Below are 230,686 nucleotides of genomic sequence, written 5' to 3'. Positions count from 1 at the left end.
CCTAGGCCGAAGTCTAGTAGTGAGCTTTTTCTTGGATTAGGAATGGTTGTGAGATGATTAAAATAAAAAAGGCTTCCGTTTCCAGAAGCCTTTGTAGTCCCGAAAGGATTCGGGAGGAGTTGAACCCGTGTCCGCCACGGCGGATATTAATCCTACTCTTTCTTGAGGTAAAATGGTAGGACTTCATTTTTAATCCATTGTCTTCCGACTCCGGTTTTCAATTCTTTTTCACGCTGTAGCGCTAAAGATTTATCCTCAAAAAACTCCACCCAAATTACTGTCCAAGGCCGAAACCTAATAGTGAACCCTTTGGTGGATTTAGAATTGTGGAAATTAAATCTGGAAATTAAGTCTGAAGTCATTCCAGTGTAAGATCGTCCAGAGGAAAAAGAGAAAAGCACATACACAACAAATTCATTCATCGTATAAAAATGTTAATACAAAAATAAAAAAGACTTCCGTTTCCAGAAGCCTTTGTAGTCCCGAAAGGATTCGGGAGGAGTTGAACCCGTGTCCGCCACGGCGGATATTAATCCTACGCTTTCTTGAGGTAAAATGGTAGGACTTCATTTTTAATCCATTGTCTTCCGACTCCGGTTTTCAATTCCTTTTCACGCTGTAGCGTTAAAGATTTATCTTCAAAAAACTCCACCCAAATTACTGTCAAAGGCCAAAGTCTAGTAGTGAGCTTTTTCTTGGATTAGGAATGGTTGTGAGATGATTAAAATAAAAAAGGCTTCCGTTTCCAGAAGCCTTTGTAGCGAGGACGGGAGTTGAACCCGTGACCTCAGGGTTATGAATCCTGCGCTCTAACCAACTGAGCTACCTCGCCAGAATTTTTCTTTTAAAATATTTTAGTCCTTGACTTTTGAAATTATTGGCTATATTAAACCACCATCGATCTCGAAGAAAAGGATAGGATTCCGTTTGAATCTTTCCTGTTGACCCCTTTTCGAAAGGGAATGCAAATATGAGGTCTTGTACTTTGAAATGCAAGTTGAGTTTTAAGAAAAAGTGTGAAAAAATCACCTTCAATTTATCCTGTCATGGTTAGAAACAAGTTTGTAGCTGATTATCAAATAAATGCTTCCAAGAAAATAGTTTTTCATTATTTAAGCACTGCAAGTGGTTTGGAGGAATGGTTTGCCGACAATGTCCGAATAGATGAGGACAAGAATTATATTTTCAACTTCGATAATGAAGATCACTATGCCCGATTGGCCTCCCTAAGGTCTAATGCCCATGTAAAATTCGATTTTTTCGACCCTGCCAATCCTGATGATTCCAATCATTCTTATATAGAATTTAAACTGGAGGAGAATGAATTGACCCAATCCTTATTTCTAAAAGTGATTGATTATTCCAATGACTACGAAGAAGAGGAGCTTGAGGCAATCTGGGATGGACTGGTACATCGTCTCAAGGAAATTATCGGTGGATAAATTGGTTGTAAATCGCCAACTTTGAACCTGAAAATAGTATTCCCGTAGATTTCCGGGAGAAACTCCCTTAATGAAGAAATTAGACAAGCTTATATTGGGGTCCTTCATTGGCCCCTTTATTCTTACATTTCTGGTAGTTGACTTTATTCTTTTAATAGTCAACATGCTGAAATACTTCGATGAGATTTTTGGCAAAGGATTGAGCTTTGCAATTTACGCCGAGTTGATCGGGTATTTTGTGGTAAGTATTTCTCCGATGGCTTTGCCTTTGGCAGTCCTTCTTTCCAGCTTGATGACATTTGGGAATTTGGGGGAACATTTTGAATTGACGGCAATCAGGAGCAGCGGAATATCACTTACCAGGGCTCTTCTTCCTATTGGAATATTCGCGGCTGTCTTAACCGTCTTTGCTTACCTATCCAATAATTACCTTGTACCCAAGGTCAATCTCAAAACATTCAGTCTTTTGTATGATATCCGAACCAAATCCCCGGCTTTGGATATCAAAGAGGGGGTTTTTTACAGGGGCATTCCAAATTACAGCATCAAAATAAACCAAAAAATAGACGATGTACGACTGAGAGACATCATCATTTACAATCATTCGGAAGGGCAGGGGAATTTAAATGTGACTTTGGCTGATTCCGGGAGAATGGAGACTTTTCTCAATGATTCCTATATGAAACTGACCTTGTATAATGGTCAGAATTATAAGGAGGCCCGGACTACAAGAGGGATTGCAGAACCTCCTGTTGAATTCTCAAGAACTAAATTTTCCGAAAACATTATCATTTTTGATCTTGCTGCATTTCAGTTGAGCCGAACGCCGGAGGATTTATGGTCCACAAACCGGGCGATAAAAAACATCGCAGAAATTAAAGACGGCTTAGATTCCATTTACTCATTGGTAAATGACTTGAAATTTCAGAATTACCAAACAGCTGAAAGCATCTATCCTTTTTTTACAAAAAACAGAAAATTGACTCCTCCGGATAAAATCAGTGAGCGAAAGGCAAAGGATGATACACTGAGAAAGCAAAAAATCCTTTTGGAGCGAGAGCTGAACGATTCCCTTGCCAGAAGCATAGATAATCGAGACTCCTTGAGAGTTGATTCCAGTAAGATAAAAGCTAATCTCCGTCCCGAGACGAAAATAACTGTCAGCACCAACTCTCAGTTTGCAGATTCGATAATTCAAAAAAAATTGCTTCGCAAAGGAGTATCAGTAATAAAGCCAAAGGAATCGGAATCTTATTCAGTAGATACTGCAGGCGTAGGGGAAGTAAAAAAGAAGACGATTGATCCTGACCGTCGATTAACGGAAAGTGAACAAAATGCCATTGATTCCCTTATGTATCAGCGTGGGTATATGACCAATGCCATATCTATGGCGTTGAATAATTCCAGAAATCTAAAAAACACCTTTAATATCAAAGCCAGTCAAGTCGATGGGCACGAGCGGGAATATAGAAGGTACGAAATCGCCTGGTACCAAAAATACACTCAAGCAGTAGCTTGTTTTGTGATGTTTTTGATTGGAGCTCCGTTGGGATCCATTATCAAAAAAGGGGGGTTGGGATTGCCAGTGCTGATTTCGATCACATTCTTCATCTTGTATTACATGCTGACCATTACCGGAGAAAAATGGGCCAAAGAAGGGTTGGCCGACTCTCTGTTTGGCACATTCTTTTCCATTTTGTGTCTGATACCATTTGGATTGTTCTTTTTGAGACAGGCCAGGAAGGATGCGAGACTCTTTGAAGCTGATTTCTATTTGGAATATTTGAGGAAGTTTAAGAAGGGAATTCAGAGATGAAATTCAATACTTCCTTTTTATAATTGAAATTTAGCTCTACCTTTGTGACTGTTTTATTTAATTTAGCTAAACATGTATTTGACATCAGAGAAAAAACAAGAGTTGTTTAAGAATCATGGACGGTTAAAATCTGCTACTGATACAGGATCTCCTGAATCTCAGATTGCCCTCTTTACTCACAGAATCCAGCATTTGACTGAGCACCTAAAGTCTAACAAGAAAGATCACTCTTCAAGACTAGGTTTGATGAAGCTGGTAGGTAAAAGAAGAAGCTTGCTGGATTACCTCCATAAGAAAGACATCGAGCGCTACAGAGCAATCATTGCTGAGCTCGGAATTAGAAAATAATCCTTTCAGTAAGGTTCTCTTAAATTGAGAACCTTACTTTTTTCTTTTTTAAGGTTCTTGTAAATTTTTAAACCTTAGACGCTTTAATCTAACACTCATTTATGTTACCAAACTTAATCACCAAAACCATCACACTTGAGGATGGTAGAGAAATTATCATTGAAACCGGCGCTTTGGCCAAACAGGCGGATGGTTCAGTTGTTGTTCGCATGGGAAAAACCATGCTTTTGGCCACTGTTGTTGCGAAAAAAGATGCCCTTGAAGGAGTTGACTTTTTACCTCTTTCAGTTGATTACCAAGAAAAATTTGCCGCCTCAGGAAAGATCCCAGGTGGATTTTTGAAAAGAGAAGGAAAGCTTTCCGATTATGAAGTATTGATCAGCCGTTTGGTTGATCGTGCGATCCGTCCGATTTTTCCTGATGATTACCATGCAGATACTCAGGTAGCCATCACGCTAATGTCTTCCGATGAGGAAGTATTGCCAGATGCGCTTGCCGGACTGGCAGCTTCATCTGCTTTGGCTGTTTCAGATATCCCTTTCAACGGACCAATTTCTGAGGTTCGAGTAGCTAAGATCGATGGTAAACTTATCATCAATCCGAGTCCAAAGGCTTTGGAATCTGCTTCCATGGAATTTATAGTTGCAGGTTCTATCGATTACATCCTGATGGTAGAAGGTGAGGCCAACGAAATCTCTGAAGACGAGATGGTGGAAGCATTGCAATTTGCTCATGATGAAATCAAGAGACATTGTCAGGCTCAAATCGAGTTGACTAAACTGGTTGGAAAAGAGCAAAAAAGAGAATATTCTCACGAAAAGTCTGATTCTGCCCTTTATGACAAAATGAGAGCAGAGCTTTATGACAAATTATATGAAGTCGTAAGCCGCCAGATCCCAAATAAAAACGAAAGATCTACACTTGTAAAAGAAATCAAGGAAGCTTTTGTAGAAAGTTTGGGAGAGGAGCATGGATTTGAGGCTAGCTTAATTGGCCCATATTTCCATAAAATTCACAAAGAAGCTGCCCGAAATCTTACTTTGAATGAAAAGAAAAGATTGGATGGTCGTAAGCTCGACGAGGTTCGTCCTATTTGGTCAGTAGTAGATTATTTGCCTTCAGCACACGGCTCTGCGGTATTTACCAGAGGTGAAACTCAGTCCATTACCACTTGTACTCTTGGTACAAAAATGGATGAGCAGATGGTGGATGGAGCAGTAATCGAAGGTTACAACAAGTTTTTCCTTCATTACAACTTCCCGGGTTTCTCTACAGGTGAAGTAAAACCAAACAGAGGCCCAGGTAGAAGAGAAGTGGGGCATGGTAACTTGGCCATGAGAGCTTTGAAAAAGGTTCTTCCTTCCGAAAATGAAAACCCATATACCATCCGAGTGGTGTCTGATATTTTGGAATCCAATGGATCTTCTTCCATGGCAACCGTTTGTGCAGGAGCTTTGGCGCTTATGGATGCAGGTATTCCTATCAAAGCCCCAGTTTCTGGTATCGCGATGGGCATGATTTCTGATGCTAAGACCGGCAAATATGCGATCCTCTCCGACATCTTGGGCGATGAAGATCACTTGGGCGACATGGATTTCAAAGTTACCGGAACTGCGAAGGGAATTACCGCTTGCCAGATGGACTTGAAAGTAGAAGGTTTAGATTATGCAGTTTTGAAAGAAGCTTTGTATCAAGCCAAAGAAGGAAGACTTCATATCCTCAACGAGATCACTAAGACGCTTGCTGCTCCAAGACCAGATTTGAAGCCGCATACTCCACGATCATTCATGATGTGGATTCCTAAGGAACTTATCGGCGCAGTGATAGGCCCAGGTGGTAAGGTGATTCAGGAAATCCAGAAAGACACTTCTACTACCATTGTTATTGAAGAAGTAGATAATCAAGGGAAAATCAATGTATTCTCTGCCAATCAGGCTAACATGGATGCAGCAATTCAAAGAATTAAAGGAATTGTCGCTCAGCCAGAAATCGGAGAGACTTACACGGGTAAAGTGAAAAATATCCAACCTTTTGGAGCATTTGTGGAATTTATGCCAGGAAAGGATGGTTTACTACATATATCCGAGATCAAGTGGGAGAGACTTGAAAGCATGGATGGAGTATTGGAACCAGGTGAAGAAATTATGGTAAAACTTATTGATGTCGATAAAAAGACAGGAAAATTTAAGCTTTCCAGAAAAGTTCTTCTTCCAAAGCCTGAAAAACCTGCTCCAAAAGAACAAGCTTAAGAAAACAATTGTTTATCTTAAAAAACTAAACTTCAATTTCTCAAAATATTAAGACTGAATGAGGCAGCTAAAAATTAGCAAACAGATTACCAACAGAGAATCTCAATCCCTGGATAAATACCTTCAGGAAATTGGTAAAGTGGATCTGTTGACAGCTGATGAAGAGGTAGTTTTGGCAAAAAGAATCCGGGAAGGCGATCAGCTGGCCTTGGAAAAATTGACCAAAGCAAACCTTCGATTTGTAGTCTCTGTAGCCAAACAATATCAAAACCAAGGTCTTTCTCTTGGAGACCTGATCAATGAAGGAAACCTAGGTCTGATCAAAGCCGCACAGCGATTTGATGAGACAAGAGGTTTCAAATTCATTTCCTACGCCGTATGGTGGATCAGACAGTCAATTCTCCAAGCTTTGGCCGAGCAATCCAGAATCGTAAGACTTCCACTCAACAGAGTTGGTTCTTTGAACAAAATCTCCAAAACCTTCAGTGAATTGGAGCAGAAATTCGAAAGAGAACCATCCCCTGAAGAACTGGCGGAAGTTCTGGAAGTAACTGCCTCAGAGGTTGTTGATACTATGAAGATCTCCGGTCGTCACGTCTCAATGGACGCTCCATTTGTACAAGGTGAAGAAAATAGCCTTTTGGACGTTTTGGAAAATGACGGAGATGAGAAGCCAGATGATGGATTGATGACTGATTCTCTTCGTAAAGAAGTTCAGCGTGCATTATCCACCCTTACCCAAAGAGAAGCTGATGTAATCACGCTTTACTTTGGCCTCAATGGAGAGCATGCGATGACTTTGGAGGAAATTGGTGAAAAGTTTAACCTTACCCGTGAAAGAGTAAGGCAAATCAAAGAGAAAGCCATCAGAAGACTTCGACATACTTCAAGAAGCAAAACTTTGAAACCCTACCTGGGATAACAAAATAAAAGGGGTGTTAAGCCCCTTTTTTTATTCCCCCAAAACCAGAAATTATCTTCCTGAAAATTAGTAACAATTCACACCTTTAGGAATTTTAACTTTTCCGAGTTTTGTTACCAATTCATAAATGACAAATTTTAACCGATTTAATACTCGCTATTAATGAATCAAGCTATTGAAAAGGCCAAAGTACTGATTATAGGTTCTGGCCCGGCAGGTTATACCGCAGCCATTTACGCAGCTCGTGCTGGAATGAAGCCTATTCTATACACCGGTGGACAGCCTGGAGGCCAATTGACCATCACGACAGATGTGGAAAATTACCCAGGATACCCAAATGGGGTCATGGGACCTGAAATGATGGAGGATTTTAGAAAACAAGCAGAACGCTTTGGGACTGATATCAGATATGGATTGGTAACGGGCGTTGATTTTTCTAAAAGACCTCATGTGGTGACTGTAGATGATCAAATTACACTGCATGCCGATACCGTGATTATCTCCACTGGAGCATCAGCCAAGTGGCTGGGACTGGAAAGTGAAACCCGATTAAATGGAAAGGGCGTTTCTGCCTGTGCTGTTTGTGATGGATTCTTTTTCAGAGGACAGGAAGTGGCCATTGTAGGTGCAGGAGATACAGCCTGCGAGGAAGCTTCTTACCTGGCAAATATTTGCTCCAAAGTTTACATGATTGTGAGAAGAGACGAAATGCGCGCATCTCAAATCATGCAAAACCGTGTAAAGAATAATCCTAAAATCGAAATCCTTTGGAACACAGAGACTGAAGAAATTTTAGGTGAGCAAGAAGTGACAGGGGCTAGGTTGATAAACAATATTACAGGGGAAAAAAGGGAGATTTCAATTTCTGGCTTCTTTGTTGCTATTGGTCACCAACCCAATACTGAGATATTTAAAAACTTCATCCACATGGATTCATCCGGTTATATCAAAACTATACCTGGAACTACCAAAACCAATGTGGAAGGAGTATTTGCTTGTGGAGATGCACAGGATAATGTATACCGACAGGCAGTAACCGCTGCAGGAACGGGGTGTATGGCTGCTTTGGATGCGGAACGCTTCATGGCAGAGCAAGAAAATCACTAACCGATTAATGAAAAGTAATTACCTGAAAATTTTATTTGGATTGATCTTGAGCATTGGTTTCTTGGAAGCCAATGCTCAAGTTTTTCCAAAGATTATAAAGAAAAATACCAATCAAGTAGAAGTACCTGCTGAAAGGAGAAACATTGAACTCCGGCAGTTTGACCAAGATTCATATTTACGGACCCTTACTTCACAAACTGATTCTATTCTATTTCAAGGTGATGTAAACCTGTCCCGAATCCGATCCATCATCAGCGAAGATCCTTTGGGCTATTTATGGTCACCAACCAATCAGTTGATAAAAATCTCAGAGCAGGTTCAAATTGATTCCATCTGGGTAACTGCTTTTGAACATTATTCCAATTGGGATAGCAAGAAGGTTGATATTTATAATTTTGACATCAGAAACTTTCAGGACAGTCTTTTATTGAGATTGTACGATCCCAGATTTGGCATGAATTGGAAATTCCCGCTAGATCAATCCAAAAAAACATCGGAATTCGGACCAAGATGGGGGAGGATGCATTATGGGACCGATCTGGATTTGGAAACTGGAGATCCTGTTTATGCAGGTTTTGACGGAATTGTGAGAGTAAAAGCCTACGATCGGTATGGTTGGGGCTATTTTGTGGTGGTGAGGCATAAAAACGGTCTGGAAACGTTATACGGACACCTTTCCAAACAAATTGCCCAAGTGGGCGATGAAGTGAGGGCAGGTGATATAATCGGTAAAGGAGGAAGTTCTGGACGAAGTACTGGTTCCCATTTACATTATGAAATGCGGTACAAAGGATTAGCTTTTGATCCTGAAAAAGTCTACGATTTTGAAACTGGTGAATTGACCCAGCAGGATATTCTGATTTCTAAAGACCTTTTTTCTCATGTGGCAAAAGCCAGAGCTGCGGCCTATCATCGAGTAAAAAGAGGAGATACTTTAGGATCCATTGCCAGAAGGTATGGTGTACCTATCAGTCAAATCACCAGATTGAACGGAATTTCAACCAGAACAATTCTCCGAGTAGGTCAAAATCTACGCGTAAAATAAAAACAAATGAAACTGGATATTTTGGTCATTGCTGCACATCCGGATGATGCTGAATTGGCTTGTTCTGGAACAATTGCAGCCCAGGTCGCTAAAGGTTATAAAGTCGGTATTGTAGATCTGACTCAGGGGGAAATGGGAACTCGGGGAACTCCTGAGATTCGCCTGCAGGAGTCTGCAGAAGCTGCAAAGATTCTTGGACTTTGTGCGCGAGAAAACCTTGCTTTCAAAGACATTTACTTTAAAGATGATGAAACTCATCAGCATGAGTTAATCAAGATTATCCGTAAGTATCAGCCTGAAATTGTGTTGGCTAATGCAGTCACAGATCGACATCCAGATCACGGCAAAGGTGGTTCATTGGCCACAAATGCCTGCTTTATGAGCGGATTGAGAAAAATAGAGACTCACTTGGATGGAGTGAATCAAGAGGCTTGGAGGCCAAAGTTTGTCTATCATTACATCCAAAACAACTACATTGAGCCGGATTTCATTGTCGATATATCGGATTACTGGGATACCAAAATTGCCAGCATAATGGCCTTTAAATCTCAGTTTTTTGACCCAAGTAGTCAGGAGCCTGCAAGCTTTATTTCCTCACCTGAATTTCTTCCCTTTATCGAATCCAGAGCCCGTGAACTCGGACATAGAATCATGTCAAAGTATGGAGAAGGATTTACGGTAGAAAGATTTATTGGGGTTCATGATCTTTTTGACTTGAAATAAATCAGGGGGCAAGTCGGAATATTTCCCAAGATCCATCAGGCTTCTTTTCATATGCGATCCGGTCGTGAAGCCGACTTGGCCTTCCTTGCCAAAACTCAAAACGAATGGGGTCTAATCTATATCCTCCCCAATTAGTGGGTCTGGTGATAGGTTCTTTAGAAAATTTTACTTCTAGCTCCTGAATTGTTTTTTCGAGGAATTCCCGGTTGGGGATTTTTTGACTTTGGGGAGAAGACCAGGCTCCGATCTGAGAACCAAGAGGCCTTGAAAAATAATATTCATCTGATTCTTCGGAGCTTATTTTTTCCAAGGTTCCGGTCACTCGTACCTGCCTTTCCAATTCAGCCCAGAAAAAAGTCAAAGACACTTTTGGATTTTCCTCAATCTCTTGGCCTTTATCACTGGAGTAATTGGTGAAAAACACGAATCCATGATCTACCCCTTTGAGTAGTACGATACGGCCAGCAGGGAATCCATCTTTGCCAATGGTAGATAGGCACATTGCATTGACCTCCAATACTTCAGAGTCAACAGCTTCTTCAAACCATACCTTAAATTGCTGTATTGGATTTGATTTTACATCCTTGATATCCAAAGTTTTAAGGGTGTAATCTTTACGGATTTCAGAAAGCTTCATTGGAAATTGATTTTTATTTTAAATTTCATCTAAAAGTAAAACCCCCATTGCATTTTTAAAATTATGGGCTATATTTTTCCTTCAAATAAATGACAAACCCAGATGAATTCTGAGCCAGATAAGCATCCAAAAGCAGGAGATTTACTAATCTCCGAGCCCTTTTTGCAAGATGAAAACTTCATAAGGTCTGTCGTTTTGTTATGTGAACACAACGAGGAGGGAAGTTTTGGTTTTATTCTCAACAAACCTTCAATTCTTCATTTAGGAGAATTAGTCGAAAATCTATCCTTTTTGGAAAATGAGGTTTTTGTAGGAGGGCCCGTTGAGCAAAATACCCTGCATTTTATCTACTTCGAAGAAAACCCGCTTCCCGGAAGTGTGGCCATAGGAAAGAATTTATGGTGGGGAGGGGATTTTGATTTGCTGATTGAAAAACTAAAACTTCATCAAATTTTGCCTGATAAAGTGATCTTTTTTATCGGCTATAGTGGATGGGGACCTCAACAACTCGATGAGGAACTTGAAGCCAAAACTTGGATCGTTTGCAGGCAAGAAGTCGATGAATCTACCCTTCAAAATACCCCTGAAGAATTGTGGAAAGTTCTTTTAAAAAACATGGGAGGGGAATTTAAGGTGATCGCAAATTATCCCCTTGACCCAAGATTAAATTAGGCAAAATCCCTACTTTTGCCCATATTGCCTTGAAATTGTAGCGTTTTTATGACCGAGAAAAGTAACGAATTGTCTGAAAATGACAAGGTGACCCAAGTCTCTTCTCAAGAGACAGAAGGTATCGAGAATGTAAATGAAAAACCTGAAGAAGCTAAGGCTCCGGAATCTTCGTCAGAAGAAACTCCACAGGCTATGAGCCAGCCTGAAGATGATGCCAAACCTGCCAAAGCCGAGGAAGAAGCGGAATCTATTCAAGAGCCTAGTGAAAAATCAGTTGAACAACCATCTGTAACCAGTGAATCAGAAGGAAATTCTGAATCTGAAGAAGAATCCCACGATGAGGAGGAGACTGAGGAGGAGATTCCTGATTTGGCTAACCTTTCCAAGGTTCAGCTTTTAAAGCTTTTAAAGGACAAAATCCAACACGGAAATATTCTTAAACTCGACAAGCTTGCCCACGAAATCAAGGATGCTTTTGAAGAGTTGGAAAATAAAGATAAAGAAGCCGCACTCGCTAAATTCAAAGAGTCAGGTGGTACCGAAGATGATTTTGAATACCGTCTGCACGATGAGGAACGAGAGTTTCACAAAGTTTTTGGCGACTTCCGACACCAAATTTATACCCTCCGCAAGGAAGCCGATAAACAAAAGGAAAAGAACCTTGAAACTAAAACCGAGCTTTTGAATAAGCTTCGTGAATTGGTGGATGGTGAAGAGACCACCCTTTCTATGAATGCCATCAAGGCAATTCAGGAGGAATGGAAGTCTATCGGGCCAGTTCCATCTTCCCAAAACCGTAATCTTTGGGCTAGCTATAATGCTTTAATGGACCGGTTTTACGATAACCGAAGCATCTACTTTGAGCTCAAAGAGCTTGATCGCAAAAAGAATTTGGAAAGTAAGCTTGAGCTTTGTGAAAAGGCAGAAGCGCTTAAAGAAATAAAAGATCTTAAGGAAGCTATCAAGCAATTGAATGACCTTCATGAGGAATTCAAGCATATTGGACCTGTTCCAAGAAGTGAGCAAGAAGAGCTTTGGCAAAGATTTAAGGCTGCATCTGATGCAATCTATGATCGTAGAAAGGTCTTTTTCGAAGGTCAAAAAGAGGTTTACAAGGAAAATCAAGATCAAAAAGAAGCTTTGATAGCTCAGTTAGCAGAATATGCGAATTTCACTGCTGACAGAATCAAAGACTGGAATACCAAGACCAAGGAAATTCTTGAAATTCAGAAGGCTTGGGAAAAAATCGGACCTGTTCCAAGAGAAGCCGGAAAAGAGATTAATAGATCTTTCTGGTCTGCTTTCAAGCAGTTTTTCCACAACAAAAACATGTTCTTTAAGCAGCTGGATGAGGTAAGAGCTACCAACCATAAAAAAGCTGAGGAGCTGATTGCGCAAGCTGAAGCTTTGATGGAGAATACCGATTGGCAAAGCACCGCAAATCAATTGATCGGTTTGCAGCAAGAATGGAAAAAACTGGGACCAACTCCAGAAAAGTACCGTGATGCGCTTTACAAGAAATTCAAAAACGCATGCGATACATTCTTCGAAAATAGAAGAAATTCCAACAAACAAGCTAATTCTGAATTCGATGCCAACCTGAAGAAAAAACAGGAGATCATTGCCAATATTGCCAAGGCTGCTTCAGGTGAAAGCCTTACCGAAGAGGAGTTGACAAATTTTGTGAATGAATTCAATGAGGTTGGTTTTGTACCGAGAAAAAATATCAAAGAAATCCAGGCTCAATTAAAAGACGCTATTGAAAAGTACCTCACTAAGTTGGATCCAAGTGGTGAAGACAAGGAGGATTTCTTGTTCCGATTGAATCTGAACAAGATTCAAAGCGATCCAAATTCTGTGAAAACCTTGAATAAGAAGGAGCACGGCATTCGGAAGCAAATTGCAGACTTGGAAAACAACATCACCCTTTGGAAGAACAACTTGGAGTTTTTTGCAGCTTCCAAAACTGCAGATAAGCTCAAGGATCAGTTTGATGTGAAAATTCAAAAGGCAGAAGAGGAGATAGAAAAGCTTAAAAAGAAGCTTTCGATTCTTCGGGAGTTTTAATTTTTCCTTCTCAAAATCTGGTAGATAGCTCTTTTATAGAAAAATCTCTGGGTTTGAGTTTGGAGTCAAAAGCTCATCCGCCTATATTTGCACCACGTTAAAGGCAAGCCTCTTTAGCTCAGCTGGTAGAGCAACTGACTTGTAATCAGTAGGTCGCTGGTTCGATCCCGGCAAGGGGCTCTTGATCGATAGACACTTAGATGAAAATCTAAGTGTCTTTTTTTTGCAGAATCACTTCGTGTGGATAGATTATAAGCCTTTCTAATTACAAACAAATAAAGCCCTCTGATTTCACAGAGGGCTTTATCATTGAAAAGGGTAGAATCAATCTTTCTTTTTCCCAGAAGCCTTATGAATGGCATCCAAGAGACTTCCTTCTTCTTTGGTGTCATTTCCTAATTCCCAAAACATAATCCCGCCTAGGCCTTTATCAAGGGCATATAGAGTCTTTTCAGCAACAGAAACTGTGTCATCGTAAGAAACAAACAAACTATCTTGGGAATTATACAGGTAAGGTGCCCTGGCTTTTTCATCCCAGTATCTCACAAAATTAGAGTCTGGCTCGTATTTATCACGAATTTGATGATAGGCCATCCAACCGATATGCAATCCTTGGCTCAATTGATACAAGCCATTATTCACAGGAGGTACCCCTTTCCATACTCTACCGTAGAACGCTCCTCCGATAACAATCTGCCTAGGATTAACACCCTCATGAATCAAATAGTCTACAATTTTTTGAGCAGAGCGAGGATCTGGATCCAAAGTTTCTCCTGCCTGGAAAAGACTATCCAAATGGGATTGAAAGGGAGTACCATCAATATCAGCTCGCTTGACATCTCCCAGAGGGGTGTGATGACCAGTGTAAATGGAAACTCCCGAAACCTGGTCGTAGGTCATCACATTGGTAAAGTCAGCATATTTCATCACCTCATTGATTTCAATATGATGGTAGTAGAGTTTCCATCCCGCTGAAGCGAATGTCAATACTTTTGGCGAGTCAAAAGTGTCCAGCATCTCTCTCAATCCCTTCATCAGTGCTGTGAAATTTTGTTTGTCTTCTTCTCTCGCCATTGTGCCCGCACCGGAAATACCAGGATATTCCCAATCCATATCTAATCCGTCCAACCGATAAGCCTGAATAAAATCTTTAGCACTTTGGATAAATTTGGTTCGGCTTTCAGCAGTCAAGGCCATATCAGAAAAACCGTCAGCTCCCCAACCACCGCATGCAATCATTACTTTTAAATCAGGATTTCTCTCTTTTTGATTGACCAAGGCCTGCAGTTTTGGTCCTGCTTCCTCAGGATTTCTAAACTTCATTTCCCCATCGATTACATGAGTGAAGGAATAGATAATGTGAGTTAGTTTTTCTACAGGGATTTCTTCTGGCTTATAATCTTTTTCTGGCACGTAATAGGCCATGATTACAGGAGTGTGCTCAACAACATTCCTTTTGGTTTCTTGTGGAGTACAGGCCGTACAGAAAATCACAGTAAGGAAGGTAATTGATAATAAAATACGGGTGTTCAAAACGAGCTTTAATTAAGTTGAATGATTTTTTTTTGTAAGGTATGGCTCATTCAAGTAAAAAATACAATAAATAGATTGAAAAAATATTTTTTTTCGAAGTTATGATTTGAGTCAAAAGGACAATAAAAAAGCTGGTTTCAATTAAAAAACTGGCTCCTTGTGGATAAATAAGGCTTTTTTCGAGTGAGCAGGTTTTGAGAAACCTTTAAATCCCATTTGGAAAGACTTTTGAAATTTGATTTAAGGCCTGATGCTTTTTTGGTCGGGGGAGTTAAAATGAAATTTTGGATTACTTTGCTTTGTAAATGATTCGAAAAGAATCAAAACCCACCCTTAACCTTCTGCTCAAAATAACCTATGCGTTTTTTAAATTCCAGATTCCTCATTTCAGCTTCCCTTTTGGGAGGAATAGTAGCATGTTCTGCACCTGAAAGATCACCTTTCGACGTTTCTCCCGCAGAATCAATGGACCCCAAAAGACTTGAACAACCCTATCCCCAAATTTCTATTCCGGAGGGGATTGATTTAGAATCACCAACTTGGAAAGGAATTGATTTAAGTCCAAAACCTCCCGTAATTCCTGTCTCTGCCAATGAACAAAAGAAATCCTTTGTTTTGCAGCCAGGGTATCGAATGGATCCTGTGCTTTCCGAGCCACAAATCCGTGAACCTGCAGCTATTCAGTTTGATGGAAATGGCCGCATGTATGTTCTTGAATTGAGGAGCTACATGCAGGATTTGGATGCTAATGGAGAACTTTTGCCAACTTCCAGAATTTCCAGATGGGAGGATTTGGATAATGATGGGGTGTACGAGACAGGGACTGTTTTCTTAGACAGTCTGGTTTTTCCTCGATTTGTGGTTCCTTTTGGTCCCAATTCTATCCTTTCCATGGAATCCAATGAAGATCATGTCTATCGATACACAGATACCAATAAGGATGGGAAAGCTGACAAAAAAGAGCTTTTTGTCTCGGGATTAGGTCGTTCCGGAAATGTGGAACATCAAACCAGCTTTCTAACTTGGACATTGGACAACTGGATGTATAGCACCTATAACAGCAAGCGGATTCGTTGGACACCAACTGGGATTATTCAGGAACCGAGCGGAAATCCATGGGGTCAGTGGGGTGTAACACAGGATAGCTATGGACAAATTTGGTTTCAGGATGGGGCAGGAGGGGTGCCTCAAGGATTCCAATTTCCTATTGTCTATGGAAATTTCAGGGTAGAAGGTGGCTTGAAAGAAGGCTTTAGAGTTCCCTATAGCTTGGTTCAACTGGAGGATTTTCAACCTGGTATGAAAGAAGTAAAACCAGATGGTTCACTTTCTAATGTCACAGGAGCAGCTGGAAATGACGTTTTCCGTGGGGATCGACTTCCCAAGGATTTGGTAGGAGATTACATTTACGGGGAGCCTGTTGGGCGTATTGTCAGACGGGTGGTCACCGAAAAAACAGAAGGGCTTTCTTACCTCCAAAATAAATACATTGATTCACAGGCCGAATTTATCCAATCCACAGACCCTTTGTTTAGGCCAGTAGATATGGCCACCGCACCAGATGGTACGCTTTACATCGTGGATATGTATCGAGGAATTATCCAGGAAGGTGAATGGACTCAAGAGGGGAGTTATCTCCGCACAAAAATTCAGCAATATCAAATGGACGACATCATTGGAAATGGGCGGATTTGGAGGTTGAGTTATGAAGGAATGCCAAGAAATACCGAAAAGCCCAGAATGTATGAGGAAACGTCCGCTCAATTGATCAGGCACTTGGAGCATCCCAATGGTTGGTGGAGAGATATGGCTCAGCAACTTTTGATATTAAACCAAGATAAATCCGTGGTCAGTGAACTGACTAAAATGGCCAAAACCTCCAAGAATGAATTGGCAAGGATACATGCCTTATGGACCTTGGAAGGCCTAAGTGAATTGAAGCCAGATTTAGTCAAAAGCTTTGTGTCTGACTCTAATCCAAAAATCAGAATTCAGGGCTTAAGAGCCAGTGAAACTTTGTATAAATATGGTGAGAAAAGCCTAGCCGAACTTTATCGTACTACATCAAAAGATAAAAACCCGGATGTGGCGATCCAAGCACTCCTAAGTGCTTATGTCTTAAAAATTGATCAAGTAGAAACTTTGATTCAAGAAGCCTTAAAAAGCAATGCTGCCAAGGGAATTCAGGTTATTGGAGCTCAACTTTTGGAAAAAATTGAAGAAGCCAAAAAAGCGGCTGAAACCAAATTTTCTCCCAAAGAGACAGCCTTGTTTGTCAAAGGAAAATCTATTTATGATAGCTATTGTTCTACTTGTCATGGACCAAAAGGTCTCGGTTCGCCTACCGGTAATGGTCATTTGATTGCCCCGGCCTTCTCCGGTTCTCCCCGGGTAATGGGGCATCCCGAATATTCTGCCAAAGTGCTATTGCATGGACTGACGGGAGGGATAGATAATAAAGAATACGAAGGGGTGATGATCGCAATGAATTCCAATGACGATGAATACATTGCCTCAGTGATTTCTTATATCCGAAATGATTTCGGGAATTCAGGAAGTTTTGTTTATCCGGAATACATTGCCCAAATCCGAAAAGAAACTGAAGCCAAAAAGACGACCTATTCTTTCGATGAATTGGTAGGTGAAATACCTAAGCCTTTAACTTTTCAGGATAATTGGGAAGTTTCTGCGAGTAGCACAGCCGCTATAGGCGTAGGATATCCAAAAGACCCAAGCTATGGCTTTACTTTCAAAGGATGGAAATCAGAAGGAGGTCAGTCGGTTGGGACTTGGTTTAGCGTAAAACTTCCACAAGCCCAGAATCTGACTGAAGTCCAGTTTGATTCTGGGAAAGAAAATTTTCCGAAAAAGTATTCCGTTTCGATTTCTTCAGATGGAAAATCCTGGACCAAATTAGGAGAGGGGCAAGGAAAACCCGGTATCAATTCGTTCAGTTGGAAGCCTACCCAAAAAGCCAGCTATCTTAAATTGGAATCTCTGGAAAATGGAGATCAGCCTTGGGCAATGAAAAATGTAACGCTTTTTGCAAGGTAGTAGGGTTATATAGCCTTAAGAGGGAAGTCAGCAGCTTGTTGATTTCTCTCTGGGTTTATTTAATTGATTTTAAGCAAAATTTAATTTTTAAACACTCTTGGAATAATTAGTAATTATTTTTTGATTCATAAAATTTTACAAACCTTTAACTAAAATTCAATGAAAGTCCAAAAATTCCTTCTCTCTACGTTACTTGTAGCGTTATTTATTTCGGTTTCATTTGCTTCCCAACCTACTTTGGATGAGAAATATTTTGAAGGCAAATGGGCCGTCACTGTCAAAGATACCCCGCAAGGGACAGCTACCATTCCCATGAGGTTTGAGACTGTGGATGGGGTAACCAAAGGTTATTTTATGGAAGATGCTTCTGGGAATGAAAAGATCATGAGCTCGGTATCCATAAGCGGAGATGTGCTCACAGCTTATTTTAACATCACCGGATATGATGTTTACATGAGTCTTAAAAAAGTTGACGATGAAAGTGCTAATGGTTCGTTGATGGATATGTTTACTGCCGAAGCCAAAAGAATGAAATAATCCCCCTTACCTAGAATCAAAAAGCCTCGCTCAGGTAGTTACAGAGCGAGGCTTTTTTTACTTTTTACTTAGGGTAAAATCCGGAAGATACTTGATTTTACCACCCTCCATGGCTGATTCATGAGCCAAAATTCCTACGCAGGTGATATTGGCTGACTGTCGTGCATCCGGGTATGGTGCCCTTTCCTCTTTCAAAGCCAGCAAGAACTCATGTACCAAATGGGGATGGGATCCCCCATGACCTGAACCTTGGATAAAAGATAAATGCTGATTGTCATCGGAATCATAAACGCCTTGGGTAGTGAAAGGTGCAATCTCATCCGGAAGAAGATGTGCATAATCAGGGATTTTTACTTTTGAAGGTATTTCACCGGTATGAATTACAGAATCCTCATGCTCAATTAGTGTCCATTCGAAAGATTTCTTGGAGCCATAAACGTCAAAGCTTTCCCGGTATTGACGGGCGGTATTGAAAAGAGAGCGAGTCACCTCTGCCGCCAAATCTGAATCTTTCAGTTTGATATGACAGGTTTCTATGGCAAAAGGAGAACCATATTTCGGGATCAGATTTTCATCAATTCTTCCAGAACCCAAACAAGACACATATTCGGCCTGTCCTTTGGGTAAAGCCAACACAGGACCAACACAATGAGTCGCATAATGCATGGGAGGGAGGCCTTCCCAATATCCAGGCCATCCCGCCATTTCTTGCTGGTGGGATGCCCTTAGGAATTGGATTTTCCCCAACTCACCTTTATCATACATTTCTTTCACAAATAAAAATTCACGGCTATAGATTACCGTTTCCATCATCATGTAGGTCAGGCCAGTTTTTTCGGTAAGCTCGACAATTTGCCGACATTCATCGACAGTAGTCGCCATCGGCACGGTACAAGCTACGTGCTTTCCAGCCTTTAATGCTTTAATGGACTGTTCCGCATGATTTTGAATGGGAGTGTTGATGTGAACGGCGTCAATATTGGGATCTTTCAGCAATTCATCGTAGTCTGTATATACTTTCTCGATGCCAAAAGCCTTTCCGATCTCCTCTGCTTTTTCTTTGTTTCGTTGGCAAATGGCATACATGTTGGCCAAGGGATGTTTTTGATAAATCGGTATAAACTCCGCTCCAAATCCAAGTCCAATGATGGCTATGTTAATGGGTTTTTGGGTCATGGTAGGTGTTGTTTTTTGGGGTTATTAAAATTTGAAATTAAAAATCGCCTAGCAAAACTTTGATAAATTCTTCATTACAAGCAGAGTATAGAGTTTTCGGTTGTCAGTTCGAGCACCTGACAGACGGAAGTCTGGAGGTAAGAGGACCCTTCGACTCCGCTCAGGGTGACAAAAGGAAGCTTAGTCCAACGCCCATTTCTTCAAGAATTCTAAACCTTCCTTCGCGAATCCATCCTGAGAAGGAACCAAAGGCTTCCAAATGCAAACAGCACCTGCTAGCTCTTTGACTTCCGGAGTAAAGCTCTCTATGGAAATCGTTCCTTGGTAATTAATGGCCTCCAATCCTCGCTTCCAAGCAGCCCAGTTGGTTTGGCCAGTACCGGGTGTGCCACGGTAATTTTCAGATACTTGCACATGAATCAATTTATCACCGACTTGTTTGATGGCAGTTTCAATGCAAGGCTCTTCAATATTCATATGAAACCCATCCAAAATTGCCTTGGCTTGAGGTTCATTGATATCTTGAATCAATTGCATTAACTCAGAAGCGGTGTTGATCAAGTCCGTCTCAAACCGGTTGAGGGTCTCGATCGCTATCTCCAGCCCAAATTCCCCGGCTCTTTTGCAAACTTTTCGAAGGTTTGTCACTGCGCGATTCCATTCGATTTTCTTTTGCTCGGGAGAAACCAATCTCGCTTTCCCAACTGCAGAGTACATAGGGCCGGCCACAAATCCAGCCTCCAGTTCAGAGGAGATTTTGAAGCACGCATCCAAATAGTCAAAGCAGGTTTTGTGAAAGCTAGGATCCTCGTGGGTCAAATCTCTAGTTGGTCCAAATGCCCCACAGATAATGGGCCTTAACCCATTATCTGCCAAAGCTTTTTTCACTAATTCTATGTCTATTAATTCGGGATCCTCTACCGGAATTTCCACTGCATCGTAGCCAAAGCTTTTGATTTTTGGGAAAAGGTTAACCGTTTCTTTATTGAAAGGAGAGGTCCAAAGCCAAGTACTGACTCCAAATTCTATTTTTAGTGCCATCTTACTCTACTTTCATGATTCCGTTCATGATTCTCCAATGCCCAGGTACAGTACACACAAAAGGATACTCTCCAGGTTCGGTAGGAGCAATAAATACCAAGGATTCTCTTCCTTCCGGATCCACCAAAAGTGTAGCAGCGATCACTTGAGGAATTTTCGGAACGTAATTTTGCTCTGCGCCCTTAGGATCTCTAGCCAATTCGTCAGCTGCTTTCCCGATGATTTCCATAGACCCTTTTTGACCAATTACCAGATTGTGTTGCATAAAGTCCGGATTTTCGAAGTCAATGGTAACTTGAGATCCTGCTTTAACAGTGAAGGTCGCTTGGTCAAATTTCATTTCATGGGGCACCACAGACAGCTTCACCAAGGTTGTTCCATTTGCAGAGACGCTGGTGGCTGAAGCGCCCAGAAGATCCAGATCAGTACCTGGCTTTTTCAAGGCTAAGGTAGATTTGTTGCTTATTCTTCCAGAAAACATCCAGCCTCCTACATATTTTCCAACTTGATTTCTAGAATCGTTTTGTCCCACGCGAACTCTTCTTGGAGATAGTTCTTCCTTGAATAAGCCTTTAGTTTTAGCCATGCCGATTTCTTCACCGTTGATTTTCAAACTCATGCTTCCATCTTCCACCAAGGTGGCATTAATGATGAATTGCTCCTCAGGAAGGGGTTTTTTGGTACTGATGAGTGTCAATTTTTCATCCTGTGCAACAGCAAAGTGAAGAGCATCCTCAAAAATGTACAAACTGTAACCATTAGTATTGTTGCCAGAAGCCACCAAAATACCATCCATTGGATTATTGCCTTTGGAAACAATCATTCGAATCTCAATCTCTTTTCCAGCTATGTCGGGAGGAAAGAGGATGGAGTTTCTTGAATCCAATGGATATTGCTCTGCCACCAAGCTTCTGCTGATTCGGTCGGCTAGTGAAAATTCTGTATCGGCATTGGCTTGTAGAGCCTTGGAATTGTCCAGTTTGGCAAATTCTGTAGGGTGGGATAAAACCGCTGCAAATACCGCCTGAGGTATATAGGCATCTTTTCCATTTTCTTCATTTCGAGCCAGTTCGACTAACTTTTTGGCAGCTTCTTCGGAAAATGGCATATCTGAAACAGCCAAAAATGCATACTTTCGGGTATGAAGGTCGGCATCTTTGAGCACATTGGAGTTTAAAATAGCCTGAAGTGATGAGGTGTTTTTAGGCAATACTCTCAAAGCATTTTTCCGAACCGCAGCGGAAGGATGGGTTAAGGCTTTTTCTACTGCCTTTATGGCCTCCTGATTTCCATCTTCCAGTTCACCCAGTCCGTGAAGTGTCCATAATGCGTTGATTGCAGGGCCATTGATTCCAGCTTTGTCCACTTTTTGATCCCCAATCAAGGCATACAAATCCGACAGAATTGACTTGTCCTGCTTCTCTACAATCAATCTCTGGGCAGTCAATCTCCAGAACATGTTTTCGCTTTTCAAGGCTTTTATCAAGTCCTTTCCTTTGGCATCTTTGAGATCAAAGACCTCGGAATCTTCTCCTGCTTTATACTTTATGCGATAAATTCTACCATGCTGAGCATCCCGAAGTGGATTGATGTAAGCATTACCTGCCCCATTTTCAAATCCTCTTGGAGTTGGATTATGCTGTATGATAAAGTTATACCAGTCTGCCACCCATAATGCTCCATCAGGCCCTACTTCTGCATGAACGGGAGAGAACCATTCATCGGAGCTTGCGAGAATATTGAATCCATTTTTCTCTTTATAACCTGATCCATCAGCATTGATGATGGCATTGTGAAGTACTCGGCCGGTTGGCTCTGCCACAAAAGCAATTTTATTCCAGTATTTCTCAGGAAAGCTTCTTGCGGTGTAAAAATTATGACCTGCTGCTGCAGTGTAGCCTCCATGCCAGTCCACCTGTCTCAAGAAAGGCTCCAAATTAGGCATGTCGTAATGGGAGTCAATTCCATGAACCGTGTTGGCAGAGCCTTGAAATATAGGTCTTTTTACATAGTTGTTAGCCATGGAGAAATAGACGCTGTGCTGCCCATTGGCCGTAGAAATGAAGGTTTCGAAATCCTCTGTAAATCCAAGACCCCAGGTATTGTTGGAAGTATTTCCCAGATATTCCAAATTCTCTCCTGAAGGATCAAATCGGTAGACTCCCTGTCCAAATGAATGTCTCTTTCCGCTGACTTCTCCATTGAATCCTGAATAGCCCAATACACCCCAAATTTTATTATCAAAACCATATTTCAGGTTGGACGGGCCGGCATGAGTATCACTTTTCCCCCAACCGGTCATCAAAACCTCTCTGACATCTGCTATATCATCTCCGTCCGTGTCTTTCAAAAACAAAAAATCTGGAGCCATGGAGATCAGCATCCCTCCATTTACAGCCATGATGGAAGTAGGTATATTCAAATTATCCGCGAAAACAGTAACCTTATCGGCTTTTCCATCTCCATCGGTATCTTCAAGAATTTTAATCTTGTCATTGCCACCTTCAGTCCGAACTTCGTTTGGATAGTCCGTAGTCTCTATGACAAACAAGCGTCCTCTTTCGTCCCAAGTCATGGATATGGGATTAATGATCATGGGCTCGCTTGCAAAAAGCTCCATTTCAAACTCAATCGGCAACTGAACGAGTTTCATACTTTCCTCTGGGGACAAAGGCAACTGGAACTTGGGAGCCGGATCCCGTTTTTCGTAATTGGGTATTTCGGCATCTCTAAACACTGGAGTAGGGATTTCATAGGCTTGAAGTAATTCATTGACTTTATCTCCGACTGCCCAAAGAATTCCGTTGGCCAACAATTCATGAAACTGTGCTTGCTTCCAAGTTTCTTCATTATGGCCATAAGCGGTATAGAAAACCCGTCCTTTGCCTTCATTTCTGATCCAAGTGTAAGGCTCTTTGTGATCACCTTCCACACGCTCCATCAATACTTGCATATCAGGATTAAGGTGTGAATGCACATAGGTTTCGTCCCATGTTTCAAATTCTTCAATTCCGCTCATGATAGGGTGTGTGGCATCTACTATGTCGACAGTAAATCTCCCGGTTCCATGAGTGCTAAACTGACCGCCAACAGCACCAACGTACCAATCCGAATTTCTGAAACACCAAGAAGCGCTGTGAATGGGAATCAAGGCTTTGCCACTTTGGACATAGTCCTTTAGCGCTTTTTCCTGAGCAGATCCAATGGAATCATGATTGGCATAAATCATCAAGCCATCATAATTATTCAAGGTCTCCTCATTGAGATCATTCAAATCTGTGGTATAGGTGAGATTGATTCCTTTTTGGAATAAAGGAGCTGAGATATGCATCATCAATTTCTCTGAATTATGATGTTCGCTCTCATGTCCCAAGACTAGAATCTCTACTCTTCTGGGCTCAGTCATGGACAGAAAGGACTTTTTCCGGCCACAAGAACTCCACAACAAGGCCGTTGCAAAGAGTAGAAGACAAAAGCTTCTGAAGGTTAAGGATTTGGTCATTCTTTGGGTATATTTTTTCTAAGGATAATATTGAGAATAAATACTTTGAAAAACCTACTGTTTTTGATTGAATTATGACTGTTTTTTGTCAATTTTAAAGCCATTAGAGTAAAAATAAAGCACAAATACAGTGAAAAAACCTTTTCAAAAGTCTAGAATTCCAGAAGGAAAAGCCTTTGTGATTCAGGAATTAAAGGCCCCTTTTTTTGATGTAAACTGGCATTTCCATTCCGAATACCAGCTTTTTGTGGTTTTAGAAGGTCGGGGTACGCGCTTTATTGGTGACCATATGCAGGCTTTTAGGGAAGGTGACCTGGTACTTACGGGTCCTAATTTGCCGCATTTGTGGAAAAATGACTTAGCCTATCATGACCCCGCCAATGGTCTGATGACCCATGGAATAGTAATTTATTTTCCAGATAATTTTTTGAATGAGTCGGTTTTCACTTTGGAGGAGTTTGATTCTATCGCTCAATTGCTCCTGAAGTCTTCCCGAGGTATTCAGGTTATTGGGCATACAAACCCAATAATCAAGACCATGATGGTAGAACTGCTGGATCTTCAAGGAACCAAAAGCCTAATCCAGCTCATGAGTATGCTCGAGCTTATGGCTCAGAATCCAGAAGACTGCAAACTGATCGCTGATGCAGCCTATATCAATACCAACAAAGAATCCGAAAAAGACAGGATGGGTCAGGTGTATGAATATGTAATGCGAAACTTCCAGGGAAAAGTAAATCTGGAAGAAGCCGCTCAAATCGCTAATTTATCGGTTTCTGCCTTTAGCCGATTTTTCAAATCAAGGGTAAACAAGACATTTTCCGATTTTTTGACCGACGTTCGAATCTCACATGCTTGTAAGCTCTTGCATGAAACTGATAAAAATATCGGAGAAATTTCCTTCGAATGTGGATTTCCGACACTTTCGAATTTCAATAAACTCTTTCGGGAAAGAACACAAAAAACTCCTTTCGAGTATAGAAAGGAGTTTATTCAAAGCTTTTAGAATTCAGGAGAGGAGCTTTTCCTGTACCTCCTCAGCATAGGAAGAACTTAGAGGAACCAAAAACTTTCCCAATTGAAGCTGATGTCTTTCTACTTTTTTGACCAGGTTTTTATTTGCCAAAAAAGAGCGATGGGTACGGACAAAGTAGGAGGGTAGGAGTTTTTCAGTTTCTGAAAGCGTCATTCTACTGATGATTTTTTGGTTTTCAAGTTGGAAAGTGACGTAATTCCCTTGGGCTTCACAGTAGAAAAGGTCAGCAAAGTCAACTCGTGATTGCCCTTCAGAAGTTTTGACAAAAAGAAATGCAGCCTCATTTTTGGGTTGTAGGTCAAGCCACTCTTGTGCTTTTTGGCAGGCCTTAAGAAACCGACCTAGGCTAAATGGCTTGAGGAGATAATCCATGGCATTGAGTTCGAAACCTTTGACAGCATAATCAGAATAGGCTGTGGTGAAAATCACCATTGTTTCCTTGGGGACCATGGCCGCGAGATCAATTCCTGAAATATCAGGCATATTGATGTCCAGAAAGATCAAATCCACAGGATTGGATTTGAGGTATTCTAAACCCTGAATTGCATCTGTAAAGGTTTTTTCGAGTGCCAAAAAAGGAACCTTGGAAGCATGAGACTTCACGACTTCCAAGGCAAAAGTTTCATCATCGATGGCAATAGCCTTAATCATGCGTTTGAGAGTTGAACCGAAAGATGGACAAAGAAATCAGAATCATTGGCGATAATATTCAATTGATGCTGATTAGGATATAACAGGTCCAATCGCTTTTTCACGTTTTCCAATCCAATTCCCGATTCTTCCCGGCTTTTTTCACTGTTGGGTTTTTCTGGGTGAACGCTGTTGACCAAGTCCAAATGAACTGATCCGGACAAACATCTCAAATTGAGGCGAATCCATGATTTTTCTTTTGCAGAAATGCCATGCTTGAAGGCATTTTCCACAAATGGAATCAAGAGCATCGGAGCGATTTCTCCCTGACACTGACTCTCATTGATCTGGAGATCAATTTCCAAATTGGCTTGAGAACCAAATCGAAGCATTTGAAGGTCTAAGTAATTCCTCAGGTAATCAATTTCCCTGGAAAGCGGTATTCTTGGCAATTGATTTTCATGAAGCATAAAGCGCATCATATCTCCGAGCTTTTGGATTCCGTCAGAGGTTTTTTCAGCTTTCTCCATCAAGGCATTGGCATAAAGGGTGTTTAAGGCATTGAATAGGAAATGAGGATTGATTTGAGAGCGGAGAAAGTCAAAGCTCGCATTGCCCTGATCTACCTGGTTGGAAAGACTGTGAATTTGTCTGACAAAAGAATCATACTTTTTAAATAAAAAAGTAGTCAGAGGGAAAAAGATAAGCTGGATAAAAGCAACTGCTCCCAAGCCACCGATCAAGAATATCTCCTCCTGATTTTCTTCAACAGAGATAATCAGGAAAACAAAAAGCAGTGCAGCCACCAAACCCCAATTGAACCATCTGGACTGCTTGATAAGACCTTTTTTACGTTTTCCATAAACCAGGTAAAAGTTATAAAAGCTGGCGATAAGGATGACAGGAATGAAAATTCCGAAAATAATCGAAGGCCCTTGGCTAGCGATGGGTTCTAATTGAAGGAGAAAAAAGAAGGTAAACAAATAACCCAGAATAGAGCGGGTGATATTATAAAGTTGAAAATCACTGATTTTGGGGGGACTAAGTGCCTGAGAGAGTAGATTAGCCCCGATCATATAACAGGCATACAATACGACTATTCCCAAGAAAAACGTAGGAAATGGAGCATTGGTCAAGTTAGCCTGATACCCAAAAAGGGCACAGATAAAAAATGTAACCAAACCTACAATCAACATCAAGACTATAGGAAGGGCTTTTCTATTTTCACTCTGAAATTTGGGAATTAATACCTGATGGATCAGATGGAATGCCGTGTACAGCGCCGCCAATATGACTAGACGGCTCGCATATTTGAATATGCCAAAATCGGGGTCATCAGTAAATTGAGGGCGATAAATAAAGAGGATAAACAAAAAAGCGATTAGTGTGGCGCTGGTAACAATCCACCATTCGATTTGTCGGAAATCAAGACTTTTGGATTTCATAGTTGAGTTTAGAGATAATTTCGATCAGGACAAACTTTTCTAATGGCTACTTGGAACATTCTTTTGATTCAGAAAAAGAGCAAAATCAGGTTGTAAACCAATGCTGCTATGATTAAGAGCAAAAAGGATTTCCTTTTTTCCATGAGAATTGTAGGGTTTTAATTTTTCTTCAAGGATAAAGTCAAGGAAAAGCTCAATCAAAAAAATGTGACGAAATGGGGATTTCGAGGGGTGGATTTGGTTTTTCAGTGTCAGTGATCAGTTCCAGTGGTCAGTCGCAGTGATCAGTCTCAGTTTTCTGGGTCGGAGGGGAATGTTGGTATTAGGGTTGAAATTTGGAAGGTTGTAAAGCGGAAAAATCTTATCTGTGGGAATCTTTGATTTAAATCTGGCTTAACCTACCAGAAACAGGCTAGTCTGTGGGAAAATTGGAAAGTTTAAATCTGCGGATATCCCTGACTTTTTCTGTGTTAATCTGTGGGAAAATAAAGCGGTCGAAGCTATCAAGCCACTCGTAACTCGTAATTCGTAACTCGAATCTCTCAAAAAGGATATTTCATCAACTCAATTCCCCAAAGCCAAGGAAGGATGAAATAAACCATAAGGGAAATAATTAGAATGGAGAGAATATTCAACCAAAGGCCTGCTCGGACCATATCCTTCATTTGCAAATATCCTGATCCAAATACCACTGCATTGGGAGGAGTCGCCACCGGAAGCATAAAGGCGCAACTCGCAGCTAAAGTAGCCCCAACCATCAATCCAAACGGATGCAAATCCAACTTAATCGCTACAGAGGCTAAAATCGGTAAAAGCATGGAGGCAGTGGCCACATTGGAGGTCACCTCGGTGAGGAAATTAACTGATGCAATAATGATAACAAGTAAAATAAAGAAACTTATACCTTCCAATAAGGTGAATTTTTGGCCAATCCATTCTGCCAGACCGGTACTTTGAAATCCTTCCGCCAAGGCCAATCCACCACCAAAAAGAATCAATACACCCCAAGGAATTTTCTCCGCAGTTTTCCAGTCCAAAATCCTTTTTCCTTCAGAAGAGGAGGGGAGGATCAACAATAAAACCACACCGGTCAAGACTATAATCGTATCGTCTAATCCGGGGATAAATTTTGCCAAAAGAAAGCTTCGGGTAATCCAAGAAAAACAAACTAATCCAAAGACAATCAGGACAATCTTTTCCTCAAAACTGATTTTTCCCAGTGCTTTTAACTGGTTGGAAATAACAGATTTACCTCCGTCTAGTTCAAATGTTTTCGGAAGCTTATTTCCAAAACTTACTAGGTAGTACCAACAGATAAACAAAAGAACCATAGCAAATGGGAATCCGAAAAGCATCCATTCATTAAATGGAATTTCATAATCGTAAAGCTCCTTGATGACCGCCTGCATAATGGCATTGGTGGGAGTGCCGATTAGCGTCGCCATACCGCCGATTGAAGCAGAATAGGCGATTCCAAGCATGATATTTTTCCCCAGTTTATCCGCCAAAAGCCCATTGTTTTCACCTAACTGAGTCTTAAACTGAGAAACTACAGCCAAACCTATGGGTAACATCATCAGGGAGGTAGCAGAGTTGGAAATCCACATTGATAGAAATCCTGTAGCCAAAATAAATCCCAAAACTGTTGTCCTAAGATTAGTGCCCAATAAATATATTATGTTAAGTGCGATTCTCCGGTGGAGATTCCATTTTTCAATTCCTGTGGCCAATAGGAACCCACCCATATACAGAAGAACAGTAGGATGCATGTAATTAGCAGAGACATCACTGATTTTCAATAAACCAAGGGTTGGCATGAAAATAAGCGGCAATAAGGCAGTGCCAGCAATAGGTAGCGCTTCAGTAATCCACCAGATCGCCATCCAAGCTGTTAATGCAAGCATGGCTTTAGCCTCAGGATTTAATCCGGGAGTTTCAACCAGAAAAACAATAAATAGAAATGAAACAGGTCCAAGGAATAATCCCGATCGTGAAAGCCAATTCGTCATGTGGGTGAGGAGTAAACAAATCGTATTACATGCAGCGACCAAGATAAGAAATGATTCTTTTTGGATAGAGTAAAATTGTATTTAACATAATATAAATTATATAACATATAATAATAATTTCTTCCTCTCCACGAGGGATAAATTATCAAAGCGCGTCTAAGAATAAAAATATAAACCGACAAAGCTATGAGCAATCATCCTCTTTCGAAATTAACTTTAATCCTCTTCGCTATTTTGCTCATGAGCAGTTCATGCAATGACCAAGAATCCATAGAAGAAGAAATCGCTTCAGATCTCCACCCTGCCTTTGCAGAGTTCGATCAAGGCAATACTGAGATTTATTTGGATGGCTACAATGTGGTGATTGAAACCAATGGGCTTCCAAACCACAAAACTGTTTACTGGGGTTTGGGTCATGAGCTATATCAGCCTGAACCCGGTGTTCAACTAACGCCTTCTATCATTCCTAATTTTAATGGTGCCGCAACCTTGAGAGTTACTGCCAGTCCAAAGAAGGCCAGTTCGACCACTTCCACAAGTTTAGGAGCTATCGGTATCGCGATTAGTGGAGCCTATATCTATAATGACCAAGAAGGCAATGGTCCATTAGGACAAGCAGCTGCTTCATTGGATTATACGGGAGGCCACATCGGACCGGGTCAATATCATTACCACGTAGAAACAAAAGCTTGGACTAATGACGATGAAAACTTGGTAGGAATCATGGCGGATGGATTTTTCCTATACGGAAGAAAATGCCATTCCACCGGTAACCATCCAACCGACCTAGATGATTCCGGAGGACACACGACTATCACTCAGCATTCCTCAGTTGCAGAATATCATTACCATATCGAAAATGAACTATACCTCAACCAATACTATCTCCTATTTGCGGGTAGATATCAGGGCACTCCTAGTAGAATTAACTAGGATTTGGGTTTTCGTACCTTTAATTGTGTTAATCAGCAGTTGCGGTACAAATACAACAGAGCCCTCAATTCCTGAGATTTATGTGGACAAAACTGACCTTATACTTCACCCTAATGAAGGCAAATGGTACTTTGAAGGCCAGCCCTTTAGCGGATTTGCCCTTACCTATCATGAGAATGGAGCTATGGAGGAAAAGGTCGGTTTTTACCTAGGAAAAAAAGAAGGTCTTGCCCAAAAATGGTTTGAAAATGCCGTTTTGGGTAGTGAAATGAGCTATTCGGCCAATAAAATCCAAGGTTACAAAAGGACTTGGTGGCCCAATGGAGCCATGAGCAGTGAAGCTTATTTTGAAGATGGCGTAGTGACGGGAGTCCAAAAAACCTGGTATAACAATGGGCAAATTGCCAGATTGACCACAGTTAAAGATGGGAAGCCTGAGGGAATACAGCAGGCTTGGCTGAGCAACGGGAAAATTTACGCCAATTTTGAAGTCAGAAATGACCGAATATTTGGCATGAAGAGATCCAATTTGTGTTATTCTTTAAGCGAAGAAAAGATTATCAATGAGACAGTTAGTGATATGGATGACAGCCTTGGTGCTGACTTCCTGCAATAGTCCTGAAAAAGCGGATTCCAGTAAAGTAAGCGTTTTGCCCTACTATGAGGAGGCTACTTTTACACCGAAATGGTACGATGAAAAATCACTGCCCCCAGATTTTCATCAAATCCCCGAGTTTTCATTAGTCAATCAATTGGGAGAGGTAATCACCGAAGAAACCATCCATGGAAAAATTGCTATCGTGGATTTTTTCTTTACTTCCTGTCCTGGAATTTGTCCCAAAATGACCGAAAACATGACTTTGGTTCAAAATGAATTCCTGAAGGATGACTTCGTGATTTTGCTCTCTCATTCGGTAACTCCAGACTTTGACAATACTGCTATTTTGAATGAATATGCTGAGAAAAAAGGGGTTATTGCAGGAAAATGGCATTTACTTACTGGAGATCGATCCGAAATCTATTCGCTTGGAAGAAATGCCTATTTCGCTGAGGAGGATTTGGGATTGTTGAAAGGTCCGGATGATTTTTTGCACACTGAAAATTTTATTTTGCTCGATGGAAACAGACAAATCCGTGGAATCTATAACGGATTGAATAAAACATCTGTCAATCAATTGATTGAAGATGTTAAAACCCTCCGTCAATCACTTTAAATCTCTACTAATATCCATCATCTTTCGCAGGATAGGAATAATGGCTAAAGCCCTCCTATCCTGCTTTTTTTTAATCGGCAGATCAAAGAATTTTTTGTGATTCTTTTCACCAAGGTATTTAAACCTATCAAAACCAATGCTTTGTGATTTGATTTTTTAACCCAAAAAAAATAATAACCCGCGAGGGATTCCAAATCACATCACGTCTTTATCGGTATCCAAACTATTAAAAGACATGAGAAAATTCCTTTTGCCCCTACTCCTTCTCAATTTTCTGCTGGCCTGTGCCCCAGACGATATTGAACCTGTAGAAGAAACCACAACAGAAACTGTCTCCGACAAAGATTTCCAAATTCCGGATTGGACGACGGCTACCCACAGCAATGATGCTGATCCTAATTTTGACGAGATATTTCAAGACAATACCGTAAAACGTATTGACATTGTGATAACCTCAGCTCGATGGAAAAGCATGCTAAGCAATATGACCAGCTTATATGGTGCTTTTGGCTCAAGGACAGGAGGCAATTCATTTTCATCTGAGGATCCCATTTTTGTTCCTGCTGAGGTATTTTATAAAGGGAAACAATGGTACCGAGTTGGGGTTCGATTTAAAGGGAATTCCAGTTTGGCTTCCACCTGGAGAAACGGCAACATGAAGCTTTCCTTCAAATTGGATTTCGATGAATTTGAAGATGATTACCCTCAGATCAAAAATCAGCGGTTTTACGGATTCAAGAAGTTGAGTCTTAAAAACAATTATAATGATAAATCCATGGTGCGGGAAAAAGTATCCGGGGATATTTTCAGAAAAGCAGGACTTGCCAGTTCCCATACTGCCTTTTTCACTGTCTATGTAGACTATGGAGAGGGTCCCAAATACTTCGGACTGTACACATTGGTAGAAGAAGTTGACGATACAGTCATTGAAACCCAGTTTGCTGACAAAGATGGAAATCTCTACCAGCCAGATGGTACCGGAGCCAGTTTTGCTCTAGGTACATTTAGTGAGGCAGTTTTCACCAAAGAAACCAATGAGGATGCGGCTGATTGGACAGATATCAAGAACCTGTTTTCCGCGCTGCATGCCAGCAACAGAACTACAGATCCTGGCACATGGAGAAGCAACTTGGAGGCAGTATTTGATACGGATGTGTTTCTTAAATATTTGGCAATCAATACGGTTATCCAAAACTGGGATACTTATGGCAGAATGACCCATAACTATTACTTGTACAACAATCCCCAAACCAAAACCCTGAATTGGATTCCTTGGGACAATAATGAAGCACTTCAAACAGGTAATCAGCAAGGTTCTTTACCCTTGAATTTCTCAGGACTTTCTGCTTCTCAATGGCCCTTGATTGGGTACTTGTATGCGGACCCAGTGTATAAGGCAAAATATGATGCCAACGTCAGGGAAGTAATCAATGGTGTGTTCAACACCACCGATATGCATGCGCTTTATTCTTCCTACGGTGCATTATTGGAGCCTTATGCGACTACTGAAGTTGCGGGTTATAGCTTCCTGAGCAATAGTTCTGAATTCCAGTCAGCAATCAATACGCTAAAAACGCATGCTACCAGCCGGGCTGCAGCAGTGAAATCTTATTTGGGGGATTAATTCCCCCTAGACTCCCCTATCCTAGGTAGTATCAAGAAGCTGTACACACTCATCACCTAAGTATCTCTACTTCCTGCGAAAACTTGGGCATTCCGCTTAAACGGAATGTGGGTAGGCTACCCTTGATTTATCAATTTCAATAACTAAAGAAACTTATGTTTGAATTATTTCCGGATCAGCCTGTATATGAGTATCCACAGCTAGTCAATATCACCTATTCCTTTATTTGGGCTTTTGTGCTGTCTTCCATGATAGCCATTACCCACAAGCTCACCTTTACAGGAGAATATTATCCCAAAAACTTCTTTCAATCCTTGGTTTTGGGCGCGGTGGTGACCACCATGGTTATGATGGCAATTGGAGATAGCCTTGCCAGAGGTCTGGGTGTCTTTGGTGCTATGGCCATCATTCGATTTCGAACCCGGGTTGATGATCCGCGGGATGTTCTCTTTCTGTTTGCTGCATTGAGTACAGGTCTAGCGATTGGGGTATATGGATTCACAATTTCTTTTGTGGGTTCAATCCTCTTCTGTTTCGTAGCCGGATTGCTTCATCTCTCACCTTTTCGAAGCTATTCTCATCACAATCACTTGTTTCTTACCATTCAAGAATCCGGTGTATTAAAAAAGGTAGACTCACTTCTAAAGCAGTATTGCAAGGACTTCCGGACCGTTTCCATCCAACATACCCGGGAGAAAGGTACTCGCTATCACTATGCCGTGACTTTGAATCGAGAACAAGCGAAAGATGACCTAGTGAATGCCCTTTTTGAGGTGGAAGGGGTCTCTCAAATCAAATTATCCTCCAACGAAATCCTTGTAAACTAATGAGACTCTTTTCAAACTGGTTTTATAACCTGATAGCCTTGATGTTAGTCGCCATGCTGTATATCAGTGGTCGGTATTTCAAAGGAAGTGGAGAAGCTTCAATTGGGATTGCACAAACCTCTGAATACAAGGTGAAAACTGAGAAATCCGCCTTGGTGAAAGCTATTCATGTAGTCCCGGGTATGGAAGTGAAAGAAGGTGAGTTATTGGTGGAGCTGACCAGTGAAGCCTTAGAAATGCATATCGCCAAGCTTACCAATAGAATCGCTGTGCTACGGTCGGAACTTTCGGAAAAAGCAAAGCTGGCGAATGCTGAAATCTCCTACATCAAAGCTCAAAGTGAGATTAAACTAGAAGAGCTCGAGTCTGAAATTTTGGAGTCAGAAAGTGAAATCCAAATGAATGAAGCACTCACCAAAAGCTTCGGCAACGAAAAAAAGGCAAGTGACAACTCTCCATCAGCTATTAAGATCAGATCGCTGAAGCTTCAAAAGCAAAAGCATTTGGAGGCTATGAATATCAAGATTGAGGATGTGGGCCAGGAAAGTTCCACCGAGCAACATTTGCTGAAAAATCAAATAGAACTGCTGGAAAGCGAGTTGAAACTGCTTGAAACCGAAAAAAGCAAGTTGAACAAATATGCCATTGCCTCCGGAGTGGTGAAGAATGTATATGTAAAACCCGGGGAGCAAGTTGACTCATTCTCCCCTCTTTTGGAGATCAATCCTTTACATCCTACCACCGTGGTCGCATATCTGGTGGGTAAAAAAACTGCTGAATTCTCGGTGGGAAAATTAGTCTCTGTGGCTTCCTATGACCAGAGAAGGAATTCTGTCCAAGGCAAAGTCATAGGCTACGGCTCCGTCAGTGAATTGCCGGAAATACTTCAAAAATCCACAGCGACTCAAGCTTTTGGTCAGCAAGTATTCATTGAGATCCCAGAGGACAACACCTATTTCAATGGAGAAAAAGTTTTGATCCGATAAGCAAGATGCAAGCGAAAAACTCTTCAAGTGAACGACTCTGCTGAGACTACATCTGGCCGAAAAAACCATTATATAATGATCAAAAGACTAATTATTGGATTGATATGCTTGCCTTTCCCCGTTTTTGCGCAGGTATCCATGGAAGATTTCCTCTGGTCAGCACTGGATGCTCCAGAACTAAGGGCTCTCCAGCAGCAAAATGCGTATCTGGAGACCAAATCTTATAAACTTGCTCCTATTCGAGGTGTGGAATTCCGCACGGAAACCAACCAGTTAGATCCTCAGCGCCAGGATTTTGCTTTAAGATTAAATCCTGCCAACCCCGGGGAGATCAAGCGCAACAATGAGTACTTCAAGACTTATCAGGAGGCAGTTCAACTCAACCAGGATAGAAGCTTGAAGGAGTTGCTCCACCTGCACTATTCAGCCATTATAGATTGGACCTACTTACAGGAACAAATTAAGCTGAAAAAAGAAGATCAGCAGATCACACACTCCTTACTTCAAATTTTGGAGGCTCAACGATACTCTAGCTTTTTTGATGCAGAGGATTATGCAGAACTGAAGGTGGATCTCCTTGAGAAGCAGTCGGAGTTGGAGGAATTGTCCTTCGAGGAGGAGATTTTGAGGAAGAGAATAGAATCACTTTCTCCTTTGGCGAAGGCCCAAGAAATTGACTGGTCTATGACTTGCTTGATTTCTACTGATAGGATTGAACAATGGATCGAGCGGTATCAGGTTTCCTCTGAAAACGGAGAAATTGCCTATCGACAAAAACTGGTAGAATTGGCCAGCGCAGAATGGGCATTGGAAAAATCCAGTTTGAATATTGGATATGTCCAAGCTCAGTACCAACAATACCGCCTTGAACAGGAAAGGAGTCCCTGGAGCATTGGTCTCGGAGTGAGACTCCCCCTATTTAACCCCAACAAGGGGAAAATGGCGGAAAAAAAACTTGATATCATTGAGGCCCTAGGAGAATTAACCCAGGCTCAAAATGAGCAAGAGGCGGGGCTATTGATGATGAAGACAAAAGTAAAAAACCTGACCCAGCGGTATAGAACAATTCAATATCAATTGGAAGAACTGGACATGGACGGATTGGGCAATACCCTGAGTGAGATCAAAGATAGTAATCCAGTAACAGAACTAAAGCTCAGAAGAAGTCTGGTAAAATCTAAAAACGTCTCAGCGCGGCTAAAAAGAGATATTTACCAAGCTTATATAGACTATTTGAGTCATTCTGAACTATTGCAAAAGCTTCCGATGATAAATTATCTACAATCGGAATTTTTAGATAGATGATTAAGTTAAAAGCCCGAAACTGATTGGTTTCGGGCCTTTTTATAACTTTTAAATTATTGAGCTTTCAACTTAAAATTCAATAGTGAAATCTTACCTGAATTATTCGAACCATTTGCTCTTCTCCTATTCCATGCACTCGATAGACCAATCGGTGTTCGCTGGTTATCCTTCTTGACCAATAGCCCGCTAGATTTCCTTTCAAGGGCTCAGGTTTACCTTTTCCTTTGAAAGGGTTTCGTTTAATTTCTTGGATCAGTTCATTGATTTTGGACAAAATATCCGGATCATGTTCTTGCCAATACAAGTAATCTTCCCACCCATGATTTGTAAATGCAACTTGCATTTATTTGTCCAGATTGATCTCTTTCATCAGAGTCTCCCCTGCTTTGTCCTGCGCCATACTTTCCAGAAGCCTTTGAGCATTAGCTTGCGTGGAGAGTAAATAGGCAGTCTCTTCCATGGCATTATATTGATCTAAAGTCAAAACGACAAAGTCTCTTTTTTTTGGCCCTGAAAGGATCAAAATATCCTGATCGTCCTCAATTTCTTTGAGGCGCTCTTTCATATTTGCTCGAAAGTCTGAGATTGTAGCTGTCTTCATATATCCATAGAAACTTAAAACATCAAGATAAGTTACAGAAAAACGTGCATAATTCTGTACTTTTTTTTGAAAATTCCATTCTTTAAACTTTTCAAGGATCAAAAACTCAATCCTGATTTTCTGAGTACATCTTCTTTGCAATTTTTCGAATGGACCATTTTTCAACCCATTTCTACCAAATTTTAATTCTTTCCTTAGGCTCTTTATAATTTTTATCCCCTGGCTGAATTCCATAGGCAGCATAGAAAGGCTCAAAATTCATAAGAGGCCCATTCACTCTCCACATGGCTGGAGAATGGGAATTGGTATTCACATAGTTTCGCATAAATTCATCCCTTGTTTTCACTCTCCAGATTCTGGCAATAGAATAGCAAAAACGCTGATCCGGAGTCAATCCGTCGATTTTTGTAGTATCCTGGCCTTGTTGGGTCAGCTTGAAAGCATTGTAGGCGATGTAGATTCCCCCATTGTCAGCCGTATTTTCTCCAATTGTCATTGCACCTTTGACAGGAACAGAGTCCAAAACAGTGAAGGTGTCATATCGATCGATCAACAATTGTGTTTTGGCTTTAAACTTCTCATAATCCTCCTTAGTCCACCAGTTTTTTAGATTTCCATTTTTATCAAACTGAGCCCCCTGATCGTCAAAAGCATGGGTCAGTTCATGGCCAATTACCATTCCTATGCCTCCATAATTGATGGCATCATCTGCATTGGGATCAAAATAAGGGTACTGGAGAATCCCTGCCGGAAAGACAATTTCATTCAAGGAAGGATTGTAATATGCCGTCACCGTGCTTGGAGTAGTCCCCCACTCCGTCTTGTCAGGTGCTTTTCCAAACTTTTCCAATTGATATCGGGCATTGTCTTTTCGCAAGGCCAATGCATTTTCGAAATATTTTTCACGGTCAATGGACACCGGATATTCTCTCCATTTATCTGGATAGCCTATCTTTTTGGTGATGGCATAAAGCTTTTCCTTGGCCTGGGTTTTGGTACTGTCGCTCATCCAGTCCAAGTTGTTGATCCGCTGTTCGAAGGCCTTCTGTAAGTTGTTGACAAGATCTAATACTTTTTGTTTCGCATTCTCATCAAAGTATCGCTTCACATACAATTGTCCCAGATCAAAACCTAATTGCTGATCCACTTGCTGAACCATTTTTTGAGCGCGGGTCAACTGTTTAGATTGCCCAGAAACGGCTTTGGTGTATTCAAAAGCGGCTTTTTCAAAAGGAGAACTCAGATAGTTCGCGTATTCGGTCAAGGTGTGAGCTCTGAGATAAGTTTTCCAATCCTCCAATGAGACTGATCTCAAAAGCCCATTGAGCTTGTCATAATAAGCCGGTTGCCTGATGTCAAGAGAATCTGCCTTTAGTCCCAAACCTTCAAAAATCTCTTTCCAGCTAATATTTCCATGTTTTTTATCCAAATCAGAGACGGCGACCTTGTGATAGTTTTCTTTCACTACTCTACGCTCGATTCGGGTTTTATGGGATTCCGCCAACTGCTTTTCTATCTCAAAAACTTTGGTCGCAGCGGTTTCGGCATCCTTTGCCATTTTACCTGTTAACTGAAAAAGGGTAGAAAGGTAAGTATGGTAGGCTTTCTGAATTCCAAGCGTGGAAGAGTCTGTTTTGAAGTAATAATCCCGATCTGGCAAGCCAAGGCCGGTTTGGCTCAAATGAATGATGTTGATGGTACTATTTTCATCATCCGGGGAAATTCTCAGGCCAATGAGGGATTCACTGCTGTATTGGAGCTCAGCTACCAAATACTTCTCTAAATCTGATAAAGAGCCAATGGCGTCAATTTGCGAAAGCTTAGACTGAACCGGTTCAAAGCCGCGTGAGTTGATCGCAAGGGTATCCATGCCTGAAGCATAGAAATCTCCAACTTTTTGCTCAATGCTGCCTTCAGGATTTTGGGTGGCTGAAACTTCCTCAAGGATACTTTCAAGTAGTTTTTTCTGCGGAATGTTAAGGAAAGAATATGACCCAACTCCCACTTGGTCAGCGTCTATTTCAGCAGAGTTATACCATTTGCCATTGACATGCATAAAGAAATTATCTCCGGGGCGAATGGTGGAATCTATGCCCTGTAAATCAACAAATACTCTTTGTTCCGAATCATCTTGAAGTTTGGGATTACATGCCCAAATCACCGCAAATGAAATCCAAAAAAGCTTTTTCATAGGAAGGATGTTTTTTGGAGGAAGTTAGGAGAATTTCCTAAGGACAAAAATCCGCTCCTGTAATCTCTCCGCATTGATAAAGCCGAAAAAAATGCCTTCTAGAATGGAATTATAACCGGGAACTTGGAAAACACCCGATAATCTCATTTCTTTCTTTATCAATTCAAAAACTGGATGATTGACGAAAAAAGCTGTTTACAAGCCATTGCTGGAGGAAGCGAAGAAGCCTTGGAACAGCTGTATAACCGGTATTCTAGTCGGGTTTACAATACACTTCTGAGTTATACCAAAAATGCCGAAGACGCTGAAGAATTGCTCCAAGATGTGTTTGTCACCATTTTCAATACGGCATCTAATTTTCAGTTTAACTCGTCAATAAGCACCTGGATTTATCGAATCACGGTCAACAAGTCCTTGGATTTTCTGCGGAAAAAGAAAAGTCAAAAGCGTTTTGGGATTTTTACATCCTTGTATATCAAAGACTCAGCAGAAATAAAATACGAATCCCCTGACTTTGTGCACCCAGGAGTGAAAATGGAAAACCAGGAAGATGCCAAACACTTATTTAGAGCAATCGATCAATTATCCGAAAATCAGAAAACAGTATTTATCCTAACGCAAATAGAAGGACTACCCCAGCAGGAGGTGGCGGAAATCATGAACCAAACCCGGAAGGCAGTGGAATCATTGCTTGCAAGAGCCAAGGCAAATTTGAGACAGGAATTAGAAAAATTTTTCCCGGAGCGAGGGATTAACAAAAAGAATACGTCAAGATGAATATGAAAAGAGAAGATGCAGTCAATCGAGTCTTAACTAGTCTGGAGGGAATCCAAAGGGCTGAGGCTCCCAAGCACGGTTTTTCGAAAATCCAGCAAAAACTGGCACAGCAGAAGACAATTTCTATAAAGGAGGAATCTACCGGCAAGGCTTGGATGTGGATTGCTGCTTCTTTGGCATTGGTACTAACTTCTAATATCTGGGTAATTTCTAACAGAATGAATACTGAATCCACTTCCTCAAATGTGGAAATCGTGAGCGAATACCCTCAGTTGATTTCTGATTTTAACCTCTATGACAATGAATAAGTCAATTTATAAAATCGGATTTTTTATCCTCTTGGCAATAAATATTGCCTTGATGGTAATATTCTCCATGGGTCCCAAACGGCCGCCCCAAAGGCCTATGCCTAACCAAATAGGAATCAAGGATGAGATTGCCAGGGAATTAGGCTTTTCTGAAGAACAAAAATCTCAATTTGAGATCATGGCCAAGGCTCACCGGGAGAATATCACCAGTTTGGAAAAAATTGAAAGGACCTTGATTAGCAACTATTTCGATCAATTGAGCCAAGAAAATCCGGAAGAAAAAAAGATTAAGCTGATGGAGGAAATACAAGCTATAAACAGGGAGAAAATAGAAGTGACTTTTTCTCATTTTGAAGAGCTAAAGGGGCTATGTGCCCCAGAGCAATTGGAGAAATTTGAGGAAGTGATTGCAAAAATTCTTCCAGCCATTACAAACTCCGGGCCTGCTGGTCCCCCTCCCGGAAATCCTCCTCGATAGAAATGGAAGTCAATTAATCCCCATCTCTTTTTTACAGAATCCTGCTTTTGACAAAAGCAGGATTTTTTATTTCTCAAACCATTCAATCTTTTTCCAGAATTAATCAAAAAAAGGGTCTTTGAATAAAAGAATTTTCATTGAAGCGAGGGATATCAATGGACTTGGCGTCTATACTTTCAAATACTCGAAGAAATGAAAAAACTAGGCGACATAACAAATTTATTAGTGATAGTAGCCTTAATAGCTTCATCCTATAGCTGCAAAGAAGACTTGAATTTGGATACTGAAGTTGGAACCGTCCTTGAAGTTGATCCTGATCTTTTTTTAAAAGGAACCATCGTATCGATTGTTCCTTGTACTCTTTCCAATGGGACCAGCACCACTTGCTACCAAATTGTAGCCGGGATACCTACAGATCATCAGCTAGGACCTTGGTGTCCTGACAATATCTACGATGGTGCCGAAGCAGGAGGCATTTGGCTGGACAATGGAAAAGTCATTGAGGTGGATGGGGAGTTTGTGAAAAATCTTGCCAGCTTCTACAATGACAACACCTGGAAAATGTACGATTCAGATGGAAACATCTACAAGACTACCACTCTGGATGATTGCATCAATGCAGCTAATCCGAATGTAGGAGCCGCCTACAAAAATTTCTGTGTGGAATGTGTGCCTGAGCATATCACAGGCCTGACCAGAACTTGGTTGATTCCGACCAAACCAGTCAAATTGAATGCATCGGCAAGTTTTTCCGGTCCCGGTTCTTCTTTTGGGCCTTCGGTTCGGGGAATCGCATTCAACGGAACTGAGTTTTCAGCTTCTGCTCCTGTCAACAATATCCTAGGAGCCTACACCCTGGCTCCATTTGACGATGCCGGTGGTCATATCAATGTGCATCAAGGCTACCACTATCATGCAGCAACGGGAGTTTCCACCACAATTGCACAAGAGGATGGGCATGCGGGAATGATTGGCTATGCGATGGATGGACACAGGATCTATGCCCAACTTAATGAAGATGGAACGGAACCTACAGATTTGGACGGTTGCAGAGGGCATTACGATGAGATCCGAGGCTATCACTACCACGTGGATGCTCCTGGGGCTAATAATTTCATCAATTGCCTGTATGGAGCTTACATCTATTAATGATCGAGTCCTAACAAAATTATTCTGAGATGAGAAAACTAAGCCTACTATTCTCTTTTCTGCTTGCCTTTGTGGTTCCTGCAAAAGCCCATGATCCGGATTTATCCTCCCTTTTGATAATTGAGCAGGAATCTGGCCAATGGATCCTCCAGGTAAATGCTCCGCTGACAGCGCTGGAGTTTGTCGTAAATGATACTTACGGAGAAAATTCCTTTGAATCAGTAAAAGAATTCAATCAATTGCTCTTAAGCGCATTTAGGGAGAAAATTACCTTGAATGTCAATGGAAAGGAGTTGCATCTAGGGCATGGTTTGGTGAGTTTAGGGCATGCGACCACGATAGCATTTGAACTTCCCACAATGCCTGAACAAATAGAAACACTAATTGTGGAAAATAATGGTTTTGAAAACATCCGTCATAGTCAAGCCATCTTTGGCCTTATCCGGGAAGGAATGGAAAAAAGCCAGTTTATCCTCAATGCATCCAATGATTACCAACTTTCTCTCAAAGTGGAGGGAAATCAGGTGATATTAGTAGAAGAGGCTGAAAATAAAAGTTTCTGGATTTTGTCCGGTCTTATGGCCCTGTTGCTTTTTCAAGTAAGTTTTATCCTTTATAAAAAGAAATGGAGAAGATCAATTTCACAAAATGAATCTCTCCAAAGAGCTTAATGAAAAATGCAAATAATGTATATCCGCTTTCTAACCAATAGGCCATTCACAATAAATAAAATCCCGATTGAGGTTCAGTTTTAGCCAACTTCGGTCTTCGGTCTTCCCACCGCCCAACAAAAGGAATTTTTGATTGCGGTGCAATTGCGGATAATCCTAATGTTAATACAAAGAGGAATTCAAACTTAATCTCCGTCAAAGGATCAATTAATCCCACTCATTAAACCAATACTCATGAACACCACACTAAAAATCATCGCCGCTGGATTCCTAGCTTTTTCAATAAATGGATGCGCCTCTCACAGCAAGGAAACTGCTAATGAACATCCTATCAGGCAAAGTCTCCAGGGAAGGACTCAAGGAGGTCCACCACCTAGCGGGCAAGCTCAAGGAAGGCCTCAAGGAGGACCTCCAAGTTTCACACAGCTTTTGGAAGAGATGGACGCCAACAAAGATGGGAAATTATCAAAAAGTGAAGTCAGAGGGCCTTTACAGACAGATTTTGAAAAAATAGATGTCGATAAAGATGGGTTCTTATCGGAGAAGGAAATTGCAAATGCTCCACGCCCCCAAAGACCAGCTCCAAAAATTTAATAGGTTAAAATTTCAAAGGCTTTCCGGAAGATTCTGGAAAGCCTTTTTTTTGAACAATCATCTTTATTTGCTTCCAACTATTTTTCAAATGGATAGCCTGATGATTCTACTACCAATGAAAAATACCTGATAAGTGATATAGTAGAATGGTGTGAAAAGCTCGATTACTGCCTAGAAAAAAAGATTTGTAGTAGTAATGTGAAAGAATTGATGTATTCCATTTTTTTCTATTGCTAGGTTGAGTTCCTAATTTCATATATCAAAAATTATCTTGGAATTCCAAAAAATTTTGTTTTTACCTGACTAAACTTTAAAAATCAATCGTGTCAAAAATTAAAGAACCCAAGCTTCTTGAAGTATTTATTGGAGAAGAAAAATTCTTAAAAATTTCCGACGTAGACGAGATGTCTGCATTTTTTATGAGTATCATCAGTCCTTCCAACCATTGGCTGTTTGTCGGTAGCAATGGTGGTATTAGTGCCGGAAGAAAAGACCCTGAAAACGCACTTTTTCCTTACTACACAGATGATAAAATTATTGAATCTTCAGAAATCACGGGTTCCAAAACCATTTTAAGAATTCAAAAGGATTCTGAGACTTTCATCTGGGAACCTTTTTCAATTCATTTTGCGAATCAGTATAAACTGAGAAGAAACCTTTACAAAAACATTTACGGCAACAAGATCCTTTTTGAGGAGGAAAACCTTGACTTGCAGCTCAGTTTTCAATATCAATGGTCAACTAGCGAGCAATTCGGTTTTGTCAAAACTAGCCGGATAAGTAACCTTTCAGGAAATTCAATCCATCTTTCCTTTTTGGATGGGATCCAAAATATCATGCCTCAAGGGGTGGGAAGTGCTCTTCAGAATATGAGAAGCAACTTGGTCGATGCCTATAAAAGAAATGAGCTGGACCGGGATAGCGGCATCGGGATTTTTGCACTGAGTGCCATCATTGTGGACAAAGCGGAGCCTAGTGAGGCGCTTAAAGCGAACATCGCTTGGTCACTTGGCTTGGAAAATCCAACCCGTCTCCTCTCCTCCTCCCAGTTGGACGCTTTCCGAAAAGGGGAAAATCCAAAAGAGGAAACCGATATAAAAGCCAAAAAAGGAGCCTATTTCGTATCCTCAGAGTTGGATCTACCAGTAGGAGAAAGCAAGGAGTGGATGATCATGGCGGATATCAATCAAAATGTTTCCCAAATCCGAGCATTGGCACATGTCATTAAAGGTGATCCACAGCTTATGCTCCATGTCCAACAGGACATCGAGAAAGGGACACAGGAATTGATCAAATTGAATGCGGCAGCTGATGCATTGCAACTTACTGCGGATTCCCTCAAGGACACTCGTCATTTCGCCAATTCGATGTTTAACATCATGCGTGGAGGGATATTTGACAGCAACTATCAAATTGAAAAGGCGGATTTGAGGGCCAATATCCTGAATGCCAACCGGGAAATTTTCTCTAAACACTCAAAAAACTTGGAGACTTTGCCCGAGCAATTCACCTTATCTACTTTAAAAGAGCTCGCCCAAACGTCCAACGACTCTAATTTTAAGAGGCTTTGTTTGGAGTATTTGCCTTTGAAATTCAGCCGAAGACATGGGGATCCAAGTCGACCATGGAATCAATTTTCAATAAATACCAAAAACGAGGCAGACGGATCAAAAGTCTTGGATTATGCAGGTAACTGGAGAGACATCTTCCAAAATTGGGAAGCCTTGGCGCTCTCCTATCCTGAGTACATTGAAGGGATGATATTAAAGTTCCTAAATGCCTCAACATTTGATGGTTATAATCCTTATCGAATCACCAAAAACGGGATTGATTGGGAAAGAATTGAGGCAGATGATCCTTGGTCCTATATCGGATATTGGGGAGACCATCAGATCATTTATTTACTGAAATTCCTTGAGTTCACGGAGAGATATGCTCCCGGAAGACTCGCATCCTATTTCAATGAGGATCTTTTTGTTTATGCTAATGTCCCCTACAAAATCAAACCTTATGAGGATATACTGAAAAACCCAAAGGATACGATTGATTTTGATCATTCTCTAGATCAAGTTATCCAGAAAAGATGGACAAAGCTGGGTTCGGATGCGGCATTACTTCAGAACCAAAGCGGGGCTATTCACCAGGTTAATTTTTTGGAGAAGGTTTTGGCTTCGGTTCTTGCCAAGATTTCCAATTTCATTCCTGAAGGAGGAATCTGGATGAATACTCAAAGACCGGAATGGAATGATGCCAACAATGCCTTGGTAGGAAATGGAGTGTCCATGGTTACACTCTATTATTTGAGACGATTCTTGGTCTTTTTCACTGAAAACCTCCTAAAAAATCCAGGTCAAGAGGCAAATCTCTCTGCGGAATTGGTGGAATTTTTCCAAGAAACACATGTGGCCCTTCAAACCCACCAACATTTACTTTCCGGGAAATTTACCGACAAAGACAGAAAATCAGTACTGGATTCATTAGGTCAAGCAGCAAGTCAATATCGGTCAAAAATCTACCAGAATTCTTTCAGCAGTCAGCGAAAAAGTCTTTCCGTTCAGAATTTGATTGAATTCTTCAAACTAGCCCAAAGCTATTTGGAACACACCATCGATGCCAATAAGCGGGAAGATAACCTCTACCATGCCTATAACTTGATGACGGTAGAAAATGAAGCGGAAGTGTCCATCTCCTATCTCAGTGAAATGCTCGAAGGTCAGGTGGCCGTGTTGAGTTCTGGCTATTTAAGTTCGGAAGAAGCATTGCAGACCTTGGATGCATTGCGTGGCAGTAAGTTATATCGGGAAGATCAAAACAGCTATCTCCTTTATCCCAACAAAGAATTACCTGGGTTTTTGGAAAAAAACAACATTCCTGAGCTCCAAGTCACCAATTCTCCCCTATTGTCCAAATTGGTAGTAAAAGGAGATAAAAGAATAATAGAGCAGGATGTGGATGGAAAGTATCATTTCAATGGGAATTTTAAAAATGCCACGGACTTAGCTAAAGCCTTAGAGGAATTAGATCCAAATACCTACCCATTGTCGGAGAAAGATAAAAAAGAGGCTCTTCAGGTTTTTGAAAAAGTATTTAATCATAAGGCATTTACGGGTCGTTCAGGCACTTTCTACGGATATGAAGGTTTGGGATCGATTTATTGGCACATGGTCTCCAAACTACAGCTAGCTGTATGGGAATGCTGCGAAAAAGCTGCTAGAGAGAAAGCTCCTGACAAGATCTTAAGCAAACTCATTGCGCACTACTACGAAATATGTGAAGGAATCGGGGTTCATAAAAGCCCTAAAGTCTATGGAGCTTTTCCAACTGATCCATACTCCCACACTCCATCCGGAAAAGGTGCCCAGCAACCTGGAATGACTGGTCAAGTCAAGGAAGATATTATTTCAAGATTCGGAGAATTAGGGCTAGTTATCCAAGATAATAAGCTTTTCTTTCATCCTTTTATGTTGAAAAGGTCTGAGTTTTTGACCAAGAACCAAGAGTTTAGCTATGTAGATGTAGATGGGCAAAATAATGACTTTCAGGTCTTTGAAAATTCGCTATGCTTCACCTACTGTCAAGTTCCGGTTATTTATGAATTATCTGATAAGAATGGAATAGAAGTATTTTATGAAGGGGGAATCAAAACTATTCAGGAAGGATCATTGGTCCTAGATTCTGAAACAAGTAAAAAAATCTTTAACCGTACGGGAGAAGTCAAAAAGCTGTTGGTTCATCTCAGCAAGGATACGGTAAAATAAGAAGCCCATTCGATCGGAATATGTCAATGAAATTCAAGTTAGATCCTGTGGCTGATGAGAAAATCGAAAGGCTTCTCTCACAAATGACTTTGGAGGAAAAAATAGGCCAGATGTCTCAGGTGCGCCATTTTGACGACATCAGCCCAGAAGATATCCAGACCAAATTCATAGGCTCAGTCATCCATACTCAGGGACCCGTTCCCGGAAAAAATGCAGAGGAATGGCAGGAGAAATTTACTGAACTGCAAAAGCAAGCTTTATCAACCCGGCTTCAAATTCCTCTATTATTTGGAGTAGACGCAGTTCATGGACAAAATACCTATGAAGGAGCCACGATTTTTCCGCATAATATTGGTCTTGGAGCAGCTGGAAATCTTGATTTAGTCGAACAAGCCGCGGCGATTACTGCCATTGAATCAAAAGCCACGGGATTTAATTGGGTTTTTTCTCCCTGTGTGGCCATTCCTATGAATGAAAAATGGGGACGGGTTTACGAGGCTTTTTCTGAAAGTACCGAACTCACTACGAAGCTTACAGAAGCATCGATTAAAGGTCATCAGGAGAAAAATGGCAATATGGGGGTGATGGCCACTGCCAAACACTTTATCGGTGATGGAGCAACTGATTTCGGCAAAGAGGGAGGAATTACTTCTCTTAGTCGGGAAGAAATCATCGAGCGCTTACTTCCCCCGTATCAGGCTGCCGTTGATTCTGGAGTTGCCTCGATAATGGTTTCTTTCAATTCGCTGGATGGTCAACCCATGCATGCTCACAAGGAGCTGATTACAGATTTGTTGAAAGTACAGCTAGGGTTTGATGGAATAGTGGTCTCGGATTGGAAGGCTTATTCCAGATTTGGGCAAAATGACATCATCAAGGCTGGAATCGACATGGTTATGGCCGTGGATGGGGATTTGGATGGATTTCAGGAGGGTGTTAAAAATGGGGTTTTGGATGGATCTATCCCGGAAGAACGAATCAATGATGCCGTCAGAAGGATCTTAAGGCAGAAATTTCGATTTGGTCTTTTTGAAAATCCATTCCCCGATAAAAGTTTGGTTAACCAGATCGGAATTCCCGAGCATCGGGCTGTTGCTCGACAAGCGGTTCGGGAGTCCTTGGTTCTTTTGAAAAATAAAAATCAAGCTTTACCTCTAAAGCCAAATTCAAAAATAGTGGTTGTAGGTCCTTTTGCGAACAATTCTGGACTACAATCAGGAGGCTGGACGGTCAATTGGCAAGGAACCACAGAAAACTATCAAGGAGCCACCACGCTATTGGAGGGAATCCAAAAGTTTTCTCAAAGTGAAGTAAAATATGATGCTGAGGGTAAGGCGGATATCGAAGATGTGGATGTGGCAGTGATTGTAGTCGGGGAAAATCCATATGCAGAGTTTTTTGGAGATATCGATGGTGAAATGAACCTTTTTCAACTGACCCTTACCGAAGAGCATCAAAACTTGATTAATGCTTACACAGAGAAGGGGATCAAAACAGTAGTAGTCTTGATTTCTGGTAGACCGCTGGTCGTTACTCCACAAATCGAGCAAAGTGATGCTTTTGTAGCTGCTTGGTTACCAGGTTCTGAAGGAGATGGAGTAGCGGAAGTACTTTTTGGACTTTTTGATTTCAAAGGAAAATTACCCCACTCCTGGCCTAAATCTGTAGAAGATTTTCAAGGGAAATTCGGTCCAAACTTTTGGGAAGAATCGATTCAGCCGCTTTTCCCTTTAGGATTTGGATTGACTTATCAAGCAGAAAATTTAAATGAATAGTTTATATCAATAAGCCTATACGCTATGAAGACACCTTATTTTAAATCCTTTTTTCTAGGAATGGCCGTATTTGCGGCATTTTCATGCAATGAAAAATCAACTGAAGTGGAATCAACTAAACGTAAAGAAGTGACTGCAAAAGAAATTTTAGGAAATCCAGATTACCAGGCCATCTGCTATGAAGGCTACCGAGAAAGATCCAGAGACATTCAGCCTACCGTCGAACAGCTCAAAGAGGATTTGAGAATTTTATCAGCTATGGGTATCAAAATCGTGCGGACGTATAATGTTCAACTCGCCCATGCAGGTACCCTTCTCAAGGCCATTCGCGAGATGATGGATGAAGATCCGGAGTTTGAAATGTATGTAATGCTGGGTGCATGGATCGATTGTAAAAATGCATGGACTGAAATGGAGCCTGATCACAATGTAGAAAGTGAACAGAATGAAGCGGAAATCCAGCGGGCTGTGGCATTAGTCAATCAGTATCCCGACATCGTCAAAATTCTTGCTGTTGGCAATGAAGCGATGGTCAGATGGGCTACCAGTTATTTTGTACAGCCTTCAGTAATTCTTAAATGGGTAAACTATTTACAGGATATGAAGGCAGAAAGAAAGCTGCCAAAAGACCTTTGGATTACCAGCTCGGATGATTTTTCATCCTGGGGAGGAGCAGATTCCAGCTATCACACGGAGGACTTAGCCAATTTGGCTCGAGCGGTGGATTATATCTCTATCCATACCTATCCTTACCACAATACTCATTACAATCCGAATTTTTGGAGAGTACCTGTGGAAGAGTCCAAACTGACCGAACTGGAAAAAGTAAATGCGGCGATGCTCCGAGCCCGTGATTTCGCCAAATCACAATATGACTCTGTGGCCAACTACATGAAAAGTATCGGAGTGGACAAACCTATCCATATTGGCGAAACTGGCTGGGCGAGCGTTTCCGATGGATTCTATGGAGTGGAAGGTTCCCGTGCAGCAGATGAATATAAAGAAGGTCTCTACTACAAACACATGAGAGAATGGACGGATCAGGCAGGAATTTCCATGTTTTATTTTGAAGCATTCAATGAGCAGTGGAAAGATTCAGAAAATCCGATAGGTTCAGAAAACCATTTTGGTCTTTTTGGACTAAAAGGTGAGGCGAAATATGCCTTATGGGATTTAGTGGATCAAGGCATTTTCAAAAACCTTACCCGAGACGGGAATCCTATTGTAAAAACCTATAACGGTGACAAGGAGAGTCTTCTGAAAGAAGTCATGGCCCCTCCTGCCAAATAGTTTTAAAAACAAATTAACCACCTAACCCTAATAACCATGTCATCAACCACCAAAACTATACCGATGGGCCAAAAAATAGCCTTCGGTGTGGGGATGTTAGCCAACCAGATGTTTCCTGCTTCACTTGGGATTTTTATGGTTGTACTCGTTCAAAACCTGGGCTTTCCAGGCTGGATGTGGGGAATCGTGTACTTTCTCCCGCGTGTCCTGGATGCTGTCACCGACCCAATCATGGGTTTCATTTCGGATAATACCAAATCAGTATGGGGAAGACGAAGGCAATACGTTTTCCTCGGTGCAATCGTGATGGGAGTCACTTTCTCAGTCATGTGGCAGCTCTATGGGGAGAATAGTGTGAGTTATAACTTCATATATTTCCTTTTGGGCTCCTTTGCCTTCTACATTGGTCTGACCATTTTCAGTGTTCCTTATGTGGCCATGGGCTACGAGATGAGCGAGGACTTCCATGAGCGAACACAAATCATGGCCATTGCTCAGTGGATTGGGCAATGGGCTTGGGTAATTGCGCCTTGGTTTTGGGTGATTATGTATGAACCAACCTGGTTTCCCAGCCCGGAAGCCGCAACCCGTGAGCTAGCGGTTTGGGTGGGAGTTATCTTCGCTCTGTGCGCCATGGTTCCGGCTATTTTTATTCCCAGCAAATCAACCAAGAATGAAAATTTCTCACCCCTGACTTTCAATGCAATTGGAGATAGTATTGCTCAAATCGTCAGAGGATTTAAAGAGGCCTTTTCTTCAACACCCTTTAGAAAGCTTTGTATTTCTACTTTTTTCATTTTCAATGCATTCAATACGGTAGCTGGTTTTGTCTTTTTTATCGTGGTATGGCATCTGTTTAATGGCGATGCAGGAGCAGCAGGCTTTTGGACACCTATTTTCGGAAGCGTGGGTGCCTTGGTGACCACGTTTATTGTGATTCCTATCGTGGCAGCGATGTCCAAAAAGATTGGAAAGAAAAATGCCTTCATGGTATCCCAAGGCATTGCTTTAATAGGATATACTTCCTTGTGGTTTCTTTTTGTACCCGGCAAGCCATGGTTGTTTATCTTTTCTCTTCCATTCCATTCTTTCGGTATAGGTAGTCTTTTTGTTTTGATGATGTCCATGACTGCCGATGTGATTGATCTGGATGAATTGAATTATGGAGTTCGAAGAGAAGGGGTATTTGGTGCCATTTATTGGTATATGGTAAAGTTTGGTTTTGCCATCGCCGGAGGTTTGAGTGGGTTGATTTTGACAGTAGTAGGTTTTGATGGCAATGCTGCGGTTCAACCAGAAGGAGCCGTAACTGGCCTCCGCCTGTTCTTCTCCGGGCTGCCCATGTTAGGAACGATCGCAGCCATGTATCTCATGCATGATTACGATGTGGATGAAGAAAAAGCCAATCAAATCCGTGCCGAGCTTCAAAAGCGTAAACAGGCCAAACTAAAGCCGAAACCTTATTACTCTGGATATTTAGCAGACAATTCCATCCTGCTTTCTGAGGTGGATAAGCTTGCGATAGCAAATCACCAAAACAGGTTTGAAGGGAAGTCAAATAGTGAAATAAAGGCCATGTTTTCAAACACCTTTAATGCTGGTTTTCATGGTTTATGTTTCAGCCCCTATTTGGAAGGGCAAAATATTGGAGACACCCTTACTGAAGAACAGATCAAACGAAGGTTGGAAATCATTGCTCCGCATACAAAGTGGGTACGTTCGTTTTCCTGTACTGATGGGAACGAGATGATCCCAAAATTAGCTCGAGAAAAGGGTTTAAAAACAATGGTCGGCGCCTGGTTGAGTACCGATAAATCAAAAAATGAAGCAGAAATATCGCAGCTCGTCCGACTCGCAAAAGACGGGTTTGTAGACATTGCCGTTGTCGGTAATGAGGTGATCCTTCGAAATGAACTTACCAAAGAAGAAGTCCTTCACTATTTGAAAAGAGTGAAAGAGTTATTGCCCAATGTGCCGGTAAGCTATGTGGATACGTACTCCCTTCTTTCTCAGAACCCTGAGATTATGGCTAATTGTGACTTGATTTTGGCTAATTGCTATCCTTTCTGGGAGGGATGCAGCATTGACCAAGCCCCGATTTACCTGCAAAAAATGTATGAAATAGTCAAAAAAGCCGCAGGAACCAAGGAGGTGATCATCACGGAAACAGGCTGGCCTGACTCAGGGGAAATATTGCAAGAAGCTGTGCCATCCCCTGAAAACACAATGAAATACCTGACTGCTTCAAATGAATGGGCCAAGCAGGAAAATATAGCCTTATTCAACTTTTCTTCCTTCGATGAACCATGGAAAGTGCACCATGAAGGAGAAGTAGGCCAACGATGGGGAATTTGGGACAAAAACGAGAACTTAAAATATTGATTAAAAATGTCTTTCAACGCGGATAAAATTTTGGCTCTTGCCGGAAAAAACCTGAACGGACTCAGTAAACAAGAATTAGCGGAATCTTTTCGTGAATTGCTTCAGGATGGCCTTCACGGAATATGCATCAGCCCCTATGAGGAAGGGCAAAAACCCGGAGATACGCTGACTGAAAAACAAATTCGGAGAAGGCTGGAAATCCTCCGGCCCTATACCCAGTGGATTCGTTCTTTCTCTTGCACCGAAGGAAATGAACTCATTCCAATGATCGCTAAAGAAATGGGGATGAAAACCTTGGTGGGTGCATGGCTGGGAAAAGATGACCAAATCAACCGAGCCGAAATTGCGGGATTGATTAAGTTGGCAAAAGAAGGTTACGTGGATATTGCAGCCGTAGGGAATGAGGTTATGTACCGAAAAGATCTTTCTGAGGACCAGCTTGTGGAGTTTATCGAAAAAGTAAAAGAAGAAATTCCCAAAACGCCTGTGGGCTATGTGGATGCCTATTACGAATTTGAACACCGCCCCAGAATCACCGAGGCTTGCGATGTGATCTTGGCCAATTGCTATCCTTATTGGGAAGGCTGTGCCTTGGATTATTCCCTTTTGTACATCAAGGATATGTATAACCGAGCCTTAAAAGCTGGCAAGGGCAAAAAAGTTATTATTACCGAAACAGGCTGGCCAAGTCAGGGAACTCCATTGTATGGAGCTATTCCTTCAGATGAAAACTTTATGAAATACTTTATCAATATTCAAACCTGGTCAAAACTGGAGGATATTGACATTTTCTATTTTTCTTCCTTTGATGAATCTTGGAAAGTCGGCGCCGAGGGCGATGTTGGGGCTTACTGGGGAATTTGGGATAAGGATGAAAATTTGAAGTATTAATTTATATAGACACAAAAAAGGGCCGTTGTTGGCCCTTTTTTTATATTCTTTTACCTCATCTTTTCTACTCCCACATAATAGTCCAAATCCAACTCTACGTCTGCAATTTCTTTGACTTGGAGCTGAGACCATCGAGTATTTACTGAAAGCCGAAGTTTTTCCCCTCCCAAACTTACATCCACCGGCATTTCAAAATGGGGCAAACAATTGATCCATCGATAATTAAGCGTTTGATCGTCTGAATAGTAGTATTCCAAAATCGGAATTCGGACATCTCTTAAATATTGGTCAAAAATAGGTTTCAGATCCATTCCGAATGCTTGGGCAATGTAGCTTTCCACCTGTTGGGTTGACACGGTTTGATGATAAAACTCCTGATTTAATCCTCTCAAAATGCCTCTCCACTTTTCATCATCATTCAAGATCTCGCGAAGCATGTTGAGCAAGTTTCCGCCTTTGTAATACATATCTCCCGAACCCCGCTTGTTGACTCCATATTTTCCGATGATTGGAATATCATTTGAAATATTCATTCGGGTGCCTCTCACGTATTCCTGTCCGGCCTCTTTCCCAAAATGATAATCCAAAAACAGGCTTTCAGAATAGTTGGTGAAACTCTCATGGATCCACATATCAGCCACATCACTGTAGGTGATGTTATTCGCAAACCACTCGTGTCCCGATTCATGGATTATGATGAAGTCGAATTTCATTCCCCAGCCTGTTCCGCTTAGATCCCGGCCACGATAGCCTTTTTGATAGCCATTTCCATAGGTCACGGAACTTTGATGTTCCATTCCCAGATAGGGTGCATCTACGAGCTTGAAGCCATCCTCATAAAATGGATATGGCCCAAACCAATGCTCAAAGGCCTCCATCATTTTTCTGGCATCCTCAAAATGTACCTTGGCCTTTTCCAGATTCTCTCTCAACACAAAGTAATCCATGTCCAGAGTCCCCTTCTCCCCTTCAAACTTCTCTCCGAAATGAACATAATCGCCGATGTTGATATTCACCCCATAATCGTTGATCGGATTTGCCACCGACCAATGAAAAGTGTCTGATGTAGGCCCCATTTCTATATTGACTAATCGTCCATTTGAGACGTCCATGAGGCCTTTTGGCACGGTCACGCTGATCATCAAACTGTCCACCTCGTCCGCTGGATGATCCTTTGTCGGCCACCAAACGCTGGAACCTATTCCTTGGTTGGAGGAGGCAATGAAATGCTTCCCATTAGAATCTTTCACCCAAGTGATCCCACCATCCCAAGGGGGACGAACGGCTTCCACAGGTTTCCCTTCGTAGGAAATCAAGAGTTCTTCTACTTGTCCCGGAACCTGCTCCTTTTTTAGGGTAATGAAGTGAGCAGCACCTTCCCTTTTGAAATTCAATTTCTCTCCATCCTGAACTACAGAGGTAATAATCAATGGCTCCTGAAGATCAATCTGTAAAATTTGATTGGAGCTTTTTACCCGATATCGAACCAGATTACTTCCTTTTATCGATTTGCTTTCAGGAAATACTTCCACCTTCAGATGGTAATACCCCAAATCCCACCAGACCCGCTCTGGAGTAATACTTCCCCTCAAGGTATCAGCTCTGGTGAAGGTATTTTGGGAATGCACATGCGTGCTTAGACCGAGGGTTAGTCCTAATCCAATAATAAAGGACTTCATACTTTTTCTATTAGAAAATCTCATCAATTATTTAATTCTTAATTCTTAATTCCCCATCACTTTCCCCCTGGAGGACAATACCGTTTCAAAAAGTCCGTATATAGTTTTCTCAAATGAGCGGTAGTCCCTTCGCCTTCCGAAATTCCATGAGATCGGTTGGGATAAGGCATAAACTGAAACAGCTTTCCATGCTTGATCAATTCATTGATCAACATCTCAGCGTTATCGTAGTGGACATTATCATCGCCAGTTCCATGGATATACAGTAGATTTCCCTGAAGATTTTTGGCATAGGTGATCGGTGATCCAGCTACAAAATCCTCCAGATTCTCCTGTGGTAAACCCATGTACCGTTCTTGATAAATGTTATCGTAGGTCAATTGATTGGCTACAGCTGCCAGGGAAATCCCGGTTTTGTAGATCTCCGGGTATTGAAACATGAGGTTCAGGGTTGCAGAACCTCCCCCGCTATGCCCCCAAACTGCTACCCGCTCTGGATCCACAAAATCCCATTTTACTATCTGAGCAGCTGCCTCGGCTTGATCTGAGATATTGAGACGGCCGATTTTCCGGTAAATACTTTTTCTCCAAGCTCGCCCTTTTGGTGCTGGTGTTCCTCGGTTATCAATGGAAATGTAGATGTATCCATCTGCGCTCATATCGCCTTCATAATTGCGATTTCTTCCCACACCATAACTATCCTTGACATTGGCTCCCCAGGGTTCGGTATAGACAAAAAAGACCACAGGATACTTTTTAGAGGAATCAAAATTGGTGGGTTTGACCATCCAACCGTCCATTTCAGTACCGTCAGCTGTATTGATTTTGAAGAATTCGACCGTTTTTGGGCCTTGATATTTGGCCAAATTACTTTCTATGCTTTTCTCAGGATCCAATGGCTGATGCTTCCCCAAGGAAATCCACTCACTAGATGGACGAGTGTAGCTGTTGCTAAACTGGTGAAAAGCAAACTGACCTGAAGGCGAAATAGTGTAGGTGTTGGTGCCTTCAAAAATGGCCGGAGTCACTCTTTCTGCCTTACTTTTTCCGTCTAGTTTGATTTTATACAAATACTTCTGGGTAGCATTGTCTGGGGAAGCATGGAAATAAGCAACCTTATTATTCTCATCCAGGTGAAGTAGATTGATCACATCATAATTGCCGGGAGTCAGCAAAGTTTCCTTTCCATCCAAGCCGATTTTATACACATGTCTCCAACCGTCTTTTTCACTAAACCAAAGAAACTCCTTCTTGTCGTTAAGCCATTTGAATTCATGGCGATAGGTTAATCCATAGACATTTTCCCAGTTGGAAAGCACATCAATCCAAGTTTCCTCTTTTTCCTCAGCGATCACCTTGGCCTCATTCTTAGGTACATTGACCGCGTAGATTTTACTGTGATTTTGCTTTCGATTTAGCTGCTGGACAAGTAGCAAGTCTGGATTATTCCACTCCATTCTTGGCAAATAATGCTGCTGCGGATCTCCGGGAATGTTTAGCCAGGTAGTCTTTTGGCTTGACAGTTCAATAACCCCAATTCGTGCTGGAGAGGGTGATTCCCCTACTTTTGGGTACTCCACCGGAACAACTTGAGAATAAACAGAATCCGTAAAATTCATCATATAATAATCACGGATTTGATTGGCGTCAATCTGCCAGTAGGAAATCTTTTTCCCATCAGGGCTCCACTGAAATCCATCTCTACAGGCAAATTCCTCTTCATAAGCCCAATCGAAGGTTCCATTGATCAGTTTTCGATTTCCATCCTTGGTTAATTGAGTGATTTGACCGTTGGCCAAATTCTCCACAAATAAGTTGAATTCGCTTACATAAGCGATTTGAGAGGCATCAGGAGAGAGTTTTGCAAATCGCAAAGAAGACTCTGGAAGCCCTTTTCCAGCTTGCTTGAGTTCCTTGGTTTGTAGGTCCAAGACCCAATAATCTCCTTGGGTATCCAATCTCCAAACTCTTTTGGTATTCGTATAGATAAGGGCTTTTTTTCCATCCTGAGAAAAGCTGAAATCTCTAACCACCAGAGGACTTTTTCCAGCTGGAGTCAGATCTGAACTAGAAATAAAGACAGCTGGCTGGTTTGAAGGAAGAGAATAGCGAACGATCTGATTCTTTTCAATTTGGAAGTAAGAATTGCCATCTTTTTCCCAGAGAACTGATTGTCCCGATACATGGACGGAAATCAAAAACAGGACTGCAAAGAGCCACTTCAGGGGGTAATTTTTTCGTAAAATCATGGTAGTAAAATAGGTCTAAAACCTAATAAATCGAAATGAATGAAATTTAGCTCAATTTAAAGCAAGGATGGAAGGGAAACGCTCGCTCCTCCCCTTCGCTTGCTTTCCTCGGCAGCTTCCATGAAGGCATAGATTTCTATAGTCTCGGATGCATCCACTGGTGATTTTCCAGTCTTGAAAAACTCGGCAATTTTTACGGCCAATGGTTCATAGCCTTCATAATTACCCAAAACCAGGTTTCCTTCTGAACCAAAAGCAGTTCCTCCATATTCATGCTTTCCAGCTCGCATACCACGGAAAGTTCCGATTCTTCCATCTTTCCACTTTCCAACTACTAATTCTTCATTTTGGGAAGTAGTTCTGCTGACAGATTCACAGCCAGGTCCCATAACGGTGATTAAGATTTCCACCCCATGGATCCCATACCAAAATAAATCGGGATGCCCAGGCTCCAGAGTTGCCGGGCTAAATGCATCGCATCCCAAAACCTTCCCGATTTTCCCTTCATGTCTTACCGCCTGTGCATTGCTCATGTAGCGAAGGGAGGAAGCTGAAAAGACAGGAACCTGATTTTGAATTGCTTCTTTATAAATGGTGAGGGCATCTTCAAAACTAGCCGCAATGGGCTTATCGATAAAGAATGGCTTTTTTGCCTGAATCACCTTTCTCGCCTGTTCTAAGCGAGGTTTTCCATCATTGGTTTCCAACAGAACCACGTCAACTTTGGACAAAAGCTCCTCAATCGATTCAGTGATTTCTACTCCGAATTCCTTGACTTGATTGATGTAATCTGGAATTCGTTTGAAACTGGATTCAATATCTCTGCTCCCATAAGGATATGCAACGACTACCCGAAAACCAGCCAACTCAGGTCTAGGATTTTCCGAATTAAAAAGTTTGGTAAAAGCAGGAGAATGGGAAGTATCCAATCCAATAATTCCGATTTTAATAGGATCAGCTTTGGACTTTGCGGACAAAGAAAAAGGCAATGTGCCCATTCCTGTGACCACTCCAGCAGCCAAACTTTTCTTTATAAATGACCTTCGTTTATAATTCATAACAAATTGAAATAGAGTTACTAGAGATTATTCAAGTAAATAATAGATTAAGATTTATACTTTGAAAAAGATCTTCTTTTGATACAAGAAGTAGAGTAGCAACCAGACCAAAGCTAAAGCTCCGAGACTTTCCATGACGGGAACCCAGCCATCTCCCAAAGGCCTGTATAGTCCTTCAAATAATAGCCTTGCAGTATATTTAAAATTAACAAAGCGATAGATCATGTAAATGGTCAAACTGTTCATCCCAATTACTACAAAGAAGAAGGACCATTTCTTAATTTGGAGGATATCGATAATCCAGAAAAATAGGGCCAAGAATAAAAATGCCATTCCTCCTGTTAAAAGGATAAAAGAGCTCGTCCACATTCTTTTGAAAATGGGAAAATGCATGCTCCATAGAAGCGCAATTCCCATACAAACAACTCCGACCAAAAGCAGGCTTTTCAACTTTTCGGATTTGGGCTGGTTCGCATTTCTCATAATTCCTCCTGCATGAGCCCCCAAAATGGTCAAACAAATGGCCGGAAATGTGGTCAAAATCCCCAATTCATCAAAAGTCCCCTGAAGTAATCTTCCGGGTAAAAAAGTGCGGTCAAACCAGCCCACCAAATTCCCTTCAAAACTCAGATTTCCTGCTCCAAATCCTGGAACGGGAATAAGAAAAATTGCTGCATAATAAGCCAATAAAATCCCTCCAACCCACAAAAGTCTCTTTTGAGCATTAAAATTCAAGTATAAAAAGACAGTCACAAATCCCGCAATTCCAATTCTTCCCAGGACGCTTCCCAAACGGATTTGCTCCCAATCGAAAAAGGGGAAAGGTGCATTTTTATCCAGCATCCCCAAGCCAATCAAAATCAACATGCGGACTAGTGCTTTTTTATAGATCTCCTTTTTGGATACTTTTTGGGAAATAGCTTTTTCCAATGAAAAAGGAATGGAAACTCCGGCTACAAAAAGAAAAAGCGGGAAAATGAAATCATAAAAGGTAAATCCAATCCATTCTGGATGTTCAAATTGAAGGGCTAAAGCATCCAGCCAAGCTAAGTTTGTCTTCCCTTCAAAACTTCTAAAAAACGCATCTGCACCACAAATCATCAACATATCAAATCCCCTCAAGGCATCTATCGATACCAATCTATTTGAGGGTTCCTGCATCCTGATTTCCATGGCTTATAATTTTGGTTCCCAGCCAGCTTGATAAGTTCTTCCCCAAAGTTTCATAGCCTCCGCATCATTTTCAATCCTTCCAGTTTGTGAATTGATCTCAAGAGATCTTCCTGTTTGGTAAGAAATATTGCCTAAATGGCACAGAAGCACACTTTTCTTGATTTCCGGATAAGGAGAAATCAAGCTTTCCCCATGGTCAATTGCATTGATGAAATTGGTGAAGTGATCTATGTCCATATCAAATCCAGCCCCTCTCTGATCCACTACCGTGTTGGAAGTTGGCTCTGCTGATTTGACTAGCTTATTTGAATTGTCAAAAATCTTGTAGGAATTATTCAGAAGTTCTAAGGTTCCATTTTCTCCATGAAAAGAAACTCCAGAACCCATTTCATTGATATCTCTTGCATTGCAACTTCTTCCTTCCCACAAAATAGATTTCCCATCCCCAAAATCATAGCTGGCAATCTGTGTATCTGGAGTCTGCCAATCATCCTGAAAATGATATCTACCCCCGCTGGAATAGCATTTGGTAGGATAATCCACCTTCAAACCCCAACGGGCTAAATCCAAAAAGTGAACCCCGTTATTGACAATTTCACCTGTTCCCCAATGCCAGAACCAGTGCCAATTGTAATGAATTAAGTTGTCCTTAAACTCTGATCTAGGCGCTGGACCTTGCCAAAGTTCAAAATCCAGCCAATCTGGAACAGGGGCTGTTTTTCCGTAACCAATTGATTTTCGGGTATTGGTATACCAAGCTCTGGCGTAATAAACCCTTCCTATTGCCCCAGAATGAAGTTCCTTCATCGCCTCCTGAACCCGCGGCCAGGATCTTCTCTGGTTTCCCATTTGGACCACTTTTCCATACTTCTGAGTGGCTTCAGTTAATAATTCCGCCTCGGCAGGATTATGCGAACCTGGTTTTTCAATGTAAACATGTTTTCCGGCTTGCATTGCTAAAAGCGCCGCGGGAGTATGCCAATGATCTGGCATGGCTATAGTCACCGCATCCAAAGATTTATCTTCCAGAGCTTTTTGGAAATCTTTTAATCCGACTGGTGGTTTTGCACTTCCTGACTTCACCGCCAAAGAAATCCCGTTTTCCAAAGCCCTCGAATCCACATCGCAGATGTATGCAATTTCTACATTTGGAATTTTTGCCAAAGCCTGAATATGCTGACTTCCCCTACTATTGACTCCAATCACAGCCAATCTGTATTTTTCTTTCAAGGGATAAGAAGAAAGAATATTGAAAGAAAAAGCTGGACTTAAGGCCCCTAATCCTAAGGTGCTTGTTCCTGCTGCTTTAAGGAAATTTCTGCGGTTAAAATTACTGGACATGGAGTTTTGGGTTTATGACATTTGACTATAGACTTCCCTGTGATTTTGAATGGTTTTCAAAATCTCCAATTCTGAATTTTCATTCATTTGTGCGATTACCAAATCCGGAGAGGTTTGAGGATTCCACAAATAGGAATTCTTCTGAATTACCTGATGAGGAATCACGGAGGCCATTTTCCAAGCTTGAGAGACACTAGCAAGTCGATTCCGAAGTAGAAAATTCACTCCCTGCAACAAGTTCATTGCTGATCCTGCTAGGGTCTGAGAGTTTTCACGAAGATGGAGCTTGCCTTCAGAAGTGAGCCTGACTTTTCCTCCAACTGGGGTTTCATAATCTCCGGATTCCATTCCTGCTAAGGCAACTGAATCGCTTACTAAAAGCAGTTTATCTCTTTTTACTTTTTTGAAAACCTGGATTACTTCCTTGGGGAGATGAAATCCATCGGCAATAATTGATGAGGCTAAGTCGTCCTCAGCCAATTGGGACCAGAGGTAGTTTGGATGCCTGGGAAGCATTCCGTGAGCCCCATTTCCTAAATGAGTGGAAAGAGTCGCTCCGGCTTTTACTGCTTCTTGAATTTGAATTTGGTTGGCATTAGTATGCCCAATTGATACCGCAACCCCAGAATCCACACATTTTTCAATAAAAGAAGGGCTCCCCTCCCATTCTGGGGAAAGGGTTATCAACTTGATATTTCCTTCTGCAGCATCTTGGAATTTTTGAAAAAGTGACCAATCCGGAGCTTGAACAAATTCTTTAAAATGCGCTCCTCTTGGGCCATCCTCTGGTGAAATAAACGGTCCTTCTAAATGAATTCCTTGGATACTTTCTTTGGCTTCTTGGTCGGAATGAATCAATTGAGTTATCTGCTTTAGAAGCTTGATAAGCATCTCCGAACTATTGGTAATCACGGTTGGAAAGTGATAGCAAACCCCTTTTTCTCTAATAATTCTCGAAATTTGACCCAAGTCCAAAAAATTGTTTTGCAGACTATTGTAATCATAACCCCCATACCCATTTACCTGAATATCAAAGAATCCGGGACCAAACCAAAGATCAGTCTCCAATGATTCTTTCAGAAGAGTCACATCCTGAATCTTATTATCTGAGAAGACAATCTCATAAGACAAGTCATCTAATATGGATTTTGCAATTACCTTTTCCATGACCTGATCTGATGTCCATAAACTGCATAAAAGACCAAGTACAAATAGCAAGGAAATAAAACCCAGTAGGCCAATCTAACTGAATACAAATCTGCGAAATAGCCGTAGAGCATGGGCATAATGGCATTTCCACAAAGGCCCATAATCATCAAAGAAGCTCCCAATTTGGTAAAACGACCCAATCCATCCAGGGCTAATGGCCAAATTCCCGCCCAGACCAAGGAATTGGCTAAGCCGAGCAATACCACAAAAAGTATGGATATGTCCACAGTCATCCCCCAGAACTGAATTGGTCCTTCCGCAAAGACAATAAACAAAGTCAAAATGGTGCCCAGAAGCGTACAAATTCTCAATACATTGACTTGGGAGATCACCTTAGGAATCAGTGAAATCCCAATCAAATATCCCAAAATGGTAAAGGCCAAGGTAAATGATGGAAATACTTTAGCGTCCAACAAGCTGATCCCGAATGAATTCGCATAAGGTATTACGGTGTCTATTGCTATCACCTGTGTTCCGACGTGAAGGAAGATGGCTATTGCTCCCAAAATCAAATGGGGAAACTGGAATATTGAAGTTTTGCCTGAATTTGCGACAGCAACTTCCTCTGACTCATGCTCCGTGTCGATTTCAGGAAGAGGTGAAAACCTCACAAAAATTCCCAAACCGACCAGCACGGTTCCAACAATTGTATATGGGGTAATTACCCGTTGAATCAATTCTGTCAAAGCCTCATCTTTAGCCTCAGGACTCATTAAATCCAACTGCTGAAAAAGTTCATTGTCTCCTACCCTTAGCACCACTGCAGCAAAGAGGATTGGTGCCAAAATTCCGGCTCCTTTATTGAAAATCCCCATGATGCTAATCCGCTGTGCAGCCCTTTCTTTGGGACCTAAAACAGTCACGTAAGGATTGGCTGCTGTCTGCAAAACTGCCAGTCCAGTTCCTAATGTGAATAAGCCCAAGAGAAAAAGCTCATAGGTTCTGGACATCGCAGCCGGAACAAATAGAAATGCCCCAATCGACATGGCAAAAAATCCGTACATCATTCCTTTTTTGAAGCCAACTGCCTTCAACAAATAAGATGAGGGCACAGACATCACCAAATAGGAAATGTAAAAAGCAAATGCTACTAAGTATGAATCGAAGTTGCTAAGGGTAAATGCGATTTTGAAGTAAGGAATTAAGATGGCATTTACCCAAGAAACAAAACCAAAAATGAAAAAAAGCATACCGATGATTCCTATCGAAATCCAGGTATCTCTTGCGCTAAGCGATTCCGCTTTAACGGCTGCTGGGCTTTGAGCCATAGGCTAGGTTGGGTTGGTGATAATGGGTTTATCCAAATTCTACATTTGGAATTTCTATAAATACCAAATTTTACCTTATCAAAACAAGAGCTTTCCTATGAATTAGCAGAAAGTAGGGATGAAGAGTCTTGGTCTAGAAAAATTTGACAAGCTGAATGAGATTGTAAAATTGAAGCAGGATGCCAAATACTAATTTCTCCTTCCAGACAATCTTTAACAGCCTTTGCTTTTCTTAAATCCGGGACTGAACAAATGATCGCCTTAGACTTGATAATTTGATTGATTGACATGGAAATGGCTTTTTTGGGGACTGAATCCATATCCTGGAACCATCCCTCTCCTAATTGTTGAGCTCGACATGCTTCGTCCAATTCCACTACCAGATAAGGGATTTCAGTTTCAAAGTTTGCCGGAGGGTCATTAAAGGCCAAATGCCCATTTTCACCAATCCCAACAAAAGCCACATCAATAGGATGTTTTTGAATTAATTGGGATAAGCGCTCGCATTCTTTCTCGGGATCATTTTCTCCATCAATCAAATGATAGGCTTTCAATTTAACCTTGTCAAAAAACCTCTCTTTTAGGTATTTCCTAAAGCTTGCCGGATGGGTAATAGGGAGCCCAATGTATTCATCCAAATGAAAAACAGTGACGGCATTCCAGTCCAAATCCTCTTGTAAAAGTTGATTCAAGGTTTCAAACTGACTGGTTCCGGTGGCCAGAATAATGTTTGCAAACCCTTTTTGTTGGATTCCATTTCGGATCAAATCAGCACCGATCCTACCTGCTGCTTTTCCTAATTCAATAGGGTTTGATTGAGTTGTAATTTTCATAGATTTTGATGTGGTTATATGGGTTTATGCAGCAAGTTTTAAAGGGAGAATTCCTTCAGAAAATATTCCAGTTGAGGTTTAGATCGAAGTTTCTTGTCCCTTCTAATTTCTCAGATTTTCCAGAATTAAACCTAGATCATATTGGAGGTCTTCGTTGAGTTTTTCTATCAGTTTTTCGGATTTTTGAAGTTGCATTTGAAAAATATTCATATTCACGGAATGATTGAATTTTAAGTAGCCATAGTCTTTCAACTTTTCGGCATAAAATAATATCAGCTCAGCCTGATCGGCCTTGTTTTTACTCAGTTTGAGCAGCTTGTTCAATTTTCTGCGAATTGATTGTGCAGCCTTTTTGGCAGCAAAGGAACTTCGGATCGTAGTCTGTTGAAAGGCCAGTTCTAAATCTTCCTTGGCTAAGTCGAGAAAAAGGTTGGGTTGGCACTTTTCATTGAGTTTGAAAAACAAAAAAGCCTTATTGTCCCTTGAAAACTTCGCCAAATCAGCAATCAAGTCGATAAGTTCTGCTTCAGGTAAAAAGGCTAGCTCTTTTTTGATTTGAGCCAAACTGGGTATTTCCATAATTGTGTGTTTTCCGTGGGCTAGTTTAATAAAATCCTATTCAATATTTGTTCACATTTTGAATTCAAGGGAATCAAAGCCAAATGTTTTATCTGATTTGAGAGTTGCTGGAAGAGACGAAAAATGTTTCTCATTCCTCGCAAAGGTTAAGAACTGTAAATAGTCCAGACAGCATTAAAAAATTAGCACATTTTTAAGATTTGAAAAGTCCAAAATTCAATTTGCCTCGTTCTTTGGTAGTTACATTTGGATCGGTAAATTGGAACTACTTATGGAAAAGCGAATTTTGCTCAAAAGTAAAGCGCAATGGATTCAGGATGACCAATGGGTGATCAGAAACCGGCTCGTGCCCTTTTCAGAGTCTCTTGAGATTCAAATACAGGAGATCACTTTGGGTCCAGAGACTGAAATTCTTCTTTCCTCTGGTGACGACCGGATAGAAATGATTTTGCCTCTTTTGGGAGAAGTTGTTTTAGAGCAAACTGACGCGGTAAGGTATGGAAACCTTTGGACTCGGCTATTTTCCAAAAAAGACTCTTTAAGCGTAAAAAATGCCACACCTACAGATTCCATACATATTCTCCGAGTATGCCTTCCCCATGAACTAAATAATGATTTTCTAGCCCCCTTAGAATTGGAAGATTTCGAAGGAGATATTCGAAAAGTATGGGAAAGTCCATCCCATTCAACTGGTATAAAAGTCTATTCCTTGTTTCTTTCTAAGTTCAAAGAAAAGCAAAGTGCAGAATTTAAAGCTGAGTCCTCCATTTTAGCCATGCCGCATGCTGGAGTTTTTGAATTTCAGGATATCCTTTTAGATCAAGGAGATTGCCTTCAGGTTTTCAAACCCGGCAGTATGAAAATAAAATGCTTGGCACCTGAAGGACAGATTTTGATCTTGGAAGTTCATGAGGCTGCTTAACCCATTTACTTTTGATCCAATTTTGATGTTAAAAAAGTAAACACTCTATAGAATTTTTTTAAGGAGTTGTCGAAGTGATGGTTTTGACTTTTTGGGCTAGTCTAAACTAAAAACCCAATGAGGTAAATGGTTAGCATTCCCCAAGCTGTTCCAGTTACCATGCTCAAGATTGCCAATAAAACCGCGTGAGGCATCAGGTCTTTGCGATAAGCAGAAGTCACCGCCGGAGCAGTTGAAATTCCTCCAAGGTTGGCCATAGATGCGATAGGAACCCAGATCAGGTTTAGTTTCAGAATTTTTGCGACTGCCAGCATTCCCAGGAAGTGAAGAACCAACCAGATTAAAACTAAGCCTACAAAAGGAAATGGCAGACTGAGATTGCTAAAGTCTAGTCTTAGACCTAAAATTGCCATCACAAGGACTATACAAATACCTCCTAATTTCAGCGAAAAGGCAGTATTCCAGTTTGGAATCAAATTTCCAAGCAACATTCCCAGAATGGAAAGGCTAATTACAAGATTCAGGAAAGAAAGTTCCAAGAAGAAGGTGATACCAGCCAACAAAAGAAAAACAAGACCTGTAATCCAAGGATAAATCTTTTTTCCAGTGGACACCTGTTTTGAGGCGAGATTAGCAGGCAACTTATCCTTGATTCCTAAAATTTCACTCAGGCTCTCCCCTTTTTTGATAAACTGAAACATCAGGATTGTCCAGATATTGACCAGGATGTTATCCAAAACCAGCACCGATAGAAAAATATTTTCGGGCGTTTGGGCGAGTTCTTTGAGAATCAATTGAGAAGTGCTTCCTCCTATCCATCCTCCTACTATCGGAACCAAACCCTTCCAGTATTCTTGATTCAAGAATATTTCTTTGGAATTTGGGGAAAGTATAGAATAGATACCCCCCAAAATTGCCGGTAGTGTAGCAATGATCATACTGCCAGCAAAAAACAAAATCAGAGGCCTAGCTCCTACAATCGCCAACTGCTTCAAAGGCAAAGCAGACATTACCGCCAAAAGGGTGATGGGGATGATCCAGTTGCGACTCCAAGAATGGAGAATGACAGTCGAAAGATCCCATTGAAAGGCATGGGTAAAAGCCGCCGGAATCACATAGGCAAAGAGAATTGAAGGAAACCAATTCAAAATTCCTTGAACAATTTTATTTTTTATTCCGCTGATTTTCAGAACAAAAAATACTGTAAGTGTAACAATTACAACAGCTATTATATCTGCCTGATTTTCCATCAAAAGGCTTGGGTTAAAATTCCTAGACAAGTCTGAATTCCTTCTAGGAAATTTCCGATCCGGATATTTTCATTCGGGCCATGGATATTGTTGTCAGGATTGGGAATTCTTACTGACACAGCCGGAGCACCAAGAATATTAATAAAGGGAGCCATGGGCTGAGATCCACCGGTTTGCCGGGTTTTGATGTATTGGTCTCCAAAAACATGAGTCATTCCCCGATCAAGCCAGAATGCAAACTCGGAATCCATGGCTGCACGAAAAGGTTCTGAGCCATTTCTTGTTTTAAGTGAGGCAATTTTTGAATAGCTTTTTCTTTCTTCCTCAGTAGGTTCAGAGCCTTCTATTAAATAATATCCCTGCTCAAGAATGAATTTTTGCAAGAGTGCCAACTGCCTTTCATTGGGCGTTTCTTTGACTGTTCGAATGTCGATTTCAACCACTGCCTCTGCTGGAATCAGAGTTCTTACCTCGCTTCCAACCCAGCCGGATTTTAGCCCTCGGATATTGAGAGAAGGAAATTGGAGCGCCTCCTGATAATTTCTTCCCACTTTTTCTGCTTCGGCAAAACCCATTTCGTGAGCCATTTCCACATTGTCCTCAGGAATTTCGCTCATTGCTTTAAAATCGGCTTCTGAAATAGAAACACCTTCATAAAAGCCCGGAATCAGAACTTTCCCCGACTCATCTTTCATGGCTGCCAAAAGCCGGGAAAGCTGAAAGGCCGGATTGGGAGCAAAATTTCCATATTGACCGCTGTGGAGATTATTGGATGGGCCAAAGACCTTGATCGTGGCCGTGACTATTCCTCTGGCTCCAAAGGCTAGATTGGGAAGGTTGGAAAAATGACGAGTTCCATCAAGGATCAGAATCCCGTCAGCGTGGAAAAGGTCTTTGTTAGCAGACACTAGTGGTGCCAATTCCGGTGAACTGATTTCTTCCTGAAAGTCCAAAATAAGTTTGAGATTCACTGAAGGCTCGATTCCCTTTTGCTGCAGAATATCTAAGGCAGAGAAGAATGCCATTGTAGGACCTTTGGAGTCAGAAGCCGAGCGTGCAAAGATTTTCCACTCCAGATTTATTTTTCCATCCAAAAAATTCCAATTGATTGGTTCCCATTTTCCTTCGATTTCTTCCATTAATTCTGGGATATAGGGGCTTTCTTGATTCCATGCAGAAGAGTCCACCGCTTGACCATCCACTTGCATATAGACTAAGATGGTCTTCTTTTTAGGATCCATTTTCCCTTGAGCAAAGAGATGAGGAACCCCGTTTCCAGTTAAAATCTGAGTTTGAAATCCACGTTCTCGCAGAGCCTTTTGGGTCCAATCCAAGTTTAGCACAATATCTGCCGGACTATTGCCATTATTGGGTAAGCTCAAATATTCCCGGAACTCTATCAGTGAAGATCTTAATTGGGTTTCTGAGGCTTTAATAATTTCCTCCCGGGATATTTGAGCGAAGGCTAGTTCTGTGGTGAAAAGAAGGAAAAACAGTAGAATTATTCTCATGGAAGCTATTTTGAAGCTAGGAATATAGAAATCTTTCAAGAATACAAAATCCTTGATCCAGGTCAAAAAAGTCTTTTTCAGAACCATCCTATTGAATCAGAGGTTTTCATTACATAAGTTTAAGCTTAGAATAATAGACCCAAATGGAAACCTACGGTAAGATTTTATTGATTGCAATGCCGGCATTTTTTGTGCTGGTAATGTTTGAAAAGGTGTGGGGAATCATGAAAAACAAAGACACGGTTCCCTTAACGGACATGATCTCCAGCCTTAGTTCCGGCATCACCAATGCCACCAAAGATGTGTTGGGGCTAAGTGTCGTGGTTATTTCCTATGCTTGGCTCCATGGGAAATTAGGATTCTTTGAGATCAAGGCTACTTGGATAGTCTATGTGATTGCCTTTTTTGCCTTGGATTTTGCCGGATATTGGACTCACAGGATTGCCCATGAGTACAATCTATTCTGGAACAATCATATCATTCACCACAGCAGTGAGGAGTTTAATTTGGCATGTGCCCTTCGTCAGAGTATATCCGGAATTGTCAAGATTTTTGCCGTTTTCCTGATTCCAGCAGCCGTATTGGGGGTGCCTCCTCAAGTAATTGCCATTGTAGCACCTTTGCATCTTTTTGCCCAGTTTTGGTATCATACCCAACATATTGGAAAGATGGGTTTTTTGGAAAAAATCATCGTCACCCCCTCCCATCACCGAGTTCACCATGCGATCAATCCGGAATATCTGGACAAGAATTATGGCCAGATCTTCATCTTTTGGGACAAATGGTTTGGAACTTATCAAGAAGAAAAGGAAGGTATCCCGGCGGTCTATGGAGTAACCCGACCTGTCCAAACCTGGAATCCTATTAAGATTAATTTTATGCATTTGTGGCTTCTGATCAAAGATGCTTGGAGAGCCAAGAAGTGGTCTGATAAGCTCAAAATCTGGTTTATGCCTCTTGGCTGGAGGCCTGCTGATGTAGCAAAAAAATATCCAGTGCAAAAAATTGAGGACGTCTATCATTTCGAAAAATACAGTCCGCAATTAAGTAAAGGGATGATCACCTGGTCGTTCGTTCAGTTGATCATTTTACTCTTACTTTTAAGCTATCTTTTTGGAAGTCTTGCTCAAATCGGCGCTCCGGGGATTTTCTATTATGGAGGATTTGTATTTCTGACGGTCTATGCTTTCACAGAATTAATGGATAAAAATCCCAATGCCTGGATCCCTGAATTACTGAAATTCTGCTACGCTGCTTACTTTTTGATTACTACCGGGGATTGGTTTGAAATCAGTAAGGTTTTGCCAGGGGCTAATTTTATTTTTGGTGCTTACCTTTTGGTGTCCTTTTTCTTCACAGTTTGGTTTTCCCAGAGAAAAAAAGAAAACTTCCAATTAGCCAGTTAAGTCAAACCCCTCATGAAAGAACTTCATTCAATAGTCCATGCCTATGAAGTAGCAAAGTCCGAAGGAAGGAATATGGCCTTAGCGACGGTAGTACAAGTTGACGGATCGGCTTATCGAAGACCTGGAGCAAGAATGCTGGTAACTGAGGACGGTTCTTTGACAGGGGCAATCAGCGGTGGATGTCTGGAAGGTGATGCATTAAGAAAAGCCCAAACTGTGATATTTCAGGGAAAATCCATGGTAGTCACCTACGACACTACTGATGAGGATGACCAGAAATTTGGTGTTGGCTTAGGATGCAATGGAATAATCCATGTGCTGATCGAACCTATTCAATTGGATGATCCTCAAAACCCTGTAGAACTGATCAAAGAGTCCTTAAAAGATCGGGAAACCTGCTTATTGCTTTCGATATTCTCAATTCCAAGATCCAAATCTGAACAAATCGGAACAGTTTTTTTGAAAAAAGGAATCCATGAATTTGGAAAGTCTGAACGGATTTCTCCTCAGCTTTGGCTTAGGCTCAAACATGAAATTCAAAGTTTTGACCAAAGCCAAAGCGAAATCAAGAACTTCTCGGAGCTGGAGGATATTTCAGTATTTTTTGAGATAATCAAGCCTGCTACAAGAATTTTACTTTTTGGAGCTGGGAATGACACTCAGCCTTTGGCAAAAATGGCTGAAATTCTGGGGTTCGAATTGGTTTTGATAGATGGTAGAAAAAACCTGGCAACCCCAGCTCGATTCCCAACAGCAAAACAGATTATTCAAGGGCCTGCTGAAGAAATTATCTCCCAACTGGAGACCGATTTGAATACAGTAGCGCTGTTAATGACTCATAATTTCGAATACGAAGCAGTGGTTTTGGAAAAACTATTAACCTGCATGATTCCTTATATCGGGATTTTAGGCCCCAAACGAAAGACTGAGAAATTAGTCCAGCGCTTGAACACTAAAGGGATCGAGGTGGGTATGGAAAATATCTATGCACCTATTGGGCTAGAAATCGGAGCAGAAACTTCCGAGGAAATTGCCTTATCGATTCTTGCTGAGATAAAGGCGGTGCTTAATTTCAAGAAACCTATTTTTTTACGGGAAAAGGAAGGCCCGATCCACAATTAGTCCATGAAAACCGGAATCATCCTATTAGCTGCAGGCTCTTCATCCAGGTTGGGGAGACCCAAACAATTGCTGAAAATAGAGAGGAAAACGTTAATCCAAAGAGCCATTGATGAGGCGAAAAAGAGCAAGGCCGGGGAATTGGTGGTGGTGCTTGGTTGGAATCCGGAATTGATCAAAACCGGTTTTGAAGCCGGGAAAATCCCTCAAGTAAATAACCCCGATTGGGAACAAGGAATGGCTAGCAGCATGCAGGCTGGGCTTAGGTATCTGATGGAAAAGGAGAATACCGATCAGGTGATTTTGATGCTTGTGGACCAGCCTTTTGTATACTCAGAAATTTTGGATCGCTTGATTCAGGAGAAGAAAAATAGTGGAAAAGGAATTGTGGCATGTTCCTATGCTGGCACCTTGGGGGTACCCGCCCTTTTTGATCAAAAGTATTTTCAGGAAATGCTGAAGCTCAAAGGATCTGATGGAGCGAAAAAAGTGATCCTAAGACATCCTGAAGATGTCTTTTCTATTGAATTCCCCGGTGGATCGGTTGATTTGGATACGGAAGAGGATTTGAGAAAATTAGATTCTCTCACAGATTTCTAAGATGAGCTCAGATGATTTATCTGTGAAAACTTTGAGCTAGCCCTACTCGATATCCTTAAAAAAATCCTCTAAGTCTAATGCAAAGCCTTCAAGCACACTTGACAGGACCACGTCTCCAGATGTGAGCAAACGGGAAGGGACATAACCTCCATTTACCAGAGTATAAATCATCAGGTTCTGGTTTTCAGGATGAATGATCCAATATTCTCTGACACCATGAGATTCGTAGAGCTTGTATTTATGCTTGAGCTCAGTTTTATTGTTTCCTGGAGAAAGGATTTCCACAATCAAATCAGGGGCGCCTAGGCATCCTCTTTCATCCAGTTTTTCAGGATCACAAATCACGCAGATATCCGGCTGGACGACGTCATGGATTTTGTGGTCTTCTTTGGATCCTTTTAGGAATCGCACATCAAAGGGAGCATCATATACCTGACATTTTTTGCCTTCTAGAAATGTGAATAGCTTGGTGGCAAGTTTTAAAGAAACCCGCTGATGAATTCTCTTGGGTGCAGCCGCAGCCTTCTTAAATCGAATTCCCTTGATCAATTCTACTACTTCATCGATCGGCCAAGTCAGATAGTCTGCATAAGAATACATTCCGTATTCTGCTTCAGGTTCGTCGACAGTCTCTGGCTTTTTGGTTTCCATAACCTAAATATACTGATGCTAAACTATTTAAGTTCTAATTTTATAACCTCAGATTTGTTTTTTCAAAGCATCCTTAACTCTGAAGCCACTTTTTTCACCCAATTTAGAGCAATCTCAATCTCCGATTCAGTAGTATTTTTTCCCAGAGAAAAGCGGATGGAAGCCCGACCCAAATCCGAGGACAATCCCATTGCTGCCAAGACATGACTGGGTTTTGGGGATATCGAGGTACAAGCAGAACCCGAACTGACAGCAACTTTCTGATTGACCTTTTTCAAAAGTTCCTCCCCTTCTACTCCTTCAAAAGATATATTGGAAACGTGGGGAAGCCTGTGAGTTTGACCAGAATTCAGAATCGTGCCAGTTATTTCCAAAATCTCGCTTTCCAACTTATTTCGAAGCAGTTCCAATCGTTGTCCTTCGGATTTCATTTCCTCCAACCTAAGTTCGGCAGCTTTTCCAAAACCCACTATTCCAGGCACATTCAAGGTCCCGCTTCTCATTCCTTTTTCATGGCCTCCTCCGTGGATTTGTGCCAGAGGCTTGGGTAAGGAATGGTTGTGCCGAACATAAAGTGCTCCTACGCCTTTGGGCCCATACAATTTATGAGCTGAAATGGCCATCAGGTGAATTCCTTTAGTGAAAACAGGTATTTTTCCAGCTGCCTGAACTGCATCCGTAAAAAAGATCAGGTTTTTCCTTTCACAGATTTCAACAACCTTTTCAATGGGGTGAATCACGCCTGTCTCATTATTTGCCCACATCAGGCAAATCATTTTGGTATGAGGTAAAATGGATTTTTCCAATTCCTCCAAAGAGATTTCTCCCGAAGAATTAACAGGTAGAAGGGTAATCTCTGCACCCTCTTTCTCCATCTCAGCCAAAGTGTCCAAAACTGCCTTATGCTCAGTCACGCAAGAAATGTAATGCTGTTTTTCCCCAAAATAGGATTCAAAAATTCCTTTGATTCCCAAATTGATAGCTTCTGTGGCACCTGAAGTAAAAATGATCTCTTTGGACTTTGCTCCGATCAAATTCGCAATATGCTCCCTTGCTTCTGCCACTGCGTTTTCAGCCACCCATCCATAGGGATGGCTCTTGCTGGCTGCATTTCCGAAGTGCGACCCAAAATACGGCAACATAGCTTCAATCACCTCAGGAGCACAAGGTGTGGTTGCATTGTAGTCCAAGTATATGGGGTAATTCATGAGGTAGAAAGTTTTGAAGGATATTCTGAAAGCAAAAAGAGTGTGTCAGCCATCCAAATCTTGATGCTAAAGATGTTTCCGGATTTCAAGGGATTAAATTAAAAGAAAAGGCGGGATCCATGGCTCATAAATTTACCTTTGGTAAAGAAAACAAACTCAACGGCTATGCAGGAAACCTGGACTTTTGAATTTCCGAAATCCCAACAAACTGAGGAAGGCTTGCTCCAATTGCTTCAGATACACCAAAAAGAACTTGGGATTTTTCTTTCCTATTACTACAAAAAGGAAGGTGCGGTAGCAGAGAATGTTGCACTTAGAGGAAATCCTGAATTTGAGTCAAATATCTCAGGAAGAATGGTTTTGGAGTTTGATTTGGTTCATTTCAATGCCTGTCTGGCCATTCATGACCAAGCTTAAGAAAGCATGAAGGTGACTTTTCAAATAGATCCAGAGCAGGAAAAACTTATCCTTACCGGAGCCTATTGGCCGAGTCGGGAGATGGACGAGATTTAGATTTTAGATTTTAGAGGCAAGAAGCAGTCTTCCCTCTCCGGACTTCCGTCTTCCATCTTTAGTCTTCCCTGTTTTTTGGTTGCATTTCCTCTCAATTGAAGTATTTTTGGGCCTTTAATCTGATTATGAAAGAATCTACAGAATCCCTGAATTTTATAGAACATATCATTGAAGAAGACTTGGCGGCAGGTTTTCCGAAAGAAAAATTACGCTTTCGGTTTCCACCAGAACCCAACGGGTATCTTCATATTGGCCATGCAGCCTCAATTTGCTTGAATTTTGGTCTGGGTGAAAAATACCAAGCACCTGTCAATCTTCGGTTTGACGACACCAACCCTTCTAAAGAAGAACAGGAATACGTGGATGCCATCAAGCGGGATATCGCATGGTTGGGATTCCGTTGGGCAAATGAATGCTATGCCTCGGATTATTTTGATCAGCTGCATGCTTGGGCAGTACAACTGATTAAAGATGACAAAGCCTATATAGACCAGCAGACTTCTGAGCAAATAGCGGCTCAAAAAGGTACTCCAACCACACCGGGAACGGCCAGTCCATATCGGGATAGGCCGGTTCAGGAAAGCCTAGAGCTATTTGAGCGCATGAAAAACGGGGAATTTCCTGCAGGAAGCTATGTCCTTCGGGCGAAAATTGATATGGCCTCGCCTAACATGCACATGAGAGATCCGATCCTATATCGAATCATCAATGCACATCACCATAGAACTGGTTCCAAGTGGTGTATTTACCCGATGTATGACTGGGCCCATGGAGAGTCTGATTACATCGAACAAGTGTCTCACTCCCTTTGTACCCTGGAATTCAAAGCACACCGCGAACTGTATGATTGGTACCTGGATCAAATTCTTGATCCAAACAAACTTCGCCCAAAGCAAAGGGAATTTGCCCGAAGAAACTTAAGTTATACCGTAATGAGTAAGCGAAAGCTGCTCGAACTCGTGCAAAAGAAAGTCGTTGCCGGCTGGGATGACCCTCGAATGCCTACCATTTCCGGTTTGAGAAGACGAGGCTATACTCCTACTTCCATCCGTAAATTCAGCGATTTGGCAGGGATTGCCAAGCGGGACAATGTTACCGACGTTTCCTTGTTGGAGTTTTGTATCCGGGAGGATTTGAACCAAACAGCCACTCGGGTGATGGGTGTTTTGAATCCGGTGAAATTGGTCATTACCAATTACCCTGAAGGCAAATCTGAAATTCTTCATCTGGAAAACAATCCGGAGGAAGCTAATTCGGGAACTCATGAGGTTCCTTTCTCCAGAGAACTCTACATCGAGCGGGAGGATTTTAAAGAAGATGGAGGAAAGAACTACTTCAGACTTTCTTTGGGAAATGAAGTCCGCTTGAAAAGCGCCTACATCATCAAAGCTGAATCTGTTGTAAAAGATTCCTTTGGTGAAATCCAGGAAATTCATTGTACCTATGATCCTGAGTCAAGATCAGGAAGCGGAACTGAAGCCAGTGAGCGAAAAGTAAAAGGTACCCTTCACTGGGTATCGATAGCACATGCCATCAAAGCAGAAGTGAGGGAATATGATCGCCTGTTCTTGGACGAAGCTCCTGATTCTCATGAGGAGAAAGGCTTTCTGGAATTTGTAAATCCAAACTCACTGAACGTGATTCAAGAAGCATACTTAGAGCCATTTTTGGCTAATGCTACTTTGGAAGACAAGTATCAATTCCAGCGTTTGGGTTATTTCACTTTAGACCCTGATTCCAAGGATGGAAAATTGATATTCAACAAAACAGTAGGACTGAAAGACACTTGGGCGAAGCAAAACAACCAAAATCAGGCTCAAAACCAGCCAAAAGCTGCAACTCCTACCCCAGCTCAACCTCAAAAGAAAGCAATCAATGAAATCCAGCAGATTGGAAAGAAATTGACCAATTTATCTGGAGAAAAGCTTGAGACGGCCATGAATTCCATCCGGGAATTTGCAGAGGAAATATCTTATGAAGAGTTGGAGCCTCTTTTTGGAACTGCTGTGAAAAAAACGGGAACCAGAATTGCGGCGATGTTGGCCTTGGGAGTATTGTTGAAAAAGGGTCAAGAGAAAAATGCTGGCATTGATACCTTTATCCAATCCGGTAGGGAAGATGAAAATGAGATTTTGAAAGCAGAAGCAGAGAAGTTGAATTGAAAAATTTTAAGATTTCAAGATTTGAAATTTGATTAAGTATTCATCCTATAAAAATCAAAAACGCCTCTAATTAATTTTAGAGGCGTTTTTGATTTTTAGGCTTTTGGAAGGTTAAATCTCCAATTTCAAATTCTAAGCCCTTCTGATTTCCAGTTTAATATCTGAAAATTCCTTTTGCTCAATGAACGGCTGACTTCTTAAACGTCTACCGGTTGCAGCGAATATGGCATTGGCAATTGCCCCTCCTGTAGGAGGAAGTGCAGGCTCACCTAATCCCGTTGGATCGAATCCGGAGTCTAGGAAATGGGTTTCGATTTCAGGAACTTCTTTTAGTCTAATCAAACGATAAGAATCAAAGTTTCTCTGCTTCGGCATACCATTCTCAAAAGTCAAATTGGTATACATCGCATGACCCATACCATCGACTATTCCTCCTCTCACTTGATGATTTGCTCCTGTTGGGTTGACAACCACTCCACAGTCGGTAACAGCTGTAATTTTTTTCAAAACAGGAGTTCCACTTTGCATTTCGATATTGGCCACTTGGGCGACATAAGATCTATGAGAGAAATACACGGAGAATCCTTGCTTTACATTAGGATCTTTTCCCCAATTAGACTTGTCTCTGGCAGTTTCTACGACTGAAATCATTCGATCGACATCATACCCCAACTCCCCTACTGGATTTGACTTGGCTCGATTTAGTAATTCCAAACGGAAGGCCACAGGGTCTTTTCCAGCCTCCAAAGCTACTTCATCCAAGAAGCTTTGCTCGGCATAGGCCAAGAAATTGGTAATGGGAGCTCTCCAGGCATTGGTAGTAATGCTTGACTCGTAGTTAACACTTTCGATCAGGACATTATCTACAGCGCCTGATGGGAAATTATTTTCTCGGGTACTATTTCCAGCATTCATTCCTACACCTCGAAGCTTATAGCCCACCATCTCTCCTGATTCATTCAATGCAGCTTCAAATCTATATCGGACCGCAGGCCGATATGCACCGCCAGTTAACTCATCCTCACGGCTCCAAGTAACTTTTACTGGAGCTCCAATGGCTTTAGAAATATGAACCGCCTCTTCTGCATAATCTGCTCTCAATCTTCTTCCAAATCCACCTCCTAAACGAGTAATTTCAACTGTAATATTTTCTTTAGGAATTCCTAAAATATCCGCTGCTGCCTGTCTAGCCCGATCAGGGGTTTGAGTAGGGCCGATTAATTCACATTTGTCTCCCTGCACATGGGCAAAGAAGTTTTCAGGCTCCATGGGTGAATGTGCTAGGAAAGGACACTGGTATTCAGCACTCACCACCTTTGCAGCAGTTTTAAAAGCTGATTCCACATTTCCATCTTTTCTTCTCGTCTCAGCTTTTCCCGAGGCTAAAAGATCCTTGAATATTTGATCATGATCAACGGTACCTTCTACTTGACCATCTGCTTCGTAATCTATCTTCAACAGCTTTTTGGCCTTCATCAAAGGCCAGGTGGAATTACCTACCACAGCTACACTGGTTCCGAAGGTCACTACATCCGTAACTCCGGATACAGCTCTAGCTGCAGCATCGTCCAAGGATTTGATTTTCATCCCGAAAGGAGCTCGTTGAACCATGGCATACTTCATTCCTTCACGATAAAAATCCAGACCATACAAAGGCTTACCTGTGTACATTTCTTTGGCATCCACGTTCTTCACTGGTGTACCAATGATTTTGAAGTCTTTTTTATCCTTTAACGCCACCTCTTCTGGGGCTTGGATAGTGGATGCCTCAGTGACAAACTCTCCAAAATGCCCACTTTTACCGGAAGACTTGTGGGAAATAATTCCTTTTTCCACGGTGATTTCCTCGGCTGGAACATTCCAGGTTTTGGCAGCTGCCGCTACCAATACATATTTTGCAGTAGCCCCTGCTTTTCTCAGTCTTTCCCAGCTGTGAGGCATCGCTCCGGATCCTCCGGTTAATTGACGATCATATTTTTCGGTGTCCAAATTTGCCTGGACGACCCGCACTTTTTCCCAATCCGCCTCCAATTCTTCAGCCACTACCATCGGGAAGGAAGTCTTGATATTCTGGCCCAGTTCCGGATTCGGAGAATAGATCACCACGTCTCCGGTCGGCGAAATTGCCAAGTAGGAATTGAAAGATTTGGCTTGAGCTAAAATCTCCTCTGTGCTCAATACTTCTACTTTCGGAGAATCACAACCAAACCAGTTGAATCCGATAAATAAGCTTCCAGCCGTTGTTCCGGCTATTTTGAGAAAATCTCTTCTGCTTGCTCTGCTTATGGTCTTCATGATTATTTGGTTTTGGCGGCTTGGGCAACGGCTTCACGTATCTTATGGTAAGTTCCACAGCGACAAATATTTCTGTTCATCGCATTGTCTATCTCCTCCATACTTGGATTTGAATTCTGCTTGAGAAAAGCAGCTGCAGTCATGATTTGACCTGCTTGGCAATAGCCACATTGAGCGACATCTATTTCTTCCCAAGCTTTTTGAACAGGATGGTCTCCATTTTCTGAAAGTCCTTCAATAGTGACTACTTCTGAATTGCCAACACTGGAAACAGGGGTGACACAGGAAAAAGTAGGGTTTCCGTTAAGATGAACTGTGCAAGCTCCACACTGGGCAATGCCACAGGAAAACTTGGTACCTACAAGACCGAGGTGATCTCTCAGTACCCACAGAAGCGGAGTATCATCCTCAACGTCAACAGCATGTGTTTTTCCGTTGATTTTTAGGTTATAGTTTGCCATGGGTGTTTATATGTTTGAATGTAAAATAAAGAAAATCAGGCCTTTTTGAAAGGTGATTTTTGAATTTGACGGGAATTGATTTTAAGTGGTAAAAATTCCTTTTGGACTGCTGTTTACCTGTTCCTTAGAGTCAACTTTCCTCCGATTAAAAAGTTTTTTGGATCGCTTTGGACCTTTTTTTCCAGAATTCTGTTTGAATCCCAAGCTGTATTATTTCCAGTTACCTTGATTTATTTATGCCCAAGTTGCTTAAAAAGCTATTCCTGATAGTCTTTTGGACTCTATTATCGGTTATTTCTCTAGTAATACTTACTGCTATTATGTTTACCAATTTTAGTCCTCAGTTTGGGAAAGAACCCAGCGCTGAACAAAAAGCAAGATTTGAACAATTGCCCCATTACCAAGAAGGAAAGTTTCAAAACCTGATGCCTACCACAATGGACATGGACTTTTGGAAAGCGATCAGAATGCTACCCAAATTTTTCAGGAGTAACCCGGATTCTAGACCCGATTTCGAAATTCCTGTGCTCAAGGTAGATTCTTTGGATTTGGTGAAAAAGCATGAGCCAGCCAGACTAGTGTGGTTTGGGCATTCTGCATTTCTACTCCAAATAGATGGAAAAAACATCTTATTGGATCCCATGTTTGGGGAGGTTCCTGCACCGCATCCCTTATTGGGCAAAAAAAGATATTCGAATGAACTGCCGATCGAGGTAGAAAAACTACCTACTATAGACATGGTGATTTTTTCCCATGACCATTATGACCACTTGGATTATGGCTCAGTTCAAAAACTAAAAAACAAGACCAAGAAATTTCTCACTCCCCTTGGAGTAGGTTCGCATTTGCAACATTGGGGGGTGGATGAAGGGAAAATTCAGGAAATGGATTGGTGGGAAGAAACCGTTTATGAGGATCTTTTATTGGCTTTTACACCTTCCAGACATTTTTCCGGTAGAGGATTGAACAATCGTTTTTCGACCCTATGGGGGTCTTGGGTGATCAAAGGAAGACAAGAAAATATCTTTTTCAGCGGAGACAGTGGATACGGAAGCCATTTCAAATCCATCGGTGAGAAATACGGTCCATTCGATTTTGCAATGCTAGAATGTGGTCAATACAATGAAAACTGGAAAGAAATCCACATGATGCCTGAGGAGACTGCCCTCGCAGGAGTGGATTTGGCTGCAAATGTGATCATGCCTATTCATTGGGGTGCATTCACTTTGGCCATGCACTCCTGGACAGATCCAGTCGAACGAGTATTGGCCAAAGGAAAAGAACTGGGAATTCCAGTTTTTATTCCCAAGATCGGAGAACAGGTATTTATTCAGGAAGAAATGACCATTCGGGAGCAATGGTGGATCAAACCCTAGATTTTTTCCCCTGATACCCAAGATTTCAAAAAATTGAGGAAACGGACTTGAGTGATTTCTTATCATTTTTCCTAATTTCAATTCCTTAAAAATTGAATTAAACCAAAATAAACCTATGTCTCAAACCATCAAAGCGGCTATCGTAGGTACTGGATTTATTGGTCCGGCACACTTAGAAGCCCTCAGAAGAATTCCTAATGTAGAAGTTGTGGCTTTGGTCGAAGTCAATCAAGATTTGGCCAACGAGAAGGCAAAATTGCTGGGCATCCCAAGAGCTTATATTTTTGATGAAATGCTCAAGCAGGATGACATTGATGTAGTTCACATCTGTACGCCAAACTTCTTACACTATTCTCAAGCCAAAGCGGTATTGGAATCTGAAAAGCATGTCATTTGTGAAAAGCCTTTGGCGGTCAAAATCCATGAAGCCGAAGAGCTCGTGAAAATAGCTGCCAGTACAGGACTTGTCAATGCAGTCCACTTCAATCTTCGCTATTATCCTATGGTTCGCCAGATGAAAGTGATGCGGGAAAAGGGCGAATTGGGTGAAGTATTCAATATCATGGGTTCCTATCTCCAAGATTGGTTGTATTTGGCAACAGATTATAACTGGAGACTTGAGCCTGACAAATCAGGAGATTCCCGAGCAATAGCAGACATCGGTTCCCACCTTCTTGATATTACAGAGTATGTGACTGGATTAAAAATCACCGAAGTAATGGCAGATTTTTCTACTGTCCATAAGACCCGATTGAAGCCTTTGAAGCCGATTGAAACCTATTCTGGGAAAATGCTCACCATGGATGATTACCAGGAGGTACCGATCAATACAGAAGACCACGCGACTGTAATGCTACGTTTTGACAATGGCTCCAAAGGATCTATCACCGTTTCTCAGGTGAATGCAGGCCGAAAAAACAGACTCAATATCGAAATCGCCGGCTCTAAATCTAATTTTGAATTCAATTCAGAAAGACCAAATGAACTTTGGATCGGTAAAAGAGAAAAGGCGAATGAACAGCTGATGAAAGATCCTTCTCTGGTTCACCGGGAAGTTTCCTCCTTGGTTAGTTTCCCTGGAGGACATAATGAAGGGTTTCCTGATACATCTAAGCAGATGTTTAAAGAGGTCTATGCAGCCGTAGCCGAAGGCAAACAGCCCGCTTCTCCTACCTTCCCAACCTTTGCAGATGGATTAAGAGAGTTGATCATCGGCGAAAGGATTGTAGAGAGTAACAAGAAACAAGCTTGGGTGAAAATTTAAGATTATTTAAAAAAGCCTTTTCCAAAATTCAGGAAAAGGCTTTTTACATTTATGGAAATGATTGCCCCTTAGAATACTGGAAATCAATTTTGAGTGAATAAACAACTAAACCTAAGTCACATGAATTTCAAGAAAACACTAACCACGCTTTTTCTATTTGCCTTGGCAACTGCCATTTCTTTTGCTCAGGAAAAAGCAAGTCCTGCAAAAACCGCTGAAGGTACCGCAGGAGGATCAAAAATCACGATTAACTACTCCTCTCCTGCTGTAAAAGGCCGAATGATCTGGGGAGATTTGGTTCCATTGGGTCAAGTTTGGAGAGCTGGGGCAAACGAAGCCACTACTTTCACTACTTCCAAGGACATTCTGATTGAGGGCCAAAAATTACCGGCTGGTACTTACAGCTTTTTCATCATCCCAAATGAAGGAACCTCTACGATGATCTTTAACAAAGTCGCTCAGCAATGGGGTGCTTTCAACTATGACTCCAAAGAAGATCAATTGCGGGTAAATGTGCCTTCTCAACAAACTTCTAATATGGAAGAGAGATTGGTGTATGAGGTGAAGCCAGACAGATTTGAAATCCGTTGGGAATACGGAAAGGCTGAAGCGAAAATTGCTCCTGCCAATTAATCTTTCCAGAAAATGCCAAGAAGCCATCAGGAAATCCTGATGGCTTTTTTATTTTTGCAGTCCATGTCCTCATTCGATCCGTATTCTTTTGACCTTCCAGTTTCGGAGATCATCCCCCAGGTTAAAGACCATTTTTCAAGAAAAAACTCCCTTATCATTCAAGCCCCACCCGGTGCCGGGAAAAGTACCCTTTTACCCTTGGCTTTATTGGGTGAAGATTGGCTTCAAGGGAAAAAAATCATCATGCTGGAGCCCAGAAGGCTGGCCACCAAAAGTATTGCCCAAAGAATGGCCAATATGTTGGGCGAAAAGCTCGGGGATGCGATCGGCTATCGAATCAGATTTGAATCAGCAATTTCTGAAAAGACCAGACTTGAAGTAATCACCGAAGGTATTTTGACCCGGATGATGCATACAGACAATGAACTCAAGGATGTAGGCTTGGTGATTTTTGATGAGTTTCATGAAAGAAACCTCCATGCCGAGGTAGCTTTGGCCCTTTGCAGGGAGGTTCAGCAAATCCTAAGGCCTGATTTAAGGATACTTTTGATGTCTGCTACCATAGATACAGATCAATTGGGTCAGTTGCTTGAGACGGAGGTCATTCATAGCCAAGGAAGGCAATATCCTGTGGAAGTACACTACCTAAATGAGGTAGATGAATATGCAATCGGGGAAGATACAGCAAGGCAGATTCTACCTTTGACCAAAAAGCACGACGGTGATTTTTTGGTATTCTTGCCAGGCCAAGGAGAAATCAAGAAAGCAGAATCTATCCTCAAAAGAGCCTTGCCTGAGGATGCGATAGTTCCACTTTTTGGGCAATTAAACCCTTCAGAGCAGCAAAAGGCCATACTCCCGCATCCTTCTGGGAAACGAAAAATAGTATTGTCCACAGACATTGCTGAAACTTCCCTCACCATAGAGGGAGTGAAAGTTGTAGTGGATTCGGGCTTTGCCAAATCCAACCGATTTGATCCACGTTCCGGTCTTTCCCGATTGGTACTCCACCGAATCAGCAAGGACTCTGCAGATCAAAGATCGGGAAGAGCTGGCCGATTGACTTCCGGTCATTCCTATAGATTATGGTCCAAAGCCACACAAAGTCAGCTTTCAGAATATAGAACTCCGGAACTTTTGGAAGCCGATCTTACAGGACTGGTATTGGATATGAAAGTTTGGGGAAGAGAGGATATTCGGTCAATGGTTTGGCTTACTCCACCACCGGTGGGAACACTCGTTTTAGCTGAAAAAACCTTGGAATCCATTGATGCCTTGGAAGATGGCAAAGTAACAGAGCACGGCAAAGAAATTCACCAACTCCCCTGCCATCCAAGAATCGCCCATATGCTAAACTATGCTAGGCGATTAAATCAATTGGAACTGGCTGCGGATATTGCTGCAGTTTTGGAAGAAAGGGATCCCCTTCCTCCTGATTCCGGGGTAGATTTGAATTTAAGGATCGAGGCGCTGAGGAGATTCCGAAGCCGAGGAGTTAGTATTGCTAGAATCAAAAAAATCGAAAAGATAGCGTCCCAATACCGAAAAATGTTTGGGATACAGCCTAAAAATGACCCAATTGACCCTTGGGCAACTGGTTTGCTTCTCGCGTATGCCTATCCCGAAAGGATCGCTGCGGCTAGACCTGGAAACAATGCCCAATTCCAGCTTTCCAATGGCAAAATTGCTCAAATAGGTCATCGCGACGATCTTGCCCATGAGTCTTGGTTGGCCGTGGCGCATCTAGATGCCCGAGAAGGTTTGGGAAAGATTTGGCTGGCAGCTCCCTTAAATCCAAAAGATTTAGCCCCTATGCTCAAGACTAAAGAGGTTTTGGAATGGGACCGCAAAAAAGGAGGCTTGATAGCTCAGGCAGAAATCAGAATTGGAGCCATTTTACTGGGTTCCCGTCCGCTAAAAGACTTTGATAAATCGTTGGCCAAAAAAGCTATCCTTGAAGCTATTCAGGAAGAAGGTGAATTCCTATTGGATTGGAATGAGGATGTTTTACAGCTTTTGTATCGAGTTCAATCTTTAGGCAAATGGAATCCTGACCAAATTTGGCCGGATTGGACTGTGGAAAGTCTTTGTGAATCAGCTGAAAAATGGCTTGAACCTTATTTGAACAACATTTCAAAAAATGAAGACTTAAAGAAGCTGAATCTAGGTCAGTTTTTACTTCATAGCCTTTCCTTTGAACAGCAGCAACAATTACAGCAATTGGCCCCGGAGAAAATTCAAGTGCCTTCCGGAAGTTTTATTACGATAGAATACAAGCCAGAAGGTGAGACACCTTTGCTTTCAGTCAGACTACAGGAATTGTTCGGTTTGTTAGATACACCAAGAGTAAATCAAGGAAAGGTGTCTCTCTTGATCGAAATGCTTTCCCCGGGATATAAGCCAGTACAGCTTACCCAGGACTTGAAAAGCTTCTGGGCAAATGGATATTTTGAAGTCAAAAAGGAGCTAAAACGTAGGTATCCTAAGCACGAATGGCCGGAAAATCCAACTGAGGCAGAGGCAGTACGCGGGGTTAAGAGGAAAGCTTAACTTCCAAATGATCCAAGTAATCCAGAAGCTGAAGGAAGAACGCAATGGTAAACGGAGTCATTTCATTTCGCTTTACCTGCTCAAGGTAGGCTTGCTTGATGGTTGGATAATCGGTTGGTTTGTAGAGTTTAGCCAATGTCGCACCTCGGAATAAGTTGTAAACTGATTGATTGGCATTAAATACCTCTTCTCTCCGATTGGCATAATATCCTTCCAGAATCACTGGGTTACTCATTTGATCCATCCAATCGAATCCATTTTCCAGAAAAAACTCTTTACCTAACGCGATAGCCTTACTCAAATCCTCCTCTGATTTAATGGAAATTTTTCGGGGAAATTTATCCGAAAGCTGGTCAATTCCTTTGATCAAGGTGATCGATCTTTCAAAATAATCTGAAATTGAAGGAAGAAATTTTTGAATGAGGTCTTCTACCGCATTGATTTTGATTCCAATCCGATATTCTAAAAAGCTCTCCTCAGGATATCGATGAAGATCTATGATGATTACTTGCTGACCTTCCCGGAAATCTTTCGTAAAGGACATTTTGGCCAGATTAAATCTAAACCCATGTTCATTCAAAAACATGTTATGAAGCCCTATGACGTTTAATCTCCTCATATACTATTCAATGAAATATTTCCGGAAAAGTTGCTTTTGATTAGTTAAATAATTCTCTCATTTCCTTTAGCATTGGTTCCACTTCAGATTTTTTGATCTCCACACTACCCTCATCCTCTGGGTTATGCAAGTAATGATTCCAATGCTTTTCAGCTTTTTTAATCGTTCTTGGACTGATTTCAAATTCTATGCCGTCAAGGTAGTCCTTTGCCAAAGTCGAAGCCTTAAAGTTTCCAAATAAGTAAACTCTGAATACATCCACAAAACGATTGCTCAAGTCAAATTCTTCTAAAATCTGAACGAAGGCACCTTGGAAAGATTTGTTTTTCCGGTCAAATATTTTTTCAAAAATCGCGTCCAGGGCTTCTTCATTCCAGCTGGTTTTGGACAAAGCTCTACATGCCAAATAAGCAATTTCCCAATCTTCTCCTTTTACCAGTTGAATCAATTGGTCCTTTGCCTCTTCATCAGCAAGCTTTCCAAGCTTATCTGCAAAATAATAGGCATCTGCTTCTTTGGGATCTTTGATTTTGTTGAAAAGGGATTGGATTTCTTCCTGCATGTTTTTTTGAATTTCTTTGTACAAAGGTAGCTTGAAATCCTTCTGGAATAATGCAAATTCCCCAATCAGAGAAAATTACATTTGAACAAACCCAAAAACTGCTTCAATGGGCCCAAGATTCTGGCCATTTAGTAGAATACCATAGGGAAAAACATCAGTTGGTGTTTTATATCCATTCAGAATGGTATGCGAAAATATATCTTCCCTGGACCTATTTATGGGATTCCGGTAAGGAATTGATCAAAAATCCCGATCCTCACTTTTCGCTATGCTTAGTAAAAGCTGGCCAAGCCACAGTCGGTTACTTCCACCATGAAAAGATGGAGGATCATAAAGTATTCCGTGCTTACATGGTTCGTCAAAAGCAGGGAAAATCCCAAATCAAATACCTGAACACCAAGGGAAAATCCAGAGCTGGTTCCAGAATTAGACTTGCTGAGACAGAAAGGTTTTTTGAAGAGATCAATGAACGGCTCAATAGCTATCAGGCTTATCCCATCGACTTTTGGGGAATCAGCTGTGGAAAAACGCTATGGCCGTATTTGTTTTCCTCATCTACTCCTCCGCCGTTTGTTTCGGGATCATCAAATTTGATTGAACTCCCATTTCATGTCTCCCAAGCTTCTTTCGAAGAATTGGAATCAGCAGGCAAATTGCTATTGGAGTTTCACTTGTTACTATCCGAAGCAGGAAGAGAAATGACCGATTTTTTGAGGAGTTCGTCGGATGAGGAAGAAAATTGGTAAAAAAAAAACCTCTGGCAGGATTTTACCCCGCCAAAGGCTATTGTTAGTGGTTAGAGGATTTTATTCTGTTGTAGATGATCCTGAGCTAGGAAAATGAGTGGATATCATCGAAAGTGTTTCATGGGCCATTTTCACATTATATTCATAAGCCAAACTCTTATAGTTGACCAAATCCACGATCGTTCCAATGAAGCATAAGCCAACGGTCAGGATATAGAGAATTCCCAAACCTACCTGACCAAGAATAAAACGATGCAATCCGGCGAAACCAAAGAAGCCAATCAAGGTCAGAATCAGGATCATTTGGGAGTCCTTTCTTCGAGCTCTATAGACTTGAGCAAAAAGAGAGGCTTGATCTTCATCCATATTTTTCATCAATCCCTGGATATATCCCAGTTCCATACCTTCTAATTCAGGGAGATGTCTCAATACATTAGCCATAATTGTGTGTTGTTTTTAAGTGTTTGATTAAAGTCCATATTCTGTGAAAGATCACTACAAAGGCAAGCATGGCCAGCGGGTGCATCGACCAGGATGCTTGAATTTCGCCCTGAGCTAATAAACTCATCGATCTTCCTAAACCGCATCCCGGACACCAACTAAACCCCAGATTGTATAAAGGACAAAGGCTGAAATGATCCACAGCTTCGGGATTGATTGTCAAAATGGCGATGATACTGCCTATCCAGAAAATCAATTCTAAAGGAATCTGTTGAAGCCAATGAAGTTTTTCTTTCATGTCAGGGAAAGTACGAAAAAGGTGCCATCTCACCAATTAGGCCATTAGAGCAAGTATTCGCACTTTTTGATTTCCTTTTGGGTGATTAATGGACAAAATAATGTCCGATAATGTACAGTTTAATTTCGGCTTTTTGTTCCTACCATGAAAAAGAACCACAATCTCCAAGCCTTTTTCCAGCCATTTTGTAATTTGGACCGCGAGGAAAAACCCTATGCGAAAAATTACCTTAATTCACCTTATTCTGTTCTTCTTGATTGCTTCCTCGACATTGGCTCAAGGGAGTTTTGACCTTTGGGTGGTAGATACTCAGGGCAAAGGAGGAAAGTTAGAACTCATTCACCAATCTGCTAAAACTCTTACTAATCGGGCAGAATACGACAACCAACCCAATTTTATTAACGACTCAGAACTTGTTTTTTCGGCTGCTGATAACAAGGGAAATCATGACATAATCCTTTACAGTTTCCGAACCGGTAATTTTACCAACTTCTCTAAAACGGCCGATCGAAGTGAGTACTCTCCTGCTTTAACCGATTGTAAACAGTACATTTCTGCAGTAGTAGTTGAACCGGATGGATCCCAAAGGCTTTGGCTTTATCCAGTCACCGGAGAGCCGGCAGAGCTCCTGTACGATGACATTGCCCCGGTTGGCTATTACGATTGGTATGATAACAAAGCCGCTATGTTTGTCTTAGGGGAGCCTAATAAACTGATTTATGCCCATGGAAAAGGAAATCTGGAGGAGATTTGCTCCTGGGTAGGAAGAAGTGTAAAAAACCGTCCAAAAAGCGCCGAAATATCCTATTTAGATCTAAATGATCAGAAGTCAGTGGATAATAAAAATAGTATCTCCATTTCTTCCTATGACATCAAAAAGAAGACGTATAAAGATTACGGATATACTCTCCCCGACTCTCAGGACTTTATTTGGGTGGATAAAAACCATCTGCTGATGGCCTCCGGAGAAGAAATATTTATCCGAAAAGGGACTGAATCGGTATGGAAATCTCTGGGCAAAATACCCTCCTCTACCCACCAAAAAATCACTCGAATGGCCTATAGTCCTGACTTAAATAAATTAGTCTTTGTCATGCAACGCAATCAACCCTAAACCTATGAAAATGAATTTCAAAAGCACCTTGGCCTTGGCCGCATTGATTTTATCCTCAAGTTCTCTAATAGCCCAAATCGAGGATAAAAAAGGAATTGTAGCCAAAAACGCCGAATTGACTAAGGTCCAAGATGGCTTTAGCTTCACCGAAGGCCCAGCCATCAATCGCCAAGGTGACGTCTTTTTTACCGACCAGCCGAATGATAAAATCTACAGATGGAATCCCAACAGTAACCAAATCACGCTTTTCAAGGATGGTGCAGGTCGTTCCAATGGGCTTTATTTTCAATTGGATGGAAAGCTGATCGCAGCAGCTGACTTGAATAATGAGCTTTGGGAAATTGACCCTTTTACTGGAAAAGAGAAGGTTTTGGTTTCCTCATTTAAAGGCAAAAAGCTAAATGGTCCCAACGATATTTGGGTGAGACCAAAAGGAGGATTGTACTTCACCGATCCTCTTTACCCTAGAGATTATTGGGAAGGGATCAGAGGAAAAGAATCCGAACAGGATGGAAAACATGTTTATTTTCTCTCTGATGACCGTACAGAGCTCTTTCGGGTAGCGGAAGATTTGGTACAGCCTAATGGAATAATCGGCACTCCAGATGGAAAGTATCTTTATGTGGCGGATATCAACGACAAGAAAACCTGGAAATATGAAATTCAGGAAGACGGGTACCTCATCAATAAGACTTTATTTTGCGAAATGGGCTCAGACGGAATGACCATCGATGATCGGGGTAATGTCTACCTTACCGGAAAAGGAGTAACTGTTTTTGATAAAAACGGGGTCCAGATTGCTCACATTCCAGTACCTGAAAATTGGACCGCTAACGTAACTTTTGGAGCTTTGGATCGAAGAACCCTTTTTATCACCGCAATGGGCTCAGTTTATACATTAAAAATGAAAGCCAGAGGGGTGTGGTAGGGAGCCGGAAGACAGGAGACAGAAGACGGAAGTATTTTGCTTCGGTCTTCCGTCTATGCTTTGAATTAACAGTTCCCTTCAAGGTCGCAACTTCCTCCCTCAGTTCCCGATGTGATCTCTAAAACGGGATTGTTTTTGGCAAATTCTGCCCAGGCCTTTTCAAGTGTTTGGTCAAAAACTTCATCGGGTTGTGCACCTGAGATTCCAAACTTCCGATCAAGTACAAAAAATGGAACACCCCTGACGCCTATCAATCTGGATTCATAAATATCCTGATCTACTGCCTCTTGTAGGGAATTAGATTCAAGCGTCACTTTAATTTTTTCTTCCTCGATCCCAACCTGCTTTCCAAGGTCTATCAGGGTATTCAAATCATCGACATTCTTACCTTCCGAAAAATAAGCCTTCAAAAGTCTTTCTTTCATTTCATCCTGCTTACCTGATTCTTTGGCCAAGTGAATCAGTTGATGGGCTCGTTTGGTGTTGGCTACCACGGCTTTTTCAAAATCAAATTCCAAGCCTTCTTCTTTCGCCATTTCTACAACATTGGAAGTTATCTGTCGGGTTTGGGCCATTGACCAACCTTTGGACTGGGCCAGGTGCTCTAGCGTGTTAAGATCCGGGTTAGTTACCTGATCTGGGTTTAGCTGAAAGCTTTTCCACTCTAACTCCACCTTATCCTTGTGTGTAAATTTTTCTAAAGCTTTCTCAAGCTTTCTCTTTCCGATATAGCAAAAAGGGCAAACTACGTCAGACCAAATTTCGATTTTCATATGTTTTGATTTTTTACGGAAGTCAAATGAAATCCCGCTTAAGATTTAGCAAACCCTAATAAGTCGATTATCATGCTGGATTTCATTCCATTTTTTATTTACTTAAAAGACAAATCAGAAATTCCCTGAAAGAGTTCAATGCCTTTAAAAACCAAAGAATGCCCTTCCTGCGCCATGGAGATAGATTCAAAAGCAGAGATTTGCCCGATCTGCCAATTTGAATTCCCCAAGAGACGTCCTTGGATTACGTGGACGGCGATTATTCTGGTGATTATCTGGCTACTTTCCTATGTATTATAATCCACCTCCAATACGAAAATGAATAAGCGATCCTTTCTAAAATACCTAGCCGCCTTCGGAATCGGAGGCACTGTATTTCCAGCCAAATCCAAGGCTTTTTCATTTGAAAAATTGAATTGGGAATCAGCGGATATTTGGGAACAAATCCGTGCGGGGTACCGAATCAAACAGGATTATCTCAATTTCGAAAACGGCTATTATTGCTTCCTCCCTGAAGAAATTCTGGAGAAATACATTGGGCATATCCGGGAAGTGAATTATCAGGCTTCCTTCTATATGCGAGGGGTTCAGGTAGCCAACAAAGCCAAATCTGCCGCAGCTTTGGCAGAACTGGTAGGTGCAGATCCGGAGGAACTTGTTTTAACACGAAATACGACTGAATCATTGGATTTGATCATCTCAGGTTTTCCTTGGACTCCCGGAGATGAGGCAGTTTTTTCCAACCAAGATTATGGCAGTATGCAATCCATGTTTGAATTGGCCAGTAAACGTTGGGGGATCAAGACAGTCAAGGTGGATATTCCCATGCATCCGCAAAGCGATGAGGAAATTGTAGAGGTCTATCGAAAAGCCATTTCTCCAAAGACAAAGCTGATCATGGTGCCGCATATTGTGAACATAACCGGCCATATTCTTCCGGTGCGAAAAATTGCAGACATGGCCCACTCGCTGGGCGTGGATGTCATGTTGGATGGAGCACATGCTGTAGGGCATTTTACCTTTAACATGCATGAATTGGACTGTGATTATTACGGATCAAGCCTGCACAAATGGCTGAGTGTGCCACTGGGAGCAGGTTTGCTTTATGTGAAAAAAGACAAGATTTCTAAGATTCAGCCTCTTTTAGCTCCTTTTGATCTGGGTCTGAAGACCATCGGATATCTGAATCATATCGGGACGCATCCTGCCGCCACAGATTTGACAGTTCTTGATTCTATCGCATTTCAGAATCGAATTGGAAGCAAAAGGAAAGAAGAAAGGCTGAGATTTATTCAGAAATATTGGTCCGATCAAGTAAGAAATTATCCGGGGATCAAAGTCAATACCCCGATTGAACCAGAGCGATGCTGCGGAATCGGGAACGTATGGGTAGAAAAATATACTCCGGCAGACATGGGAAAGGTTTTGATGGAAAAGTATAAAATCTTCACCGCCCCAATTGACGGTGCGGGAGTGAAAGGTGTTCGGGTTTCGCCGAATATCTACACATCCACAGCAGATTGTGATCAGCTAGTCAAGGCATTAAAAGAGATGGCAGATTCTTGATTAAGTCTAGAAAGCCAAATAATGCCATCATAATTTCAAAAAACAGCCTTGTTTTTTACTTTTTTTTAAAAATTTCAAGAATAAAGCCAAATTTTTGCAATAAAATCTTGCAATTGATTCAAGGAGGTACAACATTTGCACCTTCAAAAGCATGATTTACACCAAAGACATAGCGGCAAAAACTTCTCACGAAATCACCTTAGAGTTGAGTGCTGTTGCTATGCCTAATTTTTCTCCTCTGAGGAGGACAAGGTTTACTTTTAGGGTTTGACCCTGTGTCATATCCTGTTTTCCCACGTGGAGAACGTCCCTCGCCTAATCCCGTAAGTAAATTATTCATTCCCAAAGCCAAGTCCGTGAGGACAAGGACCATTCATGCAAACTCAATGGAAGAAATCTCTTTCAAAATTATCGTAGCCGATTCCTCCCACAAAGCCTACTCAACTCAAATCACGGAGGAAATGGAAAATTCCGCCAAAGCCCGTGGTACTGGTATAGCCAAACGAAGTCCGGCTTATATCGAAACCAAAATGGAAGAAGGAAAGGCAGTTATTGCCCTGACTTCTGATGGGACTTGGGCAGGATTTTGCTACATCGAGGCCTGGGGGCACGGAAAATACGTGGCTAATTCCGGTTTGATCGTTTCTCCGGAATTCAGAAAGTATGGTTTGGCCCGAAAAATCAAGCAGGAAATCTTCAAACTCAGCCGCAAAAAATACCCAGAATCCAAGATTTTTGGATTGACTACAGGAGCGGCAGTCATGAAAATCAACTCTGAATTGGGCTACATTCCTGTATCTTATGCAGACTTGACGGATGACCAAGAGTTTTGGAAAGGTTGCCAAAGCTGCATCAATTATGAGATTTTGATGGCAAAAAACCGTCAAAACTGTCTTTGCACGGCCATGCTTTATGATCCAAATGCAAAGAAAAACCATACGGAAGACCTAGCTTTGAGAGAGAATTTCAAAAAAGAAATCAAGCTCTTCGATCGTTGGGTGCGCTTGAAAAAATATGTAATGCTCAAATTGACCAAATCAAAGGATTCGGTGAAGAGCTTCCTTCTTTAATCTATTTCCCAAGGGAATAAACCTATTAAAAAATGAAAAAAGTAGTTTTAGCCTATAGTGGAGGCTTAGATACCACCTTTTGTGCACTGCACCTTTCCAAAGATTTGGGCTATGAGGTTCATGCAGTTTTGGTTAACACCGGCGGGTTTTCCAAAGAAGAACTGGAAACTATTGAAACCCGAGCCAAAAGTCTGGGCATTGCTTCATTCACTATTTTGGAAGTAGTAGACACCTATTATCAGGAGGTGATCAAATATTTGGTCTTTGGAAACGTACTGAAAAACGCTACCTACCCCCTATCTGTATCTGCTGAAAGGATCCTTCAAGCTAAGTCATTGGCAGAATATGCTAAATCAATCGGTGCTAAAGCCGTTGCGCATGGATCTACAGGAGCCGGAAATGATCAGGTGAGATTTGATATGATTTTCCAGACGATTGTTCCAGATATAGAAATCATCACTCCGATCCGGGATTTGAAACTTTCCCGTCAGGAGGAAATCGAATACCTGAAGAAACATGGCGTTTCCATGAACTTCGAAAAGGCAGCCTATTCTATCAATAAAGGAATTTGGGGAACATCTGTGGGTGGAAAGGAAACCTTGACGTCCTCCGAATTTCTACCAGAAGAAGCTTGGCCAACCCAAGTATCCGAAACCGAGCCGAAAGAAATTAGACTTTCTTTTGAAAAAGGCGAATTGAAAGGTGTGAATGGAGTCAACTATGGAAATCCAGTGGATGCTATCCAGGAAGTTCAAGCTTTGGCGGCTCCTTATGGAATCGGCCGTGATATCCACGTAGGTGACACCATCATCGGGATCAAAGGTCGCGTTGGATTTGAAGCTGCCGGACCGATTATCATCATTAAAGGACATCAATTGCTGGAAAAACATACTTTGACCAAGTGGCAGATGTTCTGGAAAAATCAACTTTCCGAATTCTATGGCAACCATTTACATGAAGGCCACTACTTGGATCCTGTCATGAGAAATCTGGAAGCATTTCTTTCCAGCACCCAAGAATTTGTGACTGGAGAAGTTCGTGTATTGTTGAAACCCTACCACTTCACCTTGTTGGGAATCACCTCAGCCCATGATTTGATGTCCTCCAAGTTTGGCAGCTATGGAGAAATGAATAAGGGATATACCGGAGAAGATGTAAAAGGATTTACCCGAATTTTGGGTAACCAAACAGCCATCTTCCATAAAGTGAACAGCGATGACTAAAATCAAAACCGCTGTCATCGGTGCCGCAGGATATACCGGAGGAGAACTTCTCCGGATTTTGGTCCACCACCCTGCCTGCGAGTTGGTTTGTGTACATTCCAATAGTCAAAAAGGAAAAAAAGTAGCTGAGGTTCATCCCGACTTGATCGGAGATTGCGAACTGGAATTTACAGATCAAGTTCCTATGGAAGTTGATGCCGTATTTTTGGGATTGCCTCATGGCGAGACCAAGGGTTTTCTTGAAAAACATCCCTTTTCGCCAGATGCAGTTATTATTGACCTATCCACGGATTTTCGGGACGAGTCCAATGGCTTTACCTATGGCCTTCCGGAGGTCAATGCTGGCAAAATAAAGAACTCAAAAAAGATCGCCAACCCTGGTTGTTTCGCCACAGGGATCCAACTGGCTTTGGCCCCAGCCATTGCAAAAGGTTGGGTCAAAGATGCCGTCCATATTTCCGGAATTACCGGTTCTACCGGAGCCGGAAAGAAATTGGCGGAGACATCCCACTTTAGCTACCGAACAGGTAATATGTCGGTTTATAAACTTTTTACCCATCAGCATTTAAAAGAGATCAGGCAAACCTTTAGGCAGCTGAGTTCTGACTTCGGTTCAGAATTGCTCTTTGTCCCTTACCGAGGTAACTTCTCCAGAGGAATTTGGGTGACCGCCTATTTTCCTTTTGAGGGCACTGCAGAGGAAGCAGTGAAAGTGTATCAAGGATTTTATCACGATGCAGCTTTTACCCACGTTTCTACGCAGGACATCGATTTGAAGCAGGCAGTCAATACCAACAAATGTATCCTACACGTCCAAAAAGAAGCCGGACAATTGGTGATCCATTCTGCTATTGATAACCTTCTGAAAGGAGCGTCAGGGCAAGCTGTGCAAAACTTTAATCTAGCCTTTGGCCTGGATGAAAAATTGGGGTTAAACCTAAAATCAATTGCTTTCTGATATCGGAAATGGGATTCCCGATTTCGAACAAACCGAAATCATAAATCATAAATCCGAAATAATAAAGCTTTAAATCGTACTTCGAAATTAGCATTTCCAGATGAATCTATTTGACGTATATCCTTTGATTCCGGTGACTTTGGTGAAAGCCCATGGAAGCTTGCTATGGGATGAAAAAGGACAGGAATATTTAGACCTTTATGGGGGTCATGCGGTGATATCCATCGGACATACCCACCCTCACTATGTAAAACGGATCAAGGATCAACTGGATCAAATGGGGTTTTATTCCAACTCCATCCAAATCCCTATCCAACAAGAATTAGCGTCCAAACTCGGTGAATTATCCGGCCTTCCGGATTATCAGTTGTTTTTGGTCAATTCGGGTGCAGAGGCAAATGAAAATGCCATCAAATTGGCCTCATTTGCAACCGGAAAATCAGGTTTTATCGCATTCACCGGTTCTTTTCATGGAAGGACTTCAGGAGCTGTCGCATTAACCGACAATCCAAAAATCGTAGCTCCTTGCAACGAAAGAACGGATTTCCATATTCTCCCATGGAATGACCTGGATGCTGTAGAAGAGGTTTTGAAAAGCAATTCGATTGCAGGGATAATCATAGAAGGCATTCAGGGAGTAGGTGGAATCCAAGTTCCTTCCCCTGAATTTTTGCAAGGTCTGTCCTCTCTTTCGAAGAAGTATGAAGCCAAATTGATATTGGATGAAGTCCAGTCTGGCTTTGGACGTACCGGTAAGTTTTTTGCTTATCAATGGGCAAGAGGCGTTAGACCAGACATCATAACCATGGCCAAAGGGATGGGAAATGGATTCCCAATTGGCGGGGTGTTGATTGCTCCTGAATTTAAGGCTAGCTATGGTCTATTAGGAACTACTTTTGGAGGAAACCACTTGGCTTGTGCTGCATCCCTTGGAGTTTTGGAAGTACTTGAAAAAGAAAACCTTCAAGCAAAAGCACAAGAGTTGGGAGACAAGCTAATGAAGGAACTCGGAGCTATTCCGGGAATTGTTGAGGTTCGCGGCATTGGTTTGATGATCGGGATAGACTTGGACCGTGATGCAGGACCTGTTCGTTCTGAATTAGTAAATAAATACCATATTTTCACTGGTTCTGCAGCTGGAAAGCAAACGATTCGTCTGCTTCCTCCTTTGTCTGTAGAATGGAATGAGTTAAATTCGTTTTTGGTCGCATTAAAAGAAATTCTCAGTAATTGAGAATCAAGAACTCCAATTTGATGAAGTTATTTACACAATTTGAATCTTTAGAATTAGGAAAAGAGCTTATCGATCTAGCTTTAGCCTACAAGGCCAACCCGCTGCTAGATGCAGCCAAAGGCCAGGGCAAACGCATAGGTTGTATTTTCCTTAATCCTTCCCTACGAACTCGGGTTTCTACTCAAATAGCTGCGCAAAATCTCGGTATGGAAGCCATTGTCCTGAATATGGATAAAGAAGGCTGGGCTTTGGAAATGAAAGAAGGAGCCATCATGAACAAATCCACAGTCGAGCATATCAAAGATGCAGCAGGCGTTTTGGGAACTTATTTTGATATTTTGGCTATTCGCGCTTTTCCATCTTTGACCCACAAAGAAGAAGATGTGGCCGATTTTACCATACAGCAGTTTATCAAATACAGTGGCATTCCAGTGATTTCTCTGGAATCAGCTACCAGACACCCTTTACAAAGTCTTGCAGATCAAATCACCATTCAGGAACATTTGGCTGGAAAAAAGAAGCCTAAGGTTGTATTGACCTGGGGCCCACATATCAAAGCGATTCCTCATGCGGTAGCTAATAGCTTCTCAGAGTGGTCACTTGGAATGGGACATGATCTGACTATCACTCATCCGGCAGGATATGAATTGGACGAAGCTTTCACCAAAGGAGCAACCATTGAATACGACCAAGCCAAGGCCTTAAAAGACGCTGACTTCGTTTATGTGAAAAACTGGTCTGGATTCAATGACTACGGAAAAATCATTTCCACAGATTCTCGCTGGATGCTCACAGAAAATCACCTTGCCAAAGCTCCAGAAGCCAAAGTCATGCACTGCCTTCCCGTGAGAAGAAATCTGGAATTGTCTGACGAAATCCTGGATAGCTCCAGATCATTGGTTCAAAAACAAGCTGAAAATAGAATCTATGCAGCCCAAGCTGTAATCAGCAAAATCTTGGGATAATCTATCCTGAAACACTCAAACCTATGAAAATATCAATCATCAAAATCGGAGGAAATGTCATCGACTTCCCGGAGAAGTTGGATGAGTTCCTTGCCTTATTTGCCAAATTTCCGGGGCATAAAATCCTGGTTCATGGAGGCGGAGTATTGGCTTCCAGATTTGGTGAAAGCATGGGAGTCATGCCGGAAATGGTCGACGGAAGAAGAATTACGGACAAGGACACGCTGGACATTGTGACCATGGTCTATGCAGGCTTGATCAATAAAAACATCGTAGCCAAGCTCCAATCTCTAAAAGTCGATGCCATCGGAATGACTGGTGCAGATGGAAATCTGATAAGATCCATCAAAAGACCTGTCAAAAGCATAGATTATGGATTTGTAGGTGATATTCAGGAAGTAAACTCTAAGCTATTGGACACCCTATTGAACGCGGGTCTTCAGCCCGTGATCAACGCGATCACCCACGACAAAAAGGGTCAATTGCTCAATACCAACGCAGATTCTATTGCTTCCGCTTTAGCGACAAGCTTGGCAAAAGATCACCACGTCAAGCTCTATTTTTGCTTTAACAAAAGCGGAGTGCTGATCGATGAGAAAAATGACAGCTCCATCATTCCATTGATCAACGAGGACATTTACGCAGAATTGAGAAAGGAAAATGTCATCCATTCCGGAATGATTCCTAAGTTGGACAATGCATTTGCTGCCCTGGAAAAAGGCGTGCATCATGTATGGATTGGGAAAGCGGAAAACTTACTTCAGGCTGCAAAAGGCAAACTATCTGGAACAACCATAGAGCGTCACCGATACGATTTATACTGATGACGGATTTTGGAAATCTATACCAAGAAGCAGCTCAATTGTTGGAGAATCTGATAAGAATCCCTTCTTTTTCCAAGGAAGAAAACAAAACTGCAGATCTGATTCAAAATTTTTTGACAGAAAAAGGTGTGGAAACACATCGCTCAGGAAACAATATTTGGGCATTCGCCTCGGAATATAACCCCGTCCTTCCCACAGTCTGGCTTAATTCCCATCACGATACCGTGAAACCAAATTCCGGATATACCAAAGATCCGTTTTCTCCAACCTATGAAAATGGGAAGCTATTCGGATTAGGCAGTAATGATGCAGGAGGGCCATTGGTGAGTTTAATTGCCTGTTTTTGTCATTTTATAGGAAAAGACCTTCCGTATAACTTACTGATGATTGCCTCTGCGGAAGAGGAAATTTCTGGCCCCAATGGAATTGCCTCACTCATTCCTACTTTGCCAGAGGCTGAATTGGCAATCGTGGGAGAACCTACACAAATGAGGTTGGCTGTGGCAGAAAAAGGTCTTTTGGTAATAGATGCCAAAATCAAAGGAAAAGCCGGTCATGCGGCCCGAGAGGAAGGAATAAATGCGATTTATTTGGCCTTGGAAGATTTGGAGGAGATTAGAAACTTCCAGTTTACAAAGACTTCTCCATTCCTAGGAAGAACCAAAGTTTCCTGCACGGTCATCAAAGCAGGCCAGCAACACAATGTGGTACCGGATCTATGTGAATACACTTTGGATGTGCGAGTAACTGATGCTTATACTTTGGAAGGGGCATTGGAAGAACTTCAGGCGAATCTTAAGGCGGAGCTTCATCCGAGATCTCTCCGACTGCAATCCTCTCATTTACCTGAAAACCACCTGATGTATCGGGTAGCAGATGCCCTAGACTTAGAAACCTTCGGTAGCCCTACCCTTTCAGATCAGGCCTTGATTCCTTGGCCTTCTGTCAAGATTGGTCCAGGGGATTCCGCTAGATCTCATAGTGCCGATGAATTCATTTTTCTGGAAGAAATCAAAAAAGGAATCCAAGGCTATATCTCAATTCTCAATAAATACGCTGAACTCAGCTAAAAAGAAATTCTCATGAAACTTTGGCAAAAAGCCACCGGCAGCAAGAAAGAAGTGGAACAATTCACCATTGGAAGGGATCCTGAATTCGATATCATCCTGGCTCCTTTTGAAGTGTTGGGCTCCATGGCTCATGCTCATATGTTAGCTCAAATAGGTCTTTTGACAGAAGAAGAAAACGAAATTCTACAGAAAGGACTAAAGGAGATATATTTCGAAATCGAGCAGGGAAAATTCAGTATTGCTCCGGGTGTGGAAGATGTTCACTCCCAAGTGGAGTTTCTTCTCACAGAGAGATTTGGTGAGGTAGGCAAAAAACTACACAGTGGAAGAAGCCGAAATGATCAAGTTCTGGTGGATCTAAAGCTCTATTACCGCGCTGCTATTCAAGGAATTGTAGAAGAATCCAAAGAACTTTTTGATCTTCTGATCGAGCTATCTGAAAAGCACAAAGACGATTTGATGCCTGGATACACCCATACGCAATTGGCAATGCCGTCCTCTTTTGGGCTTTGGTTTAGTTCTTTTGCCGAGGGATTAGCTGAGGACATGAATTTGTTGAAAGCCGCTTTCGATCTTAGCAATAAAAACCCTTTGGGTTCCGCAGCAGGGTATGGCTCAAGCTTTCCGCTCAACCGAACTTTGACCACACGCCTTTTGGGATTTGGAGATTTGCACCATAATGTAATTAATGCCCAAAACAGTCGGGGAAAGACTGAAAGAACTTTAGGGTTTGCCTTGGCTGGAATTGCAGGAACATTAAACAAGCTGGCCACAGATGTTTGCTTGTTTATGAACCAGCATTTTGCATTTATTTCTTTTCCGGATGATTTGACCACCGGTAGCAGTATCATGCCTCACAAGAAAAACCCGGATGTATTTGAATTAATTCGGGCTAAAACCAATCAGATCCAATCTGTTCCCAATTCTATTGGCTATTTATTGACCAATATGAGCACAGGATATCACCGCGATATGCAGTTGCTCAAGGAAGAGGTTTTTCCTGCTATCGAAAGTCTATCGAGCTGTCTGAGCATGAGTACTTTTATGCTGAAATCCATCAAGATTAGGGAAAATATTCTCCAGGACTCTTTTTACAAGCACCTATTCTCAGTAGAAGTGGTGAATGACTTGGTACTTCAGGGCATGCCTTTCCGAGATGCATATAAGAAAGTAGGCCTGGATATCGAGGCGGATCATTTTGCTCCAGACCAAGGTAAAATCAATCACCAGCACGAAGGAAGTATCGGAAACCTTTGTACTGATGAGATCAAAGCCAAAATGGATCGATCCATAGATTCTTTTGATTTTGAATCGATTTTAAAAGCAATTTCTAAGCTTTTGGTCTAGAATTACTGTCATTCTGTCGATTTTCTGGAAAGATTCAAGGGAATTAGGTATTTTAAAAGGATATCTTTTTAGATATTCAAAAAACCCGCCAGCGCCCTATGAATAATCTTTTAGGTTCAAATCTAAAGTATGACCTTAAATCCAGTCTTGTAGTATTTTTAGTGGCCTTACCACTTTGTCTTGGCATCGCCGTAGCGAGTGGGGCCCCACCTATGGCTGGCCTCATTGCAGGGATTGTTGGAGGAATTGTTGTAGGTTCTTTCTCAGGTTCTCATGTCAGTGTCAGTGGTCCGGCTGCAGGATTGACTGTGATTGTACTCGACTCCATTTCTTCGCTTGGAACTCTCGAGTTGTTTTTGGCTACGGTAGTTGTTGCCGGACTCATTCAAATGGGAATTGGTTTTCTTAAAGGAGGGGTTTTAAGTTACTTTTTCCCTCATTCTGTAATCAAAGGAATGCTCACTGCTATCGGATTGATTCTAATATTGAAACAAATCCCACATGCACTTGGGTATGACAAGGACACCATGGGAGATGAGGCTTTTTTACAAGCCGATGAGCATAATACTTTTACCGAAATATGGTATGCAATTCAATATTACAGCCCTGGAGCTATTCCAATCGTATTGGTGGCATTGGGGATTTTGTTGGCCTTTGAAATCCCGAAAATCAAAAACCACTCCATCTTTGGAGTTATTCCTGGCGCTTTATGGGCAGTTATTTCGGGAATTTTGATCAATCTAGCTTATGGCAAATGGATTCCAAGTTGGCAATTAGATAATGAGCATCTCGTAACAATCCCTGTAGTAGGTTCTATTCAAGAATTTGGAAATCTTTTAACATTCCCTGATTTCGGGATGATTTTGAGTTCAAACTTTTGGATTATTTCGTTCACGATTGCAGTGGTAGCAAGTATAGAAACACTTCTCTGTATCGATGCTACCGACAAAATGGATCCCAAAAAAAGGATCACACCAGCAAGCAGAGAATTAGTTGCGCAAGGCATTGGCAACACAGTAAGTGGACTGATTGGCGGATTGCCGGTCACCGCTGTAATTGTAAGAAGCTCAGCAAACATTGCTGCTGGGTCCAAAACAAAGCTCTCTGCGATATTACACGGGTTTTTGTTGATTATTCTGATTATTTCTATTCCGGGAATATTGAACAAGATTCCATTGAGCTGTTTAGCGGCAGTTTTATTTGTAGTAGGCTACAAGCTTGCCAAACCCAAGATTTTCATTAATTCTTATGAAAAAGGTTGGGATCAATTCATCCCATTTCTGGTGACTGTATTGGCTATCTTATTTACTGATCTGTTGCTTGGAATTGGAATAGGAATGGTGTTCGGATTATTCTTCGTGATCAAAACCAACTTCAAAAGAGCCATTTCCATGACTGAGCATCATGGAAATTATCTGATTCGATTGCACAAAGATGTTTCTTTCCTGAATAAAGCATTTTTACTTAAAAAAATCGAACAAATACCTGAAGGGTGCAATGTGATAATTGATGCTACTAGAGCTAACTTTATAGATAATGACATCCGAGAAGTCTTGGATGATTTCATTGAATCTGGATATTCCAAAAATATTGAAATTACTATTCAAGGATACGATTACGAATTTACCGAAACACTATGAAACCTTACGAAAAACTCCTACTTCAAAATAAAGCATGGTCTGTTGAAAGAATACAGCATGACAAAAATTTTTTCCATAGGCTGGCTAACCAGCAAAAACCAAAATTCCTATGGATTGGATGTTCAGATAGCCGAGTACCCGCCAACGAAGTAACTGGCACGGATCCCGGTGAAATTTTTGTACACCGAAATATTGCAAACATGGTGGTTCATACGGACCTCAATCTGCTATCGGTTTTGCAATATGCCGTGGATGTATTAAAAGTCGAACATATCATTGTTTGTGGACATTATGGCTGCGGTGGTGTAGAAGCTGCCCTTGGCAATCATAGTTTTGGCCTGATCAATAAATGGCTGAGAAACATCAAAGAAGTGTATAGAATGCACCAAGAAGAAATTGATTCTATCAAGAATCATAAAGCTCAGGTAGATCGTTTGGTGGAACTGAATGTCTTAGAACAATGTCAGGATTTGATAAAGACCTCCATTATCCAAAAAGCATGGAGAGACAGAAAAGCTCCGCATGTTCATGGATGGGTCTATGGACTTGATGATGGGCTTGTGAAAGAATTGATTACTATAAAAGCAGACATGGAAAATATACCGCCGATTTTCAGGTATTTGGAAGATGAGTTGTAGATTTCATTGAGATATTTTTAAGCCCGGAATTTTGATATTAAAGATTCGGGCTTTTTATTTGTCCTATCCTTTCACTTTTTGGTGTAAGGATTTATAAAGAAGAGGCGAGAGACAGGCTCTAAGACCCTCTGGCAACCTGGAAAATCCAAGGTGCCAATTCCTGCCGAATGAGATGGTCTCATTCGGAACTATAAATTCCTTGCATAATGAACAAGCAATTTACTTCCCTTTACTTTCCTGGCACTATAGTATTCCTAAGGGAATCCATCCGCGTTTTGCTTTTCCTCATTTCCGAGTCACGCAGGCTTCGATTTGCTTATTGACTTCTCCTATCAATTTTCTTTTACTTAACCTAAACCTAAATTTCATGTCTACCAATTATCGTTTTGAAACGCTTCAGCTCCATGCTGGACAAAGCCCAGATCCTACGACTAATTCAAGAGCCGTTCCGATTTATCAGACCACTTCTTATGTTTTCAACAGTGCCGAACATGGCGCAAATCTGTTTGGGCTTAAGGAATTTGGAAACATCTATACCAGGATAATGAATCCTACCACGGATGTTTTCGAACAAAGAATTGCTGCCCTAGAAGGAGGTGTTGCAGCACTGGCAACAAGTTCAGGACAAGCGGCGCAGTTTATTGCGCTGAATAATATTCTCCAAGCTGGAGACAATTTTGTTTCCACCTCATTCCTTTATGGAGGATCCTACAATCAATTCAAAGTAGCATTTAAAAGAATCGGAATCGAAGCTCGTTTTGCCAAAGGAGATTCACCGGAAGCCTTCGAAAAGCTGATTGATGACAAAACAAAGGCTATTTACCTCGAAACCATTGGAAACCCAGAATTCAATATTCCGGATTTTGAAGCCATCGCTGCTTTAGGTAAAAAACATAGTATCCCTTTGATTGTGGACAATACCTTTGGGGCAGGCGGATACCTTTTTCAGCCTATTGCTCACGGGGCAAATATTGTAACTGCCTCTGCCACCAAGTGGATTGGAGGCCATGGCACTTCCATAGGAGGAGTCATAATCGATGCAGGTAATTTCAACTGGGGAAATGGAAAATTTCCGCAATTTTCAGAGCCTTCAGAAGGCTATCATGGATTGAATTTTTGGGAGGTTTTTGGAGAAAACAATCCCCTGGGATTACCCAATATCGCCTTTGCAATCCGTGCTAGAGTGGAAGGTCTTCGGGATTTTGGTCCAGCGATCAGTCCCTTCAATTCTTTCCTTTTACTCCAAGGTCTGGAGACGCTTTCGCTGAGAGTCCAAAGGACTGTGGACAATGCCTTAGAAATCGCTAAATGGCTGGAAAATCATCCGAAAGTCTCTAAAGTAAATTACCCTGGATTAAACAGCTCACCTTACCACTCACTAGCCAAAAAATACTTGAAAAATGGATTTGGAGGAGTTTTGAGTTTTGAAATCAAAGGTGATAAGGCAGCTGCATCTCAAGTAATCAATAACCTTCAGTTGATATCGCATTTGGCAAATGTAGGTGATGCCAAAACATTGATCATCCAACCTTCAGCCACGACTCACCAGCAATTGAGCGATGAGGAGCAAAAAGCTGCTGGCGTCACTCCTACTTTATTGAGGCTTTCTATAGGCATAGAGCATATCGAGGACTTAAAAGCAGACCTTCAGCAGGCTTTTGAAAAACTTTAATTATTGAATGAATCTAATCAGCGAATTCGCGGACTTTACCATGACACATGAAATTTTCCACTCTGAAAGCCCTTTAAATTTAGAATCCGGAGAATCTCTCAGTCAATTTGATCTGGCGTACACCACATATGGTCAGTTGAATCGGGATAAGTCCAATGTCATTTGGGTAATCCATGCTCTTACCGGGGATTCCAAAGCTGCAGAATGGTGGAGTGGTTTGATCGGAGAGGATAAGTTTTTTGATCCTTCCAATCATTTCATCATCTGTGCCAATCTCTTAGGAAGCAATTACGGATCTACCAATCCATTCAGCGTCAATCCAGAAACCGGAGAGCCTTATTTCTATGACTTCCCTCACATTTCTCCAAGGGATCTGGCTGCCAGCTTGGAAAGATTGAGAATTCACCTTGGGCTTGAAAAGATTCATACCTTGATCGGAGGTTCATTAGGAGGTCAGGTTGTTTTGGAATGGGCGTACACCCTTGGCAAAAAACTCGACAATGCTGTGATTTTGGCCTCAACAGCTAAGACATCACCTTGGGTGATCGGGTTTAATGAAACCCAACGGATGGCCATAGAATCTGATTGCACTTGGGGAGAAAAACATGAGGATGCGGGAAAAACCGGCCTATCCACAGCTCGAGCCATTGCGATGTTAAGTTATCGTCACCCCGATGATTTAGCTCGTAAACAGGCTGAAAATGAGGAAAAACTGGATAATTTCCGTGCAAGTTCTTATTTAAGATATCAGGGGCAAAAGCTTTCTAAGAGGTTTAATGCCTTGTCCTATTGGGTGCTTTCCAAAACCATGGATTGCCATGATCTAGGAAGAGGAAGAAATGGAGTGGACAAGGCTTTGGCTCAAATTGAGGCTAGAGTGTTGACCATAGGAGTAAATTCAGACCTCCTTTTTTTACCTTCTGAATCTCAGGAAATCAGTAGAAAAGTAAAACGAGGCACCTATAAGGAAATTAATTCTACTGCAGGTCATGATGCATTCCTGATCGAGTTTGAGCAATTGGCTTATATCCTTCAATCCTTTTATTTGGAACACTAAAAATGAAAACAGCGGGAAATTCCCGCTGTTTTCATTTTTTAACCTTGGTCCATTCCACTGTCCTGCCGACAAAAGAGAATCCTATGTAACCTTTCACTTCTAGTATTTCCGGTGATTTTAACTTGATCTCACAGGAATAAGTCTTTCCAGACTTGGGATCGTAGATCTCCCCTCCCTTCCAAACTCCTGCAGAGTATTTCAAGCCCTCCAGAATATTCAATCCCATCAAGGGTCTGGTTTTTAGTTTTGGGTCAGAATTCTCCCTATCAGTAGCCGGCTTACCATCCCGAATAGGTTCTTTTAACCAAATAATTTTTCCGATAAATTCTGAACCGGTTTTGATGATTTCAACTTGGGCTGTTTTCTCGGTATTGTACCAAACGCCCAAAATCGAGCTTTCTGATTGGGCAAAGACTTGAGCCATACCCAACAAAAGGAATGTCAGAAGTGTCAAACTGAGGTTTCTCATTTTCATAAACAAATAAGGGTTGATATCGCTAAATACGCCTAGATTTGAAATTGTTTTTAGATTTTGCTCGGAAAAATTACAAAAAATTGTGCCTCAACTAGTGTTTGAAGGATTCTCCCTGGAGATGTTAAGTGAAAAAGCTTTGTGGATCAATAAGTTGAAATCCTTACTGATTGCTGATCTTCATTTTGGGAAAGCTGCCCATTTTAGAAAAGCAGGAATACCAATCCCAGAGCCTGTTCATTTCACAGATCTGGAGAGATTGGAAAAGCTGCATCAAGCCCTAAGGCCTGTACACACCTACTTTTTGGGGGATTTATTTCACAGTGACTGGAATGAACAGTGGCCAAGACTGAATTCATTTTTGGGAAGGTTCATGGGAACCCAATTTCACCTGGTGAAAGGAAACCACGATATCCTTTCTCCTATTGCCTATACGCAGTCCATTTTAAGAATTCATGAAAAACCCATGAAAATTGGAGCCTTCATACTTTCCCATGAGCCTATGGAATTGGTGGAAGAAGGCTATCTCAATGTATGCGGCCACATTCATCCCGGAATTTCCTTGAGAGGAAAAGCAAGACAGTCTGTAAAAGTCCCCTGCTTTCATCTTTCAGGGAGGGTTTTGACACTTCCTAGCTTTGGGAATTTTACAGGTGCAATCTCCCTGAAACCCAAAAATCAGGATCAAATTTGGGGAATTTCAGGTCAAAAAATCATTCCTGTCCTTTCTGGCACATCGATTGGTTAAATCCCCTTGGCTTTTCTATTTTTGACAAGAACTTCCCAACTATGGCTAACCCAAACAGGCAGAAAAAAACTTTAGGACATTTCAAATTTGGTAGCGTACTGTTCAGCACCACACTTTCACTTTTTATCGTAGGCTTATTCGGGGTGATCTTGATTCAAGCCAGATCTCTCACCAAAATGATCCGGGAAAACATTGAAATCCAGGTTTTCTTGGAAAAAAATCTGGAAGAATCACAATTGAAAGAAATAGGAAACACTCTGAAAGGAAGACCTTTTGTACTCAGCAAAGCGGATACCGTAGGCATCCGATTCATTTCAGATGAGGAAGCTGCCGCTACTTTTGTAGAAAGTACAGGAGAGGATTTCACTCAATTCCTGGAAGACAATCCGCTTCGTGACAGTTATGTGATTTCGATTTCTGAAGAGTTTCAAACCTCTGAGCAATTAGAGACTATTGCCAAAGATCTTGAAACTATCCCTGGAGTTTTTGAGGTGAGTTACATGACAGATTTGGTGGATTCAATCAACAAGAATCTACTAAAGGTCAGCCTTGTAATGGGAGGTTTTATTCTCATTCTGATCATTACGGTGGTTATGCTCATTAACAATACTATTCGCCTGGCTCTATTTTCCCAGAGATTCCTTATCCGATCTATGCAATTGGTCGGTGCCACCCGGGGATTTATACGAAAACCGTTTTTAATACGGGCTTTGATTTTTGGGATGATTGCAGGTGCTGTCGCATCGGCCATTTTGTTTGGCTTGGTGGAATACACCAAATCCAATATTGAAGGCTTTGCCATGCTTCAAAATCTCGAAATGCTGCTTATTCTGTTTGGAGCCTTGATTTTGATCGGTGGAATTCTCTCTGTATTCAGTACCTTGCGTGCAGTGAATAAGTACTTGAATATGTCTCTAGACGAACTTTACTAAACCATGAACAATACTCCCCTACCCTTTTCTCCAAAAAATTACAAACTGATGCTGATCGGTTTGGGTATGATCATTTTGGGCTTTATCCTGATCAGCCTAGATGGAGAACCCCATGGCAATGGTGTCTTAGGCTTGACAATTGGACCGATTGTGACCTTGGCTGGATTTATTTTTGAGTTTTATGCCATTTTTGCCAAAGCAGAAAAAAACTAGTATCCCATTTCCATTTCGGAAATTAAACTAAACCCATGCAGCAAGAACCTTACGGAGAGGTATTTCTGATTGATAAACCATTGGAGTGGACTTCCTTTGATGTAGTAAAAAAGGTCCGAAACGCCCTCCGAATCAAAAAGGTAGGCCATGCTGGTACTTTGGACCCTTTAGCTTCTGGTCTTTTGATCGTTTGTGCTAGCAAAATGACCAAACAGATCGAAACGTTCATGGGTCAGGAAAAAGAATACACCGGGACTTTTGTAATTGGTTCAACCACCGAATCATTTGATCTGGAAAAGCCTGTAATTCCCGTGGCTGATGCTTCCTTTATCACGCTTGAGCAAGTAAAAGCGGTAGCAAATCAACTTACCGGAGACATCATGCAAATTCCGCCCATGCATTCGGCTATCAAAGTTGATGGAAAACGAGTTTATGAATCTGCGCGAGCCGGAAAAGAGGTCAAAATGGATCCAAGACCCGTTCAGGTTCGTGAATTTGAAATTACCCGATTTGAAGGCAATGAAGTAGATTTTAGAATTTCCTGCTCCAAAGGAACTTATATTCGAAGTCTAGCCCGGGATTTAGGAGAAATTCTTGGTGTGGGAGCTTATTTAAAAGCTTTGTGCCGAACCCGAATCGGCGAATTCAGGCTCACAGAAGCAAAAGATCTTATGATTTTGGTAGAGGAAATAAAAGCCCGACCCCATGAAAATCTATGAAGGACTCGAAGACTTTCATCCTATTTCCAATGCGGTAGTTACCTCAGGAACGTTTGATGGGGTCCATTTGGGACACCAAAAAATCATCGGGCGAATTCGGGAAATAGCCAGGTCTAAAGAAGGGGAAACCGTCTTGATTACTTTTTGGCCTCACCCCAGATTAGTCCTTTATCCTAATGAGCACAACCTTAGATTGCTATCCACTTTTGAAGAAAAGGCGAATTTGCTGAGGCAGTTTGGGATTGATCATTTGGTCACCATTCCCTTTACTCAGGAGTTTTCACAACTCAGCTCTGAAGAGTTTATCCAAAAAGTTCTGATCGATAAAATCCAGACCAAAGTCTTGGTGATTGGATATGACCACCGGTTTGGAAAGAACCGGGAAGGGAGTTTCGAATACCTACAAAATCATAGCAAAACATTGGGCTTTGAGTTGGAAGAAATCTCCCGTCAGGACGTAGATGAAATCGGCGTTTCTAGCACGAAAATCCGAAAAGCACTTGAGTCGGGAGATATTAAAACTGCTACAGCCTACCTTGGAAGGCCTTACGAACTGAACGGATTGGTTGTCAAAGGCCAGCAAATTGGTAGGTCAATTGGTTTTCCAACAGCTAACATCCATATTCCGAATAGCTACAAACTAATCCCAAGAGACGGCGTTTATGCAGTAGAGGCCAAAATTGACGGATTGTTATATAAAGCAATGCTGAATATTGGTAATAGACCAACTGTGGACGGTACATCCAAAACCGTGGAGGCACATTTATTTGACTTTCAGGGGGATCTCTACAATAAACAAATCACTGTTTATTTCATTGAATTTATTCGTGAAGAGAAGAAATTCAACAGTTTGGATGAATTGAAAAATCAGCTGGCCAAAGATCAAAGAATTGCTAAATCCATCTTATAACCCAAATAATAACCATGATAAATAAAACCGTAAAAGACGCCCGGGAGGCAGTAGCGGATATTCCCAGCAATGCTTTTTTGATGATGGGAGGATTCGGTCTCTGCGGGATCCCAGAAAACTGCATAGCTGCATTGTTAGAAAGAGACATTAATGGTCTTACCATTGTCTCAAATAATGCCGGCGTTGATGATTTTGGAATTGGACTTTTGCTCCAAAAACGCATGGTCAAAAAGATGATCTCCAGCTACGTGGGTGAAAATGCTGAGTTTGAACGTCAACTCTTAAGCGGAGAATTAGAAGTGGATTTGATACCTCAGGGAACTCTAGCTGAACGTGTCAGAGCCGGAGGAGCTGGAATTCCTGCCTTTTTTACTCCTGCAGGTGTAGGAACTGAAGTCGCTGAAGGTAAGGAATTACGTGAGTTTGACGGAAAGCTATACCTCATGGAAAAATGGCTTCGAGCAGACTTTTCTATTGTAAAAGCCTGGAAAGGAGATACAGCAGGCAACCTTATTTTTAAAGGAACTGCCAGAAACTTCAACCCTATCATGGCAACTGCCGGAAAAATAACCATTGCTGAGGTAGAAGAACTGGTTCCTGCAGGCGAATTGGACCCCAATGAAATCCACACACCGGGAATCTATGTCCAGAGGATTTTTCAAGGAAAGAATTACGAGAAAAGAATTGAGCAAAGAACCATTACCAAGTCCTAAACTGAAACCCAAATGCTAACCAAAGAACAAATCGCCCAACGAATTGCCCAAGAGGTGCAAAACGGGCAGTATATCAATTTAGGAATTGGAATTCCCACGCTTGTAGCCAACTACATTCCCAAATCATTGGATGTAGTTTTACAATCTGAAAATGGGCTTTTGGGAATTGGTCCTTTTCCAAGCGAAGAAATGGTTGATCCTGATTTGATCAATGCGGGAAAACAAACCATTACCATGGTTCCGGGTTCGGTCTTATTCAATTCTGCAGAGTCATTTGCCATGATTCGAGGTGGTCATGTTCATTTGACCATACTGGGCGCCATGGAAGTTTCAGAAAATGGCGATATCGCCAATTGGAAGATTCCGGGGAAAATGGTCAAAGGAATGGGAGGAGCTATGGATTTGGTTGCTTCAGCTGAAAATATCATTGTTGCCATGCAGCATTGCTCCAAAGATGGACAGTCAAAATTATTGTCAAAATGCACCCTTCCTATTACCGGAATCAAGTGTGTCAAGAAAATTGTCAGCGATTTAGCCGTACTGGAGATTCTTCCTGAAGGAGGATTTCTATTAAAAGAAAGAGCTCCAGGAGTGAGTGTCGAGGAAATTAAATCCAAAACTGAAGGCAAATTGATCGTTCCCGATTCAGTTCCTGAAATGAGATTATCTTAATTTTGCCCACGGGAACCTGAATTCTGAAAAACGGGTTTCGAGTAAAAATCCAAAGAATGAAAAAGTCCGATATAAAATTTCAAGTAGAACTTGACGAAAACAACCTCCCCAAAAACATCTTATGGGATGCTTCAGACAAAGAAGCCGAAGGCATGGAATCAACCAAAAGTATCAGTGTCAATGTTTGGGACAATTTAAACCACTCTACTCTTCGAATTGATTTGTGGACAGAAGAAATGTCTGTAGTAGAAATGAAGCGTTTCTACATTGATATTATCGGAGGAATGGCTCAGACAATTCTCAACAGTACCGGTGATGAATTCATGGCAGAAGAAATGAAAGATCTATGTGATCGGATGGTTCGCCATGTCAACGAAGAGAACAGCAAAAACGCTTAATTTTGAAATACTCATTAAAGAAAGGCCTGATTTGTCAGGTCTTTTTTTTGGAGTATAAAAAACATTCTAGAATTAACTAATTTATGAATTTTTAATAAAATGAGCCCCTTGTTTAACTTTTGATAATAGATTCTACTAATTGTTTTGGATTTTATTTAAAAATACCTCCAGTTTCCATTTAGCGCTATTTTTTGGAATTAATTCCCCCGATTATTTTTCGGTCAAAGAAGATTGAAAATTCGGTTTTTACTATAAATTTCGAGGAATTGGTAAGCTAAAACCGTCAATTACAAATCACCATAACAAAAATTCATCAATAGCCTATGAGAAATTTTACTCGAAAATTCTGGCAATCAGTTTTACCACTGGTGCTGCTGGTTTCCTTAGGAACTACTGCAGTATTTGCCCAGACCACAATCTCAGGTACCGTCACTGATGGCAGTACTAAAGAGACTTTAGTGGGAGTGAACATTCTGGTCAAAGGCAAAGTGATTGGTACAATCACAGACCTTTCTGGAAAATTTTCACTTAATGTAAATCAAGAACCTCCCTTTACGCTAATCTTTTCCATGGTGGGATACAACACCAAAGAAGTGGCAATTACAGGAGGGGTTTCTAATCTGAACGTCGTCTTGGAGGAATCCTCTATCATGGGACAAGAAGTGGTGATTTCAGCTTCACGTGTTGAAGAAAGCATCATGAAATCCCCGGTTTCAGTAGAAAAAATGGACATCATTGCCATTCGGGAAGTACCTCAGGCTAGTTTCTTTGATGCCTTGAATAATTTAAAAGGCGTGGAGATGAGTACTCAATCTCTGACCTTTAAATCTTTCAATACCCGTGGATTTAATGCAAATGGAAACGTTCGTACCGTACAAATGATCGACGGGATGGATAATCAGGCTCCAGGTCTTAACTTCTCTGTTGGTAATATTGTGGGGATTTCTGAACTGGATCTTGAAAGCGTGGAATTGCTTCCAGGTGCTTCATCTGCTCTCTACGGACCTAATGCCATCAATGGTATTTTGTTGATGAATTCTAAAAATCCATTCCAGTATCAAGGATTGTCTGCAAATGTAAAAACAGGCTTTATGAATGAAGCCAACAGAACTCAGGCAGGAACAGGATTTTATGATTTCAGCGTTAGATATGCTAAAGCATTCAATGACAAAATCGCTTTCAAAGTAAACCTTGCCTACTTGAGAGCTGATGATTGGCAGGCAAATGACTTCAGAGATCAATCTTTGCTAAATGGTTCTACCATCGAATCTGGTTCCATACTCAATAACCCTGGATACAATGGAGTAAATATTTACGGAGATGAGACCAATGTGAACATGTATAGCATTGCCCAATCCATGATCGCAGCCGGAGCACTTCCATCCGCTGCCCTACCCTTAGTTCCTCAGACTTTTGTTTCCAGAACAGGATATAGAGAATCCGATCTTGCAGACTACAATACCAAATCGCTCAAATTCAATGCAGCCTTGCATTATAGAATAAACGACCGAGTTGAGGCTATTTTGCAGGGAAGTATTGGATCCGGAACGACCGTTTATACCGGTGCAGACAGATATTCCATTGCAAACTTCAACCTAAGCCAATATAAGGCTGAGTTAAGAGGTGCAAACTGGTTTCTTAGAGCATACACCACTCAGGAGAGATCAGGTGATGCATTTGCTGTAGGTATTGCTGCTCAAGGGATCAATGAAGCATGGAAGCCAAGTTCAGTTTGGTTCCCTCAGTATGTAGGAGCTTACGTACAAGCACTCCAAGGAGGTCTTACCGGAAATGCTGCCCACCAGGCAGCAAGAGCGTTTGCCGATCAGGGAAGACTTGTTCCCGGCTCTCCTGAATTCCTGGCTGCTAAAAACAGAGTGATTTCCAAACCCATCCCAGGAGATGCAAGTGGTGTTGGAGCCAAATTCGTAGACAAAACCAACCTGTATCACTTTGAAGGTTCATACCAGTTCAAAGACATCACTTGGGCAGATTTTGTCGTTGGTGCAAATTATCGGATCTATCAGCTTAACTCAGAGAAGACCCTTTTTGCAACTGATGAAAATGGGGATGAATTCCTGATCAATGAATTCGGTGGATATTTCCAAGGTGCAAAAAGATTGTTTGACGACAAATTCAAATTGACCGCATCCATTCGATATGACAAAAATGAGAACTTCGACGGACAGTGGTCTCCAAGAGTTTCCGGTGTTTATTCCGTAGGAAACCACAACTTCAGAGCTTCTTATCAGACAGGCTTTAGAATCCCTACTACTCAGGATCAATACATTGACTTGGTAACTCCTCAGGCTAGATTGATTGGTGGTTTACCTCTTTTCAGAGATAGATACAACTTCTCCGGCAACCCAGTTTATACGCTTGCAACTGTAACTAACTTCGGAGCGGCCGTCTTAGCTGACACCCAGCCTAACTCACCTGTTTATCAAGCAAGTATCCAACAAGCAACTACTTTGGCAATTCAGCAGGCTACTGCGATTGTTACTGCTCAGGTACAAGCCGGACAAATCCCTGCTAGCCAGGCACCAGCTGCTATTGCTGCTTTAGCTCCAACTTTGGTTCCAGCCATTGCAGCTCAATTAGTTCCGGGTAATGCCGCTGCGGCTAATCAGGACAAGAAGGTGGCATACCAGCCAACCTCTTTCAAGCCAGAAGTAGTTAAATCTTACGAAATAGGCTACAAAGGATTATTTGCTAACCGATTGTTGGTGGATTCTTATGTGTATTTCAACCAGTTTGAAAACTTTATCGGAGGTCAGGTTTTAATTCAAGACAGAAACTTCAACCCATCCAGTCCAGCATCTGCATTGGGATTGAACCTTCTTTCTTCCAATACCAGAAATGTTTACTCTATGCCAGTAAATAGAACCGAGATCATTAAGTCTTGGGGCTGGGCTTTGGGAATGGATTATAAATTGCCAAAAGGATATAGCTTAGGCGGTAATGTATCTTACAATACTCTATCTAATTTGGAAGATTTTGCGGAGACAGGCTTCCAGCCTTCTTTCAACACACCTGAATACAGATATGTACTGAACTTCGCCAACAGAGAAGTCGTGAAGAACTTGGGCTTTGCGCTAGCTTATCGTTGGCAGGGTGAATTCGTATGGCAATCTTCTTTCGTTGGACCATCTGTATCCTCTCAGCAAAAATCTGTAATGCCTGCATTTGGTACATTTGACGCTCAATTCAGCTACAAGCTGAAGAGCTTAAAATCAATCCTTAAAGTGGGTGGAAACAACCTGTTTAGCGATGGATATCGTCAGGCTTGGGGTAACCCAACCGTTGGTACTATGTACTACGTAAGCTTGACTTTCGACGAATTCTTGAATTAAGAAATTCACAACCACCAACCTTAAAGCCATTCCATTCGGAATGGCTTTTTTTTATTCAATTAGATCAAAGGTTTTTCCTTGATTTGCTGACAGCTAATCAAGGAAGAAATCCAATACTATTTAATCTCCCCTATCCATGTGACCAGATATGTTTTTAGGTTCACCTAATTACAGAAATTGATGTGATTGGGCTTTCTTTCAAGAACATGTAGAATCTAATGGCTGATTAGACGAAGAATAGCCTACAGTGACTAATGTCATCAATTTTTGAACCGTCCCTATTTAAGCAATGGAATAAGGAGATTTTCTTTTCATTTGAATGATATAGAATGGAAATAAAATACTCGCCATCAAAAAAGGCTCCTCTTCATTTCTATGAAAAGAGCTGACTATGGAATTTCCCTAAACTCAAAAATGCTTTTACAGCTTGGATTTAGACAAAAAAAGAGCGGCTCAAACTTGAACCGCTCTTTCTAAAATTCTTTATCGACCAGAGTCACTTGATCCTAACCGGGTTAATGAACCTCTCCCATCATTTTTCGCAAGATTGGTTTCACCAAGAATAGAATTAAAGCTGAACCAATCACAGTATATACAATCATCATAAATTGATCAGGCATCGCTGCTATACCTTCTTCCGTTCCCCCACTGGCCTCTCCGGCGACAATTCCTGCAATAAGATTACCCAAAGCCACTGAAAGGAACCAGATGCCCATCATTTGTCCGCCGTAACCATTTGGCGCCAATTTGGTCACCAAAGACAGGCCTACAGGGGACAAACTCAGTTCACCAAAGGTGTGAAGTAGGTATGTAATGATCAGCCAGCTAGGCGCTGCCAATTCACCTGAAGCGGCAATTTTGGTAGCGAAATACATGACAAAGAACCCAAGTCCCAGTAGAAGTAGTCCAAAGGTGAATTTGAGTGGAGAACTGGGCTCAAGATTCATTCTTCCAAGCCAAACCCATAGAGCGGCAAAGAATGGTGCAAAAATGATAATGAATAGAGAGTTGATGGATTGGAAGTACCCGGTTGGAATTTCCCAACCAAGAATATTTCGGTCTGTAAATCGTTCTGCAAAGAGGTTTAGAGTAGAGCCTGCCTGTTCAAAGCCAGACCAAAACATCGCCGAGAAAAGGAAAAGTACTGCAATAACTCCAACTTTATTTTTATCGGATTTCTTCAGTCCCCCAAAAGCAATCACGTATCCCAAATATCCAAACGCCACAATTGCAATCACAGTACCGGATGCACCTGCGATGGCAGACGCATCGATCGGAATAATTCCGGTGAAAAGTACCCCAACAATTAGGGCAACAATAACTCCAACGATGGTGGTATTGGTTCTGAGCTTTTTCTGAGATTGGATTTCCACCTGGCTTGTCACCAAAGGAGCCTCACCGTATCCTTCCAAAGATCCACCTGTAAGCTTATATTGAATCAATCCGAAGACCATCCCCAAACCGGCCAAACCAAAACCAAGGTGCATGTCATATTCCGCCATGGTTGAGCAGGCAATTGGAGCAATAAATCCACCCAAATTGATTCCCATATAGAAAATTGAAAATCCTGCATCTCTCTTTGAGCTTCCTGCCGGATAAAGCTGTCCTACAATGGAGCTGATATTGGGTTTCAGTAAGCCCGTCCCCAAAACAATCAAAATCAATCCTAGGAAGAATGAATTAATGTCCAAAGAAGTCAGTGATTCTTTGGGACCGCTACTTCCATTGACCCAATTTTCAATTCCCGGGAGGGCCATCATGAAATGTCCAAGGGCAATGATAATTCCCCCATACCAAACGGATTTCTTCAGCCCAAAAAGTCGATCAGCCAGCCATCCTCCCGGGAGGGCCAAAAGATATACGCCCATGGTATAGAGTCCATAGACAGCTCCGGCGGTTTTGTCATCAAATCCCAATCCTCCATCGACAACTGCTTTTGTCATAAAGAGAATCAATAGCGCGCGCATTCCATAGTAACTGAAGCGCTCCCACATTTCTGTGAAAAATAGAGTCATCAGTCCTTTGGGATGTCCAAAGGCTGTTCCTCCTTTAAATTCCGAATTACTTAAATTTTCCAAGTGGTGATTGATTAGCTGTTATAAATTTTACAATGATAAGCCATTTTAGGCCTTGTTTCCAAAGATTTCTAGGCCGTAAAAGGAGGAAAAATTATGAAATCTTTAATTCCGCTTATTGATTATTTTCTATTTGAAGGAATTCTCAATTTTTCCGCTCTATTCTATCGAAATTGATCTTCGAAATCGATTGAAAAGCGAAATTTCGAGGTTTTTTTTGTTTTGGATTGAAATTCATTCCTTAATTTTGGGAAGACAATTTTCAGATTATAAACCCAAAAATCTATGCAGGACCTAGTTCTGGAAACCCAATCTCAATCAATTTCTGGCTTTGATCTACAGACTTCTGGAAAAGTTTATTTGAATCTTTCCCCAGCTGAGTTGGTCGAGCATTCCCTCGCCCGCAAAGAGGGACAATTGACTTCTACAGGAGCTTTAATGGCCGACACTGGGAAGTTTACCGGAAGATCTCCCAAAGACCGCTATCTGGTTAGGGATGAACTGACCAAAGATGCCGTTTGGTGGGGGGACATTAATATCCCTGTCTCTGAGGAGCAATTCCAGAATCTATTGGACAAAATGACTCAATATCTTTCGGATAAAGATCTTTTTGTAAGAAATGCTTTTGCAGGAGCTGATCCGAAATATCGATTGAATCTTCAAGTGGTCAACACTTGGGCTTGGCACAATTTGTTCTGCAACAACATGTTTTTGAGACCTACTCAAGAAGAACTGAAAAACTTTAATGCAGACTTTACCATTATTTGTGCTCCAGGATTTGAAGCTGATCCTGCCAAGGACGGGGTAAAAAATCCAAATTTTGCTATCATTAATCTTTCCAGAAGAATGATTTTGATTGGGGGTACGGGCTATGCCGGTGAAATGAAAAAAGGAATATTTTCTGTTCTAAATTTCATCTTGCCCCATCAAAAAAATGTGCTTTCCATGCACTGCTCTGCCAATGTTGGCAAAGAGGGTGACACTGCTATTTTCTTTGGCCTTTCCGGGACCGGAAAGACTACCCTTTCTGCCGATCCAAATCGCCAACTCATCGGAGACGATGAACATGGCTGGACAGAAAAGTCAGTATTTAATTTCGAAGGTGGATGCTATGCAAAAGTCATTGACCTTTCCAGAGAGAAGGAGCCTGAGATTTACAATGCTATCAAGTTTGGTGCGATCGTAGAAAATACCAGATTCAAAGAAGGAACTCGGGAAGTAGATTATGCCAATAGCTCCGTCACTGAAAATACACGTACTGCCTACCCAATTGACCATATTTCCAATGCTTTGGAACCGTCTGTAGCAGATATTCCTAAGAATATTTTCTTCCTGACTGCCGATGCATTTGGTGTCCTCCCTCCTATTTCCAAACTGAATAAGAGCCAGGCGATGTATCATTTTATTTCTGGATACACTGCAAAGGTTGCTGGTACTGAAATGGGAATCACTGAACCAAAATTGACTTTCTCAGCTTGTTTTGGAGCTGCATTCCTTCCACTTCATCCAACCCAATATGCCAAGCTTTTCGGAGAGAAAATGGAAAAACATGAAGTAAATGTCTGGTTGATCAATACAGGATGGACGGGTGGCCCCTATGGAATTGGCTCAAGAATGAAATTGGCCTATACCAGGGCAATGATTACTGCTGCACTAGAAGGAAAGTTAGACTTCGCTCCTTATGCGCAGGATAAGATTTTTGGATTTGAAGTTCCCAAAATCTGCTCCAATGTTCCTTCAGAAATATTGAATCCTAGAAATACCTGGTCGGATGCAGAAGCTTATGACCAGCAAGCGAAAGACCTAGCCAAAGCTTTTGTGGCAAACTTTGAAAAATTCAAAGATTTTGCCTCAGAGGACATTCTCCAAGGAGCACCGAAAATCTAAACATATAAAAGGAGTGATAATTCACTCCTTTTTCTTTAGATTATCTTAATAAAACCAGATCAAGTCCTATTTTTGCGTTCCGAAATTTAAAGAAGAGAAACAATTAATCATTCAGATAATTAATGAGAACCGCTGAAATAATAACAGAAAAAGGAACCATGAAAGTGGAGTTCTACGAAAAAGATGCTCCTAACACGGTCCAGAATTTTATTGATCTTTCTACCAAGGGATTTTATGACGGACTTACCTTTCATCGAGTGATTCCAAACTTTGTAATCCAAGGTGGCTGTCCAATCGGAAACGGTGCGGGTGGACCAGGGTACAAAATCAAGTGTGAACTTGACGGTGAAAATCAATATCATGACCGGGGTGTTTTGTCCATGGCTCATGCTGGGAGAAATACCGGAGGATCTCAGTTCTTCATTTGTCATAGCCGTACCAATACCGCGCATCTGGATAGAAATCACACTTGCTTTGGAAAAGTAGTCGAAGGACTTGAAGTCATCGATGCCATCCGAGCTGGAGATAAAATTGAAAAAATCGTCATTCACGAAGCTTAATACCAAGTCCCTCAAATGAGGGACTTTTTTATTGGGTTCTATTTTTTTTGAATTGGAATAGTTATTGAACTAAGGTCGATTCCTAATTCACACCCATGAAAAAATTTCTTTTGTCCCTCTTTGCTTTGGTGCTTCTTTCAGTTCCTTCAGCTATTGCACAACACTATGGAAATGCATTTGGTCTAAGAATGGGAAGTTCTAATGCCTATCGGACCTTAGGATTGTCGATGCAGCAAAGAATTGAAAAGAATGTAACCATTGAGGGAATCATCCAGACTGATTTCAATGTGAATCACAATCTTTCGGTGCTTGGTGAGAAGCACATGCCTATTCTTTCCAAAAGGCTTAATTTTTATTATGGCGCAGGACCATCATTCGGAATCGAAGAAAGCTTTGTAAAAGTCCCTGATTCAAAAGAAATCATTCACACCTATGGAAACAAAACTATTGGAGTGGATTTCATAGGTGGTTTGGAATTGGATCTTGCCGGACTTTCCATCTCTCTGGATTACAAGCCAAATCTCAACTTAGCGGGAAGAGAAGAGTTTTTTAAAGGTCAAACTGGTTTCACGGTTAGATCAATCTTAGTGAGTCACAAGGATCAGAAGAAAAACCAGAGAAAACGAAAGAAAGCTAAAAACGCCAAAAACAGCCCTCCTAAAAAATCCTTTTCAGACCTTTTCCAGAAGAAAAATTAATTCTAAGGTTCTGATTTTGGATTCTCTTTCCAATACATTTTCTCGTGTAGATCAGACCTTTTGACGATCTCCCGGTACCATTTCATTCTCAATACATTTTTCTCCTCTTCTGAAATATAAAAATCAGGGTGATTAAATTTTTCTGCTTTCTTGATTAGGTCAAAGAGAAAAATCGACGCGGAAACAGAGATGTTGAAACTATCCGTAAATCCCAACATAGGAATATGTACGAGGCCGTCCACCTCGCTTTTCACCTCTTCAGAGATCCCCTCATGTTCATTTCCAAAAACTAAGGCCAGCTTTTGACTTGCGTCCAAGTCATGGATAGAAATGGAGCTCGGGGAAGGACTCGTTCCATAAATCTTGTACCCTTTACTCCTTAATTCGTCAAAGCAAAGCTGAACCGAAGAACCCTCATCGCTATAATACTTGTGCAAATCCACCCACTGAGATGCTCCCCGAGTTACGTATGGATTGACCTTGTACGTATTGGTTTTTTCGATTACGTGCATGTCTTGGATCCCAAAACAATCACAGGTTCGGATCACCGCACTTGCATTATGCGGCTTAAAAATGTCCTCTAAGACCAAGGTGAAAAACCGGGTTCTTTTGCTTAAAACCTGTTCCATCACCGATTTCTTATGCTCGGTAATATACTGTCCGAGGTATTCTAATAAACCTTGATCAAATTGGACTTCCGATTCTTTAGTGCTCATAAATAAAAGAAGGGGCTATTAAAATAGCCCCAATTGTTCTTCATCGTCTTTTTTGACATTAAGGTCAATGGTACTTCCTACTTCCAATTCCTCATCGGAGGCATCCTCTTCAGCGCTGGTGGAATCATCATTTGACTCTTCCTTGGAATTCTCAGATTCGATCAATTGAATGTCATTGATTGGATTAGAGCTAACCTTGTTTCCGATTGCCTTCCAACCTTTGACATCGATCAGCATCTCCAAATCGTACTCCATCACTTCAGATTCCTTGCCTTTGAGGATAGTTACAGAGATTTGAGCCTGCCCATCAGTGGTGACTACCTTAAGATAGGACTGCTTGTGATCCGAAATGAAATTGAATCGCTTGTTGACAGTGGTAGTTTCTATCAAGAACCTCTTTACGAAATAAGTTTTTGAGCCTCCATCATAATACACGGCTGCGAGAACCTTTTGCGGGTCGAATTTTTCAATCAAAAGCACCTCCGAAGGTTCGTAACGATTGGTCAATTCAAAACCAGTCAGTTCGTAATCACCGTTTTTGTAGCAAACCAATATTTTGTCATCTCCTAGAAAATTACCGATCAATTTACCTCTGTTATCTGTATTCAGACGACCAACAGAAGGGTCATAATAAACATTAAGACCACCTAGAGTGGATTTCCCCTCCATTTTAAACTGGATTTTCCTTACCGGATACTTGGTCAGAATATTACCTCCGGCACCTCTTCCTTTGATTTCGATTTCCGCAAAATCAAAATCAAACACCTTAATTCTGGCCTTCGCTCCTTGGGTTAGATATACCGTGATCGTTTCAGCCTCGGCGTTTGGATTGGCTGTGAGGTAAAGGACTTTGGAGCCCTTTGTACCTTTTGTCAGGTCATATTCTTTATCCCGGGTGATTCCACCTACTTGGAATCTTTTGACCATCGCTCTTCCTGAAGTTCCATCCAGATAAATCAAATTGTAGGTCATCCGCTCATCGTTTTTGCGGAAAACTCCCACAAAAAGGATGTCTTTCCCCATAAAAAGCTTTTCCTGGATCTTGGAAACCACCATTTTACCATCCTTTCGGATGGCAATGATATCGTCAAGGTCTGAACAATCGCAGACAAACTCATCCTTTTTTAAACCAAAACCCACAAAACCGTCCGTTCGATTGACGTAAAGCTTGGCGTTGTTTGCCGCTACTACTGCAGCCTGGATGGTGTCAAAAGCACGGATTTCAGTCTTTCTTTCTCTGCCTTTTCCATATTTTTCCAGAAGGTTTTGGTAATACTTGATGGCATATTCAGTGAGATGCTTCAGGTTATAATTCACTTCTTTCAATTCATCCTGAAGTCGCTTCATCAACTCATCAGCCTTGAAAGCATCGTATTTCGAAATTCTTTTGATCTTGATTTCGGTCAACCTTACCAAATCATCCTGGGTGATTTCTCTGTAGAACTCTGGCTTGTAAGGATCCAATCCTCTATCTATCGCCTCCAGAACCGCATCCCATGTGGTACACTCTTCAATGTCTCGATAAATTCTGTTTTCGATGAAGATTTTTTCAAGGGAAGAGAATAGCAATTTCTCCATCAGTTCAGCCTTTCGAATCTCCAATTCTTGTTTGAGAAGCTTTTTGGTCTGATGGGTATTGTATTCGAGAATTCGGTTTACTGTAAGGAAAACCGGCTTCTCGTCGATGATCACACAAGCGTTTGGTGAGATGGAGACTTCGCAATCTGTAAATGCATAGAGCGCATCGATGGTCACGTCAGGAGAAGTACCCGGAGCCAACTGAACTTGTATCTCTACATCTTTGGCGGTATTGTCAACCACCTTTTTGATTTTGATCTTTCCCTTATCGTTGGCCTTAAGTATCGAATCAATCAAAGAGTCAGTAGTCACTCCATAAGGTATTTCCTTAATTAACAGCGTCTTACTATCCTCTTCCTCTATTCTTGCTCTAACCTTAATTTTACCTCCTCTCAGTCCTTCTTGATAGTCTGAGAAATCAGCCAATCCTCCCGTGATAAAATCCGGAAGAATATTGGTCTTATTTCCTTTCAAGATCTCAATAGACCCTTCGATCAATTCACAGAAATTATGAGGAAGGATTTTAGTCGAAAGTCCTACGGCAATCCCTTCTACCCCCTGTGCCAATAGCAAAGGGAATTTTACCGGTAAAGTGGTGGGCTCCCGCTTTCTTCCATCATAAGAAAGTTGCCATTCAGTCGTCTGAGGGTTGAAGACCACTTCCAATGCAAATTTGGAAAGTCTGGCTTCAATATATCGTGGAGCTGCTGCACCGTCCCCTGTCCGGACATCGCCCCAGTTACCTTGGGTTTCGATCAAAAGCTCTTTTTGACCCAAGTTGACGATTGCGTCTCCGATAGATGCATCTCCATGAGGATGGTACTGCATGGATTGGCCGATGATATTGGCCACCTTGTTGAACCTGCCATCATCCATTTCTTTCATGGCGTGGAGAATCCTTCTCTGGACCGGCTTCAATCCATCTTCAATAGCAGGAACGGCCCGCTCCAGAATTACATAAGAGGCATAATCCAAAAACCAATCTTTATACATTCCAGTCACAGGGACCGAATCGTGCAAGCTCTCGTCAGGCGTTTCGTTTACGTTATTTTCGTCACTCATTTGCAAATTGATTTAGGACCAAAGCGGAAATTGATCCCCTGCTTTTGTCCAGTCTTGGGTTTAAAAAATGATTAGGCAGCTTCATTTTCTTCTTCCTGCTCTTCCTTTTTAGGATCATCCAAAGCTAGATCTTTTTCGACCCTGAGGTTATCAATGATAAAGGTTTGGCGATCTGGGGTATTTTTTCCCATGTAAAAAGAAAGCAGGTCGGAGATTTTGGTGTCCTTGTTCAAAATAATAGGATCCAATCGAATATCTTCTCCGATAAAGTTTTCAAACTCGTCCGGAGAAATCTCTCCTAATCCTTTAAATCGGGTGATTTCGGGCTTCGCTCCTAGTTTGTGAATCGCTCTCTGTCTTTCCTCGTCTGAATAGCAATAAATGGTCTCTTTCTTATTTCTGACTCGGAACAAAGGTGTATCCAGAATAAATAGGTGACCGTTTTTCACCAAATCAGGGAAAAACTGCAAGAAATAAGTCATAATCAGAAGTCGGATGTGCATTCCATCGACATCGGCATCGGTGGCGATGACAATCTTTCTATACCGAAGGTTTTCAATGCCATCTTCAATATTCAGGGCATGTTGAAGGAGGTTAAATTCCTCGTTTTCATACACCACTTTTTTGGTCATTCCATAGCAATTCAATGGCTTACCTCTCAGAGAAAATACCGCTTGGGTCTGCACATCCCTGCTTTTGGTGATAGATCCAGATGCGGAATCACCTTCTGTAATGAACAGCATGGTGTTATTCTTCACATCTTCGTTGGCTTTCGGGTCATCGTAGTGAACTCTGCAATCCCGTAGTTTCTTGTTGTGAAGGTTTGCTTTTTTAGCACGCTCGTTCGCTAGTTTTTTAATACCCGATATTTCTTTCCTTTCCCGCTCAGACTGAAGGATTCTTTTGAGCAAAGCATCCGCTGTCGCAGGGTTTTTATGGAGAAAGTTATCCAGTTCGGTCTTGATAAAGTCATTGACAAAAGTCCGGAGTGTAGGCCCGTCAGGACCGATATTCTGGGACCCCAGCTTGGTTTTGGTCTGAGATTCGAAAACCGGCTCTTGCACTCTTACCGCAATTGCTGCCACTACCGATTGACGTATATCGGAAGCATCATAGTCCTTTTTGAAAAACTCCCGGACTGTTTTGACAATGGCCTCCCGAAATGCAGCCAAGTGAGTCCCTCCTTGTGTGGTGTATTGACCATTCACAAATGAGTAATATTCTTCCCCATAGCTACCTGAGTGGGTAATCGCTACTTCAATATCATTGCCTTTCAGATGAATAATGGGGTACCTTATACTTTCTTCATCAATTTTATTGGATAGAAGGTCGTAGAGCCCTTTATCTGAGAAGTACTTTTTACCATTGTAATTGATGGTAAGACCAGCATTCAGGTAGGCATAGTTCCAAATCTGATTCTCAAGATATTCCGGAATAAAGTGGTAGTTTTTGAAGATGCTTCCATCCGGAGAAAAGACTACTTTGGTCCCATTCCGCTCTGAACTTTTCTCAATCGGAGCATCGTGAGTCAATATTCCTTTTTCAAACTCAGCCACTTTGGTTTCTCCATCCCGATAGGACTGAACCTTGAAAAAGTCAGAAAGTGCGTTGACGGCTTTGGTACCGACTCCATTTAGACCCACTGATTTTTGGAATGCTCCGGAGTCATACTTTCCTCCGGTATTGATCTTTGACACACAGTCAATGACTTTTCCCAAAGGAATCCCACGACCATAGTCTCGCACCTCTACTTTGTGTTCAGAGATTTTGACATCAATGTTTCGTCCAAATCCCATCATGTGCTCATCGATGGAGTTATCCAGAACTTCTTTGACAAGAACATAAATCCCGTCATCCTGCGCACTTCCATCTCCTAGCTTTCCGATGTACATCCCGGGACGGAGACGGATATGCTCTCTCCAATCCAAGGATTTGATACTGTCTTCGGTATATTTTACTGGTTCTGCCATAATTCTATTTAACTCTTACGGATAGACTTGAATTTCCCCACAAACAATAAGAAAAGGCCAATTACCCAAGTGATGAAGATTGCCGGAATGAGATAAAACCAAAAGCTAAAATCTCCTCCTGGCTCCAAATCACGGTTATTCACCGAATGGATGTAAAAAACAAAAATGCACATACTGAGATTGATAATCCCTCCAAAGGAAAAAAACCATGTCAGGATATAATCTCTATATGGGTCCCCGACAGGAAACACCCGGTGAAATTTTTTATTGGATTTGGTTTCCAAGGACTTGGGAGGAAACAAGACTACTGCATTCAAAAACAGAAAAGCGGCAATCATCCCATAGAAGAAGGTCCCTTTGTCCCAAGATCTGATCAAATTTCCGCTGTCATCGACGCTGATTCCGATTTGCTCGGGCATGGCCGAGTATAAATAGACTAAGAAGAAGATAAAAGCCAAAATACTGATAAAGTAAAAGGCTTTGCCGAATCTGTAATACATGGATTGAGTGAATTGAACGTGCTAATATAAGCGATTTGGGAAAACCCTTTGGTCCGAAATTCGGTTTCGAAAGTGTCAATTTCTGACCCGGTAATTTCCAAAACCTACAAGTCCATGAAATTCAAGGGACTTTAAATTGATTTCTGCTGAAAGTAAATATTTACTCGCAGAAAATTTAGATCGGGGATCAATTTCAGCCGATCTTTGACCAACATTCTCTCAGAGTCATGCGCAATCTACTCAGCCTAGTAATGGGTTTACTTATTTGGACTTCTTTTTCTTGCAGTTCACCTTTGGATGCAGGAAAAATCAATCTGGAAAACTGGAAAGCCGACCGTTATGGTTGCAAAGGCCTTCGCATCCAGGACTTGGAAGAATTACGGGCAATTAAGAATAATTTCTTGGGAGCGGACAATCAAGCTCTGATCAAAACCTTTGGCCGACCAGACCGAGTGGACTTGATGGACAAAAGCCAAAGCTTTTTTTTCTACTTTTTGGAACCATCCAAAGAGTGTGATGGGGTGGAAATAGAAAAAGAACCCCTGAGAGTTCTTTTTCGACTAAATGCTATCAGCAAAGTATCTGAGGTCACCATTACAACCCTGAACCCATAAAACATAGGGCTGCAGCGCCAAGCGTCCCGGCGTTATTTTCCAAAGTTGCTTTCTTTAATTTAAGATCCTTCACATAGTAATGTGTCAGGTATTTCCTGGTATTGTATTCGATAGTTGGCATCATGAATTCCAAACCAGCCGAGATTCCCCCACCGAAATACACATCTGTAACATCGAGAATCCGGATCGTAGAAACAATCGCTTCACTTAGAATTTCCGCTACCTCTTTAAATACCATTAAAGAAACCTCATTCCCTGCTTTGGCAGTATCCACCAAGAGGTGTGTGCCTAGCTCTTGCCCTACCAATTCCCCCGCTTTTTCAGGATAGGATTTGATTAGGTTATCCATAATTCTTAGGATGCCATTTCTTCCTACAAGCGTTTCCAAGCCAGCATTTCCTCTCGAAAGCATATGCCCCATTTCTAAAGCATTTCCTCGGGAGCCTTTGAATACCTGACCTTCCAAAACCAAGGCACTTCCGATCCCAGTACCCATGGTGATAAAAAGAAAGTTTTCGGCTATCTCACCTTTACCAAAATAAAACTCACCGATTGCGGCTGCTGCGGCATCATTTTCCAGAAAAAACTCCGTTGATGGATATTTCTCGAGAAGCTTTGCCTTGAGTGGGAAATTATTAAGATCAGAAATCGCCGGAATCTCTAAGGGCATCATCCTGTCTTTGGAAATCATACCCGGCAAACCAATCCCTATTTTTTCTACCTGCGGATATTTTTCTAGGTATTTCCCCACTATATCCACAAAACAAGAACCGAAGCCCGCTGGATTTTCACGATGGTGTCTAGTGTCTTCTTTCTGAAAATCAAGGATATTTCCTTCTTTGTCTACAAGACCGATCTTTAGGTGGGTGCCTCCCACATCGATTCCCAAAAATTGAGTATCCGATGAATTCATAATCATTATTATAGGTTTGATTGTCAAAAAAGCAAAACTATTGCTTCACTTCCTATAATCTTTGCCGATCTCATAAAAAATTTTGTGCACTGCAGGACAGACCAGGGTGTTTTTTAAGGACAAATCTAAAATGCCCAGCATATTTTTCCGATCTGTGTGTGGATACTCCCGGCAAGCTTTGGGACGATCTTCGTAAACTAAGCACTTATTATCTGCTCCCAAAAAGGGACATGGGGCACTTTTCAAAACATAATCTCCATCTGTATCCAGGTAAAGATATTCTTCAATGAAAACACTTGTTTTCATTCGAAATACCTTGGCCAACCTATCGATATCTGTCTGAATGAATATCGGGCTTGTAGTCTTGCAGCAATTTGCACAATCCAAGCAATCAATCTCCTGAAAAACCTCTTCATGCAATTGATGAAAGCGGGAATCCAAATTTTTAGGTTTGGTCTTCTTGAGCTTTTCCTTGAGCTTTTTATTTGCCGGAAAGTCTGACTTGGATTCTTGAGCAAACTTTTCCAGGTCTAGGTTTGATTTCACAAAGAATTGATTTTCAAATTGTTTCTAATATGATTATCTTATATAAGTTCAAATATATAAAGCCATGAAAATTCACCCTTCAGAATTGTATTTCTATCATAGTTCACATCAACCGATTGACAAACAAACCAAAGCCTATGCAAAGTCATTGGCGAATTTTGTCAATGAAATCGATGTCGTCCGAGAAAAAATGACCGCAACCCAGTGGGATCAAATTCTCAATATGCTGGGGCTGAGGCCCAAAGATCTGCTCAACAGAGCCCATCCTGACTATCAAGCCATGATCGCAGGGAAAGAATGGGATGAAGAAAGTTGGCTTAATATCTTGGTGAAATTCCCACACCTCATCAAGTCTCCTATTGCTATTTACCGCAATAAGGCAATTCTCTGCAAGACCCCTACAGATATCCTAAAGCTGGACTAATCTCGGTTTAGAGAAATCCCTTTTTCTTCAATGACGATTTCTCTGGCTTTGTACAATTGCCCGATGCACTGCTTAAAATGCTTTTTACTCATCCCCAATTCTGCCTTGATTTTTTCAGGGTCAGATTTGTCATGCAGCGCCAAAAAGCCTTTTTCCTCAAGTATTTTAAGGATTTTCTCAGCTCCTTCTTCATACTTTTCTCTCCCGGCAGGCAACAATTGAAGGTCAATTTTTCCGTCGTCTCTGCGTTTTTTTACAAAGACCTGACGAGTCTCCCCGATTTCCAAAGGTTGAAAAACTTCATTGGCGTACAATAATCCTTCGTACCGATCTTCCAAAAGGACTTTGTAGCCAAGGTCTGTTTTTTCAAAAATCAATCCTTCACAAGCATTTCCGGGTTCATAGTCCGGAGGAGCTGGATAGATAAAATCGCGGTACTTGCTAACGCCAATTAATCTGTTAGACCGATAATCCACGCAAACTTTGATCAGATATTTCTGTCCTGCCTCCATTGGTTTTGCCATTTCAGCATTCGGTACAAAAAGATCTTTTGGCAATCCCCAATCCATGAAGGCTCCGAACTTAGTCACTTCTTTTGCCTCCAAAACTGCAAAATCATCCAATAAAGCTTTCGGCTTGGTAGTTACCGCAACTGGCCGATCTTCGCTATCGGTATAGACAAAAACTTCAACTTCATCACCTTCTTTTTCCTCTGTTCCAAGGTAACTTTTGGGCAAAAGCACCTCTCCACCATCTTCTAAAGCCAAGTAAGCACCAAAATCGGTAAACCGATTGATTGAAAGTTTGCTTATCCTTCCTAATTCATTCATGATTCAAAGGTAAAGATTTCTCCCGTCCAGATTTGGAAAAAACAACAAACAAAGTCAGTATTGAAAGGTTTGAAATTGGAAATCGATCCCCTTCCGATTAGTTTTGAGCGAAAATGAAATCGGCCTTAAAGCCAAAATAAACCCAAATCGTAACGTTTTTACCTTTTAATCACACACTTATGAAATCAATCTCAGTCATAGGATCAGGAACCATGGGTAATGGAATAGCCCACGTTTTTGCACAGCATGGATACCAGGTTTCTCTGGTAGACATCCAAGCAAGTCAATTGGAGAAAGCTTTGGCAACAATTTCCAAAAACATGGACCGCCAAGTTTCAAAAGGCTCCTTGACTGAAGATGAAAAGAAAGCTGCTCTTTCCAGGATTTCTACCTTCACCTCTGTTGAAAAAGGAGTAAAAAGCGCAGATCTTGTGGTAGAGGCCGCCACAGAAAACATGACCTTAAAACTAGATATCTTCCGACAGCTGGATCAATTCGCTCCGGAGTCCGCCATTCTAGCGACCAATACTTCCTCTATTTCAATTACTAAAATCGCGGCAGTGACCAAAAGACCTGGGCAGGTGATCGGAATGCACTTCATGAACCCGGTTCCCGTTATGAAATTGGTAGAGGTAATCCGAGGATATGCCACCACTGATGAAGTCACTGAAAAAATCATGGAGCTCTCCAGTAACCTAAGCAAGGAACCCGTAGAGGTGAATGATTATCCAGGATTTGTGGCAAACAGAATCCTCATGCCCATGATCAATGAAGCCATCTATTCCTTGTATGAAGGTGTGGCGGGAGTTTCAGAGATTGACACAGTCATGAAGCTGGGGATGGCCCACCCTATGGGTCCGCTTCAATTGGCTGATTTTATCGGTTTGGATGTTTGTTTATCGATTTTGAGAGTACTTCATGAAGGTTTTGGCAATCCAAAATACGCCCCTTGTCCATTATTGGTAAATATGGTTGAAGCAGGATATAAAGGAGTAAAAACCGGAGAAGGATTCTATCAATATACTCCAGGAAGCAAGGATTTGAAGCTTGCTCCAAGATTTTCTAAATAATTAGGGAAAAAGCAACAATGCATCTAGCAGTATCAGGAAATATCGGGAGTGGAAAAACCACTCTGACAGAAAAGCTTGCCAAACATTACGGTTGGAAGGCTGAATTTGAGGCAGTAGACAATAATCCATATTTGCCGGATTTTTACGAAGACATGAAGCGTTGGGCTTTTCATCTTCAGGTCTACTTCTTGAATTCCAGATATAATCAAATCAGAAATATTCAGGACAGAAAGGAAAACACCATTCAGGACAGGACCATTTATGAAGACGCATACATTTTTGCAGCGAACCTTTATAAAAGCAAGCTCCTTACGGAAAGAGATTATTGGAACTACAGAACCCTCTTTGATTCCATGATTCAGCATGTGAAAGCTCCTGATCTATTGATTTACCTCAAAGCTGATATCCCCAAGCTTGTTGGCCAAATTGAAAAAAGAGGCAGAAGCTATGAAACTGCGATGAGAATTGACTACCTGAAAAACCTAAATCAGCATTACGAAGATTGGATTTCAGAATACAAAGAAGGAAAGCTGTTGATCATTGATGTAAATGACCTGGATTTCGTGGAGAGACCTGAAGATTTCTCACTGATCGTGAATAAAATCGAGCGGGAAATGTTCGGGCTTTTCGCTTAATCAGTTATTAAGTTTCCTCATCAACCAGTTGAAGAGAATTTGTTTTTGCTCTTCTTTTGGGTTGACCAAAAGCTGATCTAGTCGCTTCAAGGAACCTCCGGTCATGATGGTTTCGAAGGGTGAAAGTCTGATCAGTTTGTAACCATGAATCCGGGTCTGGAGATCCAATTGCGCGTCGTTGTAGGCGAGTAATTTCCATCCAATTGCGCCATTACCGGAAAAATCTCCGGGCTCGGATGCTTCCCCAAACACATTTCTGGCAATTGGCGGACCTGCCCAAACTCTTGAATTCATGCCTGACTTCAAAGCCTCCTTTTCATAGGTACGACAGAGCCGTTTGAGGCCTTCGGAAAATATGAAATTAAAATCAGTATAAAGACTTGATCTTAAAGTGATTAATCTATATCGATTGAAGTGGATTTCTTCATCCCAAAGGATAAAAAAACGGCCAATTTTGAAATCAAACTTAAGTTTTTCCAGCAAGGGCATACTTCCGTTTCCCCCAAGATCTTCTAATATTTCTGCTAGCCAAGTTTTACCCTTTTGGTCCAAATACTTCGGAACCACTTCTAATTCAGCCTTCCAATCATATTCCGCTCCACCATCTCTTAAAATAAGATCCAGCTGGCGGGTCATTAGATGCTCCATGATTATGTGTTTTCCCGGAGAATTTCCCAAGTATGATCTGCCAATAATTTCACCTCGGCCACAAAGCTTGCCCAATCTTTTTTTCTACCCCATTCCTCAGGCGCAATCATACTCATGAAATCACTTCCGTCTGATTTTTGATATAGGAAGTAGCGATGATTGATCAGGGGTTCGAAAGAAATAGAGGCTTGATATATTCTTTCGGACACTTCAATTCGGGCTTGGATTTTTTTGGCTTGCTCGGCCAAGACCTGCATTTGCTCGTAAATCTGCGCCATTTGCATATCAGTCTGAGAATGCATGGCCGCTACTGCTCTGCCCGTAATTTTCCCCTTGTCTTCGGGCTTGATAATGGCACTGCCTGAATGGTGCGCATAAGGCAAAGTCCCCGGATTTTCCGTGGTTTTTTCCTTCATTAGCTCCAGATCAAGCTTATCTACGTCAATTTTCTTTCCTGTCATTTGGCTTTGGATTCTACTTCTTTGGATATTCTTTCTTTGAGATTTCCTTTGGAACCCGGGAAGGTCGTTCTTCGGGAAATATCATAGCTGATGTATAAAATGACCAACATGAAGAGGATAAATAGGGCCAGGAAGATTTTCTTTTTCTTCTGCATCAATTATTTCATTTCTGGGTCAAAATTAAGCATTGAGATTTTTTAGTCACCATTTCTTTAAATCTCATACTTAAGAAATAATAGAAATAGAAAATTGTTTATAAATTTATTCTTCCTGTCTAAAACAAGTATTTTTATTATTTATACACGTTTTTCCCCGGTTATGTATCAACTCATCAGCGAGCAGTCAATTTATCAGTATTTTGGAGATGATGATCCAGAAATGGTCAAAGAGATGATTCAAATCATCCTCGATACAAACGTCAAGGATTTGATGGAATTGGGTGAGTTTTATCAGGCAGGAGATTTTGTGACTATCAAAAAAAGATGTCACAAAGCCAAGCCCAGCATGAGTTATATCGGGGCTATTAAAACCAGAAAAACACTGGAAGAAATCGAAGGCACCCTTGAATCTTCCCAACCTTTGAACGAATCTCTTCAAGATCAACTGAAGATCATTACTGCGGAACTTCAAGAGTTCCTTTCCCAAATCAATTGATTTATTCCTTCTTAACCACCCAAATATGCAGCGGAAATTATTCCTCCTGCCGATTTTGCTTTGCATCCTAGCAACAGCTCAGGCACAATCCCCCTTATCCGTCGAATATATCATGAGAGATCCCAAGTGGATGGGAACTTTCCCCTCCTCACATTTTTGGGGAGAAGACAGCAGAGAAATATTCTTCCGGTACAATCTTGAAAATGATCCTGCTGACTCGCTTTACAAAATAGACCTCACTTCTCCGAATAAGATCTCGAAAGTTCATTGGTCCGAGGAAAAAAGTCTGAGAAAAGAGCAAGAAACCTATAATTCTGACCAAAGTCTTAGAATCTATCGGGTTAAAAATTCGATCTATCTTGAAAATCTTAAAAAGAAACAGGCTTCGGTAATTTTGGAATGGTTTGAACCGATCAGCGGTCTTCAATTCTTAGCCGATGAGAATCGAATTTCATTCAATTCAGGGGGAAATATTTACATCTTCGACCGCAACAGTAAGGTTGTAAAAAAGGCCACGCAGATCAATTCAGGATCCAAACCAAATCAAGGTGGGACAGGAACTCCTGATTCTAAAACAAGTTTCTTGGAAGCTGAAAATCTGAGTCTTCTGGAGGTAGTAAATCAACGAAAAGAAGCCCAAAAAGCTTCCAGAACTTACCGTGAATCCATTAGGGAAAACTCCACTGCTTTTGTGTATTACACCGGAGGGAAAAATCTCTCCAACTTACAACTGAGTCCTGACGAGCGATATGCGACTTTTTCAATTTTCACTCCAGCATCCAATAAAAACACAAAAGTTCCTGACTACACCGCGGCTTCAGGATACACCGAAGATTTAAATGCCCGGCCAAAAGTGGGAACAGATCCGACAAAAGTTGAGATAGGGATCTATGACCTTACCCGAGACACTGTTTATTTCGTCAGCATTGGTAATCTTCCGGGAATAAAGGATTTACCTGACTACGTAAAAGACTACCCTGAGAAAAAGTGGGAAGAAAAGGAGCGATCTGTTTTGCTTTCTGGGCCTTATTTCTCCCCGGATGGAAAGCGAGCAATCGTTCAAGGAAGAGCCAATGACAATAAAGATCGCTGGATTGCAGAGCTGAATCTTCAAACGGGAGAACTTAAAACCCTGGATCGACAGCGGGATGAGGCTTGGATTGGCGGGCCTGGAGTAAGCGGTTTTGGAGGAGGTACTTTTGGCTGGCTTCCGGATAGCAAGCATATCTATTTCCAGTCTGAAGAAAGTGGCTATTCCCACTTGTACCTTCTGGATGTGAGCACCGGTGAGAAAAAGGCATTGACTTCAGGAAAATTTGAAGTTTTCGAACCCTTTTTGTCCAAGGATAAAAAATCTTGGTATCTGACTACCTCAGAGGTAGATCCAGGAGAAAGACATTTTTACCGAATGCCGGTAATGGGAGGGAAAATGGAAAAACTCACCTCCATGACCGGAAATAACGAAGTGTCGCTTTCTCCTGATGAAAAGAAATTAGCCATTCTGTTTTCTTACAGTAATCAGCCTACGGAGTTATATATACAAGACAATAAAGTAGGTGCAACAGCTCAAAAATTAACCAATGGCCAGAGTGAGGAATTCAAGGCTTATCCTTGGAAAGACCCTCAGATTGTCCGCTTTGCAGCTCAAGATGGAGCGAAAGTGCCTGCAAGACTTTATTTACCGGAACCTTCCAAAAAGAATGGAGCTGCGGTGATTTTTGTTCATGGTGCAGGTTACCTTCAAAATGTACATAAGTGGTGGAGCAGCTATTTCAGAGAGTACATGTTTCATAACCTCCTGACAGACCTAGGATATACCGTATTGGACATTGATTATCGGGCATCCGCCGGTTATGGTAGAGACTGGAGAACAGGAATCTACAGACACATGGGAGGAAAAGACCTCTCAGATCAAGTAGATGGAGCAAAATACCTTGTTGCACAGCATGGTGTTGATGCTGGTAAAATTGGAATATATGGCGGCAGTTATGGAGGATTTATCACGCTTATGGCTTTGTTTAACCATGGAGATGTTTTCAAATCCGGAGCTGCATTAAGATCTGTGACAGATTGGGCGCACTACAATCACGGATATACATCCAATATTCTGAATACTCCAGAGGAAGACCCTATTGCCTATCGCCGATCCTCCCCTATTTATTTTGCAGAAGGACTTAAAGGAAATCTTTTGATTGCGCATGGGATGCTGGATGTCAATGTCCACTTTCAGGATGTGGTTCGATTAGCCCAAAGGCTGATTGAGTTAGGCAAAGACAATTGGGAAATGGCAGTTTATCCAGTTGAAGATCATGGGTTTGTAGAACCAAGCTCCTGGACAGACGAATACAAGAGAATTTTGAATCTATTTAACTCAACCCTACTGGAGAATTAAAATGAAAAAACTTAACACCTCACTCCTTTTTCTTGCAGCTTGGCTCCTCCTTTTTTCCTGCGCAGAAAAAGCACAGCAAAGGGAAATTCAGCGCGGGCTGATTGCGGAGAAGGCCATGGTGGTTTCCGCTCGGGAGGAAGCTTCCAAAATAGGAATTGAAATCATTCAAAAAGGGGGAAATGCTTTTGATGCCATGATGGCTACTGAAATGGCTCTTGCAGTCACTTATCCATTCGCGGGTAATTTAGGAGGCGGAGGATTTATGGTTTATCGAATGGCAGACGGCACCGTGGGCTCCATCGATTATCGTGAAAAAGCTCCCTTGGCTGCTCATAAAGACATGTTCCTGGATGAAAATGGAGAATTTGTCCCACAGCTGAGCCAGCAAAGTGCTTTAGCCTCAGGTGTACCGGGAACAATAGCCGGAATTTTTGAGGCTCAAGAAAAATTCGGGAAACTCACCCCAGCAGAAATCCTTCAACCTGTCATCCAATTGGCTCAAAAAGGATTTGTGGTGACCGAGAACCAAGCTCAGCGATTTCAAAGGTTACGCCAAGTAGCCACTGAGGTAAATGGTCCGGAAACCTTCTTCAACCGGGAAATAAATGCCGGAGACACGCTTAAAATACCAGTATTGGCTGCTACTCTGGAAAGAATTGCGAAGAATGGTCGCGACGAATTCTACAAAGGTGAGACTGCAAAAATCCTCGCCAAGCACATGCAGGAAAAAGGAGGAATTATTACAGAGGAGGATTTGGCCTCTTACCAAGCCGCTTGGAGAGATCCAATAGTTTTTCCTTACCGAGGATATAAAGTCATTTCCATGGCTCCTCCGAGTTCGGGTGGAATGACTTTAGCTCAAATTATGAAAATGATAGAGCCGTTTGAGCTTTCAAAGCTTGGACATCATTCTCCCGAATACATTCAGGTTTTGGTGGAAGCAGAACGTAGAGCATACGCTGACAGAAACTTCTATTTGGGTGATCCAGATTTCATAGAAATACCTGTAGATCAACTACTCGATGAGGCTTACTTAAAGTCAAGGATGGAATCATTTTCAATGGAAAAGGCAACTCTTTCTTCAGACATTTCAGAAGGAAAAATCGTCTTTTCAGAAAGCATGGAAACCACCCATTACTCCATTGTGGATGCTGATGGAAATGCCGTCTCAGTGACCACCACCTTGAATGGAGGCTATGGTTCTAAGCTATATATAGATGAATTGGGCTTCTTCATGAACAATGAAATGGACGATTTCAGTGCCAAGCCAGGAATCCCAAATATGTTTGGACTGATAGGAGCTGAAGCCAATAGTATTGCCCCTGGGAAAAGAATGTTAAGCTCAATGACTCCTACCATCGTTGAAAAAGACGGTAAACTCTGGATGGTAGTCGGAACTCCCGGCGGATCCACCATCATCACCTCTGTTCTACAAACAATCCTCAATGTTATAGAATTTGATATGGGCATGCAGGAGGCCGTGAATGCACCAAGATTCCATCACCAATGGTTGCCTGATCTAATCAACTTCGAACCAGATTCCTTTGATACTACGCTGATTCAGACTTTGAAAAGCAGAGGATATTTAATCAATGAAGGAAATAGCCCGGTCATCGGAAAAGTAGATGCCATTCTGGTGCTCCCTGATGGAAAGCTGGAAGGTGGGGCAGACCGAAGAGGAGACGATAAAGCAGTAGGATTTTAGATTGCCCTATCCTAGGAATCTAGGTAAAGTAATCATCAACAAGAAAAAGGGCTATTCTTAAGAATAGCCCTTTATCATTCTAGCAATGTATTTTCCGATAATGTCAAATTCAAGATTGACCTTATCTCCCACTTGAAGTTGGTGAAAATTGGTGTGCTCAAAGGTGTAAGGAATAATAGCTACTGAAAATCGGCCCGGCCCACTGTTGAAACAAGTTAGGCTGGTTCCATTAACGGTGATGGACCCTTTTTCCACCGTAACATTTCCCAAGGTATGATCGAATTCAAAATCAAAAATCCAAGATCCGCCTTGATCAGTGATTTTCTTAACAGTTCCCACCTGATCCACATGCCCTTGCACAATGTGCCCATCAAATCTCCCATTAGCAGGCATGCATCGTTCTAAATTGACTTTTTTGCCAATTCTCCAGCCAGAGAGGTTGGTCTTTTGAATCGTTTCGTCAATGGCTGTCACACGATAAGAATCGGGAGTAGCCAGGACCACAGTCAGGCAAACCCCGTCGTGCGCTAAAGACTGATCGATTTTCAACTCATTGGCTAAAGAGGATTCTAAATCAAAATGAAAATTTGAGCCTTCTTGTGTAATGTTGGTGATTGTTCCAAAGGTCTCGATGATGCCAGTAAACATGGAGGAATTTTTAAAATTCAAACTTTCAGGACTTAAGCAAAATTTGCCGGTTTTGGTTTCAAAGTAAGCGAATTATTGCTTTATCTTCGACAGAAAAACCCACCAATCCCCAATGCTCAAACTCGAAGACACTTACCTTCACAAAGGAAAAAGGCGTGCTTTAGTCCAAGAAATTAAATCGAAAGGCATCAAGAGTGAGCGTGTTTTGGAAGCGATCAATACGCTGCCAAGGCATTTCTTTTTCGATTCGGCACTGATTTCTCATGCCTATGAGGACAAGGCCTTTCCCATTGGTGAAGGTCAAACCATTTCACAACCCTACACTGTAGCTTTTCAAACTGAGCTTTTGGACATCAAACCTGGGGATAAGGTCCTTGAAATAGGAACAGGCTCCGGATATCAAGCATGTATTCTTCACCTACTGGGAGCGGAGGTTTATACTATTGAGTATCAAAAGAAACTTTTTGAAAAAACACAGAAGTTCCTCGCAAGACTCGGCATCCAGATGAATCTTTTCTATGGAGACGGGACCGGAGGTCTGCCTCAACAAGCTCCATTTGACAAAATCATAGTAACTGCCGGTGCACCGATTGTTCCCGAGGCATTGATTCAGCAGCTCAAAATTGGAGGAATTTTGGTTATTCCTGTGGGAGACAGAAGACGCCAGGCCATGGTGAAAATCACCAAAAAATCTAAATCAGAAATCCACCGGGAAGAGTTTGAAGGATTTGCCTTTGTTCCTCTTTTGGGAAAAGATGGGTGGAAGTGATTTAGTTAGAATTATGGACTAGGGTCTAAAAGCTAATGTTTAGAATTTTATTCCGATACCTGAGTCAATATTTAGCCTGACAAAATATTATTCTTATTTTTGCTCAAATACTTATTTATGGCGAAGGAGAAATTTGCAAAGGAATCAGTGACCATCATGACAGAGATGGTGCTGCCTAACGATACGAATACACTTAACAACCTCATGGGTGGTCGATTAATGCATTGGATGGATATTGTGGCCGCCATTGCTGCGCAAAAGCACTCCAATCGCATCGTAGTCACCGCTTCAGCAGATAGCATTTCTTTCAAGCAGCCAATTAATCTAGGAAATGTGGTTACTCTGAAAGCTCAGGTGACCCGTGCTTTCAATTCTTCGATGGAAGTTTATATCGAAGTGACCGCTGAAGATATTCCTGCCAATAAAAAACTAACTACTCACCGGGCATTTTTCACATTCGTGGCGGTAGATCAAAACGGCCGTCCCATTGAAATCCCCGAGCTAGTTCCACAGACTGAAGAAGAAATTGAGCTTTTCGATGGAGCATTGAGAAGAAGACAATTGAGGCTGGTTTTGGCCAAAAGAATGAAACCAGAAGACGCACAGGAACTCAAGTCGATTTTCAATTTGGATCCTGCCAAATAATCAAGCTAAAGGAAGGAATCCCCTTCCTTTTTCTTTTTTAAATTCCAGTCAAACTTTGCCAAGCGCTATTTTTTAGGCAATTTCCCCACATGAATATGGAAAACCTGCACGAACTAGCTTCATTTATCCAAGAGGATATTTTTCTCCTTCCAGAGGATCGAGACAGGGTAAAAGCAGAATTGAATGAGGCAAATTCCAAATCGATGGAAATCGAGATTCAGGAAGAAATACAGGCACCTCCAATTCCAGTCAAAGGCAATTTCACCAAAGGAATTCTCATCGTCCATGAGGAGCAAGAACTTTCGCCATCCATCATGGATATGCTGGTCAAAATGGTGAATGCATGCGGACATTCCATGACTGAGATCGGTTTGGTCAAGGCCGAGGATTTAGAAAACCGAAGCATGGAGGATTTCAATGCGCTAAATGCCCACACCGTATTAAAATTTGGTCGCGTCAAGCATTTGATCAATTCCATCCCTGCTCCAACCTATGAAGTGTACACCGAGGATGAAACTGAGTACATTTTTGCCGACTCCCTTACTGTAATTTCAGAAGACAAGGAGCTCAAAAAGACGCTTTGGCTGGCCCTGCAAAAGTTATTTAAACTCAAAAGTTGATCATCCATGAATAGTGAACAAACCAAATGGGCTAGAAGATTTAAATGGATCAGTCTGATTGAAGGGATTTCCTTTCTCCTACTGCTCTTTGTCGCAATGCCTTTAAAATACCTATTCGATATGCCCATGGCAGTATCAGTCGTAGGCTGGGCGCATGGCGTATTATTTATTCTTTACATCTACATCGTATTCCCTACTGCCAGCAAATTAAAATGGGAGTTTGGACGTACGTTTTTTGCACTCATAGCTTCTATCCTGCCTTTTGGACCTTTCATTTTCGATAGAAATCTAAAGAAGAGTCAGCACGTAAAACTGTAAACAAATGGCCCTGATCAGCAAAAAAAAACTCATTTACCCTATCTCAGCGGGATTGAGAAAATACCTGATTAAATATGGCCGGGAAGTGGATATTCCAATTCATTACCATGAACTGCTGAGATATACTAACTCTATAGCCCTTTTTGATTCCAAAGATCAGGATACACTCTGGGAAACGGTCTTTTATGATCAGAACGACAGGGAAGAGATCCACGGGAATGTCAAGAAAATCTATGCTTTGCTGAAAGCAGGTGGAGATATGTCTGTGATGGATCACCTTTATATCGATCGGATTGACCTCTGTATCTACGGAAATACCCAGCCCTTTAGAGTCCGAATAGTCAATCGAATCAATGATAATTTCGACTATTTCTACATCAAAAATGCCGATGCTTCCAGAGTATATGGATTGGAGTTGGAGGACCTTCTTTCTCCAAACCGAATCAGCTATCTAGTACATAAAAACACCTTGATAGAAGAGCACATCGCAGGGATTCCAGGGGATAAGTTTATGCGGCAATTCAAAGCTGACCCCAACTTGAATCCTATACGATTGGCCAAAGAGTTTGTAAAATTCAATGAACGCTGTTTTGTGAGACTCCTAGGCGACATGCATTCTTCCAACTTTGTCGTGGATGTCACTCCAGATTTTGAAGAAACACACTACCGAATCAGGGCCATTGATTTTGACCAGCAATCCTATGAAGGAAAAAAGTCGATTTACTTACCTCAGTACTTCAAGGAAAATAATGATCTGATCAATTTGGGAATGGAATACATCACCCCAGAATCCATGCGCCAGTATCAACGAGAAGAGCGAGCTCTGATTGCGACTAGACTAAAATCCTCCCATAAGGAGATTGAAGATGTGCTCCATACCATGGAAAAAGATAAAATCGCTCCACCTGAAAATGTTCACGCATTGAAAATGGATCTGGCAAAGCATTACAAAAATGAAAAATTCCTCGCCTGCAAAAACATGGGAGAAATTCTGAGAACAAGTTTGGAACAAGTTCTTTAAGTGGACTGAAAACCTTATTTTAGAAAAATAGGATAGTGAGATTTTCCTGTTTGGCTAAGCTTTTCGGGTTGATTTTCGGTATATCCTAAACGTAAACCCTTGTAATCCGCAGATTCTATGTTTGTTAAGAAATACAGCACTTTTGAATGGGTAGATTTTAAAAATCCGAAAAAACAGGAGCTAACCAAGTTGATTAAACCCTTTGGAATCAGTTATCATGTCCTTGAAGATACTCTTCAAGTAGGACACCTTCCTAAGCTTGAAAAACTGCCCAATTTGAATTTTATCATCCTCAGGGCCTACTCTACTACCCCAGATCATAAATTCTCAACGATTTCTGATTTGACGAACAAGATTGGCTTTTTCTACAATGATTCGATCTTAATTACGATTCACCAGAAAGGGTTTAAATTTTTGGAGGACATCAATGAAGACATGCCGGATCCTGAGTCATTGATGGTGAAGATTGTCGAAAAAATGCTCAGTACTTACGAAGCACCAGCAGAATGGCTTTCTGATCAGATGGATGAATTTGAAAAGGATGTTTTTCTGGGGCAAATCAAAAAATTCTCTATTCATGATTTGTACTTTAATAAAGCAAAGGCTCGGGTTTGCAAAAAGCTTTTACTACAAACTCAAACCGTTTTAAACCAAGTTCAAGTAAACCCGAAAAATTTGGCAAAACTGCAGGATGAGAAAGAAACTCTTTCCAACTTAATCCACCAGTTTGATGAGTTTCTGGAAGATTCTAATTCGATATTGAATATTTACATGTCCTCCACTTCCCAAAAAACCAACGATGTGATGAAGCTGCTGACTATTTTCTCAGCATTTTTCTTACCTCTGACTTTTATCGTGGGAGTTTATGGAATGAATTTTTCCCACATGCCTGAACTTCAGCATCCATTGGGATATCCGCTCACATTGGTTGTGATGGTGGCAATATCTGCGGTAATATTTATTTGGTTTAAGCGGAAAAAAATCATTTAGAAATCAAGTAGACGACCCTCTTTTTTGGCTTGATTATCTAACGCTGTCCCAACCCCAATTCCTATAGAAAGTCCCATGGGAATTCCGATTCCTATAAAAGCATAATTTTTTATCAAAGAAGAAAAAACGACTCCAAAAGGAACTCCAAAAACGGCCATTCCTACTCCCATCCAAAGATTTCTGTAATAGTTTTTGGTGACCAATTTTGCCATATCACGAAGCGAAACTACCAGTGTATTCTGAAGTTTTGTCAACGATTTGACCAAAAGATCAGAAGGGCTGGAGATATACCCCAGCTTTTCAATTTTTTGATTGAATTCATCTGCTAATCCATCCGGAAGCTGATGCTGATTTGCAGCCTTAATAAGGCTGTTAAATTTCAAAACAGCTAATTCGAGCTTTTGAGATTTCCCTGAAAAATCTGAGGACAACTTAAATTCCCTAATTTTCATATATGAAGTTGGAAATTTGAGCTTAGGTTTTTTGTCTGGAATTACTTAATCAATCGTCTGAGATAAGTTCCATACCCGCTTTTTCCGAGCTTATCTGCTGCCTTGAGCAATTCCTCTTTATCAATAAAACCGTTTCTATAAGCGATTTCTTCAATACAGCCGATTTTCAATCCTTGACGTTCTTCAATCACCTCAACGAACTGTGCTGCCTGAAGAAGGGATTGGTGAGTGCCTGTATCCAACCAAGCTGTTCCTCGATTCAGAATAGCAACTTGAAGTTTGCCCATTTTGAGGTACTCATTGTTGATATCCGTGATTTCCAATTCTCCCCGTGGGCTTGGTTTTATGTTTTTAGCGATCTCTACCACTTGATTATCATAAAAATAGAGCCCTGGAACCGCATAATTTGACTTTGGGTTAACTGGCTTCTCTTCAATGGAAATAGCTTTTTGATTCTCATCAAACTCCACAACCCCATAACGTTCAGGATCATTGACATGATAAGCGAAAACCACTCCTCCATCCGGATCTGTATTTTCCTGCAAAGTCCGATGTAAGCCTGATCCATAAAAGATATTATCGCCCAATACCAAGGCTACTTTGTCTTTACCAATGAATTCTTCCCCAATGATAAAAGCTTGTGCTAAGCCATCTGGACTCGGTTGGACGGCGTATTCAAATCTACATCCTACCTGACTACCGTCACCCAGCAATTTCTGAAAGGAAGCGGAGTCCTCTGGAGTTGTAATGATGAGAATTTCCTGAATTCCTGCCATCATCAAAACTGACAAAGGATAATAGATCATCGGTTTGTCATAGACAGGCATCAGCTGCTTACTTACAGAAATAGTCAATGGATAAAGACGAGTGCCGGAGCCTCCGGCCAAAATGATTCCTTTCATGGAAATAAAATTGGAGATAAAAACCGATACAAAACTATTATCCTGAGTAGATTTAAAAAACCATTCATGAAAATATTACTCATTTCCATAGGAACACGCGGCGATATCGAGCCTTTTATTGCCCAGGCTGAAAGACTTCAAGAGGCTGGTCATGAAGTTTTTTGCCTATTTCCAGAGCAATTTCGCGAGATGGTTGAAAACCTGGGTTTCAACTTTCTGGGCTTGGATAAGAGGTTTCTGGAAATGTTGGATTCTACTGTTGGCAAATCTGTAATGGGTGGTGGTGCAGGCTTTCTGGCGAAAATCCGAAATTTTGGAAAATTGATTAAAACTTCCTTTTCCATGCAGTCTAGTCTAATTCTTCAACAGAAGAATGCAATTGAGACTATTCAACCTGATCGGATTTTATACCATCCAAAGGCAATGTATTGTAGCCTTCCAGCTATGGCGTTTCCAAATAAATATTTCTTGTTATCGCCAGTTCCTTGTGTGATTCACCCCCACCAAGAATTTCCACATTTGGGTTTATCTAAATGGGAAGCTTTTCCCAAAAAATGGAATATAAATAGCTATAAATTCGTCAATTGGTTTCGCTATAAGACCTTTAAGAAGTTTTTAAAAGTCCATTTCAAGGATTTTCCTGGAGTGAATTTCACTACCCAGAGCATGAATGAATTTGAATTGACCCGACTTCAAACTATTTATCAGATCTCGCCAGTTCTATTCCCTAAACCCTCATATTGGCCAAATACTGCCCAAATAGTGGGTTACCTCTACCGAAACCAATCGAGGAATTTCAATCCAGACTCTACTTTATTGAATTGGTTGAAAATGCATCCAAAAGCCATCATGGTTACCTTTGGATCCATGACCAATCCTAAGCCTAAGGAGATATCCCAAAAAATCATTTATCTCCTAGAAAAGCACGAAATTCCTGCGATCATCAATCTTTCTTGGGGTGGTTTGGAGAAAATTGACGGTACCTCTGATAGAATCTTCTACGTCAATCAAATCCCCTATGACTGGATTTTACCCAAGCTCTATGGCATGATTCATCATGGGGGATCTGGCACCACTCACCAAGCGGCCAAAGCTGGAAATGTCCAATTGATCATTCCACATATTATGGATCAATATTTCTGGAATAGATTAATTTTAAAGCACGGACTTGGCCCAAATGGTATCAGTATTCATAATTTTGACCCTGTACTATTTGAAAAATCACTATTGGACTTTTGGACTAATTCTGTTTATAAAACCAATGCTATCGAAATCGCAGAAAAAATGTCACAAGAGCCAGATTATAACAAAATCCTTAAACTCCTCGAAAATGAGATTTAACCTGACCCAAAAACTAATTTTCTTTGTATTAGCAGGGTTATTTTTTGCTTGTTCCCAACCTCAGGAAATAGTTTTTCAGCAAAGTAATCTTGAAGAATACCGGCCTGTATATCACTTTACCCCTGCTAAGGGTTGGATGAACGATCCCAACGGTATGATCTACATCGATGGAGAATATCATTTATTTTATCAATACTATCCCGATAGCACTGTATGGGGACCTATGCATTGGGGACATGCGAAATCCACTAACCTAATAGATTGGGAAGAATTACCCATAGCCCTGTATCCAGATAGTTTAGGCTATATTTTTTCCGGAAGTGCTGTATATGATCAGGAAAACAGTTCTGGTCTTGGCCCAAAAGAAAATCCTCCCTTGGTAGCCATTTTTTCCTACCACAATATGGAAGGTGAAAGATCTGGGAAAACAGATTATCAAAGTCAGGGGATTGCCTTTTCCCTCGACAAAGGGAACACTTGGGAAAAATATTCGGGAAACCCTGTCTTACCCAATCAAGGAATAAAAGACTTCCGGGATCCAAAAGTCCGAAAAATCAAAAACTCCAATGGAAAAGAGGTTTGGATGATGACCTTGGCTGTTTTGGATCAAATCCAGTTTTACCAATCCGACAACCTTATTGACTGGAAATTGGCTGGTGAGTTTGGAAAAGGCATCGGCGCACATGGTGGAGTCTGGGAATGCCCAGATTTGATTCCCATGAATGCCCCAAATGGAGAGACCAAATGGATTTTGCTGGTTAGTATCAACCCGGGAGGCCCTCAAAAAGGATCCGCCACGCAATATTTCATCGGAGACTTTAATGATGGTCAGTTTGAACCTGATGATACGATGATCCGATGGCTGGATTATGGTCCAGACAATTATGCTGGAGTGACTTGGTCTAATCTCCCGTCTAGCCAAAACCGGAATTTATTTATCGGATGGATGAGTAATTGGCTTTATGCCCAAATGGTTCCTACCTCCTCTTGGAGATCTGCCATGACCATAGCCAGAGAATTGTCCCTTTTTGAAATTGACGGCACTTTACTGGTAAAATCCTCACCTGCCAAAGAATTAGAAGTTAACCGTGGTGAGGTTTTTGAAATCTCCGGCAAAAGTTCAAACCTTCCTGGGGCTTCATTTGAATTGAAGGCAGAAGTAGAAAATGATTTTTCGCTGATTTTCAGCAATGAATTGGGTGAGAAAGTAACTATTACCCGAGAAATGGGCTTGATAAACATTGATCGTTCTAAGTCCGGGCGGTCAGAATTCCACCCTGATTTTGCAGCAGTTCATTCTGCACCCATGAGTTGGGAAGCCAAATCTATCCGCATTTTTATGGATGCATCTTCTATCGAACTCTTCGTGAATGATGGAGAAATCGTCCTCACCTCCCTCCTTTTTCCCAGCTCACCTTACAAAACGGTGGAGCTAATTTCAGGAGTAAATGATGCTGAGTTAATCAGGCTAAAAAAATAAGGAGCTTATTAAAAAAATCTGAAATCTTTTGATTTACCTTTGATTTGGTTTTGAGTATTCAAAAATGAAAAAACAGGGATTTGCTTTCCTTTTGGGTCTTTGCTGGCTAATCAGTCTAGCCTCCCATTTTTCATTTACAGAGGCCCACTCCATACCTCAAAAGGATTCCGATCGCCAAACTGTGGTCGGAGAATTTCAGGATATCCAACCTTTCTTCAGAAACTCTTACGAGACTCTCAAAACCCCGCCGTTTGAAATTGACGTCAGGCTCCTTGCTAAACTTAATTCTGACTGGATTCCTGATTTTGCCAATCCTTCTAAGATCTATTTTCCCCCTTCTTTTTTTCAAAAGTCGAGGGCACTTTTTGATGTCAAACGATTATTTGTCCAGTATTTCTACAGCTGGTAGGTGAATGGTTTTTTCTAGGGTCTGAAAAGACCAAAACTATTCTTCATTCACCTTATACAATACACACATGATCGATATTGAACCTGTGACATTGGTGTTTTCCTTTGTCCTATTCGGTGCATTTACTGTACCCTTCATTTACCATTCCCGGTTAAACAAAAAGAAAGAGTCGAAGCTAATGGAAAAGCTCTCAGGCGCAGCTTTATCCCAAAACTCGAAAATTGATCTTCAAGAAACATGGAGACATGAATACGCTATAGGTATAGATTCATCTAAAAAGATTCTATTCTACCACCAAGATTCTCTGGAAGGATCTCCAAAGAGCATTGAGCTCCGGGATTTTAGAAAAGTAAGTGTCTCCAAAAAACTTCTAGAATTAAAATCGGGAGGTTCTGCCAAACCAGTACTGGATCAAATCACCCTAGAACTTTTGCCAAAAGACTCCAAAAAAGCAGCAATCCATCTGGAATTATATGATGGAGAGAAATATTCAGATCTGCTTGGAGAAACCCTTTTGGCTGAAAAATGGGCTGAACTAATCCAAAAGAACCTAAACTAAACCAAATTGGGGTGGCTGATTGGGCCACCCCTGCCCTTTTCTCCGATTTATGATAGAAAAAAAAGAAAGCTGGGGGTCTCGAACAGGGCTCATCTTGGCAATGGCTGGAAATGCGGTTGGGCTAGGAAACTTTCTCAGGTTTCCTGTTCAGGCAGTCCAAAACGGTGGTGGTGCTTTTATAATTCCTTATTTGGTTTGCTTCCTCTTGATGGGAATTCCCTTGCTTTTCACTGAATGGAGCATTGGAAGATTTGGTGGAAAAAACGGAAACCACAGCACTCCTTATATCCTGGATTCCATGAGTTCTAAGCCCTATTGGAAATACATTGGGGTTTTTGGGATTTTCACCAACATCGCGGTGGTTGCTTATTACACCTATATCGAATCCTGGACTTTGATCTATGTCTTGCATAGTGTTACCGGCACCTTTTCAGGAATGGGAAAAGAAGCTGTAAGTACATTCTTCACCCAGTATGTTGGATTTTCCGGCTCAGATTATGGAATTCCGCTATTTCCCTTGATGGTGTACATTTTGGTGCTAGGTCTCAATGTGTACATCCTTTCCACCGGCCTTGGAGGAATTGAAAAAGTGGCCAAAATCGGCATGCCTCTATTGATTTTATTTGGGATTATCCTCGCCATTCGTGGCTGGACAATGGGAGGTGATTTTGCAACTGAGGAATTCCCTCTGGCAAATGCCTGGGATGGAATCAACTTTCTTTGGACTCCCCAGTTTAGCTCCCTATCTGACCCAAAGGTCTGGTTGGCTGCTGCCGGGCAAATATTCTTTACCCTTTCGGTAGGAATGGGCTCAATCCAATGCTATGCTTCTTATCTCAAAGAGAATGAAGATATAGCCTTAAACTCCGTCACTGCTGGTTTTACCAATGAATTTGTCGAAGTCGTCTTGGGAAGTGCGATTGTGATTCCCATAGCCGCCGGATTTCTGGGGATGGATTGGGTGATGGAAAATGCAGGCTTTGGAATGGCCTTTCAAACCATGCCCTTCTTATTTCAGCAATGGGGCTCTGCATTTGCCACGATTGCTGGCGTATGTTGGTTTGGATTGCTGTTTTTCGCTGGAATTACTTCATCCTTGGCCATGGGAACTCCCTGGATGGGATTTATGAAGGATGAATTTGGCTGGGGAAAAATCAAAGGTGCTGTTTCTTTTGGGGTTTTGGCTTTATTTATGGGAATACCCACTGTTTTATTCTATTCAGAAGGATACTTTGACGAGTATGATTACTGGGCCGGGACAGTAAGTTTGGTGGTCTTTGCCTTATTGGAGACAATCCTCTTTGCTTGGGTTTTTGGTATGGACAAAGGTTGGGAAGAGCTCAACAGAGGAGCTGACATCCGAATTCCTTCAGTTTACAAGTGGATTATGAAATACATTACTCCGGGTTTATTGACTTTGGTCTTCCTGGGGGCCTTGCTTACTCCTGAGCAAAATGATTGGGCGGCAGCAATCACCAATCTTTTCCATGGAGACGGTTGGACTTTGGATCATTCCTCTCTGATTGCGAAACTGTCTTTTCAGGATATCAAAGCTGAAATAGCCCTTCATCCCGAGAATCTTGAACAAATAGAAAAGAAAAGACTCTTCTCGGGTTTGGCCCGAACTCAGCTTCTGGTTTTGTTCTTAGGCATCATGTTGATTGTTTGGTATTCCACTTACAAAAGAAAACAAGCTCATTTATGAATACTTCCGCATTTATCGTCGCCCTCCTCACTCAAGGAATAATCGGAGGAATTACACTTTACTGCTTCTACCGGGTTTTAAAAAAACCGGAATCCAAATGAATTTCTAAACCCACAAGCCTGTTCAAATTTGACAGGCTTTTGTTTTTACTTCCATTAAAGGCATTTTTTGGATAAACTAGAGTAAACAAAACTCAAGAAACCATGAAGAATGAGAAAAAAGAATATTCCAATGGAGAGGTAACCATTACCTGGGAATCCCATAAATGCATTCACTCTGGAAATTGCGCGAGAGGTCTTCCAAAAGTCTTTAATCCCAAACATAGACCTTGGATATCAGTGGATGGAGCTTCCTCAGAGGAAATGGTCAATCAAGTTAAAAAATGTCCCAGCGGGGCATTAGGTTATTATTACCAATAGGAGCGGAATTATATATGCGAAAAATTCTGGTGCTTTTTGCCCATCCCAAATACGAGCTTTCGGATGTAAATCAGTTCTTGCTGGAGAATATCCGGGGCTTGGAAAATGTGACTATTCGGGACTTGTATGAGCTTTACCCCGATTTCCATATCAATATACAAGCTGAGCAGGAACTACTTTTTGAGCATGAGGTAATTATCTGGCACCATCCTATTTATTGGTATTCATGTCCACCGATTCTCAAACAATGGATTGATTTGGTGTTGGAATTTGGATGGGCCTATGGACCCGGAGGGGTTTTCCTTCGGAATAAATATATCCTTAATGCAGTGACCTCTGGGGGATCAGAAATGGTCTACTCTACTGAGGGAAAAAACCGATACACTCTTGGTGAGTTTCTCAGGCCTTTTGAGCAAACGGCCTATCTCTGTGATATGCGCTACCTCCCCTATTTTCATGTTGGGGGAACTCACAGGATTAGCAAAGAAGACTTAGATCAGAAAGCCAAAGAATATCGGGAACTGGTTTTGACCTTGCGGGATTCTTTAGAAATCCCATTTTCATTTATTCAAAAACCTCAGCCATGAATGGATTTTTGCTGAATGCCATCATTTACATTGTTGCAGCCATTGTTTGCGTCCCCATAGCCAAAAAACTGGGAATGGGTTCTGTTCTAGGCTATTTGATTGCGGGCATTTTAATTGGCCCATATGTTTTTGGCTTTATTCAGGATGGACAATCCGGTCAGGATATCATGCATACTACAGAGTTTGGTGTAGTCATGATGTTGTTTTTGATTGGTTTAGAGCTTGAGCCCAAAAACCTCTGGAAAATGAAAAGCCTGATCCTCAAGGTCGGCTTGACTCAGGTGCTGGTCACCACAGCCTTGATCTTTGGACTAGCGATAGGCCTGAATTATTCTTGGCAAATCGGTCTAACCATGGGAATGGCCATGGCATTATCGTCCACAGCTATTGTTTTGCAATCTTTAAAAGAAAAAAATCAGCTGGACAGCTCATCGGGCAAAATGTCTTTTGGGGTTTTGTTGATGCAGGACATTGCAGTAATTCCAATTTTGGCTGCATTACCTCTGTTGGCATCGGAAATTACGCATGGGGCCACAGAAGCACATGGAGGTATTTTAGAAAACCAACCCGGCTGGATTCAAACGCTACTAATTTTCGGGGCGATTGGACTGGTTGTGGTTTTGGGGAGATTTGGGTTTGGACCCTTATTGAATTGGGTATCCAAAACCAAACTGAGGGAACTGTTCACAGCTTCAGCCCTTTTGATTGTGGTAGGAATCGCTTTTTTAATGGGAATGGTCGGTCTAAGCCCGGCTTTGGGGACTTTTCTCGCCGGGGTAATTTTGGCAAACTCACCCTATAAACATGCCTTGGAGTCTGATTTGGAGCCTTTTAAGGGTCTTCTCTTGGGAATTTTCTTCATGGCTGTTGGAGCCACGATCAATTTTGATCTGATCACATCAAATCCAGCTTTTATTATCCTGTTTACACTAGGTGTAATGTCAATCAAAGCTGCAGTTCTTTCTGTAATCGGCTATATCAAAAAGCTAAGCCTTTCGGAAAATTTAGCCTTTTCATTTGGCCTGGCTCAAGTCAGTGAATTTTCTTTCGTCATCTATGCTTTTGCGCTACAATTGGGTTTTCTTGCGGCCGAGGTTTCAGATACCTTGATGGCTATTACTGCGCTCAGCATGACTTTTACTCCGATTCTTGGTCTTATCTTGGATAAAACCATCCTGACTAAGCTCAATTCAGGAAAAAAGAATTCAGGTAGAGAACAAGACTCCATCTCTGAGAAGCACGACTTGATTTTGGTTGGATTTTCTCACTTTGGATCTACTTTGGGAAGATTTTTAAGAGCAAATGGTGTAGAATCCACAGTACTTGATTTTGACCCTGATCGGGTAGATTTTCTTCGTAAAATGGGTTTTAAAGTTTTTTATGGAGATGCTACTCGAGTGGATATGCTTCATGCAGCAGGGGCCGAAAATGCCAAAATCTTGATTTCTGCTCTCAACTCTGAAGAGACTAACCGAAAACTTATTGAAGTGTGTCGGGAAAATTTTCCCAACCTGCAGTTGATGATCCGGGCTAAAAACCGATATGATGCTTATGAATTTCTAGAAATGGGAATTGAAAATATCTATCGTGAGCATTTAGATACCTCCATCAGGATGGGAGAAGATGCTTTGAAGAAACTGGGCTTCAGATCTTATACCGTGCATAGATTAGCTGCTCAATTCAAAAAATATGATGAGGATGCGCTCAAAGTTTTGGTGCAATACAAAAACAACCAAAACGAATACATCAGCAAAATCAAAAAGCAAATTGAACAACAAGAATCCATGATTTCAGGGGAATTATCCAGAAAATTTTCGCTCAATGACCATGCTTGGGACAGTGAGCAAATGAAATCCTAATGCCTTAAAAACCTGCATTTAAACCTATTTTGGTGATGTTTGTTACCTACTAATGCAAATGCAATTCTTAGCATTGCATTCCTAATTCCCCGAGAATAATAGGAATACAAAAACCTTTGAAACCCAGAATCCGTGAATCAGGAAAATGATTTTTGAATTAACAGCTCATTACTAATCAGTTGTAGTTTTTCAATTGTCCTTTCCTTCAAAAAGTAAACGAGTCTCCTTCAATACCTAGAAAACATGAACCAACAGTACTCTCAACTCAAAAAAGCCGTGGAAGTATTTCATTCCTACGGCATCAGGCTTTCAGGGCCAAGAAAAAACGATCACTTCATCAAGCAACTCAATATGGATCCGGTTTTTGTAAACGGATTGATTTTTGAACTTGAATTTAACCTACAGGTCTTTTTGCAAGAAGAAATGCTTGGCAAAGCCTGCACTCCAAAAGAAGTCATTCAGCTTTTGTTGACGATTCCTCAAGACAATTAAAAACAGGCTTAGACCTGTTTTTTTTATTTTAAATCGGTTCGGAGAAAAATAATTTTTGCTTGTATTCGTCTTAGAATTGAAGAAATCCAATTCATGAAAAAGCTTACCCATCTGCTGATTTTCCTTTTTCCGATTACCTGTTTTTCCCAATCTTGGAATGACCAAGATTACCAAAAGATTAGCCCCAAGATTTTTTTTGACCAACAGTCATTAGACAGCCCGATTGATTTCAAGCGCTTGAATTATCCTTTACTGCAAGCAGCGATATTCCATTACACCAATTTGGAGCGACAAAAATCCGGTCTTCCTCTTTTCCAATATTCCAAAGAAGTAGAACAAACAGCGATTGGGCATTCTCAGGACATGGTCAATTATAACTTCTATGGGCATACCAGCCCCATTCGGTTCAGGAGAACGCTCCGGGATCGACTCAATCGTTCTGGACTAAACCCAAAATACATCGGGGAAAATATTTGCAGCACTTTTGGCCTTCAATATCAATCCGGTAAAAAAGTCAGCAAACCCACTAAGCCCGGAGAATTTAGATACTTAAATACTTCCAATCGGGAGCTGATCCCGCCTCATACCTACCGAAGTTTTGCACAGTCGGTGGTAAAGCTTTGGATGGAATCACCTGGACATCGACAAAATATCCTAAATCCCCAATTCACGCATTTGGGATGTGGGGCTTCAGTCTATTTTGAAAAATCATTTTACGGAATGCCCTATTTCATGGCAGTTCAAAATTTCGTCGCCCACTAAAGGTTATTCAGATTTTTCTTTCAAGAAACTCGGGATTCTGATTCCTTTTGAGAAATTAGTGCATGAATTCTACCGAGCTCGATTCTATTAGAATAAATTTCTCTCCGGACGATCTTTTTTTATTGAATTTTGCCTTGGCACTCATCATGTATGGAGTCGCACTAGAGCTCAGTTGGAAAGATTTTAAATACCTCGCTCAAAACCCCAAGGGCTTTTTCCTTGGAATATTTTCCCAGTTTGCCGCCTTACCTTTATTGACCTTTGTCTTAGTCAAATGGATTGATCCTCCTCCAAGTGTCGCATTGGGAATGTTTATGGTGGCCGCTTGTCCAGGTGGAAATGTGTCTAATTTCTTAAGTGCTTTCGCAAAAGGAAATACGGCACTCTCGGTATCCCTGACTGCCTTTTCTACGGCTTTTTCCATCATTCTAACACCACTGAACTTTGCTTTTTGGGCGGGTCTTCATGCCCCGAGTTCACTATTATTGAAGGAAATTAGTCTGGATATTTCCGAGGTTTTTTTCACAATCGGAATAATCCTTGGCATCCCTTTGATCCTTGGATTATTAACCCGACAATTTCAGGCTAAGCTGGCAGATCGATTGATGAAAATCCTACAACCTCTGAGTATTCTCATTTTTGCAGCAATTATAATTTTGGCATTTCTGGGAAATTTAGAGCTGTTTTTACAGATAATAGGCTTGATTTTCTTATGGGTTTTAAGTCATAATTTACTTGCTCTCAGCTCTGGATTCTTCATTGCCAAGGCAGCAAGGCTTCCACGTGCAGATGTAAAAACTCTGACAATAGAGACAGGAATTCAAAATTCAGGCTTGGGCCTGGTTTTGATTTTCACTTATTTTGAAGGCTTAGGTGGAATGGCCATCATCGCGGCCTGGTGGGGAATCTGGCACCTGATTTCAGGTTTGACAGTAGCTTCTATCTGGAGAAAATTTACATGAAAAACTTTATTAATGGCATTCTCCGTTTTTTGGTCAACATTGCTTTGCATGGTTATTTCAGAAAAATAATCATCTCAGGAAGGGAGAATATTCCTAAGGGGAAACCCGTCATCCTAGTGGCAAACCACCAAAATGCATTGATAGACCCTTTGCTTTTGGCAACATCCTCTAGGCTCAATCCTTGGTTTTTGACCCGGGCATCGGTATTCAAAAATCCTTTCATTGCCAAACTTCTCAATTTTATCCGGATGCTCCCGGTGTATCGAGTGAGAGATGGTTTTTCAACGGTTCAGCAAAATCAGGAAATCTTTGAAAAGACTTACCGGATTTTATCCAGAAATGGAACTGTGGTCATTTTTGCAGAAGGTTCTCACAGTCTGGTTCGCAATCTGAGACCTTTAAGTAAAGGATTTACCCGGATGGCATTTGGATTAAAGGAAAAACATCCTGAATTAACCCCTTTGATTTTGCCTGTTGGGCTGGATTTCAGTGCCCATAAAAGGTCAGGAAGTCAGGTGAAAATCACCTATGGAAAACCAATTCCTGTCGATATGCCCCCTGCCCAATCCGGTAAATTGACCAAACTGGTTGAAAAAAGCTTGGGAGAATTGATTGTGTCCATTCCAAATGAAAAGTATGAGGAAAACCTGAACAAGCTTCTTGACCACCAAATAGACCTTATCTCTAGGGAAAGTGTAGCGGCATTTCTAAATCACCTGGAAGTCCGATCCACCTACCAAGATCCAAGCGGGTTGAAAAACAAGGTGATGAAGATCTTTCATTTTCCTTTATACTGGATTTGGCTATGGATGAGTCCCAAAATTGAGGATAAGGTATTTGACTCCACTTTTAAGTTTCTAATTGGATTTGTGGGAGCGCCAGTATGGTACCTCTGCCTTATTCTATTGACCTTGAATACAAGTTTTGGCGCATGGGCATTGACTTGGTTGATCATGGCCATCATCACAATTTTCTGGAATAAAAACCCTCAGGAATAAGTCGAAAAATAACCAAATATTATTTGGTAGAGTTTTATAACTTTGGATGAGAAAATAAACCCAAATCAAACTAAGCCATGAGCGAAGATTTTCTACCCATCAATGGGACCGACCACATCGAGCTATACGTTGGCAATGCCAAACAGAGCGCTCTGTATTATCAATATGCCTTCGGATTTGAATTGATTGCCTATTCTGGTCCGGAAACTGGAGTGAAGGACCGAGCTTCCTACGTATTGAAGCAGGATAAAATTCGATTGATTCTTACCTCCCCTCTTTCTGCCAACCACCCAATAGCGGAACATATTCAAAAGCATGGAGATGGAGTAAAAGTATTGGCACTTTGGGTTGATGATGCTGAAAAATCCTGGAAAGAAACTACATCCAGAGGAGCAAAATCGGCTTCAGAACCCAAAACTTTCCAAGATGAACATGGAGAAGTAAAAATGGCCTCAATCCATACCTATGGCGATACCATCCATACTTTTGTAGAGAGAAAAAATTATTCCGGCGTATTTCTCCCCGGATTTAAGCCTAAAAAGAGTAGTTACAAAGCTGAACCAATCGGCCTGAAATACATCGATCATTGCGTAGGCAATGTGGAATTGGGTGAAATGAATCGTTGGGTTGAGTTTTATGAAAATGTGATGGGCTTCAAGCTTTTAATCACTTTTGATGATCAGGATATTTCTACAGAATATTCGGCCCTCATGTCAAAGGTGGTTTCCAATGGAAATGGATACATCAAGTTCCCGATCAATGAACCAGCTGAGGGAAAGAAAAAATCACAAATCGAAGAATACTTGGATTTCTACGGGGGCCCGGGAGTACAGCACATGGCCATAGCCACAGACAATATTATTCATACTGTAAGTGAGTTGAGAAAGCGTGGGGTTGAATTTTTGGAAGTTCCTCAAACCTACTACGATGATCTTCTGGATCGTGTAGGAGAAATTGATGAAGATCTTCAGCCTTTGAAAGATTTGAACATTCTGGTCGACCGAGATGATGAAGGATATCTTCTTCAGATTTTCACCAAGCCTGTGCAAGACCGTCCGACCTTATTCTTTGAAATTATTCAGAGAAAAGGAGCGACCTCTTTCGGAAAAGGAAACTTCAAAGCTCTTTTCGAGGCTATCGAGCGAGAACAGGCGATTCGAGGGAATTTGTAATTTTAGAAGCAAGATACTAGACTCAAGACTTTAAAGAGTAATGGATAAAACCTTAATAACTAACAAAGCCGGATACAATCCGGCTTTGTCGTTTAAGTATAAAACAAGAATCCACTAGAAAAGAAGCTTATTGATAGTTTCCCAGTCCAGAATTTTACATTTGATTCCTTGGCTCAAACTATTTATAAAGTTTCTCATGCATCTTTTTCAGATCCGCAATTGGAATTTTGATTATTTGCCGATCATAGGTCATCAGGCCATTGGTTTCAATTTCCACATCTGTAGTTTGAGTATATACAGCAGCTGCCAATCCTAGCGGGATATATTTTGCTAAATCCTCAATCAAAGCAAAATAACGGGCTTTTAGCTCATCTGCTGAGGAAAAGCTTTGATAGCCCCAGTTATCTTTTTGTTGCCAGGTATGTCCTTCGACAGGCCAGCCAAGCCCTCCAAACTCACCCAATACCATTATGGACTTTTCTCCGAAAATTTTCGGATCCGGTAAAACAGGATCTGGATAATTGTGTAAGTCTAAGATATCACCGACTACATTGGAACCTTCCATTTCAAAATTCCCCCCTGAAGCCGAATTAATCAATCTGCTGGGATCTAAATCACGGGTCATTTCTACAATTTCCTTGGTTTTGAATTGGCCCCAAGCTTCGTTGAAGGGAACCCAAACCACAATTGAAGGAAAGAATCTGAATTCATGAATGATTTCTTTCCACTCGGTTTTGAAAATTGTCTCAGACTGAGCTGATCTAACCTTTTCTACGTCTTCTCTGATTACTCCCGGTCTCACTTCCCAGCGGTTGCCCATATCTCCGCTCGGCATATCCTGCCAAACTAGCATTCCCAATCGATCCGCGTGATAATACCACCTTGCAGGTTCGACTTTTACATGTTTTCGTATCATGTTAAAGCCCATCTCCTTGGTTTTGGCGATATCAAAAAGTAAAGCATCGTCACTCGGAGCGGTGTATAAACCATCTGGCCACCAACCCTGATCTAAAGGTCCGTATTGAAAAAGGGGCTTACCATTTAGGAAAATCCTTTGAAATCCATCTGATGTTTTGGCCATTCTAATGTCACGATAAGCCGTGTAAGAATTTACTTCCTCAAGTAATTTCTTGCCGTCCCAAAGTTTCACTTTTACCTGATACAGAAATGGTGAATCCGGAGACCATGGCTTGGGGGAGTTGATTTTTACTGGAATTGCATTGTTTGCTTTTCCTCTAAAAGAGCCTGCTGCTACCCCATTCTCGAATAGACTTACCTCTACTTCCAATTCATTTCTTTCGGAGTTGACCTGAGGGTAAAATACCTGAACTCCATTTTCCCAATCGGTATTGGAATAAATTCCTGAAAGGTAGTCCTGGGGAACATCCTCCAGCCAGACCGTTTGCCAAATTCCTGTCACTGGAGTATACCATATTCCTTTGGGGGATTTTACTTGCTTGCCTCGAGGCTGAGGGCCAGAATCACTTGGATCCCATACCCTGACACGGATTTTTTGCGATTTGCCCGGAGCAAGATTATCTGTGATATCGAAGGAAAAAGAGTCGAATCCTCCTTGATGAACTCCTACCGAAGTTCCATTTACCCAAACCTCTGTTTCCCAATCCGAGGCTCCAAAATGAAGTAAAATACGTTTCCCTTTTCTATCCAATGACAGGTCAAAGGACTTTTCATACCAAAGTTCATTTTCAGGCCCCACTTCTTTCTGAGCTCCTGATAGAAAGGATTCTACTGGAAATGGAACAATAATCTTACCTGCATAGCCGGTTTCGGGAAGACTGCCTTTCGGCAAAATGGCATAGTCCCATGGTCCGTTGAGGTTTTGCCAGGAATTTCGGACCAATTGTGGTCGGGGATATTCCTGATGCGGTTTTAAGAAATTTATGGAATCGGCCCAAGGCGTTTTTAGCTTTGCTGTTTGACTAAAAGTCACCTGACTGATTAGAATCAAGCCTAAGAATAAAAATTTACGAACCATATCTGTGTCACAGTTTATTTCATTGAAAATCAAACCATAAAACCATTTTAGTCATTGGTTCAACTGAATTTCGATTAGCTACCCCAAATGTCACACCCGGCGCAGAGGGAGTACTTTGAGTATGAATATCTTCAGGAAAAGAAATGACAAAGTCAGCATCTTTTGATCCTTTGTTAGAAAAATTAGAGTTGAAGGCCAGATCGCTCAATTCAGATTGTATGTTCAATTTGGCATTGGCAAACTCAAAACTTACGTTTTTGAAAAACTTTGCTTCAGTCAATGCATCTGGAAATGCCAACTGCTGGTCATTCAATTCCAACTTTTTCAATTCTTCCTCCGGAAAATCAAACCCCAGCCCCAAATTAGCCAGGGAGTGTTGATAGGATTCAGTAGCTATCGCCTCCATTTTCAATTTTCCATCCGGAAGAACTAACCAAGTCAAAATATTGGGCCAAGGTTTATAGTAGGACTGAATTTGAATCGCTCCGTTCTTCAATTTTTTCCAAGTGACTTGGTTTAAATCAGCGTTAACACCAGCAATAGTAGGATTTTGGGCAAAATTAAGGAGGTGCATCCCGATTTTGACATTGTCCAAAGTACCTTGAGCTTTCCCAAAAACGAAGAGCTTTTCCCCTACTTTTACTTGGATGTCTACGGTAGATTCTCTCACAGTTGGGGAATCATTTCCCCAATTTTCAATAGACTGATCTCTATTGGAATCAACGGACAGAAAAGGAATAAGAAATGTAATCCAGAGAATATGGATAATCTTCATTTTATAAGGGTGTTTGACGATCTAAAATAGGTCTTATCTATTCCTAAAAAAACTTTTTCATTCATCGAATTGATCTTTAGGCAAATAAAACCTAGAGGGAAGGGTACTATTTTCACTTGTGCGTGGCAATTTTTGACATTTTCTATAACTTAGATTCCAACTGAAATTTTTAAAAAGAATATGAGTTCAATCGACCCTGCAATCCTAGCCAAGGCACAAAGCTGGCTGGATGGAAATGTAGATGCTAACACCAAGGCAAGCATCCAAAAACTTATCGCTGAAAACCCTACTGAACTGGTAGATTCCTTTTATCAAGACCTTGAATTCGGCACTGGCGGGCTCAGAGGTCTTATGGGGGTAGGTACCAACCGAATGAATGTCTATACCGTGGGGATGGCCACGCAAGGTTTGGCAAATTACCTGCTCAAATGCTTTCCTGGAGAAGAAATCAAAGTCGCAATCACCCATGACAGTAGAATCAACAATACTCTTTTCGCTAAGACTACGGCTGATGTTCTAACGGCCAATGGAATCAAAGTCATGTATTTCAGAGAAATGCGGCCCACTCCTATGCTTTCCTTTGCTGTAAGGTACTTTGGCTGCAAATCTGGAGTAATGATTACCGCATCCCATAATCCCAAGGAATACAATGGATACAAGGCTTATTGGGAAGACGGTGCCCAAGTTGTCGCTCCTCATGACTCTAACATTATCAAGGAAGTTCAAAAGATAACTTCCTTCGATCACGTGAATTGGGATAAAAATGACAATCTGATCCAATACATCGAGTCCGATTTTGACCAGATTTATTTGGAAAAAGTAAAAGGATTAAGCCTAGCAAAATCTGAAATACACGCTCAGAAATCCATGCCAATTGTTTTTTCGCCTATTCATGGAGCATCCGGAAAAATGGTACCGGCTGCTTTGAAAGCATTTGGGTTCGAAAATGTCCACGTGGTCAAAGAACAAATTGAGCCTGATGGCACTTTTCCTACGGTCATTTATCCAAATCCTGAGGAAGCGGAAGCATTGACTCTTTCCGTGGAATTGGGAAAAAGAGTTGGCGCAGAATTGGTTTTAGCCTGCGATCCTGACGGTGACAGGTATGCTGCAGTTGTTCCTAATGAGAAAGGAGAATTTGAACTTCTCAATGGAAATCAAACAGGTGTCCTCCTAAGCTATTACCTGCTTTCCAGATGGAAAGAAGCTGGCAAATTAGATGGAAAGCAGTTCATGGTCAACACCATTGTGACGACTGAATTAATCAACGAGCTTGCTGCAGGCTTTGGCGTGAAATGCTTCAACGTTTTGACTGGATTCAAAAATATCGCTGCGATTATCAGAGAGCTGGAAGGAAAAGAAACATTTATTGGAGGTGGAGAAGAATCCTATGGATATTTGGTCGGAGATTTTGTCCGTGACAAAGACGGCGTAAGCGCTTGCGCAATGGTGGCAGAGGTGATCGCTTATTACAAAACCAAGGGCAAAAACGTTTTCGAAGTATTAGCAGATATCTATTCCCAGTTTGGGTTCTATAAAGAATCTCTGATCTCAGTGACCAAAAAAGGAAAGGATGGGGCCGAACAGATTCAAAAACTAATGGCGGATTTTCGAACTAATCCTCCGACTGAAATGAATGGCTCTAAAGTGGTCAAAATCATTGATGTAAAAAGCTCAACTGTAACCGATTTGCTTTCCGGAAAGACAGAAAAACTGGAAATGGACAAGTCCAATGTAATGCAATTTTACTTAGAGGATGGAAGTAAGATTTCGGCTAGGCCTTCTGGCACCGAACCCAAAATCAAATATTACTTCTCGGTAAATGCACCTTTAAAAGATCCAAAAGATTATAGAAAAGTAGAAGCAGAATTGGTAGAGAAGCTTGAGGGGCTAAGGGCCTATTTCAGCTAAAAAATAAAACATGGAAGCTCCGGGAAAAACCCGGAGTTTTTTTATTCCTTTCCTAAATGGATTAAAGCATCACCAACGTTGATTACCGGGTTATTATTTAGTCCGATGACATAGCCATTGGTGCCTGATTTTACAGGTACGACTACCTGACCATAGGGATCGGAAATTCTGGCCATGATCTCGCCTTTTCGCACATAATCCCCAAGCTTCACCGAGGAGTAAAAAATTCCTGAGGCTTTGGCTCGCACCCAATCACTTTGAGAAAGAGTAACTGTGTTTTTGCTATCAGGCGCTATTCCGATCATACCTAAATGATTCAAAAGCCTTTTGGTACCAGAAATCCCCTCCTCTATAGCATAGCTATCCAGTCTCATGGACTCTCCACCTTCATAGACTAACAAGTGTTTTCTGGCATTAAAGGCTGTCTTCCTAAAAGACTTTTCAATGTGCTTGGAATTGACAATAAAGTGGGTTCCAAAGGCATTGGCTAGCTCCAGTCCCATTTTGTCTTTAAAATCCACCCTGATCTGAGGCTGATTGGAAAGCATTCTTCCACCTGTGTGGAAATCGATTCCAAAATCGATTTGAGGGATAATTTCCTGACTTAGAATAAAAGCGATTCTGGAAGCCAATGACCCTTTTTTATTCCCAGGAAAGCTCCTGTTCAAATCCCGGCCATCAGGAAAGGTGCGGCTATTGGAAAGAAACCCATAGATATTAACCAGCGGAATGATGATTAAGGTACCTCGGAGTAATTCCAAACCGTGGTCGAGTTCCTCCAAGATTTTCTTGGCAGTGACTACCCCATTGATTTCGTCCCCATGCACACCACCGGAGATAAGAATCACCGGACCTTCATTTTTTGAAGACCTAATGAAAATAGGCAGGTCAATTAAGGTGTGAGTTGGAAGTTTAGCAATCGGCAACTCGATATTTACCGATTGTCCTGGACGTACCCTGACGCCGTTAATCTGAACTTCTTTCATGGAATAAAATCAGGTATTCTAAATAGGTTTCAGTTTAGCCCTTTTCTTGCTTATTTCGCAAGAGATTAACGGGCTCATGAATATACAAGAAAACATTTCGCTGAAACCATTCAACACTTTTGGAATTGATCAAACTGCAAGATTTTTTGTGACGGTTAGGTCTATCGAAGATCTGAAAGAAGCCCTTCAATTTGCCAAAGCTGAAAACTTGGAAGTATTCATTTTAGGAGGAGGAAGTAATATTTTATTGACTCAAGACCTTGATTTGCTAGTTGTCAAACTGGAAATCAATGGAATAAAATTACTTCGGGAAGACTCTGAGCATGTCTGGGTAAAATCAGGAGCTGGAGAAATTTGGCATGATTTCGTGATGTATGCCATTGAGCAGGAATGGGCAGGAATCGAAAACCTTTCCTTGATTCCTGGTACTGTCGGCGCCTCCCCCATGCAAAATATTGGGGCCTATGGAGTGGAGATCAAGGATGTTTTTGAATCCTTGGAAGCTTTAAACCGAGAAAGCCTTGAAATTGAAGTATTTGATGCGGAAAGCTGCCGTTTTGGATATAGAGAAAGTGTTTTCAAGAATGAATTAAAGGGCCAATACATCATTTGTTCAGTGACTTTTCGCTTAAGAAAACAGCCTGTTTTTCAAACATCTTATGGAGCTATCCAAGATACACTGGCAAAAAACGGAGTAAAAACTCTCAGTATTCGAGCCATTTCCGATGCAGTCATAGAAATAAGGCAATCCAAACTCCCTGACCCAAAAGTGATCGGGAATTCCGGATCATTTTTCAAAAACCCGACTGTAAGCTTTGAAAAATATGAGGAGTTAAAAGATAAATTTCCAGCTATACCCGGTTATCCTCAAGACAAGGGGGTGAAACTGGCTGCGGGGTGGTTAATCGAGCAAGCTGGATGGAAAGGCTATAGAAATGGCCAGATTGGAGTTCACGATAAGCAAGCCCTGGTATTGGTAAATCATGGCGAAGGAAAGGGGAAAGACCTTATGAACTTGTCGCAGAAAATTCAGGACTCAATCTTTGAAAAATTTGGAGTTCAGCTTCAGCCTGAAGTAAACTTCATTTAAACCAAAGCATCATTTACTTCCAATTCTTTGGTGTATTTATCTACCTGAACCCCGAATTTTCTAAGGAAGTCTACTCCTTCGTCTGAACCTATCCCTTTGTATTCAGCGTAGGAAAAGAGATACACCACTTTGGATATACCCATTGAGAAAATTATCCGGGCACAGGGCAAGCAAGGAGCCAAGGTTACATAGAGTGTGGAACCATCGACTGATGTGTTGTTTTTGACTGCATAAAGAATTGCATTCTGTTCTGCATGCAAAGCCAAAGAACAGCTTCCCTTACTATCTCGAGCACACCCATGTTCTGGGAATTCTACATCACAGTTATGAGTTCCCGCAGGGGGACCATTATATCCTATGGAAATAATTCGGGTGTCTTTGGTCAATACTGCACCTACATGTTTTTTGATGCAATGGGAACGTTTAGCCAGATTAACGGCCAGTTCCATGAAAATATCGTCAAAATCGGGTCTACTCATCATATCGCTTTGGCAAAAATAGTATTCCAATTCAATGGGACGAAAGGAATGTTACTTTTCAGGCTGTTTTTTCGTTAGAAAAGAAAATATAAATTGATTTGAGAATTGCCTTATTCCTATCACCCCTATGTTTCCAAAATCAAACCCCATTCTAATCCTATTAATGGCTTTGGGATTGACAGCCTGTAGTTCCATTGACATTTTCAAGGAGAACACAGAAATACCCATCCGGAAGCCATACAAAACTTTCGTGATTATCAATAAAGAATTGGATATGCCGGGATTTAATGATCCTATCCTGGATGAAATAGTAAAAGCCGAACTTCAAGCCCAATTAGAAGCCTCTGGAATGGTATATGAGAGAGAGAGACCAGATGTCGTAATCCGATATCATTCCAATGAAGACCCCAGAAAAAGAGAAACTGTCAATAATTTTAACCCTTACCCATTTTGGGGATACCGGGTGTATAACCCCTGGGTCTTTAATCCATACAATAATTTTTATCAACCACGTGTTTCCACCTCAAACTATGAGCTTTTGCAAGTTATTTTAGATTTCATTGATCCTGTGCAGGACAAGTATTTGATGACGCTTACAGCAGTCACTGAAGTTTCAAGCCCAAAAGGAAAAAAGAATAAAGTCTCAAAATCCCTTCAAAAAGTCACAGAAACCTTCATTTCACTCAATAACCCCAACACAAAATGACCTCAGACACCAAGTTTAAAACCTTAAAGGAGTTCTATCCCTTCTACCTTTCAGAACATAGAAATCCTGTTTGCAGAAAACTACATTTTAGTGGAACTGCATTGCTATTTGTCATTTTGATCATGGCCTTAGCTACCGGTAAATACATTTGGTTGATATCGATTCCATTTGTAGGCTATGGTTTTGCCTGGGTTGGTCATTTTTTCTTTGAAAAGAATAAACCTGCAACTTTTCAATACCCACTTTTCAGTCTGGTATCAGACTTTAAACTTTTCTTCGATTTGCTGGTCGGAAAGGAAAAGTTCAACTCAGAGGCCTAATTTCATTAAATAAGTACAATTATTGATGTAATTATTTGCGATTTAAATTTGAAGTTTGAAAAATAGGCAGTATTTTTGTAATACTTTAAATGTATTTCAATCTAACTTATTTGCATTTTGATGCTGACCATTGTTCTCATAGATGACGACCCAATTAGCACTTTCGTAACTGAAAAGCTAATTTCCAAGAATGTCAAGGAACCTTGTCAGTTTTACAAATACCATAGTGCCAAAAGAGCGTTGGAGGAAATCGAAGCTATAAAGCCGAATTACCTGTTTTTGGACTTGAACATGCCTGAGATGAACGGGTGGGATTTTTTAGATAATTTTCATCCAGAAGAAAATGAAGCCAAAATCTATATCCTCAGTAGTTCAGTAGATGAAAGGGATATCAATAAAGCGAGTCAATATCAAATTGTGAAAGATTACCTTTCCAAACCCCTGATAAAAAAATACATCAAAACGATTTTCAACTGATCCAACGATCAGTTTTTTTTTGTTCTCCTTGCTTTGATCCAAGAATTTAAATTGGAATCATTATTTTTTTGAAGACGAAATCGATTTAACTATCTTATTTTCTTGAAAGTCAAAAAACAAACCGAATCCAAAGATTTGGGGCCTTTTTTGAGAAAATATTATCCTTGAAAAAAAATTAATAAGGCATTATGGAGGAAATTAAAATTTTGCCTTATTTCGTACCGTTCAATCATTAAAACCCTTTAAAAACACGCCATGGAGGATTTTGAAGAAGATTTCGACGAATTCGATGATTTCGAAGAAGAGGAAGATGAGTTTGAAGACGACTTCGAAGATGAGTACGATTTAGACGAGGAAACTGAGTTGGTAGACGACAACTTTGTTGACTTCGATGAAGAGGACGAAGACTTTGATGACGATGACTTCGATGACGACGAAGATTTTGACGATTTAGATTAATCCTTTTGGACGGAGCCCATTTTGTTCTTTGTTATTTGCGACACTGGACTTATCTTCGCCCATCATCTGAAATTCAATAAAAAATGATCCTATTAGATATTTTCAGCTCGCCTCTCATGCCGGGAGCACAATCATTCTTATTGATTGTATGTATACTTGCAGGACTGGGCGCAGGACTATCCGCTGTAGATGCAAGAGCGACACTTTCAAAAAAGAAAAAAGCTGATCATTGATCTATTAAAATATTAAAAGGGGGTTTTAAGCCCCCTTTTTTTATGTCTAATATTCAAAATCATGGCCCATTTGTCTCAAAAATATTCCCTTTAAGACTCCCCTGGATAACTTTTTGAAAGTTACTTAAAGCTTTCAACCTGAAATCTGATTTTGTGAAATCCAAAGGAGGCAATTCCAGTACCCTATCAAATCCTTCTTGAAGTGCCTCTTTTCCGGAGGTGATCAGCACAATCTTTTTGTTGCTAGCCTTTGTCAATTTCAAAAGCTCGAAGCAACCCTTCCCTTGATTACTCTGACTGTCATATTTACCTTCCCCTGTGATTATCCAATCTGCTTTTTCCACAGATTCTTTTATCCCTACTAGTTCAAAGAAATATTCAGCGCCAAATTTGATTTGAGTAGGAAAAAAGCAATCCAAACCTGCGGCTATTCCTCCTGCAGCCCCAAACCCGGGTTGATCCGACCAGGAGCTTTTTTTCTTTTTGATCAAAAGTTCATGAACTCTTTGAATTTGTTGTTCGAAATCCAAGAGTTTTTCAACCTGTATCCCTTTCTGAGGCCCAAAAACTTTTACGGCACCAAGCTCTCCTAATAGAGGATTTTTCACATCACAAAGCAATGTAAACCGAACTTTAGGGATTTGGGGACTAAGCTGAACATGTGAAATTCTCTTCAGATATCCTGGAGAAAATGCTGGAATCTCCCTGCCATTTTTATCCAGAAAAAAAACTCCCAAAGCTGATAAAATTCCAACTCCCAAATCCACTGTTGCGCTTCCTCCTAAACCTAATAAGATCTCTTTCGCCCCCCTTTGTATAGCAGATTGGATAAGAATTCCAGTCCCATAGGTTGAGGTTAAATCAGGGATTTTTTGATCTGAGGACAAGAGTCCAATGCCGGATGCAGTTGACACATCCAAAAAAGCCCGCTTCGTCTCTTTATCCCATCCATAAAATCCAAGAATAGGCCGTCCAATAGGATTTAATGTTGGATGATATATTTTTTCAAATCCTAAAGAATCAATCAGCAATTCACAGGTACCATCCCCTCCATCCGCAATTGGTTGTTGCAAAACCTCTGCTTTAGGGTAAGCTTCTAAAATGAGGCTGGAAATTTCTCTGGCAGCTTCCTGGGCTGTCAATGTCTCTTTGAAAGCATTTGGAGCTACCAGAAATCTCATCTGAGGTTTCTTTCTTTAATTCTGGCAAAATAATCTTTAGAAGCAGCTTTTACTTTTGGAGCCAAATAAATAGCTGCAATCATATTTGGGAACGCCATGATCGCGTACATACCGTCTACCAAACTAACCACAACCTCCAAAGAAACAACTGCTCCCATCACGATAGTTGCCAAATAGAAATAATTGTAATAATCTGCCTTATCTGCCCCAAAAAGGTAATTCATACACTTATGCCCGTAGTAGGAATAAGTAAACATGGTAGAAAGTGCAAATACCAAAACAGAGATCATCAAAAGGTATTTTCCTATTCCCGGTATCCCAATTTCAAACGCCGACAGCGTCAATTTTACGCCATCATTTTCGGTCGTCTCCCAAACACCCGTGAGCAAAATTGCCAAAGCCGTCAGCGTACAGACCACCACCGTATCAATGAAAGGCCCCAACATTGCAATTAACCCCTCGCGAATAGGTTCTGAATTTTTAGACTGCCCATGGACCATCGGCGCGGTGCCGATTCCAGCTTCATTGGAAAAAGCAGCTCTTCTTGCTCCGACAATTATCACCGAACCCACGGCACCACCCATAACAGCGTTACCAGTAAATGCATCTACAAAGATCAACTTTAACATTTCAGGTATATCTCCGAAATATTGAACCACGATGATCAAAACAGTAAAAAAGTAAATTCCCACCATAAACGGCACTAAAGCAGAGGCTACTGCTGCAATTCTTTTTATTCCTCCGAGAATCACCACAGCGGTCATCAGCATTAGAATAACACCTATTATCCATCGATTACGGACTGTCTCTTCCATGGTATCTGGCTCAAGAATTACCGCTTGTAATACTGCCGTCAACTGATTAGCCTGAAAGATTGCCAACAAACCTATCACACCGGCAATACAAAAAATATAGGACATGAACTTCCATTTCTTACCCATGGCGGTATCAATCACATACATGGGACCACCCTGAACCTCTCCGGCCGAATCATGACCTCGATACATAATCGCAAGAGAACAAGTGTAAAATTTTGTCGCCATCCCCACAAAAGCAGCAACCCACATCCAAAAGATCGCTCCGGGTCCTCCCATATTTAGAGCAATTGCTACTCCGGAAATGTTTCCAAGTCCAACTGTAGAAGCAATCGCTGCGAACAATGCCTGTTTGGAGGTGATTTGTCCAGGCGCTAAATCATCATCATACTTACCACTCAAAAGCCGTACGGCATGGCCCATCTTGCGAAAAGGAATAAATCCGGAGTGGATAAAAAAGTAACTTCCTCCCCCTAGTAATAATATCAATATTGGCGTTCCCCAAATCCAATTGCTAAAACTGACAATAATGTCTCCCATGCTTTATGTGATGCTAATTCTTTTCTGAAATAAAATTCGATAATAGGTGCTATCCAGTCGAAAAGCAAAAATTTACAGCTTACGGATAAAAAAAGCCCGAAAATTAATTCCGGGCTTTGAAGTCTTACCAAGTCACTTTTGGAGATTTATGGAACTCAATCCCCTGAATTTCCCAACGTTTGCCATGCTGGGCTACTCTTTTGCTAAATCCATCCCAAGACCTTTTCTCTTTTGATGTCCAAGAAACTTCTGCTAAGGCAGGAAGTCTTGGGAAAACCATATAATTAATATCCTGTCGATTGGTAATAGTCTCTGTCCAAAGTGGCGCCTCAAGTCCAAGTATGTTTTCCTTTTTTATACCTGTCGAAAATTCAGATGGCTCCCACAGATAGGCAGAATCCAACTCGATGTAGGCGGCCCAATGAAGTCCTAGCCGCGTCGTACTATCATATTGCATATCCAAATAGGCCTTCACCGCTGGTGACATTAACACCTTATTCCCTTGTTCTATGGCCAATTTGGCGTTTTCTTCTTTTGCCCAAAACTGGGCCACGTTACCAGGAAGTAATTTTGCAGTCGCAATTTCATCCCATCCAATGCTGGTTTTACCGTATTTGGAAACAATATCCTGAACTCGCTCTACGAAATAAATGTAGTCATCCTTCTGCGTCACGTGGGACTCATCCCCACCAATATGGAAATAAGGTCCGGGAGTAATTTCAGAAATTTCCCTTACGACACTATCCACAAAAGCATAGGTCAATTCTAATCTAGAAGAGAAGGTACTCCATCCCACTTCTATTCCTGTATATAATTCAGAGGCCTGAGGGTTTTTCAAAGGCATCTCATAATCCAACTCTTGTTTATTAACAGTGGTAAAGTCCCCATCTGGTAAATTCACTCCCGGATTCAACTCCGGATAACTAGCCAAAGCGGAATTGGTGTGGCCCGGCATATCGACCTCGGGTACAATCGTGATAAATCTATCTGCGGCATAGGCTACGAGCTCTTTATAGTCATCTTGGGTGTAAAATCCACCCTTCCCTCCGCCTACTTCGGTAGAACCACCGATTTCAGTCAATTTAGGCCATGACTTGATTTCTATCCTCCAGCCTTGATCATCTGTCAGATGCAAATGCAGGTAGTTCAATTTGTATTTAGCCATTTGGTCAATGTAATACTTTACATCTTCAACGGAAATAAAATGACGGGCCACGTCAAGCATAGAGCCTCTATATCCATAGCTTGGAGAATCGATAATTTTTCCTTGGGGAATTTCCCAATCAGCAGAAAGTTTATTTTCAGAAGTGATTTCTGCAGGAAACAGCTGAAGTAAAGTTTGGATTCCATAGAACAATCCAGCTTCACCGGATGAGCTTATTTGAATCGTTTCCTCAGTGATTTCCAATTCGTAGGCTTCTGATCCATCATTTTCACCTAATTCAAGAATAATATTCCCAGTATCAAAAGAAACTGGAATAGGGTAACCAGTAGATCTGCGGAGGTTTTCTGCAAGATACTCCCCTACTTTGGTGAGATTTTCACTATTACCTACGAGTTTGACACCTGAAGCCTCGGTCAATGTAAAACTGCCTGAGGCATTGGTGATTTCTTGTGGAAGCGGTATGATTCCAGATTCGGAAAGGTTGACGGACGGTTTTTGACAAGCCCCTAATGCCAGTACACACACCAACAAAAGAGATCCAGCTATTTTTTTCATAAAGCGTGATTTTGCTTAAACTTACTGGAAATTTTTAACAATCTATTTTTCAAAAATCAAATAAATACCAGAATTGAGAATTTAGGAGTTATTTAAAGTAGTGATTTTCGGAAGGGAGTTTTCCTAAAATTATCTACTTCCAAATCACCAAAAACAAAGGAAAACAGCGTTCCATTTAATAATTTAAAAGACCATTCAGAATCAAAAACAATAAACCATGAAGAAAAAGAATTCAAAACCAGCCCAAGCCTCGAGAAGGGATTTTATAAAGAGTTCATCCTTGGCTGCGGCAGGTTTTTTTATAGTACCTAGACATGTTCTTGGGGGGCAAGGATTTGTAGCCCCAAGCGATCGACTTAGAGTGGCAAGTATAGGAGTTGGAGGAATGGGAGGAGGAGATGTCAGAGGTATTTTCAGTTCCGGAAAAGTGGACATGATCGCTCTTTGTGATGTGGACGATACTCGGGCAAAGCAAAGCAGAGAAGCCCATCCTAAAGCTGCATACTACAAGGATTACAGGGTCATGCTCGAAAAGGAGGAGAAAAACATCGATGCAGTCTCTGTATCCACTCCAGATCACATGCATGCAGTCCAAGCCATGATGGCAATGAAAATGGGAAAACACGTTTACGTACAAAAACCCATGAGTCATGACATCTTTGAGGCTAGAATGCTCACCGAAGCTGCGGAAAAATACAAAGTGGTTACCCAGATGGGGAACCAAGGTTCTTCCGGAGATGGGGTTCGTCAAATGGTAGAATGGTACAATGCCGGACTAATCGGTGAGGCTACCAAAGTATGGAGCTGGACCAATCGACCGGTATGGCCTCAGGGAATTCAGTGGCCAACGACTCCACAAACACCTCCAGCAGATTTGGATTGGGATCTTTGGCTGGGAACTGCTCCTTACAAGGATTATGTCGGAAATCTGGTTCCTTTCAACTGGAGAGGTTGGTGGGACTATGGCACAGGGGCTTTAGGAGATATGGCCTGCCACATTATGGAACCTCCATTTAGAGTATTGGGCTTGGGCTATCCCAAATCAGCTGAATGCTCTGTAGGATCTGTATATGTTGGGGAGTTTCAAAGAGGTTATTTCCCGGAAAGCTGCCCTCCCTCCTCTCATATCACTTTAAGATTTGATCGGCCAGGTAAAGAGGAGCTAGAGTTTCATTGGATGGATGGAGGCATTCAGCCTACCCGTCCGGAAGAACTCGGACCAAATGAAATGATGGGTGATGGTGGAAATGGGGTAATCATCGAAGGCACTAAAGGAAAAATGATGTGCTCTACTTACGGAGCAAACCCACTTTTGCTGCCGACATCCCGTACCAAGGAAGTGTCGGTTCCTCAAACTGAATATCGAGTGCCAGGTGGATCTGGAGGACATTACAATAATTGGGTAGAAGCATGTATTGCAGGATATGGATCTGAGGAATATAAAAAACTCAGCTCTCCATTCTCTGTAGCAGGACCTTTGACCGAATCTGTATTGATGGGGAATTTGGCTATCAGAAGTTATGATTATAGAATCCCGAGAGCAGGAGCTGACAACCAATTCGATTATCCGGGAAGAGGAATTAAGCTGCTATGGGATGGGCCAAATATGAAAATCACCAATTTTGATCCGGCTAACCAGTTTGTAAAAAGAAATTACCGAGAAGGATATTCGCTTTAATCCCAAAAGCAAAAAAGGGCTTCCGCATATTTCGGAAGCCCTTTTTTTAATTTTCTACCACCAACTCAACCCTTCGGTTTTTGGCTCTTCCAGCCTCAGTAACATTGGAAGCTATAGGTCGGGTACCACCCCAACCCGAAATTCTTACCCGCTCAAATTCTACTCCCTTAGACACCAAATAATCCCGTACACTTCCTGCTCTTTCCAAAGAAAGCTGCTTATTGAGCCCCGGATCACCGACATTATCCGTATGTCCGTTGATTCTAATTTTCAAAGAGGGATTTTCTTTTAAAAATTCTGCCAAATCAGCCAATACTTTTTCGGTCTGGTCTTTTTCAAGTTCGGAAGTTCCTCTTTTGAAATTCACATTATCCAAAAGCACCACGTTTCCGGATTCAGCTTTGGTCATTTGAACCAAATTTGAGGTTTTATTATCCAATGAAGAAACTTGTACCAATTTTGGGAAATAACCCGCAGAATTCACTTTGATCTGAGTGAATCCTTTGGTGTTCAATTCTGATAAAAGAAGAACTCCATTAAGAGATTCTGTTAAATCACCTTTGATTCCCTGAAGTGTGAAATCAAGCTTGATTTTGGTTTTCCCGTCGATTACATACCAGGCAAGTGGGGATTCTTTTTCCTCTTGGACGATAATCAATCTATTTTCCATTTGTGGAATTGACTCAGGAAACTTGGATGGAGCCACTGTTTTGGGAGCAGTAGGTGCCTTTGCTTCTGACTTCACAGGAGCTTCATTTTTTGGAACTTCAAATTTCTCAGGAAAAACCAAAGGTACAGGAGTCGCAAAAGTCATCAAATCAGCGAATCCATCACTGTTTTGAGTACTTGTCCAAACGACCTCTTTGTCTTCAATAAGTGTAACCGAACCCTCGGAACCTCTGGTGCTGATTTGAGACCATTTTACCGGAACGCTCCAATCTTGCCAAGATTCCCCGATTTTTTTTGCAATCAGAATATCTTTTCCTGTGGCCTCAGGATGAGAATTGCTCGAGAAAAGCAATTCCTGCTTTTTAGGATTGAAAAATGGCCCCATGTCCTGAGCCTTCCCATTGATTGCAGGACCTAATGATGTCAAGGAAGACCATTCTGTGGGTCCTGTTTTTTCAGAAATGTAAATATCTTCATTGCCATACCCACCTTCGAGAACAGCAGAGATCAAGATTTGCTTACCTCCTTCTACCACCCTTCCGCTCACAGCGCCTTGCTTCGTTTGGACCGCAGGAAAATTCACTTTCCTCAGATAATTCCAGTCTTGGCCAAACTTGGAATATTGATGCAAAGTGACATTTCCAGACTCCTGACGAATCACTAGAAGCGTAAGAATATCCTCCAAACCTAAAGCTAAGTCAAATCCTGTACTGCTCAGATCAGGTCGGTGGACTGCGGTTTCCCATTCGCCCGAAGCGTTTTTCCGAGTCATCCAAATATCTCCCGGGTCCTTTTCTCCTCCCAGATTTTTGGGATGAAAAGCTCGGGTAAATAACAGGATGTTGTTTCCAATCCAGACAGGATTGATATCATCATTTGGGGAGTTGGCTCCGGAAAGAGACTTGATTTCCTGAGCAGACAATAGGGTTGACAAACAAAAAGCAAGCAACACCAGGCTGCTTGCTTTGAGATAAACTGATTTAAAGTTTTTCATAATTATTGATCCAGCACAATGGCAAATACCAATGGAGCTACGATCGTTGCATCTGATTCAATAATGTACTTGGGTGTTTCCAATCCTAGCTTACCCCAAGTGATCTTTTCGTTTGGCACAGCCCCAGAATAAGACCCATAGGAGGTAGTAGAATCTGAAATCTGACAGAAATAACCCCAAAGAGGCACATTACTTCTTTGCAAATCCTGATGCAACATCGGAACCACACAGATAGGGAAGTCTCCTGCAATTCCCCCGCCAATTTGGAAAAATCCAACTTTACTTTCTTCAGTAGCATTGGTAGTGTACCACTCTGCCAGGAACATCATGTACTCAATTCCGCTTCTTACCGTATGTACATTTTTCACATCACCGGAAATCACGTGACCCGCATACATATTTCCTAATGTAGAATCTTCCCATCCTGGAACAATGATCGGAAGGTTTTTCTTAGCCGCTTCAAGCAACCAGCTGTTTTTTGGATCGATTTGGTAAGACTTTTCCAATTTTCCAGAAAGAAGGATTTTATAGAAAAACTCGTGAGGGAAATAGCTTTCTCCTGCCTGATCAGCTTTGGTCCATTCTTCCAAAATCACATCTTCAATCCTACGCATGGCTTCCATTTCTGGAATACAGGTGTCTGTCACCCTGTTCATGTGGCGATTCAATAAGTCTTGCTCCTGCTCTGGAGAAAGTTCACGGTAATTTGGTACCCTTTCATAATAATCATGTGCTACTAGGTTAAACACATCTTCTTCCAAGTTTGCGCCGGTGCAAGAGATGATTTGCACTTTATCCTGACGGATCATTTCAGCCAAGGAAATTCCCAATTCAGCAGTGGACATGGCTCCAGCAAGTGTAACCATCATTTTTCCACCTTCATTAAGGTGAGTTTTATAACCTTCTGCCGCATCAATAAGCGCAGCTGCATTGAAATGGCGGTAGTTGTGTTTTAAAAATTCGGTGATTTTCATGATTTATGAGTTTTCTATAGAGCGGCAAAATTACCCAAAAATTCAGCCATAAAAAAACCCGGAAAAATCCGGGTTTTTAGAAGCTGAAACTTCTTGAAATTATTTTTTTGCGGTAGAATCAGCAGCTGCTGGTTTGACAGCAGATGGATTCGCATTGTATTTCTTGTTCAATCCTTCCACTACTGATTGAGTCACATCGATAGCATCAGTAGCATACCAGATGGCACCGCCACGAGTGTAGCTCAATATCAGATCAATTCCGTTCTCTTGAGCATATTCTTTCAAATATGTCTGCACTTGCTCATAAACGTCATTGTAAAGTGAGGTCTCGTCTGCAGAAAGTTCCTGCATGAGGTTATTTCTGTAGGTCATCAGGTTTTGCTCCTTTTGCATCAATTCCTCTTGCTTTGCTCTCTGCTGGTTTGGAGTCATATTTCCTCCGGTTTGCTGAAAAGTAGCTACTTCCTGCTCAAAGCCTCTGGCTCTCGACTGAAGGTCACCTTCAAATCTTTTTCCCTTATCGGTAATTTCTTCTGACTTCTTCTTAAAGAAATCATACTTGTTGATCACTGAATCTGTGTAAACATAAGCCACTTTCATATCTGCCGCAGACATTCCCTCACCTGATTCAGCTGAAGTGGTGGATTCTGTGGAGGTCTTTTGGTCACAAGAATAGAAGAATACAGAAGCTAATCCCAGCATTCCGACGAATAGTAATCCTTTTTTCACTTTTTAATCGTTATGGTTGACAGGGCGCAAATATATAGAAAGTATTGATTTTCCAAGGAGGGATACTTTCTCCTGCCGTTAAATATGGTTAATGCTTAAAAATACATTTCTTGTGCTAAGCGATATACCTGAGCATGTGCATCAATCACATCTTTAATACGAGGAGAATAACCTCCTCCCATACAGCCCATAACAGGTACATTTTGTTGTTTGGCTAAAGACAAAACCATTTTATCTCTGAGATGAATCCCTTCCATACTCAAACCCAGACGGCCTAGTTTGTCGGATTTCAAGGGGTCAACTCCGGATTGATAGATAATAAAGTCAGGTTCAAACCTTTTCAAAACTTCTATCAGGCTATTTTCCAAAGAATAAAGGTAAAATTCATCCCCACATCCATCCGGTAGCTCAATATCCAGGTCGGATTTCTCTTTTCGATGTGGATAGTTTTTGGCACCGTGCATACTAAAGGTGAAGACTCTTGGATCATTTTGAAAAATTTCGGCTGTTCCGTTGCCTTGATGAACGTCCAGGTCCACCACCAATACTCTATTGGAGAGGTTGTTATTTAGGAGATAATTACTGGTGATGGCTATGTCATTCAACAAACAAAAACCTTCTCCTCTATCCGTAAATGCATGATGAGTTCCTCCAGCAATATTAAATGCTATTCCGTGCTCCAAAGCAAATAATCCCGCCTGGACAGAGCCTCCCATGATTAATATTTCCCTGTCAATCAATTCTGAACTCAGAGGAAATCCAGTTGCCCGAATTTCTGCTTTAGATAAAGAAAGAGTTTTTAGCTTCTTGAAATATTCAGAGCAATGAGTGTTAACAATCCATTTTTCTTCCAATGGCTCGGGCTCGAAAAGATTTTCAGGATGAATAGTTCCTTCATACAGAAGCTGCTCTGGGAGGAGGGTGTATTTTTCCATCGGGAATCGATGACCTTCTGGCAAAGGATGGCAATAAAGAGGTGAATAGGCAATCTTAAGCATAAAAAAAACGCTGATTATTAACCAGCGCCAAATGATAATGTTTAGAATCCAATTTAGATTTCGTCTTCCTCAGTCTGGAAAGAATACATAGTTTCATCTAAAACTAAAGTATCATCGTTGAACTCCTGAACGAACTTCTTAATCACTTTTTCATTGATTTCTTCTACATTCAGAGCTGCATCGAGTCCTATTCCGAAATCATGGTTGGTATCTATATCCACAAATTCCTGAACTTTTACGGCTTCCTCATCTTCCAGCTCCATGATGATTTCGGTAATAAACCAACCAATTTCCTCCTCTTCGCTTGAAAGCGGCTTAAGGTTTCCCTCCTCGTCTTCTTCATAATTAATCCCTTTGAAATTAGGGAACTTCTTAGCTGCTTCATGCTCTGCAAGTTCATAGACTTCGCTAGAATGATGCAGTCTTAGCGTGTACAGCGCCGCATCGTAGATCACGGGCTTGCCTTCAAACATGCCGATAAAAAGAAAGTTGACGAACTCCTCCGAATTGCCTGGGTCAGGCACAACCTTAAATGTCTTCCCTGACTTCTTTAATTCAGCCTGAAGTTCTTCAATCTTTGTCGGGTCAAACCCGGGATTTGCTAATTGCATATATAAAAACTTTTGTTAATTGTAATACCAGTACTTATAGGTCAAAATCGATTTTCTGATTCCAGAAAGAAAATAAATTAATAAAATGAATTCGACAAAATATAATGAAGATTTTGTGAAAAAATTAATTCGAACCAAGGAAGGTAAACATCTGGATTTCAAGCAAAAAATCACTTCAAAAGAAAAAATCGCAAAAACACTTTCTGCATTTTCAAACACTGCCGGTGGACTGATTTTGATTGGGGTATCCGATAAAAAAAGGATTGTGGGTGTAGATCCCGAAGAGGAAAAATATATGGTTGAAACAGCCAATGAGGAATTTTGTACCCCAAAAGCCACTCTTTCATTTTATCCGATCAAATGGACCCAAGATTCTGAAAATCTCTTGGAAAATGATGAAGACATTTATTTGCTATTAGTAGAGGTAGCTTCTTCTACAGGTTCCAAAGTATACTGTAAAGGCAAATTGGGAGAATTAAAGGCATACCAAAGAATCGAAGATCAAACTTTGGCTATTTCGAATTCATATTGACTCCAAAAATTCCATTGATTAAACTCAATACAATGGCGAAACCCAAAGCCCACCAAAATCCGTCCACAGAAAACCCTGGAATAAAATAGGCAGCGATCAACACCACTAAAGCATTGATTACCAACAAAAATAAGCCAAAGGTGATCAGGGTAACAGGAAGGGTCAGAATGATAAAAATGGGCTTAATCGTGAAATTGATCAGAATAATTACCCCTGCCAAAATAAATCCAGTCACCCAGGAGTCCAATACAACTCCTTTAAGAAGCAAATCAGCGATTAAAATGGATATTCCTCCAACAATGATTTTAGTAAGAATAGAGGTAGGTTGATTTCTTGATTCCATAGGAATTAAAGATAAATGCATATCCCGACCAATCAAAACCTGAGATGAATCAGTTGTAATTTTCAAAGCTTGGGTAAACCATGACAGGTATATTTCCCCGGGTGTCTTATATTTGTATTATAAACTTAACAATCAACCGAGTGATTATTATCATCTTCTTTCTATTACACTGGTATTTCTCCCTGTTTTGCCAAAGTTTTTTCCTTCACCGATATGCTGCTCATCAAATGTTTGTGATGAATAAGTATTGGGAAAAATTCTTCTACGTCTTCACTTGGATCTGGCAAGGAAGCTCTTACTTATCCCCTAGAGCTTATGCTATCCTACACAGAATGCACCACGCCTATTCGGATACACCTAAGGATCCACATAGTCCACACCACACTGAAAACCTGTTTACGATGATGTGGAAAACCAAAAACATCTACAACGATTACTTTAGCTTCAAGCTTAAGCCTGAAGAAAGGTTTTCCAAAGATATCCCGGATTGGTTGGCATTCGACAGGTTTGCTGATAGCATGGGGGTGAGAGTTGCCTGGGGATTGCTGTATGTACTGATCTATGTTCTTTGCATCACGGTTTTTGACCTACCCGGCACACACTGGTGGATGTACTTTTTGCTTCCAATTCATTTCCTGATGGGCCCGGTACATGGTGCCATTGTAAACTGGAGTGGACACAAGTATGGCTATGCCAACTTTGACAACAACGATAAATCAAAAAACAGTCTTCTTTTGGATGTGTTGATGTTGGGTGAATTATTCCAAAACAACCATCATAAGCTACCTAACCGTCCGAATTTCGCAGTGAAATGGTATGAATTTGATCCAACCTATCCAGTGGTCAAGCTTCTCCATGCAACGGGGATCATAAAATTGAGAACTGCTTAACTTCAAAAAAAATTATAAAGGCCTTATTTCTAAGGCCTTTTTCTTTGACTAGAAAAAAAATTTGAACTAAATCCTAAAATATTTTCAATTTTTCTTTGCATTCAGAAACTAAAGCAATAATTTTCTTTCGAATTAAAACTTAACACCTTATGAAACCATTAACTAGAGCAGAAGAGGAGATCATGCAAATCCTCTGGGATATCGAAAGAGGATTCGTGAAAGACATCCTTGTCCCAATGACAGAGCCAAAGCCAGCATACAACACCGTATCAACGATTGTGAGAATCCTTGAACGGAAAGGTTTTGTGAGCCACAAATCCTATGGCAAGAGCCATGAGTACTTTCCAATAGTATCCAAAGACGAGTATCGAACATTCATTATCAAAAGAATGCTCGAAGGGTATTTTGAAAACTCATTCTCGAAGCTTTCACAATTCTTCAAGAACGACGAATCCTTGAATACCAAACAATATCAGTAAATACTAAGTGGATAAGCAATCAAAAAAACCCGGCCTTTTAGACCGGGTTTTTTGCTTTACTGAATATCCTTTAATAGTTCTTCTACTGCCTTTTCAAGCTGCTGATCGATGCCTTTGTCAATTTTTCCTGGCATATTTTTTATCTCAAATTGGGGCTTGGTTTCGTTGTTTTCAAGCCATTCTCCGGCTTTATTTTTGGCTGAGATCGGCACAGCACCCCAACGAATTCCGTTGGGCAACCCTTCCCAACCTGCAAAGGAACAAGTTCCCGGTGTTGGCATTCCCACGGTCTTTCCAATATTAAGATCCGTATAGCCACAGGCAAAACAGTGGCCGTCAGAATAGTTGGCCTCATTAAACATGGCGAGAGTTGGCTTCGTCCATCGGGCTGTCGGCTCACCACCTACTACCTTATCTGCTGTGGCATAAGTCAAGAAAGCCTCCCCGGTGAAAAACATTGCCAAATCAGCAACTAGGTCACCACCACCGTTAAATCGAGTATCTACCACAATTCCAGCTTTCTCATAATACTTACCAAGCATGTCTTCCAATACATTTCTGTAAGGCCCATCGCTCATGCCTGGAATGTGTACATAGCCAAGCTTTCCACCACTAAGCTTTTCAACTTCTTCCTGGTTTTTTTTGACCCATCGCTTATACAGCAATTGTCCTTCTTCGCCTAAAGAAATTGGTTTTACCGTGTATTGTTTTCGGGAATTGCTGGAAGGATCCAAGACTTCCACCAAAGTGAATTTATCAGCCTTTCTGTTCAGAAGTTTTGCAAAATCAACCCCTGAAGACACCAGTTCACCATCTATTCTTTCAATAATCATCCCCGGCTTAACTTCAATTCCTGCTTTATCCAAAGGTCCGCCTTTGATTACTTCTACTATTTTGATTCCGTCTCCTTTGTGGGCATAATCGTGGAAAATACCCAAAGAGGCAGTGGCATCAGCCATCGGAATGGATCTGGAATACCTTGCACCTGCGTGAGACACATTTAATTCTCCGATCATTTCGGACAGCATCTCAGAGAATTCATACCCATTGCCGATGGAAGGAAGGTATTTCTCATAGTCAGGTCTTATGGCTTCCCAGTCAACCCCGTGCATGTCTGGAGTATAAAACATGCCTTTGGTTCTCAACCAAACATGATCAAACAAATGAGCCGTTTCCGCATTGAGGTCAAAGGTCATTTCACCGGAAATCTTTATGTTTTCCTTTTTCATTCCCTCAGGATTGATTTTGGAGATAGATCCATCCGAAAGTAAGAATAGATTTTTCTGCTCCTTGTCCCAAAACAGTCTACCAGAATTAGCATTCAGGCTAATTTCCATTTTGGTGTCTTTGGTTCTAAGATCTGTTGACCAAAGATTCATTCCTTTCTCAAAGCGAGCTAGGTAGTATAATTTCTCTCCGTCTTTTGAGAGAACAGCATCCCCCATCAAGGACGAATGAATCGTCAATCTTGCTTTTCTATCCTCAAATCCGTCCCAGTTAAACTTAATATCTTCCGCCTTTTTGACTTCACTCTTGTCGCTTTTAGACTTATCCTCTTCCTTTTCCGATTTTTTGGCTTTTTCGATTTCTTTCAAAAGCTCAAACTCTTCTTTGCTTAACCTAAATTTATCCCAAGCTTCTTGATCAAAGAAAAGCGTATAAACATCTTCTTCCATCCTTCCGCTCGTCGCATAGCTTCTAAGACCATCCCGATTGGAAAACCATATCATTTGTTTTCCTCCATTAATCCATTTGGCATTATCATCAGAATAGCCACTTTGGGTAAGTTTTCGCATCTTTTCCTTTCCTGAGGCATCCAAAAGAACCACCTCAGAATTGGTCATCGTTGGCCGATAACTCGCCAATAGCCACTTACTGTCAGGACTCCAGGTAAAATACTGATCTCCGTCTCTCATGTGAAAAAGAAGATCCGGCCCCATCAAAGTCACTGTCGCTTTGGTGGCCAGATCCAAAACTTTCAAGCTGCGTCTTCCTTCGACATAGGCCAATTTTTTTCCGTCAGGTGAAAATTTAGGCAGGTAGGCGTCAGAGGAAACAGAAACCAGCGGCTCTTCTTTGATCAATGTGGAAGCAAAGAAGAAAGGCTCTTCCGCACGAACCTTACTGGCTTTATAGATCTGCCATTTACTGTTTCTCTCTGAAGCATAAATCAGAGATTTTCCATCAGGAGCAAATTCCACAAATCGTTCCTGCTCTGGTGTATTGGTGATTCTTTTGGTCAATGAACCATCCACTGAGGTAACAAACACCTCTCCTCTGGCAATGAAGGCAATTTCTTTTCCATCTGGGGAAAGGGCCATCTCTCCCACTCCACCATTGATGGAAATGTAATTATCAGGATTGGAAATAGACTGGGTGGCGATCGAAACTTGGACCTTTTGGGCTTGTCCTCCTTTTTTCAAAGTGTACAACTCCCCATCATAGCTGAAGCTCATCGTTCCATTCTGAGCAATGGAGAGGAATCGTACTGGAAACTTAGAAAAGTTGGTTAAAGCCTGAGTTTGTGCAGGGTTCGTGGTGGACATGCTAAACACATTGAAGCTGCCATTTTCCTCAGATAGATAAAATATCTCTGTTTCATCAGGAGAAAAAACCGGGTTTCTGTCTTCACCATAAAACTTTGTCAGCATGGTATGGGTATTGGTTTTCCCATCATACATCCAAATATCCCGTGCAATCCCAGATTGATGGTGTTTTCTCCATTCATTTTCTCCACCTTTTTTATCGTGGTAGATCATTTTGGAGCCGTCTTTACTGGTTTGGACATACTCTGCAGGTATCGTCCAAATCTGGTCCACTCTTCCACCTTTTTTGGGAACTTGGTAGAGTTCGGGCTGGGAACCTGTAGGATATTGACGGTGCTCAGCGATATCCATTCGAGTAGTACCAAAAATGACCTTTTCCCCATCTGAAGTAAAATCATATGGTAATTCATCATTGGAATGATAGGTCAATCGAGTCGCTTCACCTCCGGCAGCACTCATGATGAAAATATCAAAATTCCCATATCGGTCTGAGGCAAAGGCAATCTGACTCCCATCTTTAGACCAGACAGGCTTAAAATCATGCGCCTCATGAAAGGTCAATTGGGTGGCTTTGCCTCCTGAACTGGCCACCAAATAAAGGTCTCCTTTGTATGTAAAAACAATCTGAGAACCATCTGGAGAGATCGCTGGGTACCGAAGCCAATTGGGGGCAGCTTGTCCAAAAGCCTGCGAACCCAAAAGCATAGCCAGCCCGTAGGCAAAACTTCGAAAATATTTTTTCATAGGGTATTTATTGATTCAACTCAAAGTAAATAAAAATCTCGCGTCATTGTTTTTTGCTTTGACAAACGGCTCAAAAGTCTACTTCTCCAAATTGGCTTTTGATTTCCATACTCTATTCCTTCAGCCTATATTTGCAGCCATACTAAAATCGACCCTTTTTCAATGAATTCATTTATAGAAGAACTGAGATGGAGAGGAATGCTTCAGGACATGACTCCAGAGATAGAAGAACACCTTGCCAAAGGCATGGCTTCCGCCTATCTGGGATTTGATCCTACGGCAGATTCTCTGCATATCGGTCATCTCGTCGGTGTGATGACTCTCCTTCATTTTCAACGGGCAGGACATAAGCCTTTTGCGCTCGTGGGAGGTGCCACTGGGATGATTGGAGATCCATCATTTAAGTCTGCTGAAAGAAATCTGCTGGACAAAGCTACCCTTGACCATAATGTAGCCTGTATTCAAAATCAGCTTTCCAAGTTCCTGGACTTTTCTGGTGCATCATCCAACAAAGCTGAATTGGTCAATAATTACGACTGGATGTCCCAGTTTTCCTTTTTGGAATTTATCCGGGATGTAGGCAAACACATCACCGTCAATTACATGATGTCCAAGGATAGTGTCAAAAGACGTTTGGAAGATGGAAACGGGCTTTCATTCACGGAATTCAGCTACCAGCTTATTCAGGGATATGACTTTTTCCATTTGTGGAAAAACATGAACTGCACCGTTCAGCTTGGCGGTTCGGATCAATGGGGTAACATCGTCACTGGAACTGAATTAATCAGAAGGATGGGTGGAGGAAGTGCTTATGCTCTGACTGTTCCATTGATTACCAAAGCAGACGGGACCAAGTTTGGTAAGACAGAAAGTGGATCTGTATGGCTGGATCCAGAGAAAACTTCTCCCTATGCATTTTACCAGTTTTGGCTAAATGTTTCCGATGAGGATGCTTCCAAATACATCCGGATTTTCACGGTTTTAGATCAAAAAACCATAGAAAACTTGGAAGTAGAACATGCTCAAGCCCCCCATTTGAGATTGCTTCAAAAGGAGATCGCGAAAGAGGTTACTACCATGGTTCACAGCAAAGAGGACTATGAAATGGCTGTTAAGGCTTCAGAAATTCTCTTCGGAAAGTCTTCTACCGAAGACTTGGAATCCTTGGATGAGCGAACTTTCCTTGCAGTGTTTGAAGGAGTTCCTCAAGTTCAACTTTCAAAGGAAGAATATGCCGGAATTGAAAATACACTGGATCTATTCGGTGAAAAAACCCAGGCCCAAATTTTCCCTTCCAAAGGGGAAGCAAGAAAGATGATCCAGGGCGGAGGCGTCAGTATCAATAAAGAAAAACTCAGTGATCCCAATGCTCCTCTGAATGTCAGACTCTTGCAAAACAAGTATTTGCTCATCCAAAAAGGAAAGAAAAATTATTTCATTTTGGAAGTAAAATAAACCCTTGAAATCCAATTGAAAAGGCCTCAAAAATTAAATTTGAGGCCTTTTTTACTTTTTTTGGCCAGAGGTCAATACCTTTTATTGACCTTGATTTAATATCTTTGATCTCCATTTTTCAACAAAAAGAACGAACTCATGGCAGGAGAAAAAAATAAGGAAAAACTGATCTTAGATGCAGCTGTTTCACTTTTCACCTCAAAAGGATACACTGCCACACGAATGGAAGATGTGGCCAAAAAAGCAGGAATCAGTAAGGGACTCACCTACTTCTATTACAAAAACAAGGAAGACCTTTTCATGGCATTGACCAAAAAAGCTTTCGACCAATTCAAAGAAGAGTTCCGGGAATCCTTCAGATCTAAGGGAAAAAGCGGTCTGGAAATGATCACCGATCTCGTGCAAAGGATCTGGACCTTTGCCAAAGAGCAGCCTGTTTATTACCAAGCAATCTTACATTTTCTGGATTTGATGAAAAAATACACTAATCCAAAACTCAGAAACGAAATCGATCCTTTGGTTTTGGATTCCATTCATTTCCATAAGCTATTGGAGCTTCACCATGAGCCGGCAAGAATCGGCATACAGATGGTTTCTCAAGGCATCAAGGACGGAAGTATCCGGCCTGAACTTCAGCCAGAAATCACCTTTTTCACAATCTGGAGCATGATTATTGGCTTTGAAAAAATGAGTGGACCGGTAGAATACGAAAACAAAGAATTTAAAATCAGTCCCGAATCCTGGCAACCAGGATTCATCAAGTTGATGCAGGATATGCTGAAAGGAACCGTGCAGGCAAGTAAGCCACAAATAGTCCAAGCCAGTTTGTTTTGAGTAAAAAAAATAGGCTGTTCATTGGAACAGCCTATTTTCTTTAATTGCTATCTACTTTTCCAAAGCTCTTTTAGCGGATTTCCGTTGATCAGGAGGACAAATCTTGCGGGATTAGGAATTAAAACAATCCTCATATCCACTTTTCCTAATTCATCCGATTCGATTGGAACTCCTTCATTGCCCACTACTTCATAGGTCACGATCCCTTTGGCATCCGGAAGCATTTCCTTGTACTTATTGGCCAAATAAGCTGTAGGAAGTAATATATCAGTATCAGACTTCAGCTTAGCGTAAATTTTTTCCAATTGAGGTTCGAAAATTTCTTCATATTCCTCATTGAAATCATCCTCCAAGTCATGCAACGCTTCCTCCAAATCATCATAGCTTTCATCGCTATAATCCATCTCGCTTAGAAGATTTCTCTTTTTGACAATTTCGGTAAGCTGTTCGTCCAGTTTATCCCAATTCATGAAATACTCGTTTGTTTGGTTAGAAATGCAAAGATGGCTAATCCTAAATTTTTCCCCGAACAAAATGGGGATTATTCACTGACCAAAAGGATTTTTCCATTGCGCCCGGGCTTTTCATAGGCAAGAATGGCTTCCCTGAAGTTTTCCAAGGTGAATTTACCATCCACATCTACTTTGGAATTTTCATTCATCAGAAAACCAAAAACAGTCGCAAACGCTTTTTTGCGCACTTCTTCAGAAATTTCTTCCACCCATGTGCTTAGCCAAAAACCTTCAATTTTTAGATTCTTGAAAATCATCAAGCCGCTATTAACCGGCATATTTTCAAGAGCCAAAGCTCCGAAAACCATCATTTTTCCTTTGGGTCTTAGACTTGCTAAAGCTTTTGCGCCTAACATTCCGCCGACTGCATCGAAAATCACGTGAACTCCGCCTTCGGTTTTCTCCGGAATAACTTTTTGGATTTTCTCGGTATCCGAATTCACCACCAAATCAGCTCCCAAATCTTCCAGAATCTTCTTTTGAAAATCATGACGTACAGTGGCTGCCACTTTGATGCCTTTGGCTTTTGCCATTTGAATGGCAAATTTTCCAAAAGCGGAAGCACCGGCAGTAACCAATAACCAATCCCCTTCCTTTAAGCCCGATTCCAACAGCATCCCATAGGCCGTCATCGGATTAACAAAGGCTTGGCAGGCAACTTCATCCGGCATTTGTGGAGGCACAGGAATAACACCCGCAGCGGGTACACAAACGAATTCTCTCCATGTACCTATTCCAAGGAAGAGTACTCTAGTTCCAGCTTTTACTTTACCTGATTCATCACCTTGTTCTACTACACCACAAGCCTCAAAACCTGCACTGCTGGGCAATTTTGGGGTAATTCCATACATCCCCCGGATAAACATCAGGTCTGAAGGATTGATATTGCGAGCCGTAACTTTTATTAATACCTCATGGGGCTTTGGACTTGGAATGGGGCTTTCTTGGAGTTTCAAAACTTCAAGTGGCATTCCGGTACTTTCAAAAATGAGTTCTTTCATTGGGGATTTATTTAATAGTATTAATCAATAATTCATCCTTAAATCTACGTTGGACAAAACTATATTTTCCTAACTTAAGGGAGTAATATAAACCAAAACACATGGATTTATCTTCTGTTTTTTCACTGGATAATAAAGTTGCCCTGATCACAGGTGCAAGTAAAGGAATCGGATTCGGCATTGCAGAGGTCTTTGCTGCAGCCGGAGCAAAAGTCGTCATCAGCAGCCGAAAGCAAGAAACGCTTGATGAAATGGCTTCCCAACTCAAGGCCAAAGGATATGAAGCGACTGGAATCGCATGCAATGTAAGTCATATGGAAGAGCTCCCTGGATTGGTGGAAAAAACCATCGAAAAGTACGGCGCAATTGACATACTCGTCAATAACGCTGCTGCTAATCCGGTTTTTGGGCCTGTACACGAAACTAGCCTAGAAGCATTTGACAAAATCATGAATGTGAATGTCAAAGCACCATTTGAACTCTGTAGACTATGTTACCCGCATTTGAGAAAATCTGCAGCTGCTTCGGTAATTAACATTTCAAGTATTGGTGGAATATCTCCTGAACATGGTTTGGGGATCTATTCTGTATCCAAATCAGCATTGATTTCTTTAACCAAAGTCTATGCAAAAGAATGGGGAGACTCCAAAATCCGGGTAAATGCCATCTGCCCCGGATTAATCCAGACTAAATTTTCAGAAGCAATTTGGACCAACGAAAAATTAATGAACATGGTATTAAACCAACTCTCTATCAAACGGGCTGGTACTTCCCATGAAATTGGTTTGATGGCTTTGTTCTTAGCCTCTGCGGCTTCCTCTTACACCACTGGGGCTGTTTTGACTGCTGATGGTGGATTTACTATTTGATTTTGATTTATGAATTCCTCCTCCATCACCCCTGAGTCCTTTACCTCTATTTTAGAAAAATATCAAGCCTTTGTAGAAACAGAACTATTTCCTATAGATCTCGACGTGGTCAAAGGTCCTTTTCGGTCTTTTTTACCCACCCTTTCTCAACTCAGAGAAAAGGCCAAAACCGAAGGCCTATTTGTGCCACACCTTTCCCAAGAAGAAGGGGGCCTTGGTTTGAATTTAGTCCAGTTTGCCCAAGTATCTGAAATTCTGGGTCAAAGTCCTATTGGCCATTATGTAATGAATTGTGCAGCTCCGGATATCGGAAATATGGAGTTGCTACATTTATTTGGGAGCCCAGCCCAAAAGAAAAATTGGCTTCAACCTCTTCAAAAAGGTGAAATCAGATCATGCTTCGCCATGACAGAGCCCAATTTGGCAGGAAGCAACCCTATCCATTTAGCCACTACCGCCATCCAAGAGGGAGATGAATACATTATCAATGGCCATAAGTGGTTTACCACAGCTGCTGATGGAGCCAAGTTCACCATTGTGATGGCAGTCACCAATCCAGAGGCTTCCTCACCCTATCAGCGAGCCAGTATGATTATCGTTCCTTTGGAAAATCCGGGATTCAAACTAATGAGAAATATCCCCATCATGGGCGAAGCTGGAGAAGACTACCTTTCCCATGCCGAAGTTAAGTTTGAAGACTGCCGAGTTCCTATCGGTAATTTGATTGGTCAAGAAGGTCAAGGATTTGCACTTGCCCAAGAAAGGCTCGGACCGGGAAGGATTCACCATTGCATGCGTTGGATTGGGATATGCGAGCGGGTTTTTGGAATGATGTGCCAAAGAGCTGTCAATAGGGAATTGGACCCTGGAAAATCCTTGGCAGACATGCAGAGTGTTCAAAATTGGATCGCAGATAGCAGAGCTGAAATTCAGGCCAGCCGGTTGATGGTGATGAATACAGCCGGCAAAATGCAGGAACTCGGTGCAAAAGCAGTTCGGGAAGAAATCTCCATGATCAAGTTTTTTGTAGCGGATGTCCTCATGAAGGTAATTGACAGGGCTATTCAAGTTCATGGAGCTTTAGGCATCACGGATGACACCTTGCTTTCTTTTTGGTACAGACATGAAAGAGGTGCCAGAATCTACGATGGTCCAGACGAGGTTCACAAAGCTGCTCTGGCAAAAAGTATTTTGAAAAAATATAAGTAAGCCGGACATGCAAGATTTTTCCAAACTGAAAGACTATTTCAGATCAAAATATACCTGGGATCCTCAGAAAATACAGATTTCTCCCCTAAGCGGAGGCTTTTCCAATTTAACTTACTTGTTGAACACTCCAGCGGGAAAATATGCTCTTCGAAGACCGCCAGTGGGAAATACAGTGTCCAAAGCACATGATATGGGCAGGGAATTCAAAGTATTGGAGTCCCTCAAAAATGCCGGGTACACCAAAATCCCTAATCCAGTTTTTTTTGAAGAAAATGAGGAAATTTTGGGAGCGCCATTTTTTCTGATGGAATTTGTGGAAGGTACTGTACTGAGAAACAAAGTACCTTCAGGGGTAATTTTTAACGAGGAAACTGCAAGAAAGCTTTCCGAAAACAGCATTCTCACTCTACTCCAGCTCCATCAGCTTGATCTTGAAAAGACAGGCTTGATTCAATTAGGAAAACCCCAAGGTTACGTCTTGAGGCAAGTGGAAGGTTGGATCGAGCGCTATTTTAAGGCAAAGACCGATGAAATTCCCGAAATGGAGAAGGCTGCGTTATGGATCAAGGAAAACATTCCTCAGCGGGAAAATACAGGCTTTATCCACAATGACTTCAAGTACGATAATTTGGTCTTGAATACAAGTCAGCTTGATCAAATCAAAGCTGTTTTGGATTGGGAAATGGCAACTGTGGGGGATCCCTTGATGGACTTGGGAACCACCCTAGCCTACTGGGCTGAGGAAAACGATTCTGACATACTGAAGCAATTTAATCTCACCCACCTGCCCGGTAATATGACACGAGAAGAGGTTATAGACTTTTATGGCCAACATAGTGAATTGGATTTGAAGGACATTTTGTTCTATTACGTTTTTGGATTGTTCAAAGTAGCCGTCATTGCACAGCAGATATACAAGCGATTCGTCCAAGGATACACACAGGATCAAAGGTTCGGGGCTTTGATCTATGTAGTAAAAGCAGCCTCTCAAAAAGCAGAAAAATCGATCAAAACCGGAAAAATATAAGCATGGAAATCAACAAAATCTGCATCCTTGGAGCAGGAACATTAGGAACAAGAGTGGCACTTCAAGCCGCTATTTCAGGCTTTGAGGTAAGTGTGTATGATATTTCTGCCACAGGATTGGAGCAGTCCAAAGTGACCATGCAGAAGATTCTTCACCAGCTTAGAAAATCGGGAAATGACGATTTGCCCGAAACCAGCGAGATTTTGAATCAAATTCAGTTCACCACTTCTCCTCAGAAAGCAGTGGAAAATGCCGACATCATCAATGAAAGTGTCACTGAAGAAATGGATATCAAAATTCAGGTTTGGAAGCAAATTGGAGATTTGGCTCCTGAAAAGACTTGGTTTACCACCAACACCTCTTACCTCCTGCCTTCTATGCTTGCTGAGGCCACTGGAAGACCCGATAAGTTTTGCGCCTTTCATTTTCATGACGTTTTTTATTCCAGAGTGGTGGATATCATGCCTCATCCATCGACAGATCCCTCCATGATCCCCATGTTGGAAAAATTGGGCAGGAAGTTGAATCAGGTCCCCGTTTTGGTCAAAAAGGAAAACCAAGGCTATATTTTCAATGCCATGCTTTTGGCATTACTTGGAGCTGCGGGTAAACTTTTGACGAAAGAGATTGCCTCCATTGAAGACATAGACCGGTCTTGGATGGTAAATTTTCATATGCCCATGGGTCCATTTGGGATAATGGATTCAATCGGGTTGGATACCGCCTGGCATGTAGTTCATAACTTACCCGACAAGGCTTCCCAAGCATTTGCGGAACTTCTAAAGTCTTATTTGGATCAGGGAAAATTGGGAGAAAAGTCCGGCGAAGGGTTTTATAAATATCCCAATCCAAAATTTAAACAATCTGGATTCTGTGATTAAATCCAAATCTTTTCTCTTCTTCGTGATTGGATAAAATCACCCTTTATGCCAAGATCAACTTCCTTCGGGTTATGCTTACTGTTTTGGTTAGCAGGATACACCTATTGTAATTCTCAATCCGGTGCAAAAGATTTTCCAATAGATCTTTACTCCCAATCCAAAATCCTAGATACTGGAATTGAAGAGATTTCTATTGATTCCCTGTTGAAAAACCAAAATGGATTTGATTTTGTCCCTATCACTCAATCCAATACCAATTTAGGATTCACCAATCATTTTTATTGGGTCAAATTCACGCTTAGCAATACCACGGAATCTGATCAAACCTACTTCTTAGAGACAGCCCGACCAATTACAGATTTGGCTGATTTATATGTGGTAAATGATCTAGAAGTTGAGGAAATCTTTGAAAACGGTGACAGAATTCCATTCGCTTCCAGGCCAGTTAAGCACCGCAAAGTGCTTTTCCCGATTAAAATGAAAGCTGAAAGTTCAAAGACTTTTTATCTTCATTTGGGAAGTGATGGAGAAGTGATCAATCTTCAACTCAAGCTGCACAATGACCAATCCTTGATCGAAGCTACCCTTTTTGACCAACTGATTTTCGGGGTGTTTTATGGAATTTTATTCTTGGCTGCGCTGACTTATCTCTTTTTCTATTTTGGCATAAAAGAAAAAAGCTTTTTACTGTACGTGGCATATGTAAGCTCAGTGGCCTTGCTTCATTTCTCTCTGGACGGATATTACTTTCAATTTATCACCCAAGGTCCGGGTTGGTTCTCGGATATCAGTGTTCTGTTTTTTGCAGCCCTTTCTGCGATGCTGTTTGGAAGATACACCCAAGTTTACGTCAGCATTGAAAGATTCTCCAAGAAGCTCAATAAAGCATTTAACATCATGGTAATTACGATGATGGTTTTCATGGCTGTCATTCTACTCTTGGATCAATTTCGCCCGCTTTATTACCCGTTGGTAAATGCCATTGCCCTTTTTGGGATTATCTTTTGTATTTGGGCTGTTTGTTTGAGTTATATCCGAAAAAAGCCAGCTGATCCCTTTTTCTCTATAGGCATTGCTCTTTTGACAATCGGGTTTATCACATTTATCTTGAATAACTTTTCTCTTATCCCCAATTCATTTGTCACAGAGAATTCGGCAAAACTGGGGACCGGCTTGGAAATCCTGTTTCTATCCTTATCCATGGCTAATCGGATTCGGCTGTTAAGAACTGAAAAGGAAAAAGCTCAAGAATTGGCCTTACAACAATCCCAAGAAAGTAACGAAATCAAATCTTTTTTCCTTTCTAATGTAAGCCACGAACTCCGAACTCCTCTCAATGCGATACTGGGGCTCTCTCAGTCTATCATGAGGGAAATTCAGGATGAGAATATCAAGAGTAATCTGGAGGTCATCAAGTATTCCTCTTTTTCCCTACTCTCCTCCATCGACGATATTTTGGATTATTCCAAAATTGAAAATGGAGAGCTTAACTTGGAGCAAAAGCCATTTGATCTTCAAAAACTATTGAATGAAGTCAAAGCCTCTGCATATCAACAGTCTAGAGACAAGGGATTAAAGTTTAGCTACCAAGAAAAGGTTATGCTTCCCCAAAAAGTAGTGGGTGACTCCAATCGGTTCAGACAGATTTTAATGAATGTGATCAGCAATTCGATCAAATTCACCCAGCAGGGAGATATAAAAATGTTGATTTCTGAGATTCAGGAATTAGATGAAAAAACCAAGATCAGTTTTGAGATTACCGATACAGGAGTGGGAATCAAGCCGGAAAAACTGGACAGAATTTTTGAATCCTTTATCCAGGAGCAAATTGACGATAAGCGAAAATTTGGCGGCTTTGGATTAGGACTCTGTATCGTTAAGGCTCTGACCAAACTTTATGAAGGAAATGTCCAGATCGAAAGTAAAGTGGGGCAAGGAACGACAGTTTTCCTTTCACTTACCTTTGGAAAAGCCCAAGAAAAGCCTTCAGATCTTATCAAGTCCCAAGCAGAAGAGCTTTTGCAAGGCAAAAAGATTCTTGTCGTAGAAGACAATCCTGTCAACCAACTTGTAATCAAATCCATTCTCAGGAAGTGGAAAGGAGTATCGTATGATTTTGCAAATCACGGAATAGAAGGACTGGAAAAGCTCCGGGAAAGTCACTTTGACCTGATCTTAATGGACCTACAAATGCCAGAAATGGACGGGTATGAAGCCACTCAGGCCATCCGAAGTGGTCTCGCCGGACCAAGCTGTCAAAATATTCCCATTATAGCCGTTACAGCAGATACCACCGAAAAGAGCAAAGCCCATGCAAAATCAGTCGGGATGGACGATTACATGACCAAACCGGTGGATGCAGATTTGCTCCAAGAAAAGGTTCTTCAGGCACTCTTCTTAGAAAAGGTTCAGCTCAACCACTTTTAGGACTTAAATCTGAATTTCAAGTATTTGATTTTCTCTCCTTTTTCGGAAAACATCTTTTCATACCGGGTTTTAATACCGTGATGATCATCTTTCATCTCGCTTTGATAAAAGTCATGAGTGAAAGCAATCACCTCGATATCTTCCCGGCTTTTCACCAACTCTAACGTATAGTCAAAAAGACCAGTGTTATCGGTTTTGAAATGTACCAAGCCTTCTTTTTTAAGCATTGGCTTATACATGTCCAAAAACCGGGGAGAAGTCAAGCGACGCTTTTCGTCCCCATCCCTTGGAAAAGGATCCGGAAAGGTGATCCATAATTCAGAAATTTCTCCTTCTGCAAAAAATTCATCCAACTTTTGGATCTGAGTTCTCAAGAAAGCGACATTATGGATCCCTTCTGCAGTTGCTGTGGAGCTTCCCTTCCAGATTCTGCTTCCTTTAATATCCACTCCGATAAAGTTCTGTTCTGGGTATTCCCTACCCAAACCCACGGTAAACTCTCCCCTTCCGCAGGCAAGCTCAACTACTATCGGATTTGGATTTTGAAATTGCTTATCGTTCCAATGTCCTTTGATTTCTTCAAAAATAGGCTTTCCAGCCTGGACTACATTTGGATTCGCCTCATTTTGGGCAAAGCGAACCAGCTTTTTTCTACTCATTTAAAGGTCATCAATTTCTGCGACCACAAAAGTACTGCCTCCGATAAATATCAAGTCATTTGGACCTGCATTTTTTCGGGCAAAGTTTAACGCATCATTGATTTTGGGAATTATCTCACCCTGAAGTTGATATTGGGCCGCTTTTTCAGCAAGATCTTGTGCCCCCAATGCTCTGGGAAGATCTGCTTGGCAAAAAATATATCGGGCATCTTTTGGTAAAAGGGCCAATATTTTGGAAATGTCTTTATCCTGAACCATACCCAAAACCATCCAAAGTAGGTCAAAAGAATAGGTCTTCAATTGATCCAGAATCTCTCTGATTCCGGGTTCGTTGTGTCCTGTATCAGCGATCACCAGTGGCTTTTCCCCTAAAATCTGCCATCTTCCTTTCAATCCTGTTAAGAATGACACTTCAGCGAGACCTTTCTCAATTGCCTTAGCCGGAATCTTCCATCCTTTAATTTTCAGCTGATTGAAGGTTTCCAAAATACCGGGAAGATTGAATCGCTGGTAATCTCCCAATAAGCCTAATGAGACCTGTGTGCTTTTCTCTCCGGTTTTAACTTCGTATTGAGCTGAAGGATGAAGATTTGTTTTCACATTACCTATTTTCCTCACTTGATGGATTTGATCAGCAAAAAAGATCTCAGAATTGGATTCTTTTGCCTTTTGGAGAAAAACAGGGGTGGTTTCCTCCTGAGTTTGGCTAATGACCACCGGGACATGAGATTTGATAATTCCTGCCTTTTCTCCGGCAATTTCCGGAAGGGTTTCCCCCAAAAACTGCATGTGATCCCATCCTATATTGGTGATCAAGGAAACCTCCGGAGTGATGATATTGGTGCTATCCAGTCTTCCTCCCATGCCAACTTCAATGACTGCTATATCCACCTGCTCCTGAGCAAAATGCCAAAAAGCCAAGCCTACCGTCATTTCAAAGAAGCTCGGTTTTAGCTCATCAAGGAAATCCTTATTTTCTTTTACAAACTGAACTACTGATTCCTCGGATATTTCATCTCCATTAATTTTGATCCTTTCGGTAAAAGATTTCAAATGGGGGGAAGTATAAAGCCCGGTTTTGTACCCAGCTGCCTGTAGAACCGCTGCAATAGAATGCGATGAACTTCCTTTCCCATTGGTTCCAGCAACATGGACTGTTTTGAACTGATGGTGGGGATTTCCAAGATGCGCACAAAGCGCAATGGTATTATTAAGATCTTTTTTGAAAGCTGAGGCTCCAACCCTCTGAAACATGGGGAGAGCATTGAACAAATAATCCAGTGTTTCCTGGTAATTCATATTTAATCTACCTTGATCACAAAGGTGATTTTTCCGGTTGAAAAATCCGCAGCGGCACCACCAGATTTTTTAAAGCTGATCTGATTTACCACTTGTCGGTAATAGGCCAAAACATCATTGGAAACATTGTATTCCAAGGGAACAGCCTGCACTACCCGACCAGAATCATCCACCGTGATTTTAAAAACTATTCTTCCATTCCGAGTCGATACACGGTCATTGATATTCGGTCTGGAAGCAAAATCCCATCCTGCCAAATCCAAGCTATATCCCGCGCCAGAGTTGGTTCCTTTGCCGCTGCCTTCGCCCATAATCGCTCTTCCATCCACTGTTCCGGTAGGTCTTCCTTCATCTCCTTTGGCATTGGAAGAACCTTGGGCTCCTCCTGATGCGGGAGTCGTACTTTTGCCGGAAGTCCCTCCAGCCCCAAATATTGCTCTTTGGTCAATTTTAGGCTGCTCAGGAGCCTTTTGAGTTGTAGTTTCCGCCTCAGACTTTGCGGGAGTGGTTACGGTTTTAACAGGCTCGGTCTTAGTAGGCTCAGGTTTTTTAGTTTGTTCAGCTGCTTTTTCTTCTCCTCTAATAGGGGATGGCTTCGTGGTAACAGCCTGATTTGCTGCAGGCTTGGAAGTATTTTTAGGTTTAGCTGTTTCTGTTTTTGGACTTGGAGCGGGGGTGGCAGGCTGAGTCACCACAGGTGCCACTTCGCCGGTAGCTGCTTGCTCTACACTTTGAGAAGGTGTTTCAGAGGGAGCATTTGGGCTATTGCGGTTTCCGGAACCGGTATCCGTAAATCCGAGATTCAGTTCCAAGCCATAGGTTGGCAAGGGAGGGATAGGCTGTTGCCATACCACGATAAAGTAAAAAGCAAGCAAAAGAAGGACATTGAGCACAAAAGTGACAATGGCGGATTTCCTTTTACTATCCTTTTCTACCTGATCTGAATCCCAAGTTTGCATGATTAATAGGGTTTTGTAGCGATGGAAACATTGGCCTCAAGACCAGCTGCAATTCCACCGATTTCTACTAGATATTCCACAGGAACTTCCTTGTCGATATGCAAGACGACTTGGCCTTTTTTACCTTCCAAGAGGCCTGCCAATTCTGATTTGATCTGTTCTCTACTAACGACCTTATCGTTTACGGAGTATTTCAGGTCTTTGGTTACTGATACGGTCACTTCCTGCATGACGATATCGGAAGTCTCACTGGAAGGCAAGTTCACCGGAAGGCCTGAAGGGGTAATGAAAGAAGAAGTGAGCATGAAGAAGATCAACAACAGAAAAATAATATCTGTCATCGAGGACATGCTGAACGCTGCATCGACTTTATTTTTTGCCTGAAGTCCCATAATTATTTATCCTGAAGGAGGTCGATGAATTCGATGGATGTATATTCCATGTTGTGTACCAATTTGGAAACCTGAGTTACCAAATAATTGTAACCCAAATAGGCTACAATACCTACCACAAGTCCTGTCGCTGTAGTGATCATCGCCTCATAGATCCCCATAGAAAGGAGCTTTGGAGAAACCATCCCCTCTTCCTGAGCAATGGAAATAAAGGCCTGAATCATCCCGGTAACAGTACCCAAGAAACCAATCATCGGTGCAGCACCGGCTACGGTTGCCAAAAGGCCCAGGTTTTTTTCAAGCTTATAAATCTCGATTTTACCCACGTTTTCGATGGATACTTCTATACTTTTCAATGGAGCTCCGATTCGCTCGATGCCTTTGGAAATCATATTGGCCACAGGAGTATTTTCTCCCATGCATAAGGCTCTGGCCTTCTCAACCTGTCCACTTTGAACCAAAACTTTGACCTGATCCAGAAGATGGGCCGGTGTTTTGGCAGCTTTCTTGAGAGTCAGGAGTTTTTGGACAAAGATGAAAATGGCCAGCACAAAAAGGATGTAAAGCGGAATCATCATGTACCCGCCTTTGATCAAAAGGTCGAGTAATCCGATATTTTCTTTAGTTGCTTTTGCAGCAAGCGTGTCGGCCGTAGCCAAGGAATCTACTGAGAGGGTCTGGAGAAGGATCATATTAATATTTCAAAATCCACAATTCTTCGGTGTATTGGGATTTGATCCTTTCGAGCTCTTCCGCCGCTTTTCTGAAACTGGTGAACTTTCCAATTGCTAATCTGTAATTGGAACTTTCAGCATAAGGGTAGATCAGAAAAACCTCAGGAACTCTTGCCTGGTAACCTGGAGCGAGCTTCATGGCATCCTGCTCCGATGGTAAACTACCCACTACAATAAAGTATTGAGGCCTTTCGGTTTGATTCTCGATTCGGATCAAATTTCCTTTTACTGATTGGGCAATTGTTGTACCAGATTCTACAGGTTTAGAAATATTAAGATTTGCTGGTGAGTTTTTTTCAATCGATTCCTGATTTACAGAATCTTGCGAAATTCCTATGGAAGCGACTTGAGCCGTAGAGTCCTGAATCTCGGCTGGTTGAATCACCGGAACTTCAGGTTGTATTTCGGCTTTTACAGGAAGGCTTTCCTCTGAAGTCTGTTTTTGCATTTGCCACAAAATGACTCCGACTATGCCAATAGCCAAGACGGCAACGATCCAAGCCCAAGTATTGGAGCTCTTTTCTACCGTGCTAGTATGTGAAATTGGCTGAGGAACTGGCTTTTCCTTGGGCTGGGACTTTTTCTTTGGAGCCTCTGAAACAACTGGAACGGCAGCTGATACGCTTTCTCTAACTTCCTCTGGAAGATCAGTTTTTTCTGGTTTTTCTTCCTTAGCCTTACCTTCTGCTGGAATATCCTTGATAGGTTTGACTTCAACCCAAGGTAAACCAAAGTCTTTGGGATCTTTCCACTGATTTTTGTCTGAATCTTTTACCGCCATTTTTAAAGAGCAATGTCACGAAACTAACCCAAATCAATGGAAAGCCCAACCCTTTCCAGGGAGAAAATCAAAATTTGAAACTGGCTCCCCCTATCAACTGAACACCTCTGACTGGATAATTCAACCAGCGCATGTTTTTTCCATTGGTCAGGTTATTTCCTTCCGCAAAAACGGAGATCCGATTGGTGATTTTAAAGTCGGCTTTGAGCTGTAGGTCAGCGATAGTTTTCAAATTTACCACCTCGGCTGTAGGCGGGCTTATTATCGAATTATCTATGCCTTTTGCTCTTATTCCTCCCATAAAATTGAGGTTAGCTTGAATCAAAAACTTCTCAAATGGCTTTACCTGGTTATTCACTCTCAAGGACCAAACGGGTCTATGCCAAGCTTCCTGCTGGGTTGATAAATCATATTGATAAAAATCCAGTCTAGAGCCAAGTGTATAGGTCTCTGAAAACTTAAAGCCCAATTCTGCATTTAGATTGGCGACAGTTGTTTTTTCGTCATAGACCACTTCAAACTTTGCAGAATCAGTCATGCTGTTGACAAAGAAGTGCAAATTATTGAACCTGCTGATGTCCAATCCAGCACGGTAATGGAAAATTTCATTAAACTGACCCTCGATGCCTCCAGCTATTTTATAGTTGTTGACAGTATTCAACAGCTGAGTATCCGGTCCAAGGAACGGGTTTTCCTGCACAAAGGAGAAATAGGTATTCCGATTGACATCCCCGGAGAATTCCCCATAAAAACCAAACTCCTCAGCAAACTGATAGCTGGCCTTCAGCACTGGAAATATCCTGAAATCACTGGATTTATTGGCAATTGAATCATCTTCAGAAACGATATTCAATCCAGCAGTAAATCTAAAAGCTTCGTAATCGTAGGATATTCGAGGACGTATTGAAAAATAATTTCTTAGGATTTCATAAGATTCATTGGATGGGTTGGTATGGGAATAGTCTATTCCGACCTTACCAGACCAATCCGAATTGGTACGAAACTTACCCTCTCCTTTCAATCCGATCTCATTTTCCTTGGCCATATAGCTGTCTTTGAAAGACCTGAATTTTACTTGAGCATCATAGGAAAAGGGTCCAACTTTTTCGATATCCCGAATTCCACCGAAAATCTGAAAATTATTCAGAATGTTAGAAGCGATGATAGGACCTTGAAATTCTGACTCATTCGGAATTTGAAAATTGGGATCGACTCCATAGAATGAATATTTATCCTGGGCCCAACCTAAGCCTCCATATACTTCCGCCGCATTCAAGAAGTAGCCCAAGTCTCCAGAGAAGTAAGTGTGGGTTTCTGGACTTTGCTCATCTTGAATTTCCACAGGCCCTTTTCTAAATCCCTGATGTTTAAAATTGAGAGAATAAGAAATGGGATCAGCAGCAATAGACATGTACCTTCCTTCCAAAAGCGGAGAATCAAAATTACCGTATCCAGCCCTTATGAAGCCGGGGTACAGTTCCAGTTTTGGTTGTCTGTAATCTTTTTGTACGGCAGTTGGCTGAAGTTTTAAAGCCGGAATCGGAAGGAAATAAGGTGTTACAGAATATCTGAAGTCCTGAATTCCGGTTGGTTGAGGTAATACTGGAAGTTTTTCAAAAGATCTTGGCTGAGTGGGAACTGTCAAAACCCTATCCTTTCTAATTACGAATTCCTGGTCCTGTACTTCTCCTCTTTTTCCAGTCTGTGCCCAAACCGATGAATTACCTAAAGCAAAAGCACCGGAAGCCAATAATAAAACAGCTAATTTTTTCATGGTTTAGTTTAGGGTTTTGAGTTTAGCAGCTGCTTCAGCTTTGATTTCTGCATTGGTAGATCTTTCCACAATTGATTCTAAGGTCGCTTTTGCCTGGAAGGTCTCCCCGCTTTTCACAAAGTTGTCTGCCAAAAGCAGGAACATTTTTCCATACCAGTAGTCAAAATCCGCGAATGGTCCAGAATAGTCATAAATGGCATCGTTGGATTTCTCGATATCCCCTTTTTCCTGATAGGTCAGGGCGAGTAGATAAAGCCCTTCCGCTCCCTGCACGGTCTTATATTGATTCATCAAAGAATTCAAAGTAGCCTCGGCCTGAGGAATTTGTCGGAGTTCTTTTTGAGCCTTTGCTTTTGTCAAAAGAGCCGTCGGAGTGGTTTCTGGCAATATGCCATCCAACAATACCAATCGGTCCGCATAAGAAATCGCCTGAGGATATTTTCGGGTGGCAAAGTTGGCAATCATCAAGCCTTGAATAGCTTCGGCTTCCTCAACCTTGTTTCGGGCATTTTGAGAAGCAGTTTCGAGATAAGGAATTGCTGCGGCATAGTTTCCTCTGCCTAATTCAATGGAGCCAAGCTTCTGGATAGCCCGTATTCGTTGTGGAGAGGCCGGTTCTCTTTCCAGTTGGCGGAAGTAAGAAATCGCTCTTTCCGTATCACCTGCCTGAAGAAATGCATCCCCTGCAAAATACAAGGCATCTGTTTTCTGCGCTGAATTTGGATAGCTTCTCAGGTAATTTTCAAAAGCCCTGGCAGCCTGAGCATAATTTCGATCCAAATACAAGCTTTTAGCTGCCTCGTATTCAAGAGACTGTACATTTCCTGCACCAGGATTGGAGCTTTTATACCTTGCCAAATATTCACTGAATTCACCAGATCTTCCTTGCAAAGCCAGCGTTTCCTGAAGACCTTTTAAGGCCGTTTCAGCATTGTCAGCATTAGGATGTTTGTCCAAAATCTGCTTGTAATCCGAAATGGTCTGCTCGTAATTCTGCAAAGAGAAGTTGGCCACAGCTCTACCTTCCAATGCATAAGGGACAAAAGGCGAGCTCTGTCTGGAATTAATCAGATCTGAAAACGCATTGGAAGCCTCTCGATACCGGAGTTCTTCGAGATTGATTTGACCTTTCTGATACATAGCATCCTCCCGATACAAACTGCTTGGGAATCCGGCGATCAATCGATCCAGATTGCTCAAAGCTTCATTGTTTTTGTTTTGGAAGTTTTGCACTACCGCTAGCCTGAAATACGCATAGTCGATACCGGTATTCTTTTCGTTGATTGCTCTTTGGAAAGCATTTTCAGATTCAGAAAATCTCTTTTGGACATAAAGACAGTCGCCCAACCGTAGAAGCGCATCGTCATAGTTTTGCTTCTCGGCATTTCCTCTCAGCTTTTCGGTATATAATCTAAATTGTTCCTCTGCTTTGGCATATTGCTGAGAATTGAAAAAGGCATATCCCAAACCATAATGGGTTTTGATTAAATAGGAATTTGCTGAAGCAGGTTTTAAAGCTCGTAAGGCTTCGTAAGAACGGATTGCCTGAGGTAAATTTCCATCTGCGGCATTGATTTCACCTTTCCAAAAGTGAGTTTCCAGCAGCAAATCCTTATCCACCGGAAACGCTTGTGACTTATCCAAATAGCTCAAGGCCTGCTTGTACTTTTGATCCCGATAATAGACCATTGCCTGATAAAAGGCTACTTTTTGATAGGCAGCTTGAATTCGAGGTGACTTGGTCCGGATCTTATCCATCTGTTCAATGGCTCTGAGGTAATCATTGGTATTGATCAAAGCCTCTGAAAGGAGTGTCTCCGCTTCGTTTCGGAATTTTCCGGAAGGATAAGTGTCTAGGTATTCATCGAGGACAGCAATACCAATCTGAAAACTTCCTTTCTGAAGATTGGTCTTTGCATAATTGAAAAGAGATTCCTCTTGAATGCTTTTGTTGAATACAGTCTTGGAGGCAGCCTGAAAGCTGGTAGAGGCAAACTGGTAGTTTTCCAGCTTTAGATAGGAATGGCCCAAATAGTAACTGGAAGCTTGCCCGATTTCATCCGTAGCAGAAGCAGACACTTTAAGGTAATCTGTAGCCCTTTGATAATTTCCTATTTCAAAGAATGAAATCCCTGCTTTATATACTTCCTCTCGGGAAAGTTCGCCTTTGCGGGCATTGATAAAGGCATCGTAATTTTTTGAGGCATTTCGGAAATCTTTTTTGGCATAATAAGCTTCTGCCAAATACAGATGAATGGTCTCTTTTCGGTCTAGATTCTGTCCAGAGGCCAAAAGAGGTTCTGAATACGAAATGGCTTGATCATGTTGACCGGACTGATAATAAAGTGCCGTCAAGAGATACGGAACTTTGGTGCTATATTGACTGGATTTGGAAGCTTCCTGAAGATCTGCGATTGCTTTGGCATTATTCCCCTGCTCCACAGCGATGAACCCGCTGTAGTAGTACGCATCAGCGCTGATCGGCTGCTTGAGGACTTTCGCCTGATCAAAAAATGGAGCCGCTTGAGAATAGTTTTTTAGCTGAAAGAAGGAGTATCCTTGCTTAAACAAGACATCCGCCCGATTAGCAGGACTAAGTCCCTCTGTTTTCACCAATTTGAAGGCATCAATAGCTTCCCTGTAGTTCTTTTTGTAAAAGAAATGATCTCCCAAATACAATCCTGCAGTGGTAACCGAAGGGTGATTTCCATGCTCAAAAATGTAGGCCTTCATTAATCCGGCACCATCAGGACTTCCCAGCTGAAGCGCAGCCATAGCACGGTGGAGTTCTGCAGATTTTTGTTGCTCACCGTTCAAGGTGTGATTGAGAAGGCGGCTGTTTTCAAAAATAGAAGCAGCAAAAAGCTCCTTGTCAAAAAGCTCCAAATGATAATCCAGAGCATGTTGTGGGCTGGTCTGGTAAAGGGTGGCTTGAGGAAATGCTTCCGCACAAAGACCCAGACCTGCCAGCAAAGCCAGGTAATATTTCATAGATGGTTTATTGGGTAATCAGTGTAAAATCTTGTACACCAGCTCTCGGAGGATCTCTCCTTCTTCCATACTCCCGGAATCAACTCCTTTGAATCGAAGATCCGCCTCTCTGATATACCCAAACACATCAATTATCTTGCCCAAATTGTAGTTGCGTGCGGCTGCTACATATTCTTTAACAGCAAAGGGATATACCCCAATCGCCGAAGCGATTTGGCTTTCAGAACCTCCGGCTACCTTATGCACCAAAGCCACTTTGGTGAAATAGGTATATAGCAGCGAAAAAATAGGTATGACCGGGTGAGCTTTTGGATTTTGGATAAAATAATGAATGATTAGGTTTGCTTTCTTGACATCCTTATATCCAATTGCTTTAGACAATTCAAAGTTATTGTAGTCTTTATTGATGCCGATGTTTTTGGAAATATGATCTACCGTGATTTTGGTAGGTTCGGTGAAGTTGATCAGCATCTTCCCAACCTCATTGTGGATGACTTCCAAATTATTACCAATAGAATCCGCCAAAAGCTGTGCTGCTTTGGGATCAATCTGATGGCCTAATTCCTTGAAATATCCCTCTAGCCATTCTGTTAATTTCCAATCTTTAACCTTTTCGGATTCGACGAAGACAGCTTTTTTCTCCAGTTCTTTTTTGAGCGAGCTTCTTCCATCGAGCTTTTTATGCTTGTGCGCGAATACCAAAATCGTACTGGGCAATGGGTTTGCCAAATAGCCCAAAAGCAGTTTTTGGGCGTCTTCTTTACCCAAATCGGGGATGCTTTGAGCTTCCTTGACCAATACCAGCTGTCGTTCCGCCATCATGGGAAACTTCCGGGCATTGCTGAGAATGACATTCATGGGAGAATCTTTCCCGTAAAGCACCAATTGATTGAATCCCCTTTCAAATTCAGGAATTGCATTTTTCTCAATGTATTCGGTGATCCGGTCAATGAAATAAGACTCCTCTCCTTGCAAAAAGTAAATTGGAGCAAACTTATTTGCTTTCAGATCCTTAAGAATTGCGTCGGGTGAATGGGCCATAATTTTGAAAAACTCGAGGACTTAAAGATAACAGCCCGGAGGATTTTGGAACAAAAAGGAGGAAAATAAACTTTGGTTTATGAATCTGAGTTTACTTTTGTGACACAGGAATTGACAGAAATGAGTTTCGAAAAAGGAATATCCCTATTTCAGGAAGGAAAATTTGAGGAGGCATTAGTCTGCTTCAATGAATTAATAAACACCCATCCCGGGAAATCAGAGTTTCATTTGTTCAGGGGAAGAGTCTTGACCCGAATGGGAAAAGGAGAACAAGCTCTTGAGGACTTTGATCTTCTTCTTTCGCTGGAGCCTTACAATACTGACTTCATCAGCGACAGAGCAGTTGTACTTCATCTTATGGGAAAAAATCAGGAGGCACTCGAAGAACTTGACCGAGCTGCAAATCTGGATCCCAAAAACCCCTATCGCTACAGCAGCAGAGCATTCTTAAAAGACCGATTGGGAGATCTTCAAGGTGCTATCGAGGATTATGAAAAAGCTATCGAATTAGATCCAGAGGATGCCATTTCTCACAACAACAAAGGACTAGTCGAAGAAAAACTAGGCTACAAGGAAAAATCCCAGCAAAGTTTCAAGAAAGCAGATGAGCTGGTTGGCTATCAACCCAAACCTCAAAGTCAGGAACTTCCTTCCATTGGAAAGAAAGATTTGGCCAAACCAAATTCTCCCACACAGCCCCAGCCTATAATAAAGGAATCCAAATTGACATTCGGGCTTTTCATCGAGACTTTAAAATCTGTGTTCGGGAAAAAGGAAAGCCGGCAGGAGTTTTTCCGATTTGTAAAGGGAATAATTTCAGGGAAGGGACCTAAAAACCCTTGATCACCCAAAGGGGCTTATTTAAGAAATAAGACATCTTTTTGGAAAGATTCTTGGAAAATATCTGGTCAAAAAAGCTTTTTTTCTTACTCAAAGTAACCAACATATCCCCTTTCGCCACCTGCAGGTAATTTTCCAATCCCAAAGCCAAATCATCCCGATAAGACTTCAGGACATAATTGGTTTTTTCATACCGGACAAAGGGCTGGATCTCTTCGACCATGGTCAAGTGAAGGCTTTTGTCAATAGCTTTTTGGGAATTAGATATATGAACGATATCTATCTCGGAGTCAAAGAAACTAGCCAATTCCGTCACCTTCTGAATGGCAAGTTTATCCTCTTCCATGTAATCTGAGGCATAAACTAGTTTTCGGGGCTTTTTGAAAAATACTTTTCGTGGAATCACCAGCACATCAATTTCCGACTGCTCTACGATTCTGCTTGTTCGGCTACCGATGATATTTTCTCTCAGCTCATTGATTCCTTCTGTCCCGATTACTATCAAATCCGCCGAGATATTCTGAGCATATTCCAGAGTTCCGTTGACGATTTTTCCCTCCATCTGAGCAATATCACAATCTACAAGTCCTTTGGGAAGGCTTTCCAACAGAACCGTTTTCTGTAGATTTTTAAGCTTTTCTTTTACAAACTCTTCCTGATACCTACCAGACTCGTCATGTGGGGAGAGTTTTAGATAGTCTTCCCGATTTAGTACATGAAATAAGACTAGACGCCCCTCGTATTTTTCACCTATCCTTGCCGCATATTCGATAGCATTCAGAGAACATTCAGAAAAATCGGTGGGACATAGTATCGTAAAAACTTTTTCCATGATAAAAATTAATAACCTCTGTCGCGGTTTACGAGATTGATCAAGGCTTGGTTGGATTTCATTCTTTTGAAATTCTCAATAATCTGTGGAGCCGCTGCTGTAGGATTGGTCACACTTGCGATATGTGGAGTGAGCTGAATCCGGGATTCCTCCCAGAATGGATGCTCTTCTGGCAACGGTTCCACCCGATAAACATCCAATAATGCCCCAGATAGATATCCTTCATCAATCGCCGGGATAAGATCTTCTTCCACCAGATGCTTTCCTCTTGCCACATTGATCAAAAATGTCCCCTTCTGACATTTTTCAAATAAGTTTTTGTTTAAGATCCCCTCTGTGTCTGGTGTCAAAGGAAGTAGACAAACTAGTACGTTAATATTGTCTAGAAATTCCTGCAATTGCTTTTTGGAGAAATACGGATAGGGAAAGCTCTCTTTTTCACTGAAACCGAATCCAACTACATCAAAACCCATGTAGTTTAATTTATCCAATACGTCTCCTCCAAGTGCCCCAACTCCCATTACTCCTACTCTAACGGGAATTTCAGGATTAGTCATATCCCAAACCTTCCTTTTTTGATCCTTTTGGTAGCGTGTCAGTTGTCGGTGAAAATTAAGCACTCCCATCACCACATAATTGGTCATGGACCAAGTGAGCTTTTCATCAACGATTCGGACAATAGGCATGCTATCCGGAACCGCGGGATCACTCAGAATATGATCCACTCCTGCTCCCAAAGAGCTGATTAATTTTAGATTAGGGAAGGTTTTTAGATACCCACGAGGATGTTGCCAAAGCAAAGCCATTTCAACTTCTTCTGGATGTTGGATCTCCGGATACACCTGAATCTTAATTTCAGGATCATATTTCCGAAGTGCATCAATCCAAATTTGAGGGTTTCTTCCAGGGCTGATAATGGCTAAACTCATGAAATTAATTAGTAATTGGACTGTAAAAATACTGGATATCCCTCCCGTAAAAAATCCACTGATCAAAATTCCCAACTCATTAAAATTCGAAAAATAATCTCCTTTTTATCGTCTTTCTAAATTTCTGATGGGCTAAAAAGATCTTATTTGAGGTTCGAAATTAGCTAAGATCCATTAGGAATCCCGAGCATAATCAGAACATCTGACTTCTCTTACGCCTGATTTAAAAAGGTCATTTACCTGATGAATGAAAAGAGGAAATTCAGATTATGAATTTTTATTTCACAATTTGCAACCAAATGGAACTTCTTCAAGTCTTGAGTGAGTTCAGAATCTATTCTAAAACTTTCAGAAATATGACAACCAAACTTAAACTCACTTTTCTCTTCATGTTAATTGCAGGGTTTTCTGGGTTTGCCCAGCAAATCCAGATGCCGCAAGCCAGCCCTTCAGCAAAGGTTTCACAAAGAGTCGGGCTCACTGACGTTACCTTAGAATATAGCCGTCCGAGCACGAAAGGACGAAAAATCTTCGGTGAATTGGTTCCTTATGGCCAAGTGTGGAGAACGGGTGCAAATGGAGCTACTGTAATCAGTTTTTCTACTGCTGTTTTTGTAGCTGGCAAGGAAGTGCCTGCGGGATCCTATGCACTCTATTCTGTGCCTGGAAAATCCGATTGGACCCTTGTTTTGAGCAAAAACACCCAACTTTGGGGAGCCATTGGATACGACGCCAAAGATGACTTTTTGAGATTCAATGTACCTGCAGGAAAAACCAGCAAAAAATACGAAACCTTCGAAATCTCCTTCAACAACCTTACTGACAATAGTGCAGATGTTTCTTTAAAATGGGAAAACACACGCGTAGATTTCAAAATCAGCAGCAATGTGGATCCCATCGTCATGGCAGACATCAAGAAATATGTGATCGACGCAAATTCCACAGATCCAGGATTGTTGTATCAGGCAGCTTTTTATTATTTCAATAATAAAAAAGACATCAACCAAGCTTACACTTGGATCAAGGAATCCACCGATAAAGACCCAAAATATTGGACCGTACACCTCAGAGCAAAAATAGAGGCTGCTTTGGGGATGAAAACTGATGCCTTCCAGTCCGCTACTAAATCCAGAGATTTGGCAACTGAAGCCAAAAATCCTGATTATGTAGGTTTAAACGAGCGACTTTTAAAAACCTTGAAATAAAACGTCAGCAAATGAAAAAACCTCTGAGATTCTCAGAGGTTTTTTCTTGGCTATTTTTTCATAAATAACTGTGCGACCGATCCAAATCCCATCACAGCCAGACAGCCAATGGCATTATACCAGAGGAAACCGATATCCCAGTAGAAACCCATCATGCCCACTCCGTTTTTGAAATGGACCAAGAGGATCAAAGCTTGGGACAATAAGGCACCAATAAATACAGCATTTCCTCTAATCCACTTCAAAAAGAACCCCACAATAAAGACTCCCAAAATCGTCCCATAAAAGAGGGAGCCTAACAAATTGACCGCCTGAATCAGATTTTCAAAGAGTGAGGCATAGGTCGCAAAAAGTATTGCTCCCAATCCCCAAAAAGCTGTGAAAGCTTTAGAGGAGCGCAAATAGTGTAGGTCGCTTGCATCTTTTTTCATTGATCTTTTATACAAATCAATGGTAGTAGTGGACCCCAGGGCATTTAGTTCAGAAGAAGAGGAAGACATGGCTGCTGAGAATATCACCGCAAACAACAAGCCCACAATCCCCGGAGGCAAATAGTCCATCACAAATCTCATGAATACATAATCGGTATCCCGTGTTTCTGCATCCGGATCATTTTTCACGATCAGCGACTTGACTTCCTCACGAATCAGACTTTGTTCTTTTTTGATATCCTGAATTCTTCCTTTGATTTCATCGGCCTTTTCCTCCTGATCTGATTCAATCGCCGCAAGCATTTCCTGATAGGCTACGCGGCCTTCCTGAAAGCTAGCTTCGTATTGTGATTCCAAAGATTCAAACTCCCCGGCGTACTCACTGGATTTGATTTTTTCAGTCTGGACCTTGTTAAAAAAAACCGGAGGCTGGATGTATTGATAAAAAACAAAAACCATGACTCCAATAAAGAGAATGACAAACTGCATGGGAATCTTCAAAAACCCATTCATGATCAAACCCATTCGGCTTTGGGTCAAAGTCTGACCTGAGAGGTAGCGCTGAACCTGACTTTGATCTGAACCAAAATAACTCAGAAACAAAAAGACTGCAGCAGTCATCCCTGACCAGACATTGTATCGATCAGCGAGATCAAACTCAAAGCTGACCACATTGAGTTTTTCCATTTTACCTGCCACATGAAGGGCTTCCCCAAAAGAGATCGGAAGCAATTGAATGACAATAATGCCCGCCAAAATCATCCCGCCCATCATCACAGCCATTTGTTGCTTTTGGGTGATCGAAACTGCCTCAGTCCCCCCTGAAACTGTATAAAGAATCACCAACATTCCGATGAGGATATTGGTTAAGGTCAAATTCCAACCTAAGAGTGTAGAAAGGATAATAGCCGGCGCATAGATGGTGATTCCGGCTCCAAGTCCTCTCTGGATGATGAAAAGCAAAGCGGTGAGCGTCCTGGTTTTAAGATCAAACCGATTCTCTAAATACTCATAGGCTGTATAGACTTTGAGCTTGTAGTAAATCGGAATAAATGTGGCCGAAATAATCACCATGGCAATCGGCAACCCGAAATAAAACTGGATAAACCGCATACCATCCTCGTAAGCCTGTCCCGGAGTACTTAAAAAAGTAATCGCAGAGGCTTGGGTAGCCATAATAGACAAACCTATCGTCCACCAATTCATTGAGTTTTTACCCCGGAGATAGGAGTCGAGATTTTTCTTCCCTCTGGTCTTATAGATCCCAAAGGCAGCTATCGAAAATAGCGTCCAAAACAGTACGATCCAGTCTAGAGTACTCATGCAAAGGCCTGGGTTAACCAATAAAACAAAGCAATCAAAACTCCCAAGCTCAACAGCAGCCCTAAGTAGATTCTAGTCCAGTTGGTATTTTGCTCTTCCAATTTATTGTTCGATCAAGTTGATGAATAATTTGACTGCCCCGGGCACTCCGGCAGGCAACTGTCGGAAGAAGGAAATTCCGGTATAAACAAAGGTGCCATCCCCGTATTTTCCAAAGATTAAAGCTCCTTTTGTGGGCTCTTCTCCGGGATCTTGCATCAGGAGAGGAGTTTGGTAATTTGAATCGATTTGATTGGCAAAATATAAGCCCCTTTCCTGAACCCATCCCTCAAAATCCTGAGAGGTGATTTTATTTGGAGAAGAAAGTACTGAGCTTGACCAATCTGCTTCTATGGCAGACTCCTGAACAGTCACCCTTTCCCTTCCAATCACAAATGGGTAAGGGCCAATTTGATTGGTTAGCAGTGGAGAACTTGTGTTGTACTGCACGATCAGATTTCCGCCGGATCTAACATAACCCATTAAAACTTGCTGATTTGCAGCCAAGGCTTCATTGGTATTGTATGCTCGAATTCCTACCACGATAGCTTTGTATTGGGCTAAATTCTCCACGGAATAATCGCCTTCACTGATCATTGTCACCTTATAACCTAAAGCTGAAAGCACTCCCGGTACATCATCTCCAGCTCCGGGTATATAACCGATTTTGGCTTGGGATACTTTCCAGTCGGCCTGAATCAAATTGATGGATGCCGGACTGAAATAAGTGATATTAGGAATATGCTTATAGGAAATTGACCTTGAGATCTGATTATAGCTTTTCCCATCTGGAGTCTTAAATCTGGCAGTAATGACCTTTTTCCCTACCCCGTTTGGTAAAAATGAAACCGTATAATTTCGTTTTTTCTGGTAGGCAACGTCCTCAATACTTAAAATTTTAAACTGAGAAGCATCCAATCCTTCGAAGTCCAATTCACCTTCCAAAAACTGTCCTTTAAAATTGACCGAAACAACTACAGTGGATTCTGCTCCCGGAACTATAAAAACATTGTCCTTACTTAGCGTCAAATCGACCTCCGGCACTAGGATAAAAGGCTGCTTGATTTCCCCATCGACCTGATCATTGTACTTGTAAAACTGTTGGACTGGAACCTTAAACAGTTGATCATTAATCATAAAACTCAAATCCCCACCCACAAAGTCGGGAGAAAAAGGAAGCCCAATAAGCTGCTGATTAGGAATAGAATACAGAGCTCCATCGATTGGATTTCTCAACCAATAAGGCTGAGAGAATGGCATATCACCCGGAATGGTGTAATCAATTGGCCAAGAGATCGACTGATTACCAAAAACCTCATCACCCTTTCCGGTAAAGTAAGTATCAAGCACTTGCAAAGTGATGTTTTTCACAGGAATTGATGAAGGATTGGTCATGATCAGCTCAGCCTTAACTTGATCTCCGGGGAAGGCAATCTCTACCCTTGAAATCAACTCTATTTCCAGTCCCATGGATTGAAAAATCAATTGATCTAGCTTATTGATCTTTTCTTTTACCCAAAACTCCGAATTCCCAAGACCTTGCAAAGCTTTTCTCAGAGAAAGCAAAGCGGGTACATTCCTACTGGGATTTTGGAAATCAAATTGATCCAACACTTTTTGAATTTGTGTTTCGATTTGAGTTCCTCCGGCAATCTGCTTCCATCGATTGACCACCCCGTCAAAAGGTCCATCAGAATAATCTGGCCCATCTACCAGCTCAATATAATCCAAGGCTTTTCCGGTACCTGCTGTAGCCCCGAAACCCTGAGATTTATGCATTGTCCGGCTATCTGCTGCTATTTGATGATAGGTTTTGCCCAAGAGCGGATCAAAGCCCCCCACTTCAAAGGCATGGTATTTTTTGCCTTCTTCAGGTTGAAAATCACCTCTGAAATTGTAGGCATTGAAGAAAATTCTCTTGGGTGACCAGGGTTTCACATAGGCCAATTGTTCAGGGAAAATGTCTGCTCGGCCTGCCAATGCAAATGCTTCTCCAGCAAGAATCGCAGAGGTAGTATGATGTCCATGAGTGACACCCGGAATGGTATTAAATCGGGTGATTATAATATCGGGCTGGAACTTTCGAATGGCCCATACTACATCCGAAAGTACTTTTTGCTTATCCCAATTTTGAAGCGTTTCAGTTGGATCTTTGCTATAGCCAAAATCCATCGCACGGGTGAAAAATTGCTTTCCTCCATCCGTTTCTCTAGCTTTTAAAAGTTCCTGAGTCCTGATCTGCCCCAATTCCACGCCCAATTCTTTTCCGATTAGATTTTGTCCGCCATCACCTCGGGTAAGGCTCAAATAGGCGACATCCATGTGTTCTCCATTGGCCAAATAGGCAATCAGCCTGGTGTTCTCATCATCGGGATGGGCAGCTACATACAAAACCCTTCGGGTTTCTTTTATCTTTTGAAGTTCATGGAAAATCTGGGAAGAGGGAATCGATTGTGCACTTGCATAGAGGCAGGAAAAGCCAAATGAAATAAAGACTAAAACACGAGTTATTTTCGAGTGAATCATATGGGCAATAATTGACAATCTAAACTAGAGCTATACCCATGGAAATCAAAAATAAATTTTACCACTGGATAAGAATCCTTACCAATTTGGCTTTATCGTGTAGGAAGTGTGTATCCAACAGTAAATTCAAAAAAATCAGCTTTTGCCTTATGGGCTTTAATTTGCAAACCGGTAAAAAGATTATTGGCAAATCTGTACCTCACTCCCACCCTTTCATAATATGGAGTGACCTCCTGATTCAATTCATTGCGGGAAAGATAAACCCCAAAACCAATCGGGAGATATAAATTTTCAGAAAGTTGCCATTCCCAAGATCCTACAATAGCGACTGATGTTTGATCGCTAAAGGAATGTTTTCCGTCAGGAAATCTAAGGTTCATCCCTTGCGCCCAAAAGAAATCCATGCCAATGCCAAATTTATATTTGTAATCAGGCTGGATCAGGTAGTTTATTCCAGCTCCTCCTCGAAAATAACTCGGAGCACCGACTTCATAATTTTTTATTCCTGTGTAAAGGGCAAAATTCCAGAACCTTCGTGTTTGAAAGGGAGCAATCAGTGGCTTGGAAACGCGAGGGTCCATTTGTTCTCCCAATTTGAAATTTACTCCCAGACTCACGGGGAAAAGGTTGATCCCAGCATTTGGCTTTTTGGTAGATCCATTGGAATAATGTTTCAATCCCATGGTAGCTATTCCCTCAATTCTCGAAGAAAATGAAATTGAGGAATAGAAGCCAAGATGAATATAGGAATTGATCTTTGAGCCGATGTATTGATTTATAGGGTTATTTTCAGGATCGTATGGCTTGAGATTAAATCCCATTCCAATTTGGCTAAAATATCCCCACTCGACTTTTTGGTCAGGCTTTGGATGGGTAAATGGAATATCAAAAAAGCCATACACTGAGATAGGCTGACCAATTTCTTTGGAATAAAACAATGTTGAATTGAGTCCCAATCCATACCGGGGATGTCTGTAAAGGGAAGAATAGACATTTTGGCTAAAATCCCTCCAGCTAAACTGCACATCAATACCTCTATAAGTTACCAAGTCCTTTACCTGATCTCCCCACTCGGTTCCGTTACTGATGAGTGGACCGATTTCATAGGATACTTTGATTGATTTTTGATAAAGGGATTGAGCTTCTGTCTCAGAAAAAAACATCAAAAATCCCAAAAATTGAAGTGTTAAATACCTCTTAGACATTTTCATTTGAACAATTCCACTCGGAAAATTCTATTTTGACTCCTTACGGAAAGGAAGTCAAACAGTTGTTATAAAAACCTATTTACAGGATAACTCCATGGGCTCAGAAACAAAAAAGACCAGCCGAAGCTGGTCTTTTTCAATGTTTATCAGGAATTAATTATCCATCCAGTTTGGTCCCAAAAGCTGGATAAGCTTCTGGTTATATTTTTCTGCCTCAGCAGTGTTCTTCAAACGGGTGTTGATCTGATACAAGATGATCATTACATCAGTGTTCTCTGGTTGCAATGCTGAAGCTTTTTCAAAGTATTTAATAGCTTCTTTGTAATTTTCATCAGCCTTAGCTCCTATGATTGGAGATTGCTTTTCCCACTCTGCGTCAGAAAGATCATTTAAAGAGTTTAACATCTTTGTAGAGATTTCCAAAAGCAAAGCACCGGTGTAATAGTTTCCTTGGTAGAACTCAGGATCGATTTCCACTGACTTTTTGTAATCAGCAAGTCCACCATCTACATCGCCAGACTGCTCTTTCAAGTAACCAGATCTCAACCACAAACCTGGGTTGTTTGGATCATTTGCCAAAGCTTCTTTGATTTGAGCCATCGCCTGATCCATTCTGTTCAACTGAAGCAAAAGCTGGATTTCATATTCAGCCAATACTTTATCATCAGGATATTGATCTCTTGCTTTAGTTACTAGATCCAAAGCAGCTTCTGGGTTTTTCTCCTCAGTGCTAAGAATTTGAACCATGAAGTAATAAGCATTCAACTTATTGTATTCTGGAAGTTCCAACAGTAGGTTGAAGTGTCTTTTAGCGTCTTCAAATCTTCCCAGATCATTGGCAAGGAAACCGGCATTGTAGTGGATTGTGGAGTCTGTCTTATCAATTTCGCCAGCTAGGTTGAAGAATTCATAAGCCATTTCCAAATCTTCACTGTTGTATCGGTCAATTGCCTTATCGAAGGAAAGGTTTTTAAGCGTATTGACAGAGTATGGTCTAAGGTTATCAGGAATACCAGGTAATTCATCAGCGAAAACAGCTTTACCAGTAGCGGAACCTTTATCACCACCAGCCATTTCCATAGCTTTTCCAAAGGTTGCCAAAGCGGAATTACCCACTTTTAAGGTTTCCATGGTATTGGATGAATCAGCTCCAAACATTTTGGTTTGAATCTGGGCTTTTAACACGAAAGTGGCAGGGTCACCACTAGTTTCAGGGTTTGTAGCAGCAGCATCGATTGCAGTAAGAGCAGCAGATAAATCACCGGATTTAAATCCTTTTTCTGCGTCTCGAACTACTTTTTTTTGTCCAAATGCCAGGGTGGTTGCACCCACTAGGGCTACTGAGAGAATCAGTTTTTTCATTTGAGTTTTGATCTTATTTGTTTGGTTATTCAGTTGTTTCTTCGGTAGAATCAGAAGATTCGTTTGCAAGATCGGAAGATTCTTCGGCTTCATCTTCTTCCCTTGAAATTTTTTCTACAGAAGAAATCTCATCCCCCTCGCCTACTCGAATCAAGCGAACACCTTGTGTGGCGCGGCCCATGACTCTCAATTCATCCATAGATATCCGGATGGTGATTCCGGATTTATTAATGATCATCAGGTCATCAGTATCTACTACTTCTTTGATCGCTACAAGGGCTCCTGTTTTATCAGTCACGTTCATTGCTTTGACCCCTTTGCCACCTCTATTTGTGATTCGGTATTCGTCAAGAAGAGACCTTTTTCCATAGCCTTTTTCAGAAACTACCAACAGAGTTGCATTGTCATCGGAGGCACAAACCATGCCAATGACATAATCATTATCATTATTTAACGTTATCGCCTTTACTCCTGTAGCGGTCCTGCCCATCGGTCTTACAGCTGATTCATGGAAGTGAATAGCTCGTCCTGACTTAGCTGCAATGACGATATGCTGATCTCCATTGGTCATATCCACATTCACCAATTGATCATCTTCCCGGATATTCAAAGCAATGATACCATTAGATCTAGGTCTGGAATATTGCTCCAAAGTGGTCTTTTTGATAATACCTTGTTTGGTGACCATGACCAGGAAATGATTATTGATATAATCCTGATCATTCAGGTCATTTACCTGAATGATTGCCCTGATTTTGTCATCCGATTGAATATTGATCAGGTTTTGGATTGGTCGCCCTTTGGAAGTTTTGGATCCTTCTGGGATAGCATAGGTTTTTAACCAGAACAATTTACCCTTGTCTGTGAAGATTAACAGATAGTTGTGGGTAGAGGCCGTGAACAGGTACTCTGTCCAGTCGTCATTTTTGGTACTTACACCACGTGAACCTACTCCACCTCTTCCCTGAGTTCTATATTCAGTAAGAGCAGTTCGCTTGACATATCCTTCATGAGAAACGGTGATGACGACTTCTTCATTCGGAATCATGTCCTCGTAGCTGAAATCTTCCGCATTGTGCTCGATCTCAGTGCGACGATCATCCGCATACCGTTCTTTCATTTCAGAAAGCTCGGTCTTGATGATTTCCATTCGCTTATCTTCATTGGCAAGGATCTCTTTTAATTCTTCGATCAAAGCCATGATATCCTTGTATTCCTGAATGATCTTTTCACGCTCCATTCCGGTAAGACGCTGAAGTCTCATATCCAGAATTGCACGTGCTTGAATCTCACTCAGACTGAATTTCTCCATCAAGCCATTTCTGGCTGTCTCTGGATCTGCAGAGCTTCTGATCAACGAAATCACCTCGTCCAAATGATCCAAAGCAATTAAATAACCTTCGAGGATATGGGCTCTTTTCTCTGCCTCTTTGAGTTCATACTCAGTTCTTCGCACCACTACCTCGTGTCTATGACTTACATAGTGCACGATTAAGTCTTTCAGATTAAGCGTATGTGGTCTTCCCTTGACAAGGGCAACGTTGTTTACTGAGAAAGAGGTTTGGAGCTGAGTCTGCTTGTAAAGGTTATTCAAAACCACATTTGCCACAGCATCACGCTTCAATTCATAGACGATTCGCATCCCGGAACGGTCAGATTCATCTCTGATCGCAGATATGCCATCAATTTTTTTCTCGTTGATCAACTGGGCAGTTTTCTCGACCATATTGGCCTTGTTGACCATGTATGGAATCTCGGTGATGACGATCATCTCCCTATTGCCATTATCCTTGGTCTCGATATTGGCTTTGCCTCGAACAACGATACGGCCTCGACCTGTTTCAAAGGCAGCCTTAACGCCGTTATATCCGTAGATAATGCCTCCTGTTGGAAAATCAGGAGCCGTGATGTATTGCATCAATTCGGGAATCGTGATGTCCCGGTTGTCAATGTAGGCAACAATGCCATCAATGATTTCTCCGAGATTATGTGGAGCCATATTGGTAGCCATACCTACTGCAATACCCGAAGCTCCATTGAGAAGCAATGCTGGGACTTTTGCAGGCAATACGGTTGGCTCCTTGAGGGAATCATCAAAGTTGAACTGAAAGTCAACAGTCTCTTTGTTGATGTCCACTAGCATTTCCTCTGCGATTCTACGAAGGCGTGCCTCGGTATATCGCATTGCCGCTGGATTATCACCATCCACAGAACCAAAGTTACCTTGGCCGTCTACAAATGGATAACGAAGGGACCATTCCTGGGCCATTCGAACCATGGTATCGTAAACTGCCGAATCTCCATGAGGGTGGTATTTACCCAAAACCTCACCCACGATCCTTGCTGATTTCTTGTAGGGCTTATTGTGTAAAACTCCCAGTTCTTGCATTCCGAATAGAATTCTTCGGTGAACTGGCTTTAATCCGTCTCGTACATCTGGAAGTGCTCTTGAAACAATTACCGACATCGAATAATCGATGTAGGCTCCACGCATTTCCTCTTCAATATTGATAGGAATAATGTGCTCGTTTTCTCCTTGGGCCATAAAGTGCTTTTTCGCGCGTCAAATTAGGCTGCAAGATAGTAAAAAGACCAAGGTAATAAAACCCTGGTCTGAAAGTTAAAACGTACCAATTGGGATTAATACCACTGTCCTATTTTCCTGTTTTGGAGTTGAAAAATGCCACTTCCACGGTATTCAATTCCATCATGCAAATGCTTCATCACGACTCCACAACCATAGATTTTGCACCGCTTGGTCCCGGGAATCTTAATGGCTACTCCGACCTGCATTCCATATAAATTTTGGTCAATGTTCTGAATTTCAGAAAAATCAGAAGCGGCATAGGTGAATTTCCTAAAATCTACTCCTCCCTTTATAAACAGCTTAGTGTACTCAGAAAAGTCTCTTTCAATTCTCAATCCCAGTCCAAAGTAAGGGTCAGCAGAAAGCGCTAATTTGGGGTCATAAGGTGCATTAGGCTTATCCAAGGCAGGATCATAAAAATCTTTTATCCGCATGTTGCCATACTCACCTTCAAGAATAAATCTCCAAGGATAAATCTGTCTGGCTCGCTGACGCAATTCTGATTGCATGTATAAATTGTTGGAACTGTACCTTCGGTATTTCCATCTCAAAAAACTCTGTCTCCTCTTAGCATCATACAGGACTAAGCCAACTGTGCCATAGGTCTTACTGAGCTTGTAGGTAGGTCCTTCCATGGGAAACTGAAAATCTCCACCTTCCAGTGTGCCAAACTTCCCCCACTCCATTCCATATCCTCCACCGATGGTGAGGATATTAAATAAATTGATTCTGACTCCACCATTAAATAAAGGCACCACCCAATCACCTCCACTCATTTCCAGCGGGCTTTCAGGAGTGATGTCCAAGGGATTTTCAAAATTTTGAAATTGAGTCAGTGGATAAAGCCCTGGATTTTCAGAGTAAAATTTCATCCCCATATTCTGATAAGCCCCTCCCGTAGAAAGTTCTAGAGAAAAAAGCTCCAAAATATTCCGGGCCGCATTTCCTATGGAAGACTCACTCTTGGGATTTTTTGCTTTATCGCTTATCCCAAAAATATCCTCTCCCTGAGCCTGAATATTCTGATGGACAAAAAAGACAAATACTAAACTGAGCGATAGAATTTTATGATTCATGAGAGTATAACGGTTCAGGAGATAAGGTAGGTATAAATGAAAAGAAGTCTCTTTGTTAAGAGACTTCTTCAAATTTATTGCCAGTAAACTTATTGTCCGTCAGTTTCTGCAGTATCTTTTTCAGATTTAAGTTGAGCGATTTTCTGATCCAATTTTTCTTTCATCGCAGGATCCTCTTTAATTGCTCCATTTACTTTGTTGTAAGTAGAAACTCCCAAGATCTCATCGTTTTTGATCAACTCAGTCTTGTATTCTACTACAGACTGTTGCAAAGAATCCTGAAAATCTTTAATTGCTTGATAGGCAGCCTTTTCCTCTTCAGTAAGTTTTATTTCGGCCTCTTTTTCAGCATTGCCCCAAGCAGCCTTAATCTCATTATATCTTGCCCCTCCGTCGATCACCTCATTATTTATGATCATATTTCTTAGCTCCTCAGTTTTTGCGTCGACATATTTAGCAGTCATCACTTCTACAGTAGCGAATTTTGTAATATCATCTTCTGTAACAACTTCTGATTCTGCAGCTTCCTGTGCGATTGAAGCAAAACTTAAGCCTCCAAAAAGAGCCAAAAACATCCAAATTTTTCTCATAACTAATGTGGTTTAAATTGATTTAATTTTCAATAAAACCTTCACAGAGGAAAATTCCAAGCTCTAATTAAGCCTTTTTAGATTTTTTATGATAAACGGCAAGCTTGTTCAGCTTAATTAAATCTCTTTTAATCCTTGGATAACTTGCTTAGGATCAGGAGAATTAAACACAAAACTTCCTGCAACTAATACGTCAGCTCCAGCTTCAATTAATTTGGAGGCATTTCCTAGATTAACTCCACCATCTATCTCTATCCAAGTATTTGCCCCTTTGGACTGGATTAGGTTTTTCAGCTTTAAAACCTTGGAATAGGTGTTTTCTATAAACTTTTGCCCTCCAAAACCAGGGTTTACCGACATGATACATACCAAATCAAGATCCTGAATAACTTCTTCCAACAGCTCTACAGGAGTATGAGGATTAATAGCAACTCCAGCTTTCGCACCGAGATCCTTTATTTCTTGAATAGTCCTGTGCAAATGTGTGCAGGCTTCATAGTGAACTGTGATAATCTCTGCACCGGCTTTTCTGAATGAAGCCAAATATTTCTCCGGTTGCTCAATCATCAAATGCACGTCCAAAGGCTTTTTAGAGTGCTTGTGAATTGCCTCAGTCACGGGAATTCCAAAGGAAATATTCGGAACAAATACCCCGTCCATAATATCTACATGGACAAAATCCGCTTGGGAATCATTCAGCATTTCTACCTCCCGCTGAAGGTTGGCAAAATCGGCTGCGAGAATAGATGGGGAAATTAATGGTTGCATGGATGTTTGTTTATACTTGGCTATTCCTACGAACAGTCTTTATTTCTTGATTAGTTTGGTCTGCTTGATTAGACTTCCTTCCCGCAGTTGCACTAAGTACAAACCAGGAGTAAACCCTGCGAGATCTATTTTATAAGGTGTTTTGATATTTGGCCTTTCCAATCCCGACTCTAAGACGGCTTTTCCTGAAGAATCAAAAAGCCTCAACTCACACGCAAGCCCAATCCCAAAATAAATACTCAATTCTCCTTCAGAAATCGGATTGGGGAAAATTTTCCATTCAATATCTTCAACATCCTCCACCGAAAGGATTTCTCCATAATAAGCCTTGAAGAAATCCGGAATTCCATATCCCAAAAGATTATCAGGTTTCTCAAACTGGCTTGCACTTCTCAGAAGATTTTCCACCAATTCCGCTCTTGTCCATTCAGGCTTTGCGCCCCATAATCCTCCAGCCAACGCAGCTACCTGAGGCCCTGAAAAAGAAGTACCACTGGAAGCACCTATTGCTCCATTGGACAAAACCAACACCGGGCTATTTCCAAAAGCCGCCAAATCAGGCTTTATCCTTCCGTCAGCAGTAGGACCTCTCGAGCTAAATCCAGAGACAGTCAATTGCTGGGTCACCGATCCGATGGATAAAACCTCCTTTACATCAGCCGGGGAGATTAAAGAACTTGCACCTGCGGATCCATAGTTTCCAACGCTGTTGACGACCAAAATCCCTTTATCTGAAGCAATCTTAGCTCCCTTGGCTATGATGGTGGTTTTGCCGTCCAAATCCTTTGTCTGATAGGTCATGGAAGCATCATCAAAATCAATGTAACCCAGAGAACTGTTGATAATATCCACACCCAAGCTGTCTGCAAACTCTGCCCCTCTGACCCAGTTCAGTTCTTCAATCCAGTATTCTGTGAACACGTCTTCGGTAATTACCAAAATATACTCAGCATCATAAGCTCCCGAAACCAATTTCCCGGGTTCATTGGCTCCAATTAAAGATAATACATTGGTGCCATGCGGGTGATCCGTAAAAACTTCTTTCTGCCAAGGTTTGACCGTGTTTTTTTGGGCAATTATCTTTTTGTTATTGATCAAATAGGCAAAAGGACTGGCTGTATTTACTCCTGGAAAGCCTGCGTCAAAAACAGCGATGGTAATTCCTTTTCCGGTAAATCCCTCTTGATGCATTTTATCAATTCCAATCAATTGATTTTGGAAATCATATGTATTCGCTGCTGCCGTAGCCTCCCTGTTTTTCCATTTTGGATGTTGGGTTTTTAAAGGATCCTGAACTGGACCTTCTTGATCAGTAAGGATTCTTGAACCCGGCGGTTGATAAAACCCTGGCGCTACATAGACCACTTTATCAACAAATGGAAATGTCTTGATAGTATTAATCTGAGCTTGATCAGCTACAAGAATAGAAGCGTTTAGCCACTTGGAATTGTACAGAATGTGATTGGAGCTCTTCCTTAAAAGCTCGATATACTTTTCTGAAACTGGCAAATCCAGGCTATCGATAGCCAGTTTTTCTTTTTGTCTTCTTTGTATAGCTTTTGGAGTGAGATAGGCTTGGGGATTAGCCAATGTGAACCCACTTTGAGGCTTGTATTTCAAATACACCGCATACCTGTTTTGGGCTTCAGCATGAAACCCAAATAGCAGGATTAGCGCCAGAGAAATAAAAAACTTACCTCTTCCCATGATTTACTAAAGTTAAACTGACTTTATAGCCTCCATCTATCAACTGATTTCCCAAGCAGTCAGTTCGGGAACAATAGGTGACTACTTCATCGTATTTCTCAATCAATCCTACCCCTCTTTCAAAAAACTCATACCTCTTATCCCGTACAGTGACTTTGTCATCTAGATCTTCTTGTTTGACTTTTAGCCGATTATTTTCAAAAACTTCAATTTCAAAATCATCTTTTTCCCCAGCTTGGTAGATCTTCCCGTTCCAGGTTTTTCCAAGACTTGGAGGAAATACTAAAGCGACTAAAGCTTGATTATCAATTGAACGAATGAGTGTATTATTCCTTAAAAACATGGTGTAGTCTTTCAAGGTAATCCATGAATTCTGGTTTGGAGATTTTTGCCTTTCTACAATATAAACCAATTCATTTGCCTCATTGACAAAACTGCTTCTCACTCGATCCCGGATAAAATACGTACTGCTCTCTGAATCATTCTCCCCGAAATACAGGGTTTCCTCCACCCGATAAACCCAAAAATTACCCAGTTCCAAAGGCTGAAAATCAAGCTGAAAATCAAGGTTTGGATTTTCCGTACTTTCCTCACAAGCCACGGAGACAATTACAAATAAAAAAAACAGCGCTATTCTTAAAATTCCCTTCATCATTCAAACATTGTGGTAAAAATATAAGCTTTTAAAAGAACTACTTTCATTCCTGTAGGTTTCCGGCTTTACTTTTCTTTTCTTCCAAGGAATCACTTCCTATTTTCGCATTCAATTTAAAAAGAACTATGGCTCTTCAGACCTTTGTAAAAATCAATCATGTGACCAATCTAACCGATGCAAGATATTGCTCAGGAATGATGGTAAACCTTTTGGGCTTTTCCCTTGATCCAAAAAGCCCAAATTATGTGAGCCCTGAAGAATATAAAGAAATCACTGGCTGGGTCTCAGGAGTTGATTTTGTGGCTGAATTTTCATGGGATTCTAGCTTGGATATTTTAGAAAGCCTGAAAAACTACCCAGAGATAACGTGGATAGAATATGACCGACTTGAGGATTTGAAAAAACTTCAAAATCAGGGATACTCATTGATTTACAAAGTCAACCTCAATGAGATCAAACATTTGGAAGAACAACTTTCCGAACATCTTTCTGATTCAGAGATATTAATTCATATCCAAACAGAAAATGAAAAATTATCCGAATCAGATAAGCAGTCCATATTAAGTCTTACAGGTAAGTGCAAAATTCTTTTAGGAAGCGGAATCAATGTGGACAACGTTTTGACCACAGTAAATGATCTGAACATCTATGGCATCACACTGAACGGAGGCAAGGAAATCAAAGCCGGACTCCGGGACTTTGATCAAATGGCGGATATTCTTGAAAAACTAGAAATTGAAGATTAATGAAAAAGCCTGGTGAGATTCACCAGGCTTCATTTTTTATTCGAATAGATCTGAAATCTTGTAAGGACTCTGGGGTCCGGTAAAGAAGCTACCATCCACATAGCGATGAGATATTCCTATATCGTTGATCCGCTTCATGTCCTCTTCGGTCAATTCTATTTTAGCTGCCTCTAAATTGGAGATTATCCTCTCTTTAGAAACTGATTTGGGAATTACAGAAATTCCTCTTGCAATTGACCAAGCGATCAAGATACTTCCTGATCCTACACCATGCTTCTCTGCCAATTCCAAAATCAGAGAGTTCTCCATCAGCTTGGGGTCATTTTTATGCTTTTCTGCCCGGGAATCCGGTGATCCCAAGGGTGAATAAGCTGTAAGTAAAATTTCATTTTGTCTGCAAAACTCCACCAACTTATCCTGTGGTAGAAAAGGATGCAATTCAATTTGATTGACTTCAGGCTTCTGTCCTCCCAAGGCTAAAATCTCATTCAGCTTGGCTTGATTGAAATTGGAAACACCAATGTGATTGGCAAGACCTGCTTCTTTTTGCTCCTGCATTGCTTCCCAAGTTTGAGTAAGAGGAACATCCTGATAGGTATAATACTCCTCCCGATGCTGTGCAAATGTTATCCCTGGTTTAAAGGCTATTGGCCAATGAATCAAATAAAGATCTAAATAATCCAGTCGCAGTTGGTTAAGTGATTTTTCCAGAGCGGGTCTGACATCTTCATGCCTGTGGGAATCATTCCAAAGTTTCGAAGTGATAAAAAGATCTTTTCTTTTTACCAATCCATCTCCAATCGCATCAGAAATACCTTTTCCGACTTCAAATTCATTCTGATAAATCGCGGCACAATCCAAGTGTCGATATCCGGCTTCGATCGCCCAATAGACCGCCTGTCGGACTTCACCGGGTTTACTTTTCCAAGTTCCCAAACCTAAAATCGGCATCTCATCGCCATTTGAAAAAGAGAGAGTTTTCATACTTGTTACAGTTGGTCTATATTTTATAAGTCTTCACTAAGTTAATCAGGATAGCAGAGTTTTGAAGGTTTTAAGGACCTCAAATTCAAAGGTAATTCAAATTACGTTTTTGATTTTCCGGACATGACAACCCTAATCTTCTTCTACTCAGACTTCTCTGATTTTTTCTTCTAAATATTTTTGAAATTGATTCATTACCCAAAGGTGAATTCTGGCTTGAGTATATACATATACGATCCATGGCAGCCTCGGAACAAATTCATGGATGGCTGAGATGATATACTTTCCGTCCAATACTTCCCTGAATTCCAACCACCCGTAATCATATCGCTTGACTAACCAACCTCCAGTGATATAAAAAAGTTGCCTTTTGTGATCACTGCGATCAGGAATCATGGTTAACTGCAACAATGGTTTTGAAGTACCGAAAAGATAAAATCCAATCTCATTTTCAGAACCTGCCCGGCTATGAATAATAAATTTCAAAAATTCAGGAAGCCAAAGTTTATATCGATTAGCAACCCAAAGTGCGGAATTCCTGCCTAGGTTTGGCATCCGCTGAATTGACCTAACCGTATTTTTCACTCCTTTATTTTGGTGAAATGTCGTCTTCAAAGGGGCTTTTTGGGGATGCAAAGCCAATTTTAAAGATTCCTCGTAGTTCAGGTAGTGAATTGGGGCAAGGTCAAATTTCAACTCCGTATTTACGACAAGAGTGTGCTTAAGGCTTTCCACCAAAGGAGAAACCAATTGAGGAGGACCATCTCCAAAAAGCCCAACCCAAAACTTACTCAGTCCCAGCGAAAAAAATGGAACTGAGAAAATCTTCCTCTTTTTGCCCATCGCCTTGGCAGTCCTCAAAAGCATTTGTTGATAAGAAAGTACCTCTGGGCTTCCTATTTCATAAACTTTCCCGAAAGCTTTTGGATTGGCAATGCAGGCATCCATAATTTCGAGGGTATTTTCAAGCGCAATTGGCTGTGTCAATGACTCGGTCCATTTGGGACAAACCATCACCGGAAGTCTTTTTACCAGCTTATGGATGATCTCAAAACTGGATCCCCCGGGTCCAACAATGATGGAGGCTCTAAGTGCAGTCAGTTTAGTCTTTCTTGAGCCGAGAGTTTCCTCAACTTCCAATCGGCTTTTTAAATGACGAGAAAGCGCTTTTTCCCGATCCTCAGGAATCAATCCACCCAAGTAAACAATTTGCTTAACTCCGGCTATTTCAGCCGCCCTGCTGAAATTATCTGCCAGAAGCAAGTCCATATCTTCAAATGCTCCCTGATTCAATCGGGTGGTCGTATTCATGGAGTGAATCAGGTAGATGGCAACATCAACTCCTTTAAGAGCTTCAATAGTCGAAGTAATGGAATAAAGCTCTACCTGCCTCCATTGCACTCCAGGATAGGGATTTGACTTGACTTTTTTTCGGCTAAGCCCTATCAATTGGTACTTTTCATGATACCTGTTGATAAACCATTTGCCCACGTACCCTCCAGCACCTGCAATAGCAACAGTAGGCCTTGAATGAGAAAGGGGAGCTTTATCCATACGTATAAAACTCCCCTTTTTTCATAACTGTTCAACTACCGATCTATTTAAGTGCAAATTCTCTTGCCAATGTAGTCGTGTAGTATTTCGTGATCATGTTAGGCACCTCCCAAGAAGGCATGTTTTTATTTTGAAAATATTCTAAAAACTTCTCAGTCACCTGTGCAAAATGAGCCTCATGCCCATTATGATAGTGGTCCGGGATCATTACTTGGTATTCACCTGAAGGCATTTTTTGAAAGTTAAGTCCCGGATATTTGGAAGAAAGAGTTTGGGTGAGGGCATTTTGAAGGGCTGACTCCTGGTCACTTTTCAGCTTTACATACAAAGCCGGTTTATAATTTTCCTCCTTTCCCTGACGAATAATCAAATCTGCCTTAGTGCCACGCATCAGGCTGAAATGAGTATCGCCTGCTCCTTCCGGAGCTTGGAAGTTCCAGATCACACTTACCTTGGCGTGAATATCCTTTAGCTTATAGATCATTTCACCATTGGAATAAACTTCCAACTGCTCATTCTTAAAGTCCTTTTTCAAAAAATCAGGAAGCATATCCTTGCCGGTGACTTTTTGAAATTGCTCTAAACTCATGGGAGTGGCCCAACGTCTCGCTTGGATCATTTCTACATCCGTAGTATCTAGGATCTGATCCGGAAATGCCTCCCACTGCACTAAATCTACCAAGTGGGTGGTAACATCCACTATTCCTTCCCCTTCCTTGCTTACATCAAAAAACCAATCCGGTCGAATCAATGGTGCTCCAGATACATACTTGAAGAAATGGTGTACTGATTCTTTAGAGATCGATGGGTTGTCCGGCGATCCCTTTTCTAAAGTGCCAAATACTTCAGGTAACTGAGATAGCTCACGTTGTAGCAAGGTCGTAATCTCAAACCGCTCTGTCATGATATCATACAGCAGGAGATTTTTCTCCTGCGCCATGGCAAAGGCCTTTTTGAGCTTTTGAAAACCTTCGGCATTGATTACCAACGGCTTGTCCGCGTACACATGAATCCCATTCTCAATAGCCGCTAAGATGTAATCGATCTTTTGGTCATTTTTACCGGCAACCATCATGACATTACCTGGTTTGGTTTTCACCATTCGTTGAAGGTAATCAGCTCCAGAATACACTTCCAGATTCCAAGCTGTGGGAGATTCCGTCCGATTATTATATCCAGAGATTCTGTTTAAATGATCTTTTAATTCTGCCCCTTCCGGAGCAAAAATATAAACCGTAGAATCTACTGTGGAGTACATGGTTTTATGAATTAATCCAGCATGAAAATGCCCCGGATCCAAGGTCATCAAAGTTACTTTCGACTCCATTTCTGCAGATTCAATATTTGTCTCTTTAGAGGTACAGGAAATCATAATTCCCAGCCCCAAAGACGCCATCCATAGCTTATTCAGCATTTTATTTTCCGTTTGTAATTTTTGCTAATCAATTAAACCTTGACGTAATCTGTTCCCCAAGGTCTTCTTTGTGTACGACTCAGATGTGAATTCGCTTCGGGATCATTCACAAATTCTTCTTTGGCGGGATCCCAAGTGAGCTTCCTTCCCAATTTCATGGCAATATGACTAACCAGACAAACTGAGCAAGCCCTGTGACCAATTTCGACCGGTGAAAGCAATTCATTTTTCCCTTGAATAGCATCCAGCCAATTTCCATGATGCTCAGTACTTCTGGTCAATCTTATTTCATTTTCTCCGATGACCGAACTCAATATTTTAGGATCTGAAGCATCCAAAGCCTTGGCATTATTTCCTTGAGCTACCGGATCGGAAGAAGAAGCCACATAACTACCTCTTGAAACCCAAATCCAGCCTTCCGTACCCTCATACCGAATCCCGTTCGGGTATCCACCAGAAGTAAGCATGACTACTCCATTGTCGTATTCGGCTTTGACCATAAAATCTCCATGTACATTCCAGAAACCCGCTCTCGGAAATTCAGCTACGGCCTCGATGTACCTTGGCCCCGTAAGCTCAGTATCCATTCCCCAGGCTGCTGAATCAAAATGATGCTGTCCCCAACCGGTAATCATCCCTGCTCCATAATTCTCATGTCTCAACCAGCCTGGCCGACTATAGTCATGTTGAGGATGTACACCTATTTCAGAATACGGAAGTTCCGGAGTAGAGCCCAGCCACATGTCAAAATTCAAATTGGAAGGAATCGGCATCGGTGCTGCATCTGGCCCGGAAGGATCTCCCGGAAGTCCAATTCTCACGGTATGCAACTTTCCGATTCTCCCATTTCGGACCAGTTCTGCAGCGATTCTAAATTGTTCACTAGAACGCTGCTGTGTGCCCAACTGGAGAACGACTCCGGTTTTATTAACCACATTTACTAATTGCCTTCCTTCTTTAATCGTCAAGGAAGTGGGTTTTTGAACATAAATATGTTTTCCTGCCAAAGCCGCTTCCATGGCTGGCTGGGAGTGCCAATGATCAGGAGTAGAAATAATCACTGCATCAATTTCCTTATTGAGCAACATTTCCCGGTAATCCCCATACTGCTTTACATCCACATAAGGTTTCCCCATTTTTTTGGTGTAGTACTCTTCGATGTATTTTTTACCATCTGCCATCCGCTTACTATCCACATCAGACACCGCCACAAATTGGGCTACTTCATGCCTCCATGTTCCCGGAATATCATGTTCTCTGGCTATTCTTCCGCAGCCAATCTGACCTATCGTAATCCTATTGCTGGGAGCATTTTTCCCAAAAACAGAAGCCGGCACAATTGTAGGGATTCCAAAAGCCGCTGTTGCCAACGCGGTCTTTTTCATAAAGTCTCTTCTTTCCATTTTATGTCAGGTTATTAGGGTTTCATTTCACAAAAGCTCTCCAATAAGCTTCAGCCTCTTCCGCACTCATCTCTCCATCAAAAACGATGATTCTATATTTCAAGGAATACCGGTTATTAGGTTGGATTTCCCAAGATTCATGTCGGATAGGACAGAATTCAATAAAAACATTTCCTTTTCCATTGTATTGCCCCACCGGCCAAACACGAAGGGGTTCTGGATGAGCTTTGTTAGTATTATGGCTTAAAAACAAAATGCCACTTTTTCCTTCCGGTGAACCGGTTTTTCCGGAAATAAGAATCCATTTTGCTTCAGTACCATCGGCTGTTTTTCGGTCATGACCTTCTGAGGTTAAAATCACGCTGTTGTCATCTCCCCACAATTCCGTGGCTCTAAAGCCAATTCCTCCTCCATATCGATAATCATCCAAAAGAATCCCCCCAGGTATTTTAGTGAAAATCGTTGTCGTGTAATCTACCATATATCGGCCTTTGTCCGCTGGCTTCAATTTGATTCTCAAATCTTCTTCAATGGCCAATTTTTCGGATTCGGGAGCTTTGAGGTCCAGATGATTTTGCCGGACATTCAATTCAGCAGCGCCGCCAGCTACTTTTTTGGAAAGGACTTTAGCAAAGTCCACCCGGCCTTTTTCATCTCCTAGATTCCAAAAATCCACCTCTCTACCGCTGATTGTGGCGCGAGTCCATGGCCCCCAGATTCCATAATGATGGTAATGATCTGCCGGCTGAATCCGGCTGAGCACTTGTCCACTGGGACTGGTGATGGGATGAATAAATCCAGATTTGCTAAAAGCCTCCTTCACTCCTTGAGGAACTGGCTCTTTGGCAGTTTGGTAAGTCAGTACTTTTTGATCCCCCAAATAGAAATCTATTCCTTTGGAAGAATCCTTTAATGATACCTTTTGCGCAAACGATGCCGTAGATATTCCACTAAAAAATAAAACCAGAATTATAAAACTTTTGAAAGACATAGAATTTTCAGGTTATTGGGTAAGTAGTTTTGAAGATATCAAAATCCACAATAAAGGACTTTAACTTTCAACCCAATACCCCATGATCAGGAAGTTTTTCTACGGAATCGTTTTCTTAGTTTCCGCTCATTTTGCGCAGGCTCAAAGCCTGAAAGAAGTCACTCTAAATCAGGAATGGAAGGATAAAATCCACTCCCTAGCTCCTTCAAAAACCAATTTTCCTTATGGAAAAAAGAAGAAGGTCTTGGTTTTCTCCCTTCACACGGGCTTTGACCATTGGGTAAGACCTCATACTGAAGAAATGGTCAAGATCTTGGGAGAAAAAAGTGGTGCATTCCAAGTTAATGGATCCAAAAACCTCGCCGATATTGAGTTAAAAAACTTGAAAAAGTATGATGTATTGGTTCTCAACAATACCAATTCCAAACCCGATTACAGAAACCTGTTCTGGGATCAATTGAAGATAGAATCCAAGGCTGATTCTTCTGCAATCATGCAAAAAGCCATAGAACTGGAGAAAAATATATTGAAGTTTGTGCAAGAAGGCGGTGGACTTTTGGTCCTACATGGAGGAAATACCATGCTGAATAATTCCTGGGAATTTAGCCGACTTTTGGGTGGAAGCTTTGATTACCATCCTCCTCAACAAGCATTTCAGGTGAGGCTGGAAAACCCCAACCATCCATTGGTGCAGGCTTTTCCATCTGAAGGTTTTAATCATATCGATGAACCCTACTTTTACAAAAACGCCTATGAGGAAGGTGACTTCACTCCTCTTCTCTATTTCAATAATGCGGAAATAAAAAACCAAAGGAAGGGAGATGAGAGAACTGAAGGCAAAACCTATGTTGCTTGGATTAGGCCTGAGGGAAAAGGAAAAGTCATGTACTCTTCCCCTTCCCACAATGCACAGAGTTTTGAAAACCCGCAATTACTTCAGTTTTTCCTGGACGGTTTGCAATACGTAGCCGGAGATGTCTCCTGTGATGAGACACCGATTGGTAAAAAATAAGGCATTTGTTGAAGTTTTATTTAATGAGTTGGCATCAGAGAGTGAGTTACCGCCTCTGCTGCCAACCTTCCAGAGGTCATGGCTGCATTGATGGACCCATTGAGCATAAAATCCCCAGCTAGGTAAATATTATCCATCACCTTCGTTTCGGTCATTGGAATGATGTGCTTCAAGTCCTCTATTTTTGGTAAGGCATGCCAGATGTGAAAAGTCTTGAGAAATTTAAAATACTCAGCCTTTATCCCGGAGATTTCCTCCAATTCCTTCCTAACCTGATCTATCAACTCTTTTTCTTCCAACTCACTCTCTAAAACAGTTACTGAAAGAAGCGCTTTCCCTTTTGGTGAGTATGCTTTGGAAACATCATCCATAAAAACCAGATTATTGATCAGTTTACCACCTGTCACCAACCCAATCATCGGACGTGCGATAAAAGACTTTTGGAGCGTAAAGTACAGGTTAATCACGGATTGTGGCTTGCCAAATTGACCTTGAAGTTGCTTTAACACTTTTTCCGGCTGGACAGCCACGATCACCTTCTCAAATTCCAGTTCCTCTCCGTTTTCCAACAGAATTTTACCTGATTGGATATCCTTGACAGGAGAATTGAAATAAATCTGCGTTTTGCCTAGTTGCTGTCGCAGCATTTTTGGGATTTCGCCCATTCCTTTTTCGGGAACAGCTGCCATTCCCAAGGAAAACATTTTGAATACGAACTCAAACATGCGAGAGGAAGTATTCAGGTGCTTTTCCAAGAAAATCCCTCGAAAGAAAGGCTTAAAGAAATTTTCGATGATTTGGTCCGAAAAGCCATAATCTTCCAAATATTGAAAAGTCGGAACTGAGGGAGCATTAAAAATCTCGTCCAAAGTTTTTCTTTTCAGTTCTTGGGTAAGGGAAAACATTTTCACCTTATCCCAGAAAGTGCCCACTTTGGAGAAGGCCATTCCGACGATTTTAAGAGGGTTACGAATTGGGTCAGAAATGATATAGGCATCTCTCCCGCTGAAAATAACTGCTCCTGGGTCGAACGTCTTTAAATGTAGAGCTTGGAAATCAAGATATCTTTTGGCCTCTGGATAAGCAGTATTTAGTACCTGAAAACCATGATCCAAGAGAAACCCGTCAACATGATCGGTCTTCATTCTACCTCCGATATCCGAACTGGCTTCTAAAATGATGGGGGAAAAACCTGCTTTTTCAAGTTCAATAGCTGCGACTAATCCGGAGACACCAGCTCCGATGATGTAAATCCTTTCTTCCATAGCGAAAATTGATAAGAGGGCATAGCCTCGTCTGGGTACTTGGTTAACCCATTCTTACAAAAAGGGTTTTCTGATTTTGAAATATTTTTCAAGTTTTGACAAAAGGTCAAAACTTCAGTTTTAGAATTTGTAAAATCACATCAAAGTAAAATATACATGAAAAAAGCCGCCTTTCTCCTCTCTCTTCTTCTGATTTTCCAAACAACTTTCGGCCAGGTCTATTTCCCGGACAAGAACAATTGGCTTTCCAAAGCCCCTTCTGAACTAGGACTAAACCCGGACAAAATCAAAGCTGCTATCGATTTTGCCAAAAGCCATGAAAGTGATGCTAATCCGAATTTAAAAATCGCACACTACGAAAGTGCTTTTGGCAGAGAACCTTTTGGTTATCCAGTAGGGCCGATGAAAACGAGAGGACCTGCCTCAGGACTTATCATTTATAAAGGATATGTAGTAGGCCAATGGGGAGAACCCGATCGAGTGGATTTGACATTCAGTGTGGCCAAAAGTTTTCTATCTACCACTGCTGGTTTGGCTGTAGAGTCGGGATTGATCAAGAGCGAACAAGACCTTGTCTTTCCCTACATAGCTCCAATTTATCCCTTTGATCCCGTGAGAGCAATGATGAATAAAGCTGATCATTTGTATGAGGATGATGTTTTTGAGCTTTTTGACACCGAGCATAATCGAAAGATCAGATGGGACGATCTCCTCAGACAAACCTCCGATTGGGAAGGAAGCCTTTGGGGAAAGCCAGACTGGGCAGACCGCCCCAGTGGAAAAGCAGAAGAATGGAGAACCCGACCAAGAAATGCTCCCGGAGCAGTGTACGAATACAATGACACAAGGGTGAATGTGCTTGCATTGGCTTTGCTGAACGTCTGGAGAAAACCGCTTCCCCAAGTATTAAAGGAAAAAATCATGGATCCTATTGGCGCAAGTGATACTTGGAGATGGACAGGATATGAAAATTCTTTTGTGATCTTGGACGGACAGATTATCCAATCCGTAAGCGGTGGTTCACATTGGGGCGGTGGAATGATGCTTTCTGCCTGGGACCAAGCTAGGTTTGGGTATTTGACCTTGAGAAACGGGAATTGGAAAGGAAAACAACTGATCCCAAGCTCTTGGATTGAAAAATCCAGGACCCCTACTCCTGCCCAACCGGATTATGGATTTATGAATTATTTCTTGAATTACGATCAAAAACAAGTGCCGGCAGCCCCAAAAACAGCCTTCTTACATATTGGGGCAGGTACCAACATGATTTATGTAGATCAGGAAAATGATTTGGTAATTGTAGCTAGATGGATTCCAAATGGTGATAAAGCAGAGTTGGTCAAACTGGTCTTGGAAAGTCTGCAAAAAAATTAATAAGAGGGAAGTCTGGAGACGGAAGACGGAAGTTGGAAAAATTGAGATGAAAAACACAAGTTTTCAAAGTCCTGATTAGAGAATCATTACTCTCTACAAATCATTTGGCATCCCAATTAAATAATCAAGAAAGAGGTTTTAGGAAAATAATATTACGGATTTGTGGA

Annotated in this window: 207 protein-coding genes, 2 tRNA genes and 1 riboswitch; of the genes, 118 read left to right on the top strand and 91 right to left on the bottom strand. The window is 41.4% G+C overall.

The window, feature by feature from the left end; translation table 11 throughout:
* Positions 1 to 152 precede the first annotated feature (152 nt).
* Together G458_RS0109580 and G458_RS0109570 are read right to left on the bottom strand one after the other, a co-directional pair.
* Positions 153 to 422, bottom strand: coding sequence for a GIY-YIG nuclease family protein (locus tag G458_RS0109580; protein ID WP_026951714.1), 270 nt, complete (start codon positions 420 to 422; stop codon positions 153 to 155).
* Between the two features lie 336 nt (positions 423 to 758).
* Positions 759 to 832, bottom strand: a tRNA-Met gene (locus G458_RS0109570).
* Between the two features lie 214 nt (positions 833 to 1,046).
* On the opposite strand from G458_RS0109570, the gene G458_RS0109560 reads away from it, so the two are divergent.
* The 8 genes from G458_RS0109560 (at position 1,047) to bshB1 (ending at position 9,652) form a co-directional block, all read left to right on the top strand.
* Positions 1,047 to 1,442 carry an START-like domain-containing protein gene (locus tag G458_RS0109560; RefSeq protein WP_026951712.1) on the top strand — a complete coding sequence of 132 codons (396 nt, stop codon included), beginning with the start codon at positions 1,047 to 1,049 and terminating at the stop codon, positions 1,440 to 1,442.
* Between the two features lie 70 nt (positions 1,443 to 1,512).
* A complete protein-coding gene (locus G458_RS0109555) occupies positions 1,513 to 3,258 on the top strand; it encodes an LptF/LptG family permease (RefSeq protein ID WP_026951711.1) in 1,746 nt (581 codons plus the stop codon).
* Between the two features lie 72 nt (positions 3,259 to 3,330).
* Positions 3,331 to 3,606: a 30S ribosomal protein S15 gene (rpsO, locus tag G458_RS0109550; protein WP_026951710.1), complete on the top strand. Its 276-nt coding sequence runs from the start codon at positions 3,331 to 3,333 to the stop codon at positions 3,604 to 3,606.
* Between the two features lie 101 nt (positions 3,607 to 3,707).
* Complete coding sequence (gene pnp / locus G458_RS0109545; RefSeq protein ID WP_026951709.1) at positions 3,708 to 5,855, top strand: polyribonucleotide nucleotidyltransferase; 2,148 nt, start codon at positions 3,708 to 3,710, stop codon at positions 5,853 to 5,855.
* A gap of 58 nt (positions 5,856 to 5,913) precedes the next feature.
* Positions 5,914 to 6,777, top strand: a complete 864-nt coding sequence (locus tag G458_RS0109540) for a sigma-70 family RNA polymerase sigma factor (protein ID WP_026951708.1) — start codon at positions 5,914 to 5,916, stop codon at positions 6,775 to 6,777.
* A gap of 162 nt (positions 6,778 to 6,939) precedes the next feature.
* Positions 6,940 to 7,884: a thioredoxin-disulfide reductase gene (gene trxB, locus G458_RS0109535; RefSeq protein WP_026951707.1), complete on the top strand. Its 945-nt coding sequence runs from the start codon at positions 6,940 to 6,942 to the stop codon at positions 7,882 to 7,884.
* Between the two features lie 7 nt (positions 7,885 to 7,891).
* Positions 7,892 to 8,929 (top strand): M23 family metallopeptidase, encoded by a 1,038-nt coding sequence (locus tag G458_RS0109530; RefSeq protein WP_026951706.1) that lies wholly within the window; start codon positions 7,892 to 7,894, stop codon positions 8,927 to 8,929.
* A gap of 6 nt (positions 8,930 to 8,935) precedes the next feature.
* A complete protein-coding gene (gene bshB1, locus G458_RS0109525; RefSeq protein ID WP_026951705.1) occupies positions 8,936 to 9,652 on the top strand; it encodes a bacillithiol biosynthesis deacetylase BshB1 in 717 nt (238 codons plus the stop codon).
* Position 9,653: 1 nt separating this feature from the next.
* Here the strand turns inward: bshB1 and pdxH are convergent, their stop codons facing one another.
* The gene (pdxH, locus tag G458_RS0109520) at positions 9,654 to 10,289 is read right to left on the bottom strand and encodes a pyridoxamine 5'-phosphate oxidase (protein ID WP_026951704.1); all 636 of its coding nucleotides are present in this window, start codon (positions 10,287 to 10,289) and stop codon (positions 9,654 to 9,656) included.
* Positions 10,290 to 10,391: 102 nt separating this feature from the next.
* Between pdxH and G458_RS0109515 the strand changes: the two genes are divergently transcribed.
* The 3 genes from G458_RS0109515 (at position 10,392) to G458_RS0109505 (ending at position 13,208) form a co-directional block, all read left to right on the top strand.
* Positions 10,392 to 10,961 (top strand): YqgE/AlgH family protein, encoded by a 570-nt coding sequence (locus G458_RS0109515; protein ID WP_026951703.1) that lies wholly within the window; start codon positions 10,392 to 10,394, stop codon positions 10,959 to 10,961.
* 48 nt (positions 10,962 to 11,009) lie between these two features.
* Positions 11,010 to 13,028 (top strand): DUF349 domain-containing protein, encoded by a 2,019-nt coding sequence (locus G458_RS0109510; protein ID WP_026951702.1) that lies wholly within the window; start codon positions 11,010 to 11,012, stop codon positions 13,026 to 13,028.
* Positions 13,029 to 13,135: 107 nt separating this feature from the next.
* Positions 13,136 to 13,208, top strand: a tRNA-Thr gene (locus tag G458_RS0109505).
* 144 nt (positions 13,209 to 13,352) lie between these two features.
* Here the strand turns inward: G458_RS0109505 and G458_RS0109500 are convergent.
* Complete coding sequence (locus G458_RS0109500) at positions 13,353 to 14,561, bottom strand: glycoside hydrolase family 18 protein (RefSeq protein ID WP_026951701.1); 1,209 nt, start codon at positions 14,559 to 14,561, stop codon at positions 13,353 to 13,355.
* A 357-nt stretch (positions 14,562 to 14,918) separates the two neighbouring features.
* On the opposite strand from G458_RS0109500, the gene G458_RS0109495 reads away from it, so the two are divergent.
* Both G458_RS0109495 and G458_RS0109490 read left to right on the top strand, forming a co-directional pair.
* Positions 14,919 to 17,615, top strand: coding sequence for a DUF7133 domain-containing protein (locus G458_RS0109495; protein ID WP_026951700.1), 2,697 nt, complete (start codon positions 14,919 to 14,921; stop codon positions 17,613 to 17,615).
* 159 nt (positions 17,616 to 17,774) lie between these two features.
* Complete coding sequence (locus tag G458_RS0109490) at positions 17,775 to 18,152, top strand: hypothetical protein (protein ID WP_026951699.1); 378 nt, start codon at positions 17,775 to 17,777, stop codon at positions 18,150 to 18,152.
* Positions 18,153 to 18,209: 57 nt separating this feature from the next.
* Here the strand turns inward: G458_RS0109490 and G458_RS0109485 are convergent, their stop codons facing one another.
* The 3 genes from G458_RS0109485 to G458_RS0109475 form a co-directional block, all read right to left on the bottom strand.
* Entirely contained in the window at positions 18,210 to 19,328 is a 1,119-nt protein-coding gene (locus G458_RS0109485) for a Gfo/Idh/MocA family oxidoreductase (RefSeq protein ID WP_026951698.1), read from the bottom strand.
* Positions 19,329 to 19,508: 180 nt separating this feature from the next.
* On the bottom strand, positions 19,509 to 20,369 hold the full coding sequence (locus G458_RS0109480) for a sugar phosphate isomerase/epimerase family protein (protein WP_026951697.1): 861 nt from the start codon (positions 20,367 to 20,369) through the stop codon (positions 19,509 to 19,511).
* Position 20,370: 1 nt separating this feature from the next.
* The gene (locus G458_RS0109475) at positions 20,371 to 23,871 is read right to left on the bottom strand and encodes a PVC-type heme-binding CxxCH protein (protein WP_026951696.1); all 3,501 of its coding nucleotides are present in this window, start codon (positions 23,869 to 23,871) and stop codon (positions 20,371 to 20,373) included.
* A 130-nt stretch (positions 23,872 to 24,001) separates the two neighbouring features.
* On the opposite strand from G458_RS0109475, the gene G458_RS0109470 reads away from it, so the two are divergent.
* Complete coding sequence (locus G458_RS0109470) at positions 24,002 to 24,877, top strand: AraC family transcriptional regulator (protein ID WP_026951695.1); 876 nt, start codon at positions 24,002 to 24,004, stop codon at positions 24,875 to 24,877.
* A gap of 3 nt (positions 24,878 to 24,880) precedes the next feature.
* Here G458_RS0109470 and G458_RS0109465 read toward each other — a convergent pair whose 3' ends face one another.
* From G458_RS0109465 to G458_RS0109450, 3 genes are all read right to left on the bottom strand, one after another.
* Positions 24,881 to 25,558, bottom strand: a complete 678-nt coding sequence (locus G458_RS0109465; protein ID WP_026951694.1) for a LytR/AlgR family response regulator transcription factor — start codon at positions 25,556 to 25,558, stop codon at positions 24,881 to 24,883.
* Positions 25,555 to 26,982 (bottom strand): sensor histidine kinase, encoded by a 1,428-nt coding sequence (locus tag G458_RS0109460; protein WP_026951693.1) that lies wholly within the window; start codon positions 26,980 to 26,982, stop codon positions 25,555 to 25,557. The genes G458_RS0109465 and G458_RS0109460 overlap by 4 nt, the downstream gene beginning before the upstream one ends.
* Before the next feature lie 542 nt (positions 26,983 to 27,524).
* Positions 27,525 to 28,991 carry an SLC13 family permease gene (locus G458_RS0109450; protein WP_026951692.1) on the bottom strand — a complete coding sequence of 489 codons (1,467 nt, stop codon included), beginning with the start codon at positions 28,989 to 28,991 and terminating at the stop codon, positions 27,525 to 27,527.
* A 186-nt stretch (positions 28,992 to 29,177) separates the two neighbouring features.
* Between G458_RS0109450 and G458_RS0109445 the strand changes: the two genes are divergently transcribed.
* From G458_RS0109445 to G458_RS0109410, 7 genes are all read left to right on the top strand, one after another.
* A complete protein-coding gene (locus G458_RS0109445; protein WP_026951691.1) occupies positions 29,178 to 29,924 on the top strand; it encodes a YHYH protein in 747 nt (248 codons plus the stop codon).
* Positions 29,925 to 30,006: 82 nt separating this feature from the next.
* Complete coding sequence (locus tag G458_RS20515; RefSeq protein ID WP_051287167.1) at positions 30,007 to 30,540, top strand: toxin-antitoxin system YwqK family antitoxin; 534 nt, start codon at positions 30,007 to 30,009, stop codon at positions 30,538 to 30,540.
* A complete protein-coding gene (locus G458_RS0109435) occupies positions 30,488 to 31,138 on the top strand; it encodes an SCO family protein (protein ID WP_026951690.1) in 651 nt (216 codons plus the stop codon). Before G458_RS20515 ends, G458_RS0109435 begins: the two co-directional genes overlap by 53 nt.
* 235 nt (positions 31,139 to 31,373) lie before the next feature.
* Positions 31,374 to 32,762 carry a CotH kinase family protein gene (locus tag G458_RS20510; RefSeq protein WP_035467968.1) on the top strand — a complete coding sequence of 463 codons (1,389 nt, stop codon included), beginning with the start codon at positions 31,374 to 31,376 and terminating at the stop codon, positions 32,760 to 32,762.
* Positions 32,763 to 32,917: 155 nt separating this feature from the next.
* A complete protein-coding gene (locus G458_RS20505; RefSeq protein ID WP_051287165.1) occupies positions 32,918 to 33,589 on the top strand; it encodes a DUF4956 domain-containing protein in 672 nt (223 codons plus the stop codon).
* Complete coding sequence (locus tag G458_RS0109415) at positions 33,589 to 34,575, top strand: HlyD family secretion protein (protein ID WP_026951689.1); 987 nt, start codon at positions 33,589 to 33,591, stop codon at positions 34,573 to 34,575. Before G458_RS20505 ends, G458_RS0109415 begins: the two co-directional genes overlap by 1 nt.
* 75 nt (positions 34,576 to 34,650) lie before the next feature.
* Complete coding sequence (locus G458_RS0109410; RefSeq protein ID WP_026951688.1) at positions 34,651 to 35,880, top strand: TolC family protein; 1,230 nt, start codon at positions 34,651 to 34,653, stop codon at positions 35,878 to 35,880.
* A 76-nt stretch (positions 35,881 to 35,956) separates the two neighbouring features.
* Here the strand turns inward: G458_RS0109410 and G458_RS0109405 are convergent, their stop codons facing one another.
* The 3 genes from G458_RS0109405 to G458_RS0109395 all read right to left on the bottom strand — a co-directional run bounded on the left by G458_RS0109405 (position 35,957) and on the right by G458_RS0109395 (position 38,672).
* A complete protein-coding gene (locus tag G458_RS0109405; RefSeq protein WP_026951687.1) occupies positions 35,957 to 36,223 on the bottom strand; it encodes a Txe/YoeB family addiction module toxin in 267 nt (88 codons plus the stop codon).
* The gene (locus G458_RS21875) at positions 36,224 to 36,481 is read right to left on the bottom strand and encodes a type II toxin-antitoxin system Phd/YefM family antitoxin (protein WP_026951686.1); all 258 of its coding nucleotides are present in this window, start codon (positions 36,479 to 36,481) and stop codon (positions 36,224 to 36,226) included.
* A 172-nt stretch (positions 36,482 to 36,653) separates the two neighbouring features.
* Positions 36,654 to 38,672 (bottom strand): M13 family metallopeptidase, encoded by a 2,019-nt coding sequence (locus G458_RS0109395; protein WP_026951685.1) that lies wholly within the window; start codon positions 38,670 to 38,672, stop codon positions 36,654 to 36,656.
* A 174-nt stretch (positions 38,673 to 38,846) separates the two neighbouring features.
* Here G458_RS0109395 and G458_RS0109390 point away from each other — a divergent pair, with 174 nt between their 5' ends.
* From G458_RS0109390 to G458_RS0109335, 11 genes are all read left to right on the top strand, one after another.
* A complete protein-coding gene (locus tag G458_RS0109390) occupies positions 38,847 to 39,449 on the top strand; it encodes an RNA polymerase sigma factor (RefSeq protein WP_026951684.1) in 603 nt (200 codons plus the stop codon).
* Between the two features lie 2 nt (positions 39,450 to 39,451).
* Positions 39,452 to 39,757 (top strand): hypothetical protein, encoded by a 306-nt coding sequence (locus G458_RS0109385; RefSeq protein ID WP_211234626.1) that lies wholly within the window; start codon positions 39,452 to 39,454, stop codon positions 39,755 to 39,757.
* On the top strand, positions 39,750 to 40,235 hold the full coding sequence (locus G458_RS0109380; protein WP_157359740.1) for a hypothetical protein: 486 nt from the start codon (positions 39,750 to 39,752) through the stop codon (positions 40,233 to 40,235). Before G458_RS0109385 ends, G458_RS0109380 begins: the two co-directional genes overlap by 8 nt.
* A 192-nt stretch (positions 40,236 to 40,427) precedes the next feature.
* Positions 40,428 to 41,384, top strand: a complete 957-nt coding sequence (locus tag G458_RS0109375; protein ID WP_026951681.1) for a YHYH protein — start codon at positions 40,428 to 40,430, stop codon at positions 41,382 to 41,384.
* A gap of 29 nt (positions 41,385 to 41,413) precedes the next feature.
* The gene (locus tag G458_RS0109370; protein WP_026951680.1) at positions 41,414 to 42,055 is read left to right on the top strand and encodes a hypothetical protein; all 642 of its coding nucleotides are present in this window, start codon (positions 41,414 to 41,416) and stop codon (positions 42,053 to 42,055) included.
* Positions 42,056 to 42,289: 234 nt separating this feature from the next.
* Positions 42,290 to 42,649: an EF-hand domain-containing protein gene (locus tag G458_RS21655; protein WP_084438846.1), complete on the top strand. Its 360-nt coding sequence runs from the start codon at positions 42,290 to 42,292 to the stop codon at positions 42,647 to 42,649.
* Between the two features lie 323 nt (positions 42,650 to 42,972).
* Positions 42,973 to 46,407, top strand: coding sequence for a hypothetical protein (locus G458_RS0109355; protein WP_245579257.1), 3,435 nt, complete (start codon positions 42,973 to 42,975; stop codon positions 46,405 to 46,407).
* 26 nt (positions 46,408 to 46,433) lie between these two features.
* Positions 46,434 to 48,182 (top strand): glycoside hydrolase family 3 protein, encoded by a 1,749-nt coding sequence (locus tag G458_RS0109350; RefSeq protein ID WP_245579256.1) that lies wholly within the window; start codon positions 46,434 to 46,436, stop codon positions 48,180 to 48,182.
* Positions 48,183 to 48,206: 24 nt separating this feature from the next.
* Entirely contained in the window at positions 48,207 to 49,472 is a 1,266-nt protein-coding gene (locus tag G458_RS0109345) for a glycosyl hydrolase family 17 protein (RefSeq protein WP_026951675.1), read from the top strand.
* A gap of 36 nt (positions 49,473 to 49,508) precedes the next feature.
* Positions 49,509 to 51,854 (top strand): MFS transporter, encoded by a 2,346-nt coding sequence (locus G458_RS0109340; protein ID WP_026951674.1) that lies wholly within the window; start codon positions 49,509 to 49,511, stop codon positions 51,852 to 51,854.
* Between the two features lie 6 nt (positions 51,855 to 51,860).
* The gene (locus G458_RS0109335; protein WP_026951673.1) at positions 51,861 to 52,745 is read left to right on the top strand and encodes a glycoside hydrolase family 17 protein; all 885 of its coding nucleotides are present in this window, start codon (positions 51,861 to 51,863) and stop codon (positions 52,743 to 52,745) included.
* A 50-nt stretch (positions 52,746 to 52,795) separates the two neighbouring features.
* Here the strand turns inward: G458_RS0109335 and G458_RS0109330 are convergent, their stop codons facing one another.
* From G458_RS0109330 to G458_RS0109290, 9 genes are all read right to left on the bottom strand, one after another.
* Entirely contained in the window at positions 52,796 to 54,424 is a 1,629-nt protein-coding gene (locus tag G458_RS0109330; RefSeq protein WP_035467994.1) for a M1 family metallopeptidase, read from the bottom strand.
* Positions 54,425 to 54,480: 56 nt separating this feature from the next.
* Positions 54,481 to 56,673: a S9 family peptidase gene (locus G458_RS0109325; protein WP_035467967.1), complete on the bottom strand. Its 2,193-nt coding sequence runs from the start codon at positions 56,671 to 56,673 to the stop codon at positions 54,481 to 54,483.
* A gap of 56 nt (positions 56,674 to 56,729) precedes the next feature.
* Positions 56,730 to 57,731, bottom strand: a complete 1,002-nt coding sequence (locus tag G458_RS0109320; protein ID WP_026951670.1) for a Gfo/Idh/MocA family protein — start codon at positions 57,729 to 57,731, stop codon at positions 56,730 to 56,732.
* 54 nt (positions 57,732 to 57,785) lie between these two features.
* Positions 57,786 to 58,904, bottom strand: a complete 1,119-nt coding sequence (locus G458_RS0109315; protein ID WP_026951669.1) for an acyltransferase family protein — start codon at positions 58,902 to 58,904, stop codon at positions 57,786 to 57,788.
* A gap of 3 nt (positions 58,905 to 58,907) precedes the next feature.
* Positions 58,908 to 60,245, bottom strand: a complete 1,338-nt coding sequence (locus tag G458_RS0109310; RefSeq protein WP_026951668.1) for a Gfo/Idh/MocA family protein — start codon at positions 60,243 to 60,245, stop codon at positions 58,908 to 58,910.
* 12 nt (positions 60,246 to 60,257) lie between these two features.
* Positions 60,258 to 61,412, bottom strand: coding sequence for an N-acetylglucosamine-6-phosphate deacetylase (locus tag G458_RS0109305; RefSeq protein WP_026951667.1), 1,155 nt, complete (start codon positions 61,410 to 61,412; stop codon positions 60,258 to 60,260).
* The gene (locus tag G458_RS0109300; RefSeq protein WP_026951666.1) at positions 61,400 to 62,722 is read right to left on the bottom strand and encodes a sugar MFS transporter; all 1,323 of its coding nucleotides are present in this window, start codon (positions 62,720 to 62,722) and stop codon (positions 61,400 to 61,402) included. Before G458_RS0109300 ends, G458_RS0109305 begins: the two co-directional genes overlap by 13 nt.
* Positions 62,723 to 62,817: 95 nt before the next feature.
* On the bottom strand, positions 62,818 to 63,555 hold the full coding sequence (locus tag G458_RS0109295) for a glucosamine-6-phosphate deaminase (RefSeq protein ID WP_026951665.1): 738 nt from the start codon (positions 63,553 to 63,555) through the stop codon (positions 62,818 to 62,820).
* Positions 63,556 to 63,657: 102 nt separating this feature from the next.
* Positions 63,658 to 64,134, bottom strand: coding sequence for a hypothetical protein (locus tag G458_RS0109290; protein WP_026951664.1), 477 nt, complete (start codon positions 64,132 to 64,134; stop codon positions 63,658 to 63,660).
* Between the two features lie 271 nt (positions 64,135 to 64,405).
* Here G458_RS0109290 and G458_RS0109285 point away from each other — a divergent pair, with 271 nt between their 5' ends.
* Positions 64,406 to 65,056 carry a hypothetical protein gene (locus G458_RS0109285; RefSeq protein WP_026951663.1) on the top strand — a complete coding sequence of 217 codons (651 nt, stop codon included), beginning with the start codon at positions 64,406 to 64,408 and terminating at the stop codon, positions 65,054 to 65,056.
* A 101-nt stretch (positions 65,057 to 65,157) separates the two neighbouring features.
* Here G458_RS0109285 and G458_RS0109280 read toward each other — a convergent pair whose 3' ends face one another.
* Both G458_RS0109280 and G458_RS0109275 read right to left on the bottom strand, forming a co-directional pair.
* Positions 65,158 to 66,306 carry a DUF819 family protein gene (locus G458_RS0109280; protein WP_035467966.1) on the bottom strand — a complete coding sequence of 383 codons (1,149 nt, stop codon included), beginning with the start codon at positions 66,304 to 66,306 and terminating at the stop codon, positions 65,158 to 65,160.
* A complete protein-coding gene (locus G458_RS0109275) occupies positions 66,306 to 67,817 on the bottom strand; it encodes a M20/M25/M40 family metallo-hydrolase (RefSeq protein WP_035467992.1) in 1,512 nt (503 codons plus the stop codon). The genes G458_RS0109280 and G458_RS0109275 overlap by 1 nt, the downstream gene beginning before the upstream one ends.
* A gap of 143 nt (positions 67,818 to 67,960) precedes the next feature.
* Between G458_RS0109275 and G458_RS0109270 the strand changes: the two genes are divergently transcribed.
* From G458_RS0109270 to G458_RS0109260, 3 genes are read left to right on the top strand one after another with little or no spacing between them, the layout of a single operon-like run.
* Positions 67,961 to 69,223, top strand: coding sequence for a sterol desaturase family protein (locus G458_RS0109270; RefSeq protein WP_026951660.1), 1,263 nt, complete (start codon positions 67,961 to 67,963; stop codon positions 69,221 to 69,223).
* 12 nt (positions 69,224 to 69,235) lie between these two features.
* Positions 69,236 to 70,345, top strand: coding sequence for an XdhC family protein (locus G458_RS0109265; protein WP_026951659.1), 1,110 nt, complete (start codon positions 69,236 to 69,238; stop codon positions 70,343 to 70,345).
* Between the two features lie 3 nt (positions 70,346 to 70,348).
* The gene (locus G458_RS0109260) at positions 70,349 to 70,942 is read left to right on the top strand and encodes a nucleotidyltransferase family protein (protein WP_026951658.1); all 594 of its coding nucleotides are present in this window, start codon (positions 70,349 to 70,351) and stop codon (positions 70,940 to 70,942) included.
* Between the two features lie 42 nt (positions 70,943 to 70,984).
* On the opposite strand, the gene G458_RS0109255 is transcribed toward G458_RS0109260, so the two are convergent.
* Together G458_RS0109255 and G458_RS0109250 are read right to left on the bottom strand one after the other, a co-directional pair.
* Positions 70,985 to 71,593, bottom strand: coding sequence for a Uma2 family endonuclease (locus tag G458_RS0109255; protein ID WP_026951657.1), 609 nt, complete (start codon positions 71,591 to 71,593; stop codon positions 70,985 to 70,987).
* Between the two features lie 62 nt (positions 71,594 to 71,655).
* Positions 71,656 to 72,801 carry a cysteine desulfurase family protein gene (locus G458_RS0109250; protein WP_026951656.1) on the bottom strand — a complete coding sequence of 382 codons (1,146 nt, stop codon included), beginning with the start codon at positions 72,799 to 72,801 and terminating at the stop codon, positions 71,656 to 71,658.
* A 165-nt stretch (positions 72,802 to 72,966) separates the two neighbouring features.
* Between G458_RS0109250 and G458_RS20500 the strand changes: the two genes are divergently transcribed.
* Positions 72,967 to 73,218 (top strand): hypothetical protein, encoded by a 252-nt coding sequence (locus G458_RS20500; protein ID WP_245579254.1) that lies wholly within the window; start codon positions 72,967 to 72,969, stop codon positions 73,216 to 73,218.
* 221 nt (positions 73,219 to 73,439) lie between these two features.
* Positions 73,440 to 75,476, top strand: a complete 2,037-nt coding sequence (locus G458_RS0109235) for a glutamine--tRNA ligase/YqeY domain fusion protein (protein WP_026951655.1) — start codon at positions 73,440 to 73,442, stop codon at positions 75,474 to 75,476.
* Positions 75,477 to 75,608: 132 nt separating this feature from the next.
* Here the strand turns inward: G458_RS0109235 and G458_RS0109230 are convergent, their stop codons facing one another.
* On the bottom strand, positions 75,609 to 77,771 hold the full coding sequence (locus tag G458_RS0109230; RefSeq protein WP_026951654.1) for a xanthine dehydrogenase family protein molybdopterin-binding subunit: 2,163 nt from the start codon (positions 77,769 to 77,771) through the stop codon (positions 75,609 to 75,611).
* Positions 77,772 to 77,773: 2 nt separating this feature from the next.
* Positions 77,774 to 78,232, bottom strand: coding sequence for a (2Fe-2S)-binding protein (locus G458_RS0109225; protein ID WP_026951653.1), 459 nt, complete (start codon positions 78,230 to 78,232; stop codon positions 77,774 to 77,776).
* A gap of 320 nt (positions 78,233 to 78,552) precedes the next feature.
* On the opposite strand from G458_RS0109225, the gene G458_RS0109215 reads away from it, so the two are divergent.
* The 4 genes from G458_RS0109215 to hrpB all read left to right on the top strand — a co-directional run bounded on the left by G458_RS0109215 (position 78,553) and on the right by hrpB (position 84,055).
* Positions 78,553 to 79,608 (top strand): MBL fold metallo-hydrolase, encoded by a 1,056-nt coding sequence (locus G458_RS0109215; RefSeq protein ID WP_245579253.1) that lies wholly within the window; start codon positions 78,553 to 78,555, stop codon positions 79,606 to 79,608.
* A gap of 115 nt (positions 79,609 to 79,723) precedes the next feature.
* The gene (locus tag G458_RS0109210; protein WP_026951651.1) at positions 79,724 to 80,872 is read left to right on the top strand and encodes a Gfo/Idh/MocA family protein; all 1,149 of its coding nucleotides are present in this window, start codon (positions 79,724 to 79,726) and stop codon (positions 80,870 to 80,872) included.
* Between the two features lie 120 nt (positions 80,873 to 80,992).
* Positions 80,993 to 81,505 carry a DUF2911 domain-containing protein gene (locus G458_RS0109200; protein ID WP_026951650.1) on the top strand — a complete coding sequence of 171 codons (513 nt, stop codon included), beginning with the start codon at positions 80,993 to 80,995 and terminating at the stop codon, positions 81,503 to 81,505.
* 12 nt (positions 81,506 to 81,517) lie between these two features.
* Positions 81,518 to 84,055 (top strand): ATP-dependent helicase HrpB, encoded by a 2,538-nt coding sequence (hrpB, locus tag G458_RS0109195; RefSeq protein ID WP_245579252.1) that lies wholly within the window; start codon positions 81,518 to 81,520, stop codon positions 84,053 to 84,055.
* On the opposite strand, the gene G458_RS0109190 is transcribed toward hrpB, so the two are convergent.
* Positions 84,039 to 84,674 carry a hypothetical protein gene (locus G458_RS0109190; protein WP_157359738.1) on the bottom strand — a complete coding sequence of 212 codons (636 nt, stop codon included), beginning with the start codon at positions 84,672 to 84,674 and terminating at the stop codon, positions 84,039 to 84,041. The two genes, hrpB and G458_RS0109190, sit on opposite strands and share 17 nt — an antisense overlap.
* Positions 84,675 to 84,714: 40 nt before the next feature.
* Entirely contained in the window at positions 84,715 to 85,236 is a 522-nt protein-coding gene (locus G458_RS0109185; protein WP_026951647.1) for a HEAT repeat domain-containing protein, read from the bottom strand.
* Between the two features lie 50 nt (positions 85,237 to 85,286).
* On the opposite strand from G458_RS0109185, the gene G458_RS0109180 reads away from it, so the two are divergent.
* Entirely contained in the window at positions 85,287 to 85,982 is a 696-nt protein-coding gene (locus tag G458_RS0109180) for a hypothetical protein (protein ID WP_026951646.1), read from the top strand.
* Between the two features lie 60 nt (positions 85,983 to 86,042).
* Here G458_RS0109180 and G458_RS0109175 read toward each other — a convergent pair whose 3' ends face one another.
* Positions 86,043 to 86,423, bottom strand: coding sequence for a TM2 domain-containing protein (locus tag G458_RS0109175; protein ID WP_026951645.1), 381 nt, complete (start codon positions 86,421 to 86,423; stop codon positions 86,043 to 86,045).
* Positions 86,416 to 86,721: a DUF2752 domain-containing protein gene (locus G458_RS0109170; protein WP_026951644.1), complete on the bottom strand. Its 306-nt coding sequence runs from the start codon at positions 86,719 to 86,721 to the stop codon at positions 86,416 to 86,418. Before G458_RS0109170 ends, G458_RS0109175 begins: the two co-directional genes overlap by 8 nt.
* 214 nt (positions 86,722 to 86,935) lie before the next feature.
* On the opposite strand from G458_RS0109170, the gene G458_RS0109165 reads away from it, so the two are divergent.
* A complete protein-coding gene (locus G458_RS0109165) occupies positions 86,936 to 87,835 on the top strand; it encodes a TolB-like translocation protein (RefSeq protein ID WP_026951643.1) in 900 nt (299 codons plus the stop codon).
* 10 nt (positions 87,836 to 87,845) lie between these two features.
* A complete protein-coding gene (locus tag G458_RS0109160) occupies positions 87,846 to 88,763 on the top strand; it encodes an SMP-30/gluconolactonase/LRE family protein (protein WP_026951642.1) in 918 nt (305 codons plus the stop codon).
* Between the two features lie 65 nt (positions 88,764 to 88,828).
* Here G458_RS0109160 and G458_RS0109155 read toward each other — a convergent pair whose 3' ends face one another.
* Positions 88,829 to 89,536 (bottom strand): DsbA family oxidoreductase, encoded by a 708-nt coding sequence (locus G458_RS0109155; protein WP_026951641.1) that lies wholly within the window; start codon positions 89,534 to 89,536, stop codon positions 88,829 to 88,831.
* A gap of 318 nt (positions 89,537 to 89,854) precedes the next feature.
* Between G458_RS0109155 and G458_RS0109145 the strand changes: the two genes are divergently transcribed.
* From G458_RS0109145 to G458_RS0109075, 13 genes are all read left to right on the top strand, one after another.
* Positions 89,855 to 91,102 carry an aminotransferase class V-fold PLP-dependent enzyme gene (locus tag G458_RS0109145; protein WP_026951640.1) on the top strand — a complete coding sequence of 416 codons (1,248 nt, stop codon included), beginning with the start codon at positions 89,855 to 89,857 and terminating at the stop codon, positions 91,100 to 91,102.
* 386 nt (positions 91,103 to 91,488) lie between these two features.
* The gene (locus G458_RS0109130; protein WP_026951639.1) at positions 91,489 to 92,172 is read left to right on the top strand and encodes a GNAT family N-acetyltransferase; all 684 of its coding nucleotides are present in this window, start codon (positions 91,489 to 91,491) and stop codon (positions 92,170 to 92,172) included.
* Between the two features lie 32 nt (positions 92,173 to 92,204).
* Positions 92,205 to 93,395: an argininosuccinate synthase gene (locus G458_RS0109125; protein ID WP_026951638.1), complete on the top strand. Its 1,191-nt coding sequence runs from the start codon at positions 92,205 to 92,207 to the stop codon at positions 93,393 to 93,395.
* Positions 93,388 to 94,353: an N-acetyl-gamma-glutamyl-phosphate reductase gene (argC, locus tag G458_RS0109120; protein WP_026951637.1), complete on the top strand. Its 966-nt coding sequence runs from the start codon at positions 93,388 to 93,390 to the stop codon at positions 94,351 to 94,353. Before G458_RS0109125 ends, argC begins: the two co-directional genes overlap by 8 nt.
* A 100-nt stretch (positions 94,354 to 94,453) precedes the next feature.
* Complete coding sequence (locus G458_RS0109115; RefSeq protein WP_026951636.1) at positions 94,454 to 95,587, top strand: aspartate aminotransferase family protein; 1,134 nt, start codon at positions 94,454 to 94,456, stop codon at positions 95,585 to 95,587.
* 20 nt (positions 95,588 to 95,607) lie between these two features.
* Positions 95,608 to 96,552, top strand: coding sequence for a Rossmann-fold NAD(P)-binding domain-containing protein (locus tag G458_RS0109110; protein WP_026951635.1), 945 nt, complete (start codon positions 95,608 to 95,610; stop codon positions 96,550 to 96,552).
* A 23-nt stretch (positions 96,553 to 96,575) separates the two neighbouring features.
* Positions 96,576 to 97,376, top strand: coding sequence for an acetylglutamate kinase (gene argB / locus G458_RS0109105; protein ID WP_026951634.1), 801 nt, complete (start codon positions 96,576 to 96,578; stop codon positions 97,374 to 97,376).
* A complete protein-coding gene (locus G458_RS0109100; RefSeq protein ID WP_026951633.1) occupies positions 97,376 to 98,446 on the top strand; it encodes a M20 family metallo-hydrolase in 1,071 nt (356 codons plus the stop codon). The genes argB and G458_RS0109100 overlap by 1 nt, the downstream gene beginning before the upstream one ends.
* 12 nt (positions 98,447 to 98,458) lie before the next feature.
* Positions 98,459 to 99,793 carry an argininosuccinate lyase gene (gene argH / locus G458_RS0109095; protein WP_026951632.1) on the top strand — a complete coding sequence of 445 codons (1,335 nt, stop codon included), beginning with the start codon at positions 98,459 to 98,461 and terminating at the stop codon, positions 99,791 to 99,793.
* 98 nt (positions 99,794 to 99,891) lie between these two features.
* The gene (locus G458_RS0109090; protein WP_026951631.1) at positions 99,892 to 101,433 is read left to right on the top strand and encodes a SulP family inorganic anion transporter; all 1,542 of its coding nucleotides are present in this window, start codon (positions 99,892 to 99,894) and stop codon (positions 101,431 to 101,433) included.
* Entirely contained in the window at positions 101,430 to 102,071 is a 642-nt protein-coding gene (can, locus tag G458_RS0109085; protein WP_026951630.1) for a carbonate dehydratase, read from the top strand. Before G458_RS0109090 ends, can begins: the two co-directional genes overlap by 4 nt.
* A gap of 88 nt (positions 102,072 to 102,159) precedes the next feature.
* A riboswitch (SAM riboswitch) is annotated at positions 102,160 to 102,268 on the top strand.
* Positions 102,269 to 102,438: 170 nt separating this feature from the next.
* Positions 102,439 to 103,743: an O-acetylhomoserine aminocarboxypropyltransferase/cysteine synthase family protein gene (locus tag G458_RS0109080; RefSeq protein WP_026951629.1), complete on the top strand. Its 1,305-nt coding sequence runs from the start codon at positions 102,439 to 102,441 to the stop codon at positions 103,741 to 103,743.
* Positions 103,744 to 103,750: 7 nt separating this feature from the next.
* Positions 103,751 to 104,800: a homoserine O-acetyltransferase family protein gene (locus G458_RS0109075; protein WP_026951628.1), complete on the top strand. Its 1,050-nt coding sequence runs from the start codon at positions 103,751 to 103,753 to the stop codon at positions 104,798 to 104,800.
* A gap of 31 nt (positions 104,801 to 104,831) precedes the next feature.
* Here G458_RS0109075 and G458_RS0109070 read toward each other — a convergent pair whose 3' ends face one another.
* Entirely contained in the window at positions 104,832 to 105,275 is a 444-nt protein-coding gene (locus G458_RS0109070; RefSeq protein ID WP_026951627.1) for a DUF2147 domain-containing protein, read from the bottom strand.
* Between the two features lie 82 nt (positions 105,276 to 105,357).
* Between G458_RS0109070 and pdeM the strand changes: the two genes are divergently transcribed.
* The 9 genes from pdeM (at position 105,358) to G458_RS0109025 (ending at position 113,930) form a co-directional block, all read left to right on the top strand.
* Positions 105,358 to 106,020: a ligase-associated DNA damage response endonuclease PdeM gene (gene pdeM, locus G458_RS0109065; protein ID WP_245579251.1), complete on the top strand. Its 663-nt coding sequence runs from the start codon at positions 105,358 to 105,360 to the stop codon at positions 106,018 to 106,020.
* Positions 106,021 to 106,061: 41 nt separating this feature from the next.
* Positions 106,062 to 106,952, top strand: coding sequence for a cell division protein FtsX (locus tag G458_RS0109060; RefSeq protein ID WP_026951625.1), 891 nt, complete (start codon positions 106,062 to 106,064; stop codon positions 106,950 to 106,952).
* A 3-nt stretch (positions 106,953 to 106,955) separates the two neighbouring features.
* A complete protein-coding gene (locus tag G458_RS0109055; protein WP_026951624.1) occupies positions 106,956 to 107,165 on the top strand; it encodes a DUF3098 domain-containing protein in 210 nt (69 codons plus the stop codon).
* Positions 107,166 to 107,200: 35 nt separating this feature from the next.
* Complete coding sequence (gene truB / locus G458_RS0109050; protein WP_026951623.1) at positions 107,201 to 107,884, top strand: tRNA pseudouridine(55) synthase TruB; 684 nt, start codon at positions 107,201 to 107,203, stop codon at positions 107,882 to 107,884.
* The gene (locus tag G458_RS0109045; protein ID WP_026951622.1) at positions 107,871 to 108,794 is read left to right on the top strand and encodes a bifunctional riboflavin kinase/FAD synthetase; all 924 of its coding nucleotides are present in this window, start codon (positions 107,871 to 107,873) and stop codon (positions 108,792 to 108,794) included. Before truB ends, G458_RS0109045 begins: the two co-directional genes overlap by 14 nt.
* A gap of 14 nt (positions 108,795 to 108,808) precedes the next feature.
* Positions 108,809 to 109,507, top strand: coding sequence for a CoA transferase subunit A (locus tag G458_RS0109040; RefSeq protein ID WP_026951621.1), 699 nt, complete (start codon positions 108,809 to 108,811; stop codon positions 109,505 to 109,507).
* A 12-nt stretch (positions 109,508 to 109,519) separates the two neighbouring features.
* Entirely contained in the window at positions 109,520 to 110,179 is a 660-nt protein-coding gene (locus tag G458_RS0109035) for a 3-oxoacid CoA-transferase subunit B (RefSeq protein ID WP_026951620.1), read from the top strand.
* A 56-nt stretch (positions 110,180 to 110,235) separates the two neighbouring features.
* Complete coding sequence (gene gldC / locus G458_RS0109030) at positions 110,236 to 110,577, top strand: gliding motility protein GldC (RefSeq protein ID WP_026951619.1); 342 nt, start codon at positions 110,236 to 110,238, stop codon at positions 110,575 to 110,577.
* 323 nt (positions 110,578 to 110,900) lie between these two features.
* The gene (locus G458_RS0109025) at positions 110,901 to 113,930 is read left to right on the top strand and encodes a TonB-dependent receptor domain-containing protein (RefSeq protein WP_026951618.1); all 3,030 of its coding nucleotides are present in this window, start codon (positions 110,901 to 110,903) and stop codon (positions 113,928 to 113,930) included.
* Positions 113,931 to 114,445: 515 nt separating this feature from the next.
* On the opposite strand, the gene G458_RS0109015 is transcribed toward G458_RS0109025, so the two are convergent.
* Positions 114,446 to 115,945 (bottom strand): peptide MFS transporter, encoded by a 1,500-nt coding sequence (locus tag G458_RS0109015; protein ID WP_157359748.1) that lies wholly within the window; start codon positions 115,943 to 115,945, stop codon positions 114,446 to 114,448.
* A gap of 345 nt (positions 115,946 to 116,290) precedes the next feature.
* Here G458_RS0109015 and pckA point away from each other — a divergent pair, with 345 nt between their 5' ends.
* From pckA to G458_RS0108995, 3 genes are all read left to right on the top strand, one after another.
* On the top strand, positions 116,291 to 117,892 hold the full coding sequence (pckA, locus tag G458_RS0109005; protein WP_026951615.1) for a phosphoenolpyruvate carboxykinase (ATP): 1,602 nt from the start codon (positions 116,291 to 116,293) through the stop codon (positions 117,890 to 117,892).
* Between the two features lie 122 nt (positions 117,893 to 118,014).
* Entirely contained in the window at positions 118,015 to 118,452 is a 438-nt protein-coding gene (locus G458_RS0109000; protein WP_026951614.1) for a peptidylprolyl isomerase, read from the top strand.
* A 95-nt stretch (positions 118,453 to 118,547) separates the two neighbouring features.
* Positions 118,548 to 119,150: a hypothetical protein gene (locus tag G458_RS0108995; protein ID WP_026951613.1), complete on the top strand. Its 603-nt coding sequence runs from the start codon at positions 118,548 to 118,550 to the stop codon at positions 119,148 to 119,150.
* A gap of 2 nt (positions 119,151 to 119,152) precedes the next feature.
* Here G458_RS0108995 and G458_RS0108990 read toward each other — a convergent pair whose 3' ends face one another.
* The 4 genes from G458_RS0108990 to G458_RS0108970 all read right to left on the bottom strand — a co-directional run bounded on the left by G458_RS0108990 (position 119,153) and on the right by G458_RS0108970 (position 124,976).
* On the bottom strand, positions 119,153 to 119,866 hold the full coding sequence (locus G458_RS0108990) for a TrmH family RNA methyltransferase (protein ID WP_026951612.1): 714 nt from the start codon (positions 119,864 to 119,866) through the stop codon (positions 119,153 to 119,155).
* Between the two features lie 18 nt (positions 119,867 to 119,884).
* Positions 119,885 to 122,506 (bottom strand): DNA gyrase/topoisomerase IV subunit A, encoded by a 2,622-nt coding sequence (locus tag G458_RS0108985; protein WP_026951611.1) that lies wholly within the window; start codon positions 122,504 to 122,506, stop codon positions 119,885 to 119,887.
* A 71-nt stretch (positions 122,507 to 122,577) separates the two neighbouring features.
* Positions 122,578 to 124,476, bottom strand: coding sequence for a DNA topoisomerase IV subunit B (locus tag G458_RS0108975; RefSeq protein ID WP_026951610.1), 1,899 nt, complete (start codon positions 124,474 to 124,476; stop codon positions 122,578 to 122,580).
* A gap of 8 nt (positions 124,477 to 124,484) precedes the next feature.
* Positions 124,485 to 124,976, bottom strand: a complete 492-nt coding sequence (locus G458_RS0108970; protein WP_026951609.1) for a hypothetical protein — start codon at positions 124,974 to 124,976, stop codon at positions 124,485 to 124,487.
* A 227-nt stretch (positions 124,977 to 125,203) separates the two neighbouring features.
* Between G458_RS0108970 and G458_RS0108965 the strand changes: the two genes are divergently transcribed.
* Positions 125,204 to 125,590, top strand: coding sequence for a hypothetical protein (locus tag G458_RS0108965; RefSeq protein ID WP_026951608.1), 387 nt, complete (start codon positions 125,204 to 125,206; stop codon positions 125,588 to 125,590).
* On the opposite strand, the gene G458_RS0108960 is transcribed toward G458_RS0108965, so the two are convergent.
* Both G458_RS0108960 and G458_RS0108955 read right to left on the bottom strand, forming a co-directional pair.
* Positions 125,571 to 126,503, bottom strand: coding sequence for an ROK family protein (locus G458_RS0108960; RefSeq protein WP_026951607.1), 933 nt, complete (start codon positions 126,501 to 126,503; stop codon positions 125,571 to 125,573). The two genes, G458_RS0108965 and G458_RS0108960, sit on opposite strands and share 20 nt — an antisense overlap.
* A gap of 45 nt (positions 126,504 to 126,548) precedes the next feature.
* Positions 126,549 to 127,049 (bottom strand): YkgJ family cysteine cluster protein, encoded by a 501-nt coding sequence (locus G458_RS0108955; RefSeq protein ID WP_026951606.1) that lies wholly within the window; start codon positions 127,047 to 127,049, stop codon positions 126,549 to 126,551.
* 64 nt (positions 127,050 to 127,113) lie between these two features.
* Between G458_RS0108955 and G458_RS0108950 the strand changes: the two genes are divergently transcribed.
* On the top strand, positions 127,114 to 127,473 hold the full coding sequence (locus G458_RS0108950) for an arsenate reductase family protein (RefSeq protein ID WP_026951605.1): 360 nt from the start codon (positions 127,114 to 127,116) through the stop codon (positions 127,471 to 127,473).
* Here the strand turns inward: G458_RS0108950 and G458_RS0108945 are convergent.
* The gene (locus tag G458_RS0108945) at positions 127,470 to 128,303 is read right to left on the bottom strand and encodes a CvfB family protein (RefSeq protein ID WP_026951604.1); all 834 of its coding nucleotides are present in this window, start codon (positions 128,301 to 128,303) and stop codon (positions 127,470 to 127,472) included. The genes G458_RS0108950 and G458_RS0108945 overlap by 4 nt on opposite strands.
* A 179-nt stretch (positions 128,304 to 128,482) precedes the next feature.
* Here G458_RS0108945 and G458_RS0108940 point away from each other — a divergent pair, with 179 nt between their 5' ends.
* Positions 128,483 to 129,373 (top strand): 3-hydroxybutyryl-CoA dehydrogenase, encoded by an 891-nt coding sequence (locus G458_RS0108940; RefSeq protein WP_026951603.1) that lies wholly within the window; start codon positions 128,483 to 128,485, stop codon positions 129,371 to 129,373.
* Positions 129,374 to 129,390: 17 nt separating this feature from the next.
* Positions 129,391 to 130,008: a deoxynucleoside kinase gene (locus tag G458_RS0108935; RefSeq protein ID WP_026951602.1), complete on the top strand. Its 618-nt coding sequence runs from the start codon at positions 129,391 to 129,393 to the stop codon at positions 130,006 to 130,008.
* Here the strand turns inward: G458_RS0108935 and G458_RS0108930 are convergent, their stop codons facing one another.
* From G458_RS0108930 to G458_RS21870, 3 genes are read right to left on the bottom strand one after another with little or no spacing between them, the layout of a single operon-like run.
* Positions 130,009 to 130,656, bottom strand: a complete 648-nt coding sequence (locus G458_RS0108930) for a DUF7255 family protein (protein WP_026951601.1) — start codon at positions 130,654 to 130,656, stop codon at positions 130,009 to 130,011. It lies immediately after the preceding gene.
* Positions 130,657 to 130,658: 2 nt separating this feature from the next.
* Complete coding sequence (locus tag G458_RS0108925; RefSeq protein WP_026951600.1) at positions 130,659 to 131,117, bottom strand: DUF2452 domain-containing protein; 459 nt, start codon at positions 131,115 to 131,117, stop codon at positions 130,659 to 130,661.
* On the bottom strand, positions 131,114 to 131,272 hold the full coding sequence (locus G458_RS21870) for a hypothetical protein (RefSeq protein WP_169719258.1): 159 nt from the start codon (positions 131,270 to 131,272) through the stop codon (positions 131,114 to 131,116). Before G458_RS21870 ends, G458_RS0108925 begins: the two co-directional genes overlap by 4 nt.
* 163 nt (positions 131,273 to 131,435) lie before the next feature.
* Between G458_RS21870 and G458_RS0108915 the strand changes: the two genes are divergently transcribed.
* The 3 genes from G458_RS0108915 to ggt are packed head-to-tail and all read left to right on the top strand — an operon-like array spanning position 131,436 to position 135,868.
* Positions 131,436 to 131,771 carry an Hpt domain-containing protein gene (locus G458_RS0108915; RefSeq protein WP_026951599.1) on the top strand — a complete coding sequence of 112 codons (336 nt, stop codon included), beginning with the start codon at positions 131,436 to 131,438 and terminating at the stop codon, positions 131,769 to 131,771.
* Positions 131,772 to 131,796: 25 nt separating this feature from the next.
* Complete coding sequence (locus G458_RS0108910; RefSeq protein ID WP_026951598.1) at positions 131,797 to 134,163, top strand: S9 family peptidase; 2,367 nt, start codon at positions 131,797 to 131,799, stop codon at positions 134,161 to 134,163.
* A 1-nt stretch (position 134,164) separates the two neighbouring features.
* Positions 134,165 to 135,868, top strand: coding sequence for a gamma-glutamyltransferase (ggt, locus tag G458_RS0108905; protein ID WP_026951597.1), 1,704 nt, complete (start codon positions 134,165 to 134,167; stop codon positions 135,866 to 135,868).
* A gap of 57 nt (positions 135,869 to 135,925) precedes the next feature.
* On the opposite strand, the gene G458_RS0108900 is transcribed toward ggt, so the two are convergent.
* Positions 135,926 to 136,516, bottom strand: coding sequence for a riboflavin synthase (locus tag G458_RS0108900; RefSeq protein ID WP_026951596.1), 591 nt, complete (start codon positions 136,514 to 136,516; stop codon positions 135,926 to 135,928).
* 112 nt (positions 136,517 to 136,628) lie between these two features.
* On the opposite strand from G458_RS0108900, the gene G458_RS0108890 reads away from it, so the two are divergent.
* The 6 genes from G458_RS0108890 (at position 136,629) to G458_RS0108865 (ending at position 140,879) form a co-directional block, all read left to right on the top strand.
* The gene (locus G458_RS0108890; RefSeq protein ID WP_026951595.1) at positions 136,629 to 137,285 is read left to right on the top strand and encodes a protein-L-isoaspartate(D-aspartate) O-methyltransferase; all 657 of its coding nucleotides are present in this window, start codon (positions 136,629 to 136,631) and stop codon (positions 137,283 to 137,285) included.
* A 117-nt stretch (positions 137,286 to 137,402) separates the two neighbouring features.
* Positions 137,403 to 137,930: an acyl-CoA thioesterase gene (locus G458_RS0108885; RefSeq protein WP_026951594.1), complete on the top strand. Its 528-nt coding sequence runs from the start codon at positions 137,403 to 137,405 to the stop codon at positions 137,928 to 137,930.
* 89 nt (positions 137,931 to 138,019) lie between these two features.
* Positions 138,020 to 138,550 carry a hypothetical protein gene (locus G458_RS0108880; RefSeq protein WP_026951593.1) on the top strand — a complete coding sequence of 177 codons (531 nt, stop codon included), beginning with the start codon at positions 138,020 to 138,022 and terminating at the stop codon, positions 138,548 to 138,550.
* Between the two features lie 6 nt (positions 138,551 to 138,556).
* Positions 138,557 to 138,868: a DUF3817 domain-containing protein gene (locus tag G458_RS0108875; protein WP_026951592.1), complete on the top strand. Its 312-nt coding sequence runs from the start codon at positions 138,557 to 138,559 to the stop codon at positions 138,866 to 138,868.
* 4 nt (positions 138,869 to 138,872) lie between these two features.
* A complete protein-coding gene (locus G458_RS0108870; protein WP_026951591.1) occupies positions 138,873 to 139,889 on the top strand; it encodes a hypothetical protein in 1,017 nt (338 codons plus the stop codon).
* Between the two features lie 117 nt (positions 139,890 to 140,006).
* Positions 140,007 to 140,879: a CorA family divalent cation transporter gene (locus G458_RS0108865; protein WP_026951590.1), complete on the top strand. Its 873-nt coding sequence runs from the start codon at positions 140,007 to 140,009 to the stop codon at positions 140,877 to 140,879.
* Here the strand turns inward: G458_RS0108865 and G458_RS21405 are convergent.
* Together G458_RS21405 and rfbA are read right to left on the bottom strand one after the other, a co-directional pair.
* A complete protein-coding gene (locus G458_RS21405) occupies positions 140,876 to 141,331 on the bottom strand; it encodes a hypothetical protein (protein ID WP_051287157.1) in 456 nt (151 codons plus the stop codon). The two genes, G458_RS0108865 and G458_RS21405, sit on opposite strands and share 4 nt — an antisense overlap.
* Before the next feature lie 41 nt (positions 141,332 to 141,372).
* Positions 141,373 to 142,233, bottom strand: coding sequence for a glucose-1-phosphate thymidylyltransferase RfbA (gene rfbA, locus G458_RS0108855; protein WP_026951589.1), 861 nt, complete (start codon positions 142,231 to 142,233; stop codon positions 141,373 to 141,375).
* A gap of 66 nt (positions 142,234 to 142,299) precedes the next feature.
* Here rfbA and G458_RS0108850 point away from each other — a divergent pair, with 66 nt between their 5' ends.
* The 13 genes from G458_RS0108850 (at position 142,300) to hppD (ending at position 154,978) form a co-directional block, all read left to right on the top strand.
* Entirely contained in the window at positions 142,300 to 143,574 is a 1,275-nt protein-coding gene (locus G458_RS0108850; protein ID WP_026951588.1) for a glycosyltransferase, read from the top strand.
* The gene (locus tag G458_RS0108845) at positions 143,564 to 145,054 is read left to right on the top strand and encodes a glycoside hydrolase family 32 protein (protein WP_026951587.1); all 1,491 of its coding nucleotides are present in this window, start codon (positions 143,564 to 143,566) and stop codon (positions 145,052 to 145,054) included. The genes G458_RS0108850 and G458_RS0108845 overlap by 11 nt, the downstream gene beginning before the upstream one ends.
* 64 nt (positions 145,055 to 145,118) lie before the next feature.
* The gene (locus G458_RS21865) at positions 145,119 to 145,463 is read left to right on the top strand and encodes a hypothetical protein (RefSeq protein ID WP_026951586.1); all 345 of its coding nucleotides are present in this window, start codon (positions 145,119 to 145,121) and stop codon (positions 145,461 to 145,463) included.
* Positions 145,464 to 145,530: 67 nt separating this feature from the next.
* The gene (locus tag G458_RS0108835) at positions 145,531 to 146,022 is read left to right on the top strand and encodes a hypothetical protein (protein WP_026951585.1); all 492 of its coding nucleotides are present in this window, start codon (positions 145,531 to 145,533) and stop codon (positions 146,020 to 146,022) included.
* Positions 146,023 to 146,071: 49 nt separating this feature from the next.
* Positions 146,072 to 147,727, top strand: coding sequence for a sodium-dependent transporter (locus G458_RS0108830; protein ID WP_026951584.1), 1,656 nt, complete (start codon positions 146,072 to 146,074; stop codon positions 147,725 to 147,727).
* A gap of 203 nt (positions 147,728 to 147,930) precedes the next feature.
* Positions 147,931 to 148,146 (top strand): (4Fe-4S)-binding protein, encoded by a 216-nt coding sequence (locus tag G458_RS0108820; protein ID WP_026951583.1) that lies wholly within the window; start codon positions 147,931 to 147,933, stop codon positions 148,144 to 148,146.
* A gap of 14 nt (positions 148,147 to 148,160) precedes the next feature.
* Positions 148,161 to 148,733, top strand: a complete 573-nt coding sequence (locus G458_RS0108815) for an NAD(P)H-dependent oxidoreductase (protein ID WP_026951582.1) — start codon at positions 148,161 to 148,163, stop codon at positions 148,731 to 148,733.
* The gene (locus tag G458_RS0108810) at positions 148,730 to 150,592 is read left to right on the top strand and encodes a monovalent cation:proton antiporter-2 (CPA2) family protein (RefSeq protein WP_026951581.1); all 1,863 of its coding nucleotides are present in this window, start codon (positions 148,730 to 148,732) and stop codon (positions 150,590 to 150,592) included. The genes G458_RS0108815 and G458_RS0108810 overlap by 4 nt, the downstream gene beginning before the upstream one ends.
* A 243-nt stretch (positions 150,593 to 150,835) precedes the next feature.
* Positions 150,836 to 151,084 carry a hypothetical protein gene (locus G458_RS0108805; protein WP_026951580.1) on the top strand — a complete coding sequence of 83 codons (249 nt, stop codon included), beginning with the start codon at positions 150,836 to 150,838 and terminating at the stop codon, positions 151,082 to 151,084.
* 93 nt (positions 151,085 to 151,177) lie between these two features.
* On the top strand, positions 151,178 to 151,846 hold the full coding sequence (locus G458_RS20490; protein ID WP_051287155.1) for a CAP domain-containing protein: 669 nt from the start codon (positions 151,178 to 151,180) through the stop codon (positions 151,844 to 151,846).
* A gap of 62 nt (positions 151,847 to 151,908) precedes the next feature.
* Positions 151,909 to 152,808 carry a bile acid:sodium symporter family protein gene (locus G458_RS0108795; protein WP_026951579.1) on the top strand — a complete coding sequence of 300 codons (900 nt, stop codon included), beginning with the start codon at positions 151,909 to 151,911 and terminating at the stop codon, positions 152,806 to 152,808.
* Positions 152,805 to 153,806 carry a 1-acyl-sn-glycerol-3-phosphate acyltransferase gene (locus G458_RS0108790; protein WP_026951578.1) on the top strand — a complete coding sequence of 334 codons (1,002 nt, stop codon included), beginning with the start codon at positions 152,805 to 152,807 and terminating at the stop codon, positions 153,804 to 153,806. Before G458_RS0108795 ends, G458_RS0108790 begins: the two co-directional genes overlap by 4 nt.
* 77 nt (positions 153,807 to 153,883) lie before the next feature.
* Positions 153,884 to 154,978: a 4-hydroxyphenylpyruvate dioxygenase gene (hppD, locus tag G458_RS0108785; protein WP_026951577.1), complete on the top strand. Its 1,095-nt coding sequence runs from the start codon at positions 153,884 to 153,886 to the stop codon at positions 154,976 to 154,978.
* A gap of 178 nt (positions 154,979 to 155,156) precedes the next feature.
* Here hppD and G458_RS0108780 read toward each other — a convergent pair whose 3' ends face one another.
* Together G458_RS0108780 and G458_RS0108775 are read right to left on the bottom strand one after the other, a co-directional pair.
* Complete coding sequence (locus tag G458_RS0108780) at positions 155,157 to 156,974, bottom strand: glycoside hydrolase family 2 protein (protein ID WP_026951576.1); 1,818 nt, start codon at positions 156,972 to 156,974, stop codon at positions 155,157 to 155,159.
* Positions 156,975 to 156,993: 19 nt separating this feature from the next.
* Entirely contained in the window at positions 156,994 to 157,749 is a 756-nt protein-coding gene (locus G458_RS0108775; RefSeq protein WP_026951575.1) for a hypothetical protein, read from the bottom strand.
* A 180-nt stretch (positions 157,750 to 157,929) separates the two neighbouring features.
* Between G458_RS0108775 and G458_RS0108770 the strand changes: the two genes are divergently transcribed.
* A complete protein-coding gene (locus G458_RS0108770; RefSeq protein ID WP_026951574.1) occupies positions 157,930 to 159,660 on the top strand; it encodes a phospho-sugar mutase in 1,731 nt (576 codons plus the stop codon).
* 41 nt (positions 159,661 to 159,701) lie between these two features.
* Here G458_RS0108770 and G458_RS0108765 read toward each other — a convergent pair whose 3' ends face one another.
* Positions 159,702 to 160,646, bottom strand: coding sequence for a succinylglutamate desuccinylase/aspartoacylase family protein (locus tag G458_RS0108765; RefSeq protein WP_026951573.1), 945 nt, complete (start codon positions 160,644 to 160,646; stop codon positions 159,702 to 159,704).
* A gap of 76 nt (positions 160,647 to 160,722) precedes the next feature.
* Here G458_RS0108765 and murB point away from each other — a divergent pair, with 76 nt between their 5' ends.
* Positions 160,723 to 161,736: a UDP-N-acetylmuramate dehydrogenase gene (gene murB, locus G458_RS0108760; RefSeq protein ID WP_026951572.1), complete on the top strand. Its 1,014-nt coding sequence runs from the start codon at positions 160,723 to 160,725 to the stop codon at positions 161,734 to 161,736.
* On the opposite strand, the gene G458_RS0108755 is transcribed toward murB, so the two are convergent.
* Entirely contained in the window at positions 161,733 to 162,215 is a 483-nt protein-coding gene (locus G458_RS0108755) for a deoxycytidylate deaminase (protein ID WP_026951571.1), read from the bottom strand. The two genes, murB and G458_RS0108755, sit on opposite strands and share 4 nt — an antisense overlap.
* A 127-nt stretch (positions 162,216 to 162,342) precedes the next feature.
* Here G458_RS0108755 and G458_RS0108750 point away from each other — a divergent pair, with 127 nt between their 5' ends.
* The 4 genes from G458_RS0108750 (at position 162,343) to G458_RS21780 (ending at position 164,177) form a co-directional block, all read left to right on the top strand.
* Complete coding sequence (locus tag G458_RS0108750; protein WP_026951570.1) at positions 162,343 to 162,921, top strand: DUF4136 domain-containing protein; 579 nt, start codon at positions 162,343 to 162,345, stop codon at positions 162,919 to 162,921.
* Entirely contained in the window at positions 162,918 to 163,241 is a 324-nt protein-coding gene (locus G458_RS0108745) for a DUF962 domain-containing protein (protein WP_026951569.1), read from the top strand. The genes G458_RS0108750 and G458_RS0108745 overlap by 4 nt, the downstream gene beginning before the upstream one ends.
* Before the next feature lie 120 nt (positions 163,242 to 163,361).
* Complete coding sequence (locus G458_RS0108740; RefSeq protein WP_026951568.1) at positions 163,362 to 163,718, top strand: response regulator; 357 nt, start codon at positions 163,362 to 163,364, stop codon at positions 163,716 to 163,718.
* Positions 163,719 to 163,973: 255 nt separating this feature from the next.
* A complete protein-coding gene (locus G458_RS21780; RefSeq protein ID WP_026951567.1) occupies positions 163,974 to 164,177 on the top strand; it encodes a hypothetical protein in 204 nt (67 codons plus the stop codon).
* A gap of 292 nt (positions 164,178 to 164,469) precedes the next feature.
* On the opposite strand, the gene G458_RS20485 is transcribed toward G458_RS21780, so the two are convergent.
* The 3 genes from G458_RS20485 to G458_RS0108715 form a co-directional block, all read right to left on the bottom strand.
* On the bottom strand, positions 164,470 to 165,591 hold the full coding sequence (locus G458_RS20485) for a glycerate kinase (protein WP_035467964.1): 1,122 nt from the start codon (positions 165,589 to 165,591) through the stop codon (positions 164,470 to 164,472).
* Positions 165,588 to 166,946, bottom strand: a complete 1,359-nt coding sequence (locus tag G458_RS0108720) for an alanine/glycine:cation symporter family protein (RefSeq protein ID WP_026951566.1) — start codon at positions 166,944 to 166,946, stop codon at positions 165,588 to 165,590. Before G458_RS0108720 ends, G458_RS20485 begins: the two co-directional genes overlap by 4 nt.
* 124 nt (positions 166,947 to 167,070) lie before the next feature.
* Positions 167,071 to 168,666, bottom strand: a complete 1,596-nt coding sequence (locus G458_RS0108715) for a beta-N-acetylhexosaminidase (protein WP_026951565.1) — start codon at positions 168,664 to 168,666, stop codon at positions 167,071 to 167,073.
* 217 nt (positions 168,667 to 168,883) lie between these two features.
* On the opposite strand from G458_RS0108715, the gene G458_RS0108710 reads away from it, so the two are divergent.
* Positions 168,884 to 170,344 (top strand): Gfo/Idh/MocA family protein, encoded by a 1,461-nt coding sequence (locus G458_RS0108710; protein WP_026951564.1) that lies wholly within the window; start codon positions 168,884 to 168,886, stop codon positions 170,342 to 170,344.
* Positions 170,345 to 170,390: 46 nt separating this feature from the next.
* Here the strand turns inward: G458_RS0108710 and G458_RS0108705 are convergent, their stop codons facing one another.
* The 5 genes from G458_RS0108705 to G458_RS0108685 all read right to left on the bottom strand — a co-directional run bounded on the left by G458_RS0108705 (position 170,391) and on the right by G458_RS0108685 (position 175,319).
* The gene (locus G458_RS0108705) at positions 170,391 to 172,007 is read right to left on the bottom strand and encodes an OmpA family protein (RefSeq protein ID WP_026951563.1); all 1,617 of its coding nucleotides are present in this window, start codon (positions 172,005 to 172,007) and stop codon (positions 170,391 to 170,393) included.
* A gap of 2 nt (positions 172,008 to 172,009) precedes the next feature.
* Entirely contained in the window at positions 172,010 to 172,981 is a 972-nt protein-coding gene (locus G458_RS0108700) for a deoxyhypusine synthase family protein (protein WP_026951562.1), read from the bottom strand.
* Between the two features lie 99 nt (positions 172,982 to 173,080).
* Entirely contained in the window at positions 173,081 to 173,710 is a 630-nt protein-coding gene (locus G458_RS20480; protein WP_245579250.1) for an OmpH family outer membrane protein, read from the bottom strand.
* Positions 173,711 to 173,805: 95 nt separating this feature from the next.
* Positions 173,806 to 174,708, bottom strand: a complete 903-nt coding sequence (locus tag G458_RS0108690; RefSeq protein WP_026951561.1) for a histone deacetylase family protein — start codon at positions 174,706 to 174,708, stop codon at positions 173,806 to 173,808.
* Positions 174,709 to 174,761: 53 nt separating this feature from the next.
* Entirely contained in the window at positions 174,762 to 175,319 is a 558-nt protein-coding gene (locus G458_RS0108685) for a hypothetical protein (protein WP_026951560.1), read from the bottom strand.
* An 85-nt stretch (positions 175,320 to 175,404) separates the two neighbouring features.
* On the opposite strand from G458_RS0108685, the gene G458_RS0108680 reads away from it, so the two are divergent.
* The gene (locus tag G458_RS0108680) at positions 175,405 to 175,851 is read left to right on the top strand and encodes an AlbA family DNA-binding domain-containing protein (protein WP_026951559.1); all 447 of its coding nucleotides are present in this window, start codon (positions 175,405 to 175,407) and stop codon (positions 175,849 to 175,851) included.
* On the opposite strand, the gene G458_RS0108675 is transcribed toward G458_RS0108680, so the two are convergent.
* Positions 175,832 to 176,194 carry a phage holin family protein gene (locus tag G458_RS0108675; RefSeq protein ID WP_026951558.1) on the bottom strand — a complete coding sequence of 121 codons (363 nt, stop codon included), beginning with the start codon at positions 176,192 to 176,194 and terminating at the stop codon, positions 175,832 to 175,834. The two genes, G458_RS0108680 and G458_RS0108675, sit on opposite strands and share 20 nt — an antisense overlap.
* A gap of 140 nt (positions 176,195 to 176,334) precedes the next feature.
* Between G458_RS0108675 and G458_RS0108670 the strand changes: the two genes are divergently transcribed.
* Positions 176,335 to 177,084 (top strand): acyl-CoA desaturase, encoded by a 750-nt coding sequence (locus G458_RS0108670; protein WP_026951557.1) that lies wholly within the window; start codon positions 176,335 to 176,337, stop codon positions 177,082 to 177,084.
* Positions 177,085 to 177,233: 149 nt separating this feature from the next.
* Positions 177,234 to 177,563: a BlaI/MecI/CopY family transcriptional regulator gene (locus G458_RS0108665; RefSeq protein ID WP_026951556.1), complete on the top strand. Its 330-nt coding sequence runs from the start codon at positions 177,234 to 177,236 to the stop codon at positions 177,561 to 177,563.
* A gap of 56 nt (positions 177,564 to 177,619) precedes the next feature.
* On the opposite strand, the gene G458_RS0108660 is transcribed toward G458_RS0108665, so the two are convergent.
* Positions 177,620 to 180,814, bottom strand: a complete 3,195-nt coding sequence (locus G458_RS0108660) for a S41 family peptidase (protein ID WP_245579260.1) — start codon at positions 180,812 to 180,814, stop codon at positions 177,620 to 177,622.
* Positions 180,815 to 181,015: 201 nt separating this feature from the next.
* Here G458_RS0108660 and tyrS point away from each other — a divergent pair, with 201 nt between their 5' ends.
* Entirely contained in the window at positions 181,016 to 182,308 is a 1,293-nt protein-coding gene (gene tyrS, locus G458_RS0108650; RefSeq protein ID WP_026951554.1) for a tyrosine--tRNA ligase, read from the top strand.
* Positions 182,309 to 182,446: 138 nt separating this feature from the next.
* Entirely contained in the window at positions 182,447 to 183,142 is a 696-nt protein-coding gene (locus G458_RS0108640) for a TetR/AcrR family transcriptional regulator (protein ID WP_026951553.1), read from the top strand.
* A 47-nt stretch (positions 183,143 to 183,189) separates the two neighbouring features.
* On the opposite strand, the gene G458_RS0108635 is transcribed toward G458_RS0108640, so the two are convergent.
* On the bottom strand, positions 183,190 to 183,612 hold the full coding sequence (locus G458_RS0108635) for a hypothetical protein (RefSeq protein ID WP_026951552.1): 423 nt from the start codon (positions 183,610 to 183,612) through the stop codon (positions 183,190 to 183,192).
* Between the two features lie 71 nt (positions 183,613 to 183,683).
* Entirely contained in the window at positions 183,684 to 184,655 is a 972-nt protein-coding gene (locus G458_RS0108630; protein ID WP_026951551.1) for a zinc-dependent alcohol dehydrogenase family protein, read from the bottom strand.
* A 101-nt stretch (positions 184,656 to 184,756) separates the two neighbouring features.
* Between G458_RS0108630 and G458_RS0108625 the strand changes: the two genes are divergently transcribed.
* From G458_RS0108625 to G458_RS20470, 5 genes are read left to right on the top strand one after another with little or no spacing between them, the layout of a single operon-like run.
* Positions 184,757 to 185,524, top strand: a complete 768-nt coding sequence (locus tag G458_RS0108625; protein WP_026951550.1) for an SDR family NAD(P)-dependent oxidoreductase — start codon at positions 184,757 to 184,759, stop codon at positions 185,522 to 185,524.
* Positions 185,525 to 185,533: 9 nt separating this feature from the next.
* Entirely contained in the window at positions 185,534 to 186,733 is a 1,200-nt protein-coding gene (locus tag G458_RS0108620) for an acyl-CoA dehydrogenase family protein (RefSeq protein ID WP_051287153.1), read from the top strand.
* Between the two features lie 7 nt (positions 186,734 to 186,740).
* Entirely contained in the window at positions 186,741 to 187,760 is a 1,020-nt protein-coding gene (locus G458_RS20475) for a phosphotransferase family protein (RefSeq protein WP_051287151.1), read from the top strand.
* 2 nt (positions 187,761 to 187,762) lie between these two features.
* Positions 187,763 to 188,641, top strand: coding sequence for a 3-hydroxyacyl-CoA dehydrogenase (locus G458_RS0108610; RefSeq protein ID WP_026951548.1), 879 nt, complete (start codon positions 187,763 to 187,765; stop codon positions 188,639 to 188,641).
* Positions 188,642 to 188,686: 45 nt separating this feature from the next.
* A complete protein-coding gene (locus tag G458_RS20470; RefSeq protein ID WP_035467960.1) occupies positions 188,687 to 191,068 on the top strand; it encodes a hybrid sensor histidine kinase/response regulator in 2,382 nt (793 codons plus the stop codon).
* Here the strand turns inward: G458_RS20470 and trmB are convergent.
* The 9 genes from trmB to holA all read right to left on the bottom strand — a co-directional run bounded on the left by trmB (position 191,065) and on the right by holA (position 201,698).
* Positions 191,065 to 191,727 (bottom strand): tRNA (guanosine(46)-N7)-methyltransferase TrmB, encoded by a 663-nt coding sequence (gene trmB / locus G458_RS0108600; protein WP_026951547.1) that lies wholly within the window; start codon positions 191,725 to 191,727, stop codon positions 191,065 to 191,067. The genes G458_RS20470 and trmB overlap by 4 nt on opposite strands.
* Entirely contained in the window at positions 191,728 to 193,026 is a 1,299-nt protein-coding gene (locus G458_RS0108595) for a bifunctional folylpolyglutamate synthase/dihydrofolate synthase (RefSeq protein ID WP_026951546.1), read from the bottom strand.
* A 2-nt stretch (positions 193,027 to 193,028) separates the two neighbouring features.
* Positions 193,029 to 193,985, bottom strand: coding sequence for a hypothetical protein (locus G458_RS0108590; protein ID WP_026951545.1), 957 nt, complete (start codon positions 193,983 to 193,985; stop codon positions 193,029 to 193,031).
* A 2-nt stretch (positions 193,986 to 193,987) separates the two neighbouring features.
* A complete protein-coding gene (locus G458_RS0108585) occupies positions 193,988 to 194,377 on the bottom strand; it encodes an ExbD/TolR family protein (RefSeq protein WP_026951544.1) in 390 nt (129 codons plus the stop codon).
* A gap of 2 nt (positions 194,378 to 194,379) precedes the next feature.
* Positions 194,380 to 195,069, bottom strand: coding sequence for a MotA/TolQ/ExbB proton channel family protein (locus tag G458_RS0108580; protein WP_026951543.1), 690 nt, complete (start codon positions 195,067 to 195,069; stop codon positions 194,380 to 194,382).
* A 1-nt stretch (position 195,070) separates the two neighbouring features.
* Positions 195,071 to 195,892 (bottom strand): SPOR domain-containing protein, encoded by an 822-nt coding sequence (locus G458_RS0108575; protein ID WP_026951542.1) that lies wholly within the window; start codon positions 195,890 to 195,892, stop codon positions 195,071 to 195,073.
* Between the two features lie 67 nt (positions 195,893 to 195,959).
* Positions 195,960 to 197,666, bottom strand: coding sequence for a TonB-dependent receptor (locus G458_RS0108570; RefSeq protein ID WP_026951541.1), 1,707 nt, complete (start codon positions 197,664 to 197,666; stop codon positions 195,960 to 195,962).
* 3 nt (positions 197,667 to 197,669) lie between these two features.
* Positions 197,670 to 200,657 (bottom strand): tetratricopeptide repeat protein, encoded by a 2,988-nt coding sequence (locus G458_RS0108565; protein WP_026951540.1) that lies wholly within the window; start codon positions 200,655 to 200,657, stop codon positions 197,670 to 197,672.
* Positions 200,658 to 200,675: 18 nt separating this feature from the next.
* A complete protein-coding gene (holA, locus tag G458_RS0108560) occupies positions 200,676 to 201,698 on the bottom strand; it encodes a DNA polymerase III subunit delta (RefSeq protein ID WP_026951539.1) in 1,023 nt (340 codons plus the stop codon).
* Positions 201,699 to 201,770: 72 nt separating this feature from the next.
* Here holA and G458_RS20465 point away from each other — a divergent pair, with 72 nt between their 5' ends.
* Complete coding sequence (locus G458_RS20465) at positions 201,771 to 202,541, top strand: tetratricopeptide repeat protein (protein ID WP_322786240.1); 771 nt, start codon at positions 201,771 to 201,773, stop codon at positions 202,539 to 202,541.
* Here G458_RS20465 and G458_RS0108550 read toward each other — a convergent pair.
* Complete coding sequence (locus G458_RS0108550; RefSeq protein WP_026951538.1) at positions 202,528 to 203,370, bottom strand: universal stress protein; 843 nt, start codon at positions 203,368 to 203,370, stop codon at positions 202,528 to 202,530. The genes G458_RS20465 and G458_RS0108550 overlap by 14 nt on opposite strands.
* An 8-nt stretch (positions 203,371 to 203,378) precedes the next feature.
* Complete coding sequence (locus tag G458_RS0108545; protein ID WP_026951537.1) at positions 203,379 to 204,299, bottom strand: 2-hydroxyacid dehydrogenase; 921 nt, start codon at positions 204,297 to 204,299, stop codon at positions 203,379 to 203,381.
* A 356-nt stretch (positions 204,300 to 204,655) separates the two neighbouring features.
* On the opposite strand from G458_RS0108545, the gene G458_RS0108540 reads away from it, so the two are divergent.
* Positions 204,656 to 205,504: a DUF2911 domain-containing protein gene (locus G458_RS0108540; RefSeq protein WP_026951536.1), complete on the top strand. Its 849-nt coding sequence runs from the start codon at positions 204,656 to 204,658 to the stop codon at positions 205,502 to 205,504.
* A gap of 50 nt (positions 205,505 to 205,554) precedes the next feature.
* Here the strand turns inward: G458_RS0108540 and G458_RS0108535 are convergent, their stop codons facing one another.
* From G458_RS0108535 to G458_RS0108485, 10 genes are all read right to left on the bottom strand, one after another.
* A complete protein-coding gene (locus tag G458_RS0108535; RefSeq protein ID WP_026951535.1) occupies positions 205,555 to 207,258 on the bottom strand; it encodes a sodium:solute symporter in 1,704 nt (567 codons plus the stop codon).
* A gap of 102 nt (positions 207,259 to 207,360) precedes the next feature.
* Positions 207,361 to 209,823: a PIG-L family deacetylase gene (locus G458_RS0108525; RefSeq protein WP_026951534.1), complete on the bottom strand. Its 2,463-nt coding sequence runs from the start codon at positions 209,821 to 209,823 to the stop codon at positions 207,361 to 207,363.
* 92 nt (positions 209,824 to 209,915) lie between these two features.
* Positions 209,916 to 211,028, bottom strand: coding sequence for an acyloxyacyl hydrolase (locus G458_RS0108520; RefSeq protein ID WP_026951533.1), 1,113 nt, complete (start codon positions 211,026 to 211,028; stop codon positions 209,916 to 209,918).
* A 156-nt stretch (positions 211,029 to 211,184) separates the two neighbouring features.
* A complete protein-coding gene (locus tag G458_RS0108515; RefSeq protein ID WP_026951532.1) occupies positions 211,185 to 212,393 on the bottom strand; it encodes a tetratricopeptide repeat protein in 1,209 nt (402 codons plus the stop codon).
* 25 nt (positions 212,394 to 212,418) lie between these two features.
* Complete coding sequence (gyrA, locus tag G458_RS0108510; RefSeq protein WP_026951531.1) at positions 212,419 to 214,938, bottom strand: DNA gyrase subunit A; 2,520 nt, start codon at positions 214,936 to 214,938, stop codon at positions 212,419 to 212,421.
* Positions 214,939 to 215,033: 95 nt separating this feature from the next.
* A complete protein-coding gene (locus G458_RS0108505) occupies positions 215,034 to 216,056 on the bottom strand; it encodes a hypothetical protein (RefSeq protein WP_026951530.1) in 1,023 nt (340 codons plus the stop codon).
* Between the two features lie 89 nt (positions 216,057 to 216,145).
* Entirely contained in the window at positions 216,146 to 216,646 is a 501-nt protein-coding gene (locus tag G458_RS0108500; RefSeq protein WP_026951529.1) for a hypothetical protein, read from the bottom strand.
* A gap of 117 nt (positions 216,647 to 216,763) precedes the next feature.
* Entirely contained in the window at positions 216,764 to 217,414 is a 651-nt protein-coding gene (gene rpe, locus G458_RS0108495; RefSeq protein ID WP_026951528.1) for a ribulose-phosphate 3-epimerase, read from the bottom strand.
* 39 nt (positions 217,415 to 217,453) lie between these two features.
* Positions 217,454 to 219,121, bottom strand: coding sequence for a S8 family serine peptidase (locus G458_RS0108490; RefSeq protein WP_026951527.1), 1,668 nt, complete (start codon positions 219,119 to 219,121; stop codon positions 217,454 to 217,456).
* Positions 219,108 to 219,773 (bottom strand): hypothetical protein, encoded by a 666-nt coding sequence (locus tag G458_RS0108485; protein ID WP_035467979.1) that lies wholly within the window; start codon positions 219,771 to 219,773, stop codon positions 219,108 to 219,110. The genes G458_RS0108490 and G458_RS0108485 overlap by 14 nt, the downstream gene beginning before the upstream one ends.
* A gap of 128 nt (positions 219,774 to 219,901) precedes the next feature.
* On the opposite strand from G458_RS0108485, the gene trpF reads away from it, so the two are divergent.
* Positions 219,902 to 220,522 carry a phosphoribosylanthranilate isomerase gene (gene trpF, locus G458_RS0108480; RefSeq protein WP_026951525.1) on the top strand — a complete coding sequence of 207 codons (621 nt, stop codon included), beginning with the start codon at positions 219,902 to 219,904 and terminating at the stop codon, positions 220,520 to 220,522.
* 36 nt (positions 220,523 to 220,558) lie between these two features.
* Here trpF and G458_RS0108475 read toward each other — a convergent pair whose 3' ends face one another.
* The 5 genes from G458_RS0108475 to G458_RS0108455 form a co-directional block, all read right to left on the bottom strand.
* The gene (locus G458_RS0108475; protein ID WP_026951524.1) at positions 220,559 to 221,506 is read right to left on the bottom strand and encodes an aldo/keto reductase; all 948 of its coding nucleotides are present in this window, start codon (positions 221,504 to 221,506) and stop codon (positions 220,559 to 220,561) included.
* Positions 221,507 to 221,653: 147 nt separating this feature from the next.
* Positions 221,654 to 223,060, bottom strand: a complete 1,407-nt coding sequence (locus G458_RS0108470; RefSeq protein ID WP_026951523.1) for a Rossmann-fold NAD(P)-binding domain-containing protein — start codon at positions 223,058 to 223,060, stop codon at positions 221,654 to 221,656.
* Between the two features lie 43 nt (positions 223,061 to 223,103).
* Positions 223,104 to 224,474 (bottom strand): putative oxidoreductase C-terminal domain-containing protein, encoded by a 1,371-nt coding sequence (locus G458_RS0108465; protein WP_026951522.1) that lies wholly within the window; start codon positions 224,472 to 224,474, stop codon positions 223,104 to 223,106.
* Positions 224,475 to 224,506: 32 nt separating this feature from the next.
* Complete coding sequence (locus G458_RS0108460) at positions 224,507 to 225,877, bottom strand: Gfo/Idh/MocA family protein (protein WP_026951521.1); 1,371 nt, start codon at positions 225,875 to 225,877, stop codon at positions 224,507 to 224,509.
* Between the two features lie 22 nt (positions 225,878 to 225,899).
* Complete coding sequence (locus tag G458_RS0108455; RefSeq protein ID WP_035467957.1) at positions 225,900 to 226,868, bottom strand: DUF6807 domain-containing protein; 969 nt, start codon at positions 226,866 to 226,868, stop codon at positions 225,900 to 225,902.
* 82 nt (positions 226,869 to 226,950) lie between these two features.
* Between G458_RS0108455 and G458_RS0108450 the strand changes: the two genes are divergently transcribed.
* Positions 226,951 to 227,880 (top strand): ThuA domain-containing protein, encoded by a 930-nt coding sequence (locus G458_RS0108450; RefSeq protein ID WP_051287147.1) that lies wholly within the window; start codon positions 226,951 to 226,953, stop codon positions 227,878 to 227,880.
* Between the two features lie 20 nt (positions 227,881 to 227,900).
* Here the strand turns inward: G458_RS0108450 and G458_RS0108445 are convergent, their stop codons facing one another.
* The gene (locus G458_RS0108445; RefSeq protein ID WP_035467956.1) at positions 227,901 to 229,145 is read right to left on the bottom strand and encodes an NAD(P)/FAD-dependent oxidoreductase; all 1,245 of its coding nucleotides are present in this window, start codon (positions 229,143 to 229,145) and stop codon (positions 227,901 to 227,903) included.
* Positions 229,146 to 229,301: 156 nt separating this feature from the next.
* On the opposite strand from G458_RS0108445, the gene G458_RS0108440 reads away from it, so the two are divergent.
* Entirely contained in the window at positions 229,302 to 230,519 is a 1,218-nt protein-coding gene (locus G458_RS0108440; protein WP_026951517.1) for a serine hydrolase domain-containing protein, read from the top strand.
* Positions 230,520 to 230,686: the final 167 nt, after the last annotated feature.

Source organism: Algoriphagus mannitolivorans DSM 15301 (assembly GCF_000429425.1).
Lineage (GTDB): Bacteria > Bacteroidota > Bacteroidia > Cytophagales > Cyclobacteriaceae > Algoriphagus > Algoriphagus mannitolivorans.
This window is presented reverse-complemented; position numbering and strand designations above follow the sequence as displayed.

Excerpts from the sequence above, each read along its gene's own strand:
- G458_RS0108475 (WP_026951524.1), bottom strand. The coding sequence starts at position 221,506 with ATGAAAACTCTCTCTTTTTCAAATGGCGATGAGATGCCGATTTTAGGT.
- G458_RS0108810 (WP_026951581.1), top strand. The coding sequence starts at position 148,730 with ATGAATGGATTTTTGCTGAATGCCATCATTTACATTGTTGCAGCCATT.
- G458_RS0109035 (WP_026951620.1), top strand. The coding sequence starts at position 109,520 with ATGCTAACCAAAGAACAAATCGCCCAACGAATTGCCCAAGAGGTGCAA.
- G458_RS0109345 (WP_026951675.1), top strand. The coding sequence starts at position 48,207 with ATGAAGACACCTTATTTTAAATCCTTTTTTCTAGGAATGGCCGTATTT.
- G458_RS0108850 (WP_026951588.1), top strand. The coding sequence starts at position 142,300 with ATGAAAATATTACTCATTTCCATAGGAACACGCGGCGATATCGAGCCT.
- G458_RS0109075 (WP_026951628.1), top strand. The coding sequence starts at position 103,751 with ATGAATCTAATCAGCGAATTCGCGGACTTTACCATGACACATGAAATT.
- G458_RS0108795 (WP_026951579.1), top strand. The coding sequence starts at position 151,909 with ATGAATTCTACCGAGCTCGATTCTATTAGAATAAATTTCTCTCCGGAC.
- G458_RS0108890 (WP_026951595.1), top strand. The coding sequence starts at position 136,629 with ATGCTCAAACTCGAAGACACTTACCTTCACAAAGGAAAAAGGCGTGCT.
- G458_RS20500 (WP_245579254.1), top strand. The coding sequence starts at position 72,967 with ATGCAGGAAACCTGGACTTTTGAATTTCCGAAATCCCAACAAACTGAG.
- G458_RS0109185 (WP_026951647.1), bottom strand. The coding sequence starts at position 85,236 with ATGCAGGAAGAAATCCAATCCCTTTTCAACAAAATCAAAGATCCCAAA.
- G458_RS0109225 (WP_026951653.1), bottom strand. The coding sequence starts at position 78,232 with ATGGCAAACTATAACCTAAAAATCAACGGAAAAACACATGCTGTTGAC.
- G458_RS0109275 (WP_035467992.1), bottom strand. The coding sequence starts at position 67,817 with ATGAGAATAATTCTACTGTTTTTCCTTCTTTTCACCACAGAACTAGCC.
- G458_RS0109215 (WP_245579253.1), top strand. The coding sequence starts at position 78,553 with ATGTTTACCAATTTTAGTCCTCAGTTTGGGAAAGAACCCAGCGCTGAA.
- G458_RS0108880 (WP_026951593.1), top strand. The coding sequence starts at position 138,020 with ATGAATATGGAAAACCTGCACGAACTAGCTTCATTTATCCAAGAGGAT.
- G458_RS0108625 (WP_026951550.1), top strand. The coding sequence starts at position 184,757 with ATGGATTTATCTTCTGTTTTTTCACTGGATAATAAAGTTGCCCTGATC.
- G458_RS0109310 (WP_026951668.1), bottom strand. The coding sequence starts at position 60,245 with ATGTCCAGTAATTTTAACCGCAGAAATTTCCTTAAAGCAGCAGGAACA.
- G458_RS0108770 (WP_026951574.1), top strand. The coding sequence starts at position 157,930 with ATGAGTTCAATCGACCCTGCAATCCTAGCCAAGGCACAAAGCTGGCTG.
- G458_RS0109445 (WP_026951691.1), top strand. The coding sequence starts at position 29,178 with ATGAGCAATCATCCTCTTTCGAAATTAACTTTAATCCTCTTCGCTATT.
- G458_RS0108525 (WP_026951534.1), bottom strand. The coding sequence starts at position 209,823 with ATGATTCACTCGAAAATAACTCGTGTTTTAGTCTTTATTTCATTTGGC.
- G458_RS0109040 (WP_026951621.1), top strand. The coding sequence starts at position 108,809 with ATGATAAATAAAACCGTAAAAGACGCCCGGGAGGCAGTAGCGGATATT.
- gldC (WP_026951619.1), top strand. The coding sequence starts at position 110,236 with ATGAAAAAGTCCGATATAAAATTTCAAGTAGAACTTGACGAAAACAAC.
- G458_RS0108740 (WP_026951568.1), top strand. The coding sequence starts at position 163,362 with ATGCTGACCATTGTTCTCATAGATGACGACCCAATTAGCACTTTCGTA.
- G458_RS0109330 (WP_035467994.1), bottom strand. The coding sequence starts at position 54,424 with ATGAAGTCCTTTATTATTGGATTAGGACTAACCCTCGGTCTAAGCACG.
- G458_RS0109145 (WP_026951640.1), top strand. The coding sequence starts at position 89,855 with ATGAATAAGCGATCCTTTCTAAAATACCTAGCCGCCTTCGGAATCGGA.
- G458_RS0108620 (WP_051287153.1), top strand. The coding sequence starts at position 185,534 with ATGAATTCCTCCTCCATCACCCCTGAGTCCTTTACCTCTATTTTAGAA.
- G458_RS0108490 (WP_026951527.1), bottom strand. The coding sequence starts at position 219,121 with ATGGGAAGAGGTAAGTTTTTTATTTCTCTGGCGCTAATCCTGCTATTT.
- G458_RS0109210 (WP_026951651.1), top strand. The coding sequence starts at position 79,724 with ATGTCTCAAACCATCAAAGCGGCTATCGTAGGTACTGGATTTATTGGT.
- G458_RS0108570 (WP_026951541.1), bottom strand. The coding sequence starts at position 197,666 with ATGAAAAAATTAGCTGTTTTATTATTGGCTTCCGGTGCTTTTGCTTTA.
- ggt (WP_026951597.1), top strand. The coding sequence starts at position 134,165 with ATGAAAAAACTTAACACCTCACTCCTTTTTCTTGCAGCTTGGCTCCTC.
- G458_RS0108500 (WP_026951529.1), bottom strand. The coding sequence starts at position 216,646 with ATGAGAAAAATTTGGATGTTTTTGGCTCTTTTTGGAGGCTTAAGTTTT.
- G458_RS0108640 (WP_026951553.1), top strand. The coding sequence starts at position 182,447 with ATGGCAGGAGAAAAAAATAAGGAAAAACTGATCTTAGATGCAGCTGTT.
- G458_RS21655 (WP_084438846.1), top strand. The coding sequence starts at position 42,290 with ATGAACACCACACTAAAAATCATCGCCGCTGGATTCCTAGCTTTTTCA.
- murB (WP_026951572.1), top strand. The coding sequence starts at position 160,723 with ATGAATATACAAGAAAACATTTCGCTGAAACCATTCAACACTTTTGGA.
- G458_RS0108805 (WP_026951580.1), top strand. The coding sequence starts at position 150,836 with ATGAACCAACAGTACTCTCAACTCAAAAAAGCCGTGGAAGTATTTCAT.
- G458_RS20475 (WP_051287151.1), top strand. The coding sequence starts at position 186,741 with ATGCAAGATTTTTCCAAACTGAAAGACTATTTCAGATCAAAATATACC.
- G458_RS0108915 (WP_026951599.1), top strand. The coding sequence starts at position 131,436 with ATGTATCAACTCATCAGCGAGCAGTCAATTTATCAGTATTTTGGAGAT.
- G458_RS0109530 (WP_026951706.1), top strand. The coding sequence starts at position 7,892 with ATGAAAAGTAATTACCTGAAAATTTTATTTGGATTGATCTTGAGCATT.
- G458_RS0109175 (WP_026951645.1), bottom strand. The coding sequence starts at position 86,423 with ATGGCTAATGTATTGAGACATCTCCCTGAATTAGAAGGTATGGAACTG.
- G458_RS0109510 (WP_026951702.1), top strand. The coding sequence starts at position 11,010 with ATGACCGAGAAAAGTAACGAATTGTCTGAAAATGACAAGGTGACCCAA.
- G458_RS0108780 (WP_026951576.1), bottom strand. The coding sequence starts at position 156,974 with ATGGTTCGTAAATTTTTATTCTTAGGCTTGATTCTAATCAGTCAGGTG.
- pdxH (WP_026951704.1), bottom strand. The coding sequence starts at position 10,289 with ATGAAGCTTTCTGAAATCCGTAAAGATTACACCCTTAAAACTTTGGAT.
- G458_RS0109385 (WP_211234626.1), top strand. The coding sequence starts at position 39,452 with ATGAAAAGAGAAGATGCAGTCAATCGAGTCTTAACTAGTCTGGAGGGA.
- G458_RS0108445 (WP_035467956.1), bottom strand. The coding sequence starts at position 229,145 with ATGGAAGAAAGGATTTACATCATCGGAGCTGGTGTCTCCGGATTAGTC.
- G458_RS0109090 (WP_026951631.1), top strand. The coding sequence starts at position 99,892 with ATGAATAATCTTTTAGGTTCAAATCTAAAGTATGACCTTAAATCCAGT.
- G458_RS0108545 (WP_026951537.1), bottom strand. The coding sequence starts at position 204,299 with ATGAGTTTAGCCATTATCAGCCCTGGAAGAAACCCTCAAATTTGGATT.
- G458_RS0108635 (WP_026951552.1), bottom strand. The coding sequence starts at position 183,612 with ATGAATTGGGATAAACTGGACGAACAGCTTACCGAAATTGTCAAAAAG.
- G458_RS0108470 (WP_026951523.1), bottom strand. The coding sequence starts at position 223,060 with ATGGATAAAGCTCCCCTTTCTCATTCAAGGCCTACTGTTGCTATTGCA.
- argC (WP_026951637.1), top strand. The coding sequence starts at position 93,388 with ATGACTAAAATCAAAACCGCTGTCATCGGTGCCGCAGGATATACCGGA.
- trpF (WP_026951525.1), top strand. The coding sequence starts at position 219,902 with ATGGCTCTTCAGACCTTTGTAAAAATCAATCATGTGACCAATCTAACC.
- G458_RS0109370 (WP_026951680.1), top strand. The coding sequence starts at position 41,414 with ATGAGAAAACTAAGCCTACTATTCTCTTTTCTGCTTGCCTTTGTGGTT.
- G458_RS0109160 (WP_026951642.1), top strand. The coding sequence starts at position 87,846 with ATGAATTTCAAAAGCACCTTGGCCTTGGCCGCATTGATTTTATCCTCA.
- G458_RS0108700 (WP_026951562.1), bottom strand. The coding sequence starts at position 172,981 with ATGAAAATCACCGAATTTTTAAAACACAACTACCGCCATTTCAATGCA.
- G458_RS0109255 (WP_026951657.1), bottom strand. The coding sequence starts at position 71,593 with ATGGAAACCAAAAAGCCAGAGACTGTCGACGAACCTGAAGCAGAATAC.
- G458_RS0109250 (WP_026951656.1), bottom strand. The coding sequence starts at position 72,801 with ATGAATTACCCCATATACTTGGACTACAATGCAACCACACCTTGTGCT.
- G458_RS0109410 (WP_026951688.1), top strand. The coding sequence starts at position 34,651 with ATGATCAAAAGACTAATTATTGGATTGATATGCTTGCCTTTCCCCGTT.
- G458_RS0109100 (WP_026951633.1), top strand. The coding sequence starts at position 97,376 with ATGACGGATTTTGGAAATCTATACCAAGAAGCAGCTCAATTGTTGGAG.
- G458_RS0108910 (WP_026951598.1), top strand. The coding sequence starts at position 131,797 with ATGCAGCGGAAATTATTCCTCCTGCCGATTTTGCTTTGCATCCTAGCA.
- G458_RS0109200 (WP_026951650.1), top strand. The coding sequence starts at position 80,993 with ATGAATTTCAAGAAAACACTAACCACGCTTTTTCTATTTGCCTTGGCA.
- G458_RS0108705 (WP_026951563.1), bottom strand. The coding sequence starts at position 172,007 with ATGAAAAACTTTAAATCAGTTTATCTCAAAGCAAGCAGCCTGGTGTTG.
- G458_RS0109555 (WP_026951711.1), top strand. The coding sequence starts at position 1,513 with ATGAAGAAATTAGACAAGCTTATATTGGGGTCCTTCATTGGCCCCTTT.
- G458_RS0109265 (WP_026951659.1), top strand. The coding sequence starts at position 69,236 with ATGAAAGAACTTCATTCAATAGTCCATGCCTATGAAGTAGCAAAGTCC.
- G458_RS0108820 (WP_026951583.1), top strand. The coding sequence starts at position 147,931 with ATGAAGAATGAGAAAAAAGAATATTCCAATGGAGAGGTAACCATTACC.
- G458_RS0108950 (WP_026951605.1), top strand. The coding sequence starts at position 127,114 with ATGAAAATTCACCCTTCAGAATTGTATTTCTATCATAGTTCACATCAA.
- G458_RS0109110 (WP_026951635.1), top strand. The coding sequence starts at position 95,608 with ATGAAGTTATTTACACAATTTGAATCTTTAGAATTAGGAAAAGAGCTT.
- holA (WP_026951539.1), bottom strand. The coding sequence starts at position 201,698 with ATGGCCCATTCACCCGACGCAATTCTTAAGGATCTGAAAGCAAATAAG.
- G458_RS0108505 (WP_026951530.1), bottom strand. The coding sequence starts at position 216,056 with ATGAATCATAAAATTCTATCGCTCAGTTTAGTATTTGTCTTTTTTGTC.
- G458_RS0109390 (WP_026951684.1), top strand. The coding sequence starts at position 38,847 with ATGATTGACGAAAAAAGCTGTTTACAAGCCATTGCTGGAGGAAGCGAA.
- G458_RS0108685 (WP_026951560.1), bottom strand. The coding sequence starts at position 175,319 with ATGCAATTAGCAAATCCCGGGTTTGACCCGACAAAGATTGAAGAACTT.
- G458_RS0109060 (WP_026951625.1), top strand. The coding sequence starts at position 106,062 with ATGGCTAACCCAAACAGGCAGAAAAAAACTTTAGGACATTTCAAATTT.
- G458_RS0109170 (WP_026951644.1), bottom strand. The coding sequence starts at position 86,721 with ATGAAAGAAAAACTTCATTGGCTTCAACAGATTCCTTTAGAATTGATT.
- argB (WP_026951634.1), top strand. The coding sequence starts at position 96,576 with ATGAAAATATCAATCATCAAAATCGGAGGAAATGTCATCGACTTCCCG.
- hrpB (WP_245579252.1), top strand. The coding sequence starts at position 81,518 with ATGCCAAGAAGCCATCAGGAAATCCTGATGGCTTTTTTATTTTTGCAG.
- G458_RS0108610 (WP_026951548.1), top strand. The coding sequence starts at position 187,763 with ATGGAAATCAACAAAATCTGCATCCTTGGAGCAGGAACATTAGGAACA.
- G458_RS0108870 (WP_026951591.1), top strand. The coding sequence starts at position 138,873 with ATGGCCCTGATCAGCAAAAAAAAACTCATTTACCCTATCTCAGCGGGA.
- G458_RS0109125 (WP_026951638.1), top strand. The coding sequence starts at position 92,205 with ATGAAAAAAGTAGTTTTAGCCTATAGTGGAGGCTTAGATACCACCTTT.
- hppD (WP_026951577.1), top strand. The coding sequence starts at position 153,884 with ATGAGCGAAGATTTTCTACCCATCAATGGGACCGACCACATCGAGCTA.
- G458_RS0109025 (WP_026951618.1), top strand. The coding sequence starts at position 110,901 with ATGAGAAATTTTACTCGAAAATTCTGGCAATCAGTTTTACCACTGGTG.
- G458_RS0109070 (WP_026951627.1), bottom strand. The coding sequence starts at position 105,275 with ATGAAAATGAGAAACCTCAGTTTGACACTTCTGACATTCCTTTTGTTG.
- G458_RS0108660 (WP_245579260.1), bottom strand. The coding sequence starts at position 180,814 with ATGCTTTTGGGTTCGCAGGCTTTTGGACAAGCTGCCCCCAATTGGCTT.
- pckA (WP_026951615.1), top strand. The coding sequence starts at position 116,291 with ATGCAGGACCTAGTTCTGGAAACCCAATCTCAATCAATTTCTGGCTTT.
- rpe (WP_026951528.1), bottom strand. The coding sequence starts at position 217,414 with ATGCAACCATTAATTTCCCCATCTATTCTCGCAGCCGATTTTGCCAAC.
- G458_RS0108960 (WP_026951607.1), bottom strand. The coding sequence starts at position 126,503 with ATGAATTCATCGGATACTCAATTTTTGGGAATCGATGTGGGAGGCACC.
- G458_RS0108550 (WP_026951538.1), bottom strand. The coding sequence starts at position 203,370 with ATGGAAAAAGTTTTTACGATACTATGTCCCACCGATTTTTCTGAATGT.
- tyrS (WP_026951554.1), top strand. The coding sequence starts at position 181,016 with ATGAATTCATTTATAGAAGAACTGAGATGGAGAGGAATGCTTCAGGAC.
- G458_RS0109405 (WP_026951687.1), bottom strand. The coding sequence starts at position 36,223 with ATGCAAGTTGCATTTACAAATCATGGGTGGGAAGATTACTTGTATTGG.
- G458_RS0108450 (WP_051287147.1), top strand. The coding sequence starts at position 226,951 with ATGATCAGGAAGTTTTTCTACGGAATCGTTTTCTTAGTTTCCGCTCAT.
- G458_RS0108830 (WP_026951584.1), top strand. The coding sequence starts at position 146,072 with ATGATAGAAAAAAAAGAAAGCTGGGGGTCTCGAACAGGGCTCATCTTG.
- G458_RS0108745 (WP_026951569.1), top strand. The coding sequence starts at position 162,918 with ATGACCTCAGACACCAAGTTTAAAACCTTAAAGGAGTTCTATCCCTTC.
- rfbA (WP_026951589.1), bottom strand. The coding sequence starts at position 142,233 with ATGAAAGGAATCATTTTGGCCGGAGGCTCCGGCACTCGTCTTTATCCA.
- G458_RS0108900 (WP_026951596.1), bottom strand. The coding sequence starts at position 136,516 with ATGTTTACTGGCATCATCGAGACCTTTGGAACAATCACCAACATTACA.
- G458_RS0108665 (WP_026951556.1), top strand. The coding sequence starts at position 177,234 with ATGAAACCATTAACTAGAGCAGAAGAGGAGATCATGCAAATCCTCTGG.
- G458_RS0109540 (WP_026951708.1), top strand. The coding sequence starts at position 5,914 with ATGAGGCAGCTAAAAATTAGCAAACAGATTACCAACAGAGAATCTCAA.
- G458_RS0109285 (WP_026951663.1), top strand. The coding sequence starts at position 64,406 with ATGGAAAAGCGAATTTTGCTCAAAAGTAAAGCGCAATGGATTCAGGAT.
- G458_RS0109230 (WP_026951654.1), bottom strand. The coding sequence starts at position 77,771 with ATGAAGACCATAAGCAGAGCAAGCAGAAGAGATTTTCTCAAAATAGCC.
- G458_RS0108440 (WP_026951517.1), top strand. The coding sequence starts at position 229,302 with ATGAAAAAAGCCGCCTTTCTCCTCTCTCTTCTTCTGATTTTCCAAACA.
- trxB (WP_026951707.1), top strand. The coding sequence starts at position 6,940 with ATGAATCAAGCTATTGAAAAGGCCAAAGTACTGATTATAGGTTCTGGC.
- G458_RS0108765 (WP_026951573.1), bottom strand. The coding sequence starts at position 160,646 with ATGAAAGAAGTTCAGATTAACGGCGTCAGGGTACGTCCAGGACAATCG.
- G458_RS0108940 (WP_026951603.1), top strand. The coding sequence starts at position 128,483 with ATGAAATCAATCTCAGTCATAGGATCAGGAACCATGGGTAATGGAATA.
- G458_RS0109380 (WP_157359740.1), top strand. The coding sequence starts at position 39,750 with ATGAATAAGTCAATTTATAAAATCGGATTTTTTATCCTCTTGGCAATA.
- G458_RS0109435 (WP_026951690.1), top strand. The coding sequence starts at position 30,488 with ATGAGACAGTTAGTGATATGGATGACAGCCTTGGTGCTGACTTCCTGC.
- G458_RS0108710 (WP_026951564.1), top strand. The coding sequence starts at position 168,884 with ATGAAGAAAAAGAATTCAAAACCAGCCCAAGCCTCGAGAAGGGATTTT.
- G458_RS0108540 (WP_026951536.1), top strand. The coding sequence starts at position 204,656 with ATGACAACCAAACTTAAACTCACTTTTCTCTTCATGTTAATTGCAGGG.
- G458_RS0108845 (WP_026951587.1), top strand. The coding sequence starts at position 143,564 with ATGAGATTTAACCTGACCCAAAAACTAATTTTCTTTGTATTAGCAGGG.
- G458_RS0108985 (WP_026951611.1), bottom strand. The coding sequence starts at position 122,506 with ATGAGTGACGAAAATAACGTAAACGAAACGCCTGACGAGAGCTTGCAC.
- G458_RS20485 (WP_035467964.1), bottom strand. The coding sequence starts at position 165,591 with ATGAGATTTCTGGTAGCTCCAAATGCTTTCAAAGAGACATTGACAGCC.
- G458_RS0109165 (WP_026951643.1), top strand. The coding sequence starts at position 86,936 with ATGCGAAAAATTACCTTAATTCACCTTATTCTGTTCTTCTTGATTGCT.
- rpsO (WP_026951710.1), top strand. The coding sequence starts at position 3,331 with ATGTATTTGACATCAGAGAAAAAACAAGAGTTGTTTAAGAATCATGGA.
- G458_RS0108835 (WP_026951585.1), top strand. The coding sequence starts at position 145,531 with ATGATCGATATTGAACCTGTGACATTGGTGTTTTCCTTTGTCCTATTC.
- G458_RS0109115 (WP_026951636.1), top strand. The coding sequence starts at position 94,454 with ATGAATCTATTTGACGTATATCCTTTGATTCCGGTGACTTTGGTGAAA.
- G458_RS0109315 (WP_026951669.1), bottom strand. The coding sequence starts at position 58,904 with ATGGAAATCAGGATGCAGGAACCCTCAAATAGATTGGTATCGATAGAT.
- G458_RS0108945 (WP_026951604.1), bottom strand. The coding sequence starts at position 128,303 with ATGAATGAATTAGGAAGGATAAGCAAACTTTCAATCAATCGGTTTACC.
- G458_RS0109450 (WP_026951692.1), bottom strand. The coding sequence starts at position 28,991 with ATGACGAATTGGCTTTCACGATCGGGATTATTCCTTGGACCTGTTTCA.
- G458_RS0108750 (WP_026951570.1), top strand. The coding sequence starts at position 162,343 with ATGTTTCCAAAATCAAACCCCATTCTAATCCTATTAATGGCTTTGGGA.
- argH (WP_026951632.1), top strand. The coding sequence starts at position 98,459 with ATGAAACTTTGGCAAAAAGCCACCGGCAGCAAGAAAGAAGTGGAACAA.
- G458_RS0109415 (WP_026951689.1), top strand. The coding sequence starts at position 33,589 with ATGAGACTCTTTTCAAACTGGTTTTATAACCTGATAGCCTTGATGTTA.
- G458_RS0109155 (WP_026951641.1), bottom strand. The coding sequence starts at position 89,536 with ATGAAAATCGAAATTTGGTCTGACGTAGTTTGCCCTTTTTGCTATATC.
- G458_RS0109490 (WP_026951699.1), top strand. The coding sequence starts at position 17,775 with ATGAAAGTCCAAAAATTCCTTCTCTCTACGTTACTTGTAGCGTTATTT.
- G458_RS0108935 (WP_026951602.1), top strand. The coding sequence starts at position 129,391 with ATGCATCTAGCAGTATCAGGAAATATCGGGAGTGGAAAAACCACTCTG.
- G458_RS0108590 (WP_026951545.1), bottom strand. The coding sequence starts at position 193,985 with ATGCAAACTTGGGATTCAGATCAGGTAGAAAAGGATAGTAAAAGGAAA.
- G458_RS0108930 (WP_026951601.1), bottom strand. The coding sequence starts at position 130,656 with ATGGAGCATCTAATGACCCGCCAGCTGGATCTTATTTTAAGAGATGGT.
- bshB1 (WP_026951705.1), top strand. The coding sequence starts at position 8,936 with ATGAAACTGGATATTTTGGTCATTGCTGCACATCCGGATGATGCTGAA.
- G458_RS0109350 (WP_245579256.1), top strand. The coding sequence starts at position 46,434 with ATGAAATTCAAGTTAGATCCTGTGGCTGATGAGAAAATCGAAAGGCTT.
- G458_RS0108465 (WP_026951522.1), bottom strand. The coding sequence starts at position 224,474 with ATGCTGAATAAGCTATGGATGGCGTCTTTGGGGCTGGGAATTATGATT.
- G458_RS0109495 (WP_026951700.1), top strand. The coding sequence starts at position 14,919 with ATGCGTTTTTTAAATTCCAGATTCCTCATTTCAGCTTCCCTTTTGGGA.
- G458_RS0108580 (WP_026951543.1), bottom strand. The coding sequence starts at position 195,069 with ATGATCCTTCTCCAGACCCTCTCAGTAGATTCCTTGGCTACGGCCGAC.
- G458_RS0109320 (WP_026951670.1), bottom strand. The coding sequence starts at position 57,731 with ATGAATTATAAACGAAGGTCATTTATAAAGAAAAGTTTGGCTGCTGGA.
- G458_RS21865 (WP_026951586.1), top strand. The coding sequence starts at position 145,119 with ATGAAAAAACAGGGATTTGCTTTCCTTTTGGGTCTTTGCTGGCTAATC.
- can (WP_026951630.1), top strand. The coding sequence starts at position 101,430 with ATGAAACCTTACGAAAAACTCCTACTTCAAAATAAAGCATGGTCTGTT.
- G458_RS0109295 (WP_026951665.1), bottom strand. The coding sequence starts at position 63,555 with ATGAAAATTACAACTCAATCAAACCCTATTGAATTAGGAAAAGCAGCA.
- G458_RS0108715 (WP_026951565.1), bottom strand. The coding sequence starts at position 168,666 with ATGAAAAAAATAGCTGGATCTCTTTTGTTGGTGTGTGTACTGGCATTA.
- truB (WP_026951623.1), top strand. The coding sequence starts at position 107,201 with ATGCAGCAAGAACCTTACGGAGAGGTATTTCTGATTGATAAACCATTG.
- G458_RS0109015 (WP_157359748.1), bottom strand. The coding sequence starts at position 115,945 with ATGACTCTATTTTTCACAGAAATGTGGGAGCGCTTCAGTTACTATGGA.
- G458_RS0109190 (WP_157359738.1), bottom strand. The coding sequence starts at position 84,674 with ATGAGGAGATTAAACGTCATAGGGCTTCATAACATGTTTTTGAATGAA.
- G458_RS0109515 (WP_026951703.1), top strand. The coding sequence starts at position 10,392 with ATGAATTCTGAGCCAGATAAGCATCCAAAAGCAGGAGATTTACTAATC.
- G458_RS20505 (WP_051287165.1), top strand. The coding sequence starts at position 32,918 with ATGTTTGAATTATTTCCGGATCAGCCTGTATATGAGTATCCACAGCTA.
- G458_RS0108565 (WP_026951540.1), bottom strand. The coding sequence starts at position 200,657 with ATGAAATATTACCTGGCTTTGCTGGCAGGTCTGGGTCTTTGTGCGGAA.
- G458_RS20510 (WP_035467968.1), top strand. The coding sequence starts at position 31,374 with ATGAGAAAATTCCTTTTGCCCCTACTCCTTCTCAATTTTCTGCTGGCC.
- G458_RS21875 (WP_026951686.1), bottom strand. The coding sequence starts at position 36,481 with ATGAAGACAGCTACAATCTCAGACTTTCGAGCAAATATGAAAGAGCGC.
- G458_RS0109080 (WP_026951629.1), top strand. The coding sequence starts at position 102,439 with ATGTCTACCAATTATCGTTTTGAAACGCTTCAGCTCCATGCTGGACAA.
- G458_RS21870 (WP_169719258.1), bottom strand. The coding sequence starts at position 131,272 with ATGCAGAAGAAAAAGAAAATCTTCCTGGCCCTATTTATCCTCTTCATG.
- G458_RS0108925 (WP_026951600.1), bottom strand. The coding sequence starts at position 131,117 with ATGACAGGAAAGAAAATTGACGTAGATAAGCTTGATCTGGAGCTAATG.
- G458_RS0108455 (WP_035467957.1), bottom strand. The coding sequence starts at position 226,868 with ATGTCTTTCAAAAGTTTTATAATTCTGGTTTTATTTTTTAGTGGAATA.
- G458_RS0108515 (WP_026951532.1), bottom strand. The coding sequence starts at position 212,393 with ATGAAAAAACTGATTCTCTCAGTAGCCCTAGTGGGTGCAACCACCCTG.
- G458_RS0108690 (WP_026951561.1), bottom strand. The coding sequence starts at position 174,708 with ATGCTTAAGATTGCCTATTCACCTCTTTATTGCCATCCTTTGCCAGAA.
- G458_RS0108995 (WP_026951613.1), top strand. The coding sequence starts at position 118,548 with ATGAAAAAATTTCTTTTGTCCCTCTTTGCTTTGGTGCTTCTTTCAGTT.
- G458_RS0109375 (WP_026951681.1), top strand. The coding sequence starts at position 40,428 with ATGAAAAAACTAGGCGACATAACAAATTTATTAGTGATAGTAGCCTTA.
- G458_RS0108970 (WP_026951609.1), bottom strand. The coding sequence starts at position 124,976 with ATGTATTACAGATTCGGCAAAGCCTTTTACTTTATCAGTATTTTGGCT.
- G458_RS0108675 (WP_026951558.1), bottom strand. The coding sequence starts at position 176,194 with ATGGAATCAAGAAATCAACCTACCTCTATTCTTACTAAAATCATTGTT.
- G458_RS0108790 (WP_026951578.1), top strand. The coding sequence starts at position 152,805 with ATGAAAAACTTTATTAATGGCATTCTCCGTTTTTTGGTCAACATTGCT.
- G458_RS0109340 (WP_026951674.1), top strand. The coding sequence starts at position 49,509 with ATGTCATCAACCACCAAAACTATACCGATGGGCCAAAAAATAGCCTTC.
- G458_RS20470 (WP_035467960.1), top strand. The coding sequence starts at position 188,687 with ATGCCAAGATCAACTTCCTTCGGGTTATGCTTACTGTTTTGGTTAGCA.
- G458_RS0109260 (WP_026951658.1), top strand. The coding sequence starts at position 70,349 with ATGAAAACCGGAATCATCCTATTAGCTGCAGGCTCTTCATCCAGGTTG.
- G458_RS0108885 (WP_026951594.1), top strand. The coding sequence starts at position 137,403 with ATGGCGAAGGAGAAATTTGCAAAGGAATCAGTGACCATCATGACAGAG.
- G458_RS0108460 (WP_026951521.1), bottom strand. The coding sequence starts at position 225,877 with ATGGAAAGAAGAGACTTTATGAAAAAGACCGCGTTGGCAACAGCGGCT.
- gyrA (WP_026951531.1), bottom strand. The coding sequence starts at position 214,938 with ATGGCCCAAGGAGAAAACGAGCACATTATTCCTATCAATATTGAAGAG.
- G458_RS0109560 (WP_026951712.1), top strand. The coding sequence starts at position 1,047 with ATGGTTAGAAACAAGTTTGTAGCTGATTATCAAATAAATGCTTCCAAG.
- G458_RS0108520 (WP_026951533.1), bottom strand. The coding sequence starts at position 211,028 with ATGTCTAAGAGGTATTTAACACTTCAATTTTTGGGATTTTTGATGTTT.
- G458_RS0109235 (WP_026951655.1), top strand. The coding sequence starts at position 73,440 with ATGAAAGAATCTACAGAATCCCTGAATTTTATAGAACATATCATTGAA.
- G458_RS0108815 (WP_026951582.1), top strand. The coding sequence starts at position 148,161 with ATGCGAAAAATTCTGGTGCTTTTTGCCCATCCCAAATACGAGCTTTCG.
- G458_RS21780 (WP_026951567.1), top strand. The coding sequence starts at position 163,974 with ATGGAGGATTTTGAAGAAGATTTCGACGAATTCGATGATTTCGAAGAA.
- G458_RS0109325 (WP_035467967.1), bottom strand. The coding sequence starts at position 56,673 with ATGATTTTACGAAAAAATTACCCCCTGAAGTGGCTCTTTGCAGTCCTG.
- G458_RS0109475 (WP_026951696.1), bottom strand. The coding sequence starts at position 23,871 with ATGACCAAATCCTTAACCTTCAGAAGCTTTTGTCTTCTACTCTTTGCA.
- G458_RS0109460 (WP_026951693.1), bottom strand. The coding sequence starts at position 26,982 with ATGAAATCCAAAAGTCTTGATTTCCGACAAATCGAATGGTGGATTGTT.
- G458_RS0109300 (WP_026951666.1), bottom strand. The coding sequence starts at position 62,722 with ATGGCTCAAAGCCCAGCAGCCGTTAAAGCGGAATCGCTTAGCGCAAGA.
- G458_RS0108535 (WP_026951535.1), bottom strand. The coding sequence starts at position 207,258 with ATGAGTACTCTAGACTGGATCGTACTGTTTTGGACGCTATTTTCGATA.
- G458_RS0109290 (WP_026951664.1), bottom strand. The coding sequence starts at position 64,134 with ATGGAAATACCCAGTTTGGCTCAAATCAAAAAAGAGCTAGCCTTTTTA.
- G458_RS0108990 (WP_026951612.1), bottom strand. The coding sequence starts at position 119,866 with ATGAGCACTAAAGAATCGGAAGTCCAATTTGATCAAGGTTTATTAGAA.
- trmB (WP_026951547.1), bottom strand. The coding sequence starts at position 191,727 with ATGAGTAGAAAAAAGCTGGTTCGCTTTGCCCAAAATGAGGCGAATCCA.
- G458_RS0108680 (WP_026951559.1), top strand. The coding sequence starts at position 175,405 with ATGAATTCGACAAAATATAATGAAGATTTTGTGAAAAAATTAATTCGA.
- G458_RS0109395 (WP_026951685.1), bottom strand. The coding sequence starts at position 38,672 with ATGAAAAAGCTTTTTTGGATTTCATTTGCGGTGATTTGGGCATGTAAT.
- G458_RS0108575 (WP_026951542.1), bottom strand. The coding sequence starts at position 195,892 with ATGGCGGTAAAAGATTCAGACAAAAATCAGTGGAAAGATCCCAAAGAC.
- G458_RS0108585 (WP_026951544.1), bottom strand. The coding sequence starts at position 194,377 with ATGGGACTTCAGGCAAAAAATAAAGTCGATGCAGCGTTCAGCATGTCC.
- G458_RS0108975 (WP_026951610.1), bottom strand. The coding sequence starts at position 124,476 with ATGGCAGAACCAGTAAAATATACCGAAGACAGTATCAAATCCTTGGAT.
- G458_RS0108755 (WP_026951571.1), bottom strand. The coding sequence starts at position 162,215 with ATGAGTAGACCCGATTTTGACGATATTTTCATGGAACTGGCCGTTAAT.
- G458_RS0108865 (WP_026951590.1), top strand. The coding sequence starts at position 140,007 with ATGTTTGTTAAGAAATACAGCACTTTTGAATGGGTAGATTTTAAAAAT.
- G458_RS0109055 (WP_026951624.1), top strand. The coding sequence starts at position 106,956 with ATGAACAATACTCCCCTACCCTTTTCTCCAAAAAATTACAAACTGATG.
- G458_RS20490 (WP_051287155.1), top strand. The coding sequence starts at position 151,178 with ATGAAAAAGCTTACCCATCTGCTGATTTTCCTTTTTCCGATTACCTGT.
- G458_RS0108875 (WP_026951592.1), top strand. The coding sequence starts at position 138,557 with ATGAATAGTGAACAAACCAAATGGGCTAGAAGATTTAAATGGATCAGT.
- G458_RS0108485 (WP_035467979.1), bottom strand. The coding sequence starts at position 219,773 with ATGAAGGGAATTTTAAGAATAGCGCTGTTTTTTTTATTTGTAATTGTC.
- G458_RS0109485 (WP_026951698.1), bottom strand. The coding sequence starts at position 19,328 with ATGACCCAAAAACCCATTAACATAGCCATCATTGGACTTGGATTTGGA.
- G458_RS0109580 (WP_026951714.1), bottom strand. The coding sequence starts at position 422 with ATGAATGAATTTGTTGTGTATGTGCTTTTCTCTTTTTCCTCTGGACGA.
- G458_RS0108720 (WP_026951566.1), bottom strand. The coding sequence starts at position 166,946 with ATGGGAGACATTATTGTCAGTTTTAGCAATTGGATTTGGGGAACGCCA.
- G458_RS0108775 (WP_026951575.1), bottom strand. The coding sequence starts at position 157,749 with ATGAAGATTATCCATATTCTCTGGATTACATTTCTTATTCCTTTTCTG.
- G458_RS0108630 (WP_026951551.1), bottom strand. The coding sequence starts at position 184,655 with ATGAAAGAACTCATTTTTGAAAGTACCGGAATGCCACTTGAAGTTTTG.
- G458_RS0109335 (WP_026951673.1), top strand. The coding sequence starts at position 51,861 with ATGTCTTTCAACGCGGATAAAATTTTGGCTCTTGCCGGAAAAAACCTG.
- G458_RS0109280 (WP_035467966.1), bottom strand. The coding sequence starts at position 66,306 with ATGGAAAATCAGGCAGATATAATAGCTGTTGTAATTGTTACACTTACA.
- G458_RS0108595 (WP_026951546.1), bottom strand. The coding sequence starts at position 193,026 with ATGAATTACCAGGAAACACTGGATTATTTGTTCAATGCTCTCCCCATG.
- pnp (WP_026951709.1), top strand. The coding sequence starts at position 3,708 with ATGTTACCAAACTTAATCACCAAAACCATCACACTTGAGGATGGTAGA.
- G458_RS0109000 (WP_026951614.1), top strand. The coding sequence starts at position 118,015 with ATGAGAACCGCTGAAATAATAACAGAAAAAGGAACCATGAAAGTGGAG.
- G458_RS0109305 (WP_026951667.1), bottom strand. The coding sequence starts at position 61,412 with ATGGAAAAGGTAATTGCAAAATCCATATTAGATGACTTGTCTTATGAG.
- G458_RS0109180 (WP_026951646.1), top strand. The coding sequence starts at position 85,287 with ATGCAAATTCCCCAATCAGAGAAAATTACATTTGAACAAACCCAAAAA.
- G458_RS0109465 (WP_026951694.1), bottom strand. The coding sequence starts at position 25,558 with ATGATTAAGGCTATTGCCATCGATGATGAAACTTTTGCCTTGGAAGTC.
- G458_RS0109270 (WP_026951660.1), top strand. The coding sequence starts at position 67,961 with ATGGAAACCTACGGTAAGATTTTATTGATTGCAATGCCGGCATTTTTT.
- G458_RS0109130 (WP_026951639.1), top strand. The coding sequence starts at position 91,489 with ATGGAAGAAATCTCTTTCAAAATTATCGTAGCCGATTCCTCCCACAAA.
- G458_RS0109045 (WP_026951622.1), top strand. The coding sequence starts at position 107,871 with ATGAAAATCTATGAAGGACTCGAAGACTTTCATCCTATTTCCAATGCG.
- G458_RS0109480 (WP_026951697.1), bottom strand. The coding sequence starts at position 20,369 with ATGGCACTAAAAATAGAATTTGGAGTCAGTACTTGGCTTTGGACCTCT.
- G458_RS21405 (WP_051287157.1), bottom strand. The coding sequence starts at position 141,331 with ATGAAAATTAGGGAATTTAAGTTGTCCTCAGATTTTTCAGGGAAATCT.
- G458_RS0108965 (WP_026951608.1), top strand. The coding sequence starts at position 125,204 with ATGCGCAATCTACTCAGCCTAGTAATGGGTTTACTTATTTGGACTTCT.